The organism is Streptomyces sp. NPDC002386, assembly GCF_053593175.1.
The window spans coordinates 1-215,998 of sequence record NZ_JBSFBX010000015.1 but is presented as its reverse complement, the minus strand read 5'-3'; the positions used below and the strand labels follow the sequence as shown (position 1 = coordinate 215,998).

Sequence of the window (215,998 nt, the reverse complement as noted above, 5' to 3'; positions counted from 1 at the left end):
GGGGGGACCCTGTGGGAGAGTAGGACGCCGCCGAACTATCATTGGGAAAACCCCCGCATCGAAAGATGCGGGGGTTTTCTGCGTTCCGGGTCCTTTAGGGTCTGGGTATGCGCTACGACCTCGTCATCTTCGACAACGACGGCGTTCTCGTCGACAGTGAACCGATCTCCAACCGGATCCTGGCCGCCCATCTGACGGAACTGGGGCACCCGACGACGTACGAGGACTCCATCCGGGACTACATGGGGTCCGCGATGCACCGGATCCACGACCTGGTCCTGGAGCGGACGGGGCGTCGGCTCCCGGACGACTTCGACGACGTCTTCCACGCCCGTGTGTTCGCCGCGTTCGAGCGGGAGTTGCGGCCCGTCGCCGGCGTCGGCGGAGTGCTGGAGAAACTGGCCGCGGACGGGGTGCCGTACTGCGTGGCGTCGTCCGGGAGCCACGAGCGGATCAGGGTGGGGCACCGGACCACCGGCCTCGACCGCTGGTTCACCGAGGACAGGATCTTCAGCTCCCAGGACGTCGGGCGGGGCAAGCCGGCGCCCGACCTCTTCCTGTACGCGGCCGAACGGATGGGCGTCGCACCCGAGCGCTGCCTGGTCATCGAGGACTCCCCGCTCGGCGTGCAGGCGGCCGTGGCGGCCGGTATGGACGTCTACGGGTTCACCGCCATGACCCCGGCGGCGCGGCTCACCGGTGCCGGCCAACTCTTCTCCAGCATGGGCGAGTTGGCCGACCTGCTGATATGACCGACGGCACCCGCCGGTGACTGACATTTGTCATGCGGACCTCCGGATGATCGTTTCTACCGCCGGACCGGGCCCCGCGGCGAAGCTGGGGGCATGACGAAGACCACGGGGAACCAGGACCGGACCGAGAACCCGAGCCGCGAGCAGCGCCCCGGCCTGCTGCGGACCTTCAAGCCGCTGCTGGTGGACGTCGCGCTGCCGATCGGCGCGTACTACCTCCTCAAGGGGGCGTTCGGGATGAGCACCTTCGAGGCGCTCGCCTGGAGCAGTGTGGTGCCGGCGGTGCGGACGGTGTGGGGAGTGGTCAGGGAGCGCACGGCCAACGCCCTCGCCCTCCTCACCCTGGTGGTGAACGTCGTGAGCCTGGTGGCCGGGTTCGTGTCCGGCGACCCGCGGCTGATGCTCGCCAAGGACGGTGCGGTCAGCAGCACCCTGGCGATCGGCATCCTCGTCTCGGTGGCCCTCGGCAAGCCGGCCATGACCGCCGGGATGAAGCCCTTCCTCGTCAGGGGCGACGCCCGCCGTGAGGCCGCCTGGGAGCGGCTCGCCTCGGGCACGGCGGCGGGCTCCGACGCCTTCCGGCGCAAGGAGCGGACCTTCTCGCTGGTGTGGGGGACGGCCCTGCTCCTCGAGTGCGTCGCCCGGGTCGTCGGCGCCTACACCGTCCCGGTCGACACCATGGTGTGGCTCGGCACGGTCGTCATCGCGGTGGTGCTGACGGCGGCGTTCGTGGTCGGCGGGGGCCTCGCGGCCGAGCCGATGGCGCGGCTGCTCACCGCCGAGGTGGAGGCCGACCCGGCGGGCCGGCGGCCCGAGGTGGCCGTCGCCGCCTGATCCGCCGCACAGCGAAGCTGAAGGAAATTCACCTTTGGCTTGATCTACCCACAGGTAGCCAGGGGCCCTACGCTCGCCGCCATGACTGATGTGCTGCGGCGCGGCAGGGCCTCGCTGGCGTTCAGCTTCTTCGCGCAGGGCGTCGCGTTCGCCCTGCTGGTGACGCGCATCCCGGCCATCCAGGACCGCTACGGAATCTCCGACGCGCTGCTGCCGGTCTTCCTGGCCGCCGTGCCGGTCCTCGCCGGAGCCGGCAGTGTGACGACCGAGCACCTGGTGAAGCGGGTCCGGCCCAGCCGGCTGCTGCGCTGGTCGCAGCCGGTGGTGCTGCTGGCCCTGGTGGGTGTCGGGGCCGGGGACCGGCTGGCCGGACTCGGCGTGGCCCTGGCGGTGTTCGGGCTTTCCGTGGGCGCGCTGGACGCCTCGATGAACATGCTCGGGGTGAGTCTGCAGCGGACGTACGGGCGCAGCATCATGCTGAGCTTCCACGCGGTCTACAGCCTGGGCGGGATCGTCGGCGCCTCGCTGGCCTGGGCCGGTGCGCACTGGCATCTCGCGCTGTGGGTGTCGTACCTGCCGGTGGTCGCCGTGCTGCTGCCGGCGGCGCTGGCGGGCAGCCGGTGGTACGTCGACGGGGTCGCGGAGCCCGCGGCGGACCGGGCGGCCGGGCAGGGCGGGGGCCTCGTCTTCAAGCTGCTGCTTCCGCTGTGCCTGGTGATGACGTTCGCGTACATCGGGGACTCGACCGTCTCCAACTGGAGCGCGAAGTACCTGAAGGACGTGCTGGGCAGCTCCGAGCAGTTGGCGACCGTGCCCTACAACGTGTACATGGTGACCACGCTGCTCGGCCGGTCCCTCGGGGACTTCGGGGTTCGGCGGTTCGGTGCGGCGGCGGTGGTGCGGCTCGGGGCGCTGCTGGCGGCCGCCGGATTCGCAGTGGTGTCCGTGGCGCCGGACGCGTGGCTGGGCATGCTCGGGTTCACCCTGCTGGGACTGGGGCTGTGCGTCCTGGTGCCGCAGACGTTCGCGGCGGCCGGCCGGCTGTTCCCCGGGGCGTCGGACGCGGCGATCGCGCGGCTCAACATCTTCAACTACGTCGGCTTCCTGGTCGGTTCGCCGCTGGTGGGTGCGCTCGGGGACGCCTGGAGCTATCGCGGGGCCATGCTCGTGCCGATGGTGTTGGTGCTGGTGACGCTCGTGTACGCCAGGTCGTTCGCGCCTCAACCGGACCGATACGGTGGCGGGCATGAGCGGCCGCGCACAGCTGATGTGGGACGAGGCAGTAACGGGCTATGACTTCGGCCCGGACCATCCGATGGATCCGGTCCGGCTGGAGCTGACCCGGAAGCTGGTGGGCGCCTTCGGGCTCGACCGGGAGCTGGGGGTCGTAGCGGCGAAACCGGCCGGGGAGTCGACGCTGCGGCTGGTCCACCGCCCGGACTACATCGACGCCGTGAAGGCCGCGTCCGCCGATCCGCGCTCGGCCCGCGGGGCGTACGGGCTCGGCACCGAGGACGATCCCGCGTTCGCCGGGATGCACGAGGTGTCCGCGCTGATCGCGGGGCAGTCGGTGGGTGCGGCGGAGGCGGTGTGGCGCGGGGACGCGCTGCACGCGGTGAACTTCGCCGGCGGGCTGCACCACGCGATGCCGGGCGGCGCCTCGGGGTTCTGCATCTACAACGACGCGGCGCTGGCCATCGCGCGGCTGCTGGAGCTGGGTGTCGAGCGGGTCGCCTACGTGGACGTCGACGTGCACCACGGCGACGGGGTGCAGGCGGCGTTCTGGGAGGACCCGCGCGTGCTGACCATCTCGCTGCACGAGCATCCCCGTACGTTGTTCCCGCAGACCGGGTGGCCGGAGGAGACCGGCGCGGGCGCGGGCGAGGGGACCGCCGTGAACGTGGCCCTGCCGGCCGGTACCGGGGACGAGGGGTGGGTGCGGGCGTTCCACGCGGTGGTGCCCGAACTGCTCGCCGGTTTCCGGCCCCAGGTGCTGGTGTCGCAGCACGGCGCCGACACGCACTTCGAGGATCCGCTGGCGCATCTCGCGGTCTCGCTGGACGCGCAGCGGGCGGTGCAGGTGGCGTGTCATGAGCTGGCGCACGAGTACGCGGACGGGAAGTGGGTCGCGCTGGGGGGCGGCGGCTACGCGGTGGTCGAGGTGGTGCCGCGGTCGTGGACGCATCTGGTGGGGATCGCGGCCGGGCGGGAGATCGATCCGGCGGCGGGGATCCCCGAGGGGTGGCGGCAGGAGGTGTTCGCGCGGACCCGGCAGCTCGCCCCGCAGCGGATGACCGACGGGCGGTGGCCGGTGTCGTTCGCCCCGTGGGACGCGGGGTACGACCCCGCCGACCGCCTGGACCAGGCCGTCCTCGCCACTCGCCGCTCGGCGTTCCCGCTGCGCGGGCTGCTGCCCTGAGCACCGGGAACACCCACTGGGCCAACCGTGCGGTGTTCCCCCGTTCCGCCACCGCGCCACCCCCCGGTGCGTCACCATCGCACCGTGTTGACCGCCGATGGCCTCCGTGCGCATCTGCTGGCCGCCCGGCTGGCCGGTGAGATCGGGACCTCCCGTGAGGCCAGTCTCCGCCGGTACCGGCTGTTCGCGGCCCGGGACCCGCGGGTGCTGATCGGAATCGACCCCGAGTCGCCCTGGGGGCAGCGGGAGTTGCTCGCCCTGATGGCGCAGAGGTGCGGGGTTTCGGCCGATCCCGGGTACACCTCCGGCCCGGACGCGATCGATCCGGAACGGACGCTGGCGGCGCTGGACGCGTTCGCGGAGCGGATCCGGAACGTGGCCGGGCGGGGCGCGCCCGTGCTCCTCGGCACCGGGCATCCGCATCGGCTGCTCGGCTTCTACGGCGGCTTGGCGGACGCGCTGTCGGCGGCGGGATGTGAGGTGCTCACCCCGGCGCAGGGTCACTGTGTCGACATATTGACCCGGTTCGGTCTACGCACGCACCGCGTCGACTACGTCCGCGGGGTTGCCCTGGTGCGGGAACCGGGCAGCGGGCGCCCCGGTTGTGAGCCGGGTGCGCACTGCCACTCACCACTGCCGGTTCGGGTCGCCCTGGCCGCCGCGGCCGAGGCCGGCGGACCGCTGCCGGAGCTGGTGATCGGTGATCACGGCTGGGTCTGCGGTGCAGGTCAGCTGGGGTTCGAGGCGATCGGCCTGGCCGACACCGACGACCCGGCGCTGTTCGTGGGGGAGGCGGAGGGGGTGGTGTCCGTCGTCGTTCCGGTTGACGACGGTGTGCCGTCTGGTCACTATCTGCCGCTGGCCCGCTACGTGCTCAATCGAGCCCGTCTGTCACAGTAGGCCGTTGATGGGTGCACCTCTTCCCCACTCGCATCACCCGCCCCTACATTGGGGAGTGAGCACGCAACGACGAAGAGTCACCGGAAGGGGAAGCCGGTGGCCGTCGAGTGCGGAAGGTTCAGGTGTGTCATGGCTGCAGCTGGCGAGAGGCCTCTGAACGAGGTTCAGTTCCTTACCGTGGCGGAGGTCGCCTCGGTGATGCGAGTGTCGAAGATGACCGTGTACCGGTTGGTGCACAGCGGTCATCTGCCCGCGATCCGGGTGGGGCGGTCCTTCCGCGTCCCGGAGCAAGCGGTACACGAGTACCTCCGCGAGAGTTATGTGGGGGTGGAGACGGCCTGACGGCGCTCGGGGAGACCCCGGGCAACCCCTCGATTACAAGCTCGGCGCTCGACCGGGTAGGCTGACCCCTCGTAGGTCGTGTGGGCCCATGGCGCCCAAACAACCGAGTGATGAGAAGTGAGCGAGGGTAGTCGTGGGCTCTGTTATCAAGAAGCGGCGCAAGCGGATGGCCAAGAAGAAGCACCGCAAGCTGCTCAAGCGCACGCGCGTTCAGCGCCGCAACAAGAAGTAAGCGGCGCCGCGAGAGCGTGTTCTGTGGCCCCCCACCTGTAGAAGGCGGGGGGCCACAGTCGTACCCGGACCCGGGCGGGGACGGCGCCTCGGCGGCGTCGGCATATTCCGACTGGGGAAATTCCGTCACTTCACGCATCGGGTGGTCATCACAGCGCAACATCGACCCGCTAAGTTTGCCGACACGGGGAACGCGGCAGGGACCAGGTCCCGTACGAGGTCGGGAAGGAAGGCGCTGATCTTGGGGAAGGTCGTGCTCGTCACCGGAGTGGCCCGGCAGCTGGGCGGCCGCTTCGTACGGCGGATCCAGCGGGACCCGGACGTGGACCGGGTGATCGCCGTGGACGCGGTGCCGCCGGCGCACCATCTGGGCGGGGCCGACTTCATCCAGGCCGACATCCGGCAGCCCGGCATCGCCCGGGTGCTCGCCGAGACGGGCGCCGACACGGTCGTCCACCTGGACGTGACCGGCACCGCGCTGGGCGGCGGCAGCCGCGCCACGGTCAAGGAGACCAACGTCATCGGCACCATGCAGCTGCTCGGCGCCTGCCAGAAGTCGCCGACCGTGCGGCGGCTGGTGGTGAAGTCCAGCACCAACGTCTACGGGTCCGCGCCGCGCGATCCCGCCGTGTTCACCGAGACCACCCCGGCCAAGTCGCTGCCCAGCGGTGGGTTCGCGAAGGACACGGTGGAGGTCGAGGGGTACGTCCGCGGGTTCGCGCGGCGGCGGCCCGACGTCGCCGTGTGCGTGCTGCGGTTCGCCAACATCCTCGGGCCGGCCGCCGACACCCCGCTCGCCGAGTACTTCGCGCTGCCGGTGCTGCCGACCGTGTTCGGCTACGACCCGCGGCTGCAGTTCGTGCACGAGGACGACGTCGTCGAGGTGCTGCGGCTGGCCTCCCACGAGCCGCGCCGGGGCACGCTGAACAGCGGCACGTTCAACATCGCCGGGGACGGCGTGCTGCTGCTCTCGCAGTGCTCGCGGCGGCTCGGGCGGCCCACCGTCCCGCTGCTGCTGCCCGCCGTCACCTGGGCCGGCTCGCTGGTGCGTACGCTGGGGATGACGGACTTCTCGCCGGAACAGATCCGGCTGCTCACCCACGGCCGGGTGGTCGCCACGAACCAGATGCGCGAGACGCTGGGCTTCCAGCCCAAGTACACGACGGCGGAGACCTTCGCGGACTTCGCGAGCGGCCAGGGCCCCGGCCTGCTGCCGCCGGAGGCCCTCGCGGGGGCCGTGGACCGGGTCGCCGCGCTCGCCGCGAAGAGCGGCGGGCACCTCCCGACGCAGAGCGCCAACTGAGGAGCGCAGCAACGATGGCGGACGCCAAGGTCATTCCGTTCGACGACGACCGGTCCCGCGGGAGCGCCGCCCAGCGGCCGTCGCGGCGCCGTGCCGCGGGGAGCCGGCGCGGGGCGGCCGGGGAGGCCGGGCCGGTTCGTGAGGTCCAGCCCCTGCCCACCAGGGCATCCGTGCAGGATGATGTTCCGGTGACCGGGGAGGAGAGGCCGTCAGCCGAGCCGCACGACGCCGGCGGTCTCGAGCGGCGCATCGCGAGCGGCCTGTCGTTCCTGCGCCGCCGGCTCACCGGGGACTACGAGGTCGACGACTTCGGCTACGACGAGGAGCTCACCGACCAGGTCCTGATGTCGCTGCTGCGGCCGGTGTACGAGAAGTACTTCCGGGTCGAGGTGAAGGGCGTCGAGAACATCCCGGCCGAGGGCGGGGCGCTGATCGTCGCCAACCACTCCGGGACGGTGCCGCTGGACGGCCTGATGATGCAGGTCGCCGTGCACGACCACCACCCGGCCGACCGGCATCTGCGGCTCCTCGCGGCCGACCTGGTGTTCGTGCTGCCGGTGGTCAACGAACTCGCCCGCAAGCTGGGGCACACCCTCGCGTGCGCGGAGGACGCCCAACGGCTCCTCGCGCAGGGTGAGCTGGTCGGTGTCATGCCGGAGGGCTTCAAGGGCATCGGCAAGCCGTTCAGCGAGCGCTACAAGCTCCAGCGGTTCGGCCGCGGCGGTTTCGTCTCCACGGCCCTGCGGCAGGGGGTGCCGATCATCCCGTGCTCGGTCGTCGGCGCCGAGGAGATCTACCCGATGCTCGGCAACGCCAAGACGCTGGCGCGGCTGCTGGGCTTCCCATACTTCCCGCTGACGCCGACCTTCCCGTGGCTCGGGCCGCTCGGGGCGATCCCGCTGCCCACCAAGTGGACCATCCAGTTCGGCGAGCCGATCCCCACGGACGGCTATCCGCCGGAGGCGGCCGACGACCCGATGCTGATGTTCAACCTGACCGACCAGGTCCGCGAACAGATCCAGCACACGCTCTACAAGCTCCTGGTGCAGCGGCGGTCGGTGTTCTTCTGACGGCTGGGCCTCTGACCGTGCGGTGATACGGCGACGGGGCGCCCCTGCTCGGAAAGGGGCGCCCCGTCGTTGTCGTACCGCGCTAGTTCGCGTCCTGGCTGTCGATGCCCAGGCCGGGCAGCAGGCCCGGGAGGAGCGGCGGCAGGGTGACGTCCGGCGCGCTCGTCGGGGGCTTGCTGGTGGTCGGGGAACCACCGTCGCCACCGATCTTCGGCGGGTCGAGCAGACCGCCCGTGCTGCCTCCGATCAGGCTGTCGTCGCTGTCGCGGGTGGCCGAGCCACTGGGGCTGCCGGAGCCGGTGTGCCGCCCCGCGGAGGGCGTTCCGCCGGTGCTGGGCGCCGTCGGACGGTGGCTGCCGGAGGAGCCGGTGGACGTCTCGCCGGAGCCCTGCCGCTTGCCGTCGCTCGTGGACGCGGGCGGCTGCGGCAGCAGGGACTGCAGCGGGGCGACCTCTTCGTCTATGGCGTCGAAGACCGACGACACCTGCTGTTTGACGTCCCCGAGCTGGACGGGCAGCTTGTCGCTCAGCGCGCTCCAGGCGTCCCGGTGGGACTGGGAGAAGCTGGAGAGCGCCTGGATGGGCCCGAGGGAGTCCGGGTCCCGCTCGTAGGCCTCGTGCAGCAGGCGGTGGCCCTCGGTGACGTCGTGCCGCATCCCGGAAAGGGTGCGGCGGATCTCGCCGATGGACTCGTGGTCGAGCTGCCTGCCGCCGCGGGTGCGCTCCATCAGCCGGCGGGCCTCGCTCAGCCGGGTGGAGGCCTGGTCGAGGTACGTCTGGCCGCGCTGGTCCTCGCCGTCGCTCAGGTAGTTGAGCCTGAAGTCCTCGATGCCGCGCTTGAGGCCGTACAGCGAGTCACCGGGCAGCGCGTCGGAACTCGCGGCGGCGACTCCGCCGAAGGCCCCGGCGGCCACGCCGACACTCAGCCCGCCGGCCGCGAGCCCCTTGGTCAGTTTGGAACGCGGCCGGAGCTTGCCCAGCGGGCTCGCCCGGTGCGCACCGCGCCCGCGGGAGCGCTGCTCGGGTACGGCTGTGTCCGCCGCCCCGCCCTCCTGGAGCATGGCCTCCATCGCGGCCACCAGCTGGGCGCGCTGGACGACCTTGACCTCGGGGTCGAGCTGCGGCCTGGGCAGTGCGCCGAGGTCCGCCGTCAGGGCCAGGAGCTCGCCCCGCTCGGACAGTTCCTCGGTGGTCTGCGGTGATCCCGCCGCCGCGGACTGCTCGGCCGCCGTGTCCCGGTCGGACTGCTCCTCCAGGGCCTGGGCGAAGGCGTTCGCCCGCCGGTGCGCCGATACGTTCGCGATCACTGGCGGCACCTCCTCTCGTCATCACGGTCGACTCCCCAGGGGGTCCTGAGGGTTGCACGCCCACGACCTCTTCCACCCGATCGAGCGATGGGTCGGCCAGGACGTGACCACAGGGAGCCTGTATCCCGCACAACGAGCGGTCCGGCACTTGGGTTACGGACGGCGGATGATCGGGTCGGAAAGTCAACGGGCCGCAACAAGGAGTGAGTTGTCGGTCGCTGAGCGTGGCCGGTGATCAGCGTGCGTCGTCCGGCAGGAGCCGGGCGAGCGTCCGCACCGCGCGGTACTGGAGAGTCTTGATGGCGCCTTCGTTCTTGCCCATCACCCGGGCGGTCTCGGCGACCGAGAGGCCCTGCAGGAAGCGCAGGGTCACGCACTCCTGCTGCTGGGGGTTGAGGCGGCGCACGGCGTCCAGCAGCGCGGCGTTGGAGAGGGACTCCAGGACGGAGTCCTCCGGGGAGCGCTCGACCTCGTTGGCGTCGAGCATCTCGCCGGTGGTGACCTCGAGCCGGAACCGGCTGGACTTGAAGTGGTCCGCCACCAGGTTCCGGGCGATCGTCACCAGCCAGGCGCCGAAGTCGCGGCCCTGCCAGGTGAAGGTGCCGATCCTGCGGAGCGCCCGCAGAAAGGTCTCGCTCGTCAGGTCCTCGGCGGTCGCCTTGCCGCCCACCCGGTAGTAGATGTACCGGTAGACGGTGTCGCTGTACTGGTCGTAGAGGCGGCCGAACGCCTCGGCCTCGCCGGCCTGGGCGCGCTCCACGAGATCCATCATCCGGGCGCTGTCGCTGTCCGCGGCCGGACGGCGGGCGGGGGCCGCGCCGGTGGCGCGGCCGCGTCTGCCGACGGCGGCGCTGCCCTCGGCCAGTGCGTAGCACGGGCCCAGGGGTGCGGCGGTGGCGAAGGCGGGGACGGCGTACGCGGTGGGGACGACGCCGCGCAGCGTCTCTTTGACCGCCGCGACCGTCGCGCGCAGCGTAGCCAGGCCCGAGGCGTCAACCCCGACGTGTGGGTACACGGGACTCCCAGAGGCAGAGCTTGCATCACGTGCAGTGCGGAACCGTTCACCCGTCGTAGCGACGGAGGGGTACCGGATTGCGTCTGAGGAGAATAACGCTTCGTACAGGGCCTGCTACACCGAGTTGCTCAAATCATCGATTGCGTCGCTTCTGTTACCGATTGACGGTCTATCAAGTGTCGCAACGTGATCGGTTATTGATCGGAAAAGGGTGTGTTTCGGCGAAGTGCGGGGCGTGTTGGGGGTGGGGCGGCATAATCCGGGGTTCTCCCCGCCGTCCAGGCGTGTCGCCGCCGGCGAGCGGCGCTAGCGCCGGCGCCGGCTCAGGGCGATGGCCGCCGCGGTGCCGCCGGCGACCGCGCCGACACCCGCCGCCGCCGGGATGCCGACCTTCGCGGCCTTGCGGCCGGTGCGGTAGTCCCGCAGCCGCCAGTCCTGCTCGCGCGCGTGCCTGCGCAGCTTGGCGTCCGGGTTGATGGCGTACGGGTGCCCCACGAGCGACAGCATCGGGATGTCGTTGTGGCTGTCGCTGTAGGCCGCGCAGCGGTTCAGGTCCAGGCCCTCGGCCGCCGCCAGGGCCCGTACCGCCTCCGCCTTGGCCGGCCCGTGCAGGGGTTCGCCCACCAGGGCGCCGGTGTAGACGCCGCCGACCGACTCCGCGACGGTGCCCAGCGCGCCGGTCAGGCCGAGGCGGCGGGCGATGACCTGGGCGATCTCCACGGGGGCCGCGGTGACCAGCCAGACCTTCTGGCCCGCGTCCAGGTGCGCCTGGGCCAGGGCCCGGGTGCCCGGCCAGATGCGGTCGGCCATGTACTCGTCGTAGATCTCCTCACCGATGGTCTCCAGCTCGGCGACCCGGTGGCCCTTGACGATGGAGAGCGCGGAGTCCCGCGCCTCCTGCATGTGCTCGGGGTCCTCGACGCCGGCCAGCCGGAACCACGCCTGCTGCCAGGCGAACCTGGCCAGGTCGCGCGTCTCGAAGAACTTCCGCTTGTACAGGCCGCGCCCGAAGTGGAACAGCGCGGCGCCCTGCATCACGGTGTTGTCGAGGTCGAAGAAGGCGGCAGCCTTGTCGTCGCCGAGGACCGGGAACTCCGGTTCCCGCTCGGCGGCCCGCGGAACGTCCCGCGAGGACTTGCGGGCGGCCTCCGCCGAGGCCTCGCCTGCCAACACGCTCCGCGCCGTGGCGGAGCGCCTACGGGGGGTGAGCCATCCTAGAGCGGCCATGGCGTGAGCATAGCCAGTCCGTCGGGTGGTTCCGGAGCCGCGAGGTTCGAAGGGTGTGAACTCTCCACGACGCCGCCGTTGCGGAGGCGGGAGAATGGCCGGCATGAGCCCCCTCTTCCGGCGTAAGGCCGATCCCCGGGAACGGTCGGTCACGCTCATCCGCAAGCCCGGCTGCCATCTCTGCGACGACGCGCAGGCCGTGATCGAGAAGGTCTGCGGGGAACTCGGTGTCCCCTGGGAGCAGAAGGACATCACGCAGGACCGGCAGCTGCACGACCAGTACTGGGAGCAGATCCCGGTGGTCCTCGTCGACGGCAGCCAGCACACCTTCTGGCGGGTGGACGAGGCCCGGCTGCGCAAGGAGCTGACCGGCGGCCGAACGGGAAACTGACCGACCAGTACAACGAACTGGCGGAGGTCGCTTAGGATCGTTGGAGTTTCTGTCTGGGGGGCGGGATTCACGAGGAGTGTCGACGTTTTGCCCCCACGAATGACATGCGTGACCCCGGTCACGTTGGCCGGGCAAATCGGACACCATCTTTGTGCACGCGTTCACAAAGGCATAGCCTGCTGTGGACGGGGCGGTCTGGGGACGTATGACCGCCTGCAGCCCCGCTCTACCCGCAGGAGCACCGTGGCAACTGGCCGAACTCACCGACCGGCGACCCGCAGCCGAGGGATTCCCGAGGCCACCGTCGCCCGGCTTCCGCTGTACCTCCGCGCGCTGACCGCACTGTCGGAGCGCTCGGTCCCCACGGTCTCCTCCGAGGAGCTGGCCGCGGCGGCGGGGGTCAACTCCGCGAAGCTGCGCAAGGACTTCTCGTACCTGGGCTCCTACGGAACGCGCGGTGTCGGCTACGACGTGGAGTATCTCGTCTACCAGATCTCCCGTGAACTGGGCCTGACCCAGGACTGGCCGGTTGTGATCGTCGGTATCGGCAACCTCGGCGCCGCACTCGCCAACTACGGCGGGTTCGCCTCCCGTGGTTTCCGGGTGGCCGCGCTGATCGACGCCGATCCGGCGATGGCCGGAAAGCCGGTCGCCGGCATCCCGGTGCAGCACACCGACGAGCTCGAGAAGATCATCAAGGACAACGGCGTCTCGATCGGCGTGATCGCGACCCCCGCCGGTGCCGCCCAGCCGGTCTGCGACCGGCTCGTGGCCGCCGGTGTCACCTCGATCCTGAACTTCGCGCCGACCGTGCTGACCGTCCCCGACGGGGTCGACGTGCGCAAGGTCGACCTCTCCATCGAGCTGCAGATCCTCGCGTTCCACGAGCAGCGCAAGGCCGGCGAGGAGACCGCCGCCGGGGACGGCGCGATGCCCGCGGCCACCGCCCGCGACGCCTCCGGCGACCAGGGACCCGACGGGGACGTGCCCGCCGTGATGCCGGCATGAGTCTCCTCGTCGTCGGGCTGAGCCACCGCAGCGCCCCGGTCAGCGTGCTGGAGCGGGCCGCGCTGAGCGCGGACGCCCAGGTCAAGCTGGTCCAGGACACGGTCGCCGCCGAGCCGGCCACCGAGGCCGCGGTGCTCGCCACCTGCAACCGCATCGAGCTGTACGCCGACGTGGACAAGTTCCACGCCGGTGTGGCCGAGCTGTCCACGCTGCTGGCCCAGCACAGCGGTGTCGGCCTCGAGGAACTGACCCCGTACCTCTACGTGCACTACGAGGACCGGGCCGTACACCACCTGTTCTCGGTGGCCTGCGGCCTCGACTCGATGGTCGTCGGCGAGGGGCAGATCCTCGGCCAGATCAAGGACTCCCTGGCACGCGCCCAGGAGCTGCACACCGCGGGCAAGCTGCTGAACGACCTGTTCCAGCAGGCCCTGCGGGTCGGCAAGCGCGCCCACTCCGAGACCGGCATCGACCGGGCCGGCCAGTCGCTGGTCACCTTCGGCCTGGAGCAGCTCGCCGCCGGCGGCGCCGTCGAGGAATGGGCCGCGGGCCGCAGGGCGCTGGTCATCGGCGCCGGGTCGATGTCCTCGCTGGCCGCCGCGACGCTGGCGCGCGCCGGGGTCGGCGAGATCGTCGTCGCCAACCGCACCTTCGAGCGGGCCGAGCGCCTCGCCCACATACTCACCGAGGGCGACGACACCGCGGTGTCCGCCCGCGCGGTCCGGATGGACGCCGTGCCGGGCGAGCTGACACGTGCCGACGTCGTCGTCTCCTGCACCGGGGCGACGGGCCTGGTGCTGACGGCGGACTCGGTCGCGCAGGCGGTCGAGGGCCGGATCGACGGCGACGCCGTCGGTCCCGCGGCCGCCGCCACGACCGTGCGGGCCACCCCGGCGGCCGCCGCCACCGGTACGGCCGCGGCCGAGGAGAACTGCCCGCTGGACCTGGCCGCCGTGCAGGGCTCGACCGGCTTCTCCGTGCACGGCGAGGCCGCCGTGGCCGGCCTGGACGCGGCGACCCTCGAACAGCACGGGGCCTGGGTCGCGGGCGGCACCGTGGACCGCCGGGACACCGCCCGGCGCAGCCCGGAGGCCGACGCCGAGCTGATCACCGCGCTCGCCGCCACCGCCGCCACCGTCGGCCGCATCCCCGAGCTGCGCAGGCCCGAACCGGTCGCCGTGATCCCGCGCCCGGCCCCCGCCCTGTTCCTCCTCGACCTCGCCATGCCCCGCGACATCGACGCGGCCGTGCACCGGCTGGCCGGGGTGCGCCTGGTGGACATCGAGTCCCTCGCCGAGGCCTCCGCGGACGCGCCGATGGCTGCCGACGTGGACCAGGTCCGGCGTATCGTCTCCGACGAGGTCGCGGCCTTCGGCGCGGCACAGCGTGCGGCGCACATCACGCCGACCGTGGTCGCGCTGCGCACCATGGCCGCCGACGTCGTCGCCGGTGAGATCGCGCGGCTCGACGGCCGCCTGCCCGACCTGGACGAACGCCAGCGCGGCGAGATCCGGCAGGCCGTGCACCGGGTCGTCGACAAGCTGCTGCACGCGCCGACCGTACGGGTCAAGCAGCTCGCTGCCGAGCCCGGCGGCGCCGGGTACGCGGACGCGCTGCGCACCCTGTTCGACCTCGACCCCGAGACGGTGGCCGCCGTCTCCAGGGCCGGGGACAGCACAGACAAGAAGGACCGACCGGCATGACACAGAAGTCTTTGAGACTGGGGACGAGGCGGAGCAAGCTCGCCATGGCCCAGTCCGGGCAGGTGGCGGAGGCCGTCCGCCGGGTGACCGGGCGCCCCGTCGAGCTGGTCGAGATCACCACGCACGGCGACGTCTCCCGCGAGCACCTCACGCAGATCGGCGGCACCGGCGTGTTCGTCACGGCGCTGCGTGACGCGCTGGTGGGCGGCGAGGTGGACTTCGCGGTTCATTCGCTCAAGGACCTGCCGACCACGCAGCCCGAGGAACTGGTCCTGGCCGCCGTACCGGTGCGCGAGGACCCCCGCGACGTGATCGTCGCCCGGGACGCGCTGAAGTTCACGGACCTGCCGCGCGGTGCCCGCATCGGCACCGGGGCGCCGCGCCGCATGGCGCAGCTCAACGCGTACGCCCGCGCCCACGGACTGGACATAGAGACGGTCCCGATACGCGGCAACGTCGACACCCGCATCGGTTTCGTGCGCAGCGGTGAGCTGGACGCGGTCGTCCTCGCCGCCGCCGGACTGAACCGCATCGGCCGGATCGACGAGGTGACCGACTTCCTGTCGGTCGACACGGTTCTGCCGGCCCCCGGCCAGGGGGCCCTGGCGATCGAGTGCACCGCGGACTCCGCGGACCTCGTCGCCGCGCTCGGCGAGCTCGACGACCCGCTCACCCGGGCCGCCGTGACCGCCGAACGGTCACTGCTCGCCGCCCTGGAGGCCGGTTGCAGCGCACCCGTGGGTGCGTTGGCCGACCTCCTGGCCGACGGGCAGATTGTCAAGGAAATGCGCCTGCGCGGCGTCGTCGGCACGACCGACGGCACCCGCACGGTGCAGCTGTCCACCACCGGTCCCGTGCCCCGAACGCACGACCAGGCGATGGCACTCGGGCGCGAACTCGCCACCGAGATGCTGAACCAGGGCGCGGCCGGTCTGATGGGGGAGCGAGCACATTGAGCCCCACCACCCTTCCCACCGGCCTCGAACACGGGCACGTCACCTTCCTGGGTGCCGGACCCGGGGATCCGGGGCTGCTGACTCTGCGCGCCGTGGAGGCGCTGTCGAACGCGGATGTCCTGATCGCCGAGCACGAGGTGCTCGACGTGATCCGGACGCACGCCCGGCAGGGCGTGTCCGTCGTGCCGATGGACGCGGACTCCTCGGTGTCACCGCCGGGCACGGGCGCACCGCAGCTCACGGTCGTTGACGGTGCGTCAACAACCGCTGCGGTCCCGACTCCTGCCCGGGATGCCGCTCATCTTGTCATGGAGGCCACGCGGGGCGGCAGGCGGGTCGTCCGTGCGGTGTCCGGGGACCCGGGACTTGATACGTACGCGGCCGAGGAAATGCTCGCCTGCGCCGCCGCCGGTGTGCCCTTCGAGGTCGTACCGGGTGTGGCGGCCGCCGTCGGCGTGCCCGCGTACGCCGGTGTGCCGCTGCGCGACCCGCACGGCGCGGACGTCCGGTTCGTGGACGCCCGTACCGCCTCCGACCGCTGCTGGACGGAGGTGGGGGCCTCCGACGGCACGGTGGTGGTCTCCACGACGCTGGACTCGGTGGCCGCCGCGGCCGGCGAACTGGTGTCCGCGGGCCGCAAGCCGGACACGCCGCTGACCGTCACCGTCGCCGGTACGACGACCCGGCAGCGCACCTGGACGGCGACGCTCGGCACCATCGCGCAGACGCTGAAGCAGGCGAAGGTCCTGCCGTCCCCGGACGGCGGCCGGTCCGTGATAGCCGTGGTCGGCGAGCGAAGCGCAGCCGCCCAGCGCGACCAGTTGTCGTGGTTCGAGTCCAAGCCGCTGTTCGGCTGGAAGGTGCTCGTGCCGCGTACGAAGGAGCAGGCGGCGTCGCTCTCCGACCAGTTGCGGTCCTACGGCGCGGTGCCGCACGAGGTGCCGACGATCGCGGTGGAGCCCCCGCGGACCCCGCAGCAGATGGAACGCGCGGTCAAGGGCCTGGTCACCGGCCGCTACGAGTGGATCGCCTTCACGTCCGTCAACGCGGTCAAGGCGGTGCGCGAGAAGTTCGAGGAGTACGGCCTCGACGCCCGTGCCTTCGCGGGCATCAAGGTCGCCGCGGTGGGCGAGCAGACGGCGAAGGCGCTGATCGCCTTCGGTGTGAAGCCCGACCTGGTGCCGAGCGGTGAGCAGTCGGCGGCCGGCCTCCTGGAGGACTGGCCCCCGTACGACCCGGTCTTCGACCCGATCGACCGCGTCTTCCTGCCCCGGGCCGACATCGCCACCGAGACCCTGGTGGCCGGTCTGATCGAGCTGGGCTGGGAGGTCGACGACGTCACGGCCTACCGGACCGTGCGAGCCTCGCCGCCCCCGGCGGAGACCCGCGAGGCCATCAAGGGCGGCGGCTTCGACGCGGTGCTGTTCACGTCGTCCTCGACCGTCCGGAACCTGGTGGGCATCGCCGGCAAGCCGCACAACGTCACGGTGATCGCCTGCATCGGTCCGGCGACGGCCAAGACGGCCGAGGAGCACGGTCTGCGCGTCGACGTGATGGCCCCCGAGCCGTCGGTCCACAAGCTGGCCGAGGCCCTGGCCGACTTCGGCATGAAGCGCCGGGCGGCCGCCCTGGAGTCCGGGGACCCGGTGACCCGGCCGAGCGAGCGCCGTCCGGGCGCGCGGAGGCGTCGCTCGACGACGTGAGCGCGGTGCAGCGGTGAGGTGGCGGGACGTGCCGGACGGGCGCGTCCCGCCGCCGTCTTCCGGCACCCTGCCCGGCGCGTTGTGGGCATGCCATGATCGGGCGCATGAGTGAGCACGCTGGACACGCGGGGATCGTCTACTGGCGCCGGAGTCTGTGGAACGGGGCGCGCTGCGTGCCCGTGGTCCTGAGTCTGCTGCCGGGCGAGCTGCGTGCCCAGGACCGGGACGGCCGGGTCGTCTTCCAGGGCGACCCCCGGAAGGTCGAGGGCCGGCTGACCCGGCTCGGCACCCTGGTGGTCAACGTCGGCGGGAAGCGCTACGCCCTGGTCGGACGGGGCAGTGACCTGTCGCCCGCCCCCACCGCCGGGCAGCACGCCGCGGTGAGCGGCTTCCAGCCCGCGTCCGAGGTGTCCGGCGGCGCGTTCGACGAGATCCTGAACGGCGGCGCCATGGCCCGGATGCGCGCCTGGCACACCTGGCTCGGCGGAGCCGGCGCCCGCCTGCGCTGACCGGCGGCGGGAGATTCCGCCGCCTTCGGCGCCCGCCGCATCCGGCAGCGGCCGAACGGGGGAATCACTGGTTGGGTTCCCCGTTCTGTGACCTTCCCCGAGGCGGGACGGGGAACCCACCCGAAGCCGTCGGCCACGAGCCGTCCTCGCCGCCAACGGGACCGAAATCCTGGTGAGTTGACCGGTGATCGGCTGTTAGGGTGCGCCGATGTCATCGATCAGGCAGATCCAGGTCACCTTCGACTGCGCGGAACCCGAGCGTGTCGCCCGCTTCTGGTGCGAAGTGCTGGGGTACGTCGTACCGCCGCCGCCGGAGGGGTTCGCCACCTGGGACGACTACGGCCGTTCGCTGCCGCCCGAGGAGCGGGGCTCCTGGTTCGCGTGCGCCGACCCCTCGGGTGCGGGCCCGCGGCTGTACTTCCAGCGCGTCCCCGAGGGCAAGGTCGTCAAGAACCGGGTCCATCTCGACGTGCGGGCCGGCACCGGGCTCGTCGGTGAGGAGCGCCTCGCCACGCTCAAGGCCGAGTGCGCGCGACTGGTCGCGCTCGGCGCGGTCTGCGTGCGGGTGCTGGAAGCCGACGAGGACAACGAGTCCTGCATCGTGATGCAGGACGTCGAGGGCAACGAGTTCTGTCTCGACTGAGCGTGTCCGCCGGGCCCGGCACCGGGCCCGGCGCCGACGGCCCGTCGGCAAAGGCGGCTCCGGGGCGGGCGTAGCGTAGAAGGCATGACGAAGTACGGATCTTTCCCCGGTACGCGTCCCCGGCGGCTGCGGACCTCGCCCGTCATGCGACGCATGGTCGCCGAGACGCGACTGCACCCCGCCGACTTCATCCTGCCGGCCTTCATCCGTGAGGGCGTCGACGAGCCGGTGCCGGTCTCGGCCATGCCCGGGGTCGTCCAGCACACCCGCGACAGTCTGCGGAAGGCCGCGGCGGAGGCGGTGGAGGCCGGGATCTCCGGGATCATGCTGTTCGGCGTGCCGGAGGACGACAAGAAGGACGCCCAGGGCACGGTCGGCACCGACCCGGACGGCATCCTCCAGGTCGCGCTGCGCGACGTGCGGTCCGAGGTGGGCGACGACCTGCTCGTCATGTCCGACCTGTGCCTGGACGAGTTCACCGACCACGGCCACTGCGGGGTGCTCGACGCCGAGGGGCGGGTCGACAACGACGCCACGCTCGAGCGGTACGCCGAGATGGCCCAGGTGCAGGCCGACGCGGGCGCCCACGTCGTCGGGCCCAGCGGGATGATGGACGGCCAGATCGGCGTCGTCCGGGACGCGCTCGACCAGATCGGCCGCGAGGACGTCGCCGTCCTCGCCTACACCGCCAAGTACTCCTCCGCGTTCTACGGCCCCTTCCGCGAGGCCGTCGCCTCCTCGCTCCAGGGCGACCGCAAGACCTACCAGCAGGACCCCGCCAACTGGCGCGAGTCCCTGCGGGAGCTCGAGCTGGACCTCGCCGAGGGCGCCGACATGGTGATGGTCAAGCCGGCCGGACCGTACCTGGACGTCGTCGCCCGGGTCGCCGACGCCGTGGACGTACCCGTCGCCGCCTACCAGATCTCCGGCGAGTACTCGATGATCGAGGCCGCCGCGGAGAAGGGCTGGATCGACCGGGACCGCGCCATCCTGGAGACGCTGACCGGCATCAAGCGGGCCGGGGCGCGGACCATCCTCACCTACTGGGCGACCGAAGCGGCGCGCATGCTGCGCTGACGGACACGGTTGGAGATCGTTCCGGTACCGAAACGGCGGCGGCCCGGCTGCGGTGTGCTGTCGTTTCGGCAACGGAACGGGCTCGGTTGCGCGAATGTCCGGTGACGGTCCCGCGGACCTTCCGTGATCATGGGTGTTTCTGTCCTGAAAACGATGTTTGAAGCCCGTCCGGTCGCACATCTGCGCCGCGTATGACGCGCTCCTGCCAACCCCTTAATGTCTGCGCCTGGCCTGATCCATTTCCGGGATGGGCTGAACGTCGATCCCTGGGGGGATGTCATGAGCTGGTTCATCGCCGCACTCAAGAAGTACGCCGTCTTCAGCGGGCGCGCGCGCCGCAAGGAGTTCTGGCTGTTCTCGCTGTTCGCGTACCTGATCTACATCGTGCTGGGCGGCATCGGCGCCGCGACGAAGACGCCGGCCCTGCTCGCCGTCGCCGGCATCGTCGTCCTCGCGCTCCTGCTGCCGGCCTGGGGTGTCACGGTGCGCCGCCTGCACGACACGGGCCGCTCCGGCTGGTGGATCCTCTTCGGCGCCATCCCGGTCGCCGGCCCCATCACCCTGCTGGTCTTCTACTGCCTGGACGGCGAGGCCGGCGCCAACAAGTACGGCCCGAACCCGAAGGAAGCCCCGGCGCTCGTCTGACGCCCCGCCCGCGGCATCCGCGCCGCGCCTTCGGCACACGCCGTCCTGAGGCCGCCCGGCCAGCGTTGTCCGGGCGGCCTCAGGCCTGTGCGGGGGCCGCCGTGGTCACCGGGGAGCGGCGCCGGGGGTCAGTCCCACCAGAAGGTCCAGCTCGGCTCGTCGACGAGGCTCTTGGCGTAGCCGCGCAGGCCGTCCGGGCCGCCCTGGGTGACGTTGTCCGGGCAGAAGGCGAAGTGCTCCGCCGCCAGGGCCTCCGCGTCCGCCAGGGTGCTCGGCGGGGCGGCCACCGACACCACCAGGACGTCGAAGCCGAGGGCCACGACCCGTATGCCGAAGCGGTCCTCCCAGGAGCGCAGGACCGCGCACAGGCGCGCCACGTCGTTCTCGTGGTTGAGGGGGCCCGCCCAGCCGATGGCGGCCGGGATGTCGGCGGACCGCCGGGACGGTACGAGGGCCAGGCGCGTGTCCTTGAGCCAGGTCCCCTCGGCCAGGGAATCGGCCACCTGCGCGGCCCTCGTGCCCGGGTCCGCGGTCAGCACGCCCGGCGGGGCGAGGCCCGGCCACGCTGCCCCGAACGGCTCCAGCAGCTCGCCCAGTTCCTCGTCGAACCCGGCCTCCGGGTCGTCCTCCGCCTCTTCGCCGCCCCAGAACTCCGCGAGGACCTCCTCCGGGTCGTGATCCCCGGGATAGGACATGTCACCGGGCATCAGCTCCCAGTCGTCCGGTCCGCCCTGGGTGCCGCCCAGCTCCACGAGGACCGGCAGCAGACCCGCCCGCGAGGCGGGCGCCCCCAGCGCGGCCCAGGTGCCGGGCGCGGCCTGCTTCTCCGCGTGCCACAGCAGGGGTTCGTGCCAGGGACCGTCGTCCGTCGTGTCGACCAGCCTGCCGGGCGGGAGCCGAAGACCGAGGGAACGCCCGCTGGGGTCGGTCGCCAGAGAGGGCAGCGGGTTGGGAAGAGTCGCCATGCCGGTGACTCTAAGGGCGGGCACTGACAACGCCGTTGACCAGCTACGTCACTTGAGCGACGAGGTGAAGGCGGCCCATGTCGCGGGGGAGACGCGCAGCGTGTGTCCGTCGGCGAGGGGCAGTTGCTTGGAGTCGCGGATGTGGATCGCCTGAGAGGAGGCGGCCACTTCGAGGCACTGGCCGCCTTCGTCACCGCTGTACGTCGACTTGAACCACTGAAGTGCTTCGGCGCTCATTGCTCTCCTAGCATGTGGTCGAGCAGACCCACCGAATCTTGGGTGGTCAGGGCCTGTGTCCGCAGCATCGCATACTTGCGCGCGAGGATGGACACCTCTTCCGGGTCGGAAACCCACTGGCTGCCGCGTTGCGACTCGGTGTATGCGACGTGCTGGTGATCAGGTGTTTCGAGAAGCGTGAAAGGCCCGTTGAGCCCCGCGTGGAAGGGGCTCTCCAGCGGCAGGATCTGGAGTGAGAGACAGGGCAGTTCAGCCATCTCGCGCAGGAACCTGACCTGCTCGCCGCGTACCTCCTCCGAGCCGATCCGTAGGCGCAGCGCGGGCTCCCAGACCACGAAGCTCAGCGTCGGCGGACACTTGCGGCGCAGAATCTCCTGCCGGTTGATGCGCAGCCTGAGCGTCGTCTCCAACTGCTCCTCGTCGTAAGCGGGAACGCGGTTCTGCAGGACCGATCGTGCATACGACTCGCTCTGGAGCAGGCCAGGGATGACCGCGTTGTCGTACCAGGACAACGCGATGGCCACCCGCTCCTGGTCCATGTACTCCTCGGCCCACAGCGGGAACTGGTCGACCTCGGGCAGGTTGGCCACGCCCGCGGCCAGCGTCCCCTTGGTGCCGAGGAAGTCGTCGAGGATCTCGGCGATGTCGGGCTTCAGGGTGCGCCGGCCCTGTTCGATCGACGCGATCGTCTCCTCGTTGATGTTCAGCGCGGTACTCAGGCCCGACTGGCTCAGGCCGGCCGCCCGGCGTGCGGTGGCGAGCTGGCGGCCCAGCATCCGCATGGCCGAGTGGTTCCTCCGTGTAGGCGTCATACCGCTGAACTCCCCAGCCCCGGCCGTACACGACCCCGTACGAACCCGTACAAACGCGTTGTACGGGATGACCCACTGAACGAACCTAGTCACTCTGCGCGATCTTCGTGCCGTGAACGCACAGACCGAACTTGCCTACCAGCGTGACCAGTTCTACGGCCGGAGCCGCCGCTCGGTGCCCGCAGCCAGACGGTTCACCGAGTGGTCGCTGGCCTACTGGGGGCTCGCCGAATGGCGGCGGGCGGAGGACGTCACGCTCTGCGTGAGCGAGCTGGCCACGAACGCGCTGGTGCACGGGGTGCCGCCGGGGCGGGGCTTCCTGCTGCGGCTGAGGTACGACGGGGCGGTCGTCCGGGCCGAGGTGCACGACAGCGGGGCCGGTACGCCGCGCGTCGTGGCGGAGGCCGGAGGGGACGACGCGGAGGGCGGGCGAGGGCTGCTGCTGGTCTCCGCCCTCGCCGACAAGTGGGGCGCCGGACCGCGGGCCCCGGGCAAGCTGGTGTGGTGCGAGTTCGTCAGGGCGGGCGGAACGACCGACGGCCCGCCCTCGTAGCCGAGGACGGGCCGCCGCGGTGCGCGCACCGCCGTCAGAGCTTCTCGGGCGTCCTGATGCCCAGCAGGGCCATGCCCTGGTGCAGGGTGCGGGCCGTGACGTCGCACAGGAACAGGCGGTTCTCCACCAGTTGCGGCGTCTCGGCCTTCAGCACCGGGCACTTGTCGTAGAACGACGTGTAGTGCGACGCGAGCTGGTACAGGTACGCGGCCAGCTTGTGCGGGGCGTACTCCGTGGCCGCCTCGCGCACCGTCTCCGCGAACGCGTCCACGTGCAGGCCCAGCGCGCGCTCGGCCTCCGCCAGTTCCAGCTCGGGGTGCGCGGCCGGGCGGACCTCGCCGGCCTTGCGCAGGATGGACTGGATACGGGCGTACGCGTACTGCAGGTACACACTGGTGTCGCCGTTGAGCGAGACCATCTGGTCCAGGTCGAACTTGTAGTCCCGGATCGCCGACGTGGACAGGTCCGCGTACTTCACCGCGCCGATGCCCACCTGGGTGCCGCGCTCGGCGATCTCCCGCTCGGAGAGGTCCTGGGCCTTCTCGCGGACCACGGCCGACGCGCGCTCGATCGCCTCGTCCAGCAGGTCGACCAGGCGGACCGTCTCGCCCTCACGCGTCTTGAACGGCTTGCCGTCCTTGCCGAGGACCGTGCCGAACGCGAGCTGCTGCGCGCTGACGTCCTCGTTGAGCCAGCCGGCCCGGCGGGCGGTCTCGAAGACCATCCGGAAGTGCAGGGCCTGGCGGGCGTCGACGACGTACAGCAGCGTGTTCGCCTTGAGGTTGAACACGCGGTCGCGGATCGCGGAGAGGTCGGTCGCCGCGTAGCCGTAGCCGCCGTCCGACTTCTGCACGATCAGCGGGACCGGGTTGCCGTCCGGGCCCTTGATGTCGTCGAAGAAGACGCACAGCGCGCCCTCGGAGCGGACCGCGACGCCCGACTCCTCCAGGAGCCGGCAGGTCTCGGCGAGCATGTCGTTGTAACCGGACTCGCCGACGATGTCGGCGTCGCGGATCTCCATGTCCAGCTTCTCGAAGACGGAGAAGAAGTAGATCTTCGACTCGTCCACGAACTTCTGCCACATGGCGAGGGTCTTCGGGTCGCCCGCCTGGAGGTCGACCACCCGGCGCCGGGCCCGCGTCTTGAACTCCTCGTCGGAGTCGAACAGCCTGCGCGCGGCCTTGTAGAGGCGGTCGAGGTTCGACATCGCCTCCTCGCCGGTCACCTGGGAGTCCTTGTGGTCCAGCTCGTGCGGGTGCTCGTCCAGGTACTGGATGAGCATGCCGAACTGGGTGCCCCAGTCGCCGATGTGGTGGCGCCGGACCACGTTCTCGCCGGTGAACTCCAGGAGCTGGACGACCGCGTCGCCGATCACCGCGGAACGCAGGTGGCCGACGTGCATCTCCTTCGCCACGTTCGGCTGGGCGTAGTCGATCACCGTGGTGCCGGGGTCCGCGGCGTGCGGCACGCCGAGGCGGCCGGCGTCGTCCGCGTACCGCGCGGCCAGGTTCGCGGTGATCGCCCGGTCGGAGACCGTGATGTTCAGGAAGCCAGGTCCGGAGACCTCGATGTCCTTGATCACGTCACCCGACTCGACCCCGGCGACGACCTGGGCCGCCAGCTCCCGCGGGTTGGCCTTGGCCTTCTTGGCGAGCGCCAGGATGCCGTTGGCCTGGAAGTCCGCCCGGTCGCTTCGTCGCAGCAGCGGGTCCGCGCCGGCGGCCTCCGGCAGGGTGGCCGAGAGGGCGGACGCGAGGCGCTGCTGGACGGAATCGCTGAGGGACGTGACCGAGGCCATAGGAAGGGGTGCCGTTCTCCTCGTGGGGATGGATAGACCCGGCCAGTATCCCATGGGGGGCAAAGGGGTTTTCCCGGTCGCGAGGCGGTCTGGGAGAATGAGACGGTCACCCCGTCCAAGAAGCGTTCAGAAAGAAGGACGTGCCGATCGTGGCTCAGAGCACCGAGACCGCCGACTGGGTCTCCCGTTTCGCCGATGACGTCATCGAGGAGTCGGAGCGACGGGCCCCCGGCAAACCGGTGGTCGTCGCGTCCGGTCTTTCCCCCTCCGGCCCGATCCACCTCGGCAACCTGCGCGAGGTCATGACCCCGCACCTGGTCGCCGACGAGATCCGCCGCCGCGGCCACCAGGTCCGGCACCTGATCTCCTGGGACGACTACGACCGGTACCGCAAGGTGCCGGAGGGCATCGCGGGCGTCGACAAGTCCTGGGCCGAGCACATCGGCAAGCCGCTGACCTCGGTGCCGGCGCCGAAGGGGTCGGCGTACCCGAACTGGGCGGAGCACTTCAAGGCCGCGATGATCGCCTCGCTGGCCGAGCTGGGCGTGGAGTTCGACGGGATCAGCCAGACGGAGCAGTACACCTCCGGTGTCTACCGCGAGCAGATCCTGCACGCCATGAAGCACCGCGGCGACATCGACGCGATCCTCGCCCAGTACCGCACCAAGAAGGCCCCGGCCAAGAAGCAGCAGCAGAAGCAGGTGGACGAGGCGGAGCTGGAGGCCGAGGAGGGCTCGGGCGCCGCCGCCGAGGACGACGGCAGCTCCGGCGCCGCCGGCTACTTCCCGTACAAGCCGTACTGCGGCAACTGCGAGAAGGACCTGACGACCGTCACCTCCTACGACGACGACAGCACCGAGCTGGCGTACACCTGCACCGCCTGCGGCTTCACCGAGACGGTCCGGCTGAGCGAGTTCAACCGCGGCAAGCTGGTCTGGAAGGTCGACTGGCCGATGCGCTGGGCCTACGAGGGCGTGGTCTTCGAGCCGAGCGGCGTCGACCACTCGTCCCCGGGGTCCAGCTTCCAGGTGGGCGGGCAGATCGTCGGGATCTTCGGCGGCAAGCAGCCCATCGGCCCGATGTACGCCTTCGTCGGCATCTCCGGCATGGCGAAGATGTCGTCCTCGCGCGGTGGCGTGCCCACCCCGGCCGACGCGCTGCAGATCATGGAGCCGCAGATCCTGCGCTGGCTGTACGCCCGGCGCCGGCCGAACCAGTCCTTCAAGATCGCCTTCGACCAGGAGATCCAGCGGCTCTACGACGAGTGGGACAAGCTGGCGGCGAAGGTCGCCGACAGCTCCGCGCTCCCCGGTGACGTCGCCGCCTACACGCGGGCCGTGGGCACGGCCGCGGCCGAGCTGCCGCGGACCGCGCGTCCGCTGCCGTACCGCACGCTCGCGTCGGTCGCCGACATCACCGCCGGGCACGAGGACCAGGCGCTGCGCATCCTCAGCGAGCTGGACCCCGAGCAGCCCCTGGGCTCGCTGGACGAGGCGCGGCCCCGGTACGACAAGGCGGAGGCGTGGATCAACACCCACGTCCCCGCCGACCAGCGCACCATCGTCCGCGACGAGCCCGACGCCGAGCTGCTGAAGTCCCTCGACGAGGCCTCCCAGCAGTCGGTGCGGCTGCTGCTCGACGGGCTCGCCGAGCACTGGTCGCTGGACGGGCTGACCCACCTCGTCTACGGCGTGCCCAAGGTGCAGGCCGGGTTCGCGGCCGACGCGACGCCCAAGGAGCTGCCGCCGGAGATCAAGACGGCCCAGCGGTCGTTCTTCGCCCTGCTCTACCACCTGCTGGTCGGCCGGGACACCGGGCCGCGGCTGCCCACGCTGCTGCTCGCCGTGGGCCAGGAGCGGGTGCGGGCCCTGCTCGGCGAGTAGGGGAGGCGGACACGAAGGAGGGGCCCTCGTCACGAGGGCCCCTCCTCCGTGTCCACGTGCGCCGCCGTCAGGCGATGTGGTCCTCTTCCATCTCCGCCGTGTGGCGCTGCTGGAAGCGTTCCGCGAGATCCTTCAGGGCGCTGGGGCTCAGCGTGTTGCCGTACGTCGCCTCGATGTTGTCACCGAGCACGCGGGGCGTGGGGTAGCTGCCGTCGATCGACTGGCGGAAGACCTGGTAGTACGCGTCCTCGTCCGGCTCCGGGGGGCCGCCGCCCTCGCCGAGCTCGCGGGTGCGGTTGGGGCCCACCGGGATCGGGAAGCTGCCGGTCTCCTCGGGGGAGGGCTGCTGGAACTGCTCCACCGGCTGCTCGTCGTACCAGCCCTCGTACTCCTCCTCGGGGACGTACTGGGGGTCCGGGACGGGGTTGTAGGCCGGGTCGTAGCCGCCGTGGTAGTCCACCTCGCGCGGAGTCTGGAACCAGGGGCTCTCCTCGTCGACGGGCGGCTCGGGGCGCTGCTGCCCGGGAGGCGCCGCCTGCCGCGGGACGGACGCCGCGACGGCGGCAGGGCCGTCCGCGGCCGCGGTGGCGGCGGGAGCGGGCAGTTGCGGCTGGGACTGCGGCTGGGGCTGCGGAGCCGCCGGCAGGAGCAGCGGTTCGATGCCCGCCGCCGCGAGGCCCGCCGGGGCCGTCTCCGCGAGGGGGACTCCGTAGCGGGCCAGGCGCAGCGGCATCAGCGACTCGACCGGGGCCTTGCGGCGCCAGGCGCGGCCGAAACGGGAGCGCAGCCGGGCCTGGTACACCAGGCGCTCCTGCTCCAGCTTGATCACCTGGTCGTAGGAGCGCAGCTCCCACAGCTTCATGCGGCGCCACAGCAGGAACGTGGGCAGCGGGGAGAGCAGCCAGCGGGTGATGCGGACGCCCTCCATGTGCTTGTCCGCCGTGATGTCCGCGATCCGGCCGATGGCGTGCCGGGCCGCCTCGACGGCGACGACGAACAGGATCGGGATCACCGCGTGCATGCCCGTGCCCAGCGGATCCGGCCAGGCGGCGGCGCCGTTGAAGGCGATCGTCGCCGCCGTCAGCAGCCACGCCGTCTGCCGCAGCAGCGGGAAGGGGATGCGGATCCAGGTCAGCAGCAGGTCCAGGGCGAGCAGGACGCAGATGCCCGCGTCGATGCCGATCGGGAACACGTAGGAGAAGTTCCCGAAGCCCTTCTTGAGAGCCAGTTCACGGACTGCCGCGTAGGAACCGGCGAAGCCGATGCCGGCGATGATCAACGCGCCGGACACGACCACGCCGACGAGTATGCGGTGCATCCGAGTCAGCTGCATTGGCGCGGCCACTCGTCATCCCCTCCCATTGCGTGTTGTTGCGCGCAACAGAGTGGCACACGTGTGCGGCGCACGTGACCCGGGTCAGTCCTTCTTCGCGGCCGACTTGGACGGAGAAGCGCTGGATGAGGGCGACTTGGACGCCTGCTTCGAGGGCGACTTGGACGCCTGCTTCGAGGGCGACTTCGACGCGGACTTGGACGGGGAGGCGGTCCCGCCCGTGGACGCGCCGGAACCGGAGCCTCCGTCATTGGCCGCCGAGACGGACGCGACGGCCTCCTTGACGGCCTTCTGCGCGTCCTTCGCCAGGTCGTCCGCGCCGGGGGTCTTCTCGCCCGCGAGGCCGGCGCCGTTGTAGTCGAGCGTGACGACGACGTTCTCGACCCGGGCGACCACCGTCTGCTGCTTGAAGGTGCCCTCCTTCTTCTTCAGGTCGTAGCGCACCAGCGTCGCCTCGGTGCCCGTCCCGGCGACCGGCTCCGTCCTGGTGTTCTTCGCCCCGGAGACGGTCTTGGCGTCCTCGACCTGCTGGGTGAGGTAGGCGTGCGCCTGCTTGTCGCCCGAGCCGCGGCCGGCGTCCGAGTCGAAGCGCAGCATGGAGACGTTCAGCCAGCGGAACTGCGAACCCTTCACCCCGTTGTTGTCCAGGCTGTTCCAGGAGCAGGAGGAGCGGGTCGCCGTGTCGTCGCTGCTGCCCTCCTTGCCGGCCTTGGCGCCCTTGGGCACCAGGTCGGTCAGGGTCTTCTTCGACAGCACCGCGCACGCCTCGGGGAGCTTGTGGTACGCGGCGGGCTGCACCGTCGGGGACGCGCTCGCCGACGGCTTCGACGAACCGCTGCCGGCGGTCGGCCGCGCGCTGTCGCCGCCCTTGTCCGCGGAGTCGCCGGAGTCCGAGGAGCAGGCGGCGGTGATCAGCACCGCGGGAACGGCCGCCGCGCAGACAAGGGCGCGGCGCAGACGCTTGGCTCGCTGGTCATGGGCACGGTCGTTTCGCTGAGCTGCTCGCTGCATGGTTCCTTCACTCGTGACACTCGGTGTGCGTGCGGGTTCCTGCGGGGCCCCACGGTACGCGGTGAAGGAGTGGTGCGGTTTGCCTTCACGCGCTTCGCGAACAGTGCCGCCGGAGCCCGCGGGGGCCGTCATCCGCCCAGGGCGTCAGCCAGTTGGGAGGCCAGATTCCGGGCCCTGTCCTGCAGTTCCTTGCTGTCCGGGACCGCCCCCGTCGCCATCGGCTGCTCCTCGTACCCGATGGTGACGACGACGTTGGACGTGCGGAACACCACAGTCACCGTCCGCTGTTCGGCCGTCGAACCGGAGGTGTTGAGCTGGTCGTCCAGATACGCCTCGTCACCGAGATCGGGCAGCACCCGGGGCTGCAGCTCGGCCGGCGGAGCGCCGGCGGCGCCCGAGGAGGACTCCGGAGCGGACCCCGAGGGGGACTCCGAGGCCGACGGGGAGGCGTCGTCGCCCGTGCTCGCCGTCGGTGTGGGCGCCGTGGGGGTGGCGGAGGCGGGAGCGCTCGGCTCGGGCAGGTCGGCGGCCGTCTGCTGCTCCAGGAACAGCTTCTGCGCCTGGTCGTCGTCGCTGACCGCGTTGTCGTACGACACCACGCGCTCGAAGTCGACCGCGAGCCGGTCGGTGGCGGCGCCGGACGACGCCTTCCAACGGCAGCCCACCTTGCGGTCGGTGTTGTAGGTGAGCGTCGCCTCGCCCTGGTAGGCCTTCTCCCGCTGGTCCTGGTCGGTGATCTGCCCGATGCCCGGCAGCAGGGAGTCGAGGGTGTCGTGGTCCACCGCCCCGCAGGGCTCGGGGAGGCTGCGGTACTTGCCGGGCTGGGCGGCGGGCGTGGCCGTACCGGCGTTGCCCGGGTTGGCGTTGTCGGTGGGACCGCTGTCCCCCGAGCCGCTCGTGCAGCCGGCCAGCAGCGCCACGAGGAGGGCGGCGGTGCCGGTCACATACGCCTTCCGCTGCACGGTCGGGCTCCTCTCGACGGTCTCTGCTCGCTGGGTGGTCCAGTGTCCCCGCTGGTTATTCGCTTGCCGCCGCGGGGCGCTCCCTGGAGACAATGTGTACCGCACGCACTGCCGTGAACGACGGTCCCCTGTCCCTTTTCATAGACCTTGTCGCCGCTTTTGCGTTTTGCTGTTCATAGGACTTTTGTTGTCGTTTCCGGGGGAATGAGGAACCCATGTCGTACGTGGAGATGCCGGGCGCGAAGGTGCCGATCCGGATGTGGACCGACCCGGCGACGGTCGAGGACGTGGCCCTGCGTCAGCTCCAGAACGTCGCCACCCTGCCGTGGATCAAGGGCCTGGCCGTGATGCCGGACGTCCACTACGGCAAGGGCGCGACCGTCGGCTCGGTCATCGCGATGCGGGGCGCGGTGTGCCCGGCCGCGGTGGGCGTGGACATCGGCTGCGGCATGTCGGCGGTACGGACCTCCCTGACCGCGAACGACCTGCCGGGCGACCTGTCCCGGCTGCGGTCGAAGATCGAGCAGGCCATTCCGGTCGGGCGGGGGATGCACGACGACCCCGTGGCGCCGGGGCGGTTCCACGGGCTGGCCACGTCGGGCTGGGACGAGTTCTGGGGGCGGTTCGGCACGGTCGCCCAGGCGGTGCACTTCCGCGAGGAGCGGGCCACGAAACAGATGGGCACCCTGGGCTCGGGCAATCACTTCGTCGAAGTGTGCACCGACACCACCGGCGCCGTCTGGCTGATGCTGCACTCCGGCTCCCGCAACATCGGCAAGGAGCTCGCCGAGCACCACATCGGCGTGGCCCAGCGGCTGTCGCACAACCAGGGCCTGGTCGACCGGGACCTCGCCGTCTTCGTCTCGGACACCCCGCAGATGGCGGCGTACCGCAACGACCTGTTCTGGGCGCAGGAGTACGCGAAGTACAACCGCACGCTGATGATGGCGCTCCTGAAGGACGTGGTCCGCAAGGAGTTCAAGAAGGCGAAGCCGGTCTTCGAGCCGGAGATCTCCTGCCACCACAACTACGTGGCGGAGGAGCGCTACGAGGGCATGGACCTGCTGGTCACCCGCAAGGGGGCGATCCGGGCCGGCTCCGGCGAGTACGGGATCATCCCGGGCTCGATGGGCACCGGTTCCTACATCGTGAAGGGCCTCGGCAACGACCGGTCCTTCAACTCCGCCTCGCACGGGGCGGGCCGGCGGATGAGCCGCAACGCGGCCAAGCGCCGGTTCTCCACCAAGGACCTGGAGGACCAGACCCGGGGTGTGGAGTGCCGCAAGGACTCCGGCGTGGTGGACGAGATCCCGGGGGCCTACAAGTCGATCGACCAGGTCATCGACCAGCAGCGGGACCTCGTCGAGGTCGTGGCCAAGCTGAAGCAGGTCGTCTGTGTGAAGGGCTGACGCCGGCTCAGGAGCGGGCGTGGTCCAGTGCTCCGCCGCCGGTGGCGACGGAGCCGGTCGGGGTGGGGGCGGGGAACGGTGCCGTGTCCTGGTGGCAGGTCGTGCCGGGCGGGGGGAGCGTGCCGTCGACCAGGTAGCGGCTCTCGTACCCGGCGACACAGGCGCTGGGGTTGATCAGCGCGGTGTGGCCGTAGCCGTCGAGGGTGAGCAGCCTTGCGTCGGCCAGTTCCCCGGCCAGGGCGCGCGCGTCCGCGTAGGGGGTGGCGGGGTCGTAGCGGGTGCCGACCAGCAGCAGCGGGGCCGTCGGGCGGTTCCAGGGGCCGCTGTAGCGGTCGGCGGCGACGGCGGGCCAGGAGAAGCAGGCCACGGCGGCCCAGGTCCAGACGCGTCCGGCGTCGCCCGCCCGGGCTGCCGCCCGCTCCTCCAGTGCGGGATAGGCGGCGGGGTCGCGGGGGTTGGGGCTCTCGCCGCAGAGCACCGCGGCGGCCTGTTCGTCGCCGAGGTACGGGTCCGGGTGCGGGACCGGCGGCGGGGCCGGGCGCTGGGCCTGCTCCGGGGCGCGGCCCTGCCACAGGCGCTGCAGGGCGCGGGCGACGTCGGTCCACCCGGGATCGACGACGTAGAGGCCGGTCACCACCTCCGCGGCGGTGCGGCCGTACGTCCAGTCGCCCACGGGGTGCGTGCGCAGCCGCCGCATCAACTCGTCGAACTTCGCCCGGGTGGCCCGCGCGCCGCCCGCCGAGAAGGCGCAGCGGGCGGTGGTGGTGCTTCCGCAGAGGGTGAGGAACCGCTCCAGCACCTCCGCCGCGCTGCGGTCCGAACCCAGCCGCAGGAACGTCGTGAGCGGGGCGTCGCCGAGGGCGCCGTCCGCGTACGCCCGCGCGTCCACGTTGCTGTCGAGGGTCATGGCGCGGACCTTGCCGGGGAACAGGTTGGCGTAGGTGGCGCCCAGGAACGTGCCGTAGGAGATGCCGAAGTAGGTCAGCCGCGGGTCGCCCACCGCCTGCCGGAGCAGGTCGAGGTCGCGGGCGGAGTCCGCGGTGGACACGTGGCGCAGCAGTTCGGGATCGCGCTGGGCGCAGCGCCGGGCCAGGTCGCGGTACGCGGCGAAGGTGTCAGCCCGTTCCTGCGCGCCCACCGGGATGCCGGCCGGTTTGGCCGCCGTCCACGCGGTGGCCTCCTGCCGGGTGGCGAAGCAGTCGACGGCGGTGCTGTTGCCGATGCCGCGCGGGTCCCAGCTCACGATGTCGAACCGTTCCCGCACCTCGCGCGGGAGGAACCCGTAGGTCTGCGGCATCTGGACGGTGCCGGGGCCGCCCGGTCCGCCGGGGTTGAAGAACAGGGTGCCGACGCGCCGTCCGGGGTCGGTGGCCCGGTGCCGGACGACGGCGAGTTCGACGGTGCGGCCGCCGGGGTTGGCGTGGTCCAGCGGCACCGTCGCGGTCGCGCAGTCGAACGGGCCGCCGGGGACGCATGGGTGCCAGTCCAGGCGGGGGACGGGCGCCACGGGCGCCGGCGGTCCGCCGGCCGCCGCGCGGTCCGTTCCGGTCAGGACCGTCGAACAGGCCACCATCACCGCGACGACCGCGGTCCAGCATCTGCGCCCCGGTATGACCCCGGCCGTTTCCATGCCGTCTCCCTTCACGGCCTGGCGTCCGGTGGCGCTCGCGCGACGGACTCCGGACGCCGCCGGCCGTCCGGACCACGACACCGCGAGGCACGGGTGTGGGCCAGCCGGCCGCGTCCGAATGGCGGAACCGCGGCGGGAGGAGGGCGGGGAGGGGCTACTTCGCGTGGCGCACGGCGTAGATCATGACGAACGCCACGAAGTGGATGCCGAAGAGGAAGTAGGCGAGGAAGTACCAGACCTGGCGTTCGTTCCTCGTCTCCTCGGCCAGGCGGCGTCTCTCCAGCGAGTCGGCGTCGGGCATCACGACTCCCTGTGCACCTTGGTGTTCGACGCCTGGGCGCGCGGGCGCAGCACGAGGAGGTCGACGTTGACGTGGCTGGGGCGGGTGACCGCCCAGGTGATGGTCTCCGCGACGTCGTCGGCGGTGAGGGGTTCGGCCACGCCCTCGTAGACCTTCGCCGCCCGGTCGGTGTCGCCGCCGAAGCGGGTCAGGGCGAACTCCTCGGTCTTGACCATGCCGGGCGCGATCTCCACGACGCGGACCGGCTTGCCGACGATCTCCAGGCGGAGGGTCTCGGCGAGGACGTGGGCGCCGTGCTTGGCGGCGACGTAGCCGGCACCGCCCTCGTAGGTGCCGTGGCCGGCGGTCGAGGACACCACGACCACCACTCCGTCGCCGCTCGCCTCCAGCCTGGGCAGCAGCGCCTGGGTGACGTTGAGGGTGCCGAGGACGTTCGTCTCGTACATCGTGCGCCAGTCGGCCGGGTCGCCACTGGCCACCGGGTCGGCGCCGAGGGCACCGCCGGCGTTGTTGACCAGGACGCCGATCGTGCGGAAGGCCGACGCGAACTCGTCGACGGCCGCGCGGTCGGTGACGTCGAGCTGGTAGGCGGCGGCCGAGTGGCCGGCCGTGTTCAGCTCCTCGGCCAGCGCCTCGATGCGGTCCTTGCGGCGGGCGGTGAGGACGACGCGGTAACCGGCCCGGGCGAGCTGCCGGGCCGTGGCGGCGCCGATACCGCTGCTCGCACCGGTGACGACGGCGATGCGGGAGGCGGCGGACGGGGCTGCGGTGGCCATGGGCTGCTCCTGGGACTGCGGCGGGTCGGTTCCGTCCAGCGTATGTGAGCCCTCAGACGCCGTTCCGGGGCGCCCACATGATGACCGCCATCCCGGCCAGGCAGATCAGCGCGCCGGCGATGTCCCAGCGGTCGGGTCGGTAGCCGTCGGCGACCACGCCCCACAGGATCGAGCCGGCCACGAAGATCCCGCCGTAGGCGGCGAGGATGCGGCCGAAGTGGGCGTCGGGCTGGAAGGTGGCGACGAAGCCGTAGGCGCCGAGGGCGAGGACGCCGCCGGTGATCCAGAGCCAGCCGCGGTGCTCGCGCACCCCCTGCCAGACCAGCCAGGCGCCGCCGATCTCGAACAGGGCGGCGACGACGAAGAGGGCGGCGGAGCGGAGGACCGGCATGACGGCAGCTTCGCACGGGGGTGTGGTGTCACCTGTTGGAGGGCGCCTGCCGGGCCGTTTCCGTGGCATACATCCGTACGGCGGACACGGACGGCGAGCGCGAGGTGGGACGGCATGCGGACGAGGTCGTGGGTGCTGGGTGCGTGCGGTGCCCTGGTGGTGGCCGCCGGCGGGGCCGGGCCGGCCGGGGCGGTTCCGGAGCCCGAGGCCGATCTGGCGCTGCACGGGAGCGCGGTGATGACCGGGGACCGGGTGGAGGTCTCCCTGACCCCGCGCAACGGCGGGCCCGCCGCGACGCCGGACGCGAGCGTGCTGCTGCGCTGGTCGGTGCCGCTGGCCGAGACCCAGCAGCTGCCCCGGGGGTGCGCGCGCACGGACGAACGGACGGTGGTGTGCGGGATCGGGGCGCTGGCGGTGGACGCGCTGGGGGAGCGGCTCACGGTGGCGGTGCGGCTGAAGGAGCGGCCGGCCGAGGTGACGCTGGAGGTGGACACCGCATGGCTGGGCGGCGCCGTCGACCGGGACCGGACGAACGACCGGCTGAAGGTGCTGGTCCTCGACACCGGGGACCCGTACGCCTTCTGACGCAGGGGGGCGCGTGCGCTTTCCGGTACCGGGGGGTGTGTGCGCTTTCCGGTACCGGGGGTGTGCGTGGCTTGCGGCTTCGGGGACGTGGGCGGCCTCCGGCACCGCGGTCGTGGGTGGCTTGCGGCGTCGGGGACGTGTGCGGCTTGCGGTGCTGGGGTGCGTTCGCTCTGCGGGTGTCCGGGGCCGTGGTCGTACGATCACTGCACCACGCGGACGAAGGGGAGTGCGGCATGGCCGGGAAGGGGACCGGGCGGTCCGGGCTGCTGGCGGAGCTGTCCGTGGTGTCCCGGCGGTACATGGCCTCCTACGCGCTGTTCAACCAGGCCGTGGCCGACCGGATCGGGCTGCACCCCACCGATCTGCAGTGCCTGAACCTGCTCACGCTGGAGGAGGCGCCGGTCACCACGGGCCGGGTCGCGGAGCTGACCGGGCTGACCACCGGGTCGGCGACCCGGCTGGTGGACCGCCTGGAGCGGGCGGGCTACGTGGTGCGGCGGCGCGACGAGGTGGACCGGCGACGGGTGCTGGTGGTGACCGTGCCGGAGCGGATCGCCGAGTTCGGCCGGCTGTGGGACTCGCTGGCCGGTGACTGGTTCTCGCTCTTCGACGAGCTGGACGACACCGAGCTGGCGGTGATCGTGCGGCACATGGAGCGCACGGTGGACTTCGGCCGGGAGCAGGTCGCCCGGCTGCGCGAGCGGCGCGGCTGAGCCGTCCGGGCGGCCGTGGGCAGGGGAATAGCGGCGGGCCGGGGACCGTTCCAGGGCTATAGTTGAACAGTCAACAACCTGGAGGGTGGCCATGCAGTTCGGGATCTTCACCGTCGGCGACGTCACGCCGGACCCCACCACGGGGCGGACGCCGACCGAGCGCGAGCGGATCAAGGCCATGGTCGCCATCGCGCTCAAGGCCGAGGAGGTCGGGCTCGACGTCTTCGCCACCGGCGAGCACCACAACCCGCCGTTCGTGCCCTCGTCCCCGACGACGATGCTCGGCCACATAGCCGCGCGGACCGAGCGGCTCGTGCTGTCCACCTCCACCACCCTGATCACGACCAACGACCCGGTGAAGATCGCGGAGGACTTCGCGATGCTCCAGCACCTGGCCGACGGGCGCGTGGACCTGATGATGGGGCGCGGCAACACCGGACCGGTGTACCCGTGGTTCGGCAAGGACATCCGCCAGGGCATCGACCTCGCCATCGAGAACTACGCCCTGCTGCACCGGCTGTGGCGCGAGGACGTCGTCGACTGGGAGGGGAAGTTCCGCACCCCGCTGCAGGGCTTCACCGCCACGCCGCGGCCCATGGACGGCGTGCCGCCGTTCGTCTGGCACGGCTCGATCCGCTCGCCGGAGATCGCCGAGCAGGCCGCGTACTACGGTGACGGCTTCTTCCACAACAACATCTTCTGGCCCGCGGACCACACCAGGCGGATGGTCGAGCTGTACCGGAAGCGGTACGCCCACTACGGGCACGGCACCCCCGAGCAGGCGATCGTCGGGCTCGGCGGCCAGGTGTTCATGCGCCGCAACTCGCAGGACGCGGTGCGGGAGTTCCGGCCGTACTTCGACAACGCGCCGGTGTACGGGCACGGCCCGTCGCTGGAGGACTTCACCGAGCAGACCCCGCTGACGGTGGGCTCGCCGCAGCAGGTGATCGAGAAGACGCTGTCCTTCCGCGAGTACGCGGGGGACTACCAGCGCCAGCTCTTCCTGATGGACCACGCGGGACTGCCGTTGAAGACGGTCCTGGAGCAGCTCGACCTGCTGGGCGAGGAGGTCGTGCCCGTGCTGCGCGAGGAGTTCGCCAAGGGGCGCCCGGCGGACGTGCCGGAGGCGCCGACCCACCGGACCCTGCTCACCGCGAAGGAGGCGGCCGCCGTATGAACGACTTCCCGAAGCCGAGTGACACCCTGAAGCTCGTCGTCGTGTCGGCGGGACTGGGCGTCCCCTCCTCCACCCGGCTGCTGGCCGACCGGCTGGCCGCGGCGGTGGACCGGCGCCGGCCGGTGGACGTCCAGGTCGTCGAGGTGCGGGACCTCGCGGTCGAGATCGCGCACAACTTCACCAACGGATTCGCCGGGAAGGCCCTGGCCGCCGCGCAGGACGCGGTGGCGGGGGCCGACGGGCTGATCGTCGTCACGCCCGTGTTCAGCGCCTCGTACAGCGGACTGTTCAAGTCCTTCTTCGACGTGCTGGACAAGGACGCGCTCACCGGCAAACCGGTGCTGATCGCCGCCACCGGGGGCACCGGCCGGCACTCCCTGGTGCTGGAGCACGCGCTGCGCCCGCTGTTCGCGTACCTGCGCGCCGTGGTGGTGCCCACCGGCGTCTACGCCGCCTCGGAGGACTGGGGGGCCAAGGGACTCGCCGAGCGGATCGAGCGGGCGGCGGGGGAGCTGGCCGGGCTGATGGCGGGCATGTCCGCCGCCGGGACGGCCCCCGTGGCCGGGCCGCGGGTCGTGCCGTTCGAGGAGCAGCTCGCGCGGATCGGCGCCGCCGGCGCCTGACGCGGTCGCCGCTGTGACGGTGAGAGCGCGGTAAAAAGGGTGATCGTCGGCCTGCGGGCCCGGCGGAACCGCCCGGGGCCTTGGCAGACTGGGAGCGTGCCCCAGACTGTGCTGCTCGCCGAAGACGACCGTGCCATCCGTCATGCCCTCGAGCGTGCCCTGACGCTCGAGGGCTACGAGGTGACGGCCGTCGCCGACGGGGTCGAGGCGCTGGCCCAGGCGCACCGGACCCCGCCGGACGTCCTGGTGCTGGACGTGATGATGCCGGGCATCGACGGACTCCAGGTCTGCCGGGTGCTGCGGGCCGAGGGCGACAGCACCCCGATCCTCATGCTCACCGCCCTGGTGGAGACCGCCGACCGGATCGCCGGCCTGGACGCCGGCGCCGACGACTACGTGGTCAAGCCGTTCGACGTGGAGGAGGTCTTCGCCCGGCTGCGGGCGCTGCTGCGCCGGACCAGCCCGGTGCCGGCGGGCGCCGTCGGTACGGCCCCCGCCGACGGTGGCGGCCGCGAGGCGCAGGCCCCCGACCGGCAGGTGGGCGCCGCGAACATCCGGATGGACCTGCAGGCCCGCCGCGCCTGGCGGGGCGGCCGCGAGCTGGAGCTGACCCGCACCGAGTTCGAGCTGCTGGAACTGCTGGTCCGCAACGCCGGGATCGTGCTCGACCACTCCACCATCTACGACCGGATCTGGGGCTACGACTTCGGCCCCGGCTCCAAGAACCTGGCCGTCTACGTCGGCTACCTGCGCCGCAAGCTGGACGAGCCCGGTGCCCCGCAGCTGATCCACACCGTGCGGGGCGTGGGTTACGTGCTGCGGGAGGACTAGTGGGCCCCGGCCGACGGCCCGGGGCCGGGCCCCGGCCCAGGCTGGTCTCCCTGCGGACCACCTTCGCGGTGTCCTTCGCGGCCGTCACCGCAGCCGTGACCATCCTCGTCGGCATCCTGTCCTACAGTTCCGCCGCCCGTCTGGTCCGGGTCGACCAGCAGTCCGTGTTCACGCAGGTCGTGTCCGACGTACGGGACGAGGTGCGGCAGCACGAGATGGTCCCGGAGGACTTCTCCTCCTCGCGGCCCGGCCACGACCTGGTCCGGCCGGCCCGCACCGACGTGCAGGTGCTGGGCGCGCGGGGGGAGATCGTCGACCACGGCAGCCCGGTGCTGCCGGTCACCGCCCGGGACCGGACCGTCTCCGGGGCGCGGACGGCCGGCCGGGTGGTCGAGCACAAGGACGTCCGGGTCGGCGAGGACCTGTTCCGCATCGCCACCGTCTCGCTCGGCGACGGCAAGGGCGCGGTGCAGGTCGCCCAGGAGTTCAGCGACACCGAGGACCTGCTGCGGGCGCTGCAGCAGCGCACGCTGATCCTGATGTCGGCGGTCGTGGTCGCCGCCGGCCTGTTCGGCTGGTGGCTGGCCCGCCGGATCACCCGGCGCCTGATCGTCCTCACCTCCGCCGCCGAGGACGTGGCCCGCACCCGCCGGCTGGGCATCGAGGTGCCCGTCGCCGGGCTGGACGAGGTGGGCCGGCTCGGCCGCGCCTTCGACCGCATGCTGGGCCGCCTCGCCCAGTCCGAGGAGGACCAGCGGCGGCTGGTCCAGGACGCGGGGCACGAGCTGCGGACGCCGCTGACCTCGCTGCGTACGAACATCTCGCTGCTGCGCAGGATCGACGAACTGCCGCCCGACACCCGGGAGGAACTCGTCGCCGACCTCACCCAGGAGGCCCGGGAACTGACCGACCTGGTCAACGAGCTGGTCGACCTCGCGGCCGGGCAGTCCGACAGCGAGCCGCCGCAGCAGGTGGACCTGGCCGACATCGCCGAGGACGTGCTGGGCCTGGCCAAGCGCCGCACCGGCCGGGAGATCGTGCTGCGCGCGAGCGGTGACACGCGGACCGACGGGCGGCCCGGGATGCTCCAGCGGGCGCTGTCCAACCTGGTCGAGAACGCGGCCAAGTTCGACCGGGGCGGCCAGGGGCCGATCGAGATCGCCGTCACCGGTCCGGCGCGTCCGGGGACGGTCCGGGTCGAGGTGCTCGACCGGGGGCCCGGAATCGCCGAGGGCGACCTCATCCGCATCTTCGACCGCTTCTACCGGGCCGCCGACGCGCGGTCCCTGCCTGGCTCGGGCCTGGGACTGTCCATCGTCCGCGAGGTCGCCATGGCCCACGGCGGGGCCCCGTTCGCCTACCGGCGGGAGGGCGGCGGAGCGGTCATCGGGTTCACCGTCGGGGGCGGGATCGTCGGGGGCGGCGGCGCGTAGCGGCCGGTGCTCACCGTGCCGCGGACGGCGGGGGTGCGGTGAGCCCGGCGGCCGCCCGGATCGCCGCCGCCGGGCGTGCGATACGTTGCCCGTCATGCCTGGACTCGGATCCGTCGCCTGGCCACCCGTCCCGATCAGCACCGAGCGCCTCGTGCTCCGCGAGCCCGAGGCCCGGGACCGTGCGGCGTTCGTCGAACTGCTCACCTCGCCGGAGGTGCACACCTACCTCGGTGGCCCCCGGCCCCGGGACGAGTGCGAGCGCGCGCTGCCCGAGACGCCCGAGAGGCGTACCGGCCTCTTCGTGATCGAGCTCGGCGGAGCGATGATCGGCATGATCGAGCTCAAGCCGCACGGTACGAGTGGTTCGGGGCACGCCCGCAGGGATGTCGGGGAGACCGAGATCGGCTACCTGTTCCTGCCGCGGGCGTGGGGGCGCGGCTACGCCGCCGAGGCGTGCGCGGCGGCGCTCGGCTGGTTCGCCGCCGCGCTGCCCGGCGAGCCGGTGGTGCTGTGCACCCAGACCGCCAACGACCGCTCGATGCGCCTCGCGGCGAAGCTGGGCTTCACCGAGGTGAAGCGGTTCGAGGCGTGGGACGCCGAGCAGTGGATGGGCGTGTGGTCCCCGGGCGGCGGGCCCGGCGGCGCTACGACCGGCCCCTCAGCACCGGCAGCGTGAGGAAGCCCTCCGCGCGGGCGCTGGCCAGGCCGATGCGGGGGATGTCGCTGCTCTTGGCGAACAGCAGGAAGCGGGGTTCCCACAGCGGGCGGTACTTGGCGTTGGCGCGGTAGAGGGACTCGATCTGCCACCAGCGGGAGAAGAAGGTGAGGACCGAGCGCCACAGGCGCAGCACCGGCCCGGCGCCGAGGCGGGAGCCGCGTTCGAAGACCGAGCGGAACATCGCGAAGTTCAGGGACACCCGTTTGACGCCCGACTCCTCCGCGCGCAGCAGGAGTTCCACCACCATGAACTCCATCAGACCGTTCTCGCAGGCGCGGTCCCGGCGCATCAGGTCCAGCGACAGGCCGTGCTCGCCCCAGGGGACGAAGCTGAGCAGGGCCCGGGGGACGCCGTCCGCGTCCCGGCACTCCAGCATCACGCAGCGGCCGTCGCCGGGGTCGCCGAGGCGGCCCAGGGCCATCGAGAAGCCGCGCTCGGTGGCACCGTCGCGCCAGTGGTCGGCGCGGTCCACGAGGAGGGCCATCTCGTCGTCGGGGATGTCCGCGTGGCGGCGGATGCGGACGGTGTAACCGGCCCGGCGGACCCGCTTGTGGGCCTGGCGGACCGCCCGCATGGCGCGGCCCTCCAGGCTGAAGTCGGCCAGTTCGACGATCGCCTCGTCACCCAGTTCGAGGGCGTCCATGCCGTGCCGGGAGTAGACGGTGCCCGCGTCCTCGCTCGCGCCCATGACGGCCGGGGTCCAGGCGTGCCGGCGGGCCTCGGCGAGCCAGGCGTCGATGGCGCCGGGCCACGCCTCGGGATCGCCGATGGGATCGCCCGAGGCCAGGCTGACCCCGCCGACGACGCGGTAGGTGACGGCCGCCTTGCCGCTCGGCGAGAAGATGGCGGCCTTGTCCCGGCGCAGCGCGAAGTAGCCGAGGGAGTCGCGTTCGCCGTGCCGGTCGAGCAGCGCGCGCAGCCGCCGCTCGTCCTCCGTGCCGAGCAGGCACGCGCCGCGCGGGGCGCGGAAGCAGGCGTAGAGGACGAGGAGGAAGGTCACGGCCATCAGGACGTTCACGGTCATGTCCGCCCAGCGGGGGGCGTCCACGGTGTCCACGCGGTCGGCGAGCGGTCCGACGCTGATGCCGCGCAGCAGGGTGTAGGAGATCTCGTCCCCGAGGGTGGCGCCGGGGAGCCGGTTCGTCTCGCGCACCAGCAGCGTGCCCAGGGTGGCGCCGACCAGGACGCCGCCGGTGCCCACGGCCAGGGCGAGGCGCGGGTTGGAGCGGTCTCCGATGGCGTCGAACTCGCGCCGGCCGAGCAGCAGGGCGGCGACGAACAGGCCGGTGAGCGCGGCGGAGAGCCAGTTGAAGACGTGCTCGCGGTAGGGGGCGCGGGTGAGGGCGACGACGTAGAGGGCGAAGAGCGGGCCGGCGAGGAGGAGGTTGAAGACCCAGGCGGCTCGTTTGCGCCGGCGCATCACCACGGCGAGGAAGAGCGCGAGGAACGCCGAGACCAGGCCGGCGGTGGCCAGGTACGGCGTGAAGAACGAGCCGACGTTGTGCTCGTGCACCTCCTCGCGGAAGGGCAGGGAGAGCACCGCGAGGATGTTGAGCGCGGCCTGCAGCCGCAGGTACCAGACGGTGGACGCCGCCGCCCGCTTCCTCAGCCGGCCGTCACCGGCCGGCGGAGCGGGGGAACCGGGGCGGGGTGCGTGCGGGGCGGGAGCCGGCGGGGAGACCGGGCTCGGCTGTCGTGCGGGCATGGTGACAGGCACCTTGGGGGAGGGGACGGGGCGACGCCGACCCTACAGCTCGTAGGGTAACGCGCGTGCAAAGGTGCGCACATGCGGTGCACAGGTTCTCATCCGGAGTTGTCCGCGCCGCGCCGGGCGGCCGCCAGCGTCCAGGCGAGGTTGCCCACCGCGGCCCCGGCCGCCACCGCGGCGACGATCACCCCGCCGGTGGCGAGGCCGTCGCTGAACAGGTGCGGACGCCGGTCGAGGCTGTGCAGACCGAAACCGCACAGCTCGTAGACGCCGACGGCGGCGACGACGAGGCTGACGACCAGCACGGTCAGCGTCGGGGCGAGTCCGCGTACGGCGAGCCGCGCGGCCGGGGCCGGCTCCGTGTGTGTGTCCCGCATGGTGTCCCCCGATGAACTGACGTGTGACCGTAGACGCTCGGGCATCCACGATATGGCCGGGACGGGGGCCGGCGTCGCACGAGGCATGTCACCTATGTCTCGTCGGCCCGGGTGGGCGGTCCCGGGCGCGGGCCGCGCGGGTGCGGCCGCCGTAGCGGTGGGAGCACCGGTGCCGGCGGCCGTGCCGGAGCGGGCGGCGGTCGCGGGGCGGAGCCGCGGGCGGTGAGCCGGTCGGCGTCGGGGGCGGTCCGGGATCGCCGGCCGGTACGGCCCCGTCGGCGCCGCGGTGCGCTCCCCGGCGCCCGTCCTCGACAACGCCCTCCTCGTCCTCGACGGCGCCGGAACCGTGACCGCGGCCCGGCCCTCGGCGCCCGCCGGGTGATCGGGCCCCCAGGCGACAGCCGGGCCCACCAGGGCCGGGAGGAGGCCGTCCCCGCGTTCGAACGGGCGGGCCCGGCCCGCGCGGGCCCGACGTCAGTACCGCAGCGCCGCGTTGACCACGGCGCGCACGTCGCCGGTCAGCTTGCGGTTGCTCCGGGCGGTGGCCTCACCGGTGGAGCCGGCCGCCACGTCCTTGAGTGTCACCACGGTCACGTCGCGCAGATTGCCGCTCTGGTCGGTGAAGTTGACCTGGACGGCGAAGGACTTCGCCGAGGACGCCGTGTTCCTGGCGCTCACCTTGACGGTGACCTTGCCGTCGCCGGCGGCGGCCGGGGTGCCGAGCGTGACGTCGTCCTTGGCCTTCACCCCGTTCTTGACGCCGTCGAGCTTCTGCCGGGCCTCCGCCGAGGCCGAGGCCAGCGCGTCGGCCCCCTTCGAGGCGAGCGAGGAGGCGGCGGAGGAGGCCGCGGAGGCCGCCTTGCTGGCGGCGCCCGACGTGTTCCCCGAGCCGCTGTCGGAGCAGCCGGCGGCCGTGACCGCCACGACCCCGGCGAGGACCACGCCCGCCGCTCCCCGTGTCCATCTGCCAGTCATGGTCCGCCTCCAGAGATCCCCGAAACGGGCTTTCCTCCCAGTGAAGAGGCCGTCACCGCGAACTGCATCCCGAACGCGGCGCGAGGTCCGCCGCCCCGGCGTCTCCGGGAGTGCGGGGCCCGCGGGCGGATGCTGCAATGGCTGGAGGGAGGGGGCGCTGCCGGGCACGGGCCCGTGAGCGCGACGTCCCCTGCCGACACGGGAGGCACGGTGTCGTGACGCCGCCGGATCCGTCCACCGCCCCCGCCCCCCGCAGCCAGCCCGAAGAGGCCGACCGGCTGCGTGAGTTGCTGCGCTCCCGGGCCTACCAGAAGGCGCTGCTGCTGTCGGCGGTCATCGGCGTCCCGGTCTCGCTGGCCGCCTTCTTCTTCCTCGTCGGGATCCACGAACTCGAACACCTGCTGTGGGCCGAACTCCCCGCCGGGCTGGGGTGGAACGTCCCGCCGTGGTGGTGGCCCCTGCCGCTGCTGGCGATTGCCGGTCTCGCCGTGGGCCTGGTCGTCACGCGCCTGCCGGGCGCCGGCGGGCACATCCCCGCCGGCGGCCTGCACACCGCGGGGATGGCCCCGGCCGCCCTGCCCGGAGTGATCCTCGCCGCCGCGGCAAGCCTGCCGCTCGGCGCCACGCTCGGCCCCGAGGCCCCGCTGATCGCGCTCGGCGGCTGCCTGGCGCTGTGGTTCAGGAACCTCGCCCGGGCCGCGGACACACCGCAGAGCACGGCGCTCCTCGGCGCGGCCGGCGCCGCCGCCGCCCTGGCCGCGATCTTCGGCAACCCGCTGGTCGCCGCCGTCATCCTGATCGAGGTGGCCGGGGTGGGCGGCCCGCAGCTCTTCGCGGTCATGCTGCCGGCGCTGCTGTCCAGCGGCATCGGGGCGCTGGTGTTCACCGGTTTCGGCCGCTGGACCGGCCTCGCCACCGGCAGCCTCTCGGTGAAGGTGGGTGTCCCCTTCCCCCGGCTCGACGCCGGGGACGTGCTCTGGTCGGTGGTGATGGCCGTCGCCGTGGCCGTCGCCGTCCACCTGACGCTGTCCACCGGTCGGCGGGCCGCGGTCTTCGTCGCCGCGGGCCGGCCGGTCCTCCACACGGCCCTGTGCGCCCTCGGTGCCGGAGTGTGTGCCGCGGTGTACGCGCTGGCCGTGGGCCGGTCCCCGGCCGACGTGGCCTCCTCCGGCCAGGCCGTCCTGGCCGACCTGGCCGCCGACCCGCGGGCCTGGGGCGTCGGCGCCCTGATCGCCGTGCTGCTGTGCAAGGGCCTGGCCTACGCGCTGTGCCTGGGCAGCCTGCGCGGCGGACCCATCTTCCCCTCGCTGTTCCTCGGCGCCGCCCTGGGCGTGCTGCTCGCCCCGCTGCCCGGCTTCGGCGTCGTACCCGGGATGGCGGCGGGCATGGCGGCCGCGTCGGCGGCCGCGCTGCGGCTGCCGGTCAGCAGCGTGGTCCTCGTCGTCCTGGTGCTCGGCAGCGCCGCGATGATCCCCGTGGTGATGCTCGCCGCCGTGGTCGCCTTCGTGACGGTCGAGCTGCTGCCGCCGGGCCGCCCCGTGCCGCCGGTGGGCAGGCCGGCCGGACCGCCGGACGCCCGGCCCGCGGCCACCTGGGACGAGCACGCCGAGCACACCGCCGGGCCGCGGCGGAGGAGTCCGCGATGACGGCGCACGAGCGGCCCGCCCCCGCCGGCCGCGCGGCACCGGGCACCCTGACCGAGGAGGCCTTCCGGGAGCTGTACCGGCGGCTGAGGGACCGGACCGCGCGGGAGGCGGCGCAGGGGCGGGGCGCGCTGGACCGGCTCACCCCGGAGCGGGTCGTGGCGGCCGCCGCCGGAGTGCGGTCCGGACGCACCGTGTCGCTGGCCGCGCCCGTCGAGACCGGGACCGCCGCGGACAGCCCGGAGCCCGCGACCCACCGGATGACCGCGCCGGACCGGCGGGAGCGCGACGCACCCGGGCTGCACTTCGCCCGCGACCGGATCGCCATGAACGTGCACGGAGACGTCGACAGCCACCTCGACGCGCTGTGTCACGTGATCTTCGACGGCGAGCTGTACGGCGGTGTGCCGGCGAGCACCGTGACCCCGGACGGCGCCGGAGCGCTCACCCTCGACCTGGTCCGCGACGGCCTGGTCGGCCGCGGCGTCCTGCTGGACGTCCCGCGCCTGCGCGGCGTGCCGTGGCTCGAACCGGGCGAGCAGGTGACCGCCGAGGACCTCGCGGCGGCCGAGACCGCCCAGGAGGTGCGGGCCGGGCCGGGCGACCTGCTGCTGGTCCGGGTGGGCCACCGGCTGCGCCGGCGCACGCTCGGCGCCTGGGACGTGACCCGGGCCAGGGCGGGCCTGCACCCGCGGGCCATGGAGTTCGCGGCCGAGCGGCAGGTGTCCGTCCTCGGTTCGGACGGCAACAACGACGCGGCGCCCAGCGCGGTGACCGCAGTCCCGTTCCCCGTGCACGTCCTCGCCGTCAACGCCATGGGGCTGCATCTGCTCGACTATCTCGACCTGGAGGAACTGGCCACGGCGTGCGAGGAGACCGGCCGCAGCGACTTCCTGTGCGTGGTCGCCCCGCTCCGGCTCCCCGCGGCGACCGGCTCACCGGTGAACCCGGTCGCCGTGCTGTGACCGGCCGCCCGGCGCGGGTCCGCTCCGGGTGCCGCGGCACCGCGTGGCGCGTACGTTCGAAGGGGGAAGGCCGGCAACGGCCGCGGACCGAAGAGCGAGGACGGTGGTTGCCGTGGACGCCCGGAACTCCTACGACGTCATCGTCATCGGCACGGGTGCCGGCGGCGGCACGCTCGCCCACCGTCTCGCCCCCTCCGGCAAACGCGTGCTCATCCTCGAACGCGGCGACTACCTGCGGCGCGAGCGTGACAACTGGGACTCCACGGCCGTGTTCGTCAAGGCCAAGTACCGGGCCCCGGAGTTCTGGCTCGACCGGCACGGCGACGAGTTCCCGCCCGAGGTCAACTACTACGTCGGCGGCAACACCAAGTTCTACGGCGCCGCCCTGTTCCGGCTGCGCACCGAGGACTTCGGCGAACTGCGCCACCACGACGGCGTCTCGCCCGCCTGGCCCATCGGTTACGACGACCTGGAGCCGTACTACACCCAGGCCGAGCACCTCTACCTGGTGCACGGCCGGCACGGCGAGGACCCCTTCGAGGGGCCGAGCAGCGCCCAGTACGCCTATCCCCCGGTCGAACACGAGCCGCGCATCGAGCAGTTGAGCCACGACCTGGAGAAGCAGGGGCTGCACCCCTTCCATCTGCCGATCGGGGTCAACCTCACCCAGGACGAGTACGGCCGCGCCACGCACGCCAGCGCCTGCATCCGCTGCGACCGCGTCGACGGGTTCCCCTGCCTGGTGCGCGGCAAGTCCGACGCCCAGGTGATCTGCGTGGAGCCGGCGCTCGCCCACCCCAACGTGGAGATGGTGACCAACGCCCGGGTGACCAGGCTGGAGACGGACCCCGCCGGACGCAGCGTCACCACCGTCGTCGCCCGGCTGCCCGGCGACGAGGAGGCCCGGTTCTCGGCCGACATCGTGGTCGTGGCCTGCGGGGCCGTCAACTCCGCGGCCCTGCTGCTCGCCTCGGCGAACGACCGGCACCCGCGCGGGCTGGCCAACAGCTCGGACGTGGTCGGCCGGTACTACATGCGCCACAACAACCTGGCACTGATGGCCGTCTCCAAGGAGCCCAACGACACCCGGTTCCAGAAGACCCTCGCCCTGCACGACTGGTACCTGGGCGCGGACGACTTCGAGTTCCCGATGGGCGGGATCCAGATGCTCGGCAAGTCCGACGCCGAGCAGATCCACGGCCAGGCCCCGCGCTGGGCCGGGGCGGTCTCGCCGGACATGCCCTTCGAGGTGCTGGCCCACCACGCCGTCGACTTCTGGCTGTGCGGCGAGGACCTGCCGCTGCCGGACAACCGGGTCACCCTGGAGGACGACGGCCAGATCCGGCTCACGCTCGACGAGTCCAACAACATCGCCGGCCTGAGGCACCTGCGGCACAAGCTCCAGCACATGCTGGGCCGGCTCGGCATGCACGAGCACAAGCTGCTGTCCCGCAGCATCTACCTGCACAAGGGCATGCCGATCGGGGCCACCGCGCACCAGGCCGGCACCGTGCGCTTCGGCACCGACCCGGCGTCCTCGGCACTGGACCTCCAGTGCAAGGCCCACGACCTGGACAACCTGTACGTGGTCGACACGAGCTTCTTCCCGAGCATCGGCGCGGTCAACCCGTCCCTGACGGCCATGGCCAACGCCCTCCGGGTGGGCGACCACCTGCTGGAGCGGCTGGGCTGACCCCGCTGCCGGGGCGGGCGTCCGACCGGGCGAAGATCCTCAGCCGCGCAGCGCAACGCGGTCCGCCCCGGCATGCCGGTCGCGGGCGCCGGTGCTTGGCTGACGGGGAAACTCCGGGCCCCCGGCCCGGCCGGTCCGGGCACGCAGGCAAGGAGCAGGGCATCGTGAGTTCCACCGAGGGCGCACCGCGGGGCGTGATCCCCGCACATCTGCTGAAGGGCCAGAAGGCGCTGGTCACCGGCGCGAACTCCGGAATCGGCAGGGCGACGGCCGTCGCCATGGGCCGGGCCGGGGCCGACGTCGTGGTGAACTACGTGGCCGGCCGCGACGAGGCCGAGCAGGTGGTCGAGGAGATCACCGCCTTCGGGGTCCGGGCCGCCGCGTACGAGGCGGACGTCTCCAAGGAGGACCAGGTCGTCGCCATGATGGACCGGATGGTCAAGGAGTTCGGCACGGTCGACATCCTGGTCGCCAACGCCGGGCTGCAACGCGACGCCGCCCTCACCGACATGACCCTCGCCCAGTGGCAGAAGGTCCTCGACGTCAACCTCACCGGGCAGTTCCTCTGCGCCCGTGAGGCGACCAGGGAGTTCCTGCGCCGCGGAGTGGTCCCGGAGGTCTCCCGGGCGGCCGGGAAGATCATCTGCATGAGCTCGGTGCACCAGCTCATCCCGTGGTCCGGGCACGTCAACTACGCCTCCTCCAAGGGTGGCGTGCAGATGATGATGGCGACCCTCGCGCAGGAACTCGCCCCGAAGAAGATCCGGGTGAACGCGGTCGCCCCCGGAGCCATCAGGACCCCCATCAACCGCGCCGCCTGGGAGACCCCCGAGGCGGAGCAGGACCTCCTGCGGCTGATCCCCTACGACCGGGTCGGCGACCCCGAGGACATCGCCAACGCCGTGGTGGGCCTCGCCTCCGACCTCATGGACTACGTCGTCGGGACCACGCTGTACGTCGACGGCGGCATGACCCTCTTCCCCGGCTTCGCCACCGGCGGCTGACCGGTCTCACCCGCGTCGGCCCCCGGAAAGGCGCCCATGCACACGGTCCTGTCCCTGGCGGACGTGCCCCCGCAGACCCTCCCGGCCCGCTCGATGATGGCCTTCACCCTGGCCTCGCACATCATCCTGGTGCCGCTGGGCGTCGCACTCCCGCTGATCACGCTCATCATGCACGGCTACGGACTGCGCCGGAACGACGAGACCGCGCTGCTGCTGGCCCGGCGCTGGTCGGCCGTCATGGCGGTCCAGTTCGCCATCGGCGTCGTCACCGGCACCGTGCTGTCCTTCGAGTTCGGGCTGCTCTGGCCCGGAATGCTCGGCCGGTGGGGTGACGTCTTCGGCATCGGGTTCGGCGTGGAGGCCTGGGCCTTCTTCCTGGAGGCCGTGCTCATCGCCATCTACCTGTACGGCTGGCGCCGGCTGCCCACCCGCACCCACTTCCTGCTCGCACTGCCGCTGCCCTTCGCCGCCCTGCTCGGCGCGTTCGGCATCCTGGCCGCGAACTCCTGGATGAACACCCCGCGCGGCTTCACCCTGGACGCCGCGGGCAACCCCGTGGACGTGAACATCTGGAAGGCGATCTTCACGCCCATGTTCGGCCCGCAGTACTGGCACTTCGTCGTCGCGATGTTCGTGACGGCCGGCTACGTCGTGGCCGGCGTCTACGCGACCGGATGGCTCCGCGGCCGCCGGGACCGCTACCACCGCCTCGGCTTCACCGTCCCCTTCACGCTCGCCGCCGTCTTCACCCCGGTGCAGTTCGTACTCGGCGACTCCATCGCCCGGCAGGTCTTCCACAAGCAGCCGGTGAAGTTCGCCGCCATGGAGATCGTCTGGAACACCGACACCCACCAGCCGGAGTACCTCTACGGCAGGCTGCGCCCCGACGGCGGCATCTCCGGCGGCATCCGGATTCCCCAGCTCGACTCGATCCTCGCCGGCTTCCGGCCGGACACCAAGGTCACCGGTCTCACGTCGGTGCCGGCCGACGACCGGCCGACGGCCGTCCAGGCGACCATCGCCCACTTCGCCTTCGACACCATGGTCTTCATCGGCTCGCTGCTGATCCTGCTCGCCCTCTGGTACGCCCTCGTGTGGCTGCGCCGCCGCCGGCTGCCGGCCTCCCCGTGGTTCTACCGGGTCGCCGCGTGCGCGGGCGTGGCCTCCGTGGCCGCGGTCGAATGCGGCTGGATCACCACCGAGGTCGGCCGGCAGCCGTGGATCGTGTACCAGAACATGCGCGTCGCCGAGGCGGTGACGTCGACCCGCGCCGGCAGCCTGTGGCTCATGTTCGGCCTGGTGATCGTCGTGTACGTGTTCGTCTTCGGATCGTTCCTGGTGGTCCTGCTGAAGATGCGCTCGCGCTGGCGGAAGACGGACGCCACCGGCGGGCCGCCGCCGGAGACACCGGAGACCGACACGCCCTACGGGCCGCGTTCCGCCGGGAGGTTCCTGTGATCGCCGGGGTCATGGCCGTCGTCCTGCTGCTCGCCGTGGCGGCCTACGCCTGCGGCGGCGGCACCGACTACGGCGCCGGTTTCTGGGACCTGACGGCGGGCGGAGCCGAGCGCGGCAAGCGCCCGCGCTGGCTGATCGACCACGCGATGGCTCCCGTCTGGGAGGTCAACAACGTCTGGCTGATCTTCGTGCTGGTCATCATGTGGACCGGGTTCCCCGTCTTCTTCCAGCAGGTGTTCGTCACGATGTGGCTGCCGCTGGCGCTGGCCGCCGTGGGGACCGTGCTGCGCGGTGCGGGCTTCGCCCTGCGCAAGCCGGTCCGCAGGCTGGCCGGACGGCGCCTGTACGGGGCCGTGTTCGCCGTCGCCTCGCTGCTGACGCCGTTCTTCCTGGGCGCCGCCGCCGGGGGAGTCGCCTCGGGCCGGGTGACCTCGACGACGACCGCGTCGACGGACGCCTGGGCCAACCCCACCTCGTTGCTGTTCGGGCTGCTCGCCATCGCGGCCACGGCGTCGCTCGGCGCCGTCTTCCTCGCCGCGGACGCCCGCCGCTTCGCCGTGCCGGACCTGGACGGCTACTTCAGGCGGCGGGCACTGGGCGCCCTGGCCGCCCTCGCCGTGCTCGCCGTGATCACCCTGATCGTCACGCACGGCGACGCCCCGCACGTGTGGCACGGGCTCACGCACGGCGTCGGCCTGTTCTTCGTCGTCGTCGCGGCGGTGGGCACCGCGGCCACCGGCCTGCTGCTGACGCGTCCGTCCGGGGCCTGGTCGCGGGTGACGGCGGTCGGCACGGTCGCCTCGGCCATCCTCGCCTGGGGCATGGCGCAGCGCCCCTACCTCGTACCGACCTCGCTGACCGTGGCCGAGGGCGCGGGCGCGCACACCACACTGCGCTGGCTGGGCCTCGTCACGCTCGTGGCCGTCGTGATCGTCGTCCCCGCGGTCGCGCTGCTGTACTGGCTGGACACCCACGGCGAGCTGGAGAGCCTCACCGACGCGGACCTGCGCGGCACCGGCACCGGCGACGAGGGCTGATCCGGTGGCCGGGCCGCGGCCGGGAGCGCGAGCCGGGTGAGCGAGGAAGCCATCCTGCTGGGCCTCGGGCTGACCGTGGCCCTGGCCGTCGGATGCCAGGTCCTCGCGAGCCGGCTGCGCGTCCCGGCCCTGATCCTGCTGCTGCCCGCCGGGTTCACCGCCGGGGCCCTGACCGACGACATCCACCCCGACCTGCTCCTGGGCCCGGCGTTCTCCCCGCTCGTGTCCCTGTCCGTGGCGATCATCCTGTACGACGCCGGGCTGGGCCTCGACCTGCGCCACCTCAAGGGCGCCACCCGCTCCGTCGTCGTCCGGCTGATGGTGCTCGGCGTGGTGCTCACCTGGGGGACCGTCGTCGGCACGGCGCCGGCCCTGTTCGGGGTGCCGGTGGCCGTGGCCAGCATGATCGGGGTCATCCTCGTGGTGTCCGGGCCGACCGTCGTCGGGCCCCTGCTGGAGCACGTCCGGCCGTCCGGCGGGGTGCGCCGCGTCCTGATGTGGGAGGGCTCGCTGATCGACCCCGTCGGCGGCATCCTCGGCGCGGTCGTCTTCCACTCCATCGTCTCCGGCGGACTGCGGAGCGGGCACTTCCGTTTCGGCGAGTTCTTCGCCGGCGTCACCCTCGGCCTCGTGGGCGGGGCGGTCGGCGCCGCACTGCTCTGGTTCGCCCTGCGGCGGCTCCGGCTGGGCGAGACACTGGGCACGCTGGCCCAGCTCGCCACCGTCGTCGCCGTGGCCGCGGGCTGCGACATGGCCTACGACGACACCGGGCTCATCGCCGCGATCGTCACCGGGCTGACCGTCGCGAACCTGCCCGGCCTCGACATGCCCGCCCGCCGGCCGTTCTTCGAGACGCTCGTGCAGCTCATCATCGGCCTGCTGTTCATCTCCATCTCGGCGACCGTGACGCCGAAGTCCGTCGTCCCGGTGCTGCTGCCCACGCTCGCGCTCGTCGCCCTGCTCGTCCTCGTGGTCAGGCCGCTGGTGGCCCTGCTGTCCACCGTCCGGACGGAACTCCTCGCGGGGGAGCGCGCCTTCGTCGGCTGGATGGCACCGCGCGGCATCGTGGCCGCGTCCACCGCCACCACCTTCTCCGCCTCGCTCACCACCGCGGGACTGCGCGGCGCCGGGAAGATCCTCCCCGTCACCTTCCTGGTGATCGTGGGAACCGTCCTGGTCTACGCGCTCACCGCCGGGCCCTTCGCCCGCCGGCTCGGCGTCAGCCGGCCCGCGCGGGCGCGACCGCTGCTGGTGGGCGGCGATCCGTGGGTGGTCGATCTCGCCCGGGCACTGCGCGACGCCGGTGCCGACGTGCTGATGTGGGCGGGCGGCGCGCACGAGCGCGAGCGGATCGAGGCGGCGGGGATCGAACTGGTCGCCGGGGAGCTGATGGCCACGGCCACCGACCCGCGGGCCCGGCTGGAGGGCGTCACCTCGGTCTTCCTGCTCACGGCCGACGACGACTTCAACGCGCTCGCCTCGATCGTCATGGAGGACAGCGTCGAGGGCCCCGTCTTCCGGGTCGGACCGCCGCCCGACAGCGAGGGCGTGGTCGCCCCCTACACGGCCGGACGCACCCTCTTCGGCGGGCGGCTGGTCCGGCACGCCGTCGCCGACCGCCACGAACACGGCGCCCGCTTCCACGTCCAGCCGGTGTCCGCGCCCCGTCCGCCCGGGTACGACGCCCTGTTCGTCGTTCGGCGGGGCGGCGTACTGGAGCCCGTCACCGAGGAAGTCCCGCTCGCCGGGGCGGCACCGGAGGACACCCTCGTGCTCCTCGGCCCCGCGCCGACGCCCGGTTGAACCCGGCCGGCTACCTGGGTGCCAGTGAGTCGTTCAGGGTGAGCGCCGCGTCGATGAGCGCGAGATGGGTGAACGCCTGTGGGAAATTGCCCAGTTGACGTCCCGTCGGGTCGATCTCCTCCGAGAACAGGCCCAGGTGGTTGGCGTACCCCAGCATCTTCTCGAACACCAGCCGGGCCCGGGTGGTGCGTCCGGCCCGCGCCAGCGCGTCGACGTACATGAAGGTGCACAGCGAGAAGGTGCCCTCCGAACCGCGCAGGCCGTCCGGCGAGGCCTCGGGGTTGTAGCGGTAGACCAGGCTGTCGCTGACCAGTTCCCGCTCCATCGCGTCGAGCGCCGACGTCCACAGCGGGTCCTCGGGGATGATGAACCCGACCGTCGACATGCGCAGCAGCGAGGAGTCGAGCACGTCGCTGCCGTAGTGCTGCACGAAGGCCCCGCGTTCCCCGCTCCATCCCCTGTTCATGACCTGCTCGTAGATCGCGTCGCGCTCGTGGCTCCAGCGTCCGGCCGGACCCGGCCGGCCGTGCGACTCGGCGAGCCGCAGCGCGCGGTCGAACGCCACCCACGACATGACACGGCCGTAGGTGAAGTTCTGACGGCCTCCGCGGCTCTCCCACAGGCCCTCTCCGGCCTGGTCCCAGTGGTCGACCAGCCACTCGAGGTTGGTCAGCAGCGAGAGCCAGCCCTGGTGCCCCAGCCTGATCCCGTGCCGGTGCGCGAAGTAGATGCTGTCCAGCGCCTCGCCGTAGATGTCCAGCTGGAGCTGGGTCGCGGCGCCGTTGCCGATCCGCACCGGGGCGGAACGGGCGTAGCCCTCCCAGTGCTCCAGCAGCTCCTCCTTCAGGTCGGAGGACCCGTCGACCCGGTACATGATGTTCAGCGGGCCCGAGTCCCCGTCGCTGCCGGCCCGTTCGCGGACCCGGTCGCCCAGCCAGTTGATGAACGCCTTCGCCTCCTCGGTGAACCCCAGCCCCAGCAGGGCGTACACGGAGAAGGAGGCGTCACGGATCCAGGTGAACCGGTAGTCCCAGTTGCGTTCGCCGCCCAGCTGCTCGGGGAGCGCCGCCGTCGGGGCGGCCACCAGGGCACCGCTCGGGGCGTACGTCATCAGCTTCAGCGTGATCGCCGAGCGCTCCACCGTCTCCCGCCAGCGCCCCGAGTACTGCGACTGCCCCAGCCAGGTGCGCCAGTACCTGATGGTCTCGTCGAACAGCTCCTGGTACTGCGCGAGCCGGATCTGCCGCGGCGGTCCGTCGGCCGCCGACTCCAGCACCAGACCGCGCTGCTGGCCGGCTTCCAGGGTCAGCGTGAAGTGCAGGTCGTTCCCCCGGTCCGTGAGGACGTCCACCAGCCGCTCGTCCTCCGGCTCGCGGATGGGATGCACGGTGAGCACCGTGCCGTCCTCCGCGTCGAACAGGGCGCCGTGCTCGGTGATGTGCAGCCGGTGGGCCGTCCGGCCGTAGTTGAACCGTGGAGCGATCTCGACCTCGAACGTCATGGTGCCGCGCACACAGCGCACCAGGCGGACCAGCCGGTGGCAGTCCGTGGCCGACGTCCCGGTCACCGGCATGAAGTCCAGGACCTCGCCCGCGCCGGCCTCGGTCATGAAACGGGTCACCAGGACCGCCGTGTCGGGGAGGTACAGCTGCTTGGTCGCGTACATCGTGTGCGTCGGCCGCACCGTGCAGTGGCCGCCCCTGTCCTTGTCGAGCAGGGCGCCGAAGACGCTGGGCGAGTCGAACCGGGGGAGACAGAGCCAGTCGACCGTTCCGTCCGTGGTCACCAGGGCCGCCGTCTGCAGGTCGCCGAGCAGGCCGTGGTTCTCGATCAGGGGATAGTCGTCCATCCGGGCACCCCTTCCGGCAAGCGATTCACCCGAGCGGCCCCTCCTGCGATCAGCCTAGGCCGGACCGCACCCACCCGCTCTCCGGTCCGCGGCGGCCCGGCGGGCCGCACGGCGCCACAGACGGCGCTGCAGACGCAGGGTGAGGACACCGACGACCACCAGGACGACCACGTTGAGCAGCAACTGCAGCAGCGAGCCCCGGGCCTGCCCCCAGTCGGCGAAGGCCAGCGAGACGGCGATGTCCGAGGCCGCGGGGATCGTGGTCACGGAGATGAACACACCGAGCAGCGCGCTGCCGCGTGCCTCGGCGAGCGAGACGATGCCGACGACGCCCGCGAGCACGGCCACGGCGACGGAGAAGAAGTCCGGGGTGTCGATGAGGTGGGAGACGGGCCGCAGCCCGAGCCCGAAGGCGGTGGACTGCAGGCCGAAGGCCCGCGCCACCGAGGCGAACGCCAGCGTGACGGCGACGGCCAGCAGGAACCCCGCCGTCAGGGCCCGCGTGCCGTCCCGGACCCGGCGGCGGTTACGGCGGTCGAGGCCGAGGGCGATGCTGGTGATCGCGTTGTATTCGGGGCCGACCACCATGGCCGCCACGATCAGGATCTGCGAGTTCGTCATGATGCCGACCGAGCCGATGATCCCGGCGATGACCAGGAACAGGTAGAAGGACGGGGGGTAGGTCCCGGCCGCCCTGATGTGCGCCTCGACCGACGCCCACAGGGGCGCCTGGACGAGCGCGCCCGGCTGCTCGGCCTCCAGGCGGTCGGCGTGGTGGGAGAACATCATGTCGACGTCGTCGACGGCGATCGACCCGGCGCGGTCGACGCCGAGCCCGCGCAGGGCTTCCAGCACCCCGTTGGCCGCGCCCTTCACCACGTCGCACTCGACCACGTCACCGTCCGGGACGCGCGCCGCCCGTACCACCACGAGGTTGAGGACGCGGTCGTGCGCGGTGAGCAGACCGACGACCGGCGGGGTGAGCGACGGGGGCATCACCATGCGGAAGTGGATCAGGTCCATCCGAACCCTCCTGGGAGGCGCCCGCTAGCGGTCCGGCCCGCACACGGAACGCAGCGCGGCCCGCACGACCTGGGCCGAGCCGCCGGACGCGTCGATGGTGACGCCCGGCTCGTCGGCGTGCAGGGGATCGAGGGCGGCGTACTGGCTGTCGAGCAGGGCCGGCGGCATGAAGTGCCCCTTGCGGCGCGCGATGCGCTCCGCGGCCACCTCGCGGTCGAGCGCCAGGTACACGAACCACACGTCCGCCCCGGTGCGCCGGAACTGGTCGCGGTACGCGCGCTTGAGCGCGGAGCAGGAGGCGACACCCCCGTGCCCGCTCGCCGCGGTGGCGCGGATCCACTCCGTGAGCGCCGCCAGCCAGGGCCGCCGGTCGGCGTCGTCGAGCGGGTGCCCCGACGCCATCTTGGCGCGGTTCGCGGCGGGGTGGAGGTCGTCGCCCTCCAGGAACGGCACGCCGAGCCGCTGCGCGAGCCGCGCTCCGACGGTGGACTTGCCGGACGCGGACACGCCCATCACGACCACCACCCGCGAACCCCGGTCCGGTCCGGCCAACGGGGCCTCCTCGGGGGCGCGCTGCGGAACTGCCCGTACCTCACCACTATCGCCCGGCACCGCGCGGAGTGCCGTGCGCGCGGTGCCCTGGACGGGCTCCCGCGCCCGTGACCACCGCACTCGCCAGGCGGGTCGGTCCGCTCTGGCGGATAGTGGTGGTGGGGCGGGACCACCTTCCAGCCGGCTCTCCGTACACGCTCTCCGTACCCACAGGAGGACCGATGCGTGTTTCACGTCCGCTGGCCGCGCTCGCCTGCGCCGTGTCGGCCGGAGTGGGGCTGGCCGCCTGTCAGGACCAGGCGGCCGGCACGATCACGGCGCACGACGGCGTCAGAACGGTGCAGTCCTTCACCAACCCGTCGATCGGGGGGTGCCACCGCTTCCGGGCGGACGTCACCCGCGTCGACAACTACACGCAGAACAGCATCCTGCTGTTCAAGACGCCCGACTGCACCGCGCCGAAGGGCAAGGAGGGCATCTACCTGAACATGCAGGGCTCGGACGAGGTGGTCAGGTCCACCGGGCCGTGGCGCAGCTTCTCCTTCGCCCCTGAGTGATCCCGGGCGTACCCGGGGCACCGGCGCACCGGGCTCACAGGTCCTGCAGCCCCTCGTCGTCCCGCAGCCTGCGCCAGATGTGGGTGCGGTGCAGCACGTACAGGGCGCCGCCCAGGACCACGACCTGCAGTGCCACGGCGAGCAGCCAGAACACGGCCCGGCTCTCCATCTCGTCCGTGAGGTAGCTGAAGTTCATCCCGAAGTAGCCGGTCAGGAACGTCAGCGGCAGGAAGATCGTGGACACGATGGCGAGCCGGTTGATGACCCCGTTCTGCTCGCCCGACACCAGCGAGGAGTAGCTGCCGAAGGCGCGCCGGGTGGCCTCCTGCAGGGACTGGATGTCGGTCAGCACCAGCCGGCCGGTGTGCTGGAACTCCCGGGCGAGGTGCTGGCGCTCCTCGGGGAAGTCACGGCTGAGCATCCTGCGCATGATCACCTCGTCCGTCGCCTGGAGGTAGGGCAGCAGGAAGTGGTGCAGGAGCGCGGCGCGCCGCCGCAGCCGTGCCAGGCGGTAGACCTGGTCGGGGCGCCGCCGGTCGAACATCTCGTCCTCGAGGTCCTCCACCACCAGCAGGTCCGCCACCGCGGCCCGGCGGAAGGTGTCCAGGGCCTCCTGGAGCAGCAGGAACAGCGCTGCGACGGTGTCGGGCGGGTTCTCCTCGCCGAGCCGGGCGAACAGGCTCCGCACCGTCCGGGCCGGTCCCCGGTGCAGGGTGACCAGGTGCCGCTCCGTGGCCAGGACGTGGACGTGGACGACCCGGCCGCCCTGGACGACGGGAACGACGAAGCCGGCCCGGTCGCCGATGAACTGGGCCCGCACCGGCTCGCCCGCCCTGCCGAACCAGGACGGGCACTCCGACCGCAGACCGAGTCCGGCCACGACGTCGCCGTCGTCGGCCTCCGGCCCGTCCGCGAGCTGGACGTCGACCAGCAGGAAGGGGGAGGCGGCCAGCAGCTCCCGTGCCTCCGGCAGGCCCGTACGCGTGGTGGCCCCTCCGGGCATCGACACCACCGATACGATCATCTGTCCTCACCGTGATCCCAGTTCCGTGAGTTCCACGGTGCGCACACTCACCCGCCGCCGGCCGGGGACACACGCGGGGGCGGCGGCGGGTACCCCGGACGGGGGAGCGCGCCGGGCGTCCCGCCGGGCAGGTCCTATCCGGCGTGGGGCCGGGCCAGGCCGTGGTCGTAGGCGAAGATCACCGCCTGGACGCGGTCCCGGGCGCCGATCTTGGACAGGACGCGGCCGACATGCGTCTTCACCGTGGACTCCGACAGCACGAAGCGTGCGGCGATCTCGCTGTTGGTCCAGCCCCTGCCGATGGCCACGAGGATCTCGCGCTCGCGGTCGGTGAGGGCGCCCAGGCGCGGATCCCCGCCGGAGCCGTCGCCGCCGGGCGGCACGAGCCGGGCGAACTCGTGCAGCAGCCGGCGGGTGAGCGCGGGCGCGATCACCGCGTCGCCGACGGCCACGGCACGGATGCCCGCGAGGAGTTCCTCGGGACGGGCGTCCTTGAGCAGGAAGCCGCTGGCGCCCGCGCGCAGGGCCGCGTGGACGTACTCGTCGAGATCGAAGGTGGTCAGGACGAGGACCCGGGACCGGCCGCCCGCGGCGACGATACGGCGGGTGGCCTCGATGCCGTCCATGCCGGGCATGCGTACGTCCATCAGGACGACGTCGGGGCGCAGTTCGGCGGCCTTGCGCACGGCCTCGGTCCCGTGCGCCGCCTCGCCGACCACGTCGGTCCCGGGCACGGAGTCCAGCAGCATCCGGAAGCCGTACCGCTGCAGGGGCTGGTCGTCCACGACGAGCACGGTGGTCACCCGGCGGCACCGCCCCGGGGAGCGAGGTCGAGGGCGGCGCGCACCGTCCAGCCCGGGCCCAGCGGACCCGCGCTGACGTGACCGCCGTAGAGAGCCGCTCGTTCCCGCATGCCCACCAGCCCGTGTCCCTCCTCGTTCGCCGCGCCGGGACGAGCGGCCGGAGCGAGCGGGCCGGAGTCCTGGACGGCGATCGTCAGCCGCGCGTCCTCCACGGCGATCGCCAGGTGCGCACGGGCCCCGGCCCCGGCGTGCTTCAGCGTGTTCGTCAGGGCCTCCTGCACGATCCGGTAGACCGTGAGCTGCACCCCGCTGTCCAGGGCGTCGACGTCACCGGCCGTACGGTAGACGACCTCCAGGCCCGCGGCGCGCACCCCCTCGCACAGCGCGTCGACGTCCGCGAGGCCCGGCTGCGGGCTCAGCTCCGGCCCGGCCCGCGGCCCGTCCCCCTCGCGCAGCACGCCGAGCACCCGGCGCAGTTCGCCCAGGGCCTGACGGCCGGTGTCACCGATGAGGCGCAGGGCCTCCTCCCCCCGCTCCGGTGAGGCGGCGGTGGCGTAGGCGCCCGCGTCGGCGAGGGTGATGATGACCGACAGGTTGTGGCCGACGATGTCGTGCATCTCGCGGGCCACCCGCGCCCGTTCGGCCGCGACGGCCAGCCTGCCGCGCTGGTCGCGTTCGGTCTCCAGCCGGGCCGCGCGGTCCCGCAGCCCGGCCAGCTGGGCCCGCCGGATGCGGATCATCAGGCCGAGTGCGAGGGCCGCGGTGGCCGTGCTGAGCAGGAAGAAGAGCGCGTCCGACACCGGCACCGCGACCGAGACCCGCGCCGCGACCAGACCCAGCGCACCCGCCAGGACCGCACAGGCGCCGGGCAGTTGCCGCAGCGGGCCGTGCAGGGCCAGGCTGTACAGGGCGACGAGGAGCGCGACGTCCGCACGGAGCGCGGCGCCGAGCGACCACTGGAGGACGAACACGGCCGTGACGGCGCCGAAGGCGACGGCGGGCGCCCGGCGCCGCCACAGCAGCGGCAGCACCAGACCGGCCTGCAGGGCCGTCATGCCCGCCACGGGCAGCCGGGTGAACGCCGTGCCGAAGCGACGCGGTCCGTCGCCGCCGACCGCGTGCAGCAGGTCCGGCAGGCAGAACAGCGACAGCACCAGGACCACCACCGCGGCGTCCAGCACCCACGGGTGGGCCCGGTCGGCGTGCCGGAACCGCCGGCCGGCCCGGCCGAGCCGGGCGACCAGCGGCCCCATCCCGCCGAGGTCCCCGGCGGCCACGGAGGTCATGGGCCCATCATGCGGCCGGACACCGCTCACACGTCGCCGCGCAACAGCCGGTACGCCGCTCCGCCGAGGGCCAGGACCGTCCAGCCGAGGAGTACCAGGAGTCCGGCGCCCGGGGACAGGGTGGTCGAGTCGTGGGTCAGGGCGAAGAGCGACTGGCCCGCGTGGCTCGGCAGATAGGGGTTGATGTCGCCCTGCCACGAGCTGGGCAGCAGGGAGACCAGTCCGGGGACGAGCATGAAGGCGGCCACGAGCACCGAGATGCCGCCCGCCACCGACCGCAGCAGCGCGCCCAGGGCGGTGCCGATCACGCCGACCAGGCCGAGGTAGAGCCCGGCACCCAGCAGCGCGCGTACGACGCCGGAGTGGCCGAAGCCCATGGCGGCGGGCGTGCCGGACAGGATCCGGCTGCCGACCAGGAAGGCGGCGAACGCGCCGACGGTCGCGACCACCAGGGCGACCAGTCCGTACACCGCCGCCTTGGACCACAGCACCGGCAGCCGGCGCGGTACCGCCGCCATGGTCGAGCGGATCATCCCGGTGGAGTACTCACCCGCCGTGACCAGCACGCCGAGCACCCCGAGGGCCAACTGGGCGAAGTTCGTGCCGAACAGCGACAGGCTGACGCCCGTCGCGTCGGCGAAGTCGCGCTCCGGGGGCCGGCCCGAGCCGAGCCCCGACTTGTAGTGGCTCGCGGCGATGACGCCGAAGGCGACGAGGAACACCAGGCCCAGGCCGAGGGTGATCCAGGTGGAGCGCAGGGACCAGAGCTTGGCCCACTCGGAGGACAGCACCCGCCGGCCGGTCACCCGGTAGACGGGGCGGTCCTCGGCGGCCGGAGCGGTCCCGGGGGTCTCGGGGGTCTCGGACGTCGCCGTGAGGGTGCTCATGCCGCGCTCCCGGAGGTCCCGGTGCCGGTCGTGGCGCCGTGGTACTCCACGGAGTCCCGGGTCAGTTCCATGAACGCCTCCTCCAGCGACACCGCCTTCGAGGTCAGCTCGAACAGGGGAATCCCGTGCTCGGCGGCCTTCAGCCCGATCTCGCGCGCGGACACCCCGGTCACCTGCAGCTCCTCGGAGCCGATACGGCCGGTGATCTCCACGCCGGGACCGGCCAGCACGTCCCGCAGCCGCGTCGGGTCGGCCGTCGCGACCTTGACGCTGTCGCCGCCCGCCTCGCGGACCAGGTCCCGCACGGTGGTGTCGGCCAGCAGCCGGCCGCGTCCGACGACGATCAGGTGGTCCGCCACCAGCGACACCTCGCTCATCAGGTGCGAGGAGACGAAGACCGTGCGCCCCTCGGCCGCGAGGGAGGTGAGCAGGTTACGGATCCAGCGCACGCCCTCGGGGTCCAGGCCGTTGACGGGCTCGTCCAGCATCACCGTCCGCGGGTCGCCGAGAAGTGCGGCGGCGATGCCCAGGCGCTGCCCCATGCCGAGGGAGAAGGCGCCGGCCCGCTGGTCCGCGACGCCGCCGAGACCGGCCAGTCCGATCACCTCGTCGACCCGGCGGCGCGGAATGCCGTGGGTGAGCGCGAGCGCCCTGAGGTGGCCGCGGGCCGTGCGCCCCGGGTGGACCGACTTCGCCTCCAGCAGCACCCCCACCTCCTGCAGCGGGGCCCGGTGGCGGGCGTAGCGCCGCCCGTTCACCGTGACGGAGCCGCTCGTCGGCGCGTCCAGCCCGACGATCATGCGCATCGTCGTGGACTTGCCCGCGCCGTTGGGCCCGAGGAAGCCGGTCACCGTCCCCGGTCTCACGGTGAAGCCCAGACCGTCGACGGCCGTCTTCTCCCCGTACCTCTTGGTGAGCTGCTGTGCGTCGATCACTCGCGTTCTCCCTCGCTCGGGGGCCGCGGCGCCGGGCCCGCCCGACGCCTCCTCCGCAACGCTAGGACCGATATGCCCGAATTCGGTGGTACCGGGGGCCGAAGCCCGCACGGCGGGTGGTACCGCGGTACTACGACCCGGCGGTGCCGGGTGAGCGGTCAGGATGCGTTCAGGTGTTCGCTGGCACGGTCGGTGCCCATGACCTACGAAACGTCCGGGACGTCCGCGCTCTCCGGGGCCGGCGGTCCCGCCACTCCCGAGCGGCACCGGCCGCGCTGGAACAAGGTGCCCGAGGTCACCGCCTACTTCTGGATCATCAAGGTGCTGTGCACGACGGTCGGGGAGACCGCGGCCGACCTGCTGAGCGAGAAGGCCGGCCTGGGCCTGACCGGTGTGTCGGTGCTGATGAGCGCCCTGCTCGCCGTGGTCCTGGTGGCGCAGTTCCGCACGGCGGGGTACCGGGCCGGCGTGTACTGGCCCGCCGTGGCCCTGATCAGCGTGGTCGGCACCCTGATCAGCGACAACCTCACCGACCACATGGGCGTGCCGCTGGAGACGAGTACGGCCGTGTTCGCCGTCGTCCTCGCCGTGGTGTTCACCGTCTGGTACCGGCGTGAGCGGACCCTGTCCATCCACAGCGTCGACACCACCGGCCGCGAGTCCTTCTACTGGCTCGCGGTGCTGTTCACGTTCGCCCTGGGCACCGCGGCCGGCGACCTGGTATCCGAGCGCATGGACCTCGGCTACCGGCTGTCGGCCGTCCTGTTCGCCGCGGCGATCGCCGTCGTGGCCGTCGCCCGCTTCGCGTTCGGTCTGGACGCGGTGTGGAGCTTCTGGATCGCCTACGTCCTCACCCGCCCGCTCGGCGCCTCGGTCGGCGACTACCTCTCGCAGCCCACCGGAGGCGGCGGCCTCGGTCTGGGCACCGTGATCACCAGCGCGCTGTTCCTGGCGGTCATCCTCGGCCTGGTCGTGTACCTGGGCGTGACGCGCAAGGACGTCACCGAGCGGGGTGCAGCCGCCCGGCGCGCGGCCTGAGCTGCCGCGCGGCAGGCGTTCAGGATCCGTTCAGGTATTCCGTGCCACGGTCGGGGGCACCGGCCGCCGTCGGCGGCCGGCTCGATCTCACAGGGCGCTCGTCCCGTCTCCCGGGGCGAGCGCCCTGTCGTTTCGACCGGACAGGAGAGTTGAATTGGAGCAACCTGAGGTCCTCACCGACCTCGACGTGGCGAGCGCGTCGAACACGACCAAGTCGGTGATGAAGAAGCTGCCCGAGGTCACACTGGCGTTCTGGATCATGAAGATCGCCGCGACGACCCTGGGCGAGACGGCGGGCGACCTCTTCGCGCAGACCCTGAAGCTGGGCTACTTCCTCACGACGATCGCGCTGTTCGGGGTCTTCGTGGTGACGCTGGTGGTCCAGCTCCGGTCCAGCCGCTACAACCCGTTCTTCTACTGGACCGTGATCCTGTCGACCAGCATGGCCGGCACCACGATGTCCGACTTCATGAACCGCGACGCCGGCGCCAGGTACCTCCCGGCCGGCGCGACCAGGCTGGGCTGGGGCCCCCAGGGTCTCGGTCTCGGCTACCCCGCCGGGGCGGCCATCCTCGTCTCGGTCCTGCTGGCGATCTTCGCCGTCTGGAAGCTGAGCGGGATGACGTTCCGGATCCGGGACATTGTCACCTTCCGGGGCGAGGCGCTGTTCTGGTCGGCGATCCTCGTGTCGAACACCCTCGGCACCTCGATGGGCGACTTCCTCTCCGACAGCTCCGGCCTCGGCTACGCCGGTGGCGCACTGCTCGTGACCGGGCTGCTCGGCGTGCTCCTGGCGCTGATGAAGGTGCCCGCGGTGCCGAACGTCCTGCTCTTCTGGATCGCCTTCGTCCTCACCCGCCCGCTGGGCGCCACCGCGGGCGACTTCCTCACCAAGCCGGTCGCCAAGGGCGGCCTGGACCTGGGTACGGCGGGCTCCTCCGCCGTCCTCCTCGCCGTGCTGTTCGCGCTGATGGCGTACGCCCAGGTGCGCGAACGCCGGTCCGTCGCCCGGCCGGTGACGGAGGAGCGGACCCCGGTCAGCCGGAAGGCAGGCTGACGGTGAACCTGGCCCCGGTCCGGTGCCCGGGGTCGTGGGACACCTCACCGCCGACGGCGCGGGCCAGGCGCCGCGCGAGCGGCAGCCCCAGGCCCGCGCCGTCGTGCCCGTCGCCGGGATCGGCGCGCCGGCCGGGCTGGAACAGCTCGTCCCCGAACGTCTCCGGCACACCGGGGCCGTCGTCGACGACGTCGATCCGCACGGCGCCGGGGACGCGCCACGCGGACACGGTCACCCGTGAGCGGGCGTAGCGGACGGCGTTGGCGAGCAGCGGGTCGAGGATGCGTTCGAGGAGGGCGGGGGCGACCCCCGCCTCCAGCACCGGCGTCGGCGTCTCCAGCGCCGTCCGCACCCGCTCCGGTGTGCCGATGCGCCGGAGCAGGCCGTCCAGTACGGGCACGACGTCGGTCGTCCCGGGGGCGGTGGCGGGATTCAGCGCGTTCTCGCGGGCGTCGTCCAGGAGCGTGTCGCAGATCGTGCGCATGGTCCGTGCGGCCTCGGCGATCGTCTCCTGGGCGGCGCTGGTCTCGGCGTCCGTACGGGGGCGCGCCCGCCACCAGTCGAGTTCCATCACGATCCGGGTGAGCGGGGTGCGCAGTTCGTGGGAGAGCTCTCCGGTGAGCTGCCGTTCGTGGCGCAGGACGGTGCGTATGCGGTCCAGGAGCGCGTCCAGGGAGGCGCCGAGGCGGGCGAGTTCGGCCGGGTGGTCCGCCGTGCCGAAGCGTTCGTCCGAGCCCACCGCGCTCCACTGCGCGGCCTGGTCGGTCATCGTCCGCACCGGGCGCAGGGCCCGGCCGACCGACCGGCGGGTGAGCACGTACGTGCAGCCCAGCATCACGACGTCCAGCAGGAGCGATCCCACCAGCAGGGTCTCGGCGGAACCGCGGTACGGGGTCAGGTCCAGGGCGGTCACGACGGTGGCGGCCGCGCGGCGGCCGGGGACGGGCCGGGCACACAGCCGGACGGGCCGGCCGCCGCGGTCCCGGACGGTCGCGCAGGAGTCCCCGCCGCGGGCGGCCAGCCGGCCGGCGGCCCGGGCCGCCGGGCTGCCGGCCGGGGCGGACGGCGGTCTCTCCAGCAGCCGGGTGCCCGCGTAGATCCACACGTTCGTGTCGAGCAGGCGGTCGTTGACCGTCTCCAGGACGCGCACCCGGCGTCCGCTGGTGTCGACGGTGGTGGCGACGGCCGCCGCCCGGTTGCGCAGTTCGTCGTCCGCCTGGTGCCGCAGGTGCCGGTCCATCACGGCGTTGAACAGCACGGTCAGGACCGTCATCAGCAGGGCGGCGGTGGTCAGCGCCACCAGGGAGAGGCGGCCGCGCAGGGTGCGCGGGGCGAGGCGCCGCAGGACACGCGAGGCGGGGTTCATGACAGGCGGTGCCCGATTCCGCGTGCCGTGCCGATCGTCAGACCGCTGCCGGCCTCCCGCAGCTTGCGGCGCAGCCGGCTCAGGTACTGGTCCAGGGTGTTGTCGCTGACCTGCGCGCCCTCGGGCCAGCCGGCCCGCACCAGGTCACGGCGGCGCACGAGGGCGCCGTCCGCGGCGACGAGCGTGGCCAGCAGCCGGAACTCGGTGGGGGACAGGGCGGTGCGGGTACCGCGGACGGTCATCCGGTGATCCACCGCGTCGAGGACCAGGTCACCGGCCGCGACCGCCTCCCACGCGGGGACCCGTTTGAGTACGGCTCTCAGCCGGGCGGCGAGTTCGGCGAGGTGGAAGGGCTTGGGAAGGTAGTCGTCGCCCCCGGCGGAGAAACCCGCCAGGCGATCGGTGAGCCGGTGACGGGCGGTCAGGAAGATCACGGGCGCGAGGCAGCCGTTGGCCCGCATCGCCTGGCACACGTCCCGTCCGTCGGCGTCGGGCAGGCCGATGTCCAGGACGGCCGCCGCGATGCCGGTGGTGGCCAGCCGCAGGGCGGTCGCGCCGTCGGCGGCCACGACCGGGTCGAAGTCCTCCTCGGACAGGCCGCGGCGCAGGACGTCACGCAGGGCGTGATCGTCCTCGACCACCAGGATCCTGGGGCGCATGGTCCTCCGTCGGCCTCGCGGCCGGGTCGGGCGGGCGGGTGGGGAAGGAGGCGGGCAGCAGGCGGGCGGCCGCGCACAGGCAGGCGCCCAGCCAGCCGGCGGCGAACAGCCAGCCGCCCATGACGTCCGTGAGCCAGTGCACGCCGAGGAAGCAGCGGCTCAGTCCCACGGCCAGACCCCAGCAGCCGGCGGCGATCCGCAGCGCCGTGCCCCCGCGCGGGGCGCGCAGGGTCAGCGCGACGATCAGAGTCCCGGCGGTGAGGGCGGCCGTGGTGGTGTGGCCGGACGGGAACGCCCAGCCGCTCGCGTGTGTCGCCCAGAGCCCCTTCGGCGGGCGGGGCCGGTGGACCAGCTCCATGACGCCGTACCGCAGGGCCTGTCCCAGCACGAGGCAGGCGAGGCAGAGGGCGGCCGCGAGCAGCCGCTGCCGCGCGGTGCGTCCCGCCACGGCGCCGGCCACGGCCGCGAGGGCGTAGGGGACGGCACCGGTACCGGTGTACGTCACGCCCCGGGCGACGGCCACGGCCACGGCGGGGCGGTGGCCGACCGCCCAGGTGAGGAAGCCGTCGTCCAGCCACAGCGGTGAACCGCCCCGGCCGACGACGACCAGGGTCAGCACGGTGAACGCGGCGCACGCGCCGAGGCCCGCGCTGCCGGCCAGTTCGGCGGTGTCCTCGCGCTTCACGAGGCCGACAGCAGGGGACGGAGCGGAGCCGCCGCGGTCATCCGGCGGGCCAGCGCCGCAGACGCGCGCCGGACCACGGGCACCGAGGCGAGCGCGACGAGCGCGCCCACCACCAGTCCGATCACGACGTCGTGCGGATAGTGCACGCCGACCCAGACCCGGGAGGCCGCCATGGCGACCGCCGCCCCGCAGGCGACCGCGCCCAGCCGCCGCGAGACGAACAGCAGCGCCACGGCGGCGGCCGCGGCGATCGCCGCGTGGTTGCTGGGGAACGACCAGTCACCGGGCGCCGGACACGCCTCCAGGGTCCGCACCGGAAGGCTCCGGCACGGCCGGTCCTCGCGCACCGCCAGTTTCAGGACGGCGTCGACGCCGTACGCCAGGACCACGACCACCGGCACGGCCAGCGCCGTCACCGCCGCTGCCGCCCCGGACCGCCGGGCCCGCCACCAGCCGATGACCATGAGCAGGGCGAACACCGCCGGCCCGTAGTCCGACCACACCGTCACCGCGGAGTCCAGCCAGCCCGGCGAGCGCTGCGCGAGATCCGTCACGGCCCGGTAGGCGGAGCCGTCGACCGGCGACCCGTCGAACGCCAGGATCATCCGCTGGCCTCCTTCTCCCTGCCGCGGCCGCGGCCGCGGTACAGCTCGGCGGCGAGCGGAACCAGCGACACCACGACGATCAGCGCGACCAGCGGGAGCAGGTAGCGGTCCACGTCCGGGACGGAGGAGCCCAGCGCGTAGCCCGCCAGGGTCAGGCCGAGGCTCCACACCAGACCGCCGATCACCTGCCACACGGTGAACGCCCCCAGGGGCACCTCCAGCGCTCCGGCCAGCGGGTTGAGCACGGTCCGCACCACCGGCACGAACCTCGCCAGGAAGATCGCCTTGGCGTGCCCGTAGCGCCCGAGCAGTTCCTCCGCCCGCTCCGCGCCCTCCCGCAGCCGCGCCGAGCGGCTGCGCGCCAGCAGGGCACCGCCCGCCCGGCGCCCGATCAGGTAACCGCACTGGGCGCCGGCCAGCGCGCCGAACGCCGCGGCGGCCAGCAGCGGCCCCAGCGAGAGGTGCACGCCGTGCCGCCCGCTGCCGGTGCACAGCAGGCCGGCCGTGAACAGCAGCGAGTCGCCGGGCAGGAAGAAGCCGATCAGCAGACCCGTCTCGGCGAACATCACCACGCCGACGCCGATCACGCCGAAGGCGGCCAGCAACGACTGCGCGTCCAGCGGGTTCACCGCGAGCTGCGACGACAGAACCACGGGAGTGGTCATCGGGACGAGTCCTCTCCGGGCGCGGGGCACCCCAGCCGTCTACAAATCCGTAGACTGTCTACGGTACTGTAGACGAGGGCGGTGCGCGGGTCGTTCTCCCCCGCCCGGACACGACGAAGGCGGGGTCCGAAGACCCCGCCTTGGAGAGACTCAGAAGCAGTGCGGCGCCGGCTCAGGGCCAGACCAGGCAGTAGGGCTGGTGCCCCGCCTCGTGCAGCCGGTGCGAGAAGTCCTGCCACTCGTGCAGCAGCTGGTACACGTTGAACGCGTCCCGGGGGCCGCCGCGGTCCGGGACCGTCGACCAGATGAACGCCGCCGCGCCCACCGCCTCCTCGCCGATGCCGCGGAGCGGGTCGACGACCGTCATGGGCAGTTTGACGACGGCGTAGTCGGGGTGCAGGACGACCAGCTCCAGCGGCGGCACCTTGTGCAGGGGGACGCCCTCGATGCCGGTCAGCACCATGGCGGCCATCGTCTCCGGCTTGATCTTGGTGAACATGCCGTTCATGCCCAGCTCGTCGCCGCCGAGTTCCTCGGGACGCATCGAGATGGGGACGCGGGCCGCCGTCGCGCCGTCCGGCGCGCCGAAGTATTTGTACGTCACCCCCACCCGGCCACCATTTCTGCTTCCCGCCCGCGACCGGTCGATCCGCCGGTCGTTCCGCTCGGGCTCACCCGGAACATCCTGTGTCTGACGTGCGTCGGCCTGACGTGCCTCGGTCGTTTCCTCCACCTCGCGCCGGTGCCTTCCCCGCCGGGCGCGCCGAGGACCCAGGTCGTCAGTCCCCTCGCCCAGTCCGCCACCGCGATGCATATCTCCACCCGACTGCTTTTCTAGGACGCGTGGCCCCCGCCGCGCAACCCGATCATCGTGTCAGTGACCTCCCCCACGGCCGCCCGCCGAAACGTGCGGTGAAACACCAGTCCGCGGGATCAACCCGGTCACTGATCACTACGTGCCGTATGAGCTGTGTGTATCAGCTCTCAGTCTCGCAGATGGCGCGGCCGTGACCCCGAGGCCGGCGGCCCGATGCCCGGGCCGCGGCCTACCCTGAGGTGGTCACCACCCGAACCGGAGTCCGAGAGGCCGGAGAAGCCGCACGTCATGAGCGCCATGAGCGAACTGCCCTATCCCTACGAAGCGCCCGCGTCGCAGGCGCTCTTCGACCGTGCGTCGGCCGTCACGCCGGGCGGCGTGAACTCCCCGGTGCGCGCCTTCCGCGCCGTGGGCGGCACGCCCCGGTTCATGGTCTCCGGCAAGGGGCCGTACCTGACCGACGCCGACGGCCGGGAGTACGTCGACCTGGTGTGCTCCTGGGGGCCGATGATCCTCGGCCACTCGCACCCCGAGGTGATCGCCGCCGTGCAGGAGGCCGTCGCCCGCGGCACGTCCTTCGGCACCCCGGGCGAGGGCGAGGTCGCCCTCGCCGAGGAGATCGTCGCGCGGGTGGAGCCCGTGGAGGAGGTGCGGCTGGTCAGCAGCGGCACCGAGGCGACCATGTCGGCGATCCGGCTCGCCCGGGGCTTCACCCGGCGGTCCAAGGTCATCAAGTTCGCCGGCTGCTACCACGGCCACGTCGACTCCCTGCTGGCCGCCGCCGGGTCCGGCGTCGCCACCTTCGCGCTGCCCGACACGCCCGGCGTCACGGGTGCCCAGGCCGGCGACACGATCGTGCTGCCGTACAACGACCTGGAGGCCGTGCAGGAGGCCTTCCACCGGCACCCGGGCGAGATCGCCTGTGTCATCACCGAGGCCTCGCCGGGCAACATGGGCGTCGTACCGCCGGCCCCCGGCTTCAACCAGGGGCTCAAGGACGCGTGCCGGAAGAACGGCGCCCTCTACATCTCCGACGAGGTGATGACGGGGTTCCGGACCAGCCGCGCCGGGTGGTACGGCGTCGACGGGGTCAAGCCCGACCTGATGACCTTCGGGAAGGTCATGGGCGGCGGCTTCCCCGCCGCCGCGTTCGGCGGCCGGGCCGACGTCATGGCCCACCTCGCGCCCGCCGGGCCCGTCTACCAGGCCGGCACCCTCTCCGGTAACCCGGTCGCCACCGCCGCCGGGCTCGCCCAGCTCCGGCTGCTCGACGACGCGGCGTACGAGACGGTCGACGCGGTCTCCGCGCAGATCCAGAAGCTGGTCACGGAGGCGCTGAGCAAGGAGGGCGTCGCGCACCGGCTGCAGACCGCCTCCAACATGTTCTCCGTGTTCTTCACCGACCGTCAGGTGCGGGACTACGAGGACGCCAAGCGGCAGGAGTCGTTCCGCTTCACCGCCTTCTTCCACTCGCTGCTGTCGAACGGCGTCTACCTGCCGCCGTCGTCCTTCGAGTCCTGGTTCGTGTCCACGGCTCACGACGAGCGGGCCATCCAGCAGATCGCCGACGCCCTCCCGGCGGCGGCCCGAGCGGCCGCGGAGGCCACGGCAGCATGAGCAGCAACGGCAGCGAGAAGGACATCACCGTCGTCCACGTCATGCGGCACGGCGAGGTCGAGAACCCGGACGGCATCCTCTACGGGCGGCTCCCCGGCTACCACCTGTCCGAGCTGGGCCGGAAGATGGCCGACCGGGTCGCCGAGCACCTCGCCACCCGGGACGTCACCCACGTCTGCGCCTCCCCGCTGGAGCGCGCGCAGGAGACCGCCACCCCGATCGCCAAGGCGCGCGGGCTCGACCTGGCCTCCGACGCGCGGCTCATCGAGGCCGACAACGTCTTCCAGGGCAAGACCTTCGGGGTCGGGGACGGCGCGCTGCGCAAGCCCGGCAACTGGAAGCACCTGGTGAACCCGTTCCGGCCGTCCTGGGGCGAGCCGTACGTCGACCAGGTCGTGCGCATGATGGGCGCGCTGCACAGCGCCAAGGACCGGGCCCGCGGGCACGAGGCGGTGCTGGTCAGCCACCAGCTCCCGATCTGGACGCTGCGGTCGTACGTGGAGAAGCGGCGGCTGTGGCACGACCCGCGCAAGCGGCAGTGCACGCTGGCGTCGCTGACGACCTTCACCTTCCAGGGCGACCGGATCGTCTCCGTCGGCTACTCCGAGCCCGCCGTCGACCTGGTCCCGGTCCACCTCCGGGCCGGTGCCAAGCCGCAGAAGGGCAAGGGGACCGCTCAGGGCAAGGCCTTCGGAGCCTGATCCACCCTTTTGCCTGGCCTGTTACGAAAAGCATAAAGAAGTATCGGAACCTCCCCGATCGTCGCGCCCTCTGACTGGGTGACCACCAGCAGGCGCGACGAATCGGGGATATCCATGCGCACCTTCTCCCGTACCGACCGGATGCTCTCCCGCAGGGGAGCGCTGGGCCTCGGCGCGGGCGCGGCGGCCGCCGCCTCGCTCACCGGCTGCGGGACCCTCAAGTCCTCGGACGAGAGCGGGCGCCCGTCCGGTTCCGGTCACGCGGACGGCGGGAAGGGCGGGGCGGGCAAGGGCGGGGCGCATCCCGCCCGGCCCATCGGCGACGGCTCCACCTCGTTCACCGGCCGGCAGCCGCACCAGCCCGCGAAGCCCGAGCCGCTGGAGCCCGGCCAGACCCCTCCGCAGTTCGTGATCTTCTCCTGGGACGGCGCCGGCGAGGTCGGCAACGGCCTCTTCCCGCGCTTCCTCGACCTGGCGAAGCAGCACGGCGCGAGCATGACCTTCTTCCTCTCGGGGCTGTACCTGCTGCCCGAGTCGAAGAAGCGGCTCTACGAGCCCCCCAACAACCCGCGCGGGGCCTCGGACATCGGCTACCTCAGCGACCCCCACGTCAGGTCGACCCTCGCCAACGTGCGCCGGGCCTGGCTCGAGGGGCACGAGATCGGCACCCACTTCAACGGGCACTTCTGCGCCGGCTCCGGCTCGGTCGGCAACTGGACCCCGCAGCAGTGGCGCAGCGAGATACGGCAGGCCAAGGCCTTCGTGAAGGAGTGGCGGACCAACACCGGCTGGACCGACCTGCCGTCGCTGCCGTTCGACTACGACAAGGAACTGGTCGGCGGCCGCACACCCTGTCTGCTCGGCCAGAACAACCTGCTGCCCACCGCCCGCGAGCTGGGCTGGCGCTACGACGCCTCCTCGCCGGGCGGCCGCCAGGTGTGGCCGCTGAAGCGGATGGGGATCTGGGACCTGCCGCTCCAGCAGATACCTTTCCCCGGACGTTCCTTCGAGGTCCTGTCCATGGACTACAACATGCTGGCCAACCAGTCCGTGAACTCGACCAACGCGCCCGCCTACCACCACCCGGCCTGGCGGACCCAGTCCGCCCAGGCCTACATCCAGGGGTTCCGGCGGGCGTACGAGACGAACCGGGCGCCCTTCTTCATCGGCAACCACTTCGAGCAGTGGAACGGCGGCATCTACATGGACGCCGTCGAGCAGGCCTTCACGCACATCGCGCGCGAGAAGGAGAAGGGCGGGGACGTGCGGCTGGTCTCGTTCCGGCAGTTCGTGGACTGGATGGACGCGCAGAAGCCCGAGGTGCTCGCCCGGCTGCGCACCCTGGAGGTGGGGCAGCGGCCCACCGGGGGCTGGAAGGAGTTCCTGCGGGAGGCCAAGTCGGCCGCCGGCAGCACGGCGTGATGAATTGCCCTGAATGTCCTGTGTAAATAGTCCCTGAAATGCGGTTTTCCGCCTGCCAGGGGGGTGCGCGAGCTCCCCGGAACAGGCATGCGAAACTTTTCACATGAGTACCCGTAGCCGCGCCGTCCTGCTCAGCGCCATGGCCGCCGTGTCGGCCCTGACCCTGTCCGCGTGCGGCAACGGCGGCACCTCCGGCGGAGGCGGCAACACCAACTTCGTCACCGGCAACAACGGCATCGACACCGCCTCCCGGGGCAAGCGGGCCGCCGCGCCCGACCTGTCCGGCAGGACCATCGACGGCAAGAGCCTCGACATCGCCGACTACCGGGGCAAGGTCGTGGTCGTCAACGTCTGGGGCTCCTGGTGCGGGCCGTGCCGGGAGGAGGCCCAGTACTTCGCCAAGGTCTCCAAGGCGTACGAGGGCAAGGGCGTGCAGTTCGTCGGCATCAACACCCGCGACACCAGCACCACCCCCGCACTCGCCTTCGAGCAGGAGCACGGCATCGGCTACCCGAGCCTGTACGACCCGACGGGCAAGCTGATGCTCCGCTTCGAGAAGGGCACGCTCAACCCGCAGCTCATCCCCTCCACGCTCGTCATCGACAAGGACGGGAAGGTCGCCGCGCGGGCGCTGGAGGCGCTCGACGACACCGCGCTGCTGAAGATGCTCAAGCCGGTCCTGGCGGAGAAGTGACGTGAGCGACCTTCTGACCCTCGCCGCGGTGACGAGCCGGAACGGGACCGTCCTCAACGGCGCCCTGCTGGTGGCCCTGCCCGTCGCGGTGCTCGGCGGCCTCGTCTCGTTCTTCTCCCCGTGCGTGCTGCCGCTCGTCCCCGGCTACCTGTCCTACGTGACCGGTGTCACCGGCGCCGACCTGCAGGAGGCCCGGCGGGGCCGGATGGCGGCGGGCGCCGCGTTGTTCGTGCTCGGCTTCACGGCCGTGTTCGTCTCCGGCGGGGCACTGTTCGGCTTCTTCGGAGCCACGCTCCAGGAGTACAAGGGCACGCTGTCCAAGGTGCTCGGCGTGCTCATGATCCTGCTGGGCGTGTTCTTCATGGGACTGATGCCCTGGCTGACCCAGCGTGAGTTCCGCTTCCACCGGCGGCCCGCCACGGGCCTGGTGGGCGCGCCCGTGCTCGGCGCCCTGTTCGGCATCGGCTGGACGCCCTGCATCGGCCCCACCCTCGCCTCCGTCGTGGCCCTGTCGTCCCAGCAGGCGAGCGCCGGCCGCGGTGCGGTGCTGACCGTCGCCTACTGCCTGGGCCTCGGGGTGCCCTTCGTGCTCACCGCGGTCGCCTTCCGCAAGGCGCTCGGTGCCTTCGGCTGGGTCAAGCGCCACTATGTCTGGGTGATGCGCGCCGGCGGCACGATGATGATCGTGACCGGTGTGCTGCTGCTGACCGGGGCCTGGGACCACCTGGTGAACGAGATGCAGAGCTGGTCCGACGGCTTCACTGTGGGGATCTGATCGATGAGCGCAACCGAAACCGACAAGGGCCGCGAGCAGGAGGAGCTGGGAGCGGCCGGCTCCCAGCTCTCCACCGCCCCGCAGGAGGAGACCGTCAGCCTGCCGGGCCTCGGCGTGATCGGCTGGGTCCGCTGGTTCTGGCGGCAGCTCACCTCCATGCGGGTGGCGCTGCTCCTGCTCCTGCTGCTCTCGCTCGGCGCGATCCCCGGCTCGCTGATCCCGCAGACCGGCGCCGACGCCACCAAGGTCGAGGACTTCCGCGCGGCCCACACCACGCTCGCGCCGGTCTACGACCGGCTCGGCCTCTTCCACGTCTACAGCTCGGTGTGGTTCTCCGCGATCTACATCCTGCTGTTCGTCTCCCTCATCGGCTGCATCGTCCCGCGCACCTGGCAGTTCGTCGGCCAGCTGCGGGGCCGTCCGCCGGGCGCGCCCAGGCGTCTGGACCGGCTGCCCGCCTACACCACGTGGCGCACCGAGGCCGAGCCCGAGCAGGTCCGCGAGGCCGCGCTCGCGCTCGTGCGCGGGCGCCGCTTCCGGGCCCATGTCGCCGGGGACGCCGTCGCCGCCGAGAAGGGCTACGTGCGCGAGCTGGGCAACCTGATCTTCCACATCGCGCTGATCGTGCTGCTGGTCGCCTTCGCCTCCGGCCAGATGTACAAGTCGGACGGCACCAAGCTGATGGTCGAGGGCGACGGCTTCTCCAACGCCCTGCCGATGTACGACGACTTCAAGTCCGGCAGCATGTTCACCACCGACGACCTGTCGCCGTTCAGCTTCGGCCTGAAGGACTTCACAGGCACCTACGAGCTGACCGGCCCCAACCGCGGCACCCCGCGCACGTACCAGGCGAAGGTCACCTACAGCGAGGGCGCGGACGGCAAGGACCGGACGACCGAGATCAAGGTCAACGAGCCGCTGAAGATCGGCGACGCCAAGGTCTACCTCGTCAGCCACGGCTACGCGCCCGTCATCACCGTCCGCGACGGCAAGGGCAAGGTCGTCTACCAGGACGCCGTGCCGCTGCTGCCGCTCGACGGCAACGTCACCTCACAGGGCGTGATCAAGGTGATGGACGGCTACCGCGACGCCCGGGGCGGGAAGGACCAGCTCGGCGTCCGGGCCTTCTTCCTGCCGACCTACGGCGGTGGCGCCTCGGTGCTCTCGCAGTTCCCCGCGCTGCTGAACCCCGTCCTGAACCTGGAGCCGTACCACGGCGACCTCGGCGTCAACTCGGGCATCCCGCAGAGCGTGTACCAGCTCGACAAGACCCACATGAAGGGCTTCAAGGACACCAAGGGGCAGCAGCTCAGGGGGAACCTCAAGCCGGGTCAGACCCTGAAGCTCCCGGACGGCGCCGGCTCGATCACGCTCGAGAAGGACATCAAGGAGTGGGCCGGCTTCGAGATCGTCCAGGAGCCGGGCGGCGGCTGGGCGCTCGTCGGCGCGCTCGGCGCGATCTTCGGCCTGGCCGCCTCCCTGTTCATCCAGCGCCGCCGCGTGTGGGTGCGTGCGGTGCGCGGCGCCGACGGTGTGACCGTGGTCGAGATGGCCGGGCTCGGCCGCAGCGAGTCCGCCAAGGTGCCCGAGGAGCTGGGTGACCTCGCCGCGACCCTCTACGACCAGGCGCCGGGGGCACCCGGCCCCGACGACTCCACCCCATCCCCCGCTGGACCTGCCGAAGGGGCCGAGAAGTGACTCTCGCCGCCGCAACCGAGCTCGCCGCCGCGACCAACGAACACCTGGCGAGCATCAGCAACACGCTGATCTACTCGTCCATGGCCGTCTACACCCTGGCCTTCTTCGCCCACATCGCCGAGTGGCTGTTCGGCAGCCGCAGCAAGGTCGGCCGTACGGCCGCCGCGCTGACCGCCGGCGCCGAGCGCAGGACGGGCGCCCCCGCGGTCACCGTGAAGAGCGCCGGCGGGACCGCCGTGCTGGAGCGGCCGAAGGTCGTCGTGCGCTCGGCGTCCGGCGCACGGGACGTGCCGGACGGCCCCGGCGCGCACGGCGGTGACGAGCAGGGCGACATGTACGGCCGGATCGCCATCTCGCTCACCGTGCTCGCCTTCCTCGTGGAGCTCGCCGGCGTCGTCGCCCGCGCGGCATCCGTGGAGCGGGCGCCGTGGGGCAACATGTACGAGTTCAACATCACCTTCTCCACGGTCGCCGTCGGCGTGTACCTCACGCTGCTGGCGCTGCGGAAGAACGTGCGCTGGCTCGGACTGTTCCTGGTCACCACGGTCCTGCTCGACCTCGGTCTGGCCGTGACCGTGCTGTACACCGCCAGCGACCAGCTCGTCCCGGCGCTGCACTCGTACTGGCTGTACATCCACGTCTCCACCGCGATCTTCTGCGGCGCGGTGTTCTACGTCGGCGCGGTCGCCACCATCCTGTACCTGTTCAAGGACTCCTACGAGAACAAGCTGGAGACCGGCGGCAAGCCCGGCGGCTTCGCGCGCTCGGTGCTGGAGCGGCTGCCCGCCTCGGCCTCGCTGGACAAGTTCGCCTACCGCGTCAACGCGGCCGTCTTCCCGCTGTGGACGTTCACGATCATCGCGGGCGCGATCTGGGCGGGCGACGCCTGGGGCCGCTACTGGAACTGGGACCCCAAGGAGACCTGGTCCTTCATCACCTGGATCGCCTACGCCTGCTACCTGCACGCCCGGGCCACGGCCGGCTGGAAGGGCCGCAAGGCCGCCTACCTGGCGCTGATCGCGTTCGGCTGCTGGCTGTTCAACTATTACGGCGTCAACATCTTCGTCACCGGCAAGCACTCGTACGCGGGCGTGTGACCGCCCGGTCGGTGACACTGGTGCCATGAGCGGTTCCATCGAACAGGGCATCAGCCAGACGCACGGGAACACGCACATACTCCACTTCCTGGTGCGGCTCCCGAGGACCATGGAAGAGGTCTGGACGGCGGTGGCCACGCCCGCGGGACTCGCGGGCTGGTTCACCGCCGTCGACGTTCTCGAGCCCAGACTCGACGGCGAGGTCGCCCTGCGGGACCTGGGTGCCGGCCGGGTCACCGCGTGGGACGTGGACCGGGTCGCCGAGTACGCGGTGGCGGGCGGCCGGCTGCGGTTCCACCTGGAGCGTGAGCGGCAGGGCGGGTGCGTGCTGCGCTTCACCCACGAGTACCAGGGCGAGGGCGAGTCGGAGACGGCCTGGCGCACCAGGTTCGAACGGCTGATCGAGAATCTGGGTTCCCCGCCCCCGACCCCGACGCCCGGCCAGGAGGCGTCGGAGCCGCTTCCCGGGCAGTACACCTGACGTCGCCGGGCGCCCGGTCCGGCGCCCGGCCGCGCCCCCGCCGGCTACGCCCCCACGCGCAGCAGCAGCTTGCCCGTGCTCGTGCGCGTGCCCATCAGGCGGTGCGCGTCCGCCGCCTCCTCCAGCGCGAACTCGGCCGTCACCGGGAGCGACACCGTGCCGTCGGCCACCTTCGCGAAGGCCCGCTCGGTCAGGCGGCGCAGTTCGGCCGGGGCCGTGCCCGCCAGGGTCAGGATCGAGAACCCGGCGACGGACACGCCGAGCGGGTACAGCTCGGGCTGGCCCACGCTCCACGGCTGGGCCGAGCTCGCGTTCCCGAAGGAGACCAGGCGGCCGAAGGCCGCCAGGGAGGCCAGGCCCTCGCGCAGGGTGTCACCGCCGACCGGATCCAGCACCAGGTCGGCGCCCCGGCCGCCGGTAGCCTCCCGCACCCGCTGCCGGAAGTCGCCGGTGAACACCTCGTCGTAGCCGTACTTCCGGGCGTGGGCCGCCTTCGCCGCCGAGGACACCACCCCGTACACCGCGCCGGCGCCCGCCGCCCGCGCCAACTGGCCCACCGCCGTGCCCACCCCGCCGGCCGCGCCCTGGACGAGCACCGTCTCGCCGGGCTGGAGCCGGCCGACGGAGTGCACCAGGGCGTAGGCCGTCGGCAGGACGGTCGGCAGGGTCGCCGCCGTGCGCAGGTCCACCCCGGCCGGGAGCGGGAAGACGGTCGCCGCCTCGGCCACCACCACCTCCGCGTACGCCCCGCTCCCGGTCAGCGCCGCCACCTCCTGGCCGACGGCCAGACCCGTGACACCCGCGCCGAGCGCCCGGATCCGGCCCGACACCTCGAGGCCGGGGACGAACGGCAGCCGCGGCACCCGGTAGCCCTCCGAACGCGCCTTCAGGTCGGCGAAGTTGACGCCCGTCCAGGCCACGTCGACGCTCACCTGCCCGGGCCCTGGCTCGGGCGCCTCGGCCGTCACCGCCGTCAGCACCTCGGGACCGCCGTACCGCTGGAACTCGATCGCGCGCATGCGGGACTCCCCGTTCGACTCAGTGTTCAATGAAAAGCGAACACTCGTGAGTGTATGGTTTTCATCGAACACTCGGCAAGGGGAGAGCGCGGGCCGGCCGGCGCCGCGCCGAGGAGGACGGCATGGCCACGAGCAGTCACCGGGCCGCCCCGGAGCACACCCACCCCGACGAGGTGCCCGTGCTCGCCGCGCTCGCCGCCCTGGCCGACCCGGTGCGCCTCACCCTCGTCCGGGAACTGGCCGGGTCCGCCGACTGGTCCCGGAGCTGCGGCAGCTTCGACGTGCCGGTCGGCAAGGCGGCCCTCAGCCACCACTTCGCGGTGCTGCGCGGCGCCGGTCTCGTGGAGCAGCGCGACGAGGGGCCGAAGCGGGTGAACCGGCTGCGGCGGACGGAGTTCGACGCCCGCTTCCCCGGACTGCTCGGCCTCGTCCTCCGGGGCGACTGACCCCCGCACCCCGGCGGCCTGCGGGCATCGGCGGTGCCGATGGCCCCATCGGCAGGACGCCCCAGCGGCTCGTGGACCGGCCCCGGCGGCCGTCCGTAGCGTCGGCGCCATGACCTCAGAGCACACGGGCACGGCCCAGCTGACCACCGCGATGATGCTGTCCGGCACCCTCGGCGTCTTCGTCGTCGAGTCCGGTGCCCCGCCCTTCGACGTCGTCTTCTTCCGCGTCCTGTTCGGCGCCCTGGCTCTCGGCGGCTACGTGCTGGCCCGCGGCTGGCTGCGCGACCACGGCTTCACCCCGCGCACCCTCGGCCTCGCGGTCCTCGGCGGGGTGTTCATCGTCTTCAACTGGGTGCTGCTGTTCCAGTCGTACGAGAACACGTCCATCTCGGTGGCCACCGTGGTCTACCACACACAGCCGTTCTACGTGGTGCTGCTCGGCGCCCTGCTGTTCCGCGAGCGGCTCACCGCCGCCCGGGTCGGCTGGATCGGCGTCGCCTTCGCCGGCCTGATCCTCGTCTCCGGGGTGACCCCCGCGGACTTCACCGGCGGCGGCGCCTATCTCACCGGCATCGGCCAGGCCCTGCTCGCCGCCCTGCTGTACGGGCTGTCCACCCTGGTCACCAAGCGGATCACCGGTGTGCGCCCGCACCTGATCGCCCTCGTCCAGGTCCTGGTCGGCATCCCCCTGCTGCTGCCCTTCGCCGACTTCGGCGCCATGCGGGGCACCGGCTGGGAGTGGGGCTGGCTGGCCGGCCTCGGGCTGCTGCACACCGGCGTGATGTACGTCCTCATGTACGCCGCCTACGCGAAGCTGCCCACCGCCAAGATCGCCGTGCTCGCCTTCGTCTACCCGGCCGTCGCCATGGTCATGGACTGGGCGGTGTACGGCCACCACATCGGGCCGGTGCAGGCCCTCGGCGTCCCGCTCATCGTCACCGCGAGCCTCAAGGTCACCCTTGCTCGGAAACCAGCCTCCGCGCCTGCTCCACGAACAGCCGGGCGTGCGCCGGAAGCCGCTTCCCGGACCGCCACGCCAGCTGCGTGCGAAGCGTGAACGGCGGCTCCCAGGCCAGCCGTACGAGCGTGCCCGCCGCGAGTTCGGCGGCGACCGTGACCTCGGGCAGCAGTGCCGTCCCGAGGCCGGCCGCCGCCGCGCGCTTGGTGGCCTCGATCGTGCCGAACTCCATGAACTCCGCCGGCCCCAGCGCCGTCAACTCCCGCTCGAACAGGTCCCGGTAGGCGCAGCCCGGCTCGGTGGCCAGCAGGGGCCGGCCGGTGAGGTCGGCGGTCGCCACGGGTTTCCCGGCGAGTTCATGCCCCGGTGCCGCCACCAGTGCCAGCGGCTCCACCGCCAGCACCGCGCTGTCCAGACCCGGGTGCTCGGTCTCCGCCTCCATCAGGAACCCGACGTCGTACGTGCCCTGACGCAGCGCCTGCCGGGTCTCGTCGCCGATGGTGGTGCGCAGCGCGAGCCGCACCGCGGGGTGGCGGTGGTGGAAGAACTCCAGCAGCGGGGGCAGCCGGTAGGAGGTCAGGGACTCCATGGTGCCGACGGTGAGGGTGCCGGCCGGCTCCTCGGCGCCGGTGACCGCGGCCCGCGCCTCCTCGGCCAGCTCGATCATCCGCCGGGCGTAGGGCAGCAGCCGCTCACCCGCCTCGGTGAGCCGGATCCGCCCGCCGAGCCGGTCGAACAGCTCGGCACCCAGCGAGGACTCCAGGGCCCGGATCTGGCTGGTCACACTGGACTGCGCGTACGACAGCTCGGCCGCGGCCCGGGTGAAGCTCAGGACGGTGGCGACCTTCTCGAAGGTGACGAGCAGCCTCAGTTCCACGGGATCAGTCGTTCCCGGGTTCGTCCCGTTCGAGGGACTTCAGGAACTCGGGGTTGTCGTCGGGGGCGACCCAGCCCGAGCCCGGCTGCCGCTCGGCGGGCGTGCCGCTGTTCGCGGCGGCCGGCTGCCGGACCCTGCCGGTGATCAGCCAGGCCACCGGGCCCACCAGCACCCAGCCGAAGAGCAGGACGACGAGCAGCCACACGCCCTTCGGCAGGTGGCGCACCTCGTCCTCGGGGGTGTTCAGGCAGTCGACGAAGGCGTAGATCCACAGCGCCAGCACCAGCAGGACGGGCAGATACCTGAGCATGACGTGCGATCTCCCGAAGGTGTGGGACGGCCCCGGTGACCGGGCCAGGCTACCGGGTGACGGCCGTGCCGGTACGGGGACCGGCCTCGCGGACCGGCACAGGCAGGGGCGCGCGCAGGACAAAGGGGTACGTCGGCGATACTTGGGCGCATGGCTTACGACGATCTTCGCTCCCTGCTCAGGGCGCTGGAGCGCGAGGGAGACCTCAAGCGCATCAAGGCCGAGGTCGACCCGTACCTGGAGGTCGGGGAGATCGTCGACCGGGTCCAGAAGTCGGGCGGCCCCGCGCTGCTGTTCGAGAACGTGAAGGGCTCGGCGATGCCCCTCGCGATGAACGTCTTCGGCACCGACCGGCGGCTGCTGAAGTCGCTGGGCCTGAAGTCGTACGGCGAGATCTCCGAGAAGATCGGCGGGCTGCTGCGGCCCGAGCTGCCGCACGGGTTCGTGGGCGTGCGCGAGGCGTTCGGGAAGCTCGGCGCGATGGCGCACGTGCCGCCGAAGAAGGTGAAGCCGGACCACGCGCCGGTGCAGGAGGTCGTGCTGCACGGTGACGAGGTGGACCTCGACCGGCTCCCGGCGCTGTTCACCTGGCCGCAGGACGGCGGGTCCTTCTTCAACCTGGGCCTGACCCACACCAAGGACCCCGAGAGCGGCATCCGCAACCTCGGCCTGTACCGCCTGCAGCGGCACGACAAGCGCACCATCGGGATGCACTGGCAGATCCACAAGGACAGCCGGAACCACTACCAGGTGGCGGCCCGGCGCGGCGAACGGCTGCCCGTCGCCATCGCCTTCGGCTGCCCGCCCGCCGTGACCTACGCCTCGACGGCGCCGCTGCCCGGCGACATCGACGAGTACATGTTCGCCGGGTTCGTCGCGGGCAAGCGGATCGAGATGGTCGACTGCAAGACGGTCCCGCTCCAGGTCCCCGCCAACGCCGAGGTCGTGCTGGAGGGCTGGCTGGAGCCCGGCGAGATGCTCCCGGAGGGCCCCTTCGGCGACCACACCGGGTTCTACACCCCGCAGGAGCCGTTCCCGGCGCTGACCATCGACTGCGTGACGATGCGCAAGCGGCCGCTGCTGCAGTCGATCGTGGTGGGCAGGCCGCCCACCGAGGACGGCCCCCTCGGCCGCGCCACGGAGCGCTTCTTCCTGCCGCTGCTGAAGATCATCGTCCCGGACATCGTGGACTACCACCTGCCCGAGGCCGGCGGCTTCCACAACTGCGCGATCGTCTCGATCGACAAGAAGTACCCCAAGCACGCGCAGAAGGTGATGCACGCGGTCTGGGGGGCGCACATGATGTCCCTGACCAAACTGATCGTGGTCGTGGACTCCGACTGCGACGTGCACGATCTGCACGAGGTCGCCTGGCGTGCCCTCGGCAACACGGACTACGCCCGCGACCTCACGGTCGTGGAAGGCCCCGTCGACCACCTGGACCATGCCTCCTACCAGCAGTTCTGGGGCGGCAAGGCGGGCATCGACGCGACGAGGAAGTGGCCCGAGGAGGGCTACACGAGGGACGGCGGATGGCCGGAGATGGTCCTGTCGGACCCGGATACGGCGGCCCTGGTGGACCGTCGCTGGAAGGAGTACGGCCTGTGAGCAGCGCCTCCGCGGCACTACCGCGGCCGGGACGCACCAAGGCGTTCCTGCGCCTGGTGATGATCGAGCACTCGGTCTTCGCGCTCCCCTTCGCCTACATCGCCGCCCTCACCGCGATGTTCCAGCTCGACCGGAACGTCCACTGGGTCCGGCTCCTGCTCGTCACGGTCTGCATGGTGGGCCTGCGCACGTTCGCGATGGCGGTCAACCGGATCATCGACCGCGAGATCGACGCCCGCAATCCGCGCACGGCCCAGCGCGAGCTGGTCACCGGCGCGATGTCGGTGCGGCACGCCTGGACGGGCGCCCTGGTCGCGCTCGTGGTCTTCCTGGGCGCCGCGGCCCTGCTGAACCCGCTGTGCCTGGCCCTGGCGCCCATCGCGGTGATCCCGATGGTGGTCTATCCGTACGGCAAGCGGTTCACCGACTTCCCGCAGGCCATCCTGGGTCTGGCCCAGGCGATGGGCCCGGTCGGCGGCTGGCTGGCGATCACCGGGGAGTGGTCCTGGAACGCGGTGATCCTCGGTCTCGCCGTCGGCATCTGGATCGGCGGCTTCGACCTGATCTACGCCTGCCAGGACGTCGAGACGGACCGCGAGATCGGCGTCAGGTCGGTCCCGGCCCGCTTCGGTGTCCCGGCGGCCGTCTGGGGCGCCCGCGTCTGCCACACCCTCACCACGGCGCTGTTCGTCTGGTACGCCCTCGCCACCCATGCCGGCGCGTTCTTCTGGCTGGGCCTGGTCGTGGTCGTGGGTGCCTTCGGCTACGAGCACACCATCGTCCGCCCGCACGACCTGTCCCGCGTGAACAGGGCGTTCTTCAGCGTCAACGGATTCATCGGTATCGCCCTGTTCGTGTGCGCGCTGCTGGACCTGCTGGTGCGGGGTCTGACGGTCTGAGCGGGGGACGGTGCCGCGGTCGGGCCGACCCGTCCTGAACACGGTTCGGTCCGCCGGTACGCTCAAGGTGTGAACGCAGGAGAAACGCAGCGCGCGCCTTGGATCGTGGGGGTGTCCGGAGCCTCCGGTACGCCGTATGCGGCAGCCGTGCTGCGGGCACTGCTGGACGCCGGCGAGGCGGTCGACCTGGTGGTCAGCCGGGCCTCGCGGCTGACGCTGCTGGACGAGACGGGGATCTCGTTCCGGGACGCGCACTGGCAGGAGGACCTGCGGGAATGGCTGGCCAGGGGGGCCGACGGCAAGCCCGGGACGTTCCAGGTGGACATCAGCGGGGTGCGGTACTGGGGCGCGGGGGACCTCGCGGCGGGACCGTCCTCCGGGTCGTACCCGGCGCGCGGGATGCTCATCGTCCCGGCGTCCACGGCCTGCGTCGCAGGCGTCTCCCTCGGGCTCTCCAAGGACCTGCTGCAGCGCGTCGCGAGCGTCACACTGAAGGAGCGCCGGCCGCTCGTCGTGGCCGTACGGGAGACCCCCCTGAACGGCCAGACCCTGCGGCACCTGGTCGCGCTGGACGACGCCGGCGCGAGCGTGGTGCCGGCCTCGCCCGCCTTCTACGCGGGCGCCACCCACATCCAGGACCTGGTGGACTTCGTCGCCGGGCGGGTGCTGGACGCGGCGGGCGTCGGGCACGGCCTGTACCGGCGCTGGAAGGGCGAACTGGGCGGCGGCGCAGCGGGCCGCTAGCGGGGCAAGTCGCAGTACCTCTCATCACTTCGGGAACTCTTCAGCGGAAGGCTTCGATCGCATGGACGCGGTGGACAGGCAGCTCATCCAGGCCCTGAGGGAGAACGGCCGGGCTTCCTACGCGGAGCTGGGGCGCCTCGTCGGCCTGTCGGGACCCAGCGTCACCGACCGCATCAACCGGCTGGAGGCGGCCGGTGTCATCACCGGGTACCGCGCCACCGTGGACTCGGCCTCCCTCGGCCTCGGCGTGATCGCGCTGATCGGCATCTCGCTGTCCGACGCCGCCGACCACGAGGACGTGGCGCAGCGGCTGCGGGACCTGCCGGAGATCGAGGACTGCTGGTTCATCGCCGGCGACGACTCGTTCATGCTCAAGGTGCGCTCCACGGACGTGGACGGCCTGGAGAAGACGATCCGGCGGCTGAGCGGCACCAAGGGCGTGTCCCGGACCCGTACCACCGTCGTGCTGTCCACGAAGTGGGAGAACCGGGTCGGGGAGCTGCCCGAAGAGGTCTAGGGATACCGTTGGTCGGGCTGTCGGAGAAAGGTGTTGGCATGGACGTCGGGCTCAAGCGCGAGCTGGAGGAGAAGGTCCGCTCCGGTGAGCGGCTGTCCCGCGAGGACGGCATCGCGCTGTACGAGTCGGACGACCTGGCCTGGCTGGGCGGACTCGCGCACGAGGTACGCACCCGCAAGAACGGTGACGTGGTGCACTTCAACGTCAACCGGCACCTCAACATGACCAACGTGTGCACGGCCTCCTGCGCCTACTGCTCCTTCCAGCGCAAGCCGGGAGAGAAGGACGCGTACACGATGCGCATCGAGGAGGCCGTCAAGCTCGCCAAGGCGATGGAGTCGGAGAACCTCACCGAGCTGCACATCGTCAACGGCCTGCACCCGAACCTGCCGTGGCGGTACTACCCGCGTTCGCTGCGCGAGCTGAAGGCCGCGCTGCCGGACGTGTCGCTGAAGGCCTTCACGGCGACGGAGATCCACCACTTCGAGACCATCTCCGGGCTGAGCGCCTCCGAGATCCTCGACGAGCTGATCGACGCCGGCCTGGAGTCCCTCACCGGCGGCGGCGCCGAGATCTTCGACTGGGAGGTCCGGCAGCACATCGTGGACCACCGCACCCACTGGGAGGACTGGTCCCGCATCCACCGGCTGGCGCACGAGAAGGGGCTGAAGACCCCGAGCACCATGCTCTACGGGCACATCGAGGAGCCCCGGCACCGGGTCGACCACGTGCTGCGGCTGCGTGAACTGCAGGACGAGACGGGCGGGTTCCAGGTCTTCATCCCGCTGCGGTACCAGCACGACTTCGTGGACATGAAGGACGGCAAGGTCCGCAACCGGCTCCAGGCGCGCACGCAGATGGCGACCGGCGCCGAGGCGCTGAAGACGTTCGCCGTCTCCCGGCTGCTGTTCGACAACGTCCCGCACGTGAAGGTCTTCTGGGTGATGCATGGCGTGCAGACCGCCCAGCTCGCCCTCCAGCACGGTGCCGACGACATGGACGGCTCGGTGGTCGAGTACAAGATCACGCACGACGCCGACAACTACGGCACCCCGAACAAGCTGACCCGCGAGGACCTGCTGGACCTCATCCGGGACGCGGGTTTCCGTCCGGTGGAGCGCAACACCCGCTACGAGATCATCCGCGAGTACGACGGCCCCGACCCGCTGCGCCGGGAGTCCCCGCAGCCGATGCGGGTCTGAGGCCCCGGGCGGGGGCGAGTGTTCGGTAATGGCTACACTCGCCCCATGCCCCTTACCTTCACCCTCGACCCGGCGATCACCCCCGCCCTCCACGAGGGCGTCCTGGCGCTGTGGACGGACGTCACCAACGCGGGCGGGGCCGTCGGGTTCGTGCCCCCGGTGACGCGGGAGGACATACGCCCGGCGCTGGTGAAGCAGCTCGCGGCGCTGGCCGGCGGCGGCATGCGGCTGCTCGTGGGGCACGACGAGGCGGGCGAGGTGGCCGCCACCGCCTTCGTCTCCTTCAACACGCACCGGCTGCAGACGCACTGGGTCTGGCTCTACACCGTGATGGTCCACCCCGGACACCAGGGCAAGGGGTACGGCCGCGAGCTGATGGCGGCCGCCGAGGACGCGGTCCGCGGCTTCGACGGCATCGACGCGATCCGGCTCGGCTGCCGGGGCGGCCACGGCCTGGAGCGCTTCTACGCCTCCTGCGGCTACAAGGAGGTCGGCCGGGTGCCCGGCGCCATCCGGGTCGCCCCCGGCGACCACCGCGACGACATCACCATGCTGCTCCCCCTGGTCTGAGGCCCCGGACCCCCCGCGAAGATCGGCTGCCGGGCGTGCTTCACTGGACGATGCCCCCCGTGGGATTTCGGACCGTACGACACGGAAGAGTGGATTGAGATGCTCCGCTACACGCTGATGCGCCTCGGCATCTTCGCCGGCTGCCTCGTGGTCGTCTGGGGAGCCGTCTACTCCGGCATCTTCCCGCGTGGCTTCGGCGACTCGAACTTCCTGTGGGTGCTGCTGCTCGCGCTGGTGCTGTCGGCCCCGATCAGCTGGGTGGTGCTGCGCCGGGAGCGGGAGCGGGCCTCGGTGCGGATCGTGGACCGGGTGGACCGGATGAAGGCCAACCTGGACTCCAGCCGCAGCCAGGAGGACGTGTCGGACGACACCACCCGGGCGCGGAGCCAGGCCTCCTGACGTCCCGGCCGTCGGTCCGGGACCGGCCGCCCGGCGGTACAACTACGCTTCTCCCCATGGGTGCCGTGAAGACCAAGCGGATGCCGCGTGCGGTGCGGGAGCAGCAGATGCTCGACGCCGCCGTACGGATCTTCGGCCGGCGCGGGTACATGGCCGCGTCGATGGACGAGATCGCCGAACTGGCGGGCGTGTCCAAGCCGTTGGTGTACCTCTACCTGAACTCCAAGGAAGACCTCTTCACGGCGTGCATCCGCCGGGAGGCCCGGGCCCTGTCGGACGCGGTCCGCACCGGCGTGCGCGGCGACCTGCCCGCGGACCGCCGGCTCTGGGACGGGCTCCGGGCGTTCTTCGCGCACACCGCCGAGCATCCCGACGGCTGGGCCGTGCTGCACCTCCAGGCCCGTACCCACGGCGAGCAGTTCGCCGCCGAGGTCACCGCGATGCGCGAGGAGATCGTCGCGTTCGTGACCCGGCTGATCGCCGTCGCGGCCCGTGAGGCCCACCGTGATCCCGACCTCGCCGAGCGCGAGGTCGCCGGGCTCGCCGAGGCCCTGGTCGGCGCCGCCGAGGCCCTCGCCGCCTGGGCGAACGCCACCCCGGGCACCACGGCCCGGCAGGCGGCGGCCACCCTGATGAACTTCGCCTGGGCGGGCCTGGGCAACCTGATGCAGGGCCGGCCCTGGAGCCCGCCGCGCTTCGAGGACTGAGGTCCCGGGGGTCCGGACGGCGGGCCCTACGCCGTCAGTGCCCGTACCTCGCCGGTCAGGTGCGGCCGGTCCCCGGTCCCGCGCAGCTCGAAACGGCCGCCGCCGTCCGCGCCGTAGACCACCGTCCCCGGCAGCGGCACCGGTGCCCGGAACCGGGCCTCGACCCGGGCCGCCTCGGGCGTGCCGTGGGCGGCCAGGCAGCGGGCCACCGTCCACATGCCGTGCGCGATGGCACGCGGGAAGCCGAAGAGGCGTGCCGTCAGCGGGTGCAGATGAATGGGGTTGCGGTCCCCGGAGGCGGCGCCGTACCGGCGGCCGAGGTCGTCGGAGAGCCGCCACTCGGCCACCACCGGCAGCGGTGGCCGCCGCTCCTCGTCGGGCCCCGGTGCCGCACCGGACCCGGCGCCGGTCCGGTGCCGGGCCAGATAGGTGCTCCGCGACTCCCACACGGCGTCCCCGCCGGCCCGCAGCTCGGTGACCACCGTGGCCTCGGTGCCGCGCCGGTGCGGGGCGAGACCGGCGACGTGCACGGCGAGTTCGTACTCCCCGGTGGCCGGCAGGCCGGTGCGGCGGACGATCCCGATCGAGGTGTGCACCAGGCCGAGCAGCGGCAGCGGGAAGTCCCGTCCGCTCATCAGGCGCATGGCCAGCGGGAAGCCGAGGACGTGCGGATAGGTGACGGGCAGCGCGTCCGCGTCGTCGGCGCCGGGGGCGAAGCCGCAGACGCGCTCGTAGGCGGCCAGCCGGGCCAGGTCCACGCGCAGGCCGGGCAGGACCAGCCGGTCGCGCGGGAACTCCGCCCCCGGGGACGGGCGCTTGAAGGGCGAGCGCAGCGCGCCGCGGGCCAGCAGCGGGGCCAGCGCGGGGGCGGAGGACAGGGTGACGGCGGTCATCTCACGCTCCCAGCAGGCTCTGGCCGCACACGCGGACGATCTGGCCGTTGACCGCACCGGAGGCCGGATGGGCGAGCCAGGCGGTGGTCTCCGCGACGTCCGCCGGCAGGTGTTCGGCCGACCAGCGGCGCAGCTCGGCCGGCTGGGGCAGGCCCAGGCGCCGGGTGAGGAAGCGGCCCGGTGCCGTGCCGGTGAAGCGCAGGTAGCGGTCGGCCATGTCCAACTCCCCTGGGACCAGGTCAGAAATGCTTACTTTAGAGTAAGGTTACCGGAGGTAAGCCTATGGCACGGCTGAGGAACGGAGGCCGGCGGCCGGGGCGTGACCGCGATCCCGGAACGCCCTTGGAGACAGGGGCCGATGGGCCCGGGGAGGCCCGGGGTGGCGGGTGTGAGCCAGGGAACATGAACGTCTCTCACATGATCCGCGAGGCTGCACACCCCCGTTCCCGGACCATTCCCGAACTCGCACAATCTCCCCACAGCCGACCCGTACGATCACCTGCCTAACCGCCGGTAACTCCTTACTGCGGGACCGCCACCGGTGAACGCCTCGCCGCCCGAGGCACGTACGTCTGGCAGCAAGCAGTTCTCCGCTGCACGCCCGAGGAGCCGCCCCGTGTCCACCCCGTACCCGAGCGCCCCGGTCTCCTCCGGCGCCCCCGTCCAGGCCACCGACTACGACGGCCTGCCGGTCCTGGTGGAACCCGAGACCCGGCGGATGGGCGGTGCCGTACGGGAGGCCTACGTCCCGCCGTTCGCGCCGCCGGTGCGGCACGGCTCGCTGGCGGAACTGCCGTTCGAGAACGCCGAGGCCGACCCCGGCGCCGTCGTGCTCAGCCGCAGGACGGACGACGGCCGCTGGACGGACGTGACGGCGGCGCAGTTCGCCGCGCAGGTGCTGGCGGTGGCCAAGGGCCTGATCGCGTCGGGGCTGACACCGGGCGACCGGATCGCCGTGATGGCCCGGACCAGGTACGAGTGGACGCTGCTCGACTTCGGGGCCTGGGCGGCCGGCCTGGTCACGGTCCCGGTCTACCCCACGTCCTCCGTCTTCCAGACCCGCTGGATCCTGCACGACTCCGGAGCGGTCGCCCTGGTCACCGAGACCGGCGCCCAGGCCGCCGCGATGGGCCCCGAACTGGAGCGGCTGCCGGACCTCGGGCACCTGTGGGTGATCGAGCAGGGCCACGTGGACCGGCTGGCGGAGCTGGGCGCCGACATGCCGGACGGCGAAGTGGCCGTACGCCGGGGCATGCTGAGCCCCGACACCCTCGCCACGCTGATCTACACCTCCGGCACCACCGGCCGCCCCAAGGGCTGCGCGCTCTCGCACGGAAACTTCTTCGCCGAGGTCGACAACGCCATCCAGCTCCTCCACCCGGTCTTCCGGACCGGATCGGCCGAGGAGGCGTCGGTCCTGCTGTTCCTGCCGATGTCCCACGTCTTCGGACGGATGGTGGCGATCGCCTGCGTCCGCGCCCGGGTCAGGCTCGGGCACGCGCCGAGCCTGAGGCCCGAGGACCTGCTGCCCGACCTCGCCGCCTTCCGGCCGACCTGCCTGCTGACCATCCCGTACATGCTGGAGAAGATCTTCAACTCCGCGCGGGCCAAGGCGGAGGAGGGCGGCCGGGCGGGCGCCTTCGACCGGGCGACCACGGTGGCCGTGCGGTACGGCGAGGCGCTCGAGGCCCGGCAGACCGGCACCGGCGGAGGCCCCAACCGGGCCCTGCGCACGACCCGTTCCTTCTACGACCCCCTCGTCTACCGGCGCATCCGCAACGCCATGGGCGGCAGGGTCAGGTACGTCATCTGCGGCGGTTCACCGCTCGGCCGGCGCCTGGCCGCCTTCTACGCCGGCGCCGGGATCGAGGTCTTCGAGGGGTACGGCCTGACGGAGACCGCCGGCGCCTCCACGGTCACCCCGCCGCTCAAGCCCCGGCTGGGCACGGTCGGCTGGCCGCTGCCCGGCACCCGGGTACGGATCGCCGCGGACGGGGAGATCCTGCTCGCCGGCGACCACGTGCTGCGCGGCTACTGGGACCCGCAGGCCGGCGGAGTCGTCCCCGCCACCCGGGACGGCTGGCTGCCCACCGGCGACATCGGCGAGCTGGACGACGAGGGCTACCTGACCATCACCGGCCGCAAGAAGGAACTGCTGATCACGGCCGGCGGCAAGTCGGTGGCCCCGGCGCCGCTGGAGAACTGGCTGCGCCAGCACCCGCTGATCTCGCAGGTCATGCTGGTCGGCGACGGCCGGCCGTACGTCGCCGCACTCATCACCCTCGACCCCGACGGCATCATCCACTGGCGCCAGATGAACGGCAGGCATCCGGTGCCGCCGGAGCTCCTGGTCGGCGACGCCGAGCTGGAAGCCGTCCTGCAGCGGGCCCTGGACGAGGCCAACAAGCTGGTCTCCCGCCCCGAGTCGATCCGCCGGTTCGCCGTCCTGCCCGTGGACTTCACCGAGGAGGCGGGCCATCTGACCCCCTCGATGAAGCTGCGCAGGGAGCGGATCATGCAGGACTTCGCCCGGGAGGTCGAAGGACTTTACGAACGCTGACGCGTGCGGGGCGCGAAGCGGAGAAACAGCCGGACAGAGGCGCTAACCGGCTGCTCTGTCCTTGCCGTGAAACCGCCCCCGGCAAGTGCCCGGGAACGGGTAGCGTACAAGGGGGGTCCGTGGTGCCCACGCTTCGTCAGCCCCCTCAGGAGGAGACGTTCCGGGCACTCGCACCACCTCGGGAACCGGCCGGGACCGGATCGGTATCGGCCGCTCGTAGCCTGCCTTTCCACCCCCGCCTACTCCGTCCCCCGAGCAGAGGCATGAAAGAACACAACGACGTCCGCCGGATCTTCCTGCTGAACCCGGACCAGCGCCTCGTCCGCCAGGCCGCGCGCGCGGGAGTCCAAGTGCGCTCCATACGGGCCGACGCCACGGACGAGGCGGCGCTGCGCGCACCCCTCGCCGAGGCCGCCGCGGCCGGGCTCTGCGTCAACCCGGCCCGCGCCCTCGTCATGCTGTCGGACCCGTCCGCCGTGCAGCGCCTGGTCCGCGACAACCGGCTCTCGCCCGGCGGCACCGAGGTGGCCCCCGGCGACCTGCGGCTGACCGTGGAGACGCTGAGCGTGCACGGCATGCACCAGGCCGTCGCGATCGTCGCCCGCACGCCCTACGGCCTGCTCCACCCCGCACCGCTGACGGCCGACACCGCCGCCGAGGTGCGCGCGGTGGTGACCGCGCTGCTGGACCTGACCGGGTACCAGTACGGTCCGGCCCACTCCGGCGTCGCCCTCACACCGCGCGGCCCGGTGATCACCGGCTGCCGGGCGGGCCTCGCCGACGACCCGGTGCCGGAACTGGTCAAGGCGGCCGGCGGTCTGGACCTGGCGGCCGGGGCGGTGGAGGTACTGGCCGGGCGACTGGTCGACGCGGTGCGACCCAACCGCTTCGCCGCCGCCGCCCTGATCAGCCCGCCGTGGCGGTTGGCGGAGACGGAGGTGGGCGGACTGCCGCACGTCCGCTACGTCTCACCGCCCGAGGCGCCGCACCCCGGTCACCTCGTCGTCGGCGCCGACTCGCCGGACGTGGCGGCCCGGCGGGTGGCCTCCCTGAGGGCGCTGGTCGTCGGAGACGACACCCGGCCGGGAACGGACCGGTAACGATCCGGTAGCCGCGCCCCGCACTGTTGATACGTCGCCGGAAGAAGGACGACGACGCCAGCGACATCAACGGGAGGCGGAGTCAGGATGCTGAAGTTCTCGATCCTCGGGGCCCTGCAGATCCGTACCGTGTCCGGCCCCGCGGAGATCTCCGGCGACCTGCAGCGCACCCTGGTGCAGAGTCTGCTGATCAGCGAGGGCCAGCCGGTTTCCGGAGAGAGCCTGGTCGAGGAGATGTGGGGAGACGCGGTACCCGACAACCAGGCCAACGCCCTGCAGGCGCACATCAGCAGGCTGCGCCGCAAACTGCGTGGCCTGGAGCCGGGCCGCGCGGGTTCCAGGGTGACCATCCACCCCTCGGGTTACCGGCTCGTCGTGGGGGACGGTGAGCTGGACGCGGCCGAGTTCGTCCGGGCCGTACGGCACGCCGAGTCGTCCCGCGGGGGCGACCCGGCGTACATCGCCCGGCTGCTCGGCGACGCGCTCGCGCTGTGGCGCGGCCCGGTCTTCGGCGGGTTCGCCTGCGGAACGCTGTGCCAGCTCGCGGGCGCCCGCTACGACGAGTACCGGATGCGCGCCATGGAACTGCGCTTCGACGCGGAGCTGCGGCTCGGCCGGCACGCGGCGGTCCTCGCCGAGCTGACCGAGGCGCACGCCAACCACCCGCTGCGGGAGCGGTTCTGCGAGCAGCTCATGATCGCCCTGTACTGCTCGGGCCGGCAGGCCGACGCCCTCGACGTCTTCCGCCGTATGCGCCGCCACCTCGACGTCGAACTCGGCATCCAGCCGTCGCCCGCGCTGCGCCAGGTGGAGAGCGCCATCCTGTGCCACGACCCGGCGTTGGCCGGGGATACGCGGTCCGTTCTCCCGCAGCTCGCCTGAAGATGGTCTGGCTTTGGGCGCGGACAAAGGGATAACCCTTGTAACGTGAAGTCGTCTTCCGACGTGACAGGTCCGGGGTGCAACCTAGAATCGTCCCGGACATGCGGGGGGCTGAGCGGTACGACGGGGCGGGGGGACGGGTTACGTGGAGTCGGCGGCATCCGGTCTGCCTGTCGTGCGCTTCAACATCCTCGGTTCGCTGGAAGGGTGGCACGGCGACCGGCGGCTGAGACTCGGCAGCCCCACCCAGGAACGGGTGCTGGTCACCCTGTTACTGGAACCGGGGCGCATGGTGCCGATGCCCCGGCTGGTGACCGCCGCCTGGGAGGACGAGCCGCCGCAGACCGCCGGCCACCAGATCCGCAAGGCCGTCGCCGCGCTGCGCACCCGCATCCCCGGCGGCTCCTCCCTGATCGTCACCGACGGCGCCGGATACCGGGCCGTGCTCCAGGAGGAGCAGCTCGACCTGCACGAGTTCGGCCGGCTCGCCCGGGAGGCGCGGCAGGCGGTGGCCGCCGGGCGGCCCGCCGAGGCGGTCGGTCATCTGCGGGCCTGCCTGGACCTGTGGCGCGGCCCGGTCATGGCGGGCGCGGGCGGCCCCGTGATCTCCGCGGCCTCCGCCGCCCTCGAGGAACGGCACATGGCGGTCGCCGAGCAGTACTTCGAGCTGCAGCTCGAACTCGGCGAGTCCGGTGACCTGGTCGGACCGCTGCGCGAGCTGGTCACCGCGCACCCGCTCCGGGAGACCCTGCGGGGACGGCTGATGCTCGCCCTGTACCGGGCCGGCCGGCAGGCGGAGGCGCTGGAGGAGTTCGGCCGGATGCGCGAACTCCTCGTGGAGGAACTGGGCATCGACCCGGGCGCCGAGCTGACCCGGCTGTACGAGGCCATCCTGCGCGACAGCCCCGAGGTGGCCCCCCGGGTGCCCCAGTCGGTGGCCGACCGCGCCGCCCTGCTGGTACCGGCCCCGCCCGCCCAGCCGTCCGGGTCCGAGCCGGCGCCCTGCACCCTGCCGTACGACCTGCCGGACTTCACCGGCCGGGACGAGGAGCTGGCCCGGCTGCTGAAGGTGGGCCGGGCCTCGGCCGCCGAACGCACCCGGATCGTCGGCGTGGACGGCATGGGCGGCAGCGGCAAGACCGCGCTCGCGGTGCACGCCGCCCACCAGCTCGCCGCGGACTACCCCGACGGCCAGCTCTTCATCGACCTGCGCGGATTCAGCCCCGGTGAGAAGGCCCAGGAGCCGGGCACCGTACTGCACTCGCTGCTGCGTACCCTCGGCGTACCGGACGACCGCATTCCTGACGACCTGGAGAGACGCACCGCCCTCTGGCGAAGCGTTTCCGCGCAGCGGAAGCTGCTGCTCCTGCTGGACAACGCCGCCGACGCCGCACAGATCCGGCCACTGCTGCCCGCCTCCGAGGACAGCCTGGCGATCCTCACCGGCCGGGTGCGCATGCTCGACCTCGACGCCGCCGAGTGGCTCTCCCTCGGTCAGCTCTCCGCCGACGACAGCACCACGCTGCTCAACCGGATGCTCGGCGACGAGCGCACCGCCGCCGAACCCGACGCCGTCGCCCTGCTGGCCGACCTGTGCGGCGGCCTGCCCCTCGCCCTGCGCATCACCACCGCCCGGCTGCGCAACCGGCCCCGCTGGACCGTCCGGTACCTGGTCGACCGGCTCGCCGACGAGACCCGGCGGCTGCGCGAACTGAGCGCGGGGGAGCGCAGCGTCGAGGCCACGCTACGGCTGTCGTACCAGGCCATGGAGCAGGACCAGCGCGTCGCCTTCCGGCTGCTCGGGCTGCATCCGGGCAGCACCATCGACGTCCACTCCGCCGCCGCGCTGCTCGGCGCCGGCGTCCACGACGCCGAGGACGCCCTCGAACTGCTCCTCGACGCGCATCTGCTGGAGCAGCACGAAGCGGGGCTGTACGGCTTCCACGACCTGGTGCGCACCTACGCGATGAGCGTGCGCGAGGCCGAGGACGACGAGGAGGCCGCCGTCGAGCGGTTGGTTTCGTACTACACCCTCGCCACCGACGTGGCCTGCGAGACGCTCTTCCCCGGCCGAAGCCGCTACGGCGACCCGCCCGCGTCCGGCGGCCCCGAGCTGCCCCGGCTGGACGGCGACGAGGGGGCGCTGCGCTGGTTCGACCGCGAGTACGACGCACTGCTCGCGGTCGCCACCCAGGCGGGCACCCGGGGGCTGCACCGGTACGCCGCGCTGCTCGCCCGCAATCTGCTCTTCTACCTCGACCTGCGCGGTGACTACGAGGAGTTCCGGGTGGTCGGCCGCATCGGCGTCGGCGCCTGCCGGCAGCTCGACGACCCGGCGCTGCTCAGCATCAGCCTGGGCAACCTGGCCGTGGGCCACTGGTGGCTCGGCGACTTCCAGGACGGCATCACCACGGCCCAGGAGGCCCTGGAGCTGGCCTCCGCCGACGACCGCCGGGGCGAGGCGATGTGCATCGACGTCCTCGGCCTGCTGCACGGGGCGCTCGGCAACTTCGACGAGGCCCGTACCTACCTGGTGCAGGGCATCGCCCTGCACCAGGAGCTGGGCTCGGCCCGGATGGAGGCGCAGGCCCTGGACAACCTCAGCACGGTGGAGACCTGGTCGGGCCACTACGCCGAGGGCGCCCGGTACGCGGCCCGGGCCACCGAGCTGAACCGCAGCCTCGGCGACCGCAGCAACGAGATCGCCTCGCTCACCTGGCTGGCCCTGGCCCACCTCGGCACCGACGAGGACGAGCGGGCCCGCGCCTGTCTCGCCCAGGCCCTCGAACTGTGCGACGAGTCCCGCAAGCCCGCCAACGTGGCCGTCGTCCTCGCCCACTGGGCGCAGGTCTGCCAGCGGCTCGGCGAGGTGCGCTCGGCCGCCGAGCACGCCGAGCGGGCCCTGGAGCTGGTCTCCGCCGAGGGAACGGCGCTGCGCCAGGCGTCCGTGGTCAACGTTGTCGCGCTGGTCCACCTGCGGCGCGGCGCGCCCGAGCGGGCGATGGAGCTGCACCGCCACGCCTACGAACTGGCGTCCCGCCTCGGCTACCGCATCGAGATGGCCCGGGCCCTGCTCGGCCTCGCGGAGGCCGCCCACGAGCTGGGCGACGACCCGACGGCCGACACCCACCGGAGGGCGGCGGAGGAGCTGTTCGACGCGATGGGCGTGTCCCGGGAGGGCCGCCGGCTCTAGGGGGCACCTCCCCGATCCAGGGCCTGTCCGACCGTTCGCGCCTGCCGCGCGGCCCGCCCTCCGGGCGGACGACGGGAGTGGTCGGACAGGCCCTGGCCGTGGTCCCACGGCCGGCTGCCGTCCGGCGGCCACACGGCCGCCCTTCACGCGAAACGGCACCGGCGGGGTGGGGCCCGGCCGGTGCCGTTGGTCGCTGGGGTGTGCGCCGAGGGGGCGCGGTGGGTCAGCCCTGGGTGAAGCCCGGGCCGTGTCCGTTGGCCAGGGCCGGGGCGTCCGCCTGGTGGCCCGTGAAGCCGGCGGTGACGTGCGCCAGGGCGTCCTGCACACCGGTCGCCGGAACGGCCGCGGCGGTACCGAGTGCGAGGACACCGGCGCCGGCGAGCGCGGCCAGAACCGTCTTCGTACGAAGTGCGATGGTGTGCATGTAGTGACTCCCCCTGGGTAGACGGATCGTGATCCGTTCGCCGGTCTCTCCCTGGCGACGCAACCGATGCTCGGGGGAGCCGATCCCCATGCCGTCCCCACCGGTTACCGGCACAGGTCGCGCTCCCGGTACTCCCGGTTTCAACCGCTCCCAGGGCCTCCGGGTCACCCTCGAACATGCGTTGTGACCTGGGCGGACTTCCGGGTGAGGAGAAGGGCCTGCGATACCGGTGTGCCGAGGTGCTCCTCGGTTTCGCGCACCGCGCGCCCGTCGAGGGCCAACACCGCTTCCCGGAACGGCCGCGCCGTGTGCCCGGGGCGGCGACGGCGGAGGTCGGGCGTCACCGGATGACCCCGGGGACGGTCCGGCCGGAGCGGCCGCTCCCCGCATCGAAGGCGAGCAGAAGCCGGTCGCCGGGGTGTGGTGGTCGAGTGGTGGGCCAAGACGCCGGCCTAGGGAACCGTCGGGGAACGGCAGCCGCGTTCGAGGCGCGGTCCCGGGTTCTCGCGGCGGGCGATCGCGAGCATGGACCTGGAGAGGCCGAGCCCGAGCACGAGGGTGTCGTGGAAGGTTCCGGCGCCGCCCGCGTCTACAGGGCGGGATTACCTGGAATTCGCCGGGAATTCACGAAAGCGCCGGCCCGGAAAAAGGCAGGAGCCCCGTCGCCTTGCGGCGTGGGGCTCCTTGGGTACTGCACTCAGGTTCTGCGATCAGGCAGTGATCAGACGGGGGTGACGTTCTCCGCCTGCGGACCCTTCGGGCCCTGCGTCACGTCGAAGGAGACCTGCTGGTTCTCCTCGAGCGAGCGGAAGCCCTGGGCGTTGATCGCGGAGTAGTGAACGAAGACGTCGGGGCCGCCGCCCTCCTGGGCGATGAAGCCAAAGCCCTTTTCGGCGTTGAACCACTTAACGGTTCCGGTAGCCATAAGCCCTCCTTGGGCCCAAAAGGGTTGCCCTGCTCCAGAACCTGCACGTGCGAAACGGTGCTGCACAACTGCATTCGTCTGAAAACGACGAGAGCCCGCGGTCACATGCTCCGCAGGCTCTGTACTGCAAGGGAAACCAAACTGCAACTTGCGGCGAGCCTAGCACGCGGGCAGCCGGAAGCAATAGAGGCCAAGATCACTTCACCCGAATGTTTGAACGCCCACTCGGGTGGGTTGACGGTGGGGCCGGTCTCAGCACCGTACCGCAAGGGGTCTAGTCTCGCGATGTGGACAATTCTCGCACCCGGCCGCGCGTCGGCCACATCCAGTTCCTGAACTGCCTGCCCCTCTACTGGGGGCTCGCGAGAACCGGCACGCTCCTCGATTTCGAGCTGACGAAGGACACCCCGGAAAAGCTCAGCGAGCAGATCGTGCGCGGCGACCTCGACATCGGGCCGGTCACCCTCGTGGAGTTCCTGCGCAACGCGGACGACCTCGTGGCCTTCCCGGACATCGCCGTCGGCTGCGACGGCCCGGTGATGTCCTGTGTGATCGTCTCGCAGGTCCCGCTCGACCGGCTGGACGGCGCCCGCGTCGCCCTCGGTTCGACCTCGCGGACGTCGGTCAGGCTGGCCCAGCTGCTGCTGGCGGAACGCTTCGGCGTCCAGCCGGACTACTACACCTGCCCGCCCGACCTCAGCCTGATGATGCAGGAGGCGGACGCCGCCGTCCTGATCGGGGACGCCGCCCTGCGCGCCAACCTGATCGACGGCCCCCGCTTCGGCCTTCAGGTGCACGACCTGGGCGCGCTGTGGAAGGAGTGGACCGGGTTGCCGTTCGTCTTCGCGGTCTGGGCGGCGCGCCGCGACTACGCCGAGCGCGAGCCGCTCATCACCCGCAAGGTCCACGAGGCCTTCCTCGCCTCCCGCAACCTCTCGCTGGAGGAGGTCGGCAAGGTCGCCGAGCAGGCCGCCCGTTGGGAGTCCTTCGACGAGGCCACCCTGGAGCAGTACTTCACCACCCTCGACTTCAGCTTCGGCGGACCGCAGCTGAAGGCGGTCACCGAGTTCGCCCGCCGGGTCGGCCCGACGACCGGTTTCCCGGCGGACGTGAAGGTGGATCTGCTTCAGCCGTAATCGCCACGGCACTACGCTGCGGGCAGTGAGGCGCCCGGGGGAGAGGCGTTACGGGGGAGAGGTGCACGCCATGCAGCCGCTCGGAGCCGACGAACCGGCCGCCGTCGGGCCCTACCGGCTGCTCGGCCGGCTCGGCTCCGGCGGCATGGGCCGGGTCTATCTGGGGCGCAGCGCGGGCGGCCGTACGGTCGCGGTGAAGATCGTGCATCCGCACTTCGCGCTGGACGAGGAGTTCCGGGCCCGCTTCCGGCGTGAGGTCGATGCCGCCCGCCGGGTCGGCGGCGCCTGGACCGCACCCGTCCTGGACGCGGACCCGGAGGCCGCCGTGCCCTGGGTCGCCACCGCCTACGCGGCGGGCCCGTCGCTCGCCGCGGCCGTCACGGACGGCGGACCGCTGCCCGCGCGGACCGTACGGGCCCTGGGCGCGGGCCTCGCCGAGGCGCTCGCCGCCGTGCACGAACTGGGCCTGGTGCACCGGGACGTGAAGCCGTCCAACGTGCTGCTCACCCTGGACGGCCCGCTGCTCATCGACTTCGGCATCGCCCGTGCCACGGACGGCACCGCGTCCCTCACCTCGACCGGCGTCTCCGTCGGCTCGCCCGGCTACATGTCCCCCGAGCAGATCCTCGGCAAGGGCGTCTCCGGGGCGGCCGACGTCTTCTCCCTCGGCGCGGTGCTGGCCTACGCGGCGACCGGTGAGCCCCCGTTCCCGGGCGACTCCTCGGCCGCCCTGCTGTACAAGGTCGTCCACGAGGAACCGGAACTCGGCGGGCTGACGGGCGAGTTGCGCGAGGCGGCGGCCGCCTGTCTGGCGAAGGACCCGGCGGCCCGCCCGGCCCCCGCGGCACTGGCCCGCCGTCTCGCCCCCGAGGGCACGGCCCGCCTGGTGGCCGGCGGCTGGCTGCCCGGCGCGCTGGTGGAGCAGGTCAGCCGGAGCGCCGTGAGCCTGCTCAACCTGGAGACGGCCGAGACCGCCCCGTCCGGGCCGGTGGGCTTCAGCAGCCCCTCGGTGGACGGCACTTCGGGCGCGCGGCCCACGGACGGCACGGGCCCGGCCGAGCGGCCCGGACAGCCGCGGTCCGGCGGCCGTCCGGTCCCGGTCGCGGGCGTGTTCGGGCCGGCCCCGTCGATGACTCCGCCCCTGCCGTCCGGTGCCCCGGACGTTCCCGCCGCACGGCCGGACGCCGGGGACCCGGAGCCGTCCGCCGGGTCCGGGCCGCGGGACGAGCGGCCGGCCCCCGGCCGGGTCACGGTGAGCGTGGCGGCGACGTCGACGCCGGGCGAGAAGGGGCGCGGACGCCGGGTGAGCTGCACCGTCGCGTTGGCCGTGGCGGGTGCGACGGCCGCGGCGGCGGTGGGCCTGGGAGCGTTGCTCCAGCCATGGGCCGGGGGCGGGCACGACACGGCGGGCGGCGCACCGCGGGCCTCCCGCTCGGCCGGCGCGGCGGCCACCGGGGCACCCGACGCGAGCGGTGGCTCCCCGGGCGCGATCCCGGCCCGCTACCTGGGCACCTGGGAGGGCCCGGCCAGCGGACTCGGCGGCAGTCTGCCCATGGGCACCTTCCGCCTGACCGTGCACCAGGTGGCCGTCGGCGAGGAGTTGGGCCGGCTGCGGCAGACCGACCAGCTCGGCGGAGTCTGCGTCGACGTCCTCACCCTGAAGCAGGTGACGCCGTCCCGGATCGTGGCCACCTCGGTCGGCGCGAAGTCCAACCACGCCGGCTGCGACCCGGCGCCGCACCCGGTGGAGCTGACGCCGGTCGGCGACGACCTTCGTTACACCGCAAAGAGCGCGGCCGAGGGCGATCCGGTGGCCCGGATGTCGAAGGCCGGCTGAGACGGACCGGACCAGGCGCGGAAGGGGAGAGCGGATGGGTGCCGCGGGGACGAGCACGGAGGTGCTGGCCGTCGCCGCCGCGCTGTGGGGCGCGGCGGCCGGGACACTGCTGCCCAGGGCCGCCTACCGCTTCGCGGTCCCGGCCGGCGAGCCGTGGCGGGAGCGCTGCGGGCGGGGGCACCCGATCCGCGGCTGGCTCGGGCGGGCGCGGTGCGGGCAGTGCGCCCGAGGGGCGGCGCGGGCACCGTACCCGCCGTCCGCCGCGCTTCTCGCCGCGGCCACCGCCCTCGCCTGCGCCGCCCTCGCCGTCGCCACCGGTACCCGGCCGGAGCTGGGCGTCTGGCTGCTGCTCGCGCCGGTGTGGGTACTGCTGGCCGCCGTCGACGTACGGGTGCGTCGGCTGCCCGACCCGCTGACCCTGCCGCTCGCGGCCGCCGGGCTCGGCCTGCTCGCCCTCGTCGCCCTGCTGCCGGAGCACGCCGGTGACTGGCTCACCGCGCTGTACGGCGCGCTCGCGCTCGGCGGCGGCTACCTAGTGCTGTTCCTCGTCAACCCGTCCGGCATGGGCTTCGGCGACGTGAAGCTCGCGCTCGGCATGGGCGCCGCGCTCGGCTGGTACGGCTGGCCGACCCTGCTGCTCGGCACCTTCGCCGGTTTCCTGCTCGGCGCGCTCTACGGCGGCGCGCTCGTCCTCGCCCGGCGGGCGGGCCGCGGGACGGCCATCCCCTTCGGGCCGTTCCTCATCGCCGGCGCCTTCGCCGGGCTGCTGATCGGCGCCTACGCGGCCTGACAGCGGACGGCCCGAACGGCTGGCGTAGGCTGGTCCGGTCCGTCCACAACCCTTGACGAAAGGGACCCCGGTGTCCGAGAAGGCCGACCTCCAGTCCGTCCTCGATCGTGCCGCCGCCGGTGGGCGGATCACCGCCGAAGAGGCGCTCGTCCTCTACCGCGACGCCCCGCTGCACGCGCTGGGCGCCGCCGCCGACGCCGTACGCCGCCGCAAGTACGCGGGCATCGAGCACATCGCCACGTACATCATCGAGCGCAACATCAACTACACGAACGTGTGCGTCACGGCGTGCAGGTTCTGCGCCTTCTACGCGGCCCCCAAGGACACCGGGAAGGGCTGGACCCGCGACCTCGACGACATCCTGCGCCGCTGCGCGGAGACCGTGGAGCTGGGCGGCACCCAGATCATGTTCCAGGGCGGTCACCACCCGGACTACGGCGTCGAGTACTACGAGAAGCACTTCAAGGCCATCAAGGACGCCTTCCCCCAGCTCGTGATCCACTCCCTCGGCGCCTCCGAGGTCGAGCACATGGCCCGGATCAGCGGTGTCCCGGTGGAAGAGGCCATCACCCGGATCCACGAGGCGGGCCTGGACTCCTTCGCGGGCGCCGGCGCCGAACTCCTGCCCGAGCGGCCGCGCAAGGCCATCGCCCCGCTGAAGGAGAGCGGCGAGCGCTGGCTGGAGATCATGGAGATCGCGCACGGGCTGGGCGTGGAGTCGACGTCCACCATGCTGATGGGCACGGGCGAGACCAACGCCGAGCGCATCGAGCACCTGCGCATGATCCGTGACGTGCAGGACCGCACGGGCGGCTTCCGGGCCTTCATCCCGTACACCTACCAGCCCGAGAACAACCACCTGAAGGGCCGCACCCAGGCCACGCTCTTCGAGTACCTGCGGATGATCGCCATCGCCCGCCTCTTCCTGGACAACGTCCAGCACATCCAGGGCTCGTGGCTGACCACCGGCAAGGAGGTCGGCCAGCTCTCCCTGCACTACGGCGCGGACGACCTCGGCTCGATCATGCTGGAGGAGAACGTGGTCTCCTCGGCCGGCGCCAAGCACCGCTCCAACCGGCTCGAGATCATCGACCTCATCCGCAAGGCGGGCCGCGTCCCGGCCCAGCGCGCCACGACGTACGAGCACCTCGTCGTGCACGACGACCCGGCGAACGACCCGGTCGACGACCGCGTGGTCTCCCACATCTCCTCCACGGCGATCGACGGCGGCACGGCGCACCCGGAGCTGAAGCTGCTGGCGTCCAACTGACGGCGCCGTGCTGACACTTCACGTCGCCGAGCGGTCCCCGCAGGCCGCCGTCCTGGTCGACGGGGCGTCCATCGCCGCCGTCGGCCCGTACGAGGAACTGGCCGCCGCCGAACCCCGGGCGAGGGTCCGGCGCTGGCCCGGCATCCTCACCCCGGGCCTGCTGAACCCGTACGGCCCGGAGCTGCTGGAGGCCACCTACCACCCCGACCCGCGCGAGGCCGATGTGCTCGGCACCGAGCCCGTCGTCGGAGCGCGCGCCCGGGAGATCCTCCGCGCCGACCCCGCGCGCCTCGGCGCCAGCGCGCGGCGCGGGGTGCAGCGCATGCTGGCGCACGGCACGGTGGCGGTGGCCGGGGAGCTGCGGTCGCGGGCCGCGGCCGACGCGGTGCGCAGGGCCGGGCTCGCCGTCGGACAGCGCCCGGACCGCCTCCCGGGCCCGGCGGCGCTGTCCCCCACTCCGCTGATCCTGCTGCCCGGGCCGGTGGCGGGCGGGCCCGCCCGGTTCGCCGTGTTCGACGTCGCGGACCGCGCCGATCTGGTCCGGCGCGGCGCCGGGACCTGTGTGGCGACCGTGATCGGCGGGCGGCTGGTGTACCGCGGCCGCTGACCGGACTCAACCGGAGAACCGCTGCCCGAACGCCCCCGGGCGCTGGTTCACCCCGCTGCAGTCGGTCGCCGCGTCGTCCGTGGCGGAACCTTTCGCGCATCGCCGGTCGCGGAAGGTGGACCACATCGAGACCCAGGCGATCTCCTTCTCCTCGGCGAACGCCCGTACCTGGTCCGCGTCGGAGAGCGTGAAGGTCTCCCCGGCCACGTCGTTGACGCCGATCATCGAGGTGAGCGCCATACCCCGCCAGGCGCCCGCGTCGGACAGCCCGAACACCTTCCTCAGCTGGGTGTGCGCGGCCCTGGCCGAGGTGAGGGCGTAGTCGCCCATGTCGCCCGCGTACGACTCGCCGTAGTTCATCGTCATGAGGTTGACGGTGGAGACCTGGACGTCGTGGTTGTTCGCGGACTCCAGCAGCGCGAGGCTGTCCGCGTCCAGTCCCGAGGGCATCACCGGGAGGGTGAACGAGACCTCCAGGTCCGGCCGTTCCCGCTGCAGCCGGGCCATCGCCCGTGAACGCAGGTCGACCGAGGCGGAGTCGCCCGGCTCGGCGCCCTCGATGTCGAAGTCGGCCAGGGTGCTGCCGGCCGCGTCCAGCGCCTTCGCGTAGGCGACGGCCAGGGAGGCGGCGCTGTCGCAGGTGGCGGCCAGTTCCTTTCCGGACGCCCCGCCGAAGGACACCCGGACCGTGGCTCCGCCCCGCTTCAGCGCCGCGATCCGCGACTTCACCGGGGCGGCACCGACGGCCTCGGTGCCGTTCCACTCCGGGACGCAGTCGTCGTCACCGGAGATCACGAAGGCGAGGTTGTACGTCGCCGGGGAACCGGCGGAGTCGGTGACGGAGCTCGCCGTGGCGCTGACGTAGGGGGCGTACGCGGGGGCGTGTGCCGCGGTGTCCGACGTGCTCCCGGAGTGCCCGGAGCAGCCCGTGGCGACGAGTGCGAACAGACAGGTGAATCCAGTCATGCGCTTCCGGAAACGCCTCATCGCATACGCACCCGCTCTCGTGATCCCGGTATCTCTGTCTCAGGCCGGAAACGGATTCCTGTTTCCGAAGGGAAATCTCTCATACGTTCCCGCCCGGTGTCGTGGTTCCTTATGTGCGGATTGCCCGTTCGATGGATGCCATTTGTCTGTTGGGTCGCTATTGGTCCCATCGGTGTTCACAGGGAACCGACAGGTTGGGCACGGTCTCACGGGTGGCTCACAAGAATTCCCGAGAAAGGGCCATATAAAGCCTCCCTGATATCCGGGGAATGCATTCCGAACCCGCCGTCGAAAGTTGCGCCACCGGGCGTGGTCGCCGCCGCAAACAGGGCAACGGGTCCGCCGCGGGACCCGTGTTCGTGGATTCCACCGGCCGCCGGTCCGAGGTGCTGCGCCGGATCGGCACGCTGGTCGACCGCCTCTGGGAGGTGCCCGCCTTCGAGCGGTAAGCCGCAACTGATCCCGGGAGGGCGTGCTGCAACAATGGGCGGGTGACCCGCGCCTCCCTGAACAAGCAGCCGCACGAAGTCGCCTCGATGTTCGACGACGTGGCGGAACGGTACGACCTGACGAACGACGTGCTGTCGCTCGGCCAGGACCGGCGCTGGCGCAAGGAGGTGGCGAAGGCGGTCGACGCGCGTCCCGCGCAGAAGGTCCTCGACCTCGCGGCCGGCACGGCGACCTCCTCGCTGCCCTTCGCGCGCACCGGCGCCTACGTCGTCCCGTGCGACTTCTCCCTCGGGATGCTCCAGGTCGGCAAGAGGAAGCACACCTGGCTGCCGTTCACGGCGGGCGACGCGACCAGGCTGCCGTTCAAGGACGACACCTTCGACGCCGTGACGATCTCCTTCGGGCTGCGCAACGTGCAGGACACGGACGCGGCGCTGCGCGAGATGTACCGGGTGACCCGGCCCGGCGGACGCGTGGTGATCTGCGAGTTCTCGCACCCCACCTGGGCGCCCTTCCGGACCGTCTACACCGAGTACCTGATGCGCGCGCTGCCGCCGGTCGCCCGTTCGGTGTCCTCCAACCCGGACGCCTACGTCTACCTCGCCGAGTCCATCCGGGCCTGGCCCGACCAGCCCGGCCTCGCCGAGCGGCTGCGCAAGGCCGGCTGGTCGAAGGTGGCGTGGCGCAACCTCACCGGCGGTGTGGTCGCGCTGCACCGGGGCTTCAAGGAGAGCTGAGTCCCGCCGGCGGGTGACCGGCGCTCACCTGCGGATCATCTCGAAGGCGTCGCCGGCCTCGCCCAGTTCGCGCCGCATTCCACCCGAGGGCGGCCGCGGGATGCGTGGCTCGCGCACGCCCCCGCCGCCCTCGCCGTCACCGAAGTCGAACCACACGTACACCACGGAGTCCGGGGGCACCTCGGCACCGGGCTGCGGATACTGGCGTACGACGTACTCGACCACCGTGTGCGCGAAGTCCGGGCGGTCCGGCGCGTTGAGGAAGAGTCCTCGGGCGAGGGCCGTCTCGCGCGCGTCCATGGCCATGAGTCCGACCAGACGGGGAACGCGCGCTTCGGGTGTTTTGGGTGTTATAAGCACAGATGTCACCCCCAGCGGTACTGGAAGAGTAACGCGGGCGCGGGTCACCCGGAAGCGACATGTGGCTTACTGTGACAGTTGGTTACTCTCGGTCACAGATCGAGCCGGTAGCAGTGCCCCTGCCGTGCCGAGGCCGGCGTCGTGAACGTCTCCGCGAGCCGCATGCCCAGGCGCCGGGTGACCGCGATGGAGCGCTCGTTGCGCGCGTCGACCATCGCCACCACCCGGGCCACCCCGGCCGCCCGCAGCCGGTCCAGCGTCTCCCCGGCGGCGGCGGTGGCGTACCCCCGCCCCCAGTGCGCCCGGCCCAGCCGCCAGCCGATCTCGATCTCGCCCGCGGGCCCCCAGGCGTGCGGCCACGGCTGGGCCCCGGTGAAGCCGACCATGCCGCCCTCGTCGTCCAGCACCGACCACAGGCAGAACCCCCGCTCCGCGTCGTGCCGGCGCTGGCGCGCGGTCAGCTCCTCGTACACCGACACCTCGGCGGACCGGCCCCCGTGGAACTCCATGACCTCCGGGTCGTCGAAGACCCGGTGCCAGGAGAACGCGTCCTCGTCGGTGGGCACACGCAGCCGTACAGCGGGGAGAGCTCGGTTCACGGGGCAGCCCTTCAGCCGGGTGATCAGTACTGCTGAATAGACTGCCCATGTCCAGTGCCGGTCGGCACGCAGATTCCGAACTTGGGGAGATCCCGCCGTGACAGTCGTGACTGAGCCCCTCTCCGAGAACACCGCCGATGTGATCGTCGTCGGCGCGGGGCCGGCCGGCTCCACCACCGCCTACCACCTCGCCAAGGCCGGACTCGACGTCCTCCTGCTGGAGAAGACCGAGTTCCCCCGCGAGAAGGTCTGCGGCGACGGCCTCACCCCGCGCGCGGTCAAGCAGCTCGTGGCGATGGGCATCGACGTCTCCGAGGAGGCCGGCTGGCTGCGCAACAAGGGCCTGCGCATCATCGGCGGCGGCAGCCGTCTCCAGCTCGACTGGCCCGACCTCGCGTCGTTCCCGGACTACGGCCTCGTCCGCAAGCGTGACGACTTCGACGAGCAGCTCGCCCGCAACGCCCAGAAGGCCGGCGCCCGCCTCTTCGAGCGCTGCAACGTCTCCGGCCCCGTCGTGGACGACCGCACCGGCCGCATCACCGGTGTGACCGCCAAGCTCGGCGAGGAGAAGCGCGAGGTCACCTTCCACGCGCCGCTCGTCGTCGCCGCCGACGGCAACTCCACCCGCCTGTCCCTCGCGATGGGCCTGCACCGCCGCGAGGACCGCCCCATGGGCGTCGCGGTGCGCACCTACTTCACCTCTCCCCGCCACGACGACGACTACCTGGAGTCCTGGCTGGAGCTGTGGGACCGGCGGGGCTCCCAGGAGCGCCTGCTGCCCGGCTACGGCTGGATCTTCGGCATGGGCGACGGCACCTCCAACGTCGGCCTCGGCGTGCTGAACACCTCGGCCGCCTTCAAGGAGCTGGACTGGCGCGAGATCCTCAAGGCCTGGTGCGCCTCCATGCCCGAGGACTGGGGCTACACCCCGGAGAACATGACCGGCCCGATCCGCGGCGCCGCCCTGCCCATGGCCTTCAACCGCCAGCCGCACTACACCAAGGGGCTGCTGCTCGTCGGCGACGCGGGCGGCCTGGTGAACCCCTTCAACGGCGAGGGCATCGCCTACGCCATGGAGTCCGGCCAGATCGCCGCGGACGTCGTCGTGCAGGCCCACGCGCGCGCGACGCCCGCCCAGCGCGAGATCGCCCTGCAGCGCTACCCGCGCGTCCTCAAGGACACCTACGGCGGCTACTACAGCCTGGGCCGCGCCTTCGTGAAGCTCATCGGCAACCCGAAGGTCATGCAGATCGCGGCCCAGCGGGGTCTGACCCACCCCGTGCTGATGAAGTTCACCCTGAAGCTCCTCGCGAACCTCACCGACCCCACCGGCGGCGACGCGATGGACCGCATCATCAACGGCCTGAGCAGGGTCGCGCCGAAGGCGTGAGGGACCGCGCCCGGCACGTGGCCGGGCGCGGAGGGCGGAGCGGGCGGCGGCCCGGCGGACGTACACCTCGTCCGGCCGGGCCGCCGCCCGCCGTCGTACGCCCTCCCGCCCGGCGAGAGGAGGCCGGGCCGGTCGCCGTCGCGGCGTGAGAGGACCGCCGGGCCCGCCGGGGGCTCACCGCGCCGCCGAGAGGGGCGGAGCGGCCCTGGGCCGAAGGGAGCGGGCCGGGGACGGGTGGACGGCCGCGCGGGCCGTACGAGGGCACCCGGAGCCGCGCGACGGCGGACCGGGCGTGGTCGCGGACGGCGTGACGCGACCGCGTGGCGGTGGCCGGCGGGTCCGTGGCTCATCCGGAACGCCCCACCTGCCGGGAACCGTCCGGACTTGCGTCGCTCGTCCCTAATCAGCCTGATCCAGGCCGTATTGGCCTCAATCGGCAGGGCGGGAACGGAAAGGACCGCGGCCCCCGAGCGGCCGCGGCCCTTCCTTGTGCTGATCGTGGTGCGGTGTGCTCAGAGCACCCGGACCGCGCCGGTCGGCGGGTCGTACGACAGCGGCTTCTCCTGGACGCCGCTGGAGGGGTTCTGGGCGCCGACGAACATACCGTCGCCGACGTACACCGCCACGTGGTACGCGCTGCCCGCGCTGCCCCAGTAGAGGATGTCGCCGGGCTGCAGGTTGCTTAGCGACACCTGGGTGCCGGCCGTCGACTGGTCCTGGGAGACCCGCGGCAGGCTGATGCCGACCTGCTTGAACGCCGTCTGCACCAGGCCGGAGCAGTCGTACGCGGACGGGCCGGTGGCGCCGGAGACGTAGGCCTTGCCGACCTGGGCCTTCACGAAGGAGACGATGGCCGCCGCCGAACCGGTGGCGGTGGACGTGCTCGTGCTCGTGGACGCGCCGGTGCTCGCCGTGGTGGAGAGCGTCGTGCGCTCGGCGCTGCGGGCGGCGCGCGCGGCGGCGGCCTTGCGAGCGTCCTCCTGGGCCTTCTTCTTGGCCTCCGCGGCCTTCTGCTTGGCCTCCGCGAGGTCCGACTTGGCCTGCTTCGCGGCGTTCGCGGCGGCCGCGTCGCGCTCGGCCTGCAGTTCGTAGTTGGCCGCGGCCTGCTGAGTGGCGTCCGCGGACTGGGCGACCTGAGCGGCCAGGTCGGCCGTCAGCGTGGGCAGTTCGAGGGTCTGCGTCACCGGCTCGGCAGCGTTCGCCGATCCGGACGCCCCGGCTACTGCCAGGGTGCTGAGGACGCCACCGGCAACTCCGGCCCGCATCGCGAGGGTCGACGCGCTGCGGCGGGGCTTCCGGTGGCTGCGTATGTGAGCGGTGTGGGACATGGGAACAACCGGTACCAGGGGCTCCTTCATATCTTCAAGAAACGTGTGGTGCGCCACAGTTGCTCAACGGAGGCCTCAAAAGCCCTGCGCGTCACTCTTTATTGACGCCGTAACGGACATTGCGGACGCCCGTGATCAAGCCCTTGATCACGGTCTTTGATCATTACGTCCGAATTGCCCTGCGCCTACCACTCGTTCGGGTCGTTGGCCAAGCCCCGTTCTCAGACACCTCTCATCAATGTGGCGGAGGTCACGGAACGGTTACCGGAAGGGCGACGTCCCGCGCGGGCGGGAGGTGGACGAGAGGAGAAGGGGACTTCGTGAACGCGTGCACGCGCTCGCGCCGCGTCCACACCTCGCCCCGCACCTCCCCCTGACGTGTGAACGCGTTCCTCTATCAGGGCACCGCGTCCAGAGCCAATTTGCATGCAGCGGAACTCTCTTGATATGGAGACGCCCCCTTTCACCTGCGACGACGAGCGAAAATGTCACTTCTGGTGATCAGCTGGACGCTTCGCGTACGAAGATCACCCATCATCCGACTTCATGATCCTTCGTCAGGTGGTGGAGATCACAAAGGTTGTGTAATACCCCGTGTCGCAGATCACAGAGCGGCAGGCATAGGATGCGAGGCAGTTGGGCTTGTGACCTGCTTCACATGTTCTCGATCTTCGCCCGGGAAGAGCGTGGTTCGAGGGACCGGTGGGGCGGACGTGAGCCCAGTGCAACCGCCAGCAGTCAGTGCCGACTGAGAGGAGCGAGGAGCGGTGAACGCGTATGCGCCCATCCTCGTACTGGGAGCCCTCGGGGCAGGCTTTGCGATCTTCTCCGTGGTCATGGCCACGCTGATCGGTCCGAAGCGGTACAACCGCGCCAAGCTCGAGGCCTACGAGTGCGGTATCGAGCCGACCCCCACGCCGGCCGGCGGCGGGCGCTTCCCCATCAAGTACTACCTGACGGCGATGCTCTTCATCGTCTTCGACATCGAGATCGTCTTCCTCTACCCCTGGGCCGTCACCTTCGACGCCCTGGGGATCTTCGGGCTCGTGGAGATGCTGCTCTTCGTGCTCACCGTCTTCGTCGCGTACGCGTACGTATGGCGGCGCGGCGGCCTGGAATGGGACTGAGGGGCCTTTAACGACATGGGACTCGAAGAAAAGCTGCCGAGCGGCTTCCTGCTGACCACCGTGGAGCAGGCCGCGGGCTGGGTGCGCAAGGCGTCCGTCTTCCCGGCCACCTTCGGCCTCGCCTGCTGCGCCATCGAGATGATGACCACCGGCGCCGGGCGCTACGACCTCGCGCGCTTCGGCATGGAGGTCTTCCGCGGCTCGCCGCGCCAGGCGGACCTGATGATCGTCGCCGGCCGGGTCAGCCAGAAGATGGCGCCGGTCCTGAGGCAGGTCTACGACCAGATGCCCAATCCCAAGTGGGTGATCTCCATGGGCGTCTGCGCCTCCTCGGGCGGCATGTTCAACAACTACGCGATCGTCCAGGGCGTCGACCACATCGTCCCGGTCGACATCTACCTCCCCGGCTGCCCGCCGCGGCCCGAGATGCTGATGGACGCGATCCTCAAGCTCCACCAGAAGATCCAGTCCTCCAAGCTCGGCGTGAACGCCGAGGAAGCGGCCCGCGAGGCGGAGGAGGCGGCGCTCAAGGCCCTGCCCACGATCGAGATGAAGGGGCTGCTGCGGTGAGCGACGCGAACGGCACCAACGGCGTCAACGGGTCCTCGAACGGGGTGAACCCCGAGAAGGACCTCTCCGCCTCCAACCTCCCCGGCCAGCGCGGCCAGGGCGGCGAGGAGATCCGCGTCCAGCGCGGGATGTTCGGCGCCGACAACGGCGGCGACACCTCCGGCTACGGCGGCTTGGTCCGCTCGGTCCGCCTCCCGGGACCGGCGAACCGGCCCTACGGCGGCTGGTTCGACGAGGTGGCCGACGAGCTGGAGGGTGCCCTGGAGGAGCAGGGCCTCCTGCCGGAGAACGCCATCGAGAAGACGGTCGTCGACCGCGGGGAACTGACCTTCCACATCGAACGCGAGCACCTGGTCCGCGTCGCCCGCACGCTGCGCGACGACCCCGCCCTGCGCTTCGAGCTGTGCACCGGCGTCAGCGGCGTCCACTACCCGCACGACAAGGGCCGGGAGCTGCACGCCGTCTACCACCTGCGCTCGATCACCCACAACCGGCTGATCCGCCTCGAGGTGAGCGCCCCCGACAGCGAGCCGCGCATCCCCTCCCTGGTCTCCGTGTACCCGACCAACGACTGGCACGAGCGCGAGACCTGGGACTTCTTCGGGATCGTCTTCGACGGTCACCCGGCCCTGACCCGGATCATGATGCCGGACGACTGGCAGGGCCACCCGCAGCGCAAGGACTACCCCCTCGGCGGCATCGCCGTCGAGTACAAGGGCGCCCAGATCCCGGCTCCGGACCAGCGGAGGTCGTACTCGTGAGCACGCAGTCAGCATCCGCCCGCGAGACCACCGAGGGCACCGTCTACACGGTCACCGGTGGCGACTGGGACGAGGTCGTCCAGTCCGCGGCCCGCGCCGACGACGAGCGCATCGTCGTCAACATGGGTCCCCAGCACCCGTCCACCCATGGAGTGCTTCGTCTGATCCTCGAGATCGAGGGCGAGACGGTCACCGAGGCCCGCTGCGGCATCGGCTACCTCCACACCGGCATCGAGAAGAACCTCGAGTACCGGACCTGGACGCAGGGCACCACGTTCGTGACGCGCATGGACTACCTGACGTCCTTCTTCAACGAGACCGCCTACTGTCTCGCCGTCGAGAAGCTCCTCGGCATCGAGGACGAGATCACCGAGCGCGCCAAGATCATCCGGGTCCTCCTGATGGAGCTGAACCGGCTCTCCTCCCACCTGGTGTGCATCGCCACCGGCGGCATGGAGCTGGGCGCCACCACGATCATGATCTACGGATTCCGTGATCGTGAAATGATTCTCGACATCTACGAGCTCATCACGGGCCTGCGGATGAACCACGCGTACATCCGCCCCGGCGGACTCGCCCAGGACCTGCCGCCCGGCGCGGTGGACCAGATCCGCGAGTTCGTGAAGAAGATGAAGAAGAACCTCCCGGAGTACGACAAGCTCGCCACCGGGAACCCCATCTTCAAGGCCCGTATGCAGAACGTCGGCTACCTCGACCTGGCCGGCTGCATGGCCCTCGGCGCCACCGGCCCGATCCTGCGCTCCACCGGTCTGCCGCACGACCTGCGCAAGACACAGCCCTACTGCGGCTACGAGACGTACGACTTCGACGTCCCGACCGCCGACTCCTGCGACTCCTACGGGCGCTTCCTGATCCGCCTGGAGGAGATGCGCCAGTCGCTCGGCATCGTCGAGCAGTGCCTGGACCGGCTCCAGCCCGGCCCGGTCATGGTCGCCGACAAGAAGATCGCCTGGCCCGCCCAGCTCGCCCTGGGACCGGACGGGCTCGGCAACTCCCTCGACCACATCAAGAAGATCATGGGCACTTCCATGGAGGCCCTGATCCACCACTTCAAGCTGGTCACCGAGGGCTTCCGCGTACCGCCGGGACAGGCGTACGCGGCCGTCGAGTCCCCCAAGGGCGAACTCGGGGTCCACGCCGTCTCCGACGGCGGCACCCGCCCCTTCCGGGTCCACTTCCGCGACCCGTCCTTCACCAACCTGCAGGCCATGGCGGCGATGTGCGAAGGCGGCCAGGTCGCCGACGTCATCGTCGCCGTCGCGTCCATCGACCCCGTGATGGGAGGCGTCGACCGGTGACCACCAGTTCTTCGGAGCGGGGCGTCAGCCTGGGCATGCCCCAACTGCCCGCCCCCGCGTACCCGGACGACGTCCGGGCCCGGCTGGAGACGGACGCGCGCGAGGTGATCGCGCGCTACCCCGACTCCCGCTCGGCCCTGCTGCCGCTGCTCCACCTCGTGCAGTCGGAGGAGGGCCACGTCACCCGCACCGGCATGCAGTTCTGCGCGGACATGCTGGACCTCACCACGGCCGAGGTCACCGCCGTCGCCACCTTCTACACGATGTACCGGCGCAAGCCCTCCGGCGACTACCAGGTGGGCGTCTGCACCAACACCCTGTGCGCGGTGATGGGCGGCGACGCGATCTTCGAGACCCTCCAGGAGCACCTGGGCGTCGGCAACGGCGAGACCACCGACGACGGCAAGGTCACCCTGGAGCACATCGAGTGCAACGCGGCCTGCGACTTCGCACCGGTGGTGATGGTCAACTGGGAGTTCTTCGACAACCAGACCCCCGGCAGCGCCAAGCGCCTGGTCGACGACCTGCGCGAGGGACGGCCCGTACAGCCCACGCGCGGGGCGCGCCTGTGCACCTTCAAGGAGACCGCGCGGATTCTGGCCGGCTTCCCCGACGAGCGGCCCGGGGCCGTCGAGGAGGGCGGCAGTGCGGGACCCGCTTCGCTGGTGGGCCTCCGCCTGGCAAGGGGAGAGGCCGCACCCGCGCGCGTGGTCCATCCGCGCGACGGCGGTCCGCACGACGAACCGCAGGACGGGGCGCACCGGCCGTCGACGGCCGAGCACCTCAGTTCTCATGACGCGCCGCAGCAGACATCGGCCTCCGACCCGGCCCACCCGGCAGGGCCCGCCGCCGAGGAGGGGGAGTGATGACCGTGGCACCCGAACTCAAGGACACGAGCCCCGAGAAGCTGCTCGCACCCGTGCTGTCGGCCTTCTGGGACGAGGACCGGTCCTGGTCCATGGACGTCTACCGCAGGCACGAGGGGTACGAGGGGCTCCGCAAGGCGCTCGCCATGTCGCCGGACGACCTGATCGCGTACGTCAAGGACTCCGGTCTGCGCGGGCGCGGCGGCGCGGGATTCCCGACCGGAATGAAATGGCAGTTCATTCCCCAGGGTGATGGAAAACCGCACTATCTGGTTGTCAACGCCGACGAGTCGGAACCGGGAACCTGCAAGGACATCCCGCTCCTCTTCGCGAACCCGCACAGCCTCATCGAGGGCATCGTGATCGCGTGCTACGCCATCCGGTCTTCGCATGCCTTCATCTACCTGCGTGGTGAGGTCGTCCCCGTTCTGCGGCGGCTGCACGAGGCCGTGCGCGAGGCCTACGCGGCGGGCTACCTCGGCGAGAACATCCTGGGCAGCGGACTCGACCTCGACCTCACCGTGCACGCCGGCGCCGGCGCGTACATCTGCGGTGAGGAGACCGCACTGCTCGACTCGCTCGAAGGCCGCCGTGGTCAACCGCGGCTCCGTCCCCCTTTCCCGGCCGTCGAAGGGCTCTACGCCTGCCCGACTGTTGTGAACAACGTCGAGTCGATCGCGTCGGTTCCCGCCATCCTGAAAAACGGGAAAGACTGGTTCAGGTCGATGGGCAGCGAGAAGTCCCCGGGCTTCACGCTCTACTCGCTCAGCGGCCACGTCGCGAGCCCCGGCCAGTTCGAGGCGCCGCTCGGCGTCACACTGCGCCAGCTCCTCGACATGAGCGGCGGGATGCGGCCCGGCCACCGCCTCAAGTTCTGGACCCCGGGCGGCTCCTCGACCCCGATGTTCACCGACGAGCACCTCGACGTCCCCCTCGACTACGAAGGGGTCGGCGCCGCGGGTTCCATGCTCGGCACCAAGGCCCTGCAGTGCTTCGACGAGACGACCTGCGTGGTGCGGGCGGTGACCCGCTGGACCGAGTTCTACGCCCACGAGTCCTGCGGCAAGTGCACACCCTGCCGTGAAGGAACGTACTGGCTGGTGCAGTTGCTGCGGGACATCGAGGCCGGCAAGGGCGCGATGTCCGACCTCGACAAGCTCGCCGACATCGCCGACAACATCAACGGCAAGTCCTTCTGCGCCCTCGGTGACGGCGCCGCATCCCCGATCTTCTCCTCGCTGAAGTACTTCCGCGAGGAGTACGAGCAGCACATCACGGGCCGGGGCTGCCCCTTCGACCCGGCCAAGTCGACGGCCTGGGCGGACCGCCCGGAGGTGAACGCATGACCGTGACCACCAGTGCTCCCTCCGGAGGGGGAGAGGCGGCGGTCCCGCCGGAGGACCTCGTCACGCTGACGATCGACGGCGTCGAGATCAGCGTGCCCAAGGGCACCCTGGTCATCCGGGCCGCCGAGCAGCTCGGCATCGAGATCCCGCGGTTCTGCGACCACCCCCTGCTGGATCCGGCCGGTGCCTGCCGCCAGTGCATCGTCGAGGTCGAGGGCCAGCGCAAGCCCATGGCGTCCTGCACCATCACGTGCACCGACGGCATGGTGGTGAAGACCCAGCTCACCTCGCCGGTCGCCGAGAAGGCCCAGCACGGTGTGATGGAGCTGCTGCTCATCAACCACCCGCTGGACTGCCCGGTCTGCGACAAGGGCGGCGAGTGCCCGCTGCAGAACCAGGCCATGTCGCACGGCAACGCGGAGTCCCGCTTCGAGGGCCGCAAGCGGACCTACGAGAAGCCCGTGCCGATCTCCACGCAGGTGCTCCTCGACCGCGAGCGGTGCGTGCTGTGCGCCCGCTGCACCCGCTTCTCCAACCAGGTGGCGGGCGACCCGATGATCGAGCTGATCGAACGGGGCGCGCTGCAGCAGGTCGGCACCGGTGAGGGCGACCCGTTCGAGTCGTACTTCTCCGGCAACACCATCCAGATCTGCCCGGTGGGCGCGCTCACCTCGGCGGCCTACCGCTTCCGCTCCCGGCCCTTCGACCTCATCTCCTCGCCGTCGGTGTGCGAACACTGCTCGGGCGGCTGCGCGACGCGCACCGACCACCGGCGCGGCAAGGTCATGCGGCGGCTCGCCGCCGACGACCCCGAGGTCAACGAGGAGTGGATCTGCGACAAGGGCCGCTTCGCGTTCCGGTACGCCCAGACCAGGGACCGCCTCGACGTCCCGCTGGTGCGCAACGCCGAGGGCGTTCTGGAGCCCGTCTCCTGGCCGGAGGCCCTGGAAGCGGCCGCGCGCGGACTGAGCGTCGCCCGTTCCCGGGCCGGTGTCCTCACCGGCGGGCGGCTGACGGTCGAGGACGCCTACGCGTACAGCAAGTTCGCGCGCGTGGCGCTCGGCACGAACGACATCGACTTCCGCGCGCGCGTGCACAGCGGCGAGGAGGCCGACTTCCTCGCGGCCCGGGTGGCGGGCCGCGGCCGTGACCTCGACGGCACCGGCGTCACCTACACCACGCTGGAGAAGGCACCCGCCGTCCTGCTCGCCGGGTTCGAGTCGGAGGAGGAGGCGCCCGGCGTCTTCCTGCGGCTGCGCAAGGCCTGGCGCAAGCACAAGCAGCAGGTGTTCTCCCTCGCCACGCACGCGACGCGCGGCCTGCAGAAGGCGGGCGGCACGCTGCTGCCGGCCGCGCCCGGCACCGAGACCGAGTGGCTGGACGCCCTCGCGAGCGGCGTGGGCCTCGAGGAGCCCGGCGCGAAGGCCGCCGAGGCCCTGCGCGCCGACGGCGCGGTGATCGTCGTGGGGGAGCGGCTCGCCTCGGTCGCGGGCGGTCTCACCGCCGCCGTGCGCGCCGCCGCCGCCACCGGCGCCCAGTTGGTCTGGATCCCGCGGCGGGCGGGCGAACGCGGCGCGATCGAGGCCGGCGCGCTGCCGTCGCTGCTGCCGGGCGGCCGCCCGGCGACCGACCCGCGCGCCCGGGAGGAGGTCGCCGCAGTCTGGGGGCTGGCCGAACTCCCCGCCGGTCACGGCCGGGACACCCACCAGATGATCGAGGCTGCCGCCACCGGCGAACTGGCCGCGCTCGTGGTCGCCGGCGTGGAGGTCGACGACCTGCCCGACCCGGCACGCGCGCGTGAGGCGCTCGAAGGCGTCGGCTTCCTGGTGTCACTGGAACTGCGGCCCAGCGAGGTCACCGGCCACGCCGACGTGGTCCTGCCGGTCGCGGCGGTCGCCGAGAAGGCGGGCGCCTTCCTGAACTGGGAGGGCAGGGTGCGCTTCTTCGAAGCCGCGCTCAAGCCCGACCAGATGACCCGCCGGCTCGCCCCCACCGACGGGCGGGTACTGCAGATGCTGGCCGACGCCATGGACGTGCACCTGGGCCTGCCGGACCTGCGGACCGCGCGCGCGGAGATCGACCGGCTCGGCCCCTGGGACGGCCCGCGGGCCACCGACCCCCTGGAGACCGGGGGCGTCCTGCCCCGGCCGGCCGTCGGCGAGGCCGTACTCGCCGGGCACCGGCTGCTGCTCGACCAGGGCGTCCTGCAGGAGGGCGACGAGGCCCTCGCCGGAACCCGGCACGCCGCACGCGCGCGCGTGTCGGCGGCGACGGCCGCCGAGGCGGGCGTCGAGGACGGCGGCCTCCTGGCCGTCACCGGCTCCTCCGGCACCGTCGAACTTCCGCTCCAGGTCACCGAGATGCCCGACCGGGTCGTGTGGCTGCCGCTGAACTCCGCCGGCGCGGGCGTCGCCTCCGACACCGGTGCGCAGCCCGGCTCCCTCGTCCGTATCGGCCCGGCGGCACGCGCCGAACAGGCCCCCAAGGAGGTGGAGGCATGAGCCCGTACCTCGCGGCTGAAGACCTCTCGATGTTCGGCCGGGACCCCTGGTGGCTGGTCGTCGTCAAGGCCGTCTTCTGCTTCGCGTTCCTGATGGTGACCGTGCTGTTCTCCATCGTCTGGGAGCGCAAGGTCGTCGCCTGGATGCAGCTTCGCATCGGCCCGAACCGGCACGGCCCCTGGGGCATGCTCCAGTCGCTCGCCGACGGCATCAAGCTGATGCTCAAGGAAGACCTCGTCGTCAAACGCGCGGACAAGGTGGTCTACGTCCTCGCACCGATCGTCGCGGCCATCCCGGCCTTCATGGCGATCGCGGTGATCCCCTTCGGTCCCGCCGACAACGAGATCTCGATCTTCGGCACGCGGACCACGATGCAGCTCACCGACCTGCCGATCGCGATGCTCTACATCCTCGCGGTCGCCTCGGTCGGCATCTACGGCATCGTGCTGGCGGGCTGGAGCTCCGGATCCACCTACCCGCTGCTCGGCGGTCTGCGCTCCTGCGCCCAGATGATCTCCTACGAGATCGCCATGGGCGCGGCGTTCGCCTCCGTGTTCCTCTACTCGGGGTCGATGTCGACGTCGACCATCGTCGAGCAGCAGCACGACCGCTGGTACATCCTGCTGCTGCCGGTCTCCTTCATCCTCTACGTCGTCACGATGGTCGGCGAGACCAACCGCGCCCCCTTCGACATGCCGGAGTCGGAGGGCGACCTGGTCGGCGGCTTCAACACCGAGTACTCGTCCATCAAGTTCGCGATGTTCATGCTCGCCGAGTACGTGAACATGGTGACGGTGTCGGCCGTCTCGACCACCCTGTTCCTCGGCGGCTGGCGCGCCCCCTGGCCGGTCAGCGGCTTCTGGGAGGGCGCGAACCACGGCTGGTGGCCGCTGCTCTGGTTCGTCATCAAGGTCCAGTTGCTGCTGTTCTTCTTCATCTGGCTGCGCGGCACGCTCCCCCGGGTCCGGTACGACCAGCTCATGAAGCTCGGCTGGAAGGTCCTCATCCCGGTCTCGGTGACCTGGCTGATGCTCGTCGCGACCGTGCGGGCGCTGCGCAACGAGAACTACGACTTCGCCGACATCGCGCTCTACGTCGGCGGCGGTGTCCTCGCCCTGCTGCTGCTCTCCTTCGTCGCCGACATGTTCCGCGCGAAGGCGAGGACGGACGAGCAGGCCGCCGGCCCGCAGCCCGGATTCGACCCGATGGCGGGCGGATTCCCCGTGCCTCCGCTGCCCGGACAGGAACTGCCGCCGGCGCCCAGGCGCCGCTCGCGCCGGGAGCGGGAGCTGATTGTCAGTGGTGGACCGGACACTGTCAGTGACGGATCTACGGATGGAAAGGAGGCGTCCGATGGCTGAGGAGCCAACGGAGTCCGGACAGATCAAGCCCGGCTTCCAGAACCCCGTGGCCGGCTTCGGCGTGACCTTCAAGGCCATGTTCAAGAAGCGGCTCACCGAGCAGTACCCCGAGCAGCAGAAGACCACGGCTCCGCGGTTCCACGGACGGCACCAGCTCAACCGCCATCCGGACGGCCTGGAGAAGTGCGTCGGCTGCGAGCTGTGCGCCTGGGCCTGCCCCGCCGACGCCATCTACGTGGAGGGCGCCGACAACACCGACGAGGAGCGCTACTCGCCGGGTGAGCGGTACGGCCGCGTCTACCAGATCAACTACGCCCGCTGCATCCTGTGCGGGCTGTGCATCGAGGCGTGCCCCACGCGCGCGCTGACGATGACGAACGAGTTCGAACTGGCCGACTCCAGCCGCGCCAACCTCATCTACACCAAGGAGCAGCTGCTCGCCGGTCTCGAGGAGGGCATGGTCGACACGCCGCACGCGATCTTCCCGGGGACGGACGAGCAGGACTACTACCGGGGCCTGGTGACGGAGGCCGCGCCGGGCACGGTGCGGCAGGCCGCCGTCTCCAAGGGCGAGGTGGTGCAGGAGGGCGACAGCACCTCCGGCGAGACCGAACCGGCGTCGGAGAAGGTGATCGGCCGATGAGCGCACTGCAGCTTGCCGCCTACACCACCTCCACCGGTGAGGCCTTCCAGTTCTGGGTCCTCGGCACGGTCGCGGTGATCGGCGCCCTGTGCACCGTCTTCATGAGGAAGGCCGTGCACAGCGCCCTCTGCCTCGCCGGAACCATGATCGTCCTGGCGGTGTTCTACCTCGCCAACGGCGCCTACTTCCTGGGCATCGTGCAGATCGTCGTCTACACCGGCGCGATCATGATGCTGTTCCTCTTCGTGGTGATGCTCGTCGGCGTCACGGCCGCGGACTCGCTGAAGGAGACCATCAAGGGCCAGCGCTGGCTGGCCCTGCTCTGCGGGGCCGGCTTCGGCGTCCTGCTGATCGCCGGCATCGGCAACGCCTCCCTGACGGAGTTCAACGGCACCGGCCGGGCGAACGCCAACGGCAACGTGGAGGGTCTCGCGGCCCTCATCTTCACCAAGTACGTCTTCGCCTTCGAGATCACCGGCGCACTGCTGATCACGGCCGCCGTCGGCGCGATGGTGCTCACCCACCGCGAGCGCACCGAGCGCGCCAGGACCCAGCGCGAGATGGCCGAGCAGCGCATCCGGGAAGGCCGGCACATCCCGCCGCTGCCCGCCCCGGGCGTCTACGCCCGGCACAACGCCGTGGACGTCGCGGGCCTGCTGCCCGACGGCACCCCCTCCGAGCTGACCGTCAGCAAGACGCTGCGCGAACGCGGTCAGATCCGGGACGTGTCGGCGGAGGCGCTCAACGACCTCCGGGCCCTGGAGCAGCGCGCCGCCGAGCGTCTGGAGCGGACCGGGATCGAGCCGGCGACGTTCAAGCGGCCCGAGGAGGCGTCGAAGTGAACCCCGTCAACTACCTCTACCTCGCGGCCCTGCTGTTCACCGTCGGCGCGACCGGGGTGCTGATCCGGCGCAACGCGATCGTCGTGTTCATGTGCGTGGAGCTGATGCTCAACGCCTGCAACCTCGCGTTCGTCGTCTTCTCCCGGATGCACGGCAACCTCGACGGCCAGATCATCGCCTTCTTCACGATGGTCGTCGCCGCCGCGGAGGTCGTGGTGGGCCTCGCGATCATCGTGTCGCTGTTCCGTACCCGCCACTCGGCCTCGGTCGACGACGCCAGCCTGATGAAGCTGTAAGGGGTCGGAAGAATCGTGGACAACCTGATCGCGCTGCTCATCGCGGCGCCCCTGCTCGGAGCGGCCGTCCTCCTGGTCGGCGGCCGGCGGCTGGACGCCGTGGGCCACTGGATCGGCACGCTCCTGTCGGCCACCTCCTTCGTGCTCGGCGTGGTCCTCTTCGCCGGCCTGCTCGGCAGGGACGCCGAGAACCGCACCCTGACCCAGCACCTGTGGACGTGGATCCCGGTCGGCGGCTTCCAGGCGGACGTCACCTTCCGCCTGGACCAGCTGTCGATGACGTTCGTGCTGCTGATCACGGGCGTCGGCTCGCTGATCCACCTCTACTCGGTCGGGTACATGGAGCACGACGAGCGGCGCCGCCGCTTCTTCGGCTACCTGAACCTGTTCCTCGCGGCGATGCTGGTACTGGTCCTCGCCGACAACTACCTGCTGCTGTACGTCGGCTGGGAGGGCGTCGGCCTCGCCTCGTACCTGCTCATCGGCTTCTGGCAGCACAAGCCCAGCGCCGCGACGGCCGCGAAGAAGGCCTTCCTGGTCAACCGGGTCGGCGACATGGGCCTGTCGATCGCGATCATGCTGATGTTCACCACCTTCGGCAGCTTCGCCTTCGGCCCGGTCCTCAGCCACACCGGCGACACCTCCGAGGGCCGGCTCACCGCGATCGGCCTGATGCTGCTGCTCGCCGCGTGCGGCAAGTCGGCCCAGGTCCCGCTGCAGTCCTGGCTCGGGGACGCCATGGAGGGCCCGACCCCGGTCTCGGCCCTCATCCACGCCGCGACGATGGTGACGGCGGGCGTCTACCTGATCGTCCGCTCCGGCGCCATCTTCAACGCGGCGCCCGACGCCCAGCTCGCCGTCACCGTGGTCGGCGCCGTCACGCTCCTCTTCGGTGCGATCGTCGGTTGCGCCAAGGACGACATCAAGAAGGCGCTGGCCGGTTCGACCATGTCGCAGATCGGCTACATGGTGCTGGCGGCCGGCCTCGGCCCCATCGGCTACGTCTTCGCGATCATGCACCTGGTCACCCACGGCTTCTTCAAGGCCGGGCTGTTCCTGGGCGCCGGTTCGGTCATGCACGGCATGAACGACGAGGTCGACATGCGCAGGTACGGCGGCCTGCGCACGTACATGCCGGTCACCTTCGCCACCTTCGGCCTCGGCTACCTCGCGATCATCGGCTTCCCGTTCCTGTCCGGCTTCTACTCCAAGGACGCCATCATCGAGGCGGCCTTCGCCAAGGGCGGCACCCAGGGCTGGATCCTCGGCGGCGTGGCCCTGCTCGGCGCGGCCATCACCGCCTTCTACATGACGCGCGTGATGCTCATGACGTTCTTCGGGGAGAAGCGCTGGCAGCCGGACGCGGAGGGCCACGAGCCGCACCCGCACGAGTCCCCGAAGATCATGACGATCCCCATGATCGTGCTGGCTGTCGGCTCCGTCTTCGGCGGCTTCTTCTTCCACCTCGGTGACCGCTTCCTCAACTGGCTGGAGCCGGTCACCGGCCACAGCGAGGGCGACTCGCCGATCAGTGCCATGACGGTCACCGGGGCGACCCTGGTCTGCCTGGTCGTCGGCGTCGGCATCGCCTGGGCGCAGTACGGCCGCAAGCCCGTCCCGGCGGTCGCCCCGCGTGGTTCGCTGCTCACCCGGGCCGCCCGGCGCGACCTGCTGCAGGACGACTTCAACCATGTCGTCCTGGTGCGCGGCGGCGAACACCTCACGCGCTCCCTGGTGTACGTCGACCACACCCTGGTCGACGGCGTGGTCAACGGCACGGCGGCCGGCTTCGGCGGCCTGTCCGGACGGCTGCGCCGGGTCCAGAACGGCTTCGTCCGCTCCTACGCGGTCTCGATGTTCGGCGGCGCGGCACTCCTGGTCGCCGCGACCCTGCTGATGAGGGCGGTCTGATACCGATGTCCTTTCCTCTGCTGACAGCGACGGCGGCGCTCCCGGCCCTCGGGGCGGTCGCCACGGCCGCCGTACCGGCCGCGAAGCGCGACGCCGCGAAATGGCTGGCGCTGGTCGTCTCGCTCGCCACACTCGCCCTGGCGATCACCGTCCTGGTCCGGTTCGACCCGGGCGGCGACCGCTACCAGCTCACCGAGTCCCACGCCTGGATCGCGGACTTCGGGGTCAGGTACGAGCTGGGCGTGGACGGCATCGCGGTGGCGCTGCTCGCCCTGACCGCGCTGCTGATCCCGTTCATCATCCTGGCCGGCTGGCACGACGCCGATCCGCTGGAGACCGGAAGCCGCCGCTGGCGGCCCACACAGGGCTTCTTCGCGCTGATCCTCGCCGTCGAGGCGATGGTGGTCATCTCCTTCGAGGCCACCGACGTCTTCCTCTTCTACATCTTCTTCGAAGCCATGCTCATCCCGATGTACTTCCTCATCGGCGGCTTCGGGGACCGTGCCCACGAGCACGGTGAGGAGGCGGCCTCCACCCAGCGGTCGTACGCGGCCGTGAAGTTCCTCCTCTACAACCTGGTCGGCGGCCTGATCATGCTGGCCGCGGTGATCGGCCTCTACGTGGTCGCCGGGAACTTCAGCCTCCAGGAGATCGTCCAGGCCCGGGCGAACGGCTCGCTGCACATGGCGACCAGCACCGAACGCTGGCTGTTCCTCGGCTTCTTCTTCGCCTTCGCGGTGAAGGCGCCGCTGTGGCCGCTGCACACCTGGCTGCCCAACGCCATGCAGGAGTCCACCGCCCCGGTCGCCGTGCTCATCACGGCGGTCGTCGACAAGGTGGGCACCTTCGCGATGCTCCGCTTCTGCCTCCAGCTCTTCCCGGAGGCCAGCAAGTGGGCGACGCCCGTCATCCTCGTACTGGCGCTCATCAGCATCGTCTACGGCGCGCTGCTCGCCGTCGGCCAGCGGGACATCAAGCGCCTGGTGGCCTACGCGTCGATCTCGCACTTCGGCTTCATCGTCATGGGCATCTTCGCGATGACCAGCCAGGGCCAGTCCGGCGCCACGCTCTACATGGTCAACCACGGCATCTCCACGGCCGCGCTGATGCTGGTCGCCGGATTCCTGATCTCCCGGCGCGGCTCTCGGCTCATCGCGGACTACGGGGGTGTGCAGAAGGTCGCCCCGGTGCTCGCCGGCACCTTCCTGATCGGCGGTCTCGCCACCCTGTCCCTGCCCGGACTCGCCCCGTTCGTGAGCGAGTTCCTGGTCCTGGTCGGAACCTTCACGCGCTACCCGGTGATCGGCGTCATCGCCACCTTCGGCATCGTCCTCGCCGCGCTCTACACCCTCGTCCTGTACCAGCGGACGATGACGGGCCCGGTGAAGCCGGAGGTGTCGGCTATGCCCGACCTCCGCGCGCGTGAACTGCTGGTCGTCGCCCCGCTGATCGTGCTGCTGATCTTCCTCGGGGTCTACCCGAAGCCCGTCACGGACATCGTCAACCCGGCGGTCAAACAGACCATGTCCGACGTACACAAGACCGACCCCAAGCCCGAGGTGGAGGCGGCCAAGTGAGCGCAACAGCCGTCCACAGCCTGTGGACAACCGCGGCCGACCCGATCTCGAAGATCGGCACGCCGAAGATCGAATACGGACAGCTGTCGCCGACCCTGATCGTGGTCGGCGCGGCACTGGTCGGGGTGCTCGTCGAGGCGTTCGTCCCGCGCAGGTCCCGCTACTACGCCCAGGTGTTCGTGTCCGTCGTGGCGCTGTGCGCCGCGTTCGCCGCCGTCGTCGCGCTCGCGTCGAACGGCTACGGCACCACCAAGGCGCACATCGCGGCGATGGGGGCGATCGCGGTCGACGGGCCGTCCCTGTTCCTGCAGGGCACGATCCTGCTGGCCGGCCTGGTCGGCCTGTTCACCTTCGCCGAACGGCGACTGGACCCGGAGGCGCACGGCAACCGGGTCGACTCCTTCGCCGCGCAGGCCGCGTCCGTGCCCGGCAGCGACAGCGAGAAGGCCGCGGTGCGGGCCGGGTTCACCACCACCGAGGTCTTCCCGCTGCTGCTCTTCGCGATCGCGGGCATGCTGGTCTTCCCCTCGGCCAACGACCTGCTGACGCTCTTCGTGGCGCTGGAGGTCTTCTCCCTCCCGCTGTACCTGCTGTGCGCGCTGGCCCGCCGCAAGCGGCTGATGTCGCAGGAGGCGGCGCTCAAGTACTTCCTGCTCGGCGCGTTCGCCTCCGCGTTCACCCTGTTCGGCATCGCCATGCTCTACGGCTACGCGGGCTCGCTGTCGTACGGCCGCATCGCGCAGGTCGTCGAAGGCACGGTCACCGACGTCGACCCGGCGCTGGCCGGCACCATGGGCAACGACGCGCTGCTGCTGATCGGCGTCGCCATGATCGTGATGGGTCTGCTGTTCAAGGTGGGCGCCGTCCCGTTCCACATGTGGACGCCCGACGTCTACCAGGGCGCACCCACCCCGGTGACCGGATTCATGGCGGCGGCCACCAAGGTCGCGGCGTTCGGCGCGCTGCTGCGCCTGCTGTACGTCGTCCTGCCCGGCCTGCGCTGGGACTGGAGGCCGGTGATGTGGGCGGTGGCCGTCATCACCATGCTGGGCGGCGCGATCGTCGCGATCACGCAGACCGACATCAAGCGGCTGCTGGCGTACTCGTCCATCGCGCACGCCGGATTCATCCTCGCCGGTGTCATCGCGACCTCGAAGGACGGCGTGTCGTCCGTCCTGTTCTACCTGGCCGGGTACTCGTTCGTGACGATCGGCGCCTTCGCGGTGGTGACCCTGGTGCGCGACGCCGGCGGCGAGGCCACCCACCTGTCCAAGTGGGCCGGGCTCGGCCGCCGCTCCCCGCTGGTGGCGGCCGTGTTCGCGGTGTTCCTGCTGGCCTTCGCGGGCATCCCGCTGACCTCCGGCTTCGCGGGTAAGTTCGCCGTCTTCAAGGCGGCGGCGGACGGTGGCGCGGCCCCGCTGGTCGTGATCGGTGTGATCTCCTCGGCGATCGCCGCGTTCTTCTACATCCGGGTGATCGTGCTGATGTTCTTCAGCGAGCCCAGGCCCGAGGGGCCGACCGTGGCCGTGCCCTCGCCGCTGACCATGGCGGCGATCGGCGTGGGCGTGGCGGTCACGCTGGTGCTCGGTGTGGCGCCGCAGTACTTCCTGGACCTGGCGAACCAGGCGAGCGTGTTCGTGCGCTGACGTACGCCACGGCCGCCGTCCGGGGCCCGGTCCTCCCGCGGAGGACCGGGCCCCGGCGCGTGCGGCGGCGCCGGGGTGCCGGAGGGCCCGCCTGTGGAAAACTCCGGGGCTGTCGGTGCGGGCGCCTATCGTGGACGCAGTGGTCGAAGGACGACGCACGGGGGACAGGACACGGGGACCGGGCGATGGGCGCGACGGGCGGGATCAGGGAGATGCCACACATGACCGAGGGGCCGGGCACGGCCGACAGCGAGGCGCTGGCCACACTGCACCGGGTCTTCGGGTACGAGGCCTTCCGGGGCGAGCAGGCAGCGGTCATCGAGCATGTGGTGGCGGGCGGCGACGCCGTCGTGCTCATGCCGACCGGCGGCGGGAAGTCGCTGTGCTACCAGATCCCGTCCCTGGTCAGACCGGGTACGGGCGTGGTGGTCTCGCCGCTGATCGCGCTGATGCAGGACCAGGTGGACGCCCTGCGCGCGCTCGGCGTGCGAGCGGGCTTCATCAACTCCACCCAGGACTTCGACGAGCGGCGCACGGTCGAGGCCGAGTTCCTCGCCGGTGAGCTGGACCTGCTGTACCTGGCCCCGGAGCGGCTGCGCGTGGCGGCCACGCTCGACCTGCTCTCCCGGGGCAAGATCTCGGTCTTCGCGATCGACGAGGCGCACTGCGTCTCCCAGTGGGGCCACGACTTCCGCCCCGACTACCTGGCCCTCTCGCTGCTCGGTGAGCGCTGGCCGGACGTTCCGCGGATCGCCCTCACGGCCACGGCCACGCACGCCACCCACGAGGAGATCACCCAGCGGCTGGGCATGCCGACGGCCCGCCACTTCGTGGCGAGTTTCGACCGGCCCAACATCCAGTACCGGATCGTGCCCAAGGCCGATCCCAAGAAGCAGCTCCTCGCCTTCCTGCGGGAGGAGCACCCGGGCGACGCCGGCATCGTCTACTGCCTCTCCCGCAACTCGGTGGAGCGCACCGCGGAGTTCCTGAGCGCCAACGGCATCGAGGCGGTCCCGTACCACGCGGGCCTGGACGCGGGCACGCGCGCGGCCCACCAGTCCCGCTTCCTGCGCGAGGAGGGCCTGGTCGTGGTCGCGACCATCGCCTTCGGCATGGGCATCGACAAGCCGGACGTGCGCTTCGTCGCCCACCTCGACCTGCCCAAGTCCGTCGAGGGCTACTACCAGGAGACGGGCCGCGCGGGCCGTGACGGGCTGCCCTCCACCGCCTGGATGGCCTACGGCCTCAACGACGTCATCCAGCAGCGCAAGCTGATCCAGTCCGGCGAGGGCGACGAGGCCTTCCGCCGCCGGGCCGCCGCCCACCTCGACGCGATGCTCGCCCTGTGCGAGACCGCCCAGTGCAGGCGCGGCCAGCTCCTGGCCTATTTCGGGCAGGAGCCCTCCGCCGCGGGATGCGGCAACTGCGACACCTGCCTCACCCCGCCGGAGACCTGGGACGGCACGGTCGCCGCGCAGAAGGTGCTCTCCACGGTGGTGCGGCTGCAGCGGGAGCGCGGGCAGAAGTTCGGCGCCGTGCAGATCGTGGACATCCTGCTCGGCAAGAGGAGCGCCAAGGTCATCCAGTTCGACCACGACCAGCTCTCCGTGTTCGGCATCGGCGAGGAGCTCACCGACGGCGAATGGCGTGGTGTCATCCGGCAGTTGCTCGCCCAGGGACTGCTCGCGGTGGAGGGGGAGTACGGCACGCTGGTGCTCACCGAGACGAGCGGATCCGTGCTGCGCCGCGAGCGGGACGTGCCGCTGCGCAAGGAGCCGAAGAAGCCGGCCACCTCGCGCGCGGGCTCCTCCCGGGGCGAGCGCAAGGCCAAGGCCGCCGCGGCCGAGCTGCCGGGCGAACTCGTCCCCGCCTTCGAGGCCCTGCGCGCCTGGCGCGCCGAACAGGCCAGGGAGCAGGGCGTCCCGGCGTACGTCATCTTCCACGACGCCACGCTGCGGGAGATCGTCATCCGGCGGCCCGGTTCGGTGCGGGAGCTGGGCACCGTGGGCGGCGTCGGCGAGAAGAAGCTGGCGACCTACGGGGAGGGCGTGCTGGAGGTGCTGAACTCCCTGTCCGTGTCCGGCCCGGCCGGTGCCACGACGGGGGGCGCCGCTCCCGCGGCGGCCGATGTCCCGCCCGCTGCCGGCGAGGCCCCGGAGGACGACTGGGCCGAGCACGCGCAGGAGCCGGAACCCGACGACTGGATGTAGCGGCGGGCGCCGTCGGGGCCGTCAGGCCAGCGCCGTCAGCCCCGGGGCGAAGGTGATCAGCAGCGGCAGCAACGGCACCAGCGCGGCCACCGTGGTGGTCAGCGCCCGGTGCCGGCGGAGCAGCCGCGGCGGGGGCTCCAGGAGGCGGTCCACGCGCTCGCCGAGGAGCCGGTGGCTGGAGGCGCAGGACAGGACGCCGCGGTGCTGGTTGAGCTCGATCAGGGCGAGGGCGGTGGTGAGGTGGCCGCAGCGCCGGGAGGCGGTGTCGTCGGCGGCCAGTTCGACCAGGCGGTGCGTCTGGTCGCAGAAGTGGGCGAAGAGCGGGACGCCCGGGAATCCGGTGGCCAGCGCGGTGGACAGGTGGAGCAGCCAGTCGTGGTGGGCGCGGGCGTGACCGCGCTCATGGGTCAGGACGGCGTCCAGCTGGCGCCCGGTGAGGCGGCGCAGCGCCCCGGTGGTGACGACGAGCTGGGGCGGGTGCCCGGGCATCCACCAGGCGTCCGGGTACTCGTCCTCCAGCACCAGCATCGGGCCGCGCGCCGCCGGCAGTCCCGCGGGCAGATCGGGCGCGCGTTCCCGCAGGTGCGCCCGGGCCTGGCCGCGGCTCCTGCGGACCTCGGCGAGTTCCCGGGCGAGCATCGCCGTCGTCCAGGCGGCCCCGCAGGCCAGCAGCAGGGTGAGGGCCACGGCCCAGACCGGTGCGGTGGACAGGTCGTACGCGGCGGTGACGGTGGGCGGCGCCGGGGCGAACACATGGTCGCGGACGGTGTGGAAGACGGCCGCCGCGCCCAGCACCAGCGCGGTCAGGCAGCACAGCAGGACCGTGGCGACCAGGCACTGCCACACCCACAGGGCGACCACGGGCTCCCGTTCGGTCCATTCGGCCCGGGTCAGCGCGCGCGGTGCCGGTACGGCGGCCGTCAGGGCGACGACGCTCAGCAGGAGCAGGCAGACCGTCATGCCGGGGCTCCGGTTCGTGGTCGGAGAGGTGCGGGTGTCGGGTGGTGCCGGGGACGTGCCGGAGGCACGTCGGGTGATGCCGTGTCCCCGCCAGTATGACGGGGACACGGGGCGCGAGTCAGGCCTGCGGCGCGGATCGCGTCGGCGAGGTGGGTTTCGCCCCGCCTCTCCGGGCGCCCGCCGGCACCGCCACCCGCGGGCGGCGGTTCAGCCCGACACGATCCGCCCGCTGACCTCTCCCAGCCCGACCCGGCCGCCGTCCGGTCCCGGCGCCCAGGCCGACAGCGTCACCACGTCCCCGTCCTCCAGGAAGGCACGCTTGCCGTCCGGGAGTTCGAGCGGGTCGCGGCCGTTCCAGGTCAGCTCGAGCAGCGAGCCGCGCTGGCCCTCCGCCGGGCCGCTCACCGTGCCCGAGCCGTACAGGTCGCCGGTGCGCAGCGAAGCGCCGTTCACCGTCATGTGGGCGAGCTGCTGGGCGGCGGTCCAGTACATGGTGGAGAACGGCGGCTCGGACACCGTGTGCCCGTTGATCGCGACCGAGATCCGCAGGTCGTAGCCGCCGGGTTCGATGCCGGGAGCGGCGTCGTCCAGGTAGGGCAGCAGGGGGTGCGTGCGCTCGGGGGGCGCCACGCGCGCGTTCTCCAGGGCCTCCAGCGGCGTGATCCACGCCGACACCGAGGTGGCGAAGGACTTGCCGAGGAAGGGGCCGAGAGGCACGTACTCCCAGGCCTGGATGTCACGCGCCGACCAGTCGTTGAGCAGGCACAGACCGAAGACGTGCTCCTGGAAGTCGCCGAGCGCGACGGGCGTGCCCTGCTCGGACGGCACACCCACCACGAAGCCGACCTCGGCCTCGATGTCCAGCCGGACCGAGGGCCCGAAGACCGGTGCCGGTTCGCCGGGACCCTTGCGCTGCCCCGACGGCCGGACGACATCCGTGCCGGAGACGACCACCGTGCCGGAGCGGCCGTGGTAACCGATCGGCAGGTGCTTCCAGTTGGGGGTCAGGGAGTCCTCCGCGTCCGGGCGGAAGATCCGGCCGACGTTCCGGGCGTGGTTCTCCGACGCGTAGAAGTCGACGTAGTCCGCGACCTCGAAGGGCAGGTGGAGGGTCACCGACGACAGCGGGTGGAACAGCGGCTCGATGGTCGACCGGTGCGAGGGGACCGTCACCCACGCCGTCAGCGCGCGCCGCACGTCCGACCAGGCCGTGCGGCCGGCGGCCAGCAGCGGGTTGAGGGTGGCCTGCGCGAGCAGGGACACGTACGGCGAGCCGAGGGCGGCGGCCGCCGCCCCCGCGTCGAGGACGTGGTCACCGAGCCGGACCCCGACCCTGCGCTCCGTGCTGCCGGAGGGTGAGAACACACCGTAGGGAAGGTTGTGCGGGCCGAAGGGGTCGCCCTCGGGGACGTCGAAGGGGGGCATGGGGTGCTGCCTCACTCTCATCCGGGCCATGCATGGCGATGCGTTCCATGTGATCGCGCCACACGTTACGGCCGGGACAGGTGTCTTGGGCAGTGCCGCAAGGGTTGTCCGCCCCGGCGGCCGGCCGGGGAGGGGCTCCGGGGCCCGGCGTGACGCCCCCGCGGGAGCCTCCCAAGTCCGGCGCGAACCGGGTGAGTCGGCGGGTCGCGCGGTCCGTATTCTCTGATCATGGCCGCACCCCCCGCATACGCACTGATCGCCACCGACCTGGACGGGACGCTGCTGCGCGGCGACGACACCGTCTCCGACCGGTCGCTGGCCGCGCTGGAGCGGGTGGCCCGGGCCGGCGCCCGGCACCTGGTGGTGACGGGCCGGCCGGCTCCCCGGGTGCGGCCGCTCCTGGACGCCCTCGGCTGCACGGGGCTCGCGGTGTGCGGGCAGGGCGCGCAGGTCTACGACGCGGGCACCGGCCGCCTGCTGTGGTCGGTCCGGCTGGACCGCGAACTGGCCGAGACCGCGCTCGGCAAGATCGAGGCCGAGGTGGGGCAGGTCTTCGCGGCCGTCGACCAGGACGGCGTGGACGGGCTCACGCTGATCGAGCCCGGGTATCTGATGCCCCACCCGACCCTGCCCGCCGTGCGGGTCGACCGGCGCGACGACCTGTGGTGCGAGCCCATCAGCAAGGTCCTGCTGCGCCATCACACGCTGTCGGACGACGAGTTGGCGGCGACGGCGCGCGCGGCGGTGGGCTCGCTGGCCACGGTCACCATGTCGGGTCCCGGCACGGTGGAACTCCAGCCGTGCGGCGTCACGAAGGCGACCGGACTCGCGCTGGCCGCCGGTCATCTGGGGATCGCCCCCGAACAGGCCCTGGCCTTCGGCGACATGCCCAACGACATCCCCATGTTCGACTGGGCGGGCCGCGGGGTGGCCATGGCCAACGCCCACCCCGAACTCAAGGCGGTCGCGGACGAGGTCACGACGTCGAACGAGGACGACGGCGTCGCCGTCGTCCTCGAAGGACTGTTCCCGGCAGGATGACCGGGACAGGGGCAGCGGCCCGCGGCGGGGGCGCCGGTCAGGTGGCGCCCCGCCGCGGGTGCCGGTCAGTAGGCGCCGTTGACGTTGTCGATCGAGCCGTAGCGGGCGGCCGCGTAGTTGCAGGCGGCGGTGATGTTCGCGACCGGGTCGTAGGGGTCGAACGCCGTTCCGGCCACGTGGTAGGCGTTGAAGGTCGGGTCGATCACCTGGAGCAGGCCCTTGGACGGGATGCCCTTGGCGGCGTTGGAGTCCCACAGGTTGATGGCGCGCGGATTGCCCGAGGACTCACGGATGATGTTGCGGTGGATGCCGTTGTAGGTGCCCGGGATGTGCTTCTCCGCCATGATCGCGAGGGACTCGCGGATCCAGCCGTCGAGGTTGTTCGGGTACCCGGCGAGGGTGGTTCCGGCCGAACCGGCGGAGTCCGCCGCGGAGGCGCTGGTCGCGCCGACGACCGGGAGGACGAGCACGGCGGCGCCGGTGCCGAGGACGGCGAGCTTGCGGAGGCGGCTGGTGCGGACGCGGCGGGGCTGAGCGGCTGCAGGCATGGCGAGGTTCCTCTCCGTCGCCTGCGAGGTGAGCTGTCGGGTTCGGGCGGGGAGGTGCCCGGCCGTGCCGCCCCCGAGGCGGCACGACTTCACCCCTTGCCGTTCCGGTGACGACACGCGTCGTCCGGTCCGGCGAACTTACCTGGGTCCCCCGCTCCTGCCGTACGAATGCGTTCGTGGATGGGTGATGCCGGGCGGCGGCAGGATTCGGCGTTCCGCTCGACTGGCCGGGAACGTATGCGAGAGCACATGTCCGGAACAAGTGTCGGATTCACGTAAAGACCAAGTTGACCTTGTTCTGTTCCGTTTTGAGTGCTTGATCCTTTGCGACTGCCAATGCTCAACTGGTCGACGGGGCAAGGGGAAGCGCGTGGTGGCCGGGCCCGGGGGCCCGATCGGGGCGCGTGACCCAATTCACGAAATAGCAAAGTATTCCAAATCAGACATGGGGGATTTGGCAGTGAGAGCGAATCGAGGGCCGGCTGCCCCGCGGGTGCCGTGTGGCCGATTTCCAGCGCGCCACAAAAGGAGCATTAAGGCGCCTAATGTCCGTATTATCGGGTGGTCGGCAGTGCGCCGATCATGGTCCGATGCCGTCCGTGCCGGACCGGTGGGCGCCCTCGGTGATCGAAACAGGACCGGATACGCTGACTTGAGTGAGGGCAGCGACCTATCGACAAACCGTGTAATCGCCAGCAGACACCAGCAGACAGGAGACCCCTCGTGACCGTCGTCGGGCCGTTCGGGCTGAGCGTGCGGGACCAGGCTCTGGAAGCCGATGTCCAGGCCGGATTGACGGCTGTCGAGGAAGGCTTGCTCGAAGCCACCAAGAGTGAGGTCCCGTTCATCACGGAGGCCGCGCAGCACCTCGTACGGGCCGGCGGGAAGCGCTTCCGGCCGCTCCTCGTGATGCTCGCGGCACAGTTCGGGGACCCGTACGCGCCCGGTGTCGTGCCGTCGGCCGTGGTCGTGGAGCTGACCCACCTGGCCACGCTGTACCACGACGACGTCATGGACGAGGCGTCCGTGCGGCGCGGGGTGGACAGCGCCAACACGCGCTGGGGCAACTCCGTCGCGGTCCTCACCGGCGACTTCCTCTTCGCCCGCGCCTCCCAGATCCTCGCCGACCTCGGCCCCGAGGCGGTCCGGGTCCAGGCCCTCGCGTTCGAGCGGCTGGTCACCGGGCAGATCCTGGAGACCGCGGGCCCCTCGGACGGCCGTGACCCGGTCGAGCACTACCTGGACGTGCTGGGCGGCAAGACCGGCTCCCTGGTGGCGGTGTCCTGCCGGTTCGGCGCCATGATGTCCGGCGCCGACGAGACGGTCGTCGACGTGCTCACTCAGTACGGCGAACGGCTCGGGGTCGCCTTCCAGCTCGCGGACGACGTCCTGGACATCGCCTCCGACTCGCACGAGTCCGGCAAGACCCCGGGGACCGACCTGCGCGAGGGCATCCCGACCCTGCCCGTGCTCCGGCTGCGCGAGCGCGCGGCCCGTCTGGGGCTGCCCGAGGACACCGCACTGTGCGAGCTGCTCGACTCCGACCTCGGCGACGACGCCCGGCTCGAGGAGGCGCTGACCGCGCTCCGCGCGCACCCCGCGCTGGAGCAGGCCCGCCGCGACACCGTGCGCTACGCCGAGGAGGCGCGCGCCGCGCTGGCCCCGCTGCCGGAATGCGACTCCAAGGCGGCGCTGCTCGAACTGTGCGACGCGGTGGTGCACCGGGCCGGCTGAGCCCTGGGTCCCGGCCGAGGGCGGTGTCTCCCGCGCGACCCCTACGGGTCGGGGGAGGCCCCGCCCTCGGGTGTCATACCGCAGGCGTACACGCACTTGGTGCCACGGTCTGACGCTTCCTCACGGCCGATTTGGTCATATGGAAACCACGGAAATCACCACTCCTCACCGATTCGGGTGAGAATGGCGGCTCAGGTGGACCAGTGTGGGGACAGCCGCCGCCGACGACGGAGGTAAGGCACAGATGGCACCGTACGAATCCGACGACGCAACGGGCGCCGCACGGGACGAGGACCTGCCCACCGGACGCCGCAAGGCCGCCCGGTACGTGGTCCCGGTCGCGGTGGTGGGGGTCGCGGCGGCCACGATCGGGCTGGTCCCGGCGCTCGCCGACTCCGGTGACCCCGATCTGCCGAAGATCACCGCACAGCAGCTCATCGACAGGATCGCGAAGTCGGACGTGCAGCAGCTGTCCGGCACGGTGAAGGTCAGCACCGACCTCGGCCTGCCGGACCTCGGCGGCCTGGAGAGCGGCCTGATGTCCGGGGCGGCCCCCGGTGACGGCTCCTCCGCGGACCCGCGGTCCAAGCTCACCGAACTGGCCTCCGGCACGCACACGCTGCGCGTGGCCACCGACGGCCCGGACCGGCAGAAGCTGTCGCTGCTGGAGAGCGGCTCCGAGTACAGCCTGATCCACGACGGCAAGGACGTCTGGGGCTACGACAGCAAGAGCAACGAGGTCCACCACTCCGCCGCCGCCGGCGGTCAGCACCGGGCGGAGCAGCCGCCGGCCACGCCGAAGGGCTTCGCCGACGAGGCCCTGAAGGCGGTCGACGACACCACGTCCGTGACCGTCGACGGCACCGCGCAGGTCGCCGGACGCGACGCCTACAGGCTGCTGATCAAGCCCAGGCAGTCCGGCACCACGGTCGGCGCCGTCACCATCGCCGTGGACGCGAAGACGGGCATGCCGCTGAAGTTCACGCTCACCCCGCGGAGCGGCGGCGCCGCCGTCCTCGACGCGGGCTTCACCCAGGTCTCCTTCGCCAAGCCGGCCGCCGCCACCTTCGACTTCACCCCGCCCAAGGGTGCGAAGGTCACCGAGGAGAAGGAAGGCGGCAGGGGAAGGGCGCCGGAGCACGCTCCCAAGGGCGGTGAGGACCTCGCCAAGGGCCTGAACGGCGCCACCGTGCTCGGCAAGGGCTGGACCTCGGTCGCCACCTTCGACACCGGCGCCGAGGGCGGCGTGCCGTCCGGCGGCCAGGACGGTCCGCTCGGCGGCTTCCTCGGCTCGCTCGGCGACCAGGTCTCCGGCAAGTTCGGCAAGGGCACGGTGTTCTCCACCCGCCTGGTCAACGCCCTGATCACCGACGACGGCAAGGTGTACGCCGGCGCGGTGACCAAGGACGCGCTGGTGAGGGTGGCGAACGCCGGGAAGTGATCCCGCCCGGAGACGGGCGGTCAGGAGCGGGCACGGGCGACCGAGGGGAAGCCGATGGACGAACCGTCCGCCGCGGGGCGTGAGCCGGGGGACGCGCCGGAGCACGTCATCGCCACGCGCGGCCTCACCAAGCGCTACCGCGGCGGACAGCTCGCCGCCGACGGTCTCGACCTGACCGTCCCGGCGGGCAGCGTCTTCGGCTTCCTCGGCCCGAACGGCTCCGGCAAGACCACCACCATCCGCATGCTGATGGGCCTGATCGAACCGACCTCGGGCACGGCGCGCGTGCTGGGCCGGCCCATGCCCCGGTCCGCGCGCACCGTCCTGCCCCGGGTCGGCGCGCTGATCGAGGGCCCGGCCCTGTACGGCTTCCTCTCCGGCCGGGACAACCTGCTGCGCTACGACGCCGCCGACCCGACGGCCGATCCGCGCACCCGGCGGGCCCGCGTCGCGGCCGCCCTGGACCGGGTGGGCCTGACGGCCGCGGCGGGCAAGAAGGCGAGGGCGTACTCGCTCGGCATGAAGCAGCGCCTGGGCCTGGCGGCCGCGCTGCTCCAGCCGCGCGGACTGCTCGTGCTGGACGAGCCCACCAACGGGCTCGACCCGCAGGGCATGCGGGAGATCCGCGCCCTGGTGAAGGAACTGGCGGCCGACGGCACGACCGTGTTCCTGTCCTCCCACCTCCTCGACGAGATCGAGCAGGTGTGCACGCACGCGGCGGTGATGGCGCGGGGCCGCCTGATCACCCAGGGCGCGGTCGCCGACCTGGCCGCCGGGGCGCGCGGCCGGCTGGCGGTGAACACGCCGGATCCCGCCGAGGCGGCCCGGGTGCTGAAGGAGCAGGGCGTCACGGACGTCGTCGCCGACGGCGACCGGGTGACCGGCGAGCCGCCCCGGCGGGACCTCGCGGACGTGAACGCGGCCCTGGTCGCGGCGGGCGTCCGGGTACGCGGCTTCACCCTCGAACGGGCATCGCTGGAGGACGCGTTCGTGGCACTGACCGGGGAGGGCTTCGATGTCGCGGGCTGAGGTGATCGGGGCGCCGGCCGGGCGCCGGACGCGTCCGCTGTGGACCTTCGGACTGCTGCGCAGCGAGCTGGTCACCACGCTGCGCCGCTGGCGCACGCTCGCGCTGCTCGCGGTGCTGGCGGCGGTGCCGGTGCTGGTCGGCATCGCGGTACGGATCGAGACGCGGGGCGGTCCGGGGGCGGACGGCGGCGGAGGCGAGGGCCCGGCGTTCATGGCCCAGATCACCAACAACGGCCTGTTCCTGGTGTTCACGGCGCTGGCCGCGACCCTGCCGTTCTTCCTGCCGATGGCGGTCGGCGTCGTCGCGGGCGACTCGATCGCCGGTGAGGCCGGCGCGGGCACCCTGCGCTATCTGCTGGTCGCTCCGGCCGGCCGTACCCGCCTGCTGCTCACCAAGTACGCGACGGTCATGGCCTTCTGCCTGCTGGCCACCCTGGTGGTGGCCGTGTCCGCGCTGGCCGTCGGCGCGTTGCTGTTCCCGCTCGGCGACCTGACGACCATCTCCGGCACGAGCATCACCTTCACCGAGGGCCTCGGCCGGGCGCTGCTGATCGCGCTGGCGGTCGCCGCCTCACTGGTCGGCATCGCGGCCCTCGGGCTGTTCGTGTCCACCCTGACCAACAGCGGCATCGCGGCGATGGCGACCACCGTGGGCCTGCTCATCACCGTTCAGATCCTGGACCAGATACCGCAGTTGCACGCGCTGCGGCCGTACTTCTTCTCCCACTACTGGCTGTCCTTCGCCGATCTCATGCGCGACCCCGTCTACTGGGACGACCTGGTGAAGAACCTCGGTCTCCAGGCGCTGTACGCCGCCGTGTTCGGCTCGGCGGCCTGGGCGCGGTTCACGACGAAGGACATCAGCGTCTAGGACCGGCTCAGGCCTCCTGGTACGGGAAGCGGGCGAGGGGCGCCTCCCGGCTGAAGAACGTCTTCGCGCGGGTGAGGGCCTCGGTGTCCGCGGCCACGTCACCAGGCGCGCTGCCGTTGCCGAGCAGCACACCGCCGAAGCGCATCCCCAGGTAGGCGGCCGAGTTGTTGAGCGTGCCGACGAGCGGGTCGGCGACCGACGGCTCCCGGTCCGCCCGGGCCGAGACGCCCCACAGGGTGCGCCCGGCCATCGTCGCCTTGAAGTCGATGCCCGGGGTGCGCAGCCAGGCCGACCAGTGGTCCAGGTACCGCTTGGTGTGGCCGGAGACCGAGTACCAGTACAGCGGGGACGCGATCACCAGGTCCGTGGCCGCGAGGGTGGCGTCCAGCAGCAGACCGGCCGTGGTGCCGGCGGCCGGGCGTACGTGGTCGGTGTCGTGCCGCAGGTCCGTGAAGTCGGGCAGCGGGTGGTCGACGAGGCGGATCCAGTGCTGTTCGACGCCGGCGGGGAGCTGTTCGGCGGCCGCGCGGGCCAGCAGCTCGGTGTTGCCGTCGGGCCGGGCACTGCCCAGGACGAAGAGGAAGCGGCGGCTCATGGGTCCCCCGTAGTGGTTGATGTCGCACCGCGAATAAGGGCGTGTGCATTTTATGCACACGCAAGCACTCTCTTTCAAGGGCCGGTTCCAGGGCTCCGGACTGCGGCTGGTGCGAGGCTGTGACGTCTCGGTGACGCGGGAGCCGGGCTGAACGGACACACTGGTCGGCAGGACGCGTACGGACCGGATCGTGGCGCCGGGGGAGTGAGGAAACCGATGTCTCGACTCAGCTTCGAGAAGAAGCGGGCACAGCAGCCCGCGGCACACCCCGCGGCGGTGGCCGTCCGGGTGTCCGGCACGGGCAGTGCCTCGGTGGGCGGGACGGCGGTCGTCGCGGAACCGGGTCAGGAGATCCAGCAGGCCGTGCTCAACCACCTCCAGCGCCTCGCCATCAGCCTGGGCACCCCGATACGTGCCACGATCCACGACGACCGCGCCGGCTGCGTGGTCCCCCTGGAGGTCTCGGCGGACGGCTCCAGCCGGGTGGCGGGGGACCCGGTGCGGGTCGCTCCGGAGAGCGGGTCGGACGGACCGGGTGCGGCGATCCCCTCTCCGGTCACGGCGGGCTCCGGTCCGGGACGGGCTCCGCAGGGGCGGTTCGGGCCGCCGCCGGTCATGGCCGCCGTGCCCGGCGCGCGGACCGCCACCGGAACCCGGACGCCGGCCCCCGTGCCCGCGTACGGACCCCGGACCATGCCCCCCGCGCCCGCGCCGCTCCCCGAGCCGGCCGCCCCGGTACCCGCGGGGCGGCCCGGCGAATCCCCCGTCATCCCCGCACCGCACCCCGAGCCGGTGGCCTCACGGCCCGCCCGGGAGATCCCCCCGGTACCCGTGTCCGTCCCGGACGCGCCCCTGTGCGACCCCGAGCCCGCCCCGGCCTCGTCCGCGACCCCCACCCCCGCCCGCGGTTTCGACGCGGTGGCGGAGGAGGTGCTCGGCGACACGCCCGTGACCGAGACCGCGGAGGGCGCCGAGCTGCTCACCGAGCCGATGACGCGGATCAACGAGGCCGTCCGGGACGGCCGTATCGAGGCGGCGGCGGAGCTCGCCGGCCGCACGGTCGCCGAGGCCTGCGCGGTCCTGGGCCCCCGCCACCCCGAGGTGCTGCACCTGGGCGAGCTGACCGCCTACATCGCCTATCTGGCGGGCGACCCGGTGCGCTCCTTCCACCTGTCCCTGGACCTCGCCCGGCTGCGCCGGCAGGCGTGCGACGCGGAGGCTGCCTACGGCAATGTGCGCAGCGCCGCCACCGCCTGGCGCGCGGTGCGCGACCCGGAGGAGGGGCTGCGGCTGGGCCGCGACCTCCTCGGCCTGTGGACGGACCTCACGACGGAGCCCGGGCCCGCGGCCGGCGACCCGGAACCCCTGGAGTCGGCACGCTCGCGCATGGTCCGCCTGACCGCCCGCGCGGCCGGCGCCGCGCGGGCGTAGACGGCCGGCGCGGCCCCGGGCGGCGCGGCCGACTACGCGACGCAGAACTCGTTGTCCTCGGGGTCGGCCATCAGCACCCACTCGCCGGCGGGGTCCTTCACCTCGCGCAGCACCCGTGCGCCCAGCGCCTCCAGCCGCGCCACCTCGTCCGCGCGGCGCCCGGCGCCGGCGTGCACGTCGATGTGCAGCCGGTTCTTGACCGTCTTCGCCTCCGGGACGCGCTGGAAGAGCAGCCGCCGGCCCAGCCCGATGCCGGTGTCGGGGTCGCAGGGGTCCTCGGGGTGCCGTACGGCGATCAGGTCCCGGAAGGCGGGCCGGCCGTGGTACTCGACGGTGGCCTCGCCCGGCAGCGCGCCGAGGGACAGCAGCCGTTCGACGAGCGCGCTGTTGTCCTCGGCCGTGTAGTGCAGCGCGGCGGCCCAGAAGTCCGCCTGGGTGTGCGGGTCCGCCGCGTCGATGACGAGCTTCCAGCGCAGCGGGGCCGGAGCGGACGCGGACGTGTCTGATGCGGGCGTGTCTGTGGACATGTTCACCACTTATAGCCGCCCGCACGGACCCGCACCGGCCATTGGCGTCAGCCGACCCGGCGGACGTCCTCCCGGGCGGGCTCGGCGGACTCCACGAGCGGCGACACGGCGACCACCCGGGGCCTGCGGACGGCGTGCACGGCGTCCCAGGTCAGCAGACCCAGCGCCAGCCACACCAGGGCGAATCCGGCCCAGCGCTCCGCCGGCATCGCCTCGTGGAAGTAGAGGATGCCGAGCAGGAACTGGAAGACCGGTGCCAGGTACTGCAGCAGTCCCAGCGTGGACAGGGGCACCCGGATGGCCGCCGCGCCGAAGCAGACCAGCGGCAGGGCCGTGACGAGGCCGGTCGAGGCGAGCAGCAGGGAGTGCCCGGTGCCGCCGGTGGCGAAGGTGGCTCCGCCGTGTGCGCCGAGCCAGACCAGATAGCCGAGCGCGGGCACGAACTGGACCGCGGTCTCGGCGGCCAGCGACTCGACACCGCCGAGGGCGACCTTCTTCTTCACCAGCCCGTAGGTGGCGAACGAGAACGCCAGGCAGAGCGAGATCCACGGCGGGCGGCCGTAGCCGACGGTCAGCACGACGACGGCGGCGAAGCCGACCCCGACCGCGGCCCACTGCGCGGGCCGCAGCCGCTCCTTGAGGAGCAGCACGCCCATCGCGATGGTCACCAGAGGGTTGATGAAGTACCCGAGGGACGCCTCGACCACATGGCCGGAGTTCACGGCCCATATGTAGACGCCCCAGTTGACGGTGATGACGGCGGCGGCCACCACGACGAGCGCCAGCCGCCGCGGCTGCCGCAGCAGTTCCCCGGCCCAGGCCCAGCGGCGTACGACGAGCAGGGCGACGGCGACGAAGACCAGGGACCACACCATGCGGTGGGCCAGGATCTCCATGGCTCCGGCGGGCTTCAGCAGCGGCCAGAACAGTGGGACCAGGCCCCACATCCCGTACGCGGCGAAACCGTTCACCAGGCCTGTCCGGTGCTCTCCTCTGGACGTCCCGGCCATGGGCCCCTCCTTCTCGCCTCAGCCACGTGTGCGAGGAAGAAGGTAGCGCCGCGCGGCCCCGTCTGTCATGCCCGTATCGCCATACGGTCATGACAGGCGGGGCCGCTGGTCGTGCGGGGGCTCCGGAACGGCGTGGTCAGCCCTTGAGCGCGGCGGCGACGGCTTCGGCGAGCGGGGTGGTCGGACGGCCCGTCAGGCGGGAGAGGTCGCCGGTGGAGACGACCAGTTCGCCCTTCTCGATCGAGGCGTCCACGCCGGCCAGTACCGCGGCCAGCGGCCCGGGCAGCCCGGCGCCCGCCAGGATGGACTCGAGCGTCTCGACCGGTACCGGGGTGTAGCCGATCTCCCGGCCGGTCTGCCGGCTCAGTTCGGCCGCGTACTCGGCGAAGCCCCACGCCTCGTCGCCGCCCAGCTCGTACGTCGCGTTCTCGTGGCCCTCGCCGGTCAGCACCGCGACCGCCGCGGCCGCGTAGTCGGCGCGGGAGGCCGAGGAGACCCGGCCGTCGCCGGCGGCCTGAATGACCGCGCCGTGCTCCAGCACCGGGGCGAGGTTCTCGGTGTAGTTCTCGTGGTACCAGCCGTTGCGCAGCAGGCTGTAGGGCAGGCCGGAGGCGAGCAGCGCCGCCTCGGTGGCGCGGTGGTCGTCGGCGAGTGCGGCCGTGAGGCTGCCCGGGGCGCTGGTGTACGCCAGCAGGGCGACGCCGGCGGCCCCGGCGGCGTCGATGACGACCTGGTGCTGCCGGACCCGGCCCTTGTCGAACTCGTTGCCGGAGATCAGCAGGACCCTGTCGCCGGCCCGGAACAGGCCGTCGAAGGTCTCGGGGGCGTTGTAGTCGGCCACGGCGAGCCGGACCCCGCGGGCGGCGAGGCCGGCGGCCTTCGCCTCGTCCCGCACGACGGCGGTGATCTCTCCGGCCGGGACCTTCTCCAGCAGCTGCTCCACGACGTGGCGGCCGAGGTGTCCGGTGGCTCCGGTGACGACGATGCTCATGATGCGCGGTCTCCTTGTGGGTGCGTCCGTCGGTGACTCCGTATGTCTGTCACTAACCCTAGGAGAGGCGCTAACCAAGCGAAAGTACCCACTTTGAAGTAAGGTACTGGCATGGCAGTAAGTGACAGGGTGACCACCGCGGAGGCCGAGGCCCAGTGCCCGTACCGCCTCGTCCTGGAGCACCTCACCAGCCGCTGGGGTGTCCTCGTGCTGATCGAGCTGCTGGAGCGGCCGTACCGCTTCAGCGAGCTGCGCCGGGCGATCGACCGGTACGGCGGCCGGGGCGTCAGCGAGAAGATGCTGACCCAGACGCTGCAGACCCTGGAGCGCGACGGACTGGTCCACCGGGACGCCAAGCCGGTGATCCCGCCCCGCGTCGACTACTCGCTCACCGGACTCGGACAGGAGGCGGCGCGGCAGGTGCGCTCCCTCGCCCGGTGGACGCACGAGCGCATGGACGAGGTGGAGCGGGCCCGGCTGGCATACGACGAGGCCCGGGAACTCAGGTCCCGGGCCTCCTAGTCGGTGAGCGGGCCGCCCGTCAGCCGACGACCGTCCAGGTGTCCCCGCCGGCGAGCAGCGCGCCCAGGTCGCCCTTGCCGTGCTGCTCGATCGCCGTGTCGAGCTGGTCGGCCATCTCGTTGTCGTAGACCGGCCGCTCGACCGAGCGGAACACACCGATCGGGGTGTGGTGCAGGGTGTCCGGGTCGGCGAGCCGGGAGAGGGCGAAGGCCGTGGTGGGGGACGCGGAGTGCGCGTCGTGCACCAGGATCTCCGCCTCGTTCTCGGCGGTCACCGTGACCACCCTCAGATCGCCGGTGTTCCGGTCGCGCACGACACCGCGCGACCCGTCGGCCCCGAAGCGGATCTGCTGCCCGTGCTCGAGGCGGATCAGCGCCTCCTCGGCCCGCTGCCGGTCCTTCAGGGCGTCGAAGGCGCCGTCGTTGAAGATGTTGCAGTTCTGGTAGATCTCGATCAGCGCCGTGCCCGGGTGGTCGGCGGCCGCGCGCAGCACCTCGGTGAGGTGCTTGCGGTCGGAGTCGATGGTCCGGGCGACGAAGGACGCCTCCGCGCCGATCGCCAGGGATACCGGGTTGAAGGGCGCGTCGAGCGAACCCATCGGCGTCGACTTGGTGATCTTGCCGATCTCGGAGGTCGGGCTGTACTGGCCCTTGGTCAGGCCGTAGATCCGGTTGTTGAACAGCAGGATCTTCAGGTTGACGTTGCGGCGCAGGGCGTGGATGAGGTGGTTGCCGCCGATGGAGAGGGCGTCGCCGTCACCGGTGACCACCCACACGCTCAGGTCGCGGCGGGAGGCGGCCAGGCCGGTGGCGATCGCCGGGGCGCGGCCGTGGATCGAGTGCATCCCGTAGGTGTTCATGTAGTACGGGAAGCGGGAGGAGCAGCCGATGCCGGAGACGAAGACGATGTTCTCCCTGGCCAGCCCCAGCTCGGGCATGAAGCCCTGGACCGCCGCCAGGATCGCGTAGTCACCGCAGCCCGGGCACCAGCGCACCTCCTGGTCGGACTTGAAGTCCTTCATCGACTGCTTCGCCTCGGCCTTGGGGACCAACTGCAGCAGCCCGTTGGTGGCGTCAGTCATCGATGGCCTCCTTCAGCGCGGTGGCGAGCTGTTCCGCCTTGAACGGCATGCCGTTGACCTGGTTGTACGAGTGGGCGTCCACCAGGTACTTCGCCCGGATCAGCGTGGCGAGCTGGCCGAGGTTCATCTCGGGCACCACGACCTTGTCGTACCGCTCCAGCACCTCGCCCAGGTTGCACGGGAAGGGGTTGAGATGGCGCAGATGGGCCTGCGCGACGGCCTCGCCGGCGCCGCGCAGTCTCCGTACCGCCGCCGTGATGGGCCCGTAGGTGGAACCCCAGCCGAGGACCAGGGTGCGCGCCCCGTCCGGATCGTCGACCTCGATGTCCGGGACGTCGATGCCGTCGATCTTGGCCTGGCGGGTGCGGACCATGAAGTCGTGGTTGGCCGGGTCGTAGGAGATGTTGCCCGTGCCGTCCTGCTTCTCGATGCCGCCGATGCGGTGCTCCAGGCCCGGCGTGCCCGGGATCGCCCAGGGCCGGGCGAGGGTCTGCGGATCGCGCTTGTACGGCCAGAACACCTCGGTGCCGTCGTCCAGGGTGTGGTTCGGGCCGGTGGCGAACCGGACCCGGAGGTCGGGCAGCTCGTCCAGGTCCGGGATGCGCCAGGGCTCGGAGCCGTTGGCGAGGTAGCCGTCGGAGAGCAGGATCACCGGCGTGCGGTAGGTGAGCGCGATCCGGGCCGCCTCCAGGGCCGCGTCGAAGCAGTCCGCGGGGGTCCTCGGCGCGACCACCGGAACCGGTGCCTCGCCGTTGCGTCCGTACATCGCCTGCAGGAGGTCCGCCTGCTCGGTCTTGGTCGGCAGTCCGGTCGACGGGCCGCCGCGCTGGATGTCGACCACCAGCAGCGGCAGCTCCAGCGAGACCGCCAGGCCGATCGTCTCGCTCTTGAGGGCGACCCCGGGGCCGGACGTGGTCGTCACCGCCAGCGAGCCGCCGAAGGCCGCGCCCAGCGCCGCGCCGATGCCCGCGATCTCGTCCTCGGCCTGGAACGTCCGCACACCGAAGTTCTTGTGCTTGCTCAGCTCGTGCAGGATGTCGGAGGCCGGGGTGATCGGGTACGAGCCGAGGAACAGCGGCAGATCCGCCTGCTGGGAGGCGGCGACCAGGCCGTAGGCCAGGGCCAGGTTCCCGGAGATGTTGCGGTAGGTGCCGACCGGGAAGGCCTTGGCGGCCGGCGCGACCTCGTAGGAGACCGCGAAGTCCTCGGTCGTCTCGCCGAAGTTCCAGCCCGCCCGGAAGGCGGCGACGTTCGCGGCCGCGATGTCCGGCTTCTTGGCGAACTTGCTGTTCAGGAACTTCTCGGTGCCCTCGGTCGGCCGGTGGTACATCCAGGACAGCAGGCCCAGGGCGAACATGTTCTTGCTGCGCTCGGCCTCCTTGCGGGAGAGGTCGAACTCCTTGAGCGCCTCGACCGTGAGCGTCGTCAGCGGCACCGGGTGCAGGTGGTAGCCGTCGAGCGAGCCGTCCTCCAGCGGGTCGGCGGCGTAGCCGACCTTCTGCAGCGCGCGCTTGGTGAACTCGTCCGTGTTGACGATGATCTCGGCGCCGCGCGGGAGGTCGCCGATGTTGGCCTTCAGGGCGGCCGGGTTCATCGCGACCAGCACGTTCGGCGCGTCGCCCGGGGTGAGGATGTCGTGGTCGGCGAAGTGGAGCTGGAAGGAGGAGACACCGGGCAGGGTGCCCGCGGGGGCGCGGATCTCGGCGGGGAAGTTCGGGAGGGTGGAGAGGTCGTTGCCGAAGGACGCGGTCTCCGAGGTGAAGCGGTCACCGGTGAGCTGCATGCCGTCACCCGAGTCCCCCGCGAACCGGATGATCACCCGGTCCAGGCGCCGCACGTCCTTCGCTCCGCCCGGTTTGCGCTGCTCTCCCACGACGGCCGCGTCGGCCTGCTCCGCTGGGCTGCTGACCTGGCTGGTCACTGAACTGGACCTCCTTCGAGGCGGCTGTCCGGGAATGGTCGTCCCACGGACCATCCCAGAATCAACCCTACGTCGCTCAGGGTCGCCCTCCGGCGGCCATCCGCATGATGGACGGCGTTTCGAGACGGCCCGTCGCGCTGGATTCTCATGGTTCCTCGCGCCGCCCAAGCTACGGTCAACCGGCTCGCCGCGCCTGTGCGCCTTTCCGATTCCCTCCTCCGGCCCTCATCCACCCGGGTGCCGGTTCCACAGAAGCCGGACGGACTGACACCCAGCTGACGAGTGCCGGTCCGTCACGAGTTCAGATAGGTCAGAACGGCCAGAACACGCCGGTGGTCGCCGTCGCTCGGGGACAGTCCGAGCTTCAGGAAGATGTTGCTGACGTGCTTCTCCACGGCCCCGTCACTGACCACGAGCTGCCGGGCGACCGCCGAGTTCGTCCGGCCCTCCGCCATCAGCCCCAGCACCTCGCGCTCCCGCGGGGTGAGCCCCGCCAGCACGTCCTGCTTGCGGCTGCGTCCGAGCAACTGCGCGACCACCTCCGGATCCAGCGCCGTACCGCCCCCGGCGACCCGCACCACCGCGTCGACGAACTCCCGCACCTCGGCGACCCGGTCCTTGAGCAGGTAGCCCACGCCCCGGCTGGAACCGGCCAGCAGTTCGGTGGCGTACCGCTCCTCCACGTACTGCGACAGCACCAGCACCCCGAGCCCCGGGTGCGTCCTGCGCAGCCGTACGGCCGCCCGCACCCCCTCGTCGGTGTGGGTCGGCGGCATCCGCACGTCCGCCACCACCACGTCGGGCAGCTCACCCTGCGCGTCCAGGTCGGCGATGGTCTTGATCAGCGCCTCCGCGTCCCCGACGCCGGCCACGACGTCATGCCCGCGGTCGGTCAGCAACCGGGTCAGGCCCTCCCTGAGCAGCACCGAGTCCTCGGCGATGACCACTCGCACCCTGTTCTCCACGATCTCCCGGCCCCCCACAGCCCGACCTTCCGACGGCGTCCCGTACGAAGGTCAAGCATTCCAGCATTCGCGGCGGCGCGCCCAGGAGCGGGGGAAACAGCCCCGCGCGCGCGTTCCCGCCGGGTCCGGCCCGGCGGGAACGCGCGCGGTCCTCTCCTGTGCGCCTCCGCTCAGCCGCGCCAGGGCAGCTCGGCGATCACCCGGGTGGGGCCGCCCGCCGGTGAGTCCACGACCAGGACCCCGTCCACCGCGTCCAGACGCCCGGCCAGACCGGCCAGACCGGAGCCCCGGGCGGCGTCGGCGCCGCCGGCCCCGTCGTCCCGTACCTGGACGAGCAGCCGGTCCTCGGCCCGCCAGACGTCGACCGAGGCGGAGCGTGCCCGGCTGTGCTTGCTGATGTTCTGCAGCAGCTCGGAGACGGTGAAGTAGGCGATGCCCTCGATGGCCGCGGCGGGCCGGGTCGGCAGGTCGACCTCCACCCGCACCGGGACGGTACAGCGGGAGGCGACGGCGGACAGGGCCGCGTCCAGGCCGCGGTCGGTCAGCACCGCCGGGTGGATGCCCCGGGCCAGGTCGCGCAGTTCCTGCAGGGCGGTCTTCACCTCGCCGTGCGCGTCCTCCACCATGCGGGCCGCCTCCTGCGGGTCCTCCCGCAGCTTCTCCTTGGCCAGCCCCAGGTCCATGGCGAGGTTGACCAGCCGGGCCTGGGCCCCGTCGTGCAGGTCCCGCTCGATACGGCGCAGGTCGGCGGCGGCCGTGTCGACCACGACCCCCCGGTCCGACTCCAGCTCCACGACCCGCGCCGACAGCCGCGAAGGCCCCAGCAGCCCGCGCACCAGCAGCCCGTCCACGGTCACCAGCCCCCGCACGACCCAGGGTGTGGCCAGCGTGAACACCAGACCCACCAGCGCCGTCACGGTGATCTCGAACGGGTTGTCGAGGTAGACGCTGTGGTGCGCGTCGCCGTAGAGCTGGATGCCGCCCTGTCCCGCGTACACCGGCAGGACCCAGAACCACAGCGGATACGTCAGCAGCGCCCAGCCGATCGTCCAGAAGTCCAGCGCCACGACGAACGAGAACACCGCCCAGGGGAACTGCAGCAGCGCGTACAGCAGATGGCGCCACGACGCACCGCTCTTGAGCACCGCCCCCATCCACGCGAAGGCCCCCGGTCCGGCCACCCGCAGCGGTTCGGGATCGGCCACCTCCAGGCGCAGCAGCGCACGCGCGCGCGTGCGCTCCAGTACGCCGAAGCCACGGCAGCCGGCGAGGGCCGCCGCCAGCACCGGGACCCCGAGGAAGGTGATGAGCAGGCCCGCGCCGAGCGACACCATGGTGACCGCCCAGCAGAACAGCACGACCGCGACGGGCAGGCTCAGCAGTACGTAACCGAACTCGCGCAGGCTGCGCGCCTCGACGGGCGCCCGCAGGACGGCGGGCAGCCGGTGGCGCCGCTCCCCGTCGTGGGCGGGGAAGCCGGATCCGGTGGGGTGACCGTGTCCCCGCCCGTACCCCTGTCCGTACTCCGTGGCCATCGGTGTCGTCCGTTCTGCTCGTCCTGGCGGCGCTGCTGCGACCGTGTGTCCAGCGTGGCGGGCGGCGGCCCCGGGAACCATGGAGGCCGTCGGCGTCTCCGCCCGGGGGTTTTCCCCACCCCGCGCGGGCGGTGAGGGGCCCGGTGGGCGCGGGCCGGGACGGCGCGGGTCGGGACGGCGCGGGGTGGGACCGCGCTGGTGGGACGGCGCGGAGGGGCCCGGCTACTCCCTGCGGTCCCGCCAGGGCAGCTCCGCCGTGACCACCGTCGGGCCGCCGACGGGGGAGTCGACCACGAACAGGCCGTCCACCGCGCCGAGCCGCTCCGCCAGGCCCCGCATGCCGCTGCCGCCCTCCAGCGTGGCGCCGCCGGCCCCGTCGTCCCGTACCTGGACGAGCAGCCGGTCCTCGGCCCGCCAGACGTCGACCGAGGCGGAGCGTGCCCGGCTGTGCTTGCTGATGTTCTGCAGCAGCTCGGAGACGGTGAAGTAGGCGATGCCCTCGATGGCCGCGGCGGGCCGGGTCGGCAGGTCCGCCGTCACCATCACGGGGACGGTGCAGCGGGAGGCGACGGCGGACAGGGCCGCGTCCAGGCCGCGGTCGGTCAGCACCGCCGGGTGGATGCCCCGGGCCAGGTCGCGCAGCTCCTGGAGCGCGAGCTTCACCTCGCCGTGCGCCTCGTCCACCATCGCGGCGGCCGAGTCGGGATCCTCCAGCAGCTTCTCCTTGGCCAGGCCCAGGCCCATGGCGAGGTTGACCAGCCGGGCCTGGGCCCCGTCGTGCAGGTCCCGCTCGATCCGGCGCAGGTCGGCGGCGGCCGTGTCGACCACGACGCCCCGGTCCGACTCCAGCTCGGCGATCCGCCGCTCCAGCTCGTCGGACGGCGACAGCAGCCCCCGCACCATCGCCCGGTCCACGTTGGTCAGCCCCCGCGCGATGAACGGCAGCACCGGCCACAGCACGAACAGCGAGGTCAGCACGGTGCAGAAGGTGAGGATGCCCCAGGGCAGCCGGATGAGGTCGTAGAGCAGCGTCCGCCAGCCCACCGGGTCCTTCAGCGCCAGCCACAGCCGCTGGAACATCCCCCCGCCCCGGGCGAGCGGCAGCGGTGACGGCTCGTCGACCCGCACCCCGAGCAGCGCCCGGGACCGGCTCCGCTCCAGCTTGCCGAGCTGCCGGGCGCCCAGCAGGCAGACCGCGAGCAGCGGCAGCCCGATCACCGTGAGGGTGAGGACCCCGCTGACGAGCACCACCGTGAACACGTACGTGAAGCCGAACAGCGCCACCGGCAGGTTCAGCAGGAGATGCGCGATCTCCTTCCAGGTGCGCCCGTCGAGGGCCGTACGGGCGGGCGGCAGACGGTCGGAGGGCGGGCGGCCGGAGCCGTCGGTCCGGTCGGCGGCGGAGGCGGAAACGGTCATGCGGGCCAGCCTGCCGTGCCCGGCGCACCTTGTGCCATGCGGTCCACCGCCCCCGTTCCCTGGGGAAAACCCCACCCTCCGCCCGGCCCCGGTGTCTCACGCCGTGACGGGCTGCTTACCGTGTCTTTATCAGGGCCTAGACTCCCGTGCGTACAGATCCTCGAATCAGGTCGCAGCACAGGGATCCACTGCACCGGGTTCACCAAGGTCACGAGGTCAGGGAGCGAGGCGGACGGTGCGGGAGACGTTGGGGGACTCGACGGTCGCCGCGGCGGACGCGGCCGGCTACTTCCGGTCCTACTCGGTCGTGGGACTGCTCGCGCTCATCGGCGTGCTCTTCGTCGCGGTCGCGTTCGGCGCCGGCCGGCTGCTGCGCCCGGTGGTGCCCACCCCGGAGAAACTGCTCACCTACGAATGCGGCGTCGACCCCGTCGGCGAGGGCTGGGCCCACACCCAGGTCCGCTACTACGTCTACGCCTTCCTCTACGTGATCTTCGCGGTCGACTCGATCTTCCTGTTCCCGTGGGCGACGGTCTTCGCCGCCCCCGGCTACGGCGCGACCACCCTCGTGGAGATGTTCATCTTCCTCGGCTTCCTCGCCGTGGGTCTGCTCTACGCCTACAAGAAGGGGGTGCTGGCATGGACGTGAACCCGTCCGCCACGGAGAACCCGTCCGCCGCGGAGCCCGTCCTGCTTCCGGAGCCCAAGCGGCTGGGCGCCCTCGCCCGGCTCGCCCCCGAGCCGATGAAGGTGGTCCTGAACTGGGGCCGCCGCTATTCGCTGTGGGTGTTCAACTTCGGTCTCGCCTGCTGCGCGATCGAGTTCATCGCCGCGTCGATGGCCCGCCACGACTTCATCCGCCTCGGGGTCATCCCCTTCGCGCCGGGCCCCCGCCAGGCCGACCTGATGGTCGTCTCGGGAACGGTCACCGACAAGATGGCGCCGGCAGTGAAGCGCCTCTACGAGCAGATGCCGGAGCCCAAGTACGTCATCTCCTTCGGCGCCTGCTCCAACTGCGGCGGCCCTTACTGGGACTCGTACTCCGTCACCAAGGGCGTCGACCAGATCATCCCGGTCGACGTGTACGTACCGGGCTGCCCGCCGCGCCCCGAGGCGCTGCTCCAGGGCATCCTCAAGCTCCAGGAGAAGATCGCCGCCGAGTCGCTCGGGGACCGGTACGGGGCCGCCCGCCCGTCCGCGGCCGCCCTCGGCAGCGACCTGGTGAAGCCCCCGGCGCCCGCCCGGGAAGGGGACGCGTGATGAGCACGGCAGGCTGGCTGCCCGCACCCGCCGGGGACCTCTTCGGGCCCGACGCCACGGCCGAGGAGTCCTACGAGGTCCTGACGGTCGACGTGCCGCCGTCCTCGTGGCTCACCGCCCTGGAGACGGCCCGCACCACCCTGCACTGCACCTACTTCGACTGGCTGAGCGCCGTCGACGAACCGGGGACGGGATTCCGCGTCTCGGCGCACGTCGTGGCCCTCCACCCGGTCCGCCGCCTCCTGGTCCGCACGACCGTGCCGCACGAGGCGCCGGAGCTGCCGTCCGCCGTCGGCGTGTACGCGGGCGCGGCCTGGCACGAGCGCGAGACGCACGAGATGTTCGGGGTCGTCTTCGAGGGCCACCCGGGCCTGGAGCACCTGCTCCTCCCGGAGACCTTCGAGGGACACCCGCTGCGCAAGGACTTCGTCCTCGCCGCCCGCGTGGCCAAGGCCTGGCCGGGCGCGAAGGAGCCCGGGGAGTCCGACCACGGTGGCCCCAAGCGCCGCCAGATGCTGCCGCCGGGCGTCCCCGACCCGAACGAGTGGGGCCCGCTGAAGGGCCAGCTCCCTCCCGCCCCGGCCCGCCCGGCCCGGGGCGCGGGGCGCGCGGCGGGCGAGCGCCCGGCCCGCGCGGCCGGTGAGCGCCCGGTACGCCGGGCCCGCACGGCGTCGGAGGGCTCCGCGAGCCAGGCCGGGGAGACTCCTGCTGGGGCTGCTGGGGCTGCTGGGGCTGCTGGGGCTGCTGGGGCCGCTGGACCCGCCGGAGTCGGTGGTGCCGCGGGAACCGCCGGCGCCGGGGCGCGGCCGCGTCGGACGAGGAGTGCGAGCGAGGGCTCGGCGAGCCAGGCGGCGGCGCCGGCCGAGGACGCGGCGGTGCGCGAGCAGGCCGCCGTCGAGGGTGACGCCGAGCGGACGGCGCCGGAGGGACCGGCCGCCGAGGCCGCGGTGGCGCGTGAGCCCGGTCCGGCACCGGCCCGGCCGCGCCGAGCGCGCAGCGCCTCGGGAGGCTCGGCCTCGCAGCGGCCCGCGGCACCGATCGAACCGGCGGAACCGACGGAACCGACGGAGCCGGCCGCACCGACCGAACGGGCCGAAGCGGCGGAGCCGGGCGGCTCCGCCCGCCGGGGCGGGGCCCCGCGCAGCTCTGACGCCCCGTGGCACCACGCGCGCCCGGCCTTCGACGAACGGCCCGAGCCCGCCCGGGAACCGGAGCCGGCTCAGGCGGCGGCGGAGACCGGGCAGCGCCCGGAGGCGGAGCGAGCCCGAGAGACGCGAGCTGTCCAGGCCGAGCGGGCCCCGGAGGCCGAGCAGCCGCTGAAGGCCGAGCGGGCCCCCGAGGCTGAGCAGGCTCCGGAGGCCGAGCGGCCCCGGGAGGAGTCGGCCGCGGAGACCGAGCCGACCCGGGAAGCCGAGCGAGCCCAGGAATCCCAGGACGTTCCGGAGGCGCGGCCGGCTCAGCGCCCCCAGGACGCTCCCGAAGCCGAGCCGGCACGGCACCCCGAGAGTCCCGAAGAACCCCCCACCCCCGACGACCCCACAGGAGGCCCGCGGTGAACGACGCGCTGGATGTCGTCCTGCGACTCCTGGTCGTGTTCGTCGTCTTCCTCACCTTCCCCCTGATCGTGGGCCAGACCGAGCACAAGGTGATGGCCCACATGCAGGGCCGCCTCGGTCCGATGTACGCGGGCGGCTTCCACGGCTGGGCCCAGCTCATCGCCGACGGTGTGAAGTTCGCGCAGAAGGAGGACGTGGTCCCGGCCGGCGCCGACCGCCGCGTCTTCCAGCTCGCCCCGGCCGTCGCCCTGCTGCCGTACCTGCTCGTCCTGCTCGCCATCCCGATCGGACCGGGCGAGGGTGCCGTCGGGCAGGTGCTGGACGCGGGGGTCTTCTTCGTGCTCGCGGTGATGGGCGTCGGCGTGCTGGGCTCGCTGATGGCCGGCTGGGCGAGCGCCAACAAGTTCTCCCTGCTCGGCGGCCTGCGCACGGCGGCCCAGCTCCTCGCCTACGAGTTGCCCATGCTGCTCGCGGCGGCCTCCGTCACCATGGCGGCCGGCACGGTCTCCCTCCCGGGCATCGTGCACGCCTTCCACTGGTGGTGGCTGCCGTGGCAGATCGTCGGCGCGATCGTGTTCTTCGTGGCCGGCCTCGCCGAACTGCAGCGTCCGCCCTTCGACATGCCCGTCGCCGACTCGGAGATCATCTTCGGCGCGTACACCGAGTACACCGGTCTGCGGTTCGCGCTGTTCCTGCTCGCCGAGTACGCCGGCATCGTCGTCCTGTGCGGTCTGACCACTGTCCTCTTCCTGGGCGGCTGGCACGGCCCGTGGGGTGCCGACGGCCTCGGCTGGCTGTGGACCCTGCTGAAGACCGCGATCCTCGCCTTCGTCGTCATCTGGCTCCGCGTGACCTACCCGCGCCTGCGCGAGGACCAGCTCCAGAAGCTCTCCTGGACCCTCCTCGTCCCCCTCTCCCTCGCCCAGATCGCCCTCACCGGCGTCGTCAAGGTGGTGATCCAGTAGCCATGGCTCCGATTCCCGGCAGCGGCCTGGCCAAGGGCCTGGCCGTCACCCTGCGCACGATGACGCGGAAGACCGTCACCGAGCAGTACCCGGACGCCCTCCCCGAGCTGCCGCCCCGCACGCGCGGTGTCATCGGGCTGTTCGAGGAGAACTGCACGGTGTGCATGCTGTGCGCCCGCGAGTGCCCGGACTGGTGCATCTACATCGACTCGCACAAGGAGACGGTCCCGCCGGCCGCCCCCGGCGGGCGCGAGCGCAGCCGCAACGTCCTCGACCGGTTCGCCATCGACTTCTCCCTGTGCATGTACTGCGGTATCTGCATCGAGGTCTGTCCATTCGACGCGCTTTTCTGGTCCCCGGAGTTCGAGTACGCCGAGACCGACATCCGCGACCTCACCCACGAGCGGGACAAGCTCCGCGAGTGGATGTGGACCGTGCCGGCCCCGCCCGCCCTGGACCCGGGCGCGGAGGAGCCGAAGGAGATCGCCGCGGCCCGCAAGACCGCCGAGAAGCTCGCCGCCCAGCAGGCCGCCGAGCAGGGGGAGGAGCGGTCGTGAACCTCGCCGCCGCCCAGCACGGCTTCCTGTCCCCGACCGGCGTGGAGATCGCCTTCCTCCTCGTCGGCCTGGTCACCTTCGGCGCCGCGCTCGTCACCGTCACCACCCGGCAGCTCGTGCACGCCGCCCTGTGGCTGGTGGTCGCGCTCGGCGGCCTCGCCGTCGAGTACCTCCTGCTCACCGCCGAGTTCATCGCCTGGGTGCAGGTCCTGATCTACGTCGGCTCCGTCGTCGTCCTCCTCCTGTTCGGTCTGATGCTCACCAGGGCCCCCATCGGCCGCTCACCGGACGCCGACTCCGGCAACCGCTGGGCCGCCCTGGCCGTCGCGGTCGCCGCCGCCGCGGCCCTGGTGTGGGTGGTCGCCGACGCGTTCCGCACCACCTGGATCGACCTGGACGGCCCGGCCGCCGGCACCACCCGCGTCACCGGCCAGAGCCTGTTCCAGAACTGGGTCCTGCCCTTCGAGGCGCTGTCCGTCCTGCTCCTCGCGGCCCTGGTCGGCGCGATCGTCCTGTCCCGCAAGGCGGCAGCGGCGGAACCGCCCCCCGGCGCCGCCCCCGCGGCCGGCACCCCCGGCGAGAAGGAAGGCGCCCGCTGATGCACCTCGCCTATCCCGCCGTACTCTCCGCCCTCCTGTTCTGCACCGGCCTGTACGGCGTCCTCGCCCGCCGCAACGCGATCCTCGTCCTGATGTCCGTCGAGCTGATGCTCAACGCCGTCAACCTCAACCTGGTCGCCTTCGACGTCTGGCTGAGCCGGACCGCCGCGGAGACCCTGCACTCCGGCCAGGCGCTGACCCTGTTCACCATCGCCATCGCCGCCGCCGAGATCGGCATCGGACTGGCGATCGTGCTCGCCGTGTACCGCAACCGCGGCACCTCCGACATCGACAGGCTCCGCGACACCGCCGAGGGCCACGGCGACGACACCGACGGCCCCGGCACCGACGCCTCCGCGGCCGAGAAGGCTGAGGCCACCGCGTGACCACGACCACCCTCGCCGTCCTCGTCCCCCTCCTGCCGTTCCTCGGCGCCGCCGCCGGACTCCTGCTCGGCCGCACCGCCCCCGGTCTCGTCCGCCCGCTCGCCGTACTGCCCGCCCTGGCCGCGCTCGCGCTGGCCGCGCTGGTCGCCGTACGGCAGGGCGGCGGCCAGGCCATCGAGGCCCGAACCGAGCTGACGCCCACCGGCTCGGTCCCGATCGACCTCGCCCTCGACATCGACGGCTTCGCCGCGCTCGTCGCCGTCCTGGTCGCCTTCGTCGCGACCTGCGTGCAGATCTACTCGACCGGCTATCTGCGCGACGACCCGCGCTACCCCTCCTACGCCGCCCTCGTCTCCCTGTTCACCTCCGCGATGCTCCTGGTCGTCTACTCCGGCGACCTGATCGTGCTGCTGGTCGGCTGGGAGGTCATGGGCATCTGCTCCTACTTCCTGGTCGGCCACTACTGGGAGACCCCCGAGGCGCGCGCCGCCTCCCTGAAGGCCTTCCTGGTCACCAAGCTCGGCGACGTGCCGTTCCTCATCGGCCTGTTCGCCCTCGGCACCGACGCCGGATCGTTCAACATTCCCCGCGTCCTCGGCGCCGTGGCGAACGGGAGCATCGGCCACCCGACGGTCATCGCCCTGCTGCTGCTCGCGGGCGTGGCCGGCAAGTCGGCGCAGTTCCCGCTGCACACCTGGCTCCCCGACGCGATGGCGGGTCCCACGCCCGTCTCCGCGCTGATCCACGCCGCGACGATGGTCGCCGCCGGTGTCTACTTCGTCGCCCGTCTCCTCCCGCTCTTCGAGGCCTCACGGGCCGCGATGGTGGTCCTCGCCGTCATGGCCGCCGTCACCATGACCGGCTCCGGCCTCGCCGCCCTCGCCCAGGACGACATCAAGCGCGTCCTCGCCTACTCGACGATCGGCCAGCTCGGCTACATGACCGGTGCCCTCGCCGTCGGCGACCGCGGCGCCGCCGTCTTCCACCTCCTGTCGCACGGCGCCTTCAAGGCGCTGCTGTTCCTCGCCGCCGGCGTGATCATCCACGCCGCCGGCACCAACTCGCTGGCCGCCATGTCCCGCATGGGCCACCTGCGCGACCGCGTGCCGGACGCCTACTGGACGATGACCGTGGCCCTGCTCGCGCTCGCCGCGATCCCGCCCTTCAGCGGCTTCTTCTCCAAGGAGTCCGTGCTGGGCGCCGCCGAGCACGTGGCCACCGGCCACACCGCTCAGGCGCCCGGCGCCGCAGGCTGGCTCGTGCTCGTCGCCGGACTGGTCACCGCCCTGCTCACCGCCGCCTACGCCACCCGGCTGTGGCTGCTGGCCTTCCGCGGCCGGGGCGCCGAGGCCCCCGACCACGGCCGTCAGCCACTGACGATGACCGTCGTGCTGTGGGCCCTCGCCGTGCCCTCCCTGGCCTTCGGCGGGCTCGCCTACCGCTCGCTGCCCGGCTGGCTCGACGGCCGCGACCTGACGCCGACCCTCCTCACCTCCATCCTCGGCACCGGCCTCGCCGTGGTCGGCGGACTCCTCACCTACGGCGCCTGGCAGCGCACCACCGCGCTCGCCGCCCGTGTCCCGCTGGGCGCCGTCGCCGCCCACCCCGAGGGCGACGCGGGACTGGTCGAGGCCGAGGCCATCGCCAGCCACGAGCCCGCCTACGGCGACATCGCCCAGGCACCCGACCCGGCGGACCCCGGACGGCTGCTGCTCGGCCCGCTGCACCGGCACGCGGCCGCCGGCTTCCACGTGGACGCCGTGTACTCCGCGCTGTTCGTCCGCCCGGTCCAGGCCGGCGCGAGTCTCGTCCGGTTCCTCGACCGCGAGGTCGTCGACACCTACGTACGCGGCGCGGCCGCCGTGCCCCGGCTGCTCGGGACCGCCGTACGGCGGGCCCAGACCGGCAATGTGCAGACCTATGTGAGCGCGCTGCTCGCCGGCACCGTCGTCCTGGCGGTCGCCGTCCTCCTCGTCGCCACGGGAGCGTGAGCAGGCGTGATCGATATCAACGAGTCCGTGATGCAGTTCCTTCTGGCGTTCGTCGTCGCCGGCCCGCTCCTCGGCGCCGCCACCGCCCTCCTCCCGGCCCCGCCCGGACTGAAGGGGAAGTCGCCCGGGCAGGCCGTGCTGCGGCACGGTGTCACCGTGACCGGCGTGATCCTCATCGCCGCCGTCGTCCTCGCGCTCGGCTTCGACCACGACCACCCGTCGAAGATGCAGGCCACGACCGACATCAGCTGGATCCCCGCACTCGACGTGCGGATCCACCTCGGCATCGACGGCATCTCGCTCCCCCTCCTGGTGCTGACCGCGCTGCTGGCCTTCCTCTGCGCGCTCTACTCGTACTTCAAGCCGCCGGCGGGCCCGTCCCCGAAGGCGTTCGTCGCACTGCTGCTCCTGCTCGAGACCGGCACCCTCGCGACCTTCGCCGTCCTCGACCTGCTGCTGTTCTTCCTCGCGTTCGAGACGGTGCTCATCCCGATGTACTTCCTCATCGCCCGCTGGGGCGGCGAGGGCCGTACCCGGGCCGCGTGGAAGTTCATCCTGTTCACACTGCTCGGTTCCGTGGTCATGCTGCTCGGCCTGCTCCTGATCGGAATCAAGGCGGGCACGTTCGACATGCTGGCACTCGCCACTGACAACGGCCGGTCACTGACCACATCCGTGCAGGTCATCGCCGTTCTGGCGATCGGGATCGGGCTCGCGGTCAAGACGCCGATGTGGCCGCTGCACAGCTGGCTGCCCGACGCCCACACCGCCGCCCCCACCGTCGGCTCGGTGCTGCTGGCCGGCGTCCTGCTGAAGATGGGCACGTACGGGTTCGTCCGCATCCTGCTGCCGGTCGCGCCGGACGGCTTCCGCACCTTCGCGCCGTACCTGGCCGCCCTCGCGGTGGTCGGGATCATCTACGGGTCCCTGGCCTGCCTGGCCCTGGCCAAGCAGGGCGCGAAGGGCGACCTGAAGCGGCTCATCGCCTACTCGTCCGTCGGCCACATGGGCTTCGTCCTGCTGGGCATCGCCACCATGACCCCGACCGGCGTCAACGGCGCCCTGTTCGCCAACATCGCCCACGGCCTCATCACCGGCCTGCTCTTCTTCCTGGTCGGCGCGCTGAAGGACCGCACCGGCACCACGGACCTCGACACGCTCTCCGAGGAGACGGGCGCGGCCCTCTACGCCAAGGCCCCCCGCCTCGGCGGCCTGCTCGCCTTCGGCGCCGTCGCCTCGCTCGGCCTGCCGGGCCTCGCCGGCTTCTGGGGCGAGATGCTGGCCCTGTTCGGGTCGTTCAGCCCCGCCGCCGGCCTCAGCCGGCCCGCGTTCCTCACCTTCATGGCGATCGGCGCGTTCGGCACCCTGCTGACGGCCGCCTACATGCTGATCGTGGTCCGCCGGGTCTGCATGGGCGCCGTACCGCAGCAGGCCCCAACCACCCTCGCCGACGTGCACGGCTACGAGTTCGCGGCCTGGACCCCGCTCGTCACCCTCACCGTCCTCGCCGGACTGTGGCCGCGGGCCCTGCTCGGCCTGACCGACCCGGCCGTGCAGCAGCTCCTCGCAGGAGGCACCCGATGAGCGCCCTGGCCCAGCCCGCGGCCCAGTCGCTGGTCCAGTCCGTCGACTGGCTCGCGATCGCGCCGCCCACCATCACCGCGGTCGTGGCGCTCGCGGTCCTCGTCGCCGACCTCTTCCTCCCCGAGGCGCGCAAGCCGCTCCTGGGCTGGATCTCCGTGGCCGGCCTGGCCGTGGCCGCACTGATGCTGCTGCCGCTCCTGGACGGTGATCACAGCACCTTCTGCCTGCCCGCGCCCGCGCGCGCGTGCAGCTACACCGCCGACCACTTCACCCTCGTCATCCAGTTCCTCGTCCTCGGCGGCGCCCTGCTGGCGGCCCTGCTGTCGGTGACGAACCTCGGCGACGAGCGGCGGCGCATCCCGGCCGGGGAGTTCTGGTTCCTGCTGCTGTCCTCGGCGGCCGGTGCCGCCCTGCTGCCCGCCTCCCGCGACCTGGCCACCCTCGTCGTCGCCCTGGAGGTCGCCTCCCTGCCGGCCTTCGCCCTCGTCGGCATCCGGCACGGCGACAAACGGTCCTCCGAGGCGGCCCTGAAGTTCTTCCTGTCCTCGGTCACCGCCACCGCGGTCAGCCTGCTGGGCATCAGCTTCGTCTACGCCACCACCGGCACCCTCTACCTCACCCAGGTGGCCCAGCGCATCCAGCACGTCGACGGGCAGCTGCACACCCTCGCCCAGACCGGCGTCGTCCTCACCCTGGTCGGCTTCGCCTTCAAGACCGCCGCCGTCCCCTTCCACTTCTGGGTGCCCGACACCTACGTGGGCGCGCCGCTGCCCATCGCCGCCTACCTCTCGGTCGTCGGCAAGGCCGTCGGCTTCTCCGGGCTGATCCTCGTCACCGTCGTCGCCTTCCCGTCGTACGCCGACGTCTGGGGGCCCGCGCTCGCCGCGCTCGCCGCCCTCACCATGACCGTCGGCAACGTCGGCGCCCTGCGCCAGCAGGCCACGCGGGCGTACAGCGCGGTACGGCTGCTCGCCTGGTCCTCAGTCGGCCAGGCCGGCTACCTCCTCGTACCGATCGCCGCCGCCGGGTACGCCGAGGACCCGCGGAAGGCGATCGGCTCCACCGTCGCCTACGCCCTCATGTACGCCGCCGTGAACCTCGGCGCGTTCACGGTGGCCGCCCTGGTGGGACGCGCGAAGTCCCTCAACCGGCTCAGCGACTACCGCGGCCTGTACGCCACCAACCCGGTCACCGCCCTGCTGCTGGCGTTCTTCCTGCTGTGCCTCGCCGGGCTGCCGCCGGGCGTCATCGGCCTGTTCGCCAAGGTCACCGTGTTCTCCGCGGCCGTCGACGCCGGCCTTGGCTGGCTCGCCGTCGTCATGGCCGTCAACGTGGCGATCGCCCTCTTCTACTACCTGCAGTGGACGGCGCTGCTGTTCCGCGCCCCCGAGGGCACACCCGCCCGGCACCGCCTCCCGGCCCCCCTCACCGCCGCCCTCGCCCTCACCGGCGTCCTCGGCGTGGTGCTCTCCGGCGCGCCCCAGCTGGTCCTGCGCTTCGCCGCCACCGGGCTGTTCTGAGGACTCTTCGCGCGCGCGTGGGGCACCCGTCGCGTCACGCGCGCGGAAGGCCGTAAGCGCACGTCACCCGTACGGCCGACGCGTGCCGCCGCCCGCACCAGGGAACTCGCGGCGGCCGCCTGGCGTTGACCAGAGCGGGAGGGTCCACTGGACCAAAGCGTTCCCCTGAAGCACGACTTGGAGGGCGTACCGTGCACCGCCGGCACAACGGGCTGAGGACCGCAGTACTCCTCGGGGGGCTGTCCGCGCTCATCATCGTCATCGGCAGCTTCTTCGGCCGTACGGGACTGATCGTGGCGGTCCTGATCGCGCTGGGCACGAACGCGTACGCGTACTGGAACAGCGACAAGCTGGCGCTCCGCGCGATGCGGGCCCGCCCGGTCAGCGAGTTCGAGGCCCCCGCGCTGTACCGGATGGTCCGCGACCTGTCCACGCAGGCCCGGCAGCCCATGCCCCGCCTGTACATCTCACCGACGGAGGCGCCCAACGCCTTCGCGACCGGCCGCAACCCGCGCAACGCGGCGGTGTGCTGCACGGAGGGCATCCTGCGCCTGCTCGACGAGCGCGAACTGCGCGGCGTCATCGGCCACGAGCTGAGCCATGTCTACAACCGCGACATCCTCATCTCGTCGGTCGCCGGCGCCCTCGCCTCGGTGATCATGTTCCTGGTCAACTTCGCCTGGCTGATCCCCATCGGCCGCTCCGACGACGACGAGGGTCCCGGCCTGCTCGGCATGCTGCTGATCATGATCCTGGGCCCGCTCGCCGCCTCCCTCATCCAGTTGGCCATCAGCCGGTCCAGGGAGTACGAGGCGGACGCCTCGGGCGCCCAGCTCACCGGCGACCCGCTGGCCCTGGCCAGTGCCCTGCGCAAGCTGGAGCTCGGCACCCAGCAGCTCCCGCTGCCCCCTGAACCCCGGATCGAGACCGCGAGCCACATGATGATCGCGAACCCCTTCCGCCCGGGCCAGGGGCTGGCCAGGATGTTCTCCACGCACCCGCCCATGGCGGACCGCATCTCCCGGCTAGAGAAGATGGCAGGGCGTCCACAGTGAAGATCATCCTCAACGTCATCTGGCTCATTCTGAGCGGCTTCTGGCTGTTCCTCGGATACCTGCTCGCGGGCGTCCTGCTCTGCGTCACGATCATCGGCATCCCCTTCGGGATCGCCGCCTTCCGCATCGGCGTCTACGCGCTGTGGCCCTTCGGGTACACCACGGTCGAGCGGCACGACGCGGGAGCACCCTCGTGCGTCGGCAACGTCCTGTGGCTGCTGCTGGCCGGCTGGTGGCTGACGCTGGCCCACATCACCACCGGCATCGCCCTGTGCCTGACGATCATCGGCATCCCGTTCGGCGTCGCGAACTTCAAGCTGATCCCCGTGTCGCTGTTCCCGCTGGGCCGCGAGATCGTGCCCACGGACCAGCCGTTCGCCGCCCGCTGAGGCCCCCTCGACGCCACTGAGCACCCGTCAGACGCGCCGGTCGCCACGGGAGGCCGGCTGCCCGGCTCACGCCCCTCGCCGGGGCTCCGGGCGACCTCCGCCCGCACCGCGCCCCGCCCACCACCGCCGTACGCCGTAGGCCACCACCCCGAGGACGAGCACGCCCGCCCCCACGGCGACCGAGACCGCGGGGAGGGCGAACGCCAGCGTGGCGCAGCCCAGCAGTCCCAGCGCCGGCACCACCCGGGCGCGGAGGGCCGGGCCCAGCGTCCAGGCCGAGGCGTTGGCCACGGCGTAGTAGGCCAGGACGCCGAACGAGGAGAAGCCGATCGCGCCGCGCACGTCCACCGTGGCGGCCAGTACGGCGACCACCGCGCCCACGGCCAGCTCGGCCCGGTGCGGCACCCGGAACCGCGGATGCACGGCGGCCAGCACCCGGGGCAGATGACCGTCGCGGGCCATGGCCAGCGTCGTCCGTGACACCCCGAGGATGAGCGCGAGCAGCGACCCCAGCGCGGCCACCGCGGCCCCCACCCGGACCACCGGCACGAGCCCCGGCACCCCGGCCGCGCGCACCGCCTCGGCCAGCGGCGCCGCCGCGTGCCCGAGGGGCCCGGCGCCGAGGACGCCGAGGACGGCCACCGCGACCGCCGCGTACACCACCAGGGTGATCCCCAGAGCCAGCGGAACTGCGCGCGGAATGGTGCGCGCCGGATCCCGCACCTCCTCGCCGAGCGTGGCGATCCGCGCGTACCCGGCGAAGGCGAAGAACAGCAGGCCGGCCGCCTGGAGCACACCGCCCGCCCCCGTCGCCGGCCCGGCTCCGAGCCGCCCGGCGTCCATGCGCCCGGAGGCGAAGCACGCGACCACCACCGCGGCGAGGACGGCCAGCACCACGGCCACGATCACCCGCGTCACCCACGCCGACTTCTGGACGCCGCCGTAGTTCACGGCGGTCAGGGCCACCACGGCCGCCACCGCCACCGCGTGCGCCTGCCCCGGCCACACGTACGCCCCCACGGTGAGCGCCATGGCCGCGCAGGAGGCCGTCTTGCCGACCACGAACGCCCAGCCGGCCAGATACCCCCAGAACCCGCCCAGCCGCTCCCTGCCGTACACGTACGTCCCGCCCGAAGCCGGATAGCGGGCGGCCAGCCGGGCCGAGGACATGGCGTTGCAGTAGGCCACGACGGCCGCGACGGCCAGTCCCGGCAGCAGCCCCCGCCCGGCGGCACGGGCGGCCGGGCCCAGCGCGGAGAACACGCCGGCCCCGAGCATCGAGCCGAGGCCGACGACCACGGCGTCCCGCACGCCCAGGGTGCGTCGCAGCGCGGGACCGGAAGCTGTCATGCGCCGCACCCTACTGACCGGCGCAACCGGCAGGTGGACTCGAGACGTCCTCCTCCACGACACGGCACGAACAGGCGCGCGACCGACAACCGGTCCTCACCGGATTCTCAGGAACCGGCCAGTGCGGACACAGCGCGGAAGGGCAGGTTCACGGCATGAGCATCATCGGTTGGATCATCCTGGGGCTTCTGGCCGGAGCCATCGCCAAGGTCCTGCTGCCTGGCCGCGACCCGGGCGGCTTCATCGGCACGACCCTCATCGGCATCGCGGGCGCGTTCATCGGCGGCTACATATCGTCCCGCTGGCTGGACCATCCGATCAGCAAGCACTTCTACGACGGCGCGACCTGGGCCGCCGCGATCGGCGGCTCGCTGGTCCTGCTGATCGTCTACCGCCTCCTGTTCGGCAACTCGCGCGACTGAGGCACGGGCGGCGGGACGCGCCGAGGAGCGGACGAAGGGTGGGCACCGGCCGGTGCCCACCCTTCCTGCCCATGACCCGGAGACGGCCCGCCGGGGTCTCCTGCGGTGCCGGACCGCGCCGTCCTACCGGTAGTTGACGAACTGCAGCGCGAAGTCGAAGTCCTTGCCCTTCAGCAGGGCGATCACGGTCTGGAGGTCGTCGCGGCTCTTGGAGGTGACCCGCAGCTCCTCGCCCTGGACCTGGGCCTTCACGCCCTTCGGGCCCTCGTCCCGGATGATCTTGGCGACCTTCTTCGCGTTCTCCTGGGAGATGCCCTCCTCGATCGTCGCGAAGATCTTGTACTCCTTGCCGGAGAGCTGGGGCTCGCCCGCGTCCAGCGCCTTCAGCGAGATGCCGCGCTTGATCAGCTTGGACTGGAAGACGTCGAGGACGGCGTTCACCCGGTCCTCGGAGTTCGCCTCCATGAGGATCTTGTCGCCGGACCACGAGATCGAGGCACCCACGCCCTTGAAGTCGTAGCGCTGCGAGATCTCCTTGGCGGCCTGGTTGAGGGCGTTGTCGACCTCCTGCCGCTCGACCTTCGAGACGATGTCGAAACTGGAGTCGGCCATGTCCTGTGGCTCCTTGTATCGGGGTGCGTGTCGGGTGCGCGGCGGCGGCCGCCGAACCCGGCGTGGCGCCGGGCCGCATCCGCACCAGCCTAGCCACCCCGAGACCCGTGAGGTGGAGATCAATCGGGTGGCGAAGCACCCCCACGCATCGGGTATTGTTTACGTCGTTGCCACGGAGCACCGCCGAAAAGCGGTTCGAAGGGCAGCGACCCCGGCGGTGTGCCCGAGCGGCCAAAGGGAGCAGACTGTAAATCTGCCGGCTCAGCCTTCCCAGGTTCGAATCCTGGCGCCGCCACACTGGGGAAAACCCCCTCCGAACAGCCCACAGGGCGGATCGGAGGGGGTTTCTTCGTTTCCCCCGGCGGCACGGTCGCCTATTCCGCCCGCAGGGCCGATGAGTTCCGCCCCGCCCCGTCGTCTGCACGTCGGGAACGTCTCGTGCCGGTCGCGGGAGGCCCGATGGGACGGCCAGGGGCCGGCCGGCTCCGGTCCAGGGACAGGCGCGGCCACCTGCCGCGAGAAGCGAAGGAGGCCCGGTGTGACGATCCGGCGGATGGACAACGTCCTCATCGTCGTCGACGACCTTGACGCCGTCATCTCGTTCTTCGTCGAACTCGGCATGGAACTGGAGGGCAGAGGGCCGCTCGAATGGCGCGGGGCGGAACGGGTCATCGGGCTCGACGACGTCCGGCAGGACATCGCCATGCTGCGGATCCCGGACGGGCACGGGCGGATCGAGCTGGCGAAGTTCCACCGGCCGCGGGCCGTCAGAGGCGAGCCGGAGGACGCGCCGGCGAACACGCTGGGCCTGCGCCGCGTCATGTTCGCCGTCGACGACATCGATGACGTCGTCGCCCGGCTCCGGGCGCACGGCGCCGAACTCGTCGGCGAGATCGTGCGGTACGAGGACGTCTACCGGCTCTGTTACGTCCGTGGCCCCGAGGGCATCGTCGTCGGACTGGCCGAGGAGCTCGGCTGACGGCCCTCCGGCGCGGCCGCCCGCCCGGCCCCCGCCCGGCGCGGCCCCCCGGCCGGCCTGCCCGGCCCGGCCGCCCCTTGGTCCGGTGGTGCCGCCTCGCCGGCCGGCTGCTCGGCGGTGCAGGCCGGCCCGGGCGGGACATCGTCCGGCACCGGCCGCTGGAACGCCCGGCCGGCGCGACGCTCTCCGGGTTTGGCGGCAGCCGCCGGGCGGGGGAGCGCCGTACCCGCTCCTGCCGTGCCGGTGGGACAGCGGGCACACTGGCCGCATGTCATCCCGTCGCAGAACCTGTCCCGTGTGCCGCCGCGAGATCGCCGTCGTCGCGGGTCGCTTCGCGCGGCACGATCCGCCCGGGGCACGGGCGAACGGGGAACTCCTCTCCTGCGCCGGGTCCCGGCGGCAGGCACAACTCGGATCCGTCCAGCCGGCGTTGGACGGGTACGCCGTGCCGGACTTCCCCGGGCAGCTGCCTCTCTTCTGACAGGTGAACGGCCGTTGTCCCTCCGGCCGGTCAAACGGCTGGCCGGCGCGCTCAGTTGCCCGCGACCGACTTCACGGCCACCGACACCGGCGTCGAGCCGCCGATCAGCTCCAGCGTCAGACCGGCCGTCGCCGAGGTGTCCACCAGCTCCGCCAGCACGGCCGCCACGTCGTCCCGCGGGACCGGACCGCGGCCGGTGTGCGCCTCCAGCCGGACCAGGCCGGTGCCCGGCTCGTCGGTCAGCGCGCCGGGGCGCAGGATCGTCCAGTCCAGGGCCTCCTGCCGGGTGACGTACGCGTCGGCCTCCCCCTTGGCGCGCAGGTACACGTCGAAGACGTCGTCGCCCTGGTGCGCGGGGTCCGCGCCCATCGAGGAGACCACCACGAAGCGGCGCACGCGCGCGCGTACGGCCGCGTCCGCGAACAGCACCGCCGCGCCCCTGTCCACCGTGTCCTTGCGGCCCGTGCCGCTGCCCGGGCCCGCGCCCGCGGCGAAGACCGCCGCGTCCGCGCCCTGGAGATGTGCCGCGACCTCCTCCACCGAGGCGGACTCCAGGTCGAGCAGGACCGGTTCGGCGCCCGCCGCCCGCAGGTCGTCGCCCTGCTCCGCCTTGCGGATGATCCCCGCGACCTCGTCCCCGCGCGCGGCGAGCACCCGCTCCAGCCGCAGCGCGATCTGACCATGACCACCAGCGATGACAATGCGCATGATTCCGACCGTACGCCCGAAGGGGCGCGTGCGCCGCATGGGTTGGGAGCGCCGGCCCGTCACTCCGGGCGCGCTCCGGGCCCCCTCGGGGCAGCGGGTTTCCTCACGACAGCTCCCCCCGGCCCTGCCGGGGCAGCCCCAGCTCGGCCGCCACCGCCGAGTTGCAGTACTCGCGGACCGCGCTGGTGCGGGCCACCACCCGGCCGCGGTGCACCACGATCCGGCTGTAGGCGAGGGAGAGGGCACCGGACAGGTGATCGCCGCGCACGGCCAGCAGCTCGGCGGGGAAACCGGCCTCGACGCGTACCTCGGGCAGTCCCAGTGCCTCCCGCGCAGCGGTGCTGACGGCCTCGTAGGCGTCCTCGGGGCGCAGGCCGTGCGCGGAGGCGAGGAGATAGGCGGCCTCCAGGGGGTCGCCCCGGCCCACGGGGTTGGCGACGTCGCGGAGGGCGCCGCTGCCCGCCGCCACCCTGACCCCGGCCGCGCGCAGCAGCCGTACCGGCGCCGCGCCCCGGCGGTCGGCCGTGCCGCAGCCGCCCTGGGGGAGGCACACCACCGTGACCCCGGCCGCCGCGAGCTGCTCCGCGAGCCGGGAGGCCGCCTCGGCCGGCAGGCGCGCGAGCCCGGCGCACGGGCCGACCGTCACGCCGGGGCGCAGACCGCCCGCCATGGCCGCGAGCCGGGAGAGCCGGGCCGGGTCGGTGGCGTCCGTGTGCAGGTCCACCGGGCAGCCGTGCTCGGACGCCACCTCCAGGAGGGCCTCCACGTAACCCGTGGGATCCGGGTCCGTGTCCGGGCAGCCGCCCACCACCGACGCGCCCATCTTCACCGCGTCCCGGAGCATCGCGAGCCCTTCGGCACCCGCCACCCCGGTCAGCAGGCGCGGCATCGCCACCGTGGTCAGCTCCGCGAGGCCCCGCAGCGAGCGCCGGGCCTGCAGTACGGCGCCGAGCGCGCCGAGGCCCTGGACGTCGCCCACGCGCACGTGCGCGCGTGCCGCCGTCGCGCCGTGGCCGAGCTGGAGCAGGGCCGCCTCCGTGGCCCGGCGCTGGACGTCGTCGGGGGCGTAGGAGACCGGTCCGGGATGCTCGGCGGACAGCGCCGTGTCCCCGTGTGCGTGCGGCTCGGCCGGGGCCGGCAGGAGCAGGTAGCCACTGAGGTCGACGCGGGAGGTGCCCGGTCTGGGCGGGCCCGGCGTCAGGCTGCCGGCCGTGCCGACGGCCTCGATACGCCCGCCGCCCAGCCGTACGTCCACGGTCCGGCCGTCGGTGAGCCGCGCCCCGCACAGCAGCACCACGGCCTGGTCGGGCTGCCCGGAGGACCCCGACTGGTTCGACGGCCACGGGGGCGGCTGCGGCTGGCTGTCGGGCATCGGACTCCAGGGTTCGGGCCGGGGGCTCGGGGCAGGGCCGCGTGAGGGGGGCCGGGACGTGCGCGGACCCAAGATCACGCAGAGTGAGTCGAGCCTAGGGTGGCGAACCCTGTGGGGCGCGGAGGAGCGCAATAGTCGTACCGGCGTGGCCCGGCCGGGGCGGGACGTCCGTCACCTGCCGCGACGGGTGCCCTCCACACGCGCGCGTGCCCGGGCCGCAGGGGACTTCGCGGGCGCTCCGGAGGGCCCGGAACAGCCCGGGCGGGGGAGCGCGGTGGGCCCCTGGATACGGATTTGGGCGAACGGCGGCGGACCGTGTAATGTCTTCATCGCTCGCCCCAATAGCTCAGTCGGCAGAGCGTCTCCATGGTAAGGAGAAGGTCAACGGTTCGATTCCGTTTTGGGGCTCTGGTGTGAAAGGCGCCCGTCGTAAGACGGGTTCCGATCGCATCACAGCGGTGTAGCTCAGTCGGTAGAGCAAGCGGCTCATAATCGCTGTGTCACCGGTTCAAGTCCGGTCACCGCTACTGACAGTAGCCGATTGCGGGGTCGGTCCTTCGATCGGCTACTCTTGCTTGCATTGAAATAGTCCATCCGTTCGTCTTAGGAGCACTCACGTGGCTGCCACCGACGTCCGCCCGAAGATCACGCTGGCCTGCGTGGAGTGCAAGGAGCGGAACTACATCACCAAGAAGAACCGGCGTAACAACCCGGATCGCCTTGAGATGAAGAAGCACTGCCCGCGTTGCAACGCGCACACCGCGCACCGCGAAACGCGATAAATCAGGCTCGTACGTGAGGCCGCCCCCGCAAGCTGGGGGGCGGCCTCACGTCGTTTCACCGGCTGCTGAGACCAGACACGCTGCTTGAGACCAGGAGGTGCCGGGCCAATGGCGCTCGACCAGTCCTTCGTGGGGCGGACCTACCCCCCCACCCCGCCCTACGAGGTGGGCCGGGAGAAGATCCGCGAGTTCGCCGAGGCGGTCGGGGAGACCAACCCGGCGTACACGGACCCGGAGGCCGCCAAGGCGTTCGGCCACCCGGACGTGATCGCCCCGCCGACCTTCGTGTTCTCCATCACCTTCCGGGCCGCCGGACAGGTCATCGAGGACCCGCAGCTCGGGCTCGACTACAGCCGGGTGGTGCACGGCGACCAGAAGTTCGCGTACGTCCGCCCGGTGCGGGCCGGCGACCGGCTCACGGTGACGTCCACCATCGAGGGCATCAAGTCGCTCGCGGGCAACGACATCCTGGACATCCGCGGCGAGGTGCACGACGAGGCCGGCGAGCACGTGGTGACCGCCTGGACCAAGCTCGTGGCCCGTGCGGCCGGGGAGGCGTGAGAAACCGATGACGGCGAAGATCGCGTACGACGACGTCGAGGTCGGCACCGAACTGCCGGCCCAGACCTTCCCCGTGACCCGCGCCACCCTGGTGCGGTACGCGGGCGCCTCCGGGGACTTCAACCCGATCCACTGGAACGAGAAGTTCGCCAAGGAGGTGGGCCTGCCGGACGTCATCGCGCACGGCATGTTCACCATGGCCGAGGCGATCCGCGTGGTCACCGACTGGGCCGGCGACCCGGGCGCGGTCGTGGAGTACGGCGTCCGCTTCACCAAGCCGGTCGTCGTGCCGAACGACGACGAGGGCGCGGTGATCGAGGTCGGCGCCAAGGTCGCGGCCAAGCTCGACGACCGGACGGTGCGGGTGGACCTGACGGCGACCAGCGGCGGCCAGAAGGTGCTGGGCATGTCCCGGGCGGTCGTGCGGCTGGCCTGAGGGCTTCGGCCGTTCGAGTCAGGGGCGTCCACCTTGGTGGGCGCCCTTCGCCGTACCCGGGCCCGGCGTGCCCGGCCGGGCTCCCTTGACGAAGTTAGTAATTGAGCACTAACTTCGTCCCATGCCCAGGATGAGTGCGGAAGAGCGACGCGAGAGTGTCATTCGCGCGGCGATCTCCGAGTTCGCGCGGAAGGGGTACTACGGCACCTCCACCGAGGCGATCGCCAAGCGGGTGGGTGTCTCGCAGCCGTACCTCTTCCGGCTCTTCGAGGGCAAGAAGGCGATCTTCGTCGCCGCGTCGCTGCGGTGTGTGGAGGACATCTGCAAGGTCTTCGGGGAGGCGGCCGAGGGGCTGGAGGGCGAGGAGGCCCTGCACGCCATGGCCGACGCCTACGTGCGCCTGATCACCGAGCAGCCCGAGAAGCTCCAGATGCAGATGCAGACGTACATCACGGTGGCCGCCGCGGAGGCGGAGGGGGAGCACGGGTTCGGGGAGGCCGTACGGGCCGCCTGGATGCGGCTCTGGGACACCGTGCATCTCCCGCTCGGCGCGGACGACGGCGAGACCACGACCTTCATGGCGTACGGGATGCTCATCAACACCCTCGCCGCCATGGGGTTCCCGCCCGGGCACCGGGTCTGGCAGTCGATGTACCCGTCGTCCCGGATCACCGGGCGGCTCCAGCACTAGGCGGAACGGGAGGCGGACCTCCCGGAACTCCCGCCTCTTTCCTGGGCGCAGAAGTTAGTCAGCAATTACTAATCAAGGCTGGAACACCCTCTGGGGGAGAGATGTCACAGCAGACAGCACGTCGCGGGGGCGCCGCCTGGGCCCTCGTCATCACCAGCGTCGCCGGGTTCATGGCGGCACTCGACAACCTCGTCGTCACCACCGCGCTGCCCTCCATCCGCGAGGACCTCGGCGGCGCGCTGGACGACCTGGAATGGACCGTCAGCGCCTACACGCTCACCTTCGCCGTCCTGCTGATGACCGGTGCCGCGCTCGGCGACCGCTTCGGGCGCCGCCGGCTCTTCCTCGCCGGGCTCACCGTCTTCACCGGCGCCTCCGCCGCCGCGGCCATGGCTCCCGGCATCGGCTCCCTCATCGCCGCCCGGGCCGTCCAGGGCGTCGGCGCGGCCGTGCTGATGCCGCTCACGCTCACCCTGCTCACCGCCGCCGTGCCCGCCGCCAAGCGCGGGATGGCGTACGGCATCTGGGGCGCCGTCAACGGTCTCGCGGTCGCCTCCGGGCCGCTCATCGGGGGCAGCCTCACCGAACACATCTCCTGGCACTGGATCTTCTGGCTGAACGTCCCGCTCGGCGTGATCCTGCTGCCGCTCGCCCGGCTGCGCCTCGCCGAGTCATACGGCACCGGCGCCCGGCTCGACCTGCCCGGCACCCTGCTCGCCAGCGGCGGCCTGTTCGGGATCGTCTACGGCCTGGTCCGGGGACCCGCCGACGGCTGGACCGGCTCCCTGGTGCTGACCGCGCTGTTCGGCGGGAGCGCGCTGCTGGTGGGCTTCGTCCTCTACAGCACCCGCGCCGCCGCCCCGATGCTCCCGATGCGGCTGTTCCGCTCCCGCGCCTTCTCCGGGATCAACGCAGCCAGTCTGCTGATGTTCGTCGGCATGTTCGGCTCGATCTTCCTGCTGAGCCAGTACATGCAGGGCGTGCTCGGCTACTCGCCCACCGAGGCGGGGCTGCGGATGCTGCCGTGGACCGGCATGCCGATGCTCGTGGCGCCCGTGGCGGGCATCCTCTCCGACCGCGTCGGCGGCCGCCCGGTCGTCGCCACCGGGCTGTTCCTGCAGGCGGTGGGCCTCGGCTACCTGGCCTCCGTGGTCTCCGCCGACGTCTCCTACGCGGCCCAGCTGCCCGGTCTGGTGATCAGCGGCATCGGCATGGCCCTGTACTTCGCCCCGGCCGCCAACCTGGTGATGTCCAGCGTCCGCCCGCAGGAGCAGGGCATCGCCTCCGGCGCCAACAACGCGCTGCGCGAGGTGGGCGGCGCGCTCGGCATCGCCGTCATGTCGTCGATCTTCGCCGCCCAGGGCGGCTACGCCAGCGCCCAGAACTTCGTGGACGGCCTGCGGCCCGCCCTCGTCACCGGCGCCGGGGTGGTGGCCCTCGCCGCCCTGGCCGCCCTGCTCGTCCCGGGCCGCCGGCGCACACCCGGCACCGGGCCCGCCACCGGGCAGGAGACCGCACCGGCGGCCGAGGCGCTCTCCGTCTGACACCCGACGGCACCCGCACGCGCGCGTGGACCCCGAGAGGCCACGCGCGCGTGCGCCGTTCCGCACGGCCTGACCGTGTCAGCCGGACGTCAGGGCGGGGTCAGCGGGGCCTGGCACCGTAGTGCTTGTGAACGGCGCGGGGGACCGGGCCGGGAGCGAGGAGAGGTGCCCGGAGTGGTTTATCGGGGACCGAGAGCATGTCTTGAGGTCGGATCCCTCGGGGTCCGCGCAGGTTCGAATCCTGCCCTCTCCGCTTGGCGGTGCGAGTGTCGTCCGGGCGCGCGCGTGTGGGTCTTTCGAGGCCTGTGCGCGCGCTTTCGTGTTGTGCGGTGTGTGGTGTGGTCGTGTCAGCCGGACGTCAGCGTGCGGTCAGGGGGGTGCGGCACCGTAGTGCTTGTGAACGGCGCGGGGGACCGGGCCGGGAGCGAGGAGAGGTGCCCGGAGTGGTTTATCGGGGACCGAGAGCATGTCTTGAGGTCGGATCCCTCGGGGTCCGCGCAGGTTCGAATCCTGCCCTCTCCGCCCATGGGAACGCCGGCGCCGCCTGGCCACCGGCGTCGTCTCGTAGTCTTGGGCCCGTGCAGGAACTCCACGACGCCCCCCTCGCCCCGCTGACCACCTTCCGGCTGGGCGGCCCCGCGGCCCGGCTGGTCACCGCCACCACCGACGCCGAGGTGATCGACGCCGTCCGCCGCGCCGACGACACCGGCACGCCGCTGCTGATCATCGGCGGCGGGTCCAACCTGGTCATCGGCGACAAGGGCTTCGACGGCACCGCCCTGCGCATCGCCACGCGCGGCGTCGAGCTGCGCGGCACCACACTGGAGCTGGCGGCCGGCGAGGTCTGGACGGACGCCGTCGCCCGCAGCGTCGAGGCCGGGCTCGCCGGGATCGAGTGCCTGGCCGGGATCCCGGGCTCCGCGGGCGCCACCCCGATCCAGAACGTGGGCGCCTACGGCCAGGAGGTCTCCGCGACGGTCACCGAGGTGATCGCCTACGACCGCCGGGCCGGCGAGACGGTCACGCTGACGAACGACGAATGCGCCTTCTCCTACCGGCACAGCCGCTTCAAGGCCGACCCCGAGCGCTACGTCGTGCTGCGGGTCCGCTTCCGGCTGGAGGACGCGGGCGGCCTGTCGGCGCCCGTCAAGTACGCCGAGGCGGCCCGCGCGCTCGGTGTCGAACCCGGCGACAGGGTGCCGCTCGCCGCCGCCCGCGAGACCGTGCTGAAGCTGCGCGCCGGGAAGGGCATGGTGCTCGACCCCGAGGACCACGACACCTGGTCCGCCGGATCCTTCTTCACCAACCCGATCCTCACCGACGAGCAGTTCGCCGCGTTCCACGCGCGCGTGCGGGAACGGCTGGGCGAGGGCGCCGAGCCGCCCGCGTACCCGGCCGGGGAGGGCCGCACCAAGACCTCGGCGGCCTGGCTGATCGACAAGGCCGGCTTCACCAAGGGCTACGGCACCGGGCCCGCCCGCATCTCCACCAAGCACACGCTCGCCCTGACCAACCGCGGCGGCGCCACCACCGAGGACCTGCTGGCCCTGGCCCGCGAGGTCGTCGCCGGGGTCCGCGAGGCCTTCGGGGTCACCCTGGTCAACGAACCCGTGACCGTCGGCGTGAGCCTGTGAGGGCATGAGACCGACGCTGCGCGAGTTCCGGCCCCGGACGGGTCGGTACGAGCGCGGCGTCGTCCAGCCCTGGCCGCCCCCGCGGCACATCTCGTCAAGGGCGGAGCCGCCCTCGGGGACTGCTTCCGGGGCCCGGCGGGCGAGCCGGGCGACCCGCGCGTGCTGATCCGCTTCCAGGGCTTTCCGCCGTAGGCGGGCTTCAGACGGCCGGGCCGGTCAGCCAGTCGTCCACGCCGGACAGCAGCCGGGCCCTGACGTCGTCCGGGGCGGCCGAACCGCGGATCGACTGGCGGGCCAGCTCGGCGAGTTCGGCGTCCGTGAAGCCGTGGTGCTCGCGGGCGATGACGTACTGGGCGGCGAGGCGGGAACCGAAGAGCAGCGGGTCGTCGGCGCCCAGGGCCAGTGGGACGCCCGCCTCGAAGAGGGTCCGCAGGGGGACGTCCTCGGGCTTCTCGTAGACGCCGAGCGCGACGTTCGAGGCCGGGCACACCTCGCAGGTGACGCCCCGGTCCGCCAGCCGCTTCAGCAGCCTCGGATCCTCCGCGGCGCGCACGCCGTGCCCGATCCGCGAGGCGTGCAGGTCGTCCAGGCAGTCGCGCACCGACGCCGGGCCGGTCAGCTCGCCGCCGTGCGGGGCCGCCAGCAGGCCGCCCTCGCGGGCGATGTGGAAGGCACGGTCGAAGTCCCGCGCCATCCCGCGCCGCTCGTCGTTCGAGAGCCCGAAGCCGACCACGCCCCGGTCGGCGTACCGCACCGCGAGCCGGGCCAGGGTGCGGGCGTCCAGGGGGTGCTTCATGCGGTTCGCGGCCACCAGCACCCGCATGCCGAGCCCGGTCTCCCGGGACGTCGTCTCGACCGCGTCCAGGATGATCTCCAGGGCCGGGATCAGACCGCCCAGCCGGGGCGCGTACGACGTGGGGTCCACCTGGATCTCCAGCCAGCCCGAACCGTCGCGCACGTCCTCCTCCGCGGCCTCCCGGACCAGCCGCCGGATGTCCTCCGGCTCTCTCAGGCAGGAGCGCGCCGCGTCGTACAGCCGTTGGAAGCGGAACCATCCCCGCTCGTCCGTGGCCCGCAGCCGCGGCGGTTCCCCGCTGGTCAGGGCGTCCGTCAGGGCCTCGGGCAGGCGTACGCCGTACTTGTCGGCCAGTTCCAGGACGGTCGTCGGCCGCATCGAACCGGTGAAGTGCAGGTGCAGATGGGCCTTCGGCAGTTCGGAGAGATCACGTACATGCTCCATTCCCAGATCCTGCCGCACGTCACCGCCGTCCCGGTAGCCGTTTCCCCCTACGTGCTCTTGCTCGCACACAGAAGCGGGCCGTATCCCCGGAGGGAGACGGCCCGCTTCCGTGCGCGTGAGGCGACGGGACTAGTCCCGTGCCTCCGCCAGCAGCTTCTGGATCCGGCTCACGCCCTCGACGAGGTCCTCGTCCCCGAGCGCGTACGACAGCCGCAGGTAGCCGGGCGTGCCGAAGGCCTCGCCCGGGACGACCGCGACCTCGGCCTCCTCCAGGATGAGGGCCGCCAGCTCGACGGTGTCCTGCGGGCGCTTGCCGCGGATCTCCTTGCCGAGCAGGGCCTTGACCGACGGGTAGGCGTAGAAGGCGCCCTCGGGCTCCGGGCAGAGCACGCCGTCGATCTCGTTGAGCATCCGCACGATCGTGCGCCGGCGGCGGTCGAAGGCCTCGCGCATCTTCTTCACGGCCTCCAGGTCACCGGAGACGGCGGCCAGGGCGGCCACCTGGGCCACGTTGGAGACGTTCGAGGTGGCGTGCGACTGCAGGTTCGTCGCGGCCTTGACCACGTCCTTGGGGCCGATGACCCAGCCGACGCGCCAGCCGGTCATGGCGTACGTCTTGGCGACACCGTTGACCACGACGCACTTGTCGCGCAGCTCGGGCAGCAGCGCCGGCAGGGACACGGCGGACGCGTCGCCGTAGACCAGGTGCTCGTAGATCTCGTCGGTCAGCACCCACAGGCCGTGCTCGACGGCCCAGCGGCCGATCGCCTCGGTCTCGGCCTCGGAGTACACCGCGCCGGTCGGGTTGGACGGGGAGACGAAGAGGACGACCTTGGTCTTCTCCGTGCGCGCAGCCTCGAGCTGCTCCACGGTGACGCGGTAGCCGGTGGTCTCGTCGGCGACGACGTCGACCGGGACACCGCCGGCCAGGCGGATCGACTCCGGGTACGTCGTCCAGTACGGAGCCGGGACGATGACCTCGTCACCCGGGTCGAGGATCGCGGCGAACGCCTCGTAGATGGCCTGCTTGCCGCCGTTGGTGACCAGGATCTGCGAGACGTCGGGCTCCCAGCCGGAGTCGCGCAGCGTCTTCGCGGCGATCGCGGCCTTCAGCTCCGGCAGACCGCCGGCCGGCGTGTACCGGTGGTACTTCGGGTTCTTGCAGGCCTCGACGGCCGCCTCGACGATGTAGTCCGGAGTCGGGAAGTCCGGCTCACCGGCGCCGAAGCCGATCACCGGCCGCCCGGCGGCCTTCAGGGCCTTGGCCTTGGCGTCCACGGCGAGGGTGGCGGACTCGGAGATCGCGCCGACTCGGGCGGAGACCCGGCGCTCGGTGGGAGGGGTTGCAGCGCTCATGAGCCCATCGTTTCAGACCGGAAATGACCCCGGCACGCGGGTTTCACAGACTGAACAGCAACGGGTCGAGACGTGAACACGGGTCCGAATCCCGCCTCCGGCCTGGACGATCTTCACTCCGACGACCCCGGACCGGGTCTTTCTGTTCGACGCCGGGCGCCGGACCACGTACACTCTTCCCTCGTTGGCCTTCAGCGGCCGCTGCACAGCCGGTGCACACCGAGCACCCGGCCGAATGCGGTACGTTGGGGGACACACAAAGGGTCGTAGCTCAATTGGTAGAGCACTGGTCTCCAAAACCAGCGGTTGGGGGTTCAAGTCCCTCCGGCCCTGCTACACACACCGCCAGGATGTGTGCGCATGTACGTACAGCAATGCACCGCCGTGCGGCTCAGAAACCGGGCGCGGCACGGCCACGACCCGGGATCAGGTGAGGACGAATGACGGACGCCGTGGGCTCCATCGACACGCCTGATGCTCAGGACCAGGTGCCCGAGTCCAAGAAGAAGGGCCGCAAGGGCGGCAAGCGCGCCAAGAAGGGCCCGCTGAAGCGCCTCGCCATCTTCTACCGCCAGATCATCGCGGAGCTCCGCAAGGTCGTCTGGCCGACTCGTAACCAGCTGACGTCGTACACCACCGTGGTGATCTTCTTCGTCGCGATCATGATCGCCCTGGTGACCGTGATTGACTATGGGCTCAACCACGCGGCCAAGTACGTCTTCGGCTGAGCCGAAAGCGAAGGGCGCCGTGGTACCGGCGCCCGTTTTCGCATGTTCCACCCCTATGTATCCAGGAAGAAGCAGCCATCGTGTCTGACCCGAACCTGAACGACGCCATCGAGCCGGACGAGACGGTGGACGACGAGCTCGACATCGTCGAGGGCGCGGACGAGCGGGACGAGTTCGAGGCTGCCGAGGCCGAACTGGGGGAGCCGGCCGAGGAGGCCGCCCTGCACGTCGAGGACGAGGAAGGCGCGGACGTCACGGACGACGAGCCCGCCGCCACGGCCGAGGAGGCCGAGGAGGAGCCGGCCGAGCCGGTCGACCCGGTCCAGGCCCTCCGCGACGATCTCCGCACCCTGCCCGGCGAGTGGTACGTCATCCACACCTACGCCGGCTACGAGAACCGCGTGAAGACCAACCTGGAGCAGCGCGCCGTCTCGCTGAACGTCGAGGACTACATCTTCCAGGCCGAGGTGCCGCAGGAAGAGGTCGTCCAGATCAAGAACGGCGACCGCAAGACGATCAAGCAGAACAAGCTGCCCGGTTACGTCCTGGTCCGCATGGACCTGACGAACGAGTCCTGGGGCGTCGTCCGCAACACCCCGGGTGTCACCGGCTTCGTGGGCAACGCCTACGACCCCTACCCGCTGACCCTGGACGAGATCGTCAAGATGCTCGCCCCGGAGGCCGAGGAGAAGGCCGCCCGCGAGGCCGCCGAGGCCGAGGGCAAGCCCGCCCCGCAGCGCAAGGTCGAGGTCCAGGTGCTGGACTTCGAGGTCGGCGACTCGGTCACCGTCACCGACGGCCCGTTCGCCACCCTCCAGGCGACCATCAACGAGATCAACCCCGACTCGAAGAAGGTCAAGGGCCTGGTGGAGATCTTCGGCCGCGAGACGCCGGTCGAGCTCTCCTTCGACCAGATCCAGAAGAACTAGTTCCTTCTGGACGAACTGCTTCCGTGCAGGTCAGGCAGGCGCTCGGCGTCCGCCTGACCTGCACGGTTTTTGGCCGCGCATCCATACCCGTTATCGTTGTGCGGTATGCCTGCGTCCGGGTGGTCCCTGGATGTGGGCAGGACCCGAATTGAAAGGACCCGGAGAGCTATGCCTCCCAAGAAGAAGAAGGTCACGGGGCTCATCAAGCTCCAGATCAACGCCGGTGCGGCGAACCCGGCCCCGCCGGTCGGCCCGGCGCTGGGTCAGCACGGCGTCAACATCATGGAGTTCTGCAAGGCCTACAACGCCGCGACCGAGTCGCAGCGTGGCTGGGTGATCCCGGTGGAGATCACGGTCTACGAGGACCGCTCCTTCACCTTCGTCACCAAGACGCCGCCGGCCGCGAAGATGATCCTCAAGGCCGCGGGCGTGGAGAAGGGCTCCGGCGAGCCGCACAAGACCAAGGTCGCCAAGATCACCGAGGCGCAGGTCCGCGAGATCGCCACGACCAAGATGCCCGACCTCAACGCCAACGACCTGGACGCCGCGTCGAAGATCATCGCCGGCACCGCCCGCTCCATGGGCATCACGGTCGAGGGCTGAACCCCACCTTCGTAGCACCATGCGGCCGTGACGGCCGCACGTGGCAGGGCCTGCTCGGCCCGTACCACGACTCCGAACAGAACCCACAGGAGCAGTTGTGAGCAAGCGCAGCAAGGCTCTCCGCGCTGCGGACGCCAAGGTCGACCGGGAGAAGCTGTACGCCCCGCTCGAGGCCGTCCGTCTCGCCAAGGAGACCTCCACGACCAAGTTCGACGGCACCGTCGAGGTCGCCTTCCGCCTGGGTGTCGACCCGCGCAAGGCCGACCAGATGGTCCGTGGCACCGTGAACCTTCCGCACGGCACCGGTAAGACCGCCCGGGTCCTGGTCTTCGCGACCGGTGACCGTGCCGAGGCCGCGCGTGCCGCGGGCGCCGACATCGTCGGCGCCGACGAGCTGATCGACGAGGTGGCGAAGGGCCGTCTGGACTTCGACGCCGTCGTCGCCACCCCGGACCTCATGGGCAAGGTCGGCCGCCTCGGCCGCGTCCTCGGCCCGCGTGGTCTGATGCCGAACCCGAAGACCGGCACCGTCACCCCCGACACGGCCAAGGCCGTGACGGAGATCAAGGGCGGCAAGATCGAGTTCCGCGTCGACAAGCACTCGAACCTGCACTTCATCATCGGCAAGACGTCCTTCGACGACGCCAAGCTGGTGGAGAACTACGGCGCGGCCCTGGAGGAGATCCTCCGTCTGAAGCCGTCCGCCGCCAAGGGTCGCTACATCAAGAAGGCCGCCATCAGCACCACGATGGGCCCCGGCATTCCGGTCGACTCGAACCGCACCCGCAACCTCCTCGTCGAGGAGGACCCGGCCGCCGTCTGAGCCCCGCGCTCACCCGGTAGCCGCGTCACGGACGCGTAAGCAGAGGGCGGACCCCGCAACCTACGAGGTGCGGGGTCCGTCCTTTCTTTGTGCGGACTGTCGCACGACCGTCAGTGGCCTGGGCTACGGTGCAGGCACCGGACTCGCATGGGGGTAGGACGAATGAAGAGCACGACCGCACGCCGGGTGGCCCTTTCCGCCGCGGTGGTCACCGCGCTGACCGGGTTGGCCGCCTGCGGCACCGGGGGCTCCGGGGACGGCGACAAGGCGGTCGGCAGAAGCCTCACCCACGCCAACCCCCTCGCCGCCCTGCGCTCCGCCGAGAAGTCCACCGACAAGGCGGAGTCGGCCAAGGTCCGTTCCACGACGAGCATCGGCGACACCATGTCGATGACCGCGAACGGCGCCCTGACGTGGGGCGACGGCATGAAGGGCAACCTCACCATCACCTACACCGGCGGCAAGCTGGCGGAGGCGATGCGCAAGGCCGGCACGTCCTCGATGGAGGCCCGCTACCTGCCGGACGCCTACTACGCCAAGATGAGCGAGCAGTTCGCCCAGCAGTCCGGCGGCAAGCACTGGATCAGGTACGCCTACGACGACCTCGCCAAGCTCGGCGGCGGCTCCGGGGCGTACATGAAGGACCAGATGCAGAACACCACGCCGAACCAGTCGGTGAAGCTGCTGCTGGCCTCCGGTGACGTGAAGAAGGTCGGTGAGGAGCAGGTCTCCGGCGTCAGGGCCACGCACTACTCCGGCACGGTCGACGTCGCCGACCTCGCCGGCAAGAACAGCGGCCTCGACGCCGGCCAGCTCGCCGACCTGAAGAAGCAGCTCAGCCAGGCGGGTGTCAGCACGGAGACCGTCGACATCTGGGTCGACGGCCAGGACCTGCTGGTCAAGAAGGTCGAGAAGGCGCAGATGACCGCCGGCACCATGACCAGCACGGCGTACTACAGCGACTACGGCGTGCCGGTCACCGCCGAGGCGCCCCCGGCCGCCGACACCAAGGACTTCAAGGACCTGATGAAGGCCGGCGGTACCGCGTCGGGCAGCGGCGTCAGCGCCTCCTGACCGGCCGCCGCACCAGGACCGGGGTACCCCGTCGAGCCCGATTTGCTCGACGGTGCCCCGGTCCCGTACTCTCCTAACGAAGCCAAAGACCGCTGGTCGTTGCCGCACGTTCGAATGAAGGTGTGGTGGCCGAAGGATCCGCTGCAAAGTGGACGACCCGCGCAGGTGTCAGTGGAAGCACTCCCGGATGGTATGCGCCCAGCGTGTGCCGACGGTCGAGTCCGCCCCGAGCGCCTGCGCCGGGGCGTTTCGTTTTCCCCAGTCCTCCTTCGGGTCCGCGCGGTCAGAATCACCCGGAAGGAGGCCGAGGCTCTATGGCGAGGCCCGACAAGGCTGCCGCGGTTGCCGAGCTGACGGACAAGTTCCGCAGCTCCAACGCCGCCGTGCTGACCGAGTACCGCGGTCTCACCGTGGCGCAGCTCAAGACGCTGCGCCGGTCGCTCGGTGAGAACGCCCAGTACGCCGTGGTGAAGAACACGCTGACCAAGATTGCGGCCAACGAGGCCGGGATCACGCTGGACGACCAGCTCTTCGCTGGTCCGACGGCCGTCGCCTTCGTCACCGGTGACCCGGTGGAGTCGGCGAAGGGTCTCCGTGACTTCGCCAAGGACAACCCGAATCTCGTCATCAAGGGCGGTGTCCTTGACGGTAAGGCGCTGTCCGCCGACGAGATCAAGAAGCTTGCGGACCTCGAGTCCCGCGAGGTTCTGCTCGCCAAGCTGGCGGGCGCCTTCAAGGGCAAGCAGACTCAGGCTGCTCAGGTCTTCCAGGCGCTCCCGTCGAAGCTCGTCCGCACCGTGGACGCGCTTCGTGCCAAGCAGGGCGAGCAGGGCGGTGCCGAGTAATTCGGCTCGCTTTCTGATCCGGGCCGCATGACGCGGCCGGGGTCACAGCGGGCCAACGTACGCCCGCCACTCATGTACATCCGGCACCTGCCGAATTAGTGGAAGGATCGCCCATCATGGCGAAGCTGTCTCAGGAAGACCTGCTCGCGCAGTTCGAGGAGATGACCCTCATCGAGCTCTCCGAGTTCGTGAAGGCGTTCGAGGAGAAGTTCGACGTCACCGCCGCCGCCGCGGTGGCCGTCGCCGCCCCGGGTGCCCCGGGCGCCCCGGCCGAGGCCGAGGAGGAGAAGGACGAGTTCGACGTCATCCTCACCGGTGCCGGCGACAAGAAGATCCAGGTCATCAAGGTCGTGCGTGAGCTGACCTCCCTGGGCCTGAAGGAGGCCAAGGACCTCGTGGACGGCGCCCCGAAGCCCGTTCTCGAGAAGGTCGCCAAGGACGCCGCCGAGAAGGCCGCCGAGTCCCTCAAGGGCGCCGGCGCCTCCGTCGAGGTCAAGTAACACCTTCCGGGTTCCCGTAACCCGGCTGCGCGCCGACTGCGGCCCAGAGGGGCTGTAACGCGAACGCACCGAAGAGCGATCATCCATCCGGGTGGTCGCTCTTCGGCGTCTCCGGAGGGCGGCCTCGGTTGCCTTGCACTCGCCCCGGCGAGGGGTATGGTGATCTTCGTTCTGTCTCCGGACGGCCTCGTTTGGGCTGGGGGGCCTTGACGAACCGCACGCAGCGCGCAATTCTCAGGACGCGTCGTCACAAGGATCCGAATCCGAGGCATGGATCGACGGCGAAGAGGGCAGTATCAACGTGCGTTGAGGGCAGACATGCCGAGGGCGTTGTTGACGAAGGCGTTGAGCACGACGAGGGTCTCGAGAAACCCGGGCTGGACATCAGTGTGCCAAGTGGCTACACTGACCCTTTGCGCTGCCTGTTAGCTTCCCCTGCCCGTCACCAGGGGTCTGCCCTCACTCGAGCACCGATGACCGAAGCTCCCCTGACCTGGGGTTTCCGTCTCTGTGTCTGGGAGAGGGGCCGGTACGCGCGTAGTGAGTCCGAGCCCTCGGAAGGACCCCCTCTTGGCCGCCTCGCGCAACGCCTCGACCGCGAATACGAACAACGGCGCCAGCACCGCCCCGCTGCGCATCTCCTTTGCAAAGATCAAGGAGCCTCTCGAGGTTCCGAACCTGCTCGCGCTGCAGACCGAGAGCTTCGACTGGCTGCTCGGCAACACCGCTTGGCAGAGTCGGGTCGAGGAGGCTCTTGAGAACGGTCAGGACGTCCCCACCAAGTCCGGTCTGGAGGAGATCTTCGAGGAGATCTCCCCGATCGAGGACTTCTCCGGGTCGATGTCCCTGACGTTCCGGGACCACCGCTTCGAGCCGCCGAAGAACTCCATCGACGAGTGCAAGGAGCGCGACTTCACGTACGCCGCCCCGCTCTTCGTCACCGCCGAGTTCACCAACAACGAGACCGGTGAGATCAAGTCCCAGACGGTCTTCATGGGCGACTTCCCGCTCATGACGAACAAGGGCACTTTCGTCATCAACGGCACCGAGCGTGTCGTGGTGTCGCAGCTGGTCCGTTCCCCCGGTGTCTACTTCGACTCCTCCATCGACAAGACGTCCGACAAGGACATCTTCTCCGCCAAGATCATCCCGTCCCGGGGTGCCTGGCTGGAGATGGAGATCGACAAGCGCGACATGGTCGGTGTCCGCATCGACCGCAAGCGCAAGCAGTCGGTCACCGTACTGCTGAAGGCGCTCGGCTGGACGACCGAGCAGATCCTCGAGGAGTTCGGCGAGTACGAGTCGATGCGCGCCACCCTGGAGAAGGATCACACCCAGGGCCAGGACGACGCGCTGCTGGACATCTACCGCAAGCTGCGTCCGGGCGAGCCCCCCACGCGTGAGGCCGCGCAGACGCTGCTCGAGAACCTCTACTTCAACCCCAAGCGCTACGACCTCGCCAAGGTCGGCCGCTACAAGGTCAACAAGAAGCTGGGTGCGGACGCTCCGCTGGACGCGGGTGTCCTGACCGTCGAGGACGTCATCTCGACGATCAAGTACCTGGTGAAGCTGCACGCCGGCGAGACCGAGACCTCCGGTGACAACGGTGGCACGATCGTCGTCGAGACGGACGACATCGACCACTTCGGCAACCGTCGTCTGCGCAGCGTCGGCGAGCTGATCCAGAACCAGGTCCGTACGGGTCTCGCCCGTATGGAGCGCGTCGTGCGCGAGCGCATGACGACCCAGGACGTCGAGGCGATCACGCCGCAGACCCTGATCAACATCCGGCCGGTCGTCGCCTCCATCAAGGAGTTCTTCGGCACCAGCCAGCTGTCGCAGTTCATGGACCAGAACAACCCGCTGTCGGGTCTCACCCACAAGCGCCGTCTGTCGGCTCTTGGCCCGGGTGGTCTCTCCCGTGAGCGGGCCGGCTTCGAGGTCCGTGACGTGCACCCGTCGCACTACGGCCGCATGTGCCCGATCGAGACGCCCGAAGGCCCGAACATCGGTCTGATCGGCTCGCTCGCCTCCTACGGCCGGGTCAACGCGTTCGGTTTCGTCGAGACGCCGTACCGCAAGGTCGTCGACGGCCAGGTCACCGACGAGGTGGACTACCTGACCGCCGACGAGGAGGACCGGTTCGTCATCGCGCAGGCCAACGCCACGCTCTCGGACGACATGCGGTTCGCCGAGAACCGCGTGCTGGTCCGCCGCCGTGGCGGCGAGGTCGACTACGTCGCCGGTGACGACGTGGACTACATGGACGTCTCGCCGCGCCAGATGGTGTCGGTCGCGACCGCCATGATCCCGTTCCTGGAGCACGACGACGCCAACCGTGCCCTCATGGGCGCGAACATGATGCGTCAGGCCGTGCCGCTGATTAAGTCCGAGTCCCCGCTCGTCGGCACCGGCATGGAGTACCGCTCCGCCGTCGACGCCGGCGACGTGGTCAAGGCCGAGAAGGACGGTGTGGTCCAGGAGGTCTCCGCGGACTACATCACCACCGCCAACGACGACGGCACGTACATCACGTACCGCCTGGCCAAGTTCTCCCGGTCCAACCAGGGCACCTCGGTCAACCAGAAGGTCATCGTCAACGAGGGCGACCGGATCATCACGGGCCAGGTGCTCGCGGACGGCCCGGCCACCCAGAACGGCGAGATGGCCCTCGGCAAGAACCTGCTCGTGGCGTTCATGCCGTGGGAGGGTCACAACTACGAGGACGCGATCATCCTGTCGCAGCGCCTCGTGCAGGACGACGTCCTCTCCTCGATCCACATCGAGGAGCACGAGGTCGACGCCCGTGACACCAAGCTCGGCCCCGAGGAGATCACCCGGGACATCCCGAACGTCTCCGAGGAGGTCCTCGCCGACCTCGACGAGCGCGGCATCATCCGTATCGGTGCCGAGGTCATCGCCGGCGACATCCTCGTCGGCAAGGTCACGCCCAAGGGTGAGACCGAGCTGACCCCCGAGGAGCGCCTGCTGCGCGCGATCTTCGGCGAGAAGGCCCGTGAGGTGCGTGACACCTCGCTGAAGGTGCCGCACGGCGAGACCGGCAAGGTCATCGGCGTGCGCGTCTTCGACCGCGAGGAGGGCGACGAGCTTCCCCCCGGTGTGAACCAGCTGGTGCGCGTCTACGTCGCGCAGAAGCGCAAGATCACCGACGGTGACAAGCTCGCCGGCCGGCACGGCAACAAGGGTGTCATCTCCAAGATCAACCCGATCGAGGACATGCCGTTCCTGGAGGACGGCACCCCGGTCGACATCATCCTCAACCCGCTCGGTGTGCCGTCCCGAATGAACCCGGGACAGGTCCTGGAGATCCACCTCGGCTGGCTCGCCAGCCGCGGCTGGGACGTCTCCGGCCTCGCGGAGGAGTGGGCCCAGCGCCTCCAGGCGATCGGCGCCGACTCCGTGGCCCCGGGCACCAACGTCGCCACCCCGGTGTTCGACGGTGCGCGTGAGGACGAGCTGGCGGGTCTGCTGCAGCACACCATCCCGAACCGGGACGGCGAGCGCATGGTGCTCCCGACCGGCAAGGCGCGGCTGTTCGACGGCCGCAGCGGTGAGCCGTTCCCGGACCCGATCTCGGTCGGCTACATGTACATCCTGAAGCTGCACCACCTGGTCGACGACAAGCTGCACGCCCGTTCGACCGGTCCGTACTCGATGATCACCCAGCAGCCGCTGGGTGGTAAGGCCCAGTTCGGTGGCCAGCGGTTCGGTGAGATGGAGGTGTGGGCCCTCGAGGCCTACGGCGCCGCGTACGCCCTCCAGGAGCTGCTGACCATCAAGTCCGACGACGTCACCGGCCGCGTGAAGGTCTACGAGGCCATCGTCAAGGGCGAGAACATCCCCGAGCCCGGTATCCCCGAGTCCTTCAAGGTGCTCATCAAGGAGATGCAGTCGCTCTGCCTGAACGTGGAGGTGCTGTCCAGCGACGGTATGTCCATCGAGATGCGCGACACCGACGAGGATGTCTTCCGCGCCGCGGAGGAGCTCGGCATCGACCTGTCCCGGCGCGAGCCGAGCAGCGTCGAAGAGGTCTGACGGGAGTCCGGTAGGGGCCTCACCACCGTGTGAGGCCCCCGCCGACCCCCAGGCCCCCGTTTCAGACCACAGACTTACGACCCTGAGAGGGATTGACGCATAGTGCTCGACGTCAACTTCTTCGACGAGCTCCGGATCGGCCTGGCCACCGCTGACGACATCCGTCAGTGGAGCCACGGCGAGGTCAAGAAGCCCGAGACCATCAACTACCGCACCCTCAAGCCGGAAAAGGACGGGCTCTTCTGCGAGAAGATCTTCGGTCCGACCCGGGACTGGGAGTGCTACTGCGGCAAGTACAAGCGCGTCCGCTTCAAGGGCATCATCTGCGAGCGCTGTGGCGTCGAGGTCACGCGCGCCAAGGTGCGCCGTGAGCGGATGGGCCACATCGAGCTGGCCGCGCCCGTCACGCACATCTGGTACTTCAAGGGTGTCCCCTCGCGCCTCGGCTACCTGCTGGACCTGGCGCCGAAGGACCTCGAGAAGGTCATCTACTTCGCGGCGTACATGATCACGTACGTCGACGAGGAGCGTCGTACCCGCGACCTGCCCTCCCTCGAGGCGCACGTCTCGGTCGAGCGCCAGCAGATCGAGAACCGCCGGGACTCCGACCTCGAGGCCCGCGCCAAGAAGCTCGAGACCGACCTGGCCGAGCTCGAGGCCGAGGGTGCCAAGGCCGACGTGCGCCGCAAGGTGCGCGAGGGCGCCGAGCGCGAGATGAAGCAGCTGCGCGACCGTGCGCAGCGCGAGATCGACCGCCTCGACGAGGTGTGGACCCGGTTCAAGAACCTCAAGGTCCAGGACCTCGAGGGCGACGAGCTGCTCTACCGCGAGCTGCGCGACCGCTTCGGCACCTACTTCGACGGCTCGATGGGTGCCGCGGCGCTGCAGAAGCGCCTGGAGTCCTTCGACCTCGACGAGGAGGCCGAGAAGCTCCGCGAGATCATCCGCACCGGCAAGGGCCAGAAGAAGACCCGTGCGCTCAAGCGCCTGAAGGTCGTCTCCGCGTTCCTGCAGACCTCGAACAGCCCCAAGGGCATGGTCCTGGACTGCGTCCCGGTCATCCCGCCGGACCTGCGTCCGATGGTGCAGCTCGACGGTGGCCGCTTCGCGACCTCCGACCTGAACGACCTGTACCGCCGTGTGATCAACCGGAACAACCGTCTGAAGCGGCTCCTGGACCTCGGTGCCCCGGAGATCATCGTCAACAACGAGAAGCGCATGCTTCAGGAGGCTGTTGACGCCCTCTTCGACAACGGTCGTCGCGGCCGCCCGGTGACGGGTCCCGGCAACCGCCCGCTGAAGTCCCTCAGCGACATGCTGAAGGGCAAGCAGGGTCGATTCCGTCAGAACCTGCTCGGCAAGCGTGTGGACTACTCCGCGCGTTCCGTGATCGTCGTCGGTCCGCAGCTGAAGCTGCACCAGTGCGGTCTGCCCAAGGCCATGGCGCTGGAGCTCTTCAAGCCGTTCGTGATGAAGCGCCTGGTCGACCTGAACCACGCGCAGAACATCAAGAGCGCCAAGCGCATGGTGGAGCGCGGCCGCACGGTCGTGTACGACGTCCTCGAAGAGGTCATCGCCGAGCACCCGGTTCTGCTGAACCGTGCTCCCACCCTGCACCGCCTCGGCATCCAGGCCTTCGAGCCGCAGCTGGTCGAGGGCAAGGCCATCCAGATCCACCCGCTCGTCTGCACCGCGTTCAACGCGGACTTCGACGGTGACCAGATGGCCGTGCACCTTCCGCTGTCCGCGGAGGCGCAGGCCGAGGCACGCATCCTGATGCTGTCCTCGAACAACATCCTCAAGCCGGCCGACGGCCGTCCGGTGACGATGCCGACCCAGGACATGGTCCTCGGTCTGTTCTTCCTCACCACCGACGGCGAGCTGCGTGACACCAAGGGCGAGGGCCGCGCGTTCGGCTCCACGGCCGAGGCGATCATGGCGTTCGACGCCGGCGAGCTCGCGCTGCAGTCGCAGATCGACATCCGCTTCCCGGTGGGCACCATCCCGCCGCGCGGCTGGATGCCGCCGGCGCGCGAGGAGGGCGAGCCCGAGTGGCAGCAGGGTGACTCGTTCCGCCTGCGCACCACCCTGGGCCGCGCGCTCTTCAACGAGCTGCTGCCCGAGGACTACCCGTTCGTCGACTACTCGGTGGGCAAGAAGCAGCTCTCCGAGATCGTCAACGACCTGGCCGAGCGCTACCCCAAGGTCATCGTGGCGGCGACGCTCGACAACCTGAAGGCGGCCGGCTTCTTCTGGGCGACCCGTTCCGGTGTCACCGTGGCCATCTCCGACGTCGTCGTTCCCGAGGCGAAGAAGGAGATCGTCCGCGGCTACGAGGCGCAGGACGAGAAGGTCCAGAAGCAGTACGAGCGCGGTCTGATCACCAAGGAAGAGCGCACTCAGGAGCTCATCGCGATCTGGACCAAGGCGACCAACGAGGTCGCCGAGGCGATGAACGAGAACTTCCCCAAGACGAACCCCATCTTCATGATGGTTGACTCGGGTGCCCGAGGAAACATGATGCAGATGCGGCAGATCGCCGGTATGCGTGGTCTGGTGTCGAACGCGAAGAACGAGACCATCCCGCGTCCGATCAAGGCGTCCTTCCGTGAGGGCCTGTCCGTGCTGGAGTACTTCATCTCCACGCACGGTGCCCGTAAGGGTCTGGCGGACACCGCCCTGCGTACCGCCGACTCGGGTTACCTGACCCGTCGTCTGGTGGACGTCTCCCAGGACGTCATCATCCGCGAGGAGGACTGCGGCACCGAGCGCGGTCTGAAGCTGCGGATCGCCAACCGCGGCGCCGACGGTGTGCTGCGCAAGGCGGACGACGTCGAGACCAGCGTCTACGCCCGCATGCTCGCCGAGGACGTCGTCATCGACGGCAAGGTGATCGCGCCGGCCAACGTGGACCTGGGCGACGTGCTCATCGACCAGCTCGTGCACCACGGCATCGAGGAGGTCAAGACCCGCTCGATCCTGACCTGCGAGTCGCACGTCGGCACCTGCGCCATGTGCTACGGCCGTTCGCTGGCCACCGGCAAGCTGGTCGACATCGGTGAGGCGGTCGGCATCATCGCCGCCCAGTCCATCGGTGAGCCCGGTACCCAGCTGACGATGCGTACCTTCCACACCGGTGGTGTGGCCGGTGACGACATCACCCAGGGTCTGCCCCGTGTCGTCGAGCTCTTCGAGGCCCGTACCCCGAAGGGTGTCGCCCCGATCTCCGAGGCCAACGGCCGCGTGCGGATCGAGGAGACCGAGAAGACCAAGAAGATCGTCGTCACCCCGGACGACGGCAGCGACGAGACGGCGTTCCCGATCTCCAAGCGTGCCAAGGTCCTGGTCAAGGAGGGCGACCACGTCGAGGTGGGCCAGCAGCTCACCGTGGGTGCCACCAACCCGCACGACGTGCTGCGCATCCTGGGTCAGCGTGCCGTCCAGGTCCACCTGGTCGGCGAGGTCCAGAAGGTCTACAACTCGCAGGGTGTGTCGATCCACGACAAGCACATCGAGATCATCATCCGGCAGATGCTGCGCCGTGTGACGATCATCGAGTCGGGCGACGCCGAGCTGCTGCCCGGCGAGCTGGTCGAGCGCTCGAAGTTCGAGACCGAGAACCGTCGTGTGGTCCAGGAGGGCGGTCACCCTGCCTCCGGTCGTCCGCAGCTGATGGGTATCACCAAGGCCTCGCTGGCGACGGAGTCCTGGCTGTCGGCCGCCTCCTTCCAGGAGACGACCCGAGTCCTGACGGACGCGGCGATCAACGCCAAGTCCGACAGCCTCATCGGCCTCAAGGAGAACGTCATCATCGGTAAGCTCATCCCGGCCGGTACGGGTCTGTCCCGCTACCGCAACATCCGGGTGGAGCCCACCGAGGAGGCCAAGGCCGCGATGTACTCGGCCGTCGGCTACGACGACATCGACTACTCGCCGTTCGGCACCGGCTCCGGCCAGGCCGTCCCGCTGGAGGACTACGACTACGGTCCGTACAACCAGTGAGTGGTTGACGTGAACTGAAGGGCGGTCACCCCGGTCCGGGGTGACCGCCCTTCGGCGTTTCTCGGGACGCCCGCCGGCTACGGGATGCCCAGCTCGAAGATCACGTAGTGCGCATACCAGCCCGACGCCACCGCCGTCGTCGTGAAGAAGACGGCCAGACCGGGCCACTTCAGGCGGCTCAGGGCGGCCGCCGGCGCCAAGAGCAGCGGGAAGGAGGGCAGCAGGTAGCGGGAGGTGTTGCCGAACATCTGCTGGGTGCCCAGCACGGTGACGATGCCGGCCAGGGTGTAGGCGACCAGCACCAGCGGCGGCTTCCGGCGCAGCATCAGCGCGATCAGGAAGGGCAGCGCGATCACGATCTGGACGCCGAGCAGATCGGGCGTGGAGAAGGCGAAGAGATAGTCGTTGTGCCCGACGGCGACGTTGCCGAGGACGTCCGCCGTGTAGGAGCCCCAGTCGAAGTAGTGCGCCCAGCCCTCGCGCTGGAGCGTGAAGTAGGCGGTGAGGTCGCCCATGCTCCACCCGACCCAGGCGATGTAGGTGAGCAGGCCGAGCGGTGCCGCGACCATCGCGAAGACCGGCTGTGCCACCCCGTGCTCACGCCGGCCGTCCCGCCGCAGGACGGTGACCAGGGCGGCCAGTCCCACCGCGCCGATGAGGGCCGCCGAGGTGGGCCGGTTCAGGCCCGCCAGGAAGGCCAGCAGGCCCGCGGCGACCCAGCGGCCCCGCATCACGCTGTAGCAGGTCCAGGCGGCGATGGCGACGAACAGGGACTCCGAGTACACGGCCCACTCGACGCCCGCTCCGGGGACGACGGCCCACAGCCCGGCGGCGATGGTGCCCGCCCGCACCCCGGCGAGCGCCGAGACCACCGCGTAGATGCCCGCGGCCGCCACCAGGGAGGCCAGGACCGACACGAGGATCCCGGAGCCGTACAGGCCGAGCCCGGTGCCCTCCGAGACCGTGCGGATCAGCCCGGGGTACAGCGGGAAGAACGCCACCGAGTTCTGCTTGACGGTGAAGAGCCCGCCGCCGGGCAGCGGCTCCAGCGGCTTCGGGTCGTACCCGTGCCCCGCGACCTGCAGATACCACCAGCCGTCCCAGGTGGACAGCACGTCCCACCAGTGGGCGCCGCCGCCGAACCTGGGGTCCTTCCTCCGGTAGTCGCCCGCATGCTCCAGCAGGCAGGCGAATATGGTGAGGCCCACGAGCTTCGTGACGCAGTACAGGACGAGTGGAGCCACGTACGGCCGCGCACCCGGCGGCAGCGTGAGCCGGCGGCTCGGGCGCGGAGTGCCGGACTGTTCCCCGGGCAGGACGGTGTCCGCCTCGATGTCGCCGGAAGCCGTGCTCATCCCTGCGGTCTCCCCCCTCGGCCGACCGCCGGGGCCGGAGGAGTTCCCGCAGCCCGGGGGGTCGTGAAGTGTCAGTCACGAGATCACACAAGGATCACTTGTGTGTGGCCAAAGCGTCGCATGTGCGGGGCGAAGGGGGGAGAAGCGGGTGACCGGTGGAGCGGACCCGGCGATCGAGCTGTCCGTCGTCGTACCCATGTTCAACGAGGCCGAGGCACTGCCCGCCCTCGTCAGCCGGCTGCGCCCGGTGCTGGAGGGCCTCGGCGTGCCGTACGAGCTGGTCGCCGTCGACGACGGGAGCACCGACGGCACCGGCGAGCTGCTGGCGGCGTTCCGGCTCGGCTGGCCGGAACTGCGGGTGATCGGCCTGCGCCGCAACTCGGGTCATCAGGCCGCCCTGACCGCCGGCCTCGACCGGGCCGTCGGGGCGTACGTGGTCAGCATCGACGCCGATCTGCAGGACCCGCCCGAGAAGATCCCCGACATGCTGGCCCTGGCCCGTGCCGAGGGGCTCGACATCGTCTACGGCATCCGCGCCGACCGGGCCAGCGACACCGGCTTCAAGCGCTGGACGGCGGGGCTGTACTACCGGCTGGTGCGCCGGCTCGCCGGTCCCTCCGTGCCCGCGCAGGCGGGTGACTTCCGGCTGCTCAGCCGGGCCGCCGTGGAGGCGCTGAAGGCGCTGCCCGACCAGCAGCGGGTCTACCGGCTGCTGGTGCCGTGGCTGGGCTTCCCCAGCGGCCGGGTGACCTACGAGCGCGCCCCGCGCACGGCCGGCCGAAGCAAGTACCCGCTGGGCCGGATGATCAGGCTGGCCGTGGACAGCGTCACGGGTTTCTCGGCTGCCCCGCTGCGGCTGGCCACCTGGCTCGGCGGCTTCGCCTTCCTGGTCTGCCTCGGGCTGATGGTGTACACGCTCTCCGCCCACGTCCTGGACCACACGGTGCCGGGCTGGACCTCGCTGTTCACCGGGGTGCTCTTCATCGGCGCGGTGCAGCTGATCTGCGTGGGGCTGCTGGGCGAGTACGTGGCCCGCATATACACGGCGATACAGAACCGCCCGACGTACTTCGTGGGCCACGACACGGCGGAGCAGGCCGGGGAGACGACGTCGCGCCGCTGATTTCCGGAGCCCTCGGACCCGGTCCCGGAGCCCTTGTTTTGACCGGAGTGGGTGCGGCAAGTACGCTCAGACCTTGTGCCTGGGGTGTGCCCTGGCTTTCGTGCGTGCCTTCAACCGCACGCGGAGCCGACACCGGACGCCGTAATCCGTGCCTTTCCCGCCTCGCGGCGGAAGCGCGGCGGATTCGACACACCCGACCGCGTGGGTCGGAGATGTTCCAGGTTAGCTGTACTCATCGGCACACAGAAACCGGAGAAGTAGTGCCTACGATCCAGCAGCTGGTCCGGAAGGGCCGGCAGGACAAGGTCGAGAAGAACAAGACGCCCGCACTCGAGGGTTCCCCTCAGCGTCGTGGCGTCTGCACGCGTGTGTTCACGACCACCCCGAAGAAGCCGAACTCGGCCCTGCGTAAGGTCGCGCGTGTGCGTCTGACCAGCGGGATCGAGGTCACCGCTTACATTCCGGGTGAGGGACACAACCTGCAGGAGCACTCCATCGTGCTCGTGCGCGGCGGCCGTGTGAAGGACCTGCCGGGTGTTCGCTACAAGATCATCCGTGGCTCCCTCGACACCCAGGGTGTCAAGAACCGCAAGCAGGCCCGTTCCCGCTACGGCGCCAAGAAGGAGAAGTAGAAATGCCTCGTAAGGGCCCCGCCCCGAAGCGCCCGGTCATCATCGACCCGGTCTACGGTTCTCCTCTGGTGACGTCGCTCATCAACAAGGTGCTGCTGAACGGCAAGCGCTCCACCGCCGAGCGCATCGTCTACGGCGCCATGGAGGGTCTGCGTGAGAAGACGGGCAACGACCCGATCATCACGCTGAAGCGCGCGCTGGAGAACATCAAGCCGACCCTCGAGGTCAAGTCCCGCCGTGTCGGTGGCGCCACCTACCAGGTGCCGATCGAGGTCAAGCCCGGTCGCGCCAACACGCTGGCGCTCCGCTGGCTGGTCGGTTACTCCCGCGCCCGTCGCGAGAAGACCATGACCGAGCGCCTGCTCAACGAGCTTCTCGACGCCTCCAACGGCCTGGGTGCCGCTGTGAAGAAGCGCGAGGACACGCACAAGATGGCCGAGTCCAACAAGGCCTTCGCGCACTACCGCTGGTAGTCGCTACCCACATCGAGACCGAGAGAAGACTGAAGCCTTATGGCTACCACTTCACTTGACCTGGCCAAGGTCCGCAACATCGGGATCATGGCCCACATCGACGCGGGCAAGACGACCACCACCGAGCGGATCCTGTTCTACACCGGTGTGTCCTACAAGATCGGTGAGGTCCACGACGGCGCTGCCACCATGGACTGGATGGAGCAGGAGCAGGAGCGTGGCATCACGATCACCTCTGCTGCCACCACCTGTCACTGGCCGCTCGAAGACGTCGATCACACCATCAACATCATCGACACCCCGGGTCACGTCGACTTCACCGTCGAGGTGGAGCGCTCCCTGCGCGTGCTCGACGGTGCCGTGACGGTGTTCGACGGCGTCGCCGGTGTCGAGCCGCAGTCCGAGACGGTGTGGCGTCAGGCGGACCGCTACGGCGTTCCGCGTATCTGCTTCGTCAACAAGCTCGACCGGACCGGTGCCGAGTTCCACCGCTGCGTCGACATGATCACTGACCGCCTGGGCGCTCAGCCGATCGTGATGCAGCTGCCGATCGGTGCCGAGGCCGACTTCAAGGGCGTCATCGACCTCGTGACGATGAAGGCCCTGGTCTGGTCCGCCGAGGCCACCAAGGGCGAGATGTACGACACCGTCGACATCCCGGACACGCACGCCGAGGCTGCCGAGGAGTACCGCGGCAAGCTGCTCGAGGCCGTGGCCGAGAACGACGAAGAGATCATGGAGCTGTACCTGGAGGGCGAGGAGCCTTCCGTGGAGCAGCTGTACGCCGCGATCCGTCGTATCACCATCGCGTCCGGCAAGGGCACCGGCACCACCGTGACCCCGGTGTTCTGCGGTACCGCGTTCAAGAACAAGGGCGTGCAGCCCCTGCTCGACGCCGTCGTCCGCTACCTGCCGTCGCCGGTCGACATCGAGGCCATCGAGGGCCACGACGTCAAGGACCCCGAGGTCGTCGTCAAGCGCAAGCCGTCCGACGACGAGCCGCTGTCCGCGCTGGCGTTCAAGATCATGAGCGACCCGCACCTCGGCAAGCTCACCTTCGTCCGGGTCTACTCGGGCCGCCTGGAGTCCGGCACCTCGGTGCTGAACTCCGTCAAGGGCAAGAAGGAGCGCATCGGCAAGATCTACCGCATGCACGCGAACAAGCGTGAGGAGATCGAGTCGGTGGGCGCCGGCGACATCGTCGCCGTCATGGGCCTGAAGCAGACCACCACCGGTGAGACGCTGTCCGACGACAAGAACCCGGTCATCCTGGAGTCCATGGACTTCCCGGCGCCGGTCATCCAGGTCGCCATCGAGCCCAAGTCGAAGGGCGACCAGGAGAAGCTGGGCGTCGCGATCCAGCGCCTGGCCGAGGAGGACCCGTCCTTCCAGGTCCACTCGGACGAGGAGACCGGCCAGACCATCATCGGTGGTATGGGCGAGCTGCACCTCGAGGTGCTGGTCGACCGTATGCGCCGTGAGTTCAAGGTCGAGGCCAACGTCGGCAAGCCGCAGGTGGCCTACCGCGAGACGATCCGCAAGGCCGTCGAGCGCGTCGACTACACCCACAAGAAGCAGACCGGTGGTACCGGTCAGTTCGCGAAGGTGCAGATCGGCATCGAGCCGCTCGAGGGTGGCGACACCTCGTACGAGTTCGTGAACAAGGTGACCGGTGGTCGTATCCCGAAGGAGTACATCCCTTCGGTCGACGCCGGTGCGCAGGAGGCCATGCAGTTCGGCATCCTCGCCGGTTACGAGATGACCGGCGTGCGCGTCATCCTCCACGACGGCGCCTACCACGAGGTCGACTCCTCCGAGCTCGCCTTCAAGATCGCCGGCTCGCAGGCCTTCAAGGAGGCCGCGCGCAAGGCCAGCCCCGTGCTGCTCGAGCCGATGATGGCCGTCGAGGTCACCACGCCCGAGGACTACATGGGTGAGGTCATCGGCGACATCAACTCCCGCCGTGGTCAGATCCAGGCCATGGAGGAGCGGGCCGGTGCCCGCGTCGTGAAGGGCCTCGTGCCCCTTTCGGAGATGTTCGGCTACGTCGGCGACCTCCGCAGCAAGACGTCGGGTCGCGCGAGCTACTCGATGCAGTTCGACTCCTACGCCGAGGTTCCGCGGAACGTCGCCGAGGAGATCATCGCGAAGGCCAAGGGCGAGTAACGCACCGCGTTCCCACGCTTTAGGCTTGACTCCGGAGCCTCAAGGGGCAAACAACCACAATCGCGGGTGTTTGCCCCGGGTTCCGGGATTTAACAGCAAAGATCACCTGGCGCCGATGAAGTAAGGCGTACAGAACCACTCCACAGGAGGACCCCAGTGGCGAAGGCGAAGTTCGAGCGGACTAAGCCGCACGTCAACATCGGCACCATCGGTCACATCGACCACGGTAAGACGACCCTCACGGCCGCCATTACCAAGGTGCTGCACGACGCGTACCCGGACCTGAACGAGGCCACCGCGTTTGACAACATCGACAAGGCGCCCGAGGAGCGTCAGCGCGGTATCACCATCTCCATCGCGCACGTCGAGTACCAGACCGAGGCGCGTCACTACGCCCACGTCGACTGCCCGGGTCACGCGGACTACATCAAGAACATGATCACCGGTGCCGCGCAGATGGACGGCGCGATCCTGGTGGTCGCCGCCACCGACGGCCCGATGCCGCAGACCAAGGAGCACGTGCTCCTGGCCCGCCAGGTCGGCGTGCCGTACATCGTCGTCGCCCTGAACAAGGCCGACATGGTGGACGACGAGGAGATCCTGGAGCTCGTCGAGCTCGAGGTCCGTGAGCTCCTCTCCGAGTACGAGTTCCCGGGCGACGACCTGCCGGTCGTCAAGGTCTCCGCGCTGAAGGCGCTGGAGGGCGACCCGGCGTGGACGCAGAGCGTCCTCGACCTGATGACGGCTGTGGACGAGAACATCCCGCAGCCCGAGCGTGACGTCGACAAGCCGTTCCTGATGCCGATCGAGGACGTCTTCACGATCACCGGTCGTGGCACCGTCGTCACCGGTCGTATCGAGCGTGGTGTCCTCAAGGTCAACGAGACCGTCGACATCGTGGGCATCAAGAACGAGAAGACCACCACCACGGTCACCGGCATCGAGATGTTCCGCAAGCTGCTCGACGAGGGCCAGGCCGGTGAGAACGTCGGTCTGCTGCTCCGCGGCATCAAGCGCGAGGACGTCGAGCGCGGCCAGGTCATCATCAAGCCGGGCTCGGTCACCCCGCACACCGAGTTCGAGGCGCAGGCCTACATCCTGTCCAAGGACGAGGGTGGCCGTCACACGCCGTTCTTCAACAACTACCGTCCGCAGTTCTACTTCCGTACGACGGACGTGACCGGCGTCGTGACCCTCCCCGAGGGCACCGAGATGGTCATGCCGGGTGACAACACCGAGATGAAGGTGGAGCTCATCCAGCCCGTCGCCATGGAAGAGGGCCTGAAGTTCGCCATCCGTGAGGGTGGCCGGACCGTGGGCGCCGGCCAGGTCACCAAGATCAACAAGTGATCTTGAACTGACCCGGCCCGGTCTCTGACCTGGTAGCTGTCGGAGAGGCCCGTACGACTTCGGTCGTGCGGGCCTCTTCGCTGTCTCCGGCCGGCCGTATGATCATGCGACCGGACCACCGGGGGGCCGGCTGTCGCAGAGGTGGGTGCCGTGCTCGACAAGGTGCGGGCGGTGGTTCCCTGGCTTGCCGTGGCCGCCGTGGTGATCGCCATGGGTTACCAGCAGGGACTGTTCACCCTGGTCGGGCGGCTCGCCCCGGGCCCGGCGAAGGCCGTGGCCCTGCCCGGGGGCGGCGTGTCCGCCGGCGACCGGTGCGGAGCCGAGGGCTACCACCGCTTCCGGCTGCCCGCGGACGCGGTCACCCCGCCGCCCCGCAACGAGTCGCCACCCGCCCCCTGGGCTGTCCTCGGCGCCTACGGCTTCGAGCAGGGGCCCCGCACACCCGCCCGCTTCACCATCAACCTCCGCTTCGGCCCCGGCGGGAAGCGGCCCCTGGAACTGTCCCGGACCCTCGGCGCGGGCGTCGCGGTGGAGATCGAGGGCCCGGACGGACTGGTGGGCGGCGCGCACGGCCTGCCGGCCACCTGGCACGAGCCCACCGCTACGGGGCCCGGCCACAGGGTGCGCGTCGGCGCGCGCGGTCAGGGAAGCGTCGAGGTCGTGCTGCCCGTACGGGCCCTGTGTCCCGGCCAGGAGGGCGCCGAGGTCATGAAGAGGCTCCAGGCGCCGATCGACTCCCACAACACCATCACCGGGCAGCCGCCCTACACCCTGACCGTCTCCTTCTCCGACCCCGGTGTCGGGAAGCTGCGCGCGTCGCTGGGTTCCCCGCACCGCGGCGACGTGCTCGCCGCCGGCAACCTCGTTCCGCTGGATCCGGAGACCGGCCGCCCCTGAGCCGTGGGCAGGGCCAGGGCCGTGGTACGCGGCCGCGGTCACGTCTGCCGCAGACCCACACGGCCCGGCCCGGATGGCGGCCCCCGGCGGTCCCGGCGCCGTGGCGGACCGGCCGAGAGGCCCCGCCACCTCGGACGACGTCAACGCGGCGCACCCGAAAACCCCCGTGACGAAGATCGGCGTCCACCGGTTGAAGGAGCGGCGGTGGACGCCGACACGACGAGGGGGCGAGCGGTGGACGGTCCGGCAGGAGGATACGGCGGTCACGGCCCCGGTGCGGGGAGACTCGCGTCCACCCCCGCCGAGAAGCGGGCGGCGGCCAAGGCGCTGGACGACCACATCGAGCCGGAGACCCGCCGGGCCGGCGAGTGGGCGGACGACGAGACCGGGGCGGCGGTGAAGGCCTTCGGCGCCCGCGACGGGGACGGCTGGCTCACCGCCGCGGCGCTGCGCAAGGCCCACGCGGCCTGGGGCGACCAGGTGCGGAACCTGATGGACCGGCTGGGTGCCGAGAAGGACGCGCTGCGCAGTACGAACGTGGTCCTCACCGGCTCCGACGTGGCAGCCGGCTCGGCGCTGCGGCGTACGTCCGCGCTCGACCTCTACTGACGGGGGAGTGGCCGGACATGCCGACGTACCACGAGATCACGAGCACCGACCTGGCCGCGCTCACCCGCGCCGCCGAGCGCTGGGAGGGCATGGCGGCCGAGTTCGCGAAGCAGGAGCGGGCGTACCACCGGGACGTGCACCGCATCACGACCGGCCCCGCCTGGAACGGGATGAGCGCGGAGGCGGCACACGGCCGCTTCGGCGTCACGCTCAAGGAACTGCGGTACGCCCAGACGGAGGCGAAGGCGATCGCCTCCCTGCTGCGGGACGCCCACGCCCAGTTCACGGAGCTGAAGGGCAGGCTCACGGCGGCACGCGAGGAGGCCAGGGCGGCCGGGATGCGGATCTCGGAGAGGGGCCGTGTCAGCGCCGACCCCGCGCACGCGAAGGAACCGGACGAGTCCTCCGTACGGCACTGGCAGGACCGGGTCGACGCGGCGGTACGGGCCGTGACGGACGCGGACACGGGTGTCGAGACCGCCCTGGCCGCCGTGGTCGTGGACTCGGACCCGTTGGCCGGGGGCCGCGGCTTCAACGGCCGCGCGCTGGGGGACGTCGAGAAGTACGAGGCGCTGGCCGCGGAGGGGACGCTCGGCAGGCTCAGCCGGGGCGAGCACCTCTCGCAACGCGAACTGGCGGAACTGCAAAGGGCGTTCCGTGACAACTCCGGTGACGAGGCGTTCTCCCGGACCCTGCTGGACGACCTGGGTGCGGCGGGCACGATCACCCTGACGAACGAGCTCAACGACCTGATCCACGTGCGCGGCGGACCGGGGTCGGGCACGTACTCGACGATCGAGTCGGGCCTCGCGGACACCCTGGCGACGGCGACGAAGGACACGGACTCGCCCTGGTACAGGCACTGGCGGGCCTCCATGCGGCACGCCGGCGTCGAGCACTACGCCACGGACGTGCAGGGCGAACGCCTGGACAAGGCGGTGGGCTACCAGTCCCTCGTCACCCTGATGCACCACGGCCACGGCTACGCGCCGAAGATGCTCGAGAACCTGACCGACGACATGATCGCGGCGGAGCGCCGGGACCCGGGCATCTGGCGCCTGAAGCACGAGTACGGCGGCAGGCACGGCGGCTGGTTCGCGAACGACCCGGTGGACGGCGCGCTGGACATCATGAGCCACGACCCCCACACGGCGGCGGACTACCTCGGCTCGGAGGCCCGCATGAAGTACCTGGTCGAGGACCGGGACTGGAACGTCGTCCTGCACGAGCGCGGGGGAGACAAGACCGGAACCTACGCGGCCGGCCTCGACGCGGACGACCGCGCGGGCTTCGGCAGGGCCCTCCAGGCGGCGACCACGGGAATCGACCCGTCCGACGCACACGCCCGCTACGTGCCGCACACCAAGCAGAACGAGGCGATCCTCCGGTCGGCGATCGGCCATCTGTCCGACAGTGGCGACAAGTTCCCGCCGTCGCTGCGGCAGCCCATGGCGTCGATCCTGGTCAACCACGGCGAGACCGTGCACGCCTCGATGAGCGAGATCGACATCTCCAGGTCCCCCCTGCCCCAGGACCAGCTCTTCGAGGTCACCAAACAGGTCTCCAAGGACAAGGACGCCTACGGCACCCTGAACGGCGGTCTGAACCAGGCGATGGTCTCCGGCATTCATGCCGACCACACAGAGTCCGCAGAGTCCTTGCGTAGATCCGGCCGCACCGTCGGCTTTCTGGAAGAGGCTCGGATTCAAGCGGCGGGATCTCCAAAGTCCGCCGAGTTCCAAACCAAGCCACTCTTCGACAAGGCCATCAGTTATATCCCGGTGGTCAATGAGGACGTGCAGACCGGCTTCGATTATGTCACCGAGCAGTGGCTCGCGGACGAGCAGAAGCGACTCGATGACCAGCAGGCGGACGACAATGTGAAGGCTTACTCGAAGAGGAACGGGCAACTGATGGCGCTAGCGGAAGAGTGGGATAAGACCCATCAGGTGCAGACCTCGTACTTCAACTCCAAGGAGGAGATCACCCAATCTTCTCGGGCCGGGTCAGCGCACGCCACTGGGATGTCGGGAGCGCAGCCTAAGTGAAATCGTCGACGCGTTGGGGTTTGCTCGGTCTGAGCCTGGTATCCCTCGTCATGTGCGGAGCCTCGTGCAATCGGGCTGACCGCGAGATCCCGGGTGCCGTCTGTGGAACCCGAGTCTCTCAAGCTCTAACTCGCTCACTAGTGGCATCTACCGATGACCTGCATGAGTTCAACCGTGTGGATCGAGCCGAGGCAATCACAGCACCCTGTGTGCTGTTGTCGAAGCATGACCCGGTGCTGGAATTTCGCTTCTCGTGGGACGACCGTGCGGCGGACCTTATGTACTTGGCGAGGGATACAGGTACCGTCTCGAACGTAGCGGCGCCGCGCTATGTCGAGAACTCCTCCACTCGGGCGCTTGTAGGTACCGACGGCGCCATTTCTCAGACCGCGTGTGTGACCAAGAGCGGTAGATACTTCACCCTCACTCTCCAGCTCCCTCAAGTGAAGCTGACCGACCAATCCCACCGCGCCGACATCGAGAAGTTCATGCGTGCCTACTTCCCGGCCACAGTGAAGACGCTCGGCTGCGCATGACGCCGGGACCGGTGTCGTACCGCCTCGCCGGAGGCGTGTGGCTCCTGGGCCCAGCTGTCGCCATCTGTCCCTGGGGCGGGTGACCCGCCTACGATTCCGGGGGAGCGGATTACTGCTCGACTGCGCGAAGGGGGCACCGTGCAGAGCGAGATCGTGGTGACACTGATCAGCACCCTGGGTACCGTCTGGGTAGCCTTTCTGACGGTCCGGGGCAGTGCGAGGAGGGATCACCGTCCCTACATCGGACCGCTCATGGGGCTGAGTGACTTCTGCGGCTATGCGACAGGTGTGGCCCGAGCGGCGATGGCTGAGTGCGAGACGGCGTTCCAGGAGCTGGCGGAGGGGGTCCATCGAGCACCTGTTCCGGCCGGGGACCGGGTCTCCGCCTATCGCGCGGAGGCCGGACTCGACGATCCCGCCCCCGTCGGAGCGGAGGCGCACGACCTCGTGCGCAGTGAACTGGACACGTATACGAAGGCGACCCGGGCGTTCCAGCGGAGGCTCAGCGCCACGGGCCGGACCATCGACGACGTGGCCGGCGCCGGCCACCCTCGCGCCCCCGCAGGTCGAACGCGAACTCCTTCGGCATCTGCCCGCACTGCGGGAGTCGCTACAGGCCCTGGACGCGGCGTTCGAGAGTGGTGTCGACGGCTACTTCCAGCGGTACGACTCGTTCATGTCCGTCCGAGCCCGGCGCTCGCTGCGGAAGAAGGCGGAGAACCGGTACGCCCGGTCCGTCACCGCCGGGCGGAACGCGGTCTTGGAGGAGGCGCAGCGCTCCGCCGACGGCTCTGGGGGAAGGCGCACGGATCCGGCGGGGGTGGACGGAGACCAGCCCGTCTGCGGACACTGCATCTGGCGCTGCCCGCACGCCCCGGACCTGTCCTTCATCCCCGCGTCGGCCGGAGCGGCCGGCGAACCCGATTCATCCGCACGGAGTTCCGCATCATCCGGCCCGCACGCGGTCGGGCGCGGCGGGCGAGGGGTGGCTCCGGTGGCTCTGCCCGCCGCGCGAGGGGCGGCTCGGTGAGCGGCCGCGGGGATTCGGTTTGACCTGCGTCACGTCGGGGGTAATCTCTTCGGCCCGATTGGCCAGGCCCCCGCCCCATATGGCAGACTGTCCGAGTTGCTCGGTCGAGTGTTGATGCTGCGCGCCTCCCGCCGGGAGGACCGGAAGCGAGTCCCACAGTACTCGTCGCCCTAACTGCCCACGGGCAGCACTGGGGCGGACGTACGGGAATCTTCCGGGAAGTGTGGGCGCGGCACCGGCCAGGCGCCCGGTGGGCCTGAGGTCCCCGGTCCGCGGTTCCGGAAGGGCCGTCGCATTCCCCCGCAGGGATGTTCGAACAAGGGACATCTGTGTCAGCGGGAGCGCGACACGCCCGACCGCGTGGGTCGGAGGAACGAAGGCAGCAGAAGGAATCCGCCGGGTTCCGGAGCGTTGAAGAGACAGGACTACTGAGTAGCCATGGCGGGACAGAAGATCCGCATCCGGCTCAAGGCCTACGACCACGAGGTCATCGACTCCTCGGCGAAGAAGATCGTCGAGACGGTGACCCGCACTGGTGCGTCGGTCGCGGGCCCGGTGCCGCTGCCCACTGAGAAGAACGTGTACTGCGTCATCAAGTCGCCGCACAAGTACAAGGACTCGCGCGAGCACTTCGAGATGCGCACGCACAAGCGCCTGATCGACATTCTCGACCCCACCCCCAAGACCGTTGACTCTCTGATGCGACTCGACCTCCCGGCCGGTGTCGACATCGAGATCAAGCTCTGAGGGTCGGTGAGCTGAGAATGGCTAAGCAGATCAAGGGCATCCTGGGCGAGAAGCTCGGCATGACGCAGGTGTGGGACGAGAACAACCGCGTTGTTCCGGTCACCGTCGTCAAGGCCGGCCCCAACGTCGTCACCCAGGTCCGTACGAACGATGTCGACGGCTACGAGTCCGTCCAGATCGCTTTCGGCGAGATCGACCCGCGCAAGGTGAACAAGCCCCTCAAGGGTCACTTCGCCAAGGCCGACGTCACCCCCCGCCGCCACCTCGTCGAGATCCGCACCGCGGACGCCTCCGAGTACACGCTGGGCCAGGAGATCTCCGCGGAGGTCTTCGAGGCGGGCGTCAAGGTGGACGTGACCGGCAAGAGCAAGGGCAAGGGCTTCGCCGGTGTCATGAAGCGTCACAACTTCAAGGGCCTCGGCGCCGGACACGGCACCCAGCGCAAGCACCGCTCGCCCGGTTCCATCGGTGGCTGCGCCACCCCGGGCCGCGTGTTCAAGGGCCTCCGCATGGCGGGTCGCATGGGCAACGAGCGTGTCACCACCCAGAACCTGACCGTCCACGCCGTTGACGCGGAGAAGGGTCTGCTGCTCATCAAGGGCGCGGTTCCCGGTCCGAACGGCGGCCTCGTCCTGGTCCGCACCGCGGCCAAGGGGGCCTGAGGTAACCGATGAGCACTGTTGACATCCTTTCGCCTGCGGGCGAGAAGACCGGTAGCGTCGAGCTCCCCGCGGAGATCTTCGGCGTGGAGAAGATCAGCATCCCGCTGATCCACCAGGTCGTCGTCGCGCAGAACGCCGCTGCCCGCCAGGGCACGCACAAGACCAAGCGTCGCGGTGAAGTCCGTGGTGGCGGCAAGAAGCCGTACCGCCAGAAGGGCACCGGCCGCGCCCGTCAGGGTTCGACCCGCGCCCCGCAGTTCGCCGGCGGTGGCGTCGTCCACGGCCCGCAGCCGCGTGACTACTCGCAGCGGACCCCGAAGAAGATGAAGGCCGCGGCCCTGCGCCACGCCCTCACCGACCGGGCCCGCCACAACCGCATCCACGTCGTCTCCGGCGTGATCGCGGGCGAGACCCCCTCCACGAAGGCCGCCAAGAGCCTGTTCGGCAAGATCTCGGAGCGCAAGAACCTGCTCCTGGTCGTCGAGCGCGCCGACGAGGCCGCGTGGCTGTCCGCCCGCAACCTGCCCCAGGTCCACATCCTGGAGCCGGGCCAGCTGAACACGTACGACGTTCTCGTCTCGGACGACGTGGTCTTCACCCAGGCCGCTTTCGAGTCCTTCGTGTCTGGCCCCAAGGCCGCTGACACCGAAGGGAGCGAAGCCTGATGGCTACGCGTCACCCGAGCATCGCCTCGAAGGCCGCCAAGGCCGCCAAGGCCGCGCGCGTCGCCAAGGCGAAGCGCCACGCCACCGAGGGCAAGAACACCGTCGAGACCCCGCTGAGCAAGTCGTACACGGACCCCCGTGACGTCCTGCTGAAGCCGGTCGTCTCGGAGAAGAGCTACGCGCTCATCGACGAGAACAAGTACACGTTCATCGTCGACCCGAACGCCAACAAGACCCAGATCAAGCAGGCCGTCCAGGCGGTCTTCGACGTCAAGGTCACCGGGGTCAACACGATCAACCGCGCCGGCAAGCGCAAGCGGACCCGCACGGGCTTCGGCCAGCGTGCCGCCACCAAGCGCGCGATCGTGACCCTCGCCGAGGGCGACCGTATCGACATCTTCGGCGGTCCGACCGCGTAAGCGGGTCGGATCGTCCGATATCGGACGAGGACTGAGAAATGGGAATCCGCAAGTACAAGCCGACTACGCCGGGCCGTCGTGGCGCCAGCGTCGCCGACTTCGTCGAGGTCACGCGGTCCACGCCGGAGAAGTCGCTGGTCCGCCCCCTGCACAGCAAGGGCGGCCGTAACAACGCCGGTCGTGTGACCGTTCGCCACCAGGGTGGCGGACACAAGCGCGCCTACCGTGTGATCGACTTCCGTCGTCACGACAAGGACGGCGTGCCGGCGAAGGTCGCGCACATCGAGTACGACCCCAACCGCACCGCGCGCATCGCGCTGCTGCACTACGCCGACGGCGAGAAGCGCTACATCCTCGCCCCGCGCAACCTGCAGCAGGGTGACCGCGTCGAGAACGGTCCCGGGGCCGACATCAAGCCGGGCAACAACCTGGCCCTCCGCAACATCCCGGTCGGTACCACGATCCACGCGATCGAGCTCCGTCCCGGTGGCGGTGCCAAGTTCGCCCGCTCCGCCGGTGCCTCCGTGCAGCTGCTCGCGAAGGAGGGCTCGATGGCCCACCTCCGCATGCCGTCCGGTGAGATCCGCCTGGTCGACGTCCGCTGCCGCGCCACCATCGGTGAGGTCGGCAACGCCGAGCAGAGCAACATCAACTGGGGCAAGGCCGGCCGTAAGCGGTGGCTGGGCGTTCGCCCGACCGTCCGTGGTGTCGTCATGAACCCGGTCGACCACCCGCACGGTGGTGGTGAGGGCCGGACCTCCGGTGGCCGCCACCCCGTGTCCCCGTGGGGCAAGAAGGAAGGCCGTACTCGTTCGCCCAAGAAGGCGTCGAACAAGTACATCGTCCGCCGCCGCAAGACGAACAAGAAGCGCTAAGGACGGGTTGAGATGCCTCGTAGCCTGAAGAAGGGGCCCTTCGTCGACGACCACCTGATCAAGAAGGTGGACGCCCAGAACGAAGCCGGCACCAAGAACGTCATCAAGACCTGGTCCCGTCGCTCCATGATCGTCCCGGCCATGCTGGGCCACACGCTCGCGGTGCACAACGGCAAGACCCACATCCCGGTGTTCGTCACCGAGTCGATGGTCGGTCACAAGCTCGGCGAGTTCTCGCCGACCCGCACCTTCCGGGGCCACGTCAAGGACGACCGGAAGTCGAAGCGCCGCTAACAGCGGATCGCATTCAGACACGTAAGTAACTGAGAGGGACAACCATGGAAGCCAGGGCCCAGGCGCGGTACATCCGCGTTACGCCCATGAAGGCCCGCCGCGTGGTGGACCTTATCCGTGGCATGGATGCCACGGAGGCTCAGGCTGTTCTGCGATTCGCTCCGCAGGCAGCCTCCGTGCCGGTCGGCAAGGTGCTCGACAGCGCCATCGCCAACGCCGCGCACAACTACGACCACACCGACGCCGACAGCCTCTTCATCTCCGAGGCGTACGTCGACGAGGGCCCGACCCTGAAGCGGTTCCGTCCGCGCGCCCAGGGCCGTGCCTACCGGATCCGCAAGCGGACCAGCCACATCACCGTGGTCGTCAGCAGCAAGGAAGGAACCCGGTAATGGGCCAGAAGGTTAACCCGCATGGGTTCCGGCTCGGTGTCACGACCGACTTCAAGTCGCGTTGGTACGCCGACAAGCTGTACAAGGACTACGTCAAGGAAGACGTCGCCATCCGTCGGATGATGACGTCCGGCATGGAGCGCGCCGGCATCTCGAAGGTTGAGATCGAGCGCACCCGTGACCGCGTGCGTGTGGACATCCACACCGCTCGTCCGGGCATCGTCATCGGCCGCCGTGGCGCCGAGGCCGACCGCATCCGCGGTGACCTCGAGAAGCTCACGGGCAAGCAGGTCCAGCTGAACATCCTCGAGGTCAAGAACCCCGAGACCGACGCTCAGCTGGTTGCCCAGGCCGTCGCCGAGCAGCTCTCCTCCCGCGTCTCCTTCCGTCGCGCCATGCGTAAGAGCATGCAGTCGGCGATGAAGGCCGGCGCCAAGGGCATCAAGATCCAGTGCGGCGGCCGCCTCGGCGGCGCCGAGATGTCCCGCTCGGAGTTCTACCGCGAGGGCCGCGTGCCCCTGCACACGCTCCGTGCGAACGTGGACTACGGCTTCTTCGAGGCCAAGACGACCTTCGGCCGCATCGGTGTGAAGGTCTGGATCTACAAGGGCGATGTCAAGAACATCGCCGAGGTCCGCGCCGAGAACGCTGCGGCCCGTGCGGGTAACCGCCCGGCCCGTGGTGGTGCCGACCGCCCGGCCCGTGGTGGCCGTGGTGGCGAGCGGCGCGGTCGCAAGCCGCAGCAGGCTGCCGGCGCCGAGGCCCCCAAGGCCGAGGCCCCCGCCGCCGCTCCGGCTGAGAGCACCGGAACGGAGGCCTGACCGAAATGCTGATCCCCCGTAGGGTCAAGCACCGCAAGCAGCACCACCCGAAGCGCAGCGGCGCTGCCAAGGGCGGCACGCAGGTTGCGTTCGGCGAGTACGGCATCCAGGCGCTCACCCCGGCGTATGTGACGAACCGCCAGATCGAGGCCGCTCGTATCGCCATGACGCGTCACATCAAGCGTGGTGGCAAGGTCTGGATCAACATCTACCCGGACCGTCCCCTCACCAAGAAGCCTGCCGAGACCCGCATGGGTTCCGGTAAGGGTTCTCCGGAGTGGTGGATCGCCAACGTCAAGCCCGGACGCGTGATGTTCGAGCTGTCGTACCCCAACGAGAAGATCGCCCGTGAGGCGCTGCTTCGTGCGGCCCACAAGCTGCCGATGAAGTGCCGGATCGTCAAGCGCGAGGCAGGTGAAGCGTGATGTCGGCCGGTACCAAGGCGTCCGAGCTGCGCGAGCTGGGCAACGAGGAGCTTCTTGGCAAGCTCCGCGAGGCCAAGGAAGAGCTGTTCAATCTCCGCTTCCAGGCGGCGACCGGTCAGCTCGAGAACCACGGTCGGCTCAAGGCCGTCCGTAAGGACATCGCGCGGATCTACACCCTGATGCGTGAGCGCGAGCTGGGCATCGAGACGGTGGAGAGCGCCTGATGAGTGAGAGCAACGTGACTGAGCAGACTGCAGAGGCCCGCGGCTTCCGCAAGACCCGTGAGGGTCTCGTCGTCAGCGACAAGATGGACAAGACCGTCGTCGTCGCTGTCGAGGACCGCGTCAAGCACGCGCTGTACGGCAAGGTCATCCGCCGTACCAACAAGCTCAAGGCGCACGACGAGCAGAACGCCGCGGGTGTCGGCGACCGCGTCCTCCTCATGGAGACCCGGCCGCTGTCCGCGACGAAGCGCTGGCGCGTCGTCGAGATCCTCGAGAAGGCCAAGTAGGTAATTCCCGCAAGGGAATTCCACCATGTACGTTCCTGCGGGGCATCCCTCGCAGGACAGTTCCGCCAGGCTCCGGGAGCCGCTCCGCTGAGCGGCTCCCGGGGAACCGGCAGACAAACAGGAGATAGACGTGATCCAGCAGGAGTCGCGACTGCGCGTCGCCGACAACACTGGTGCGAAGGAAATCCTTTGCATCCGTGTGCTCGGTGGCTCCGGTCGCCGCTACGCGGGCATCGGTGACGTCATCGTCGCCACCGTCAAGGACGCGATCCCCGGCGGCAACGTGAAGAAGGGTGACGTCGTCAAGGCGGTCATCGTTCGCACCGTCAAGGAGCGCCGTCGTCCGGACGGCTCGTACATCCGCTTCGACGAGAACGCCGCCGTCATTCTGAAGAACGACGGCGACCCTCGTGGCACCCGTATCTTCGGCCCGGTCGGCCGTGAGCTGCGCGAGAAGAAGTTCATGAAGATCATCTCGCTCGCGCCGGAGGTGCTGTAAGCATGAAGATCAAGAAGGGCGACCTGGTCCAGGTCATCACCGGTAAGGACAAGGGCAAGCAGGGCAAGGTCATTGCCGCTTACCCGCGCGACGAGCGTGTCCTGGTCGAGGGTGTCAACCGGGTCAAGAAGCACACCAAGGCCGGTCCGACCGCTGGCGGTTCGCAGGCCGGCGGCATCGTCACCACCGAGGCGCCGATCCACGTCTCCAACGTCCAGCTGGTCGTTGAGAAGGACGGCCAGAAGGTCGTGACGCGCGTGGGTTACCGCTTCGACGACGAGGGCAACAAGATCCGCGTTGCCAAGCGGACGGGTGAGGACATCTGATGGCTACCACCACCACTCCGCGTCTGAAGCAGAAGTACCGCGAGGAGATCGCGGGCAAGCTGCGTGACGAGTTCAAGTACGAGAACGTCATGCAGGTTCCCGGCCTCGTCAAGATCGTGGTCAACATGGGTGTCGGCGACGCCGCCCGTGACTCGAAGCTGATCGAGGGCGCGATCCGCGACCTGACCACCATCACCGGTCAGAAGCCGGCCGTCACCAAGGCCCGCAAGTCCATCGCGCAGTTCAAGCTGCGTGAGGGCCAGCCGATCGGTGCCCACGTCACGCTCCGTGGCGACCGCATGTGGGAGTTCCTGGACCGCACCCTGTCGCTCGCGCTGCCGCGCATCCGCGACTTCCGCGGCCTGTCCCCCAAGCAGTTCGACGGCCGTGGCAACTACACCTTCGGTCTCACGGAGCAGGTCATGTTCCACGAGATCGACCAGGACAAGATCGACCGCACCCGGGGTATGGACATCACCGTGGTGACCACGGCGACCAACGACGCTGAGGGCCGTGCGCTCCTTCGTCACCTCGGCTTCCCGTTCAAGGAGGCGTGAGCGAGATGGCGAAGAAGGCTCTGATCGCTAAGGCTGCTCGCAAGCCCAAGTTCGGTGTGCGTGGCTACACCCGCTGCCAGCGCTGCGGCCGCCCGCACTCCGTGTACCGCAAGTTCGGCCTGTGCCGCGTGTGCCTTCGTGAGATGGCTCACCGTGGCGAGCTGCCGGGCGTGACCAAGAGCTCCTGGTAATCCCTGTAATAGGGGATTCCTGAAGCTCTCGGTAAGCATCTGGGTCGGCAGAAGCCCTTCCCCGCATGCCTTAGGCTTGTGGGGTTGGGCGTCTGCCGCGCCCGTACGACTTACTACGCCGTAGGTCCACCGCGCCGCACCCGTCCCGTCTCGGATCGGGGAGAGGGATGGCGCACCAGGAAACCCCGGCGAGAGAGGCCGAAGGCCAATTCATGACCATGACTGATCCGATCGCAGACATGCTTACGCGTCTGCGGAACGCGAACTCGGCATACCACGACTCCGTGACGATGCCGGCATCGAAGATCAAGTCTCACATCGCGGAGATCCTCCAGCAGGAGGGCTTCATCACGGGCTGGAAGGTCGAGGACGCCGAGGTCGGCAAGAACCTCGTTCTCGAGCTGAAGTTCGGCCCGAACCGTGAGCGCTCCATCGCGGGCATCAAGCGGATCTCCAAGCCCGGTCTCCGGGTTTACGCGAAGTCCACCAACCTGCCGAAGGTGCTCGGCGGCCTGGGCGTGGCGATCATCTCCACGTCGCACGGTCTCCTCACCGACAAGCAGGCCGGCAAGAAGGGCGTGGGTGGGGAAGTCCTCGCCTACGTCTGGTAGCGGAAGGGAACGGAGGAAACAGCTATGTCGCGTATTGGCAAGCTCCCCATCACGGTTCCCGCCGGCGTGGACGTCACCATCGACGGCCGTACGGTCTCGGTCAAGGGCCCCAAGGGCACGCTGACCCACACCGTCGTCGCGCCGATCGACATCGTCAAGGGTGAGGACGGCGTACTCAACGTCACCCGTCCGAACGACGAGCGTCAGAACAAGGCCCTGCACGGCCTGTCCCGCACGCTGGTGGCGAACATGATCACCGGCGTGACCCAGGGTTACGTGAAGAAGCTCGAGATCAGCGGTGTCGGTTACCGCGTTATGGCCAAGGGCTCGAACCTCGAGTTCGCGCTCGGCTACAGCCACCCGATCGTCGTCGAGGCGCCCGAGGGCATCACCTTCAAGGTGGAGAGCCCGACCCGCTTCCAGGTCGAGGGCATCGACAAGCAGAAGGTCGGCGAGGTTGCGGCCAACATCCGCAAGCTGCGCAAGCCCGACCCGTACAAGGCCAAGGGCGTCAAGTACGAGGGCGAAGTCATCCGCCGCAAGGTCGGAAAGGCGGGTAAGTAAGCCATGGCATACGGACAGAAGATCCTCAAGGGCGACGCCTACAAGCGCGCCGCGATCAAGCGCCGCCACATCCGGATTCGCAAGAACCTCTCCGGTACGGCGGAGCGTCCGCGTCTGGTCGTGACCCGCTCCAACCGCCACATCGTGGCGCAGGTGATCGACGACCTCAAGGGCCACACCCTGGCGTCCGCGTCCACCCTGGACGCGTCCGTCCGCGGCGGCGAGGGCGACAAGTCCTCGCAGGCCAAGCAGGTCGGCGCCCTGGTCGCCGAGCGTGCCAAGGCCGCCGGTGTCGAGGCTGTCGTGTTCGACCGTGGTGGCAACCAGTACGCCGGGCGCATCGCCGCCCTGGCGGACGCCGCCCGCGAAGCCGGGCTCAAGTTCTGAGCCTGCCGTAGCTAGCGGAAACGAAGAGAGGTAATTCCAATGGCTGGACCCCAGCGCCGCGGTGGCGGTGCCGGTGGCGGCGAGCGGCGGGACCGGAAGGGCCGTGACGGCGGCGCTGCTGCCGCCGAGAAGACCGCGTACGTTGAGCGCGTCGTCGCGATCAACCGCGTCGCCAAGGTTGTGAAGGGTGGTCGTCGCTTCAGCTTCACCGCGCTGGTCGTGGTGGGCGATGGTGACGGCACCGTGGGTGTCGGTTACGGCAAGGCCAAGGAGGTGCCGGCCGCCATCGCCAAGGGTGTTGAGGAGGCCAAGAAGCACTTCTTCAAGGTCCCCCGTATCCAGGGCACCATCCCGCACCCGATCCAGGGTGAGAAGGCTGCCGGCGTCGTGCTGCTCAAGCCCGCGTCCCCCGGTACCGGTGTTATCGCCGGTGGCCCGGTGCGTGCCGTGCTCGAGTGCGCCGGTATCCACGACATCCTGTCGAAGTCGCTCGGCTCCGACAACGCGATCAACATCGTGCACGCCACCGTGGCGGCCCTCAAGGGCCTGCAGCGTCCCGAGGAGGTCGCGGCCCGCCGTGGTCTGCCGCTCGAGGACGTCGCTCCCGCGGCCCTGCTGCGTGCGCGTGCCGGGGCGGGTGCGTAATCGTGGCGCAGCTCAAGATCACGCAGGTCAAGTCCTACATCGGCAGCAAGCAGAACCACCGTGACACCCTGCGCTCCCTTGGTCTCAAGGGCATCAACACGCAGGTCGTCAAGGAGGACCGCCCCGAGTTCCGCGGCATGGTGCACACCGTCCGCCACCTCGTGACGGTCGAGGAGGTCGACTGATCATGGCGGAGCAGAACCCGCTCAAGATCCACAACCTCCGTCCCGCCCCGGGCGCCAAGACCGCCAAGACCCGTGTGGGTCGTGGTGAGGCGTCGAAGGGTAAGACGGCCGGTCGTGGTACCAAGGGCACCAAGGCCCGTTACCAGGTTCCGGAGCGCTTCGAGGGTGGCCAGATGCCGCTCCACATGCGTCTCCCGAAGCTGAAGGGCTTCAAGAACCCGTTCAAGACCGAGTACCAGGTCGTGAACCTCGACAAGCTGGCCGCGCTGTACCCCGAGGGTGGCGAGGTCACCGTCGAGGGTCTGGTGGCCAAGGGTGCCGTTCGCAAGAACAGCCTCGTCAAGGTCCTCGGCCAGGGCGAGGTCTCCGTGGCGCTGCAGGTGACGGTCGACGCCGTCTCCGGCTCCGCCAAGGAGAAGATCACCGCCGCCGGCGGTACGGTCACCGAGCTGGTCTGAGCCCCTCAGGCTCCTCGATGACGTGAACGACCCGACCGGGGATACTCCACAAAAGGGGTATCCCCGGTTGGTCGTTCCAAGGGCAGTGGTCTCGCCGGTAAGGTGGCCTGCACTGTCCACTTTCACTGGGTGCCTCCCATGGGGCACCCTGAGCGGCAGTTGACCGTTATTCATTCGTCGAACCTCAAGACCATCACCCTTGACGCAGTTGCGCGGGGGTCGCAGGAGGCACCGTGCTCACCGCGTTCGCCCGGGCGTTCAGGACGCCCGACCTGCGCAAGAAGCTGCTCTTCACGCTGGCAATCATCGTGGTCTACCGGGTCGGTACCCACATCCCGATCCCCGGCGTCAACTACAAGGCCGTCCAGACGTGTGTGAAAGAGGCGTCCGGCAACCAGGGCCTCTTCGGTCTCGTCAACATGTTCAGCGGTGGCGCGCTGCTCCAGATCACGATCTTCGCGCTCGGCATCATGCCGTACATCACGGCCAGCATCATTCTGCAGCTGCTGACCGTGGTCATTCCGCGTCTGGAGGCCCTGAAGAAGGAAGGCCAGGCGGGTACCGCGAAGATCACGCAGTACACCCGCTACCTGACCGTGGCGCTCGCCATCCTGCAGGGCACCGGTCTCGTCGCCACCGCGCGCAGCGGCGCTCTCTTCGGCAGCTGCTCCGTGGCCAGCCAGATCGTTCCCGACCAGGCCATCTTCACCACCATCACGATGGTCATCTGCATGACGGCCGGTACGGCCGTCGTCATGTGGCTCGGTGAGCTGATCACCGACCGCGGCATCGGCAACGGCATGTCGATCCTGATGTTCATCTCGATCGCCGCGACCTTCCCGTCCGCGCTGTGGGCCATCAAGAAGCAGGGCACCCTGGCCGGCGGCTGGATCGAGTTCAGCACCGTCATCCTCGTCGGCCTGGTCATGGTCGCGCTCGTGGTCTTCGTCGAGCAGGCCCAGCGCCGTATCCCGGTGCAGTACGCGAAGCGCATGATCGGGCGCCGTTCCTACGGCGGTACGTCCACGTACATCCCGCTCAAGGTGAACCAGGCGGGTGTGATTCCCGTCATCTTCGCCTCGTCGCTGCTCTACATTCCGGCGCTGATCGCTCAGTTCGCCGGGGGCAAGTCGGGCTGGAAGACCTGGATCGAGCAGAACCTGACCAAGGGCGACCACCCGATTTACATCGCTTCGTACTTCTTGCTCATCGTATTCTTCGCGTTCTTCTACGTGGCGATCTCCTTCAACCCCGAGGAAGTCGCCGACAACATGAAGAAGTATGGTGGCTTCATCCCGGGCATCCGGGCTGGCCGACCGACCGCTGAGTACCTCAGCTACGTGCTCAACCGGATCACCTGGCCGGGTTCGCTGTATCTGGGTCTGATCGCTCTCGTACCGACAATGGCGTTGGTGGGCTTCGGGGCAAGCCAGAACTTCCCGTTCGGCGGGACCAGCATCCTCATCATCGTGGGTGTCGGCCTCGAGACGGTGAAGCAGATCGAGAGCCAGCTTCAGCAGCGCAATTACGAAGGGTTCCTCCGCTGATGCGTATCGTCCTCGTCGGGCCGCCGGGTGCCGGTAAGGGAACGCAAGCCGTCCGACTCGCCGAGAAGCTGGGCATCCCGCACATCTCGACGGGCGACCTGTTCCGCGCCAACATCAGCCAGCAGACCGAGCTGGGCAAGCTCGCGAAGTCCTACATGGACGCGGGGAACCTCGTACCCGACGAGGTCACCATCGCGATGGCCAAGGACCGCATGGAGCAGCCCGACGCGGAGACCGGCTTCCTGCTGGACGGCTTCCCCCGGAACGTCTCGCAGGCCGAGGCGCTGGACGCGCTGCTGGAGTCCGAGAACATCAAGCTGGACGCCGTCCTGGACCTCGAGGTCCCGGAGGAGGAGGTCGTCAAGCGGATCGCCGGCCGGCGCATCTGCCGCAACGACTCGTCCCACGTCTTCCACGTGACGTACAGCCCGGCCAAGCAGGAGGGCGTCTGCGACGTCTGCGGCGGTGAGCTGTACCAGCGCGACGACGACTCCGAGGAGACCGTCCGCACGCGGCTGGAGGTCTACCACACGCAGACCGAGCCGATCATCGACTACTACAAGTCGCAGGGCCTGGTCCGCACGATCTCCTCGCTGGGCCCGGTGGACGAGATCACCGAGCGGGCGCTCGAGGCGCTGAAGCGCGAGAAGGCCGAGAACAAGTAGATCGCGGTCCTCTCCGGCCGCGGCGCCCTCACGGGCGTCGCGGCCGTAGTGTTGTGTACGTAACCCAGCCGACGTGAGTGACGGAGAGCGCAGGCCCCCATGGTGCAGATCAAGAGCCCCGAGCAGATCGCCAAGATGCGTGCGGCGGGGCTGGTCGTCGCCGCCATCCACGCGGCCACGCGGGAGGCCGCGGTGCCCGGTGCCAGCACCCGGGATCTGGACGAGGTCGCCCGCAAGGTGCTCGCCGAGCACGGCGCGAAGTCGAACTTCCTCGGCTACGGCGGCTTCCCCGCGACGATCTGCACCTCGGTGAACGACGTGGTCGTCCACGGCATCCCCTCCGACGACGTCGTCCTCAAGGACGGCGACATCATCTCCATCGACTGCGGCGCGATCATCGACGGCTGGCACGGTGACGCCGCCTACACGGCCTTCGTGGGTTCCGGTCACGCCCCGGAGCTGATCGAGCTCTCCCGGGTGACCGAGGAGTCGATGTGGGCCGGCATCGCGGCCATGAAGCAGGGCAACCGGCTCGTGGACGTCTCCCGCGCCATCGAGACGTACATCCGCCGCCAGCCGAAGCCGGGCGGCGGCAAGTACGGGATCATCGAGGACTACGGCGGCCACGGCATCGGCACCGAGATGCACATGGACCCGCACCTGCTGAACTACGTCGACCGCCGGCGCGGCAAGGGCCCCAAGCTGGTCCCCGGCTTCTGCCTCGCGATCGAGCCCATGGTCTCCCTCGGCACCCCCCGTACGGAGGTCCTCTCCGACGACTGGACCGTGATCACCACGGACGGCACCTGGTCCTCCCACTGGGAGCACTCGGTCGCCCTGACCGAGCAGGGTCCGCTGGTCCTGACGGCCCCCGACGGCGGCAAGGCGAAGCTGGCCGAGTTCGGCATCACGGCCGCGCCCGACCCGCTGGCCTGACCGCGGCCCCGGGGCACGACCGCCGGCCGTCCGATCCGCCGGCCCGAGTCACGGCCGCCGGTTCCTCCGGGCCCCCGGGCGTAGGGATCACCGGCACGGGGCAGACTCTCTCGATTCGTGTTTCCGGGTGCGCTGACGTAGACTGACTCGTCGGCTCTCGTGCACCCGCATGTCCGCATGCGCTCGCCAGTCGCCCCGCGGGGTGAAGGAGAGAGTCGATCAAGGTAGTCGATTCGAAGGGCGAAGCGTGGCCAAGAAGCAAGGTGCCATCGAGATCGAGGGCACTGTCGTCGAGTCTCTGCCGAACGCCATGTTCAAGGTCGAGCTCCAGAACGGCCACCAGGTTCTGGCACACATCAGCGGCAAGATGCGTATGCACTACATCCGTATCCTCCCTGACGACCGGGTCGTGGTGGAGCTGTCTCCGTACGACCTGACGCGTGGCCGGATCGTCTACCGGTACAAGTAGATCTTGCCCGCGCTTCGGGCCTCCCGGAGCGATGGCACTGACCCGGAGAACCTCACCAATGAAGGTCAAGCCGAGCGTCAAGAAGATCTGCGACAAGTGCAGGGTGATCCGCCGTCACGGTCGGGTCATGGTCATCTGCGAGAACCCGCGCCACAAGCAGCGCCAGGGCTGACGCACGACCGATCCCTCTGCATCCATCGCAGGGATTCGCGCGACGCAAGCTGAATTGTTCATACGCAGAACCCGAGTCCCCCTGGGGCTCGACACCCCCGGTTCGGAGGCCGGGGACCCGGTCCGTACCTGGTACGGCGGGCTGGGAGCCGGTTCTGCGGAAGACCTCCGAAGATTCACCAGGAGCCATTGAATGGCACGCGTTTCCGGTGTTGACATCCCGCGCGAAAAGCGCGTGGAGGTCGCCCTCACCTACGTGTTCGGCATCGGCCGGACCCTCTCCCAGCAGACGCTGGCCGAGACCGGTATCGACCCGAACACTCGCGTCCGTGACCTGACCGAAGAGCAGCTGGTCGCGATCCGCGAGTACGTCGACAACAACATCAAGACCGAGGGTGACCTCCGTCGCGAGATCCAGGCCGACATCCGCCGCAAGGTCGAGATCGGTTGCTACCAGGGTCTCCGTCACCGTCGCGGTCTGCCCGTCCGCGGTCAGCGCACCAGCACGAACGCTCGTACCCGCAAGGGCCCGCGTCGCGCCATCGCCGGCAAGAAGAAGCCGGGCAAGAAGTAGTCCTCAGCGGACAACGCTTCATCAGCGGTCTTCGCTGTAGGACCGACCACCTCCCCGTAGGAGTTTGTAGATGCCCCCCAAGGGTCGTCAGGGCGCTGCCAAGAAGGTGCGCCGCAAGGAAAAGAAGAACGTCGCTCACGGCCACGCGCACATCAAGAGCACGTTCAACAACACGATCGTCTCGATCACGGACCCGTCCGGCAACGTGATCTCCTGGGCCTCCGCCGGCCACGTCGGCTTCAAGGGCTCCCGGAAGTCCACGCCGTTCGCCGCGCAGATGGCCGCCGAGTCGGCTGCCCGCCGCGCCCAGGAGCACGGCATGCGCAAGGTCGACGTGTTCGTCAAGGGCCCGGGCTCCGGTCGTGAGACCGCGATCCGCTCCCTGCAGGCCACGGGCCTCGAGGTCGGCTCCATCCAGGACGTCACCCCGACCCCGCACAACGGCTGCCGCCCGCCGAAGCGCCGCCGCGTCTGAGGCCAGGCTGCTTTCAGGGTCCGGGCGGTACTGCTCCGTAGGGGGCGTGCCGCCCGTACCCTTGCAGTACCCGCGTTCTCCACGGGCGCGGTTTCCGTAGGGCGTCAAATAGCGGGCGTCCACGAATGAAGGATCTGATCCACACATGCTGATCGCTCAGCGTCCCTCGTTGACCGAAGAGGTCGTCGACGAATTCCGCTCCCGGTTCGTGATCGAGCCGCTGGAGCCGGGCTTCGGCTAC

218 protein-coding genes, 4 tRNA genes, 2 pseudogenes and 1 riboswitch are annotated in these 215,998 nt (G+C 71.1%); of the genes and pseudogenes, 162 read left to right on the top strand and 62 right to left on the bottom strand.

The window, feature by feature from the left end; translation table 11 throughout:
- The first annotated feature begins 107 nt into the window (after window positions 1–107).
- The 9 genes from ACWCPN_RS28105 to ACWCPN_RS28065 all read left to right on the top strand — a co-directional run bounded on the left by ACWCPN_RS28105 (window position 108) and on the right by ACWCPN_RS28065 (window position 7,851).
- Window positions 108–752 carry an HAD family hydrolase gene (locus tag ACWCPN_RS28105; RefSeq protein ID WP_451211430.1) on the top strand — a complete coding sequence of 215 codons (645 nt, stop codon included), beginning with the start codon at window positions 108–110 and terminating at the stop codon, window positions 750–752.
- Between the two features lie 93 nt (window positions 753–845).
- Entirely contained in the window at window positions 846–1,586 is a 741-nt protein-coding gene (locus tag ACWCPN_RS28100; RefSeq protein WP_451211427.1) for a VC0807 family protein, read from the top strand.
- 81 nt (window positions 1,587–1,667) lie between these two features.
- Complete coding sequence (locus ACWCPN_RS28095; RefSeq protein WP_451211424.1) at window positions 1,668–2,882, top strand: MFS transporter; 1,215 nt, start codon at window positions 1,668–1,670, stop codon at window positions 2,880–2,882.
- Window positions 2,833–4,005, top strand: coding sequence for an acetoin utilization protein AcuC (locus ACWCPN_RS28090; RefSeq protein WP_451211421.1), 1,173 nt, complete (start codon window positions 2,833–2,835; stop codon window positions 4,003–4,005). The genes ACWCPN_RS28095 and ACWCPN_RS28090 overlap by 50 nt, the downstream gene beginning before the upstream one ends.
- A gap of 84 nt (window positions 4,006–4,089) precedes the next feature.
- Window positions 4,090–4,905, top strand: a complete 816-nt coding sequence (locus tag ACWCPN_RS28085; protein WP_451211418.1) for a phosphatase — start codon at window positions 4,090–4,092, stop codon at window positions 4,903–4,905.
- Window positions 4,906–5,034: 129 nt separating this feature from the next.
- Window positions 5,035–5,247: a helix-turn-helix domain-containing protein gene (locus tag ACWCPN_RS28080; protein ID WP_004984898.1), complete on the top strand. Its 213-nt coding sequence runs from the start codon at window positions 5,035–5,037 to the stop codon at window positions 5,245–5,247.
- Between the two features lie 133 nt (window positions 5,248–5,380).
- On the top strand, window positions 5,381–5,479 hold the full coding sequence (locus tag ACWCPN_RS28075; protein WP_003948845.1) for a 30S ribosomal protein bS22: 99 nt from the start codon (window positions 5,381–5,383) through the stop codon (window positions 5,477–5,479).
- 240 nt (window positions 5,480–5,719) lie between these two features.
- On the top strand, window positions 5,720–6,781 hold the full coding sequence (locus tag ACWCPN_RS28070; RefSeq protein ID WP_199211467.1) for an NAD-dependent epimerase/dehydratase family protein: 1,062 nt from the start codon (window positions 5,720–5,722) through the stop codon (window positions 6,779–6,781).
- A gap of 14 nt (window positions 6,782–6,795) precedes the next feature.
- Window positions 6,796–7,851, top strand: coding sequence for a lysophospholipid acyltransferase family protein (locus ACWCPN_RS28065; RefSeq protein ID WP_199211468.1), 1,056 nt, complete (start codon window positions 6,796–6,798; stop codon window positions 7,849–7,851).
- An 82-nt stretch (window positions 7,852–7,933) separates the two neighbouring features.
- Here the strand turns inward: ACWCPN_RS28065 and ACWCPN_RS28060 are convergent, their stop codons facing one another.
- The 3 genes from ACWCPN_RS28060 to ACWCPN_RS28050 form a co-directional block, all read right to left on the bottom strand.
- Complete coding sequence (locus ACWCPN_RS28060) at window positions 7,934–9,157, bottom strand: DUF5667 domain-containing protein (protein WP_451211413.1); 1,224 nt, start codon at window positions 9,155–9,157, stop codon at window positions 7,934–7,936.
- 235 nt (window positions 9,158–9,392) lie between these two features.
- A complete protein-coding gene (locus ACWCPN_RS28055; protein WP_199211469.1) occupies window positions 9,393–10,172 on the bottom strand; it encodes an ECF subfamily RNA polymerase sigma factor, BldN family in 780 nt (259 codons plus the stop codon).
- Window positions 10,173–10,478: 306 nt separating this feature from the next.
- Window positions 10,479–11,399: an HAD family hydrolase gene (locus ACWCPN_RS28050; RefSeq protein ID WP_451211410.1), complete on the bottom strand. Its 921-nt coding sequence runs from the start codon at window positions 11,397–11,399 to the stop codon at window positions 10,479–10,481.
- A gap of 94 nt (window positions 11,400–11,493) precedes the next feature.
- On the opposite strand from ACWCPN_RS28050, the gene ACWCPN_RS28045 reads away from it, so the two are divergent.
- The 9 genes from ACWCPN_RS28045 (at window position 11,494) to ACWCPN_RS28005 (ending at window position 20,034) form a co-directional block, all read left to right on the top strand.
- Window positions 11,494–11,790, top strand: coding sequence for a glutaredoxin family protein (locus ACWCPN_RS28045; protein WP_199211471.1), 297 nt, complete (start codon window positions 11,494–11,496; stop codon window positions 11,788–11,790).
- Window positions 11,791–12,033: 243 nt separating this feature from the next.
- Entirely contained in the window at window positions 12,034–12,798 is a 765-nt protein-coding gene (locus ACWCPN_RS28040; protein WP_451211407.1) for a redox-sensing transcriptional repressor Rex, read from the top strand.
- The gene (locus ACWCPN_RS28035) at window positions 12,795–14,501 is read left to right on the top strand and encodes a glutamyl-tRNA reductase (RefSeq protein ID WP_451211404.1); all 1,707 of its coding nucleotides are present in this window, start codon (window positions 12,795–12,797) and stop codon (window positions 14,499–14,501) included. Before ACWCPN_RS28040 ends, ACWCPN_RS28035 begins: the two co-directional genes overlap by 4 nt.
- Window positions 14,498–15,457: a hydroxymethylbilane synthase gene (hemC, locus tag ACWCPN_RS28030; protein ID WP_451211401.1), complete on the top strand. Its 960-nt coding sequence runs from the start codon at window positions 14,498–14,500 to the stop codon at window positions 15,455–15,457. The genes ACWCPN_RS28035 and hemC overlap by 4 nt, the downstream gene beginning before the upstream one ends.
- Window positions 15,454–17,160 carry a bifunctional uroporphyrinogen-III C-methyltransferase/uroporphyrinogen-III synthase gene (locus ACWCPN_RS28025; RefSeq protein ID WP_365129612.1) on the top strand — a complete coding sequence of 569 codons (1,707 nt, stop codon included), beginning with the start codon at window positions 15,454–15,456 and terminating at the stop codon, window positions 17,158–17,160. Before hemC ends, ACWCPN_RS28025 begins: the two co-directional genes overlap by 4 nt.
- 104 nt (window positions 17,161–17,264) lie before the next feature.
- On the top strand, window positions 17,265–17,669 hold the full coding sequence (locus tag ACWCPN_RS28020; RefSeq protein WP_451211397.1) for a hypothetical protein: 405 nt from the start codon (window positions 17,265–17,267) through the stop codon (window positions 17,667–17,669).
- Window positions 17,670–17,877: 208 nt separating this feature from the next.
- The gene (locus tag ACWCPN_RS28015) at window positions 17,878–18,312 is read left to right on the top strand and encodes a VOC family protein (protein ID WP_199211476.1); all 435 of its coding nucleotides are present in this window, start codon (window positions 17,878–17,880) and stop codon (window positions 18,310–18,312) included.
- An 84-nt stretch (window positions 18,313–18,396) separates the two neighbouring features.
- On the top strand, window positions 18,397–19,389 hold the full coding sequence (gene hemB, locus ACWCPN_RS28010; protein WP_451211394.1) for a porphobilinogen synthase: 993 nt from the start codon (window positions 18,397–18,399) through the stop codon (window positions 19,387–19,389).
- A 279-nt stretch (window positions 19,390–19,668) separates the two neighbouring features.
- Complete coding sequence (locus ACWCPN_RS28005; RefSeq protein ID WP_199211478.1) at window positions 19,669–20,034, top strand: DUF805 domain-containing protein; 366 nt, start codon at window positions 19,669–19,671, stop codon at window positions 20,032–20,034.
- Window positions 20,035–20,162: 128 nt separating this feature from the next.
- Here the strand turns inward: ACWCPN_RS28005 and ACWCPN_RS28000 are convergent, their stop codons facing one another.
- The 3 genes from ACWCPN_RS28000 to ACWCPN_RS27990 are packed head-to-tail and all read right to left on the bottom strand — an operon-like array spanning window position 20,163 to window position 22,018.
- Window positions 20,163–20,999 (bottom strand): DUF4253 domain-containing protein, encoded by an 837-nt coding sequence (locus tag ACWCPN_RS28000; protein ID WP_451211391.1) that lies wholly within the window; start codon window positions 20,997–20,999, stop codon window positions 20,163–20,165.
- 48 nt (window positions 21,000–21,047) lie between these two features.
- Window positions 21,048–21,236: a DUF397 domain-containing protein gene (locus ACWCPN_RS27995; protein WP_199211480.1), complete on the bottom strand. Its 189-nt coding sequence runs from the start codon at window positions 21,234–21,236 to the stop codon at window positions 21,048–21,050.
- A complete protein-coding gene (locus ACWCPN_RS27990; protein WP_451211388.1) occupies window positions 21,233–22,018 on the bottom strand; it encodes a helix-turn-helix domain-containing protein in 786 nt (261 codons plus the stop codon). The genes ACWCPN_RS27995 and ACWCPN_RS27990 overlap by 4 nt, the downstream gene beginning before the upstream one ends.
- 142 nt (window positions 22,019–22,160) lie before the next feature.
- Between ACWCPN_RS27990 and ACWCPN_RS27985 the strand changes: the two genes are divergently transcribed.
- Window positions 22,161–22,601, top strand: a complete 441-nt coding sequence (locus ACWCPN_RS27985) for an ATP-binding protein (RefSeq protein WP_451211384.1) — start codon at window positions 22,161–22,163, stop codon at window positions 22,599–22,601.
- A gap of 34 nt (window positions 22,602–22,635) precedes the next feature.
- Here the strand turns inward: ACWCPN_RS27985 and argS are convergent, their stop codons facing one another.
- On the bottom strand, window positions 22,636–24,399 hold the full coding sequence (gene argS / locus ACWCPN_RS27980) for an arginine--tRNA ligase (RefSeq protein ID WP_451211381.1): 1,764 nt from the start codon (window positions 24,397–24,399) through the stop codon (window positions 22,636–22,638).
- A 140-nt stretch (window positions 24,400–24,539) separates the two neighbouring features.
- Here argS and lysS point away from each other — a divergent pair, with 140 nt between their 5' ends.
- On the top strand, window positions 24,540–26,282 hold the full coding sequence (gene lysS, locus ACWCPN_RS27975) for a lysine--tRNA ligase (RefSeq protein ID WP_451211379.1): 1,743 nt from the start codon (window positions 24,540–24,542) through the stop codon (window positions 26,280–26,282).
- 67 nt (window positions 26,283–26,349) lie between these two features.
- On the opposite strand, the gene ACWCPN_RS27970 is transcribed toward lysS, so the two are convergent.
- From ACWCPN_RS27970 to ACWCPN_RS27960, 3 genes are all read right to left on the bottom strand, one after another.
- Window positions 26,350–27,600: a DUF2637 domain-containing protein gene (locus ACWCPN_RS27970; RefSeq protein ID WP_451211448.1), complete on the bottom strand. Its 1,251-nt coding sequence runs from the start codon at window positions 27,598–27,600 to the stop codon at window positions 26,350–26,352.
- Window positions 27,601–27,699: 99 nt separating this feature from the next.
- Window positions 27,700–28,626 (bottom strand): DUF3558 domain-containing protein, encoded by a 927-nt coding sequence (locus ACWCPN_RS27965; RefSeq protein WP_451211376.1) that lies wholly within the window; start codon window positions 28,624–28,626, stop codon window positions 27,700–27,702.
- Window positions 28,627–28,754: 128 nt separating this feature from the next.
- Window positions 28,755–29,588 (bottom strand): DUF3558 domain-containing protein, encoded by an 834-nt coding sequence (locus tag ACWCPN_RS27960; protein ID WP_451211373.1) that lies wholly within the window; start codon window positions 29,586–29,588, stop codon window positions 28,755–28,757.
- A gap of 215 nt (window positions 29,589–29,803) precedes the next feature.
- Here ACWCPN_RS27960 and ACWCPN_RS27955 point away from each other — a divergent pair, with 215 nt between their 5' ends.
- Window positions 29,804–30,997, top strand: coding sequence for an RtcB family protein (locus ACWCPN_RS27955; protein ID WP_451211370.1), 1,194 nt, complete (start codon window positions 29,804–29,806; stop codon window positions 30,995–30,997).
- Between the two features lie 7 nt (window positions 30,998–31,004).
- On the opposite strand, the gene ACWCPN_RS27950 is transcribed toward ACWCPN_RS27955, so the two are convergent.
- The 4 genes from ACWCPN_RS27950 to ACWCPN_RS27935 all read right to left on the bottom strand — a co-directional run bounded on the left by ACWCPN_RS27950 (window position 31,005) and on the right by ACWCPN_RS27935 (window position 34,095).
- Window positions 31,005–32,627: an alpha/beta hydrolase gene (locus ACWCPN_RS27950; protein ID WP_451211368.1), complete on the bottom strand. Its 1,623-nt coding sequence runs from the start codon at window positions 32,625–32,627 to the stop codon at window positions 31,005–31,007.
- Window positions 32,628–32,781: 154 nt separating this feature from the next.
- Window positions 32,782–32,928 carry a hypothetical protein gene (locus tag ACWCPN_RS27945; RefSeq protein ID WP_365129598.1) on the bottom strand — a complete coding sequence of 49 codons (147 nt, stop codon included), beginning with the start codon at window positions 32,926–32,928 and terminating at the stop codon, window positions 32,782–32,784.
- A complete protein-coding gene (locus ACWCPN_RS27940) occupies window positions 32,928–33,704 on the bottom strand; it encodes an SDR family NAD(P)-dependent oxidoreductase (protein WP_451211365.1) in 777 nt (258 codons plus the stop codon). The genes ACWCPN_RS27945 and ACWCPN_RS27940 overlap by 1 nt, the downstream gene beginning before the upstream one ends.
- A 52-nt stretch (window positions 33,705–33,756) precedes the next feature.
- The gene (locus ACWCPN_RS27935) at window positions 33,757–34,095 is read right to left on the bottom strand and encodes a YnfA family protein (RefSeq protein ID WP_199211490.1); all 339 of its coding nucleotides are present in this window, start codon (window positions 34,093–34,095) and stop codon (window positions 33,757–33,759) included.
- 114 nt (window positions 34,096–34,209) lie between these two features.
- Here ACWCPN_RS27935 and ACWCPN_RS27930 point away from each other — a divergent pair, with 114 nt between their 5' ends.
- From ACWCPN_RS27930 to ACWCPN_RS27900, 7 genes are all read left to right on the top strand, one after another.
- Entirely contained in the window at window positions 34,210–34,680 is a 471-nt protein-coding gene (locus ACWCPN_RS27930; RefSeq protein WP_451211362.1) for a hypothetical protein, read from the top strand.
- Between the two features lie 233 nt (window positions 34,681–34,913).
- Window positions 34,914–35,393, top strand: a complete 480-nt coding sequence (locus ACWCPN_RS27925; RefSeq protein WP_392291878.1) for a MarR family transcriptional regulator — start codon at window positions 34,914–34,916, stop codon at window positions 35,391–35,393.
- Between the two features lie 91 nt (window positions 35,394–35,484).
- On the top strand, window positions 35,485–36,570 hold the full coding sequence (locus ACWCPN_RS27920) for an LLM class flavin-dependent oxidoreductase (protein WP_451211357.1): 1,086 nt from the start codon (window positions 35,485–35,487) through the stop codon (window positions 36,568–36,570).
- A gap of 26 nt (window positions 36,571–36,596) precedes the next feature.
- The gene (locus tag ACWCPN_RS27915; RefSeq protein ID WP_451211445.1) at window positions 36,597–37,193 is read left to right on the top strand and encodes an FMN reductase; all 597 of its coding nucleotides are present in this window, start codon (window positions 36,597–36,599) and stop codon (window positions 37,191–37,193) included.
- A gap of 108 nt (window positions 37,194–37,301) precedes the next feature.
- Window positions 37,302–38,024 carry a response regulator transcription factor gene (locus ACWCPN_RS27910; RefSeq protein WP_451211442.1) on the top strand — a complete coding sequence of 241 codons (723 nt, stop codon included), beginning with the start codon at window positions 37,302–37,304 and terminating at the stop codon, window positions 38,022–38,024.
- A complete protein-coding gene (locus ACWCPN_RS27905) occupies window positions 38,024–39,457 on the top strand; it encodes an ATP-binding protein (protein WP_451211354.1) in 1,434 nt (477 codons plus the stop codon). Before ACWCPN_RS27910 ends, ACWCPN_RS27905 begins: the two co-directional genes overlap by 1 nt.
- Before the next feature lie 94 nt (window positions 39,458–39,551).
- Window positions 39,552–40,133 carry a GNAT family N-acetyltransferase gene (locus ACWCPN_RS27900; RefSeq protein ID WP_451211351.1) on the top strand — a complete coding sequence of 194 codons (582 nt, stop codon included), beginning with the start codon at window positions 39,552–39,554 and terminating at the stop codon, window positions 40,131–40,133.
- Here the strand turns inward: ACWCPN_RS27900 and ACWCPN_RS27895 are convergent.
- The 3 genes from ACWCPN_RS27895 to ACWCPN_RS27885 form a co-directional block, all read right to left on the bottom strand.
- Window positions 40,102–41,880: a phosphatidylglycerol lysyltransferase domain-containing protein gene (locus ACWCPN_RS27895; protein WP_451211348.1), complete on the bottom strand. Its 1,779-nt coding sequence runs from the start codon at window positions 41,878–41,880 to the stop codon at window positions 40,102–40,104. The two genes, ACWCPN_RS27900 and ACWCPN_RS27895, sit on opposite strands and share 32 nt — an antisense overlap.
- Window positions 41,881–41,978: 98 nt before the next feature.
- On the bottom strand, window positions 41,979–42,260 hold the full coding sequence (locus tag ACWCPN_RS27890) for a hypothetical protein (RefSeq protein WP_199211498.1): 282 nt from the start codon (window positions 42,258–42,260) through the stop codon (window positions 41,979–41,981).
- Window positions 42,261–42,734: 474 nt separating this feature from the next.
- The gene (locus ACWCPN_RS27885; protein ID WP_451211345.1) at window positions 42,735–43,235 is read right to left on the bottom strand and encodes a hypothetical protein; all 501 of its coding nucleotides are present in this window, start codon (window positions 43,233–43,235) and stop codon (window positions 42,735–42,737) included.
- A 215-nt stretch (window positions 43,236–43,450) separates the two neighbouring features.
- Between ACWCPN_RS27885 and ACWCPN_RS27880 the strand changes: the two genes are divergently transcribed.
- The 7 genes from ACWCPN_RS27880 to ACWCPN_RS27850 all read left to right on the top strand — a co-directional run bounded on the left by ACWCPN_RS27880 (window position 43,451) and on the right by ACWCPN_RS27850 (window position 52,838).
- On the top strand, window positions 43,451–44,881 hold the full coding sequence (locus tag ACWCPN_RS27880; RefSeq protein WP_451211342.1) for a chloride channel protein: 1,431 nt from the start codon (window positions 43,451–43,453) through the stop codon (window positions 44,879–44,881).
- Complete coding sequence (locus ACWCPN_RS27875) at window positions 44,878–45,843, top strand: cyclase family protein (RefSeq protein ID WP_451211339.1); 966 nt, start codon at window positions 44,878–44,880, stop codon at window positions 45,841–45,843. The genes ACWCPN_RS27880 and ACWCPN_RS27875 overlap by 4 nt, the downstream gene beginning before the upstream one ends.
- 112 nt (window positions 45,844–45,955) lie before the next feature.
- The gene (locus tag ACWCPN_RS27870; RefSeq protein WP_392291886.1) at window positions 45,956–47,536 is read left to right on the top strand and encodes a GMC oxidoreductase; all 1,581 of its coding nucleotides are present in this window, start codon (window positions 45,956–45,958) and stop codon (window positions 47,534–47,536) included.
- A 164-nt stretch (window positions 47,537–47,700) separates the two neighbouring features.
- The gene (locus ACWCPN_RS27865) at window positions 47,701–48,540 is read left to right on the top strand and encodes an SDR family oxidoreductase (RefSeq protein ID WP_451211335.1); all 840 of its coding nucleotides are present in this window, start codon (window positions 47,701–47,703) and stop codon (window positions 48,538–48,540) included.
- A gap of 36 nt (window positions 48,541–48,576) precedes the next feature.
- The gene (locus ACWCPN_RS27860) at window positions 48,577–49,998 is read left to right on the top strand and encodes a cytochrome ubiquinol oxidase subunit I (RefSeq protein WP_451211333.1); all 1,422 of its coding nucleotides are present in this window, start codon (window positions 48,577–48,579) and stop codon (window positions 49,996–49,998) included.
- Window positions 49,999–50,009: 11 nt separating this feature from the next.
- Window positions 50,010–51,035, top strand: coding sequence for a cytochrome d ubiquinol oxidase subunit II (locus ACWCPN_RS27855; RefSeq protein WP_451211439.1), 1,026 nt, complete (start codon window positions 50,010–50,012; stop codon window positions 51,033–51,035).
- Between the two features lie 36 nt (window positions 51,036–51,071).
- Window positions 51,072–52,838: a cation:proton antiporter gene (locus tag ACWCPN_RS27850; protein WP_451211330.1), complete on the top strand. Its 1,767-nt coding sequence runs from the start codon at window positions 51,072–51,074 to the stop codon at window positions 52,836–52,838.
- 10 nt (window positions 52,839–52,848) lie between these two features.
- Here the strand turns inward: ACWCPN_RS27850 and ACWCPN_RS27845 are convergent, their stop codons facing one another.
- Genes ACWCPN_RS27845 through ACWCPN_RS27835 form a run of 3 tightly spaced genes read right to left on the bottom strand, consistent with a single transcriptional unit; the run spans window position 52,849 to window position 56,223 of the window.
- Window positions 52,849–54,687, bottom strand: coding sequence for a glycoside hydrolase family 15 protein (locus tag ACWCPN_RS27845; RefSeq protein WP_451211327.1), 1,839 nt, complete (start codon window positions 54,685–54,687; stop codon window positions 52,849–52,851).
- Window positions 54,688–54,741: 54 nt separating this feature from the next.
- Window positions 54,742–55,710, bottom strand: a complete 969-nt coding sequence (locus tag ACWCPN_RS27840; protein ID WP_451211324.1) for a DUF389 domain-containing protein — start codon at window positions 55,708–55,710, stop codon at window positions 54,742–54,744.
- A 24-nt stretch (window positions 55,711–55,734) separates the two neighbouring features.
- On the bottom strand, window positions 55,735–56,223 hold the full coding sequence (locus tag ACWCPN_RS27835; RefSeq protein ID WP_392292302.1) for a gluconokinase: 489 nt from the start codon (window positions 56,221–56,223) through the stop codon (window positions 55,735–55,737).
- A gap of 260 nt (window positions 56,224–56,483) precedes the next feature.
- On the opposite strand from ACWCPN_RS27835, the gene ACWCPN_RS27830 reads away from it, so the two are divergent.
- The gene (locus ACWCPN_RS27830; protein ID WP_451211322.1) at window positions 56,484–56,819 is read left to right on the top strand and encodes a hypothetical protein; all 336 of its coding nucleotides are present in this window, start codon (window positions 56,484–56,486) and stop codon (window positions 56,817–56,819) included.
- Window positions 56,820–56,853: 34 nt separating this feature from the next.
- Here the strand turns inward: ACWCPN_RS27830 and ACWCPN_RS27825 are convergent, their stop codons facing one another.
- The 5 genes from ACWCPN_RS27825 to ACWCPN_RS27805 form a co-directional block, all read right to left on the bottom strand.
- The gene (locus tag ACWCPN_RS27825) at window positions 56,854–57,843 is read right to left on the bottom strand and encodes a CorA family divalent cation transporter (protein WP_451211317.1); all 990 of its coding nucleotides are present in this window, start codon (window positions 57,841–57,843) and stop codon (window positions 56,854–56,856) included.
- Between the two features lie 134 nt (window positions 57,844–57,977).
- Window positions 57,978–58,646, bottom strand: coding sequence for a response regulator (locus tag ACWCPN_RS27820; RefSeq protein ID WP_451211314.1), 669 nt, complete (start codon window positions 58,644–58,646; stop codon window positions 57,978–57,980).
- A complete protein-coding gene (locus ACWCPN_RS27815) occupies window positions 58,643–59,932 on the bottom strand; it encodes a sensor histidine kinase (protein ID WP_451211311.1) in 1,290 nt (429 codons plus the stop codon). The genes ACWCPN_RS27820 and ACWCPN_RS27815 overlap by 4 nt, the downstream gene beginning before the upstream one ends.
- Window positions 59,933–59,958: 26 nt before the next feature.
- A complete protein-coding gene (locus ACWCPN_RS27810) occupies window positions 59,959–60,819 on the bottom strand; it encodes an ABC transporter permease (protein WP_451211309.1) in 861 nt (286 codons plus the stop codon).
- Window positions 60,816–61,754, bottom strand: coding sequence for an ATP-binding cassette domain-containing protein (locus ACWCPN_RS27805; RefSeq protein ID WP_451211306.1), 939 nt, complete (start codon window positions 61,752–61,754; stop codon window positions 60,816–60,818). The genes ACWCPN_RS27810 and ACWCPN_RS27805 overlap by 4 nt, the downstream gene beginning before the upstream one ends.
- 198 nt (window positions 61,755–61,952) lie before the next feature.
- Here ACWCPN_RS27805 and ACWCPN_RS27800 point away from each other — a divergent pair, with 198 nt between their 5' ends.
- Entirely contained in the window at window positions 61,953–62,792 is an 840-nt protein-coding gene (locus ACWCPN_RS27800) for a COG4705 family protein (protein WP_451211303.1), read from the top strand.
- A 154-nt stretch (window positions 62,793–62,946) separates the two neighbouring features.
- Window positions 62,947–63,849, top strand: coding sequence for a COG4705 family protein (locus ACWCPN_RS27795; protein ID WP_451211300.1), 903 nt, complete (start codon window positions 62,947–62,949; stop codon window positions 63,847–63,849).
- Here ACWCPN_RS27795 and ACWCPN_RS27790 read toward each other — a convergent pair.
- From ACWCPN_RS27790 to ACWCPN_RS27765, 6 genes are all read right to left on the bottom strand, one after another.
- Window positions 63,830–65,215, bottom strand: coding sequence for a sensor histidine kinase (locus tag ACWCPN_RS27790; protein ID WP_451211298.1), 1,386 nt, complete (start codon window positions 65,213–65,215; stop codon window positions 63,830–63,832). The genes ACWCPN_RS27795 and ACWCPN_RS27790 overlap by 20 nt on opposite strands.
- Window positions 65,212–65,874: a response regulator transcription factor gene (locus ACWCPN_RS27785; RefSeq protein ID WP_451211295.1), complete on the bottom strand. Its 663-nt coding sequence runs from the start codon at window positions 65,872–65,874 to the stop codon at window positions 65,212–65,214. The genes ACWCPN_RS27790 and ACWCPN_RS27785 overlap by 4 nt, the downstream gene beginning before the upstream one ends.
- Window positions 65,828–66,559, bottom strand: coding sequence for a phosphatase PAP2 family protein (locus ACWCPN_RS27780; protein WP_451211292.1), 732 nt, complete (start codon window positions 66,557–66,559; stop codon window positions 65,828–65,830). The genes ACWCPN_RS27785 and ACWCPN_RS27780 overlap by 47 nt, the downstream gene beginning before the upstream one ends.
- Window positions 66,556–67,164, bottom strand: a complete 609-nt coding sequence (locus tag ACWCPN_RS27775; protein WP_451211289.1) for a phosphatase PAP2 family protein — start codon at window positions 67,162–67,164, stop codon at window positions 66,556–66,558. Before ACWCPN_RS27775 ends, ACWCPN_RS27780 begins: the two co-directional genes overlap by 4 nt.
- The gene (locus tag ACWCPN_RS27770; RefSeq protein ID WP_451211286.1) at window positions 67,161–67,829 is read right to left on the bottom strand and encodes a DedA family protein; all 669 of its coding nucleotides are present in this window, start codon (window positions 67,827–67,829) and stop codon (window positions 67,161–67,163) included. The genes ACWCPN_RS27775 and ACWCPN_RS27770 overlap by 4 nt, the downstream gene beginning before the upstream one ends.
- Before the next feature lie 172 nt (window positions 67,830–68,001).
- Complete coding sequence (locus ACWCPN_RS27765) at window positions 68,002–68,643, bottom strand: hypothetical protein (protein ID WP_365129570.1); 642 nt, start codon at window positions 68,641–68,643, stop codon at window positions 68,002–68,004.
- 300 nt (window positions 68,644–68,943) lie between these two features.
- Between ACWCPN_RS27765 and hemL the strand changes: the two genes are divergently transcribed.
- The 8 genes from hemL (at window position 68,944) to ACWCPN_RS27725 (ending at window position 77,131) form a co-directional block, all read left to right on the top strand.
- Window positions 68,944–70,263: a glutamate-1-semialdehyde 2,1-aminomutase gene (gene hemL / locus ACWCPN_RS27760; protein ID WP_365129622.1), complete on the top strand. Its 1,320-nt coding sequence runs from the start codon at window positions 68,944–68,946 to the stop codon at window positions 70,261–70,263.
- Window positions 70,260–70,964, top strand: coding sequence for a histidine phosphatase family protein (locus ACWCPN_RS27755; protein ID WP_451211283.1), 705 nt, complete (start codon window positions 70,260–70,262; stop codon window positions 70,962–70,964). Before hemL ends, ACWCPN_RS27755 begins: the two co-directional genes overlap by 4 nt.
- A gap of 114 nt (window positions 70,965–71,078) precedes the next feature.
- On the top strand, window positions 71,079–72,386 hold the full coding sequence (locus ACWCPN_RS27750; RefSeq protein WP_451211437.1) for a hypothetical protein: 1,308 nt from the start codon (window positions 71,079–71,081) through the stop codon (window positions 72,384–72,386).
- Window positions 72,387–72,489: 103 nt separating this feature from the next.
- Window positions 72,490–73,080 carry a TlpA family protein disulfide reductase gene (locus ACWCPN_RS27745; RefSeq protein WP_451211280.1) on the top strand — a complete coding sequence of 197 codons (591 nt, stop codon included), beginning with the start codon at window positions 72,490–72,492 and terminating at the stop codon, window positions 73,078–73,080.
- Window position 73,081: 1 nt separating this feature from the next.
- Entirely contained in the window at window positions 73,082–73,855 is a 774-nt protein-coding gene (locus tag ACWCPN_RS27740) for a cytochrome c biogenesis CcdA family protein (RefSeq protein WP_174266129.1), read from the top strand.
- A 3-nt stretch (window positions 73,856–73,858) separates the two neighbouring features.
- Window positions 73,859–75,553 (top strand): cytochrome c biogenesis protein ResB, encoded by a 1,695-nt coding sequence (resB, locus tag ACWCPN_RS27735; protein WP_451211275.1) that lies wholly within the window; start codon window positions 73,859–73,861, stop codon window positions 75,551–75,553.
- On the top strand, window positions 75,550–76,650 hold the full coding sequence (gene ccsB / locus ACWCPN_RS27730) for a c-type cytochrome biogenesis protein CcsB (protein WP_392291917.1): 1,101 nt from the start codon (window positions 75,550–75,552) through the stop codon (window positions 76,648–76,650). The genes resB and ccsB overlap by 4 nt, the downstream gene beginning before the upstream one ends.
- Before the next feature lie 25 nt (window positions 76,651–76,675).
- A complete protein-coding gene (locus tag ACWCPN_RS27725) occupies window positions 76,676–77,131 on the top strand; it encodes a hypothetical protein (protein ID WP_451211272.1) in 456 nt (151 codons plus the stop codon).
- 44 nt (window positions 77,132–77,175) lie between these two features.
- Here ACWCPN_RS27725 and ACWCPN_RS27720 read toward each other — a convergent pair whose 3' ends face one another.
- The gene (locus ACWCPN_RS27720) at window positions 77,176–78,150 is read right to left on the bottom strand and encodes a quinone oxidoreductase family protein (RefSeq protein ID WP_451211269.1); all 975 of its coding nucleotides are present in this window, start codon (window positions 78,148–78,150) and stop codon (window positions 77,176–77,178) included.
- A gap of 122 nt (window positions 78,151–78,272) precedes the next feature.
- Between ACWCPN_RS27720 and ACWCPN_RS27715 the strand changes: the two genes are divergently transcribed.
- Both ACWCPN_RS27715 and ACWCPN_RS27710 read left to right on the top strand, forming a co-directional pair.
- Window positions 78,273–78,596, top strand: coding sequence for an ArsR/SmtB family transcription factor (locus ACWCPN_RS27715; RefSeq protein WP_451211266.1), 324 nt, complete (start codon window positions 78,273–78,275; stop codon window positions 78,594–78,596).
- A 109-nt stretch (window positions 78,597–78,705) separates the two neighbouring features.
- On the top strand, window positions 78,706–79,653 hold the full coding sequence (locus ACWCPN_RS27710) for a DMT family transporter (protein WP_451211263.1): 948 nt from the start codon (window positions 78,706–78,708) through the stop codon (window positions 79,651–79,653).
- Here ACWCPN_RS27710 and ACWCPN_RS27705 read toward each other — a convergent pair.
- Window positions 79,550–80,431, bottom strand: coding sequence for a LysR family transcriptional regulator (locus ACWCPN_RS27705; protein ID WP_451211260.1), 882 nt, complete (start codon window positions 80,429–80,431; stop codon window positions 79,550–79,552). The genes ACWCPN_RS27710 and ACWCPN_RS27705 overlap by 104 nt on opposite strands.
- A gap of 4 nt (window positions 80,432–80,435) precedes the next feature.
- A complete protein-coding gene (locus ACWCPN_RS27700) occupies window positions 80,436–80,741 on the bottom strand; it encodes a PLD nuclease N-terminal domain-containing protein (protein WP_451211258.1) in 306 nt (101 codons plus the stop codon).
- A gap of 150 nt (window positions 80,742–80,891) precedes the next feature.
- Between ACWCPN_RS27700 and ACWCPN_RS27695 the strand changes: the two genes are divergently transcribed.
- The 8 genes from ACWCPN_RS27695 to ACWCPN_RS27660 all read left to right on the top strand — a co-directional run bounded on the left by ACWCPN_RS27695 (window position 80,892) and on the right by ACWCPN_RS27660 (window position 87,387).
- Window positions 80,892–82,349, top strand: coding sequence for a menaquinone biosynthesis decarboxylase (locus ACWCPN_RS27695; protein WP_365129560.1), 1,458 nt, complete (start codon window positions 80,892–80,894; stop codon window positions 82,347–82,349).
- Window positions 82,346–83,248, top strand: a complete 903-nt coding sequence (gene mqnP, locus ACWCPN_RS27690; protein ID WP_451211255.1) for a menaquinone biosynthesis prenyltransferase MqnP — start codon at window positions 82,346–82,348, stop codon at window positions 83,246–83,248. Before ACWCPN_RS27695 ends, mqnP begins: the two co-directional genes overlap by 4 nt.
- Before the next feature lie 69 nt (window positions 83,249–83,317).
- Window positions 83,318–83,992 carry a UbiX family flavin prenyltransferase gene (locus ACWCPN_RS27685; RefSeq protein WP_365129559.1) on the top strand — a complete coding sequence of 225 codons (675 nt, stop codon included), beginning with the start codon at window positions 83,318–83,320 and terminating at the stop codon, window positions 83,990–83,992.
- 61 nt (window positions 83,993–84,053) lie between these two features.
- On the top strand, window positions 84,054–84,509 hold the full coding sequence (locus ACWCPN_RS27680; RefSeq protein WP_199211524.1) for an Lrp/AsnC family transcriptional regulator: 456 nt from the start codon (window positions 84,054–84,056) through the stop codon (window positions 84,507–84,509).
- A gap of 38 nt (window positions 84,510–84,547) precedes the next feature.
- Window positions 84,548–85,711, top strand: coding sequence for an aminofutalosine synthase MqnE (mqnE, locus tag ACWCPN_RS27675; protein ID WP_199211525.1), 1,164 nt, complete (start codon window positions 84,548–84,550; stop codon window positions 85,709–85,711).
- Window positions 85,712–85,756: 45 nt separating this feature from the next.
- The gene (locus tag ACWCPN_RS27670) at window positions 85,757–86,281 is read left to right on the top strand and encodes an N-acetyltransferase family protein (RefSeq protein ID WP_451211251.1); all 525 of its coding nucleotides are present in this window, start codon (window positions 85,757–85,759) and stop codon (window positions 86,279–86,281) included.
- Between the two features lie 99 nt (window positions 86,282–86,380).
- Window positions 86,381–86,680 (top strand): DUF4229 domain-containing protein, encoded by a 300-nt coding sequence (locus ACWCPN_RS27665; RefSeq protein ID WP_392403388.1) that lies wholly within the window; start codon window positions 86,381–86,383, stop codon window positions 86,678–86,680.
- 56 nt (window positions 86,681–86,736) lie between these two features.
- Complete coding sequence (locus ACWCPN_RS27660; protein WP_451211248.1) at window positions 86,737–87,387, top strand: TetR/AcrR family transcriptional regulator; 651 nt, start codon at window positions 86,737–86,739, stop codon at window positions 87,385–87,387.
- A gap of 26 nt (window positions 87,388–87,413) precedes the next feature.
- Here the strand turns inward: ACWCPN_RS27660 and ACWCPN_RS27655 are convergent, their stop codons facing one another.
- Both ACWCPN_RS27655 and ACWCPN_RS27650 read right to left on the bottom strand, forming a co-directional pair.
- Complete coding sequence (locus ACWCPN_RS27655; RefSeq protein WP_451211245.1) at window positions 87,414–88,280, bottom strand: MaoC family dehydratase; 867 nt, start codon at window positions 88,278–88,280, stop codon at window positions 87,414–87,416.
- 1 nt (window position 88,281) lies between these two features.
- Window positions 88,282–88,497 (bottom strand): hypothetical protein, encoded by a 216-nt coding sequence (locus ACWCPN_RS27650; protein WP_451211451.1) that lies wholly within the window; start codon window positions 88,495–88,497, stop codon window positions 88,282–88,284.
- A gap of 399 nt (window positions 88,498–88,896) precedes the next feature.
- Here ACWCPN_RS27650 and ACWCPN_RS27645 point away from each other — a divergent pair, with 399 nt between their 5' ends.
- From ACWCPN_RS27645 to ACWCPN_RS27630, 4 genes are all read left to right on the top strand, one after another.
- Window positions 88,897–90,840 carry an AMP-dependent synthetase/ligase gene (locus tag ACWCPN_RS27645; RefSeq protein WP_392291926.1) on the top strand — a complete coding sequence of 648 codons (1,944 nt, stop codon included), beginning with the start codon at window positions 88,897–88,899 and terminating at the stop codon, window positions 90,838–90,840.
- Between the two features lie 263 nt (window positions 90,841–91,103).
- Window positions 91,104–91,940 (top strand): hypothetical protein, encoded by an 837-nt coding sequence (locus ACWCPN_RS27640; protein WP_451211242.1) that lies wholly within the window; start codon window positions 91,104–91,106, stop codon window positions 91,938–91,940.
- Between the two features lie 87 nt (window positions 91,941–92,027).
- Entirely contained in the window at window positions 92,028–92,822 is a 795-nt protein-coding gene (locus tag ACWCPN_RS27635; RefSeq protein WP_451211239.1) for an AfsR/SARP family transcriptional regulator, read from the top strand.
- 145 nt (window positions 92,823–92,967) lie between these two features.
- Window positions 92,968–96,015, top strand: a complete 3,048-nt coding sequence (locus ACWCPN_RS27630; RefSeq protein ID WP_451211235.1) for an AfsR/SARP family transcriptional regulator — start codon at window positions 92,968–92,970, stop codon at window positions 96,013–96,015.
- Window positions 96,016–96,238: 223 nt separating this feature from the next.
- Here ACWCPN_RS27630 and ACWCPN_RS27625 read toward each other — a convergent pair whose 3' ends face one another.
- Both ACWCPN_RS27625 and ACWCPN_RS27620 read right to left on the bottom strand, forming a co-directional pair.
- The gene (locus tag ACWCPN_RS27625; protein WP_451211233.1) at window positions 96,239–96,439 is read right to left on the bottom strand and encodes a hypothetical protein; all 201 of its coding nucleotides are present in this window, start codon (window positions 96,437–96,439) and stop codon (window positions 96,239–96,241) included.
- Window positions 96,440–97,160: 721 nt separating this feature from the next.
- Window positions 97,161–97,364: a cold-shock protein gene (locus ACWCPN_RS27620; protein ID WP_003974443.1), complete on the bottom strand. Its 204-nt coding sequence runs from the start codon at window positions 97,362–97,364 to the stop codon at window positions 97,161–97,163.
- A gap of 287 nt (window positions 97,365–97,651) precedes the next feature.
- Between ACWCPN_RS27620 and ACWCPN_RS27615 the strand changes: the two genes are divergently transcribed.
- The 5 genes from ACWCPN_RS27615 (at window position 97,652) to ACWCPN_RS27595 (ending at window position 103,004) form a co-directional block, all read left to right on the top strand.
- Entirely contained in the window at window positions 97,652–98,500 is an 849-nt protein-coding gene (locus ACWCPN_RS27615; RefSeq protein ID WP_199211534.1) for a menaquinone biosynthetic enzyme MqnA/MqnD family protein, read from the top strand.
- 70 nt (window positions 98,501–98,570) lie between these two features.
- Window positions 98,571–100,337 carry a protein kinase domain-containing protein gene (locus tag ACWCPN_RS27610; RefSeq protein ID WP_451211229.1) on the top strand — a complete coding sequence of 589 codons (1,767 nt, stop codon included), beginning with the start codon at window positions 98,571–98,573 and terminating at the stop codon, window positions 100,335–100,337.
- 34 nt (window positions 100,338–100,371) lie between these two features.
- Window positions 100,372–101,127: a prepilin peptidase gene (locus ACWCPN_RS27605; RefSeq protein ID WP_451211226.1), complete on the top strand. Its 756-nt coding sequence runs from the start codon at window positions 100,372–100,374 to the stop codon at window positions 101,125–101,127.
- A gap of 70 nt (window positions 101,128–101,197) precedes the next feature.
- Window positions 101,198–102,397, top strand: a complete 1,200-nt coding sequence (gene mqnC, locus ACWCPN_RS27600) for a cyclic dehypoxanthinyl futalosine synthase (protein ID WP_365129552.1) — start codon at window positions 101,198–101,200, stop codon at window positions 102,395–102,397.
- Between the two features lie 7 nt (window positions 102,398–102,404).
- Complete coding sequence (locus tag ACWCPN_RS27595) at window positions 102,405–103,004, top strand: imidazolonepropionase-like domain-containing protein (RefSeq protein ID WP_392291932.1); 600 nt, start codon at window positions 102,405–102,407, stop codon at window positions 103,002–103,004.
- Between the two features lie 6 nt (window positions 103,005–103,010).
- Here ACWCPN_RS27595 and ACWCPN_RS27590 read toward each other — a convergent pair whose 3' ends face one another.
- A complete protein-coding gene (locus tag ACWCPN_RS27590) occupies window positions 103,011–103,991 on the bottom strand; it encodes a chitinase (protein ID WP_451211222.1) in 981 nt (326 codons plus the stop codon).
- Window positions 103,992–104,482: 491 nt separating this feature from the next.
- Between ACWCPN_RS27590 and ACWCPN_RS27585 the strand changes: the two genes are divergently transcribed.
- Window positions 104,483–105,178, top strand: coding sequence for a demethylmenaquinone methyltransferase (locus ACWCPN_RS27585; protein WP_199211538.1), 696 nt, complete (start codon window positions 104,483–104,485; stop codon window positions 105,176–105,178).
- A gap of 24 nt (window positions 105,179–105,202) precedes the next feature.
- Here ACWCPN_RS27585 and ACWCPN_RS27580 read toward each other — a convergent pair whose 3' ends face one another.
- On the bottom strand, window positions 105,203–105,538 hold the full coding sequence (locus tag ACWCPN_RS27580) for a PASTA domain-containing protein (RefSeq protein ID WP_365129549.1): 336 nt from the start codon (window positions 105,536–105,538) through the stop codon (window positions 105,203–105,205).
- 92 nt (window positions 105,539–105,630) lie between these two features.
- Window positions 105,631–106,137, bottom strand: a complete 507-nt coding sequence (locus tag ACWCPN_RS27575; RefSeq protein WP_392291935.1) for a GNAT family N-acetyltransferase — start codon at window positions 106,135–106,137, stop codon at window positions 105,631–105,633.
- Between the two features lie 97 nt (window positions 106,138–106,234).
- Between ACWCPN_RS27575 and ACWCPN_RS27570 the strand changes: the two genes are divergently transcribed.
- Window positions 106,235–107,527: a geranylgeranyl reductase family protein gene (locus ACWCPN_RS27570; RefSeq protein WP_199211539.1), complete on the top strand. Its 1,293-nt coding sequence runs from the start codon at window positions 106,235–106,237 to the stop codon at window positions 107,525–107,527.
- Window positions 107,528–108,039: 512 nt separating this feature from the next.
- On the opposite strand, the gene ACWCPN_RS27565 is transcribed toward ACWCPN_RS27570, so the two are convergent.
- Window positions 108,040–108,855, bottom strand: coding sequence for a C40 family peptidase (locus ACWCPN_RS27565; protein WP_451211217.1), 816 nt, complete (start codon window positions 108,853–108,855; stop codon window positions 108,040–108,042).
- A 767-nt stretch (window positions 108,856–109,622) separates the two neighbouring features.
- Between ACWCPN_RS27565 and ACWCPN_RS27560 the strand changes: the two genes are divergently transcribed.
- The 15 genes from ACWCPN_RS27560 (at window position 109,623) to recQ (ending at window position 127,831) form a co-directional block, all read left to right on the top strand.
- A complete protein-coding gene (locus tag ACWCPN_RS27560; RefSeq protein WP_003992243.1) occupies window positions 109,623–109,982 on the top strand; it encodes an NADH-quinone oxidoreductase subunit A in 360 nt (119 codons plus the stop codon).
- A 15-nt stretch (window positions 109,983–109,997) separates the two neighbouring features.
- A complete protein-coding gene (locus tag ACWCPN_RS27555) occupies window positions 109,998–110,552 on the top strand; it encodes a NuoB/complex I 20 kDa subunit family protein (RefSeq protein ID WP_007383964.1) in 555 nt (184 codons plus the stop codon).
- Window positions 110,549–111,313 (top strand): NADH-quinone oxidoreductase subunit C, encoded by a 765-nt coding sequence (locus tag ACWCPN_RS27550; protein WP_451211213.1) that lies wholly within the window; start codon window positions 110,549–110,551, stop codon window positions 111,311–111,313. The genes ACWCPN_RS27555 and ACWCPN_RS27550 overlap by 4 nt, the downstream gene beginning before the upstream one ends.
- The gene (locus ACWCPN_RS27545; RefSeq protein WP_451211210.1) at window positions 111,310–112,632 is read left to right on the top strand and encodes an NADH-quinone oxidoreductase subunit D; all 1,323 of its coding nucleotides are present in this window, start codon (window positions 111,310–111,312) and stop codon (window positions 112,630–112,632) included. Before ACWCPN_RS27550 ends, ACWCPN_RS27545 begins: the two co-directional genes overlap by 4 nt.
- Window positions 112,629–113,498 carry an NADH-quinone oxidoreductase subunit NuoE gene (nuoE, locus tag ACWCPN_RS27540; RefSeq protein WP_451211208.1) on the top strand — a complete coding sequence of 290 codons (870 nt, stop codon included), beginning with the start codon at window positions 112,629–112,631 and terminating at the stop codon, window positions 113,496–113,498. Before ACWCPN_RS27545 ends, nuoE begins: the two co-directional genes overlap by 4 nt.
- On the top strand, window positions 113,495–114,844 hold the full coding sequence (nuoF, locus tag ACWCPN_RS27535; protein ID WP_451211205.1) for an NADH-quinone oxidoreductase subunit NuoF: 1,350 nt from the start codon (window positions 113,495–113,497) through the stop codon (window positions 114,842–114,844). The genes nuoE and nuoF overlap by 4 nt, the downstream gene beginning before the upstream one ends.
- Window positions 114,841–117,345: an NADH-quinone oxidoreductase subunit G gene (locus tag ACWCPN_RS27530; protein WP_451211202.1), complete on the top strand. Its 2,505-nt coding sequence runs from the start codon at window positions 114,841–114,843 to the stop codon at window positions 117,343–117,345. Before nuoF ends, ACWCPN_RS27530 begins: the two co-directional genes overlap by 4 nt.
- The gene (gene nuoH, locus ACWCPN_RS27525) at window positions 117,342–118,706 is read left to right on the top strand and encodes an NADH-quinone oxidoreductase subunit NuoH (RefSeq protein WP_199211545.1); all 1,365 of its coding nucleotides are present in this window, start codon (window positions 117,342–117,344) and stop codon (window positions 118,704–118,706) included. Before ACWCPN_RS27530 ends, nuoH begins: the two co-directional genes overlap by 4 nt.
- Window positions 118,699–119,349 (top strand): NADH-quinone oxidoreductase subunit NuoI, encoded by a 651-nt coding sequence (nuoI, locus tag ACWCPN_RS27520; RefSeq protein ID WP_199211546.1) that lies wholly within the window; start codon window positions 118,699–118,701, stop codon window positions 119,347–119,349. The genes nuoH and nuoI overlap by 8 nt, the downstream gene beginning before the upstream one ends.
- Window positions 119,346–120,191 (top strand): NADH-quinone oxidoreductase subunit J, encoded by an 846-nt coding sequence (locus ACWCPN_RS27515; protein ID WP_451211197.1) that lies wholly within the window; start codon window positions 119,346–119,348, stop codon window positions 120,189–120,191. Before nuoI ends, ACWCPN_RS27515 begins: the two co-directional genes overlap by 4 nt.
- A complete protein-coding gene (gene nuoK, locus ACWCPN_RS27510) occupies window positions 120,188–120,487 on the top strand; it encodes an NADH-quinone oxidoreductase subunit NuoK (RefSeq protein ID WP_020941573.1) in 300 nt (99 codons plus the stop codon). Before ACWCPN_RS27515 ends, nuoK (ACWCPN_RS27510) begins: the two co-directional genes overlap by 4 nt.
- Window positions 120,488–120,502: 15 nt before the next feature.
- Window positions 120,503–122,398, top strand: a complete 1,896-nt coding sequence (nuoL, locus tag ACWCPN_RS27505; protein ID WP_451211194.1) for an NADH-quinone oxidoreductase subunit L — start codon at window positions 120,503–120,505, stop codon at window positions 122,396–122,398.
- 5 nt (window positions 122,399–122,403) lie between these two features.
- Window positions 122,404–123,975, top strand: a complete 1,572-nt coding sequence (locus ACWCPN_RS27500; protein WP_365129542.1) for an NADH-quinone oxidoreductase subunit M — start codon at window positions 122,404–122,406, stop codon at window positions 123,973–123,975.
- Window positions 123,972–125,621 (top strand): NADH-quinone oxidoreductase subunit NuoN, encoded by a 1,650-nt coding sequence (gene nuoN, locus ACWCPN_RS27495; RefSeq protein WP_199211548.1) that lies wholly within the window; start codon window positions 123,972–123,974, stop codon window positions 125,619–125,621. Before ACWCPN_RS27500 ends, nuoN begins: the two co-directional genes overlap by 4 nt.
- Before the next feature lie 185 nt (window positions 125,622–125,806).
- The gene (gene recQ / locus ACWCPN_RS27490) at window positions 125,807–127,831 is read left to right on the top strand and encodes a DNA helicase RecQ (RefSeq protein WP_451211191.1); all 2,025 of its coding nucleotides are present in this window, start codon (window positions 125,807–125,809) and stop codon (window positions 127,829–127,831) included.
- Between the two features lie 21 nt (window positions 127,832–127,852).
- Here the strand turns inward: recQ and ACWCPN_RS27485 are convergent, their stop codons facing one another.
- Both ACWCPN_RS27485 and fahA read right to left on the bottom strand, forming a co-directional pair.
- Complete coding sequence (locus ACWCPN_RS27485) at window positions 127,853–128,791, bottom strand: M56 family metallopeptidase (protein WP_451211188.1); 939 nt, start codon at window positions 128,789–128,791, stop codon at window positions 127,853–127,855.
- A 207-nt stretch (window positions 128,792–128,998) separates the two neighbouring features.
- On the bottom strand, window positions 128,999–130,216 hold the full coding sequence (gene fahA, locus ACWCPN_RS27480) for a fumarylacetoacetase (protein ID WP_451211185.1): 1,218 nt from the start codon (window positions 130,214–130,216) through the stop codon (window positions 128,999–129,001).
- 228 nt (window positions 130,217–130,444) lie between these two features.
- On the opposite strand from fahA, the gene ACWCPN_RS27475 reads away from it, so the two are divergent.
- On the top strand, window positions 130,445–131,257 hold the full coding sequence (locus ACWCPN_RS27475; protein WP_392291946.1) for an HAD family hydrolase: 813 nt from the start codon (window positions 130,445–130,447) through the stop codon (window positions 131,255–131,257).
- Window positions 131,258–131,322: 65 nt separating this feature from the next.
- Here ACWCPN_RS27475 and ACWCPN_RS27470 read toward each other — a convergent pair whose 3' ends face one another.
- The gene (locus tag ACWCPN_RS27470; RefSeq protein WP_451211182.1) at window positions 131,323–131,805 is read right to left on the bottom strand and encodes a transglycosylase SLT domain-containing protein; all 483 of its coding nucleotides are present in this window, start codon (window positions 131,803–131,805) and stop codon (window positions 131,323–131,325) included.
- Between the two features lie 3 nt (window positions 131,806–131,808).
- A riboswitch (cyclic di-AMP (ydaO/yuaA leader) is annotated at window positions 131,809–131,988 on the bottom strand.
- 540 nt (window positions 131,989–132,528) lie between these two features.
- Between ACWCPN_RS27470 and ACWCPN_RS27465 the strand changes: the two genes are divergently transcribed.
- The 4 genes from ACWCPN_RS27465 to ACWCPN_RS27450 all read left to right on the top strand — a co-directional run bounded on the left by ACWCPN_RS27465 (window position 132,529) and on the right by ACWCPN_RS27450 (window position 136,880).
- Window positions 132,529–133,539 (top strand): polyprenyl synthetase family protein, encoded by a 1,011-nt coding sequence (locus ACWCPN_RS27465; protein WP_199211553.1) that lies wholly within the window; start codon window positions 132,529–132,531, stop codon window positions 133,537–133,539.
- Window positions 133,540–133,783: 244 nt separating this feature from the next.
- Complete coding sequence (locus tag ACWCPN_RS27460) at window positions 133,784–134,980, top strand: LolA family protein (RefSeq protein ID WP_451211179.1); 1,197 nt, start codon at window positions 133,784–133,786, stop codon at window positions 134,978–134,980.
- Between the two features lie 54 nt (window positions 134,981–135,034).
- On the top strand, window positions 135,035–136,009 hold the full coding sequence (locus tag ACWCPN_RS27455) for an ABC transporter ATP-binding protein (RefSeq protein WP_451211176.1): 975 nt from the start codon (window positions 135,035–135,037) through the stop codon (window positions 136,007–136,009).
- On the top strand, window positions 135,996–136,880 hold the full coding sequence (locus ACWCPN_RS27450) for an ABC transporter permease (RefSeq protein WP_451211172.1): 885 nt from the start codon (window positions 135,996–135,998) through the stop codon (window positions 136,878–136,880). Before ACWCPN_RS27455 ends, ACWCPN_RS27450 begins: the two co-directional genes overlap by 14 nt.
- A gap of 7 nt (window positions 136,881–136,887) precedes the next feature.
- Here the strand turns inward: ACWCPN_RS27450 and ACWCPN_RS27445 are convergent, their stop codons facing one another.
- Complete coding sequence (locus ACWCPN_RS27445; RefSeq protein ID WP_199211556.1) at window positions 136,888–137,475, bottom strand: flavodoxin family protein; 588 nt, start codon at window positions 137,473–137,475, stop codon at window positions 136,888–136,890.
- A 216-nt stretch (window positions 137,476–137,691) separates the two neighbouring features.
- Here ACWCPN_RS27445 and ACWCPN_RS27440 point away from each other — a divergent pair, with 216 nt between their 5' ends.
- The gene (locus ACWCPN_RS27440) at window positions 137,692–138,906 is read left to right on the top strand and encodes a hypothetical protein (protein WP_451211169.1); all 1,215 of its coding nucleotides are present in this window, start codon (window positions 137,692–137,694) and stop codon (window positions 138,904–138,906) included.
- 32 nt (window positions 138,907–138,938) lie between these two features.
- Here ACWCPN_RS27440 and ACWCPN_RS27435 read toward each other — a convergent pair whose 3' ends face one another.
- The 3 genes from ACWCPN_RS27435 to ACWCPN_RS27425 form a co-directional block, all read right to left on the bottom strand.
- Window positions 138,939–139,433, bottom strand: a complete 495-nt coding sequence (locus tag ACWCPN_RS27435; RefSeq protein WP_392403408.1) for a VOC family protein — start codon at window positions 139,431–139,433, stop codon at window positions 138,939–138,941.
- Between the two features lie 47 nt (window positions 139,434–139,480).
- Window positions 139,481–140,443 carry an EamA family transporter RarD gene (rarD, locus tag ACWCPN_RS27430; protein ID WP_199211558.1) on the bottom strand — a complete coding sequence of 321 codons (963 nt, stop codon included), beginning with the start codon at window positions 140,441–140,443 and terminating at the stop codon, window positions 139,481–139,483.
- 136 nt (window positions 140,444–140,579) lie between these two features.
- Window positions 140,580–141,434, bottom strand: a complete 855-nt coding sequence (locus ACWCPN_RS27425) for an NAD(P)H-binding protein (RefSeq protein WP_451211165.1) — start codon at window positions 141,432–141,434, stop codon at window positions 140,580–140,582.
- A 111-nt stretch (window positions 141,435–141,545) separates the two neighbouring features.
- Between ACWCPN_RS27425 and ACWCPN_RS27420 the strand changes: the two genes are divergently transcribed.
- The gene (locus tag ACWCPN_RS27420) at window positions 141,546–141,956 is read left to right on the top strand and encodes a winged helix-turn-helix transcriptional regulator (RefSeq protein ID WP_451211162.1); all 411 of its coding nucleotides are present in this window, start codon (window positions 141,546–141,548) and stop codon (window positions 141,954–141,956) included.
- 19 nt (window positions 141,957–141,975) lie between these two features.
- Here ACWCPN_RS27420 and ACWCPN_RS27415 read toward each other — a convergent pair whose 3' ends face one another.
- The 5 genes from ACWCPN_RS27415 to ACWCPN_RS27395 all read right to left on the bottom strand — a co-directional run bounded on the left by ACWCPN_RS27415 (window position 141,976) and on the right by ACWCPN_RS27395 (window position 148,877).
- Entirely contained in the window at window positions 141,976–143,037 is a 1,062-nt protein-coding gene (locus tag ACWCPN_RS27415; protein WP_451211160.1) for a 2-oxoacid:ferredoxin oxidoreductase subunit beta, read from the bottom strand.
- Window positions 143,030–144,958, bottom strand: coding sequence for a 2-oxoacid:acceptor oxidoreductase subunit alpha (locus ACWCPN_RS27410; RefSeq protein WP_451211156.1), 1,929 nt, complete (start codon window positions 144,956–144,958; stop codon window positions 143,030–143,032). Before ACWCPN_RS27410 ends, ACWCPN_RS27415 begins: the two co-directional genes overlap by 8 nt.
- Before the next feature lie 293 nt (window positions 144,959–145,251).
- The gene (locus ACWCPN_RS27405) at window positions 145,252–145,911 is read right to left on the bottom strand and encodes a LuxR C-terminal-related transcriptional regulator (protein ID WP_451211153.1); all 660 of its coding nucleotides are present in this window, start codon (window positions 145,909–145,911) and stop codon (window positions 145,252–145,254) included.
- A gap of 182 nt (window positions 145,912–146,093) precedes the next feature.
- On the bottom strand, window positions 146,094–147,458 hold the full coding sequence (locus ACWCPN_RS27400; RefSeq protein ID WP_451211151.1) for a sensor histidine kinase: 1,365 nt from the start codon (window positions 147,456–147,458) through the stop codon (window positions 146,094–146,096).
- A gap of 222 nt (window positions 147,459–147,680) precedes the next feature.
- A complete protein-coding gene (locus ACWCPN_RS27395; RefSeq protein ID WP_451211148.1) occupies window positions 147,681–148,877 on the bottom strand; it encodes a sensor histidine kinase in 1,197 nt (398 codons plus the stop codon).
- A 235-nt stretch (window positions 148,878–149,112) separates the two neighbouring features.
- Between ACWCPN_RS27395 and ACWCPN_RS27390 the strand changes: the two genes are divergently transcribed.
- From ACWCPN_RS27390 to ACWCPN_RS27335, 12 genes are all read left to right on the top strand, one after another.
- Complete coding sequence (locus ACWCPN_RS27390; protein WP_199211562.1) at window positions 149,113–149,526, top strand: NADH-quinone oxidoreductase subunit A; 414 nt, start codon at window positions 149,113–149,115, stop codon at window positions 149,524–149,526.
- Window positions 149,517–150,137, top strand: a complete 621-nt coding sequence (locus tag ACWCPN_RS27385; RefSeq protein WP_451211144.1) for an NADH-quinone oxidoreductase subunit B — start codon at window positions 149,517–149,519, stop codon at window positions 150,135–150,137. The genes ACWCPN_RS27390 and ACWCPN_RS27385 overlap by 10 nt, the downstream gene beginning before the upstream one ends.
- Window positions 150,137–151,693, top strand: a complete 1,557-nt coding sequence (locus ACWCPN_RS27380) for an NADH-quinone oxidoreductase subunit C (RefSeq protein ID WP_451211143.1) — start codon at window positions 150,137–150,139, stop codon at window positions 151,691–151,693. Before ACWCPN_RS27385 ends, ACWCPN_RS27380 begins: the two co-directional genes overlap by 1 nt.
- On the top strand, window positions 151,690–152,658 hold the full coding sequence (locus tag ACWCPN_RS27375; protein WP_451211141.1) for a complex I subunit 1/NuoH family protein: 969 nt from the start codon (window positions 151,690–151,692) through the stop codon (window positions 152,656–152,658). The genes ACWCPN_RS27380 and ACWCPN_RS27375 overlap by 4 nt, the downstream gene beginning before the upstream one ends.
- A gap of 2 nt (window positions 152,659–152,660) precedes the next feature.
- Window positions 152,661–153,215: a NuoI/complex I 23 kDa subunit family protein gene (locus tag ACWCPN_RS27370; protein WP_351667759.1), complete on the top strand. Its 555-nt coding sequence runs from the start codon at window positions 152,661–152,663 to the stop codon at window positions 153,213–153,215.
- Complete coding sequence (locus ACWCPN_RS27365) at window positions 153,212–153,814, top strand: NADH-quinone oxidoreductase subunit J family protein (protein WP_451211138.1); 603 nt, start codon at window positions 153,212–153,214, stop codon at window positions 153,812–153,814. The genes ACWCPN_RS27370 and ACWCPN_RS27365 overlap by 4 nt, the downstream gene beginning before the upstream one ends.
- Entirely contained in the window at window positions 153,814–154,200 is a 387-nt protein-coding gene (nuoK, locus tag ACWCPN_RS27360; protein WP_199211567.1) for an NADH-quinone oxidoreductase subunit NuoK, read from the top strand. The genes ACWCPN_RS27365 and nuoK (ACWCPN_RS27360) overlap by 1 nt, the downstream gene beginning before the upstream one ends.
- Complete coding sequence (locus tag ACWCPN_RS27355; RefSeq protein WP_451211134.1) at window positions 154,197–156,191, top strand: NADH-quinone oxidoreductase subunit 5 family protein; 1,995 nt, start codon at window positions 154,197–154,199, stop codon at window positions 156,189–156,191. The genes nuoK (ACWCPN_RS27360) and ACWCPN_RS27355 overlap by 4 nt, the downstream gene beginning before the upstream one ends.
- Before the next feature lie 6 nt (window positions 156,192–156,197).
- Window positions 156,198–157,775: an NADH-quinone oxidoreductase subunit M gene (locus tag ACWCPN_RS27350; RefSeq protein ID WP_451211131.1), complete on the top strand. Its 1,578-nt coding sequence runs from the start codon at window positions 156,198–156,200 to the stop codon at window positions 157,773–157,775.
- Complete coding sequence (locus ACWCPN_RS27345; protein ID WP_451211128.1) at window positions 157,772–159,295, top strand: NADH-quinone oxidoreductase subunit N; 1,524 nt, start codon at window positions 157,772–157,774, stop codon at window positions 159,293–159,295. The genes ACWCPN_RS27350 and ACWCPN_RS27345 overlap by 4 nt, the downstream gene beginning before the upstream one ends.
- Before the next feature lie 191 nt (window positions 159,296–159,486).
- The gene (gene htpX, locus ACWCPN_RS27340; protein WP_365129521.1) at window positions 159,487–160,350 is read left to right on the top strand and encodes a zinc metalloprotease HtpX; all 864 of its coding nucleotides are present in this window, start codon (window positions 159,487–159,489) and stop codon (window positions 160,348–160,350) included.
- Window positions 160,347–160,739, top strand: a complete 393-nt coding sequence (locus ACWCPN_RS27335; RefSeq protein WP_359552432.1) for a YccF domain-containing protein — start codon at window positions 160,347–160,349, stop codon at window positions 160,737–160,739. Before htpX ends, ACWCPN_RS27335 begins: the two co-directional genes overlap by 4 nt.
- Window positions 160,740–160,805: 66 nt before the next feature.
- On the opposite strand, the gene ACWCPN_RS27330 is transcribed toward ACWCPN_RS27335, so the two are convergent.
- On the bottom strand, window positions 160,806–162,089 hold the full coding sequence (locus ACWCPN_RS27330) for an APC family permease (RefSeq protein WP_451211124.1): 1,284 nt from the start codon (window positions 162,087–162,089) through the stop codon (window positions 160,806–160,808).
- A 155-nt stretch (window positions 162,090–162,244) separates the two neighbouring features.
- On the opposite strand from ACWCPN_RS27330, the gene ACWCPN_RS27325 reads away from it, so the two are divergent.
- Window positions 162,245–162,511 (top strand): GlsB/YeaQ/YmgE family stress response membrane protein, encoded by a 267-nt coding sequence (locus ACWCPN_RS27325; protein ID WP_199211572.1) that lies wholly within the window; start codon window positions 162,245–162,247, stop codon window positions 162,509–162,511.
- A 123-nt stretch (window positions 162,512–162,634) separates the two neighbouring features.
- On the opposite strand, the gene ACWCPN_RS27320 is transcribed toward ACWCPN_RS27325, so the two are convergent.
- Complete coding sequence (locus tag ACWCPN_RS27320; protein WP_358928204.1) at window positions 162,635–163,123, bottom strand: YajQ family cyclic di-GMP-binding protein; 489 nt, start codon at window positions 163,121–163,123, stop codon at window positions 162,635–162,637.
- Window positions 163,124–163,336: 213 nt separating this feature from the next.
- Here ACWCPN_RS27320 and ACWCPN_RS27315 point away from each other — a divergent pair.
- The 3 genes from ACWCPN_RS27315 (at window position 163,337) to ACWCPN_RS27305 (ending at window position 164,583) form a co-directional block, all read left to right on the top strand.
- Window positions 163,337–163,418: transfer RNA gene (locus ACWCPN_RS27315), tRNA-Tyr, on the top strand.
- A gap of 243 nt (window positions 163,419–163,661) precedes the next feature.
- The gene (locus ACWCPN_RS27310; protein WP_365120990.1) at window positions 163,662–164,102 is read left to right on the top strand and encodes a VOC family protein; all 441 of its coding nucleotides are present in this window, start codon (window positions 163,662–163,664) and stop codon (window positions 164,100–164,102) included.
- A 268-nt stretch (window positions 164,103–164,370) separates the two neighbouring features.
- Entirely contained in the window at window positions 164,371–164,583 is a 213-nt protein-coding gene (locus tag ACWCPN_RS27305) for a hypothetical protein (RefSeq protein ID WP_451211120.1), read from the top strand.
- A gap of 51 nt (window positions 164,584–164,634) precedes the next feature.
- On the opposite strand, the gene ACWCPN_RS27300 is transcribed toward ACWCPN_RS27305, so the two are convergent.
- Window positions 164,635–165,291: an NAD(P)H-binding protein gene (locus ACWCPN_RS27300; protein WP_390050855.1), complete on the bottom strand. Its 657-nt coding sequence runs from the start codon at window positions 165,289–165,291 to the stop codon at window positions 164,635–164,637.
- Window positions 165,292–165,394: 103 nt separating this feature from the next.
- Window positions 165,395–166,663 (bottom strand): amidohydrolase family protein, encoded by a 1,269-nt coding sequence (locus tag ACWCPN_RS27295; RefSeq protein WP_451211117.1) that lies wholly within the window; start codon window positions 166,661–166,663, stop codon window positions 165,395–165,397.
- A gap of 335 nt (window positions 166,664–166,998) precedes the next feature.
- Here ACWCPN_RS27295 and ACWCPN_RS27290 point away from each other — a divergent pair.
- The 10 genes and pseudogenes from ACWCPN_RS27290 to ACWCPN_RS27245 all read left to right on the top strand — a co-directional run bounded on the left by ACWCPN_RS27290 (window position 166,999) and on the right by ACWCPN_RS27245 (window position 172,311).
- Window positions 166,999–167,071: transfer RNA gene (locus ACWCPN_RS27290), tRNA-Thr, on the top strand.
- A gap of 46 nt (window positions 167,072–167,117) precedes the next feature.
- Window positions 167,118–167,190, top strand: a tRNA-Met gene (locus tag ACWCPN_RS27285).
- A 90-nt stretch (window positions 167,191–167,280) separates the two neighbouring features.
- Window positions 167,281–167,445 (top strand): 50S ribosomal protein L33, encoded by a 165-nt coding sequence (gene rpmG, locus ACWCPN_RS27280; protein ID WP_003948671.1) that lies wholly within the window; start codon window positions 167,281–167,283, stop codon window positions 167,443–167,445.
- Between the two features lie 108 nt (window positions 167,446–167,553).
- Entirely contained in the window at window positions 167,554–168,006 is a 453-nt protein-coding gene (locus tag ACWCPN_RS27275; protein ID WP_365120982.1) for a MaoC family dehydratase N-terminal domain-containing protein, read from the top strand.
- Between the two features lie 7 nt (window positions 168,007–168,013).
- Window positions 168,014–168,442, top strand: a complete 429-nt coding sequence (locus ACWCPN_RS27270; protein ID WP_199211590.1) for a MaoC family dehydratase — start codon at window positions 168,014–168,016, stop codon at window positions 168,440–168,442.
- Between the two features lie 121 nt (window positions 168,443–168,563).
- Complete coding sequence (locus ACWCPN_RS27265) at window positions 168,564–169,133, top strand: TetR/AcrR family transcriptional regulator (RefSeq protein ID WP_451211112.1); 570 nt, start codon at window positions 168,564–168,566, stop codon at window positions 169,131–169,133.
- A 101-nt stretch (window positions 169,134–169,234) separates the two neighbouring features.
- Window positions 169,235–170,677 carry a DHA2 family efflux MFS transporter permease subunit gene (locus ACWCPN_RS27260; protein WP_451211110.1) on the top strand — a complete coding sequence of 481 codons (1,443 nt, stop codon included), beginning with the start codon at window positions 169,235–169,237 and terminating at the stop codon, window positions 170,675–170,677.
- Between the two features lie 159 nt (window positions 170,678–170,836).
- Window positions 170,837–170,930 (top strand): annotated as a pseudogene (locus ACWCPN_RS27255).
- Between the two features lie 175 nt (window positions 170,931–171,105).
- Window positions 171,106–171,199 (top strand): annotated as a pseudogene (locus ACWCPN_RS27250).
- Window positions 171,200–171,255: 56 nt separating this feature from the next.
- Window positions 171,256–172,311, top strand: a complete 1,056-nt coding sequence (locus ACWCPN_RS27245; protein WP_199211592.1) for a UDP-N-acetylmuramate dehydrogenase — start codon at window positions 171,256–171,258, stop codon at window positions 172,309–172,311.
- 199 nt (window positions 172,312–172,510) lie between these two features.
- On the opposite strand, the gene ACWCPN_RS27240 is transcribed toward ACWCPN_RS27245, so the two are convergent.
- On the bottom strand, window positions 172,511–173,551 hold the full coding sequence (locus tag ACWCPN_RS27240; protein ID WP_451211106.1) for an adenosine deaminase: 1,041 nt from the start codon (window positions 173,549–173,551) through the stop codon (window positions 172,511–172,513).
- 129 nt (window positions 173,552–173,680) lie between these two features.
- On the bottom strand, window positions 173,681–174,907 hold the full coding sequence (locus ACWCPN_RS27235) for a pyridoxal phosphate-dependent aminotransferase (protein ID WP_199211593.1): 1,227 nt from the start codon (window positions 174,905–174,907) through the stop codon (window positions 173,681–173,683).
- Window positions 174,908–175,167: 260 nt separating this feature from the next.
- Between ACWCPN_RS27235 and ACWCPN_RS27230 the strand changes: the two genes are divergently transcribed.
- The 10 genes from ACWCPN_RS27230 (at window position 175,168) to ACWCPN_RS27185 (ending at window position 188,467) form a co-directional block, all read left to right on the top strand.
- Window positions 175,168–175,240, top strand: a tRNA-Trp gene (locus tag ACWCPN_RS27230).
- A 107-nt stretch (window positions 175,241–175,347) separates the two neighbouring features.
- Window positions 175,348–175,635: a preprotein translocase subunit SecE gene (gene secE, locus ACWCPN_RS27225; protein WP_365120969.1), complete on the top strand. Its 288-nt coding sequence runs from the start codon at window positions 175,348–175,350 to the stop codon at window positions 175,633–175,635.
- Between the two features lie 80 nt (window positions 175,636–175,715).
- Complete coding sequence (nusG, locus tag ACWCPN_RS27220; RefSeq protein ID WP_451211102.1) at window positions 175,716–176,564, top strand: transcription termination/antitermination protein NusG; 849 nt, start codon at window positions 175,716–175,718, stop codon at window positions 176,562–176,564.
- Between the two features lie 168 nt (window positions 176,565–176,732).
- Window positions 176,733–177,167: a 50S ribosomal protein L11 gene (gene rplK / locus ACWCPN_RS27215; RefSeq protein WP_018543896.1), complete on the top strand. Its 435-nt coding sequence runs from the start codon at window positions 176,733–176,735 to the stop codon at window positions 177,165–177,167.
- Between the two features lie 97 nt (window positions 177,168–177,264).
- Window positions 177,265–177,990 (top strand): 50S ribosomal protein L1, encoded by a 726-nt coding sequence (gene rplA / locus ACWCPN_RS27210; RefSeq protein WP_351672652.1) that lies wholly within the window; start codon window positions 177,265–177,267, stop codon window positions 177,988–177,990.
- A 162-nt stretch (window positions 177,991–178,152) separates the two neighbouring features.
- Entirely contained in the window at window positions 178,153–179,064 is a 912-nt protein-coding gene (locus ACWCPN_RS27205; RefSeq protein WP_199211596.1) for a LolA-like protein, read from the top strand.
- A 314-nt stretch (window positions 179,065–179,378) separates the two neighbouring features.
- Window positions 179,379–179,909 carry a 50S ribosomal protein L10 gene (rplJ, locus tag ACWCPN_RS27200; RefSeq protein ID WP_199211597.1) on the top strand — a complete coding sequence of 177 codons (531 nt, stop codon included), beginning with the start codon at window positions 179,379–179,381 and terminating at the stop codon, window positions 179,907–179,909.
- 116 nt (window positions 179,910–180,025) lie between these two features.
- The gene (gene rplL / locus ACWCPN_RS27195) at window positions 180,026–180,409 is read left to right on the top strand and encodes a 50S ribosomal protein L7/L12 (protein WP_392291972.1); all 384 of its coding nucleotides are present in this window, start codon (window positions 180,026–180,028) and stop codon (window positions 180,407–180,409) included.
- Between the two features lie 570 nt (window positions 180,410–180,979).
- Complete coding sequence (rpoB, locus tag ACWCPN_RS27190) at window positions 180,980–184,465, top strand: DNA-directed RNA polymerase subunit beta (RefSeq protein WP_358928164.1); 3,486 nt, start codon at window positions 180,980–180,982, stop codon at window positions 184,463–184,465.
- A gap of 102 nt (window positions 184,466–184,567) precedes the next feature.
- On the top strand, window positions 184,568–188,467 hold the full coding sequence (locus tag ACWCPN_RS27185) for a DNA-directed RNA polymerase subunit beta' (RefSeq protein ID WP_451211096.1): 3,900 nt from the start codon (window positions 184,568–184,570) through the stop codon (window positions 188,465–188,467).
- Between the two features lie 77 nt (window positions 188,468–188,544).
- On the opposite strand, the gene ACWCPN_RS27180 is transcribed toward ACWCPN_RS27185, so the two are convergent.
- Window positions 188,545–189,822 (bottom strand): hypothetical protein, encoded by a 1,278-nt coding sequence (locus tag ACWCPN_RS27180; RefSeq protein WP_365120964.1) that lies wholly within the window; start codon window positions 189,820–189,822, stop codon window positions 188,545–188,547.
- A 196-nt stretch (window positions 189,823–190,018) separates the two neighbouring features.
- Here ACWCPN_RS27180 and ACWCPN_RS27175 point away from each other — a divergent pair, with 196 nt between their 5' ends.
- The 9 genes from ACWCPN_RS27175 to ACWCPN_RS27135 all read left to right on the top strand — a co-directional run bounded on the left by ACWCPN_RS27175 (window position 190,019) and on the right by ACWCPN_RS27135 (window position 199,656).
- On the top strand, window positions 190,019–190,945 hold the full coding sequence (locus ACWCPN_RS27175; RefSeq protein WP_451211434.1) for a glycosyltransferase family 2 protein: 927 nt from the start codon (window positions 190,019–190,021) through the stop codon (window positions 190,943–190,945).
- A 260-nt stretch (window positions 190,946–191,205) separates the two neighbouring features.
- Window positions 191,206–191,577, top strand: coding sequence for a 30S ribosomal protein S12 (rpsL, locus tag ACWCPN_RS27170; RefSeq protein ID WP_003948652.1), 372 nt, complete (start codon window positions 191,206–191,208; stop codon window positions 191,575–191,577).
- A gap of 2 nt (window positions 191,578–191,579) precedes the next feature.
- Window positions 191,580–192,050 carry a 30S ribosomal protein S7 gene (gene rpsG / locus ACWCPN_RS27165; RefSeq protein ID WP_003992340.1) on the top strand — a complete coding sequence of 157 codons (471 nt, stop codon included), beginning with the start codon at window positions 191,580–191,582 and terminating at the stop codon, window positions 192,048–192,050.
- A 39-nt stretch (window positions 192,051–192,089) separates the two neighbouring features.
- Window positions 192,090–194,216: an elongation factor G gene (fusA, locus tag ACWCPN_RS27160; protein WP_199211601.1), complete on the top strand. Its 2,127-nt coding sequence runs from the start codon at window positions 192,090–192,092 to the stop codon at window positions 194,214–194,216.
- A 156-nt stretch (window positions 194,217–194,372) separates the two neighbouring features.
- Complete coding sequence (gene tuf, locus ACWCPN_RS27155) at window positions 194,373–195,566, top strand: elongation factor Tu (RefSeq protein ID WP_365120963.1); 1,194 nt, start codon at window positions 194,373–194,375, stop codon at window positions 195,564–195,566.
- A 150-nt stretch (window positions 195,567–195,716) separates the two neighbouring features.
- A complete protein-coding gene (locus ACWCPN_RS27150; RefSeq protein WP_451211090.1) occupies window positions 195,717–196,463 on the top strand; it encodes a hypothetical protein in 747 nt (248 codons plus the stop codon).
- Window positions 196,464–196,667: 204 nt separating this feature from the next.
- Entirely contained in the window at window positions 196,668–197,072 is a 405-nt protein-coding gene (locus tag ACWCPN_RS27145) for a hypothetical protein (RefSeq protein WP_451211088.1), read from the top strand.
- Window positions 197,073–197,089: 17 nt separating this feature from the next.
- The gene (locus ACWCPN_RS27140; RefSeq protein ID WP_451211086.1) at window positions 197,090–199,120 is read left to right on the top strand and encodes a hypothetical protein; all 2,031 of its coding nucleotides are present in this window, start codon (window positions 197,090–197,092) and stop codon (window positions 199,118–199,120) included.
- 215 nt (window positions 199,121–199,335) lie between these two features.
- Window positions 199,336–199,656 carry a hypothetical protein gene (locus tag ACWCPN_RS27135; protein ID WP_451211083.1) on the top strand — a complete coding sequence of 107 codons (321 nt, stop codon included), beginning with the start codon at window positions 199,336–199,338 and terminating at the stop codon, window positions 199,654–199,656.
- Between the two features lie 651 nt (window positions 199,657–200,307).
- On the opposite strand, the gene ACWCPN_RS27130 is transcribed toward ACWCPN_RS27135, so the two are convergent.
- Window positions 200,308–200,463, bottom strand: coding sequence for a hypothetical protein (locus ACWCPN_RS27130; RefSeq protein ID WP_451211080.1), 156 nt, complete (start codon window positions 200,461–200,463; stop codon window positions 200,308–200,310).
- A gap of 661 nt (window positions 200,464–201,124) precedes the next feature.
- Here ACWCPN_RS27130 and rpsJ point away from each other — a divergent pair.
- The 28 genes from rpsJ to rpsK all read left to right on the top strand — a co-directional run bounded on the left by rpsJ (window position 201,125) and on the right by rpsK (window position 215,757).
- Window positions 201,125–201,433: a 30S ribosomal protein S10 gene (gene rpsJ / locus ACWCPN_RS27125; protein ID WP_003948644.1), complete on the top strand. Its 309-nt coding sequence runs from the start codon at window positions 201,125–201,127 to the stop codon at window positions 201,431–201,433.
- Between the two features lie 17 nt (window positions 201,434–201,450).
- Window positions 201,451–202,095 carry a 50S ribosomal protein L3 gene (rplC, locus tag ACWCPN_RS27120; RefSeq protein ID WP_005481233.1) on the top strand — a complete coding sequence of 215 codons (645 nt, stop codon included), beginning with the start codon at window positions 201,451–201,453 and terminating at the stop codon, window positions 202,093–202,095.
- Window positions 202,096–202,103: 8 nt separating this feature from the next.
- Window positions 202,104–202,760 carry a 50S ribosomal protein L4 gene (gene rplD / locus ACWCPN_RS27115; RefSeq protein WP_365120956.1) on the top strand — a complete coding sequence of 219 codons (657 nt, stop codon included), beginning with the start codon at window positions 202,104–202,106 and terminating at the stop codon, window positions 202,758–202,760.
- Window positions 202,760–203,179 (top strand): 50S ribosomal protein L23, encoded by a 420-nt coding sequence (rplW, locus tag ACWCPN_RS27110; RefSeq protein WP_199211605.1) that lies wholly within the window; start codon window positions 202,760–202,762, stop codon window positions 203,177–203,179. Before rplD ends, rplW begins: the two co-directional genes overlap by 1 nt.
- Before the next feature lie 38 nt (window positions 203,180–203,217).
- Window positions 203,218–204,054, top strand: a complete 837-nt coding sequence (gene rplB, locus ACWCPN_RS27105) for a 50S ribosomal protein L2 (protein WP_031167077.1) — start codon at window positions 203,218–203,220, stop codon at window positions 204,052–204,054.
- A gap of 12 nt (window positions 204,055–204,066) precedes the next feature.
- Window positions 204,067–204,348 carry a 30S ribosomal protein S19 gene (gene rpsS, locus ACWCPN_RS27100; protein ID WP_003992359.1) on the top strand — a complete coding sequence of 94 codons (282 nt, stop codon included), beginning with the start codon at window positions 204,067–204,069 and terminating at the stop codon, window positions 204,346–204,348.
- A gap of 44 nt (window positions 204,349–204,392) precedes the next feature.
- Window positions 204,393–204,740 (top strand): 50S ribosomal protein L22, encoded by a 348-nt coding sequence (gene rplV, locus ACWCPN_RS27095; RefSeq protein ID WP_003974262.1) that lies wholly within the window; start codon window positions 204,393–204,395, stop codon window positions 204,738–204,740.
- Window positions 204,740–205,561 (top strand): 30S ribosomal protein S3, encoded by an 822-nt coding sequence (gene rpsC / locus ACWCPN_RS27090; protein WP_014674374.1) that lies wholly within the window; start codon window positions 204,740–204,742, stop codon window positions 205,559–205,561. Before rplV ends, rpsC begins: the two co-directional genes overlap by 1 nt.
- Window positions 205,562–205,566: 5 nt before the next feature.
- On the top strand, window positions 205,567–205,986 hold the full coding sequence (rplP, locus tag ACWCPN_RS27085; protein WP_143627890.1) for a 50S ribosomal protein L16: 420 nt from the start codon (window positions 205,567–205,569) through the stop codon (window positions 205,984–205,986).
- Complete coding sequence (gene rpmC, locus ACWCPN_RS27080) at window positions 205,986–206,210, top strand: 50S ribosomal protein L29 (protein ID WP_030174543.1); 225 nt, start codon at window positions 205,986–205,988, stop codon at window positions 206,208–206,210. Before rplP ends, rpmC begins: the two co-directional genes overlap by 1 nt.
- Window positions 206,210–206,497 (top strand): 30S ribosomal protein S17, encoded by a 288-nt coding sequence (gene rpsQ, locus ACWCPN_RS27075; protein ID WP_003992363.1) that lies wholly within the window; start codon window positions 206,210–206,212, stop codon window positions 206,495–206,497. Before rpmC ends, rpsQ begins: the two co-directional genes overlap by 1 nt.
- A 130-nt stretch (window positions 206,498–206,627) precedes the next feature.
- Window positions 206,628–206,996, top strand: coding sequence for a 50S ribosomal protein L14 (rplN, locus tag ACWCPN_RS27070; RefSeq protein WP_003998823.1), 369 nt, complete (start codon window positions 206,628–206,630; stop codon window positions 206,994–206,996).
- Between the two features lie 2 nt (window positions 206,997–206,998).
- The gene (gene rplX / locus ACWCPN_RS27065) at window positions 206,999–207,322 is read left to right on the top strand and encodes a 50S ribosomal protein L24 (RefSeq protein WP_351672679.1); all 324 of its coding nucleotides are present in this window, start codon (window positions 206,999–207,001) and stop codon (window positions 207,320–207,322) included.
- Complete coding sequence (rplE, locus tag ACWCPN_RS27060) at window positions 207,322–207,879, top strand: 50S ribosomal protein L5 (RefSeq protein WP_061920719.1); 558 nt, start codon at window positions 207,322–207,324, stop codon at window positions 207,877–207,879. The genes rplX and rplE overlap by 1 nt, the downstream gene beginning before the upstream one ends.
- 5 nt (window positions 207,880–207,884) lie before the next feature.
- On the top strand, window positions 207,885–208,070 hold the full coding sequence (locus tag ACWCPN_RS27055; protein WP_003948630.1) for a type Z 30S ribosomal protein S14: 186 nt from the start codon (window positions 207,885–207,887) through the stop codon (window positions 208,068–208,070).
- A 212-nt stretch (window positions 208,071–208,282) separates the two neighbouring features.
- The gene (gene rpsH, locus ACWCPN_RS27050; protein WP_007384075.1) at window positions 208,283–208,681 is read left to right on the top strand and encodes a 30S ribosomal protein S8; all 399 of its coding nucleotides are present in this window, start codon (window positions 208,283–208,285) and stop codon (window positions 208,679–208,681) included.
- 24 nt (window positions 208,682–208,705) lie between these two features.
- Window positions 208,706–209,245, top strand: coding sequence for a 50S ribosomal protein L6 (gene rplF / locus ACWCPN_RS27045; protein WP_451211069.1), 540 nt, complete (start codon window positions 208,706–208,708; stop codon window positions 209,243–209,245).
- Window positions 209,246–209,248: 3 nt separating this feature from the next.
- A complete protein-coding gene (gene rplR, locus ACWCPN_RS27040) occupies window positions 209,249–209,632 on the top strand; it encodes a 50S ribosomal protein L18 (RefSeq protein WP_073901437.1) in 384 nt (127 codons plus the stop codon).
- Window positions 209,633–209,671: 39 nt separating this feature from the next.
- A complete protein-coding gene (gene rpsE, locus ACWCPN_RS27035; protein ID WP_007494753.1) occupies window positions 209,672–210,277 on the top strand; it encodes a 30S ribosomal protein S5 in 606 nt (201 codons plus the stop codon).
- 2 nt (window positions 210,278–210,279) lie between these two features.
- Window positions 210,280–210,462: a 50S ribosomal protein L30 gene (gene rpmD / locus ACWCPN_RS27030; protein WP_003974250.1), complete on the top strand. Its 183-nt coding sequence runs from the start codon at window positions 210,280–210,282 to the stop codon at window positions 210,460–210,462.
- Window positions 210,463–210,464: 2 nt separating this feature from the next.
- Window positions 210,465–210,920 carry a 50S ribosomal protein L15 gene (gene rplO, locus ACWCPN_RS27025; RefSeq protein ID WP_030745257.1) on the top strand — a complete coding sequence of 152 codons (456 nt, stop codon included), beginning with the start codon at window positions 210,465–210,467 and terminating at the stop codon, window positions 210,918–210,920.
- Between the two features lie 233 nt (window positions 210,921–211,153).
- On the top strand, window positions 211,154–212,467 hold the full coding sequence (gene secY, locus ACWCPN_RS27020; RefSeq protein ID WP_199211608.1) for a preprotein translocase subunit SecY: 1,314 nt from the start codon (window positions 211,154–211,156) through the stop codon (window positions 212,465–212,467).
- Complete coding sequence (locus ACWCPN_RS27015) at window positions 212,467–213,132, top strand: adenylate kinase (RefSeq protein ID WP_451211063.1); 666 nt, start codon at window positions 212,467–212,469, stop codon at window positions 213,130–213,132. Before secY ends, ACWCPN_RS27015 begins: the two co-directional genes overlap by 1 nt.
- A gap of 99 nt (window positions 213,133–213,231) precedes the next feature.
- A complete protein-coding gene (gene map / locus ACWCPN_RS27010; RefSeq protein WP_199211610.1) occupies window positions 213,232–214,068 on the top strand; it encodes a type I methionyl aminopeptidase in 837 nt (278 codons plus the stop codon).
- Between the two features lie 247 nt (window positions 214,069–214,315).
- Window positions 214,316–214,537 carry a translation initiation factor IF-1 gene (infA, locus tag ACWCPN_RS27005; RefSeq protein ID WP_003948620.1) on the top strand — a complete coding sequence of 74 codons (222 nt, stop codon included), beginning with the start codon at window positions 214,316–214,318 and terminating at the stop codon, window positions 214,535–214,537.
- Window positions 214,538–214,595: 58 nt separating this feature from the next.
- Window positions 214,596–214,709 (top strand): 50S ribosomal protein L36, encoded by a 114-nt coding sequence (gene rpmJ / locus ACWCPN_RS27000; protein WP_003998809.1) that lies wholly within the window; start codon window positions 214,596–214,598, stop codon window positions 214,707–214,709.
- Between the two features lie 192 nt (window positions 214,710–214,901).
- Window positions 214,902–215,282, top strand: coding sequence for a 30S ribosomal protein S13 (gene rpsM / locus ACWCPN_RS26995; protein WP_031167100.1), 381 nt, complete (start codon window positions 214,902–214,904; stop codon window positions 215,280–215,282).
- A 70-nt stretch (window positions 215,283–215,352) separates the two neighbouring features.
- Window positions 215,353–215,757, top strand: a complete 405-nt coding sequence (gene rpsK / locus ACWCPN_RS26990) for a 30S ribosomal protein S11 (protein ID WP_003956432.1) — start codon at window positions 215,353–215,355, stop codon at window positions 215,755–215,757.
- Window positions 215,758–215,998: the final 241 nt, after the last annotated feature.

Coding starts and splice junctions, on each gene's coding strand:
- ACWCPN_RS28090 (WP_451211421.1), top strand. CDS start 2,833: ATGAGCGGCCGCGCACAGCTGATGTGGGACGAGGCAGTAACGGGCTAT.
- ACWCPN_RS27800 (WP_451211303.1), top strand. CDS start 61,953: ATGACCTACGAAACGTCCGGGACGTCCGCGCTCTCCGGGGCCGGCGGT.
- ACWCPN_RS27425 (WP_451211165.1), bottom strand. CDS start 141,434: ATGAGCATCGTCGTCACCGGAGCCACCGGACACCTCGGCCGCCACGTC.
- ACWCPN_RS27830 (WP_451211322.1), top strand. CDS start 56,484: ATGCGTGTTTCACGTCCGCTGGCCGCGCTCGCCTGCGCCGTGTCGGCC.
- ACWCPN_RS27930 (WP_451211362.1), top strand. CDS start 34,210: ATGCGGACGAGGTCGTGGGTGCTGGGTGCGTGCGGTGCCCTGGTGGTG.
- ACWCPN_RS28080 (WP_004984898.1), top strand. CDS start 5,035: ATGGCTGCAGCTGGCGAGAGGCCTCTGAACGAGGTTCAGTTCCTTACC.
- rplX (WP_351672679.1), top strand. CDS start 206,999: ATGAAGATCAAGAAGGGCGACCTGGTCCAGGTCATCACCGGTAAGGAC.
- ACWCPN_RS27765 (WP_365129570.1), bottom strand. CDS start 68,643: ATGCATCGCGGTGGCGGACTGGGCGAGGGGACTGACGACCTGGGTCCT.
- ACWCPN_RS27400 (WP_451211151.1), bottom strand. CDS start 147,458: ATGGCCACGGAGTACGGACAGGGGTACGGGCGGGGACACGGTCACCCC.
- fusA (WP_199211601.1), top strand. CDS start 192,090: ATGGCTACCACTTCACTTGACCTGGCCAAGGTCCGCAACATCGGGATC.
- hemC (WP_451211401.1), top strand. CDS start 14,498: ATGACACAGAAGTCTTTGAGACTGGGGACGAGGCGGAGCAAGCTCGCC.
- nuoI (WP_199211546.1), top strand. CDS start 118,699: ATGGCTGAGGAGCCAACGGAGTCCGGACAGATCAAGCCCGGCTTCCAG.
- ACWCPN_RS27790 (WP_451211298.1), bottom strand. CDS start 65,215: ATGAACCCCGCCTCGCGTGTCCTGCGGCGCCTCGCCCCGCGCACCCTG.
- rpmJ (WP_003998809.1), top strand. CDS start 214,596: ATGAAGGTCAAGCCGAGCGTCAAGAAGATCTGCGACAAGTGCAGGGTG.
- ACWCPN_RS27680 (WP_199211524.1), top strand. CDS start 84,054: ATGGACGCGGTGGACAGGCAGCTCATCCAGGCCCTGAGGGAGAACGGC.
- ACWCPN_RS27180 (WP_365120964.1), bottom strand. CDS start 189,822: ATGAGCACGGCTTCCGGCGACATCGAGGCGGACACCGTCCTGCCCGGG.
- ACWCPN_RS27325 (WP_199211572.1), top strand. CDS start 162,245: ATGAGCATCATCGGTTGGATCATCCTGGGGCTTCTGGCCGGAGCCATC.
- ACWCPN_RS27055 (WP_003948630.1), top strand. CDS start 207,885: ATGGCGAAGAAGGCTCTGATCGCTAAGGCTGCTCGCAAGCCCAAGTTC.
- rpsG (WP_003992340.1), top strand. CDS start 191,580: ATGCCTCGTAAGGGCCCCGCCCCGAAGCGCCCGGTCATCATCGACCCG.
- ACWCPN_RS28020 (WP_451211397.1), top strand. CDS start 17,265: ATGAGTGAGCACGCTGGACACGCGGGGATCGTCTACTGGCGCCGGAGT.
- ACWCPN_RS27500 (WP_365129542.1), top strand. CDS start 122,404: ATGTCCTTTCCTCTGCTGACAGCGACGGCGGCGCTCCCGGCCCTCGGG.
- argS (WP_451211381.1), bottom strand. CDS start 24,399: ATGGCCTCGGTCACGTCCCTCAGCGATTCCGTCCAGCAGCGCCTCGCG.
- ACWCPN_RS27670 (WP_451211251.1), top strand. CDS start 85,757: ATGCCCCTTACCTTCACCCTCGACCCGGCGATCACCCCCGCCCTCCAC.
- rplE (WP_061920719.1), top strand. CDS start 207,322: ATGGCTACCACCACCACTCCGCGTCTGAAGCAGAAGTACCGCGAGGAG.
- ACWCPN_RS27140 (WP_451211086.1), top strand. CDS start 197,090: ATGCCGACGTACCACGAGATCACGAGCACCGACCTGGCCGCGCTCACC.
- ACWCPN_RS27845 (WP_451211327.1), bottom strand. CDS start 54,687: ATGGACGACTATCCCCTGATCGAGAACCACGGCCTGCTCGGCGACCTG.
- ACWCPN_RS27240 (WP_451211106.1), bottom strand. CDS start 173,551: ATGGAGCATGTACGTGATCTCTCCGAACTGCCGAAGGCCCATCTGCAC.
- ACWCPN_RS27440 (WP_451211169.1), top strand. CDS start 137,692: ATGTCTCGACTCAGCTTCGAGAAGAAGCGGGCACAGCAGCCCGCGGCA.
- resB (WP_451211275.1), top strand. CDS start 73,859: ATGAGCGCAACCGAAACCGACAAGGGCCGCGAGCAGGAGGAGCTGGGA.
- ACWCPN_RS27385 (WP_451211144.1), top strand. CDS start 149,517: ATGGACGTGAACCCGTCCGCCACGGAGAACCCGTCCGCCGCGGAGCCC.
- rplW (WP_199211605.1), top strand. CDS start 202,760: ATGGCTACGCGTCACCCGAGCATCGCCTCGAAGGCCGCCAAGGCCGCC.
- ACWCPN_RS27295 (WP_451211117.1), bottom strand. CDS start 166,663: ATGCCCGACAGCCAGCCGCAGCCGCCCCCGTGGCCGTCGAACCAGTCG.
- ACWCPN_RS27275 (WP_365120982.1), top strand. CDS start 167,554: ATGGCGCTCGACCAGTCCTTCGTGGGGCGGACCTACCCCCCCACCCCG.
- ACWCPN_RS27895 (WP_451211348.1), bottom strand. CDS start 41,880: ATGCCCGCACGACAGCCGAGCCCGGTCTCCCCGCCGGCTCCCGCCCCG.
- ACWCPN_RS27955 (WP_451211370.1), top strand. CDS start 29,804: ATGTCGTACGTGGAGATGCCGGGCGCGAAGGTGCCGATCCGGATGTGG.
- ACWCPN_RS27345 (WP_451211128.1), top strand. CDS start 157,772: ATGAGCGCCCTGGCCCAGCCCGCGGCCCAGTCGCTGGTCCAGTCCGTC.
- ACWCPN_RS27650 (WP_451211451.1), bottom strand. CDS start 88,497: ATGGCCGACCGCTACCTGCGCTTCACCGGCACGGCACCGGGCCGCTTC.
- ACWCPN_RS27840 (WP_451211324.1), bottom strand. CDS start 55,710: ATGGACCTGATCCACTTCCGCATGGTGATGCCCCCGTCGCTCACCCCG.
- ACWCPN_RS27455 (WP_451211176.1), top strand. CDS start 135,035: ATGGACGAACCGTCCGCCGCGGGGCGTGAGCCGGGGGACGCGCCGGAG.
- ACWCPN_RS27710 (WP_451211263.1), top strand. CDS start 78,706: ATGACCTCAGAGCACACGGGCACGGCCCAGCTGACCACCGCGATGATG.
- ACWCPN_RS27015 (WP_451211063.1), top strand. CDS start 212,467: ATGCGTATCGTCCTCGTCGGGCCGCCGGGTGCCGGTAAGGGAACGCAA.
- rpsS (WP_003992359.1), top strand. CDS start 204,067: ATGCCTCGTAGCCTGAAGAAGGGGCCCTTCGTCGACGACCACCTGATC.
- ACWCPN_RS28050 (WP_451211410.1), bottom strand. CDS start 11,399: ATGGCCGCTCTAGGATGGCTCACCCCCCGTAGGCGCTCCGCCACGGCG.
- ACWCPN_RS27610 (WP_451211229.1), top strand. CDS start 98,571: ATGCAGCCGCTCGGAGCCGACGAACCGGCCGCCGTCGGGCCCTACCGG.
- ACWCPN_RS27890 (WP_199211498.1), bottom strand. CDS start 42,260: ATGCGGGACACACACACGGAGCCGGCCCCGGCCGCGCGGCTCGCCGTA.
- ACWCPN_RS27810 (WP_451211309.1), bottom strand. CDS start 60,819: ATGAGCACCCTCACGGCGACGTCCGAGACCCCCGAGACCCCCGGGACC.
- rpsK (WP_003956432.1), top strand. CDS start 215,353: ATGCCCCCCAAGGGTCGTCAGGGCGCTGCCAAGAAGGTGCGCCGCAAG.
- ACWCPN_RS27695 (WP_365129560.1), top strand. CDS start 80,892: ATGGCTTACGACGATCTTCGCTCCCTGCTCAGGGCGCTGGAGCGCGAG.
- secE (WP_365120969.1), top strand. CDS start 175,348: ATGACGGACGCCGTGGGCTCCATCGACACGCCTGATGCTCAGGACCAG.
- ACWCPN_RS27475 (WP_392291946.1), top strand. CDS start 130,445: ATGGCCGCACCCCCCGCATACGCACTGATCGCCACCGACCTGGACGGG.
- ACWCPN_RS27565 (WP_451211217.1), bottom strand. CDS start 108,855: ATGTCCCACACCGCTCACATACGCAGCCACCGGAAGCCCCGCCGCAGC.
- rplP (WP_143627890.1), top strand. CDS start 205,567: ATGCTGATCCCCCGTAGGGTCAAGCACCGCAAGCAGCACCACCCGAAG.
- ACWCPN_RS27750 (WP_451211437.1), top strand. CDS start 71,079: ATGCGCACCTTCTCCCGTACCGACCGGATGCTCTCCCGCAGGGGAGCG.
- ACWCPN_RS28035 (WP_451211404.1), top strand. CDS start 12,795: ATGAGTCTCCTCGTCGTCGGGCTGAGCCACCGCAGCGCCCCGGTCAGC.
- ACWCPN_RS28000 (WP_451211391.1), bottom strand. CDS start 20,999: ATGGCGACTCTTCCCAACCCGCTGCCCTCTCTGGCGACCGACCCCAGC.
- ACWCPN_RS27875 (WP_451211339.1), top strand. CDS start 44,878: ATGACGGCGCACGAGCGGCCCGCCCCCGCCGGCCGCGCGGCACCGGGC.
- rarD (WP_199211558.1), bottom strand. CDS start 140,443: ATGGCCGGGACGTCCAGAGGAGAGCACCGGACAGGCCTGGTGAACGGT.
- ACWCPN_RS27635 (WP_451211239.1), top strand. CDS start 92,028: ATGCTGAAGTTCTCGATCCTCGGGGCCCTGCAGATCCGTACCGTGTCC.
- ACWCPN_RS28095 (WP_451211424.1), top strand. CDS start 1,668: ATGACTGATGTGCTGCGGCGCGGCAGGGCCTCGCTGGCGTTCAGCTTC.
- ACWCPN_RS27855 (WP_451211439.1), top strand. CDS start 50,010: ATGGCCGTCGTCCTGCTGCTCGCCGTGGCGGCCTACGCCTGCGGCGGC.
- ACWCPN_RS28045 (WP_199211471.1), top strand. CDS start 11,494: ATGGCCGGCATGAGCCCCCTCTTCCGGCGTAAGGCCGATCCCCGGGAA.
- ACWCPN_RS27970 (WP_451211448.1), bottom strand. CDS start 27,600: ATGCACCGCATACTCGTCGGCGTGGTCGTGTCCGGCGCGTTGATCATC.
- ACWCPN_RS27700 (WP_451211258.1), bottom strand. CDS start 80,741: ATGCTCAGGTATCTGCCCGTCCTGCTGGTGCTGGCGCTGTGGATCTAC.
- ACWCPN_RS27770 (WP_451211286.1), bottom strand. CDS start 67,829: ATGACCACTCCCGTGGTTCTGTCGTCGCAGCTCGCGGTGAACCCGCTG.
- ACWCPN_RS27775 (WP_451211289.1), bottom strand. CDS start 67,164: ATGATCCTGGCGTTCGACGGGTCGCCGGTCGACGGCTCCGCCTACCGG.
- ACWCPN_RS27835 (WP_392292302.1), bottom strand. CDS start 56,223: ATGGGCGTGTCCGCGTCCGGCAAGTCCACCGTCGGAGCGCGGCTCGCG.
- rplB (WP_031167077.1), top strand. CDS start 203,218: ATGGGAATCCGCAAGTACAAGCCGACTACGCCGGGCCGTCGTGGCGCC.
- hemB (WP_451211394.1), top strand. CDS start 18,397: ATGACGAAGTACGGATCTTTCCCCGGTACGCGTCCCCGGCGGCTGCGG.
- ACWCPN_RS28065 (WP_199211468.1), top strand. CDS start 6,796: ATGGCGGACGCCAAGGTCATTCCGTTCGACGACGACCGGTCCCGCGGG.
- ACWCPN_RS27755 (WP_451211283.1), top strand. CDS start 70,260: ATGAGCAGCAACGGCAGCGAGAAGGACATCACCGTCGTCCACGTCATG.
- ACWCPN_RS27655 (WP_451211245.1), bottom strand. CDS start 88,280: ATGACCGCCGTCACCCTGTCCTCCGCCCCCGCGCTGGCCCCGCTGCTG.
- hemL (WP_365129622.1), top strand. CDS start 68,944: ATGAGCGAACTGCCCTATCCCTACGAAGCGCCCGCGTCGCAGGCGCTC.
- rpsJ (WP_003948644.1), top strand. CDS start 201,125: ATGGCGGGACAGAAGATCCGCATCCGGCTCAAGGCCTACGACCACGAG.
- ACWCPN_RS28015 (WP_199211476.1), top strand. CDS start 17,878: ATGTCATCGATCAGGCAGATCCAGGTCACCTTCGACTGCGCGGAACCC.
- ACWCPN_RS27395 (WP_451211148.1), bottom strand. CDS start 148,877: ATGACCGTTTCCGCCTCCGCCGCCGACCGGACCGACGGCTCCGGCCGC.
- ACWCPN_RS27260 (WP_451211110.1), top strand. CDS start 169,235: ATGTCACAGCAGACAGCACGTCGCGGGGGCGCCGCCTGGGCCCTCGTC.
- ACWCPN_RS27380 (WP_451211143.1), top strand. CDS start 150,137: ATGAGCACGGCAGGCTGGCTGCCCGCACCCGCCGGGGACCTCTTCGGG.
- ACWCPN_RS27745 (WP_451211280.1), top strand. CDS start 72,490: ATGAGTACCCGTAGCCGCGCCGTCCTGCTCAGCGCCATGGCCGCCGTG.
- ACWCPN_RS27815 (WP_451211311.1), bottom strand. CDS start 59,932: ATGACCTCCGTGGCCGCCGGGGACCTCGGCGGGATGGGGCCGCTGGTC.
- ACWCPN_RS27555 (WP_007383964.1), top strand. CDS start 109,998: ATGGGACTCGAAGAAAAGCTGCCGAGCGGCTTCCTGCTGACCACCGTG.
- rplF (WP_451211069.1), top strand. CDS start 208,706: ATGTCGCGTATTGGCAAGCTCCCCATCACGGTTCCCGCCGGCGTGGAC.
- ACWCPN_RS27205 (WP_199211596.1), top strand. CDS start 178,153: ATGAAGAGCACGACCGCACGCCGGGTGGCCCTTTCCGCCGCGGTGGTC.
- ACWCPN_RS27415 (WP_451211160.1), bottom strand. CDS start 143,037: ATGACTGACGCCACCAACGGGCTGCTGCAGTTGGTCCCCAAGGCCGAG.
- rpsH (WP_007384075.1), top strand. CDS start 208,283: ATGACCATGACTGATCCGATCGCAGACATGCTTACGCGTCTGCGGAAC.
- ACWCPN_RS27420 (WP_451211162.1), top strand. CDS start 141,546: ATGGCAGTAAGTGACAGGGTGACCACCGCGGAGGCCGAGGCCCAGTGC.
- ACWCPN_RS27485 (WP_451211188.1), bottom strand. CDS start 128,791: ATGACGGTCTGCCTGCTCCTGCTGAGCGTCGTCGCCCTGACGGCCGCC.
- ACWCPN_RS27175 (WP_451211434.1), top strand. CDS start 190,019: ATGTTCAACGAGGCCGAGGCACTGCCCGCCCTCGTCAGCCGGCTGCGC.
- fahA (WP_451211185.1), bottom strand. CDS start 130,216: ATGCCCCCCTTCGACGTCCCCGAGGGCGACCCCTTCGGCCCGCACAAC.
- ACWCPN_RS27270 (WP_199211590.1), top strand. CDS start 168,014: ATGACGGCGAAGATCGCGTACGACGACGTCGAGGTCGGCACCGAACTG.
- ACWCPN_RS27435 (WP_392403408.1), bottom strand. CDS start 139,433: ATGTCCACAGACACGCCCGCATCAGACACGTCCGCGTCCGCTCCGGCC.
- ACWCPN_RS27450 (WP_451211172.1), top strand. CDS start 135,996: ATGTCGCGGGCTGAGGTGATCGGGGCGCCGGCCGGGCGCCGGACGCGT.
- ACWCPN_RS27265 (WP_451211112.1), top strand. CDS start 168,564: ATGCCCAGGATGAGTGCGGAAGAGCGACGCGAGAGTGTCATTCGCGCG.
- ACWCPN_RS27940 (WP_451211365.1), bottom strand. CDS start 33,704: ATGGCCACCGCAGCCCCGTCCGCCGCCTCCCGCATCGCCGTCGTCACC.
- rplO (WP_030745257.1), top strand. CDS start 210,465: ATGGCGGAGCAGAACCCGCTCAAGATCCACAACCTCCGTCCCGCCCCG.
- rplJ (WP_199211597.1), top strand. CDS start 179,379: ATGGCGAGGCCCGACAAGGCTGCCGCGGTTGCCGAGCTGACGGACAAG.
- nuoK (WP_199211567.1), top strand. CDS start 153,814: ATGCACCTCGCCTATCCCGCCGTACTCTCCGCCCTCCTGTTCTGCACC.
- rpsE (WP_007494753.1), top strand. CDS start 209,672: ATGGCTGGACCCCAGCGCCGCGGTGGCGGTGCCGGTGGCGGCGAGCGG.
- ACWCPN_RS27825 (WP_451211317.1), bottom strand. CDS start 57,843: ATGATCGTATCGGTGGTGTCGATGCCCGGAGGGGCCACCACGCGTACG.
- ACWCPN_RS27950 (WP_451211368.1), bottom strand. CDS start 32,627: ATGGAAACGGCCGGGGTCATACCGGGGCGCAGATGCTGGACCGCGGTC.
- ACWCPN_RS27900 (WP_451211351.1), top strand. CDS start 39,552: ATGCCTGGACTCGGATCCGTCGCCTGGCCACCCGTCCCGATCAGCACC.
- ACWCPN_RS27625 (WP_451211233.1), bottom strand. CDS start 96,439: ATGCACACCATCGCACTTCGTACGAAGACGGTTCTGGCCGCGCTCGCC.
- ACWCPN_RS27665 (WP_392403388.1), top strand. CDS start 86,381: ATGCTCCGCTACACGCTGATGCGCCTCGGCATCTTCGCCGGCTGCCTC.
- ACWCPN_RS27785 (WP_451211295.1), bottom strand. CDS start 65,874: ATGCGCCCCAGGATCCTGGTGGTCGAGGACGATCACGCCCTGCGTGAC.
- ACWCPN_RS27720 (WP_451211269.1), bottom strand. CDS start 78,150: ATGCGCGCGATCGAGTTCCAGCGGTACGGCGGTCCCGAGGTGCTGACG.
- ACWCPN_RS27945 (WP_365129598.1), bottom strand. CDS start 32,928: ATGCCCGACGCCGACTCGCTGGAGAGACGCCGCCTGGCCGAGGAGACG.
- ACWCPN_RS27885 (WP_451211345.1), bottom strand. CDS start 43,235: ATGACTGGCAGATGGACACGGGGAGCGGCGGGCGTGGTCCTCGCCGGG.
- rpmC (WP_030174543.1), top strand. CDS start 205,986: ATGTCGGCCGGTACCAAGGCGTCCGAGCTGCGCGAGCTGGGCAACGAG.
- rplD (WP_365120956.1), top strand. CDS start 202,104: ATGAGCACTGTTGACATCCTTTCGCCTGCGGGCGAGAAGACCGGTAGC.
- ACWCPN_RS27715 (WP_451211266.1), top strand. CDS start 78,273: ATGGCCACGAGCAGTCACCGGGCCGCCCCGGAGCACACCCACCCCGAC.
- rpsM (WP_031167100.1), top strand. CDS start 214,902: ATGGCACGCGTTTCCGGTGTTGACATCCCGCGCGAAAAGCGCGTGGAG.
- rpsC (WP_014674374.1), top strand. CDS start 204,740: ATGGGCCAGAAGGTTAACCCGCATGGGTTCCGGCTCGGTGTCACGACC.
- ACWCPN_RS28005 (WP_199211478.1), top strand. CDS start 19,669: ATGAGCTGGTTCATCGCCGCACTCAAGAAGTACGCCGTCTTCAGCGGG.
- ACWCPN_RS27725 (WP_451211272.1), top strand. CDS start 76,676: ATGAGCGGTTCCATCGAACAGGGCATCAGCCAGACGCACGGGAACACG.
- ACWCPN_RS27620 (WP_003974443.1), bottom strand. CDS start 97,364: ATGGCTACCGGAACCGTTAAGTGGTTCAACGCCGAAAAGGGCTTTGGC.
- ACWCPN_RS27990 (WP_451211388.1), bottom strand. CDS start 22,018: ATGCGGATGCTGGGCCGCCAGCTCGCCACCGCACGCCGGGCGGCCGGC.
- nuoH (WP_199211545.1), top strand. CDS start 117,342: ATGAGCCCGTACCTCGCGGCTGAAGACCTCTCGATGTTCGGCCGGGAC.
- ACWCPN_RS27235 (WP_199211593.1), bottom strand. CDS start 174,907: ATGAGCGCTGCAACCCCTCCCACCGAGCGCCGGGTCTCCGCCCGAGTC.
- rplC (WP_005481233.1), top strand. CDS start 201,451: ATGGCTAAGCAGATCAAGGGCATCCTGGGCGAGAAGCTCGGCATGACG.
- ACWCPN_RS27925 (WP_392291878.1), top strand. CDS start 34,914: ATGGCCGGGAAGGGGACCGGGCGGTCCGGGCTGCTGGCGGAGCTGTCC.
- ACWCPN_RS27330 (WP_451211124.1), bottom strand. CDS start 162,089: ATGACAGCTTCCGGTCCCGCGCTGCGACGCACCCTGGGCGTGCGGGAC.
- rplV (WP_003974262.1), top strand. CDS start 204,393: ATGGAAGCCAGGGCCCAGGCGCGGTACATCCGCGTTACGCCCATGAAG.
- ACWCPN_RS27370 (WP_351667759.1), top strand. CDS start 152,661: ATGGCTCCGATTCCCGGCAGCGGCCTGGCCAAGGGCCTGGCCGTCACC.
- ACWCPN_RS27320 (WP_358928204.1), bottom strand. CDS start 163,123: ATGGCCGACTCCAGTTTCGACATCGTCTCGAAGGTCGAGCGGCAGGAG.
- ACWCPN_RS28105 (WP_451211430.1), top strand. CDS start 108: ATGCGCTACGACCTCGTCATCTTCGACAACGACGGCGTTCTCGTCGAC.
- ACWCPN_RS27515 (WP_451211197.1), top strand. CDS start 119,346: ATGAGCGCACTGCAGCTTGCCGCCTACACCACCTCCACCGGTGAGGCC.
- ACWCPN_RS27860 (WP_451211333.1), top strand. CDS start 48,577: ATGCACACGGTCCTGTCCCTGGCGGACGTGCCCCCGCAGACCCTCCCG.
- ACWCPN_RS27460 (WP_451211179.1), top strand. CDS start 133,784: ATGGCACCGTACGAATCCGACGACGCAACGGGCGCCGCACGGGACGAG.
- ACWCPN_RS27530 (WP_451211202.1), top strand. CDS start 114,841: ATGACCGTGACCACCAGTGCTCCCTCCGGAGGGGGAGAGGCGGCGGTC.
- ACWCPN_RS27935 (WP_199211490.1), bottom strand. CDS start 34,095: ATGCCGGTCCTCCGCTCCGCCGCCCTCTTCGTCGTCGCCGCCCTGTTC.
- ACWCPN_RS27995 (WP_199211480.1), bottom strand. CDS start 21,236: ATGAGCGCCGAAGCACTTCAGTGGTTCAAGTCGACGTACAGCGGTGAC.
- ACWCPN_RS27300 (WP_390050855.1), bottom strand. CDS start 165,291: ATGCGCATTGTCATCGCTGGTGGTCATGGTCAGATCGCGCTGCGGCTG.
- recQ (WP_451211191.1), top strand. CDS start 125,807: ATGGGCGCGACGGGCGGGATCAGGGAGATGCCACACATGACCGAGGGG.
- ACWCPN_RS27305 (WP_451211120.1), top strand. CDS start 164,371: ATGTCATCCCGTCGCAGAACCTGTCCCGTGTGCCGCCGCGAGATCGCC.
- ACWCPN_RS27590 (WP_451211222.1), bottom strand. CDS start 103,991: ATGAGGCGTTTCCGGAAGCGCATGACTGGATTCACCTGTCTGTTCGCA.
- ACWCPN_RS27920 (WP_451211357.1), top strand. CDS start 35,485: ATGCAGTTCGGGATCTTCACCGTCGGCGACGTCACGCCGGACCCCACC.
- ACWCPN_RS27660 (WP_451211248.1), top strand. CDS start 86,737: ATGGGTGCCGTGAAGACCAAGCGGATGCCGCGTGCGGTGCGGGAGCAG.
- ACWCPN_RS27640 (WP_451211242.1), top strand. CDS start 91,104: ATGAAAGAACACAACGACGTCCGCCGGATCTTCCTGCTGAACCCGGAC.
- rplL (WP_392291972.1), top strand. CDS start 180,026: ATGGCGAAGCTGTCTCAGGAAGACCTGCTCGCGCAGTTCGAGGAGATG.
- ACWCPN_RS27470 (WP_451211182.1), bottom strand. CDS start 131,805: ATGCCTGCAGCCGCTCAGCCCCGCCGCGTCCGCACCAGCCGCCTCCGC.
- ACWCPN_RS27965 (WP_451211376.1), bottom strand. CDS start 28,626: ATGCAGCGAGCAGCTCAGCGAAACGACCGTGCCCATGACCAGCGAGCC.
- rplK (WP_018543896.1), top strand. CDS start 176,733: ATGCCTCCCAAGAAGAAGAAGGTCACGGGGCTCATCAAGCTCCAGATC.
- mqnE (WP_199211525.1), top strand. CDS start 84,548: ATGGACGTCGGGCTCAAGCGCGAGCTGGAGGAGAAGGTCCGCTCCGGT.
- ACWCPN_RS27445 (WP_199211556.1), bottom strand. CDS start 137,475: ATGAGCCGCCGCTTCCTCTTCGTCCTGGGCAGTGCCCGGCCCGACGGC.
- ACWCPN_RS28100 (WP_451211427.1), top strand. CDS start 846: ATGACGAAGACCACGGGGAACCAGGACCGGACCGAGAACCCGAGCCGC.
- rplR (WP_073901437.1), top strand. CDS start 209,249: ATGGCATACGGACAGAAGATCCTCAAGGGCGACGCCTACAAGCGCGCC.
- map (WP_199211610.1), top strand. CDS start 213,232: ATGGTGCAGATCAAGAGCCCCGAGCAGATCGCCAAGATGCGTGCGGCG.
- rpsQ (WP_003992363.1), top strand. CDS start 206,210: ATGAGTGAGAGCAACGTGACTGAGCAGACTGCAGAGGCCCGCGGCTTC.
- ACWCPN_RS27605 (WP_451211226.1), top strand. CDS start 100,372: ATGGGTGCCGCGGGGACGAGCACGGAGGTGCTGGCCGTCGCCGCCGCG.